Consider the following 229447-nt stretch of genomic DNA (forward strand, 5'->3'; position numbering starts at 1 on the left):
CCCGCGGGATGCTCGACCAAGAGCTATAAATCCAGCGACGGGGCTGTCCTGGTCGTCGTCGAGGGGCGCCTGCGCGCCACAGTCGGAGACGCCCGCTTCGAACTCGGAGCAAAGGACATCGTCGCCATCCCAGGCTGGACGACCCATCAATTCGAAGCGTCCGAAGACGCCGTTTTCTTCGTTTATTCCGATCGACCGGTTCACGAAAAACTCGGCCTCTGGCGCGAATTCAGGGGCTAGAAGACATGAAAATCTGTCGTTTCAATCATGATCGCATCGGTGTCGTTCAGGGCAATGCCGTTCACGACATCACCGATCTGTTCGATCGGACTATGAGCTGGCCTGCTGAGCCTGGCGATGCGATTATCGCCCAGCTCGGCGCCGTGCTCGAATCCGGGATCGATATCGATGTCAGGCCTTCGTTGGATCTTTCGACCGTGGTTCTGGAAAGCCCGGTCGCGCGCCCCCACAAGATTATGGGTGCGCCGGTCAACTATCATGCTCACATCGAGGAAGCCAACGCCGACCCCGAGATCAACGCGGGAAAAACATTCACCACGCTTGAGGCATATGGTCTGTTCCTGAAAGCGAACAGCAGTCTCATCGGGCCGAATGAACCCTTCAGGGTAGCGTTTGCGGATCGCCGCACGGATCACGAAATCGAACTTGTGATCGTGATCGGCAAGACCGCCCGGCATGTACCGCGCGAAAAGGCGCTCGACTATGTTGCGGGATACACAGCCGGACTGGACATGACAGTTCGCGGCAAGGAAACGCCTTGCTATCGCAAATCCCCGGACGGCTATTGCGTACTGGGGCCATGGTTGGTCACGCCCGACGAGATTGGCGATCCCGACGATCTGGCACTGAGCCTCAAGGTCAACGGCGATACGAAGCAGGAGGCGCGAACCAGCCTGCTCATTCTCGGCGTCGCGCGACTGATTGAATATGCCAGTGCGCTGTATACGCTGCACCCGGGCGACGTAATCATGACCGGAACCCCCGCCGGTGTCGGTCCAGTCGAGCCCGGCGACGTGATCGACGCTTCGGTCGAGAACATCGGAAGTCTGCGCATTTCTATCCTGCCTGCTCTGCTCGACGGAAAGGCGGCCTGAGGTGCGAGAGTTCCGTTATTCCCGGCTGCTCCAGTGGAGCGAGTGCGATCCCGCCGGCATCATCTTCTTTCCGCATTACGCAGGATGGATGGTCGAGGGGGTCAATATGATGTTCCTAGCTTTCGGGGTCGATCCCACGGCTACGACGGAGACGGGCCAGCGGGGATTGCCGTCGACGGGTTATTCCATGAACTTCCACAGCCCGGCCATCCTGCATGACACGCTCATCCATGAGATAAAAGTCAGCAAGATTGGCACCAAATCAGTCTCGTTCGAGCATCGCTTTCTCAGGGACGAGGTCTGCCTTGCAGATGCCGCAGAAACGCGGATCTGGATTGAGAAGACGGCGGCAGGAATGCGCTCCCAGCCAATACCAGACGAGGTGCGGGCAGAACTCGAGAGCGAGGCGCCGCTTCGGCATCCGCTCGATAGAATTGAACGACCGGTTTCTTGAGAGGACAACAGATGTCGAACCGTAAAGTGATTGTCACCGTCGCGCCAACCGGCGGTATGGCTAAGAAGGCGCAGAACCCGAACCTGCCGACGCAGCCGGAGGAAATCGCAGAGTCGATCTTCAAGTCGTGGAAGGCTGGCGCATCCATCGCGGCCATTCACGCGCGTCGGCCGGACGATGAGGCAACCTGTAACGCTGGCATTTATCGCCGGATCAACGAGCTTGTGCGCGAGCGCACCAACATCATCACCAACAATTCCACGGGCGGCGGTGTCGACGGAGACATCATGGTCGAGCGCCCCGATGGTCTTTGGGAAGCGAATTTCGAAGAGCGTATCAAAGGGCTCGACGCTGGTGCCGAAATGGCGACGTTCGACGGCTTCACCGTTTGCGCCACGTTCAACGGACGCGACATGCTGGTGCCGACGAGCCCGTCGCAATGTGACCGCATGGCCGAAATCTTCACCGAGCGGCAGATCAAGCCGGAATGGGAAGTGTTCAACCCCGCACACATCATGCAGGATATGACCCGGTTGATTGCCAAGGGCTTCGACAAGCCTCCCTATTACGTCAACATCGTGCTTGGCGTGGATCGCGGCTTCCAGGGCGCGATGCCGTACAGCAATGACATCCTGTCGCAGATGGTCAAGCTTCTGCCGCCGCAGGCAATCTGGTGCGTGTCTGCAGTAGGTAATGCGCAGGTTCCCGCGACGACCCAGGCCTTGCTGCTCGGCGGACACGTCCGCGTCGGTCTCGAGGATAACCTGATGTATAGCAAGGGCGTCCATGCGACCAACGAGATGCAGGTAGAGCGACAGATCCGTATCATGAGCGAGCTCGGGATGGAGCCAGCTTCGCCAGGCGAGGCACGCGAGATGATCGGCCTGCCGGCGCGCAACTGATGACCCAGCAGCCGTTCCTTCCAATCGCATCCATTCGCACCGTCGGCCTCGCAGGAGCAGGTGCCGTGGGCTATGGCTGGGCAGCGTTGCTGCTCGCCAGAGGCTATTCGGTGCTGGCGAGCGACCCGGCAGCGGGTGCGGAGGAACGGCTTCGCTCGGCAGTCAACGAGCGTTGGCCCGCATTGGTAGCGATGGGCCTGGCAAAGGGAAGCCCTCCCGTCGAACGCCTTGCCTTTGCTGGCTCGCTTGCTGAGATGGCGGCGCGATCGGACCTGGTCCAGGAAAACGCGCCTGAGGATCCCGGCATCAAGAGCGGCATCGTCGCTGAGATTGATGCTCATCTTCCTGCCGACCGCCTGATACTTTCGAGCAGTGGCGGACTGCCGCCGACACAGTTACAGTCATATTGCCAAGCGCCGGAGCGACTCCTGGTCGGGCACCCGTTCCATCCAGCGCACATCATCCCTCTCGTTGAGGTCGTGCCAGGAGAGGCGACAGTTCCCCAAGCGGTTGATCTTGCCCTGTCGTTTTACAGGGACTTGGGCAAACGACCGATATTGGTGAAACGGGAGATGGTAGGTCACCTGGTAAACCGCCTCCAGTTCGCGCTGTTGCGAGAGGCGAGCTTTTGCCTTGCGGAGGGGGTCGCCAGCGCGAGCGATATCGATGGGGCTGTCCGATGGGGCTTGGGCGCCCGTTGGGCGCTGATGGGTAGTCTCATGACCTGGAACCTTGCTGGAGGTGAGGGGGGGCTGGAGAGCCTGCTCGATCGCTTTGCAGGTGATGTACAGCGCTGGTGGGATGCCCTGGCGTCCCCGAGCCTGACTCCGGAAGTTCGCCGAGCGCTGATCGAGGGTGCCGACGAATTGAAAATGAACATGTCAAACACAGAGTGGGCGGACTGGCGAGACAAGACGCTGATCGCGTTCGCGCGCTTTGGAGAGGATCACCCGTTCCCGGGAGACCCTAAGTCGGAAACGCCGCCACTGTCGCCCATGGCCGATCAGGCGAAGAGGATGATCCAGGAATGAATGATACCGAATATGGGCAGCAGGCTGCCATATTGTTGCGCCAGATCGAAGCGATCCCCAGCTATGGTGCCCTGAAGGCAGCTGTCGACGACGAGGAGGCAATCGCCTCGGATAGCCTGTCGATGATCCTTGAGGCAGCGGGGCGGTTCGCTGAAGAAGTGCTGTTCCCGGTCAACCGCAATGGTGACGCGGAGGGGTGCCGGATCGTCGATGGCAGGGTCAAGACGGCGACCGGTTACAAAGAGGCATGGACGCAGTTCGTTGAGCAGGGTTGGAACGCCGTCGATCAACCGGTCGAATATGGCGGTCAGGGATTGCCGTCGTTTGTGAACGTCGCGTGCCGGGAAATGTTTGATCGCGCGTGCATGGCTTTCGGCATGATTGCAGGTCCCCAGCGTGCGGCGACCCTCGTGTTGCAGGCATTCGCAGAGCCGGAATTGCGTGACGAATGGATCACCAAGTTCGTCGAAGGCAAGTGGTCTGCATCAATTGGCATCTCCGAGGCCGATGCGGGATCCGATGTGGGGCGAATCCGGACGCGCGCGACGCCGCTGGCCGATGGCAGCTGGCAGATCGATGGCGAAAAGATGTGGACCTCGTTCGGCGATAACGACATGGTCGAGCGGATCGGGTGCATGCTACTCGCACGCACTCCAGACGCGCCGCCGGGTACTGCAGGGCTAAGCCTCTTCCTTGTTCCTAATGTCGTACAGGGCACTGATGGCGGCTGGATTCCGAACGGCGTCTTCGTACGCCGGCTTGAGGAAAAGCTGGGACTGCATGGCTCGCCGACATGCGCGATGGGATTCGAGGGCGCGAAAGGTCAGTTGATCGGCACGATCAACCGCGGCGTGTCGCAGCTTTTTGTGATGATCCAAAACATGCGTGTCCTGGTCGCCATCGAAGGTGTCGGCATGGCTTATGGAGCTGCGAAGGTGGCTCACGGATATGCGCTGGAGCGGCGTCAGGGCGGCGATCCGCGCAAGCCGCCCGTCGCGATCTCGCAGCATGCCGAAATTCAACGCTTGCTTCTCAACATGCACAGCCGCGTGGAGGTTCTACGCGCGCTCGTGCTGGAGCAGGCTCTCCGGCTCGATCTGATGCCGTATCAGGCGGAAACCGAGCGTACGGAGTCGAATAACATCGTTCAGTGGCTGCTTCCGATTTTGAAGGCGTGCTGTTCTGAAGCCGGGTTTGACGTTCCCAACGACGCTATCCAGATTCTCGGTGGCGCAGGGTACACGCGTGAGTGGCCCGTCGAACAATGGCTGCGCGATGCCCGCATGATGTCTATTGCGGAGGGCGCCTCGGGCATCCAGGCTCTTGATCTCCTGCATCGGCGCTTGTGGCGGGACAATGGTGCGGGACTTGCCAGCTTCCTGGCCGCCGCGCGCGAAGAGGTCAGTGCAGGCAATGAAAGTTGGGCCGAGCCCGCCTTGATGGCTCTGGACCTCCTGCACCGCACTGCAGACAAACTCATCGCGATGAAAGAGACGCCGCTGGAAGCAGAGGCAGGCGCTACCGCTTTCCTGCGGCTGGCAATGCTTGCCGCCACCGGCTGGAGTGCAGTTCGGCTGGCGCGACTTTCCGGCGATCCGATCGCGGACCGGCTTTCAGCTGCCGGTCGTTATTGGCTTTCCGATCTTGAAGCGCGTTCGGAGCGTGAGCGGGCGGAAGTTTTACTGGGGGCAGGGCGACTCGCTCTGTTTGAAGCACTATGAATCAGACAATTCAGGAGAAGACCATGAGCGGGGCACAGGAAATCACCTTCCAGATCGAAGGCGACATCGCGTTGATTGGCATCGACCGCCCCTCCAAGCGCAACGCCATGCGCCAGGATATGTTTGAGCAGGTCGGCGAGTTTGTCGACCAGGCGCAGAAGGTCGCGAAGGTCGGGATCATCTTCGGGCATGGCGGGCATTTCTCGGCAGGGCTCGATCTGGGTGAGCACAAGGAGCGATCGCCCATCGACACATTGCACGCCTCGCGCGCGCAGGGTGCGATCATGAACAAGATGGAGCAGGGAAATATTCCCTGGATCGCGGCGCTCAGTGGCGCCACCATTGGAGCAGGTCTTGAGCTTGCTGCTTCCACACATATTCGCATTGCCGATGAAACGACGTTTTTCGCGCTGCCCGAAGGCAGGCGGGGCATCTATGTCGGCGGAGGCGCATCGGTGCGCGTCGCTCGGCTGATCTCGGCAGCGCGGATGATGGACATGATGCTCACCTCGCGTGTCATGAATGCTGCCGAGGCGGTGGCTGCAAATGCCGTGCAGTATATCGTGCCGGAGGGCAACTCACTGGCCAAGGCCCGTGAGATCGCGGGTCTGATTTCTGAGAACTCCTCGGTGTCGAACTATGCCATCATCAATACTTTAGCGCGTATTCAGGATATGAGCCATGATGATGGTCTGTTCGTCGAATCCATCATGGCGGCGCTCGTCCAGTCGAGTCCTGAAGCTCAGTCAGGACTAGCCGACTTCCTCGAAAAGCGCGCCCGTCGCCTCGACACGCCGCCGTCTCGCTGATCTGGAGTTGCAGACTATGGGCTCCACGCAAGCCATCAACTGGGATGAAGCAAAGGACTTTGGCGACGTCATAACGATGGCCGCCGAAGTTTTTGGTGAGAAGATTGCTTTCCGAGATCGCCATCGGGACATCAGCTTCTCTGAATTTCGGGCGGAGGCCAACGCGATAGCCGCTGCGCTGATCGAGCAGGGGCTCGTAGCCGGGGACCGTGTAGCCATCCTTGCATTGGGGCGCATCGAGTCCGCTGTCCTGCTGGCGCTCTGTACAGCGGGCCTTATCCCGGTTCCGTTGAACTCGCGATTGTCGTCAGCGGAGCTCGCCCGCCTGGTTCAGGACTGCAAACCTCGCGCCCTGTTCTACGAAAGCGCCTTTCAGGAGAGCATTGCCGCTATTGAAGAGGAGTTCGTGGATGGACCGCGAATGTTCGTCATCGATCCGCATGACGCGAGCCCGGGCAGTTATGCCGGTCTCGTGAACTTAGGAGCAGGCGTGGCGCCGGCAGGGGACCCTTCCGGTGACGATCCCTGCTGCCTGCTTTATACAAGTGGGACCACGGGTGCGCCAAAAGGAGTGCTCCTTCCTCACGCCGGTGCAGTCGCCAACTGTCGGGATATTGCGCGAGCCGCGTTCGACTTCACGCCTGACGACGTCACGTTGATGGCCATGCCGCTTTTTCATGTGGGTGGCATCTGGTACTATATGTTTCCCAGTTTTGCGTCCGGCTGCACGACTATTATCCGCGAACGCTTCGATCCGGATGATGTGGTTGCGTCTATGGCGGCCGAAGGGGTGACCAATATCCACATCGTGCCGACAATGCTTGGGGATATTCTGACTCGGCCGATGCTGGCAGAGGCAGCCGCGAAGTTGCGGTTGATCGTCTATGCTGGCTCGTCGATGCCGAGCGACCTGCTCCATCGTGCTATGCAGGCGCTACCGGCTTGCGAGTTTGCGCAGGCATATGGATCGACAGAGGGCGGCACGATCACGGCGCTGAGCCCGTCTGATCACCGCAAAGCGGTGATGGATCCGGTGTGGGCGCACCTGCTGCGTTCCTGCGGCCGTCCCATCGGCGATGTAGAAATTCGGATCGAACCGGAAGATGACCGTAGCTCCGAACCATTAGGCGAAATTCTTATCCACAGTTCCAAGCTGATGACGGGATACTGGCAGAGGCCGGAGGCGACCGCCGAGAAGCTAATAGACGGATGGCTCCAGACAGGTGACGTCGGCCATATAGACAAGCACGGCTACCTTTACATTGTCGACCGCAAGAACGACATGATCATCAGCGGTGGCGAAAACGTCTTTCCTTTCGAAGTGGAAGAAGTGCTTTGTTCGCATCCAGCTGTTGCAGAGGCCGCAGTTTTCGGCGTGGCTGACCCCCGCTGGGTTGAGCGGTTGGTTGGCGCGGTTGTCCTTCATTCGGCCCAGGTCGCCGAACCTGCAGAGATAATCGCTTTCGCCAGGCAGAGATTGGCGGGGTACAAAACACCGAAGTCGTTACTGATCCTGCCTTCGCTTCCCCGAAATGCTGTAGGAAAAATACTTCGTAAAGAACTACGATTAGAATACGCTGATCTAATATGAAACGACGCGCTCTAGGGTCAGGACTCGTTGATCAAAGCCAGAAGATGACGGTCGCGGCGAGGGCGATGGCGGAGAAGAAGGCGGTTGGGCACCGGTCGTAACGTGTAGCGACCCGCCGCCAGTCCTTGAGGCGTCCGAACATGATCTCGATGCGGTTGCGGCGTTTGTAGCGGCGCTTGTCGTATTTTACGGCTTTGTTCCGGGATTTCCGGCCCGTGACCTGCATCCCGGATCTTGGACCGTTTGGAGCTGGGAAATTCCAGTTATGAATGGAGGGCCAGGAGACGGAGTGATCGATGAAGAGGTCGAAGTTTTCGGAGGCGCAGATTGCCTTCGTTCTGAAGCAGGCTGAGGATGGGACATCGGTCGGCGAGGTGTGCCGCAAGGCAGGGATCAGCGAAGCGACGTTCTACAATTGGCGTAAGAAGTACGCAGGTCTGATGCCGTCGGAGATGAAGCGGTTGCGTCAGCTCGAGGAGGAAAATGCCAAGCTGAAACGCCTGGTGGCGGATGAGAACGGCGGTGGAATACTCGGCCACGGTAGCGGCGGGATAGGTCCGCTGCGGGCGGCGTAAAAGTCGTCCACCTTGAAGCCTTTCTGCTTGGCAGGGAGGACTGGGGATTTTCAGCGTGGAACTCTATCTGAAGGTACGTCTGGCTTGTGCGGAAGGGCTGAGCCAGCGGAGCGCTGCAAAGCGTTTCAATGTGTCGCGCGACACGGTGCGCAAGATGTTGTCTTACTCGTCGCCCCCGGGTTACCGGCGCCAGACGACGCCTGCCCGTCCAAAGCTGGACGGGTTCATCGCGACCATCGATGACTGGCTTGATGGGGACCGTGGCGTTCCGCGCAAGCAGCACCATACGGCGAAGCGGGTTTTCGACCGCCTGCGCCAAGAGCATGGGTTCACCGGCGGCTATACGATCATCAAGGATTACATCCGGGAGCGAGAGCAGCGCAGCCGGGAGATGTTCGTGCCGCTGGCCCACCCGGCGGGCGATGCGCAGGCCGATTTCGGGGAAGCGTTGGTGGAGATTGGCGGGGTTACGCAGAAGGCGCACTTCTTCGTGCTGGATCTGCCGCACAGTGACGGGTGCTACGTCCGGGCGTATCCGGCTGCCGTGGCCGAAGCCTGGGTCGACGGTCACGTCCATGCTTTCGCCTTTTTCGGCGCGGTACCCCGCTCAATCGTCTACGATAACGACCGCTGCCTGGTGGCGAAGATCCTGCCCGACGGTACGCGCAAGCGCGCATCGCTGTTCAGCGGGTTCCTGTCTCATTACCTGATCCGCGATCGCTACGCGCGCCCAGGCAAGGGGAACGAGAAAGGCAATGTGGAAGGGCTGGTCGGCTATTGCCGGCGCAACTTCATGGTGCCGATCCCGAAGTTTGAGACCTGGGAGGCGTTCAACCTGTGGCTCGAGGAGCAGTGCCGCAAACGCCAGAGCGACAAGCTGCGCGGGGAGAGCGAGACGATCGGCGAACGCCTGGTGCGTGATCTGGCCGCGATGCAGCCCCTTCCAGCTTCGCCCTTCGAGGCTTGCGACCAGACCAGCGGACGTGTCTCGTCACAGTCCCTGGTGCGTTACAAGACCAACGACTACTCGGTGCCGGTGGCTTGGGGGCATCAGGAAGTCTGGGTCCGGGGTTATGTCGATGAGGTGGTGATCGGCTGCCGCAGCGAGGTCATCGCCCGGCATCCTCGTTGCTGGCAGCGCGAGGAGGTCATCTTCCAAGCACTCCATTATCTCCCGCTGATCGAGCAAAAGATCAATGCGCTGGATCAGGCGGCGCCGCTACAGGGATGGCAATTACCCGAGGTGTTCGAGACGCTGCGCCGATTGATGGAAGCGCGCATGCACAAGCACGGCAAGCGCGAGTATGTGCAGGTGCTGCGCCTGCTGGAGAGCTTCGATATCGCCGATCTCCAGGCGGCCGTTGAGCACGCCGTCGATCTGGGCGCCATCAGCTTCGATGCCGTCAAGCACCTGGTCCTGTGCCGGGTGGAGCGTATACCGCCCAGGCTGGACCTGGACATCTATCCCTTCCTCCCCAGGGCAAAGGTCGAGAAGACTATTGCCAGAGCCTATCTGACCCTGCTGTCTGACGGGCAGAAGGCAGCATGAGCGGCCAGCCTCCCGAGATCCTGCTCGCCCACCATCTCAAGGCGCTCAAGCTGCCCACCTGCCTTCGTGAGCATGAGAAGCTGGCCCGGCAATGCGCCGCCGAAGGCGTCGACCATATCCGCTTCCTCGCCCGGCTCATCGAGATGGAGATGATCGACAGGGAGCGTCGCATGGTGGAGCGGCGCATCAAGGCGGCGCGCTTCCCCGCCGTCAAAAGCCTCGACAGCTTCGACTTCACCGCCATCCCCAGGCTCAACAAAATGCAGGTGCTCGAGATGGCGCGATGCGAATGGATCGAGCGCCGTGAGAACGGCATCGCTCTGGGTCCATCGGGCACGGGCAAAACGCATATCGCTATTGGGCTCGGATTGGCAGCATGCCAGAAGGGGCTGTCCGTCGGCTTCACCACTGCGGCCGCCCTGGTCAGCGAGATGATGGAGGCCCGTGACGAGCGACGCCTCCTGCGCTTCCAGAAACAGATGGCGGGATACAAGCTGCTCATCATCGACGAACTCGGCTTCGTGCCACTCTCCAAAACCGGCGCTGAATTGCTGTTCGAGCTGATCTCACAGCGCTACGAACGCGGCTCGACTTTCATCACCAGCAACCTGCCCTTTGACGAATGGACCGAGACCTTCGGATCCGAGCGTCTTACCGGCGCGCTGCTGGACCGGCTAACCCATCACGTCAGCATTCTGGAGATGAATGGCGAGAGCTACCGTCTCGCCCATAGCCGCGCCCGCAAGGCCAAAAGCAACCCCTGAAAATCAGGCCAACGCCCGGGGGAGTGGCCCTCGGGCTACGCCCTCACGCCACTCCCCCGGGCGCGCGCCACAATGGCCTGGTTTTACTCCGCCCCGTGGCCGACTTTTGCGCCGCCGTTGACAGGCTGGTCCGGGGTTGCTTTCTTGCTCCGGGGTTTGCGCGTCGATTTCAGCGGCTGTGCTGCCGGTTCGCTCGCGGGGCTATGTCTCGGCTTGCGTCCAAGTCCGATTTTATGAGCGAGTGTTCGCCGCTGCTGGGCATAGGACGCAGCCACCATCGGATAATCCCTCGGCAGGTCGAAAGCCTCCCGATAGGTTTCGGGCGTATAGCCGTTGAGCGAGAGATGCCGCTTGAGCATCTTATAGGCTTTGCCGTCGATCATGCTGACGAGGTGATCGGGCTTGATCGACGCGCGGATGGAAACGGCGCCCTTGGACTTTTCGTCCTCGGGCGCAGTCGGAGCGCCCAAAGCGCTCAGCGCACCATAGACAGCTTCGATCAGGCCCGGAACGTCGCTGGCCGATACGCGGTTGTGGCTGACATGCGCGGATATGATTTCGGCGGTGAGGGTGATCAGCATTTCGGTTTCAGCGGCCACAAGTGTCTCCATTTGGGAGTCGCTCGTAACGGCAACGCAGGCAAGGCGCCATCTTCATGATGCCTGTCTTTCTGTCTGAACAGGTCAGGTCGACACGCATAAGGGGTTTGGTCTCAGGGGAGGGCTGTCAAGCTGCTCTCTGTTATCATGCTGGACCGCTATTGTTGGCGTGAGGCAGGGCCGTGGCGATACTGTTCTCAAGGGGCGCCTCCGGCCGTTGGCCGCATCGCGCTCTGCTCCGCCGCTAGAGGGCGGCTCCGTCGAGCCGGCTGTGCCGTCTCGATCCTGGCGGACGACGATCGCTGGCGCAGGAATTAGGGGTTGGACGGCGTGTTCGGGCGGGCGGCGACTTGGTCGATGGGACCGGATTGACAGCTACGCTAAGGAATCGCGCTAATGCGCGATGGGTCATCTTGGAGCCGGTGATCGCCTCGCGCCCTGCGCCGTCTCCCAGCGTCCCTGGCGTGCCGCACCGATTTTCAGCGGAAAGAATTGCGTCGGAAGCAAGCTTCGCTAGGCGAAATCGGGCCGGCTTTGTGTCGGTCGCCAGCGGCTGCGCCGGCCCGATTTCACCAAGCTGCGCATAAACCTTCCTCCCGTGCTTCTTGCCGCCAAGAAATCGGCACGGCCCTTGGGACCCTGCGAGGACGGCTCCGGGTGCGATGGGATCAGGGGGGGGCTCCGCTCCCGATTCCAGTCGAAGCGGGATCGCCCGCGTCACGCGGCCGATGCGTCTTCGTTCTTTGCTGGGCCGCTGGTCGCGGCCCCTGGCTGATGCTCGGACTCACCAGGTGCGATGGGTTTCTGTCAAGAAAACAATATATTATCTCGAATACCGGTAATACTGTATAAGTATAACTGTCAGAGGGAATGAGGAAATTCCTATGGCAAGACAGTCAAATTGCAATATTGGAGCCATTGTCATGAATATCGGAGAACTTGTTCGCAGCGATGCAGGCACCGTCACCGGTTACATCGCCGAGGCCAGCTTTGATTTCGATGCCATCTTTCTTGAAAAGGTCGCATCGGACAATCCCCGCGCCCCGCTCTTCAACATGATGACCAAGAGCCCACGTGGGCGCGACGTGCGTCTGGGGTCGATCTGGGAACGCGCCGCCAAGGAGACCGGCGAAGTCTATTTCAGCGGTTATATCGATACCGCCAAGTCCGGCTTCGTACCGATCCGCCTCTTCCGCTCGCGCCAGAATGAGGGCGTGTGGAACGTCGTGCGCCAAACGGCCCGGCGGCGGAGCAGGGAGGCAGAGGATATTCGCTTGCCCGAACAGGGGGAGCCGGGCGGGAGTGGTTATCACTTTGCCGACAATACCGACTGATATGCTTGCGGGGAGCGCCATGCTCCCCCGCCTTTCCTGACATCGCAAGAAGGAGCCTTTGCCATGACGAAGGAAGCTGCGCGTCGCGCGCGCGGTGGCGATCCGCCGCGTGCTCGCGACATCTACGCCGACACGACCGCGAAGATCATCGCCGGGCTTGAGCAAGGTTGTGCGCCTTGGGTGCAGCCATGGGATAGTAGCGTCTGCGCGGGACCGGGCCTTCCGGTCAATGCGCTGACCCGCCGTCGCTACTCCGGCATGAATATTCTCTTGCTGTGGGGCGCGGCGATCGCGGGCGGCTTTGCGTCCCAAAGCTGGCTCACGTTCAAGCAGGCGATCGAGGCGGGCGGTCATGTCCGCAAGGGCGAGAAGGGCACGACCGTTGTCTTTGCCGACCGTTTCATTCCCGAAGTGGAGAAGGCGCGCGCCGCGCAAACCGGTGAGGACGCCCGCGCGATTCCCTTCCTCAAAACCTATACTTTGTTCAATCTTGCGCAGTGCGAGGGCTTGCATCCTGGCCTTGGGGAGGGGCCAGTGCCGCTGCCGCCGCGCGAGATCATCCCCCATGCCGAGGCGCTGATCGTGGCGACGGGCGCGGACTTTCGCATCGGCGGCGACAAGGCCTATTATGCGCCGGGACCGGACTATATTCAGGTGCCGCCGCAGTCTGCCTTCCGCGAACAGATCAACTATTACCGGACCTGTTTCCATGAACTTGGCCATTATGCCGAGCTCCGAGTTATGCCGCATGGCCTTTCAGAATGGTGATTTTCCGTGGGTTAGCCATGCGGCGGTTCGGCATAATCAGAGGGCCTCGAGCCAGGCGAGAAGCTCGTCGTCAGGGCGGAACCTGCCGGGTCGAGTTTCTGGCGCAGCAACACTGGCCAGTGCCTTTTCCTTCAGCCGCATGTCCGCATGGATATAGATTTGCGTCGTCTCGACGGATTCATGACCGAGCCAGAGCGCAATGACCGACTGATCAACGCCATGGTGAAGCAGTTCCATAGCGGTGCTGTGGCGCAGGGTATGCGGGGTCACCCGCTTACTGGCGAGGCTTGGGCAGGAGCGCGCGGCGATCAGACAATGTTTGCGGACCAGATGTTCGAGGGCATCACGCGAGAGTGGTTCGCCACGGATGGAAGGGAACAGCGGCCCATCATCATCGCTGCGCCATTCTTTCAACCAGTTCTGCAGGACCTTGGCGGTATCCCGACGAAGCGGCGTGCAACGTTCCTTGCGACCTTTGCCCAGACAGCGGACGTGCGCACCGGTGCCGAGGACGACATCCCTGCGGCGCAGACCGGTCAGTTCCGATGCCCGCAGGCCTGTTTGCAGGGCGACCAGCAGCAGGATGTGATCACGCCGACCGGTCCAGGTCGAACGGTCGGGCGCGGCCAGCAAAGCCGCGATCTCGGGTCCGTCGAGGAACGTGATGCTTCTCGTCACATAGCGCTTGTCAGGCAGAGCGAGGATTCTCTGGCAGTGCAGCAGCCACTCCGGCTCGTTCATGGCCACGTAGCGGAAGAAGGACCGGATGGCGGCAAGCCGCGTATTGCGGCTTCGCGCGCCATTGCCTCGCGCTGTTTCGATATGGATGAGGAAGTCGCCGATCACGTCGGCATCAAGATCGGCGATGCCGAGGCCCGTCGGCGGCTTTCCCGATCGTGCGGCAGCAAAGCGAACCAGAAGCCGGAACGTATCGCGGTATCCCGCGATCGTGTGGCGGCTTGCCTCCATCTGCGTGCAAAGCCGGTCGGTGAAGAAGCGCTGGAGCAGCGCCGGGAACGTCATGCCGGTCATGAGCATATCTCCCGATCATGAGGATCGGTGATCCTGGCTGACGCCAGGTCCAGCAGTTCTGGAACGGCCTCGATATACCGGTAGGTGTGATCGGGATTGGCGTGACCAAGCCATGTGGTCAGCTTGATCATTTCCCGGGCAGGATCCTTGCCGGAACTGTACCAGTCGATCATCGTTCGCGCAGCGAAGCTGTGCCGCAGGTCGTGAATGCGGGGACCACGACCGTGGCGTCCCTCGGTCTGAGGTTCGCGCAGGCCAATGCGTTGGCACACATGTGCAAAGTTGTAGCGCGCGCCGCAATCGCCGAGCCTGCTTCCATCGTATTTGACGAAGAACGGAACCGATGCGCGCCCCAGCAACCGATCCCTCTGGGCAACATAGGCGCGCAGTCGATCGAGAACAGTGTCGTGGACGGGGAGCAGGCGCTCCTTGCCAAGCTTGCCGCATCGGATGTGAACGATACCGGTATCGAGATCCACATCGCCGGTATCGAGGCTCAGCGCCTCATTGATCCGCATGCCCGTCACCGCGATCAACCCGAACAGGGTCGAACAGGTCAGGCCGCGCATGCCATAGATTGACGGCAGCTGCTCCGCCTCTTCGACGATGGCAACGATCTGCGCCGGGGTGAAGATATAGGGATGTGTTCTGCAATAGCGGTAAGGGACCAGCCCACGGGGAAGCACTTCATGGGCAGCGTCCATGCCATGAAGCCACTGGCTGAACAGGCGTACCATGATGAAGCGAGCGCCCCATGTCGATCGTCTGGCGTTGCCGAACGCTCCCTGCCAGCGCAGGAACAGGTCGGTCGTGACATGATCGACGCCCTGCTCATCGGCATATTGCACGAAGCGGCGCAGCGCCCTTTCGGCTGTGCCCAGATCATATCCGAGGCTGCGCCTAACGCTGAGATAGCGGTCAAGTTCATGAACGAGAGTCATTGTGCCTCTCCCGCTACCGGCCACGGTTTTGCGATCGAGCGCAGGCCGTCGATATCCAGCTTCGCATAGATCATCGTCGAAGCGCGCGATCTGTGGCGCAACATGTCGCCGATTTCGGCAAGTGAGGCGCCGTTGCGCACCATGTTCGTCGCCAGGCTGCCGCGCGACAATCAGGATGAGAGACGCATTGCCTCGCCTGAATTGCTCCTGAGTGTTGTCCAGTTGCCTCATCTAAAATGCTCCCGGCGGTGGCAGGGAGGAAACGATGAGGAAGGTGAGCATGGCAACGCGGAGAGAATTGGTTGAAGCGGTTGGCGAGCGGTATCGGGCGGCCGATCGCACGAGCAAGGGTAAGATTCTCGACGAGTTCGTCGCGGTCACGGGATTGCACCGCAAGCATGCGATGCGGATTTTGCGAGAGAAGGCGCCGTCGCGACAGACGGCGCGTCCCGAGCGCAGGATTTATACCGAGGCGGTGCGAACCGCGCTGATCCTATTGTGGGAGGCGAGCGATCGCCTCTGCGGTAAGCGGTTGCGGCCACTCATACCAATCCTGATCGAGGCCATGGAAGGCCATGGCCATCTTGACCTGGATCCGGAGATCAAGGCCAAGTTGTTGCAGGTGAGCGCAGCAACGATCGACCGGGCGTTGAAGACCGTGAGGGAAAGCAGTCCGAGGCTGCGGCGGCGGGGTGTGGCAGGATCAGAATTGAGGCGCAGCGTTCCGATCCGAACGTTCAGCGACTGGGGGGACCCGGCTCCGGGACATATGGAAGCAGACCTTGTGTCACACAGCGGGCCGATTGCGAAGGGGAGCTGGGCCTGGACGCTTACGCTGACCGATATCGCGACAGGTTGGACCGAGTGCGCACCGCTACTGGTTCGCGAACAAACGCTGTTGGTTGCCGTACTTTCCGAACTACGCAAGTTGATGCCGTTCCCGTTGCTGGGGTTCGATTCTGACAATGACAGTGTGTTCATCAATGAGACCGTACGCGACTACTGTGCCGCGACTGGGGTCACCTTTACCCGTTGCCGGCCCTATCGGAAGAACGATCAGGCCTGGGTTGAGCAAAAAAATGGCTCCGTTGTGCGTCGCCTGGTGGGATATCGTCGGTTCGAGGGACTGGAAGCGGCCAGGTCGCTGGCGGAGTTGTACGCCGCATCCCGTCTTTTTGTGAACTTCTTCCAACCTTCGTTCAAACTGGCCGAGAAGCAGCGGAACGGAGCCAGAGTGTATAAACGCTATCATGCCCCGGCGACGCCGTTCCAGCGCCTGATGGATGAGCCCCGGACCAGCGAGCAGACACGTCAGCAGCTTCGGCACATCGCTGCCGGGCTGGATCCGGTTCGGCTGCTGCGCGACATCCGCATGGCGCAGCAAAAACTGGTGATCCTCGCTGATGCGGTGGCCTCGGCGACACCGGCGGGGACAGCGTCGCCCCCGCCGCTGGATGCGTTCCTGTTGAGCCTGAGAACGTTATGGAAAAACGGCGAGGCGCGGCCTACGGCGACAGCGAGACCGCCGCAGAAACGGGGGCGTCGCCGACCAGATCCGCTGGTCCAGGTTGCCGACCAGTTGGAAACCTGGTTCGAGGAAGAACCCTGGCGCACCGGACGGGAGTTGTTGGAAAGGCTCCAGGCCGAGCAACCGGGAAATTACCCCAATGGTCTCCTTCGGACGGTCCAACGTCGGCTGAAAGGCTGGCGCACTGAAAAGGCACGTGCCCTCGTGTTCAGTCATATGCCTGCGGTAACCAGCGAAGGCACAGCAGGCACGATGGCCATGATAAGCGCTGCGTGACGGGTGGCCGCTCCGCCTCGCCTACGGCTCGGCTGCACGGCCACCCGTCACGCAAGTATCGCCATGACTGGCTATGTCCTGTAGGGAACATTTACGTGAGGCAACGATCACTCCATTCGGGAGCATTCCTCCGTGAGGCAATACGGACCTTCGCGACAATCAAGTCCAACGAGGAAATGTCGCGCAGCGACAATCAAACCTGCGAGTAGCGCTTGCCAGCGTCAATCAAAGCAGGCACCACTTGAAAACCGCGACGATCAGTTCTCATCCTGATTGACGGAAACTTCTCATCCAGATCGCCGCGCCATAGCCAGGCTATGGCGAAGGACGTGCGATCCTACATACGGGCCGGGCGGTGTGACGCCGGTCGCGGCGAAGGCATCCTGCAATATGGTGTTGATGACCTGCCCATCCTTGAAGGGGCCATTTGGCGCCCGCAACGAGACGAACAGCGTCCGTGATGCCGATACGCGCTCCTGACGGATATAGGCTGCGATCGCTTCTCCAACATCCGGCGGCACAGGCATGCGATCATGGCGCTGGCCTTTGCCCCGGACCAGCAACTCACCAGCGCGCCAGTCGATATCGTCAAGCTGGATGGCGATCACCTCCGGTGCCCGCAGCCCGAGCCGCGCCATCATCAGCAGCATCGCATGATCGCGCAGTCTATGCTTCGGATTATCGCGGACCCATGCGAGCAGGGCTTCGATCTGCTCAGGGGACAGGAAGCGCGGCAGCCTCGCACCCCAGCGCTGGGCGACGGTCGGCACGCACAGCGCAAGGTTGGTTTCCGTGACGCCGCGCTGGAACAGATATTGGAAGAAGCTGCGCAGGTGGGTAGCGGCGGTTTTGTCGCGATAGGGACCTTTTCTCCCCAGCAGATACTGAAGGAAGGATATCACATCGCCTGCGCTGATCGCCGCGAGATCGGTTTCGCCGCTGCCGAATCGATGGTCGAGGAAGCGGTCGGCAAAGCGCCAGGAATGGTAGATCGTACGCGGACTGATCCCGCGCTGCCTCACCAGATACTCTTCATAATCGACGCGCAACGCTGCACGGGCGATCTGCCCCGGTGTCGCGACCGGAGTTGGCACCGTGCCGTTGGTGATAAGATGGGCGACGAAGCGCCGCGCGATATTCCGGCATTTGTTGGGCTCGCGCCGGTTGCGTTCGTCATTGCGAACCAACTCGGCTGCCCGTTCCGCTGTCAGATCTTGTGGCGATATTCCGGCGGCTTCGATCAGGGATACCAAGCGCTTCAGCAGGACCAGATAGGCCTTTATCGTTTGAGGCTTGTAGTTTTCGGCGGTCAGCCGCTCCATGAACGTAGCGATATCTCGGTCGAACTGGGATTGCAGGTCGTTCGGCATTTTTCGTGCTCCTTCCTATGGAAGCACGATCCGACCCTTGCGACCGCCCCGACCGCAATACTATCGTCAGCTCGTCATTGCCGATTACGGCATGACAATCATGATCTTTGTTGCGGGCGGGACGATATGAAGAAGGCGACCAAGGGGCCAAACATCAAGACTGCTTAGCTGCTGGGACGAGTTCTGCCATCACCACCCGAGCGAGCGGTGAAAGCGTTACGCCTGCGGGATGAACAACGCACAAGTCCTGCCGTGCGGCGCGCCATTCGATCACGTCGAGTGGTAGCAGGGGCGTGCCCTGCATCAGCGCGTCGGGACTGCTTAGCCAGATGGCATCGCTCGTTCGCGTCACCTTCTCCAGGATAGTAAAATTCTCGCAGGTTATCGTAGTCGCGGGCGCGCGCAAACCTCCGTCAGACTGAAAAAAAATGTCATTCCCTTTGGCACCCGTAGCGATGGGATAAGGGGCAAGGTCCGCGATACTAAGACCCGCTCGACCTGCCAGCGGGTGCCCGGTGCGGACCAGAAAGGCCAGCCGTACGTCAGCGGTCGGTCGCACGACCATGTCGATATCGGGCGGTACAACTAGTCGGGAAACGATGCATAGTTCTATCCGTCCACGCCGAAGCTGGACAAAAAGCGCGCTGGCCGCATCGATGACCGTCTCGATCTGAACGGCGGGTCTCTCGCGCGCAAAGCGGGATAGCAGCCCAGGCAGTATAAGTTCCGCCGCCAGCGGACCTGCGCCAAGCGCGATAGATCCCGATTGTGCATCGATCCGTCGGCGCATGCTGAGGCCAAGCCTCTCAGCGTGCGCGAGCAACCCTTGCGCTTCGGCGATGATCCCCGAGCCCAGCACCGTCTCAGTCAAGCCGCGCCTGTTCCTGTCGAATAGCCGGACGCCACATTCGGCCTCAAATTGCGCGATGCTGCGACTAAGCGCTGGCTGGGTGATATTGAGCATGCCTGCCGCCCGCGAGAAACTGCGTAGCTGCGCGACGGTAACCACATGCCGCAGTTGTCGCAGATCGAATCTCATGCCTAAAAGGTATCACAGAGCCGTAGAGAATGCATTATACTAATACTAAAAAATACTTAGGATCTTTGGTTAGAAGAGGATCCCTGATGCCCTATGCCTCCTATCTTTATGCAGCGACTGCACTCATCCTGGTGATAGAGATCATCGCAGGTCGCCACCGGGGCATTTATGACAGGTCGACCTGGTTCGTCACGCTCGGCTGTCTCGTCGGTGCTGCAATCAGCCGACCGCTGTCCGCCGCGCTCATCGCCACAGTCACTGCCCTGCTGCTTCCCGCTTATCAAGGCGGGCTGTCCGGGATAGCACTGCTTCCCGCATTTTTGGGCGTGTTCACGCTCACCGAATTTGCCTTTTACTGGGCGCATCGGTGGTCGCACGAGTCAAAGGGCAAGCGGCACGAATGGTTTTGGAAGCTTCATCGCACCCACCATTCAGGAAAGTTCATGAATGTTGGCGTGACGATACGAGTTAACAGCTTTTGGGCATTCGTCGTACCAACACCCTGGGTTCTAGGAATCGCGACCTATCTTGGACTTGGGCAGGCGGCTGGCCTGACTATTTTGGTGATCTATGGTTGGAATCTGATCACGCATGCTCACTTTCGCTGGGACGATCCCATTCGCCGTCACCGCATTTTCGGAAAGCCGTTCCGGGCGCTCGAACATCTGCTGGTGTCACCCGGCATGCACCACTCGCATCATGGCTATGGCAAGGACGGTGGAAATTTCCGCAATTATGCAGTTACGCTTTCCGCGCTGGACTGGATGTTCGGCACGCTACACATTCCGGAAGGCAGGCCATGGAAATATGGCGTGCCCGGTCCCAACGCGCATTGGGCGGAAGAAGCCTTCTACCCGATCGTCGGAAGGGGCACGCGGACGGATGCGCCGAAGTTTAGAAAGAATTCGACGTCAGAAAATCGCACTACGATGTAAAGAGTCCCATGGCACGACTCAATAACGACGAGCACCGCTCACGGTGATGATATGAAAATCACAGGGTAGCATCAAAGCGGGACCGGCAGGAATCTGCCCGGTTCTGTGATGCATATCTCCCATGTAGAATGGCCGCAGCGCGCCTCTGCCGGGTGGGCAGCCATTCCCCAGAAGCGGGAACTCGGGACGGCAGGCAGTCACCAAAATCAGACACGACAGCCGATGTCGAAAAGCTCTGATTATGCCGAACCGCTGCAAGGCTGATCCGCGGAAATCCGCCGTTCTGAAACGCTATGCGGCATAATCCGGCGCTCGGCATAATGCGAGTTATGCCGATATCGGCATAACGGGCATTGGAGCGGAGCAAAGAAGAGGCTGGACCGTGATTTGTCGGGCGGCTTTGGCAGCAACGCCTACGCCCGCGAAGAACTCGTTGCCGAAATGTCCAGCGCCTTCATCTGCGCGGCGCTCGGCATCGTCCCGACTGTTCGTCACGAGGATTATATAGCAGCGTGGATCGCGCTTTTAAAGGAGGATCATTGCGCGATCTTCCGGGCCGCAAGCCATGCCAGCAAGGCCGCTGACTATATCCTCGCCTTCGATCCCCGCGAGGCGGATAGCGATGCACTGGATGGGACGCTGACCGCCGAGACGCGGCGAGGGGTGGCGGCATGATGCTTCTTACCCCCGAAATTCGCCCAGCCTTGGTCGCGACCGCCGCGCGGGTGCGGACATCTCGTAACCCCGGCCTACCGAAATTCCGCCCACATCGGACGGATGAGCGCGCCGCTCTTTTCGGCGCATGTATCCGACCCGCTCACCCTCCTACGCCAGACGACAAGCGGGCCGGTTCACCCTCAAGGAGCGAAAGGTCATGAAACTCGCACATTATGATTCGCACAAGCTCAGCCTGTCTAAAACCAACATGCGGCACAGCCGCAAGCGGCCCGATGTCTGCGACATCCTGCCCTCCATCAAGGCGCGCGGCGTCCTCGTCCCGCTCATCGTGCGCCCCATTCTTGGCGGGGCAGAGGACGTGGCGGAGATCGTCGCGGGCTATCGCCGCTGGACCGCCGATGCCCTCGCCCGGAGCGAGGGAATCGACCATGGCCCGCTGCCTTGCGCCATTCTTGAACCGGGCGATGACGCCGCCGCGATCGAGGCGTCATTGCTCGAAAATATCGCGCGGCTGGACCCCGGCGAGGTCGCGCAATGGGGCACGTTCGTGCGTCTCACCAAGGAGGGACGCACCATCGAACAGATCGGCCAGACCTTCGGCCTTACCGATCTTTATGTCCGCCGCATTCTCGCCTTGGGCAATCTCCATCCCCGCATCCGCGAATTGTATCGCGCCGATGAGATCGACGCGCGAACCGCGCGGCATCTGACGCTTGCCAGCAAGACGCAGCAAAAGGACTGGCTGGCGCTGCGCGACGATGCGGACAGCTACGCGCCCACGGGACATCATTTGCGGGCATGGCTGCTGGGCGGCGCGGAGATTGCCACCAAGGCCGCGCTGTTCCCGCTCGACGACTATAAGGGGCGGATCGTCACGGACCTGTTCGGTGAGAATGGCTATTTCGCCGATGTCGACGCGTTCTGGGCGATGCAAAATGAGGCCATCGCCGCTGATCTGCCCCCACCGAGTGGACCGATTGGTTTGTTAGTGCATTAAGCTCATCGCCGCCATATCCGGGTGGAGGTGGAGCGAAGCGGAACCGGAGGCCGGATATGGCGGTGTCGCCGTTTCCGGGGCCGGTGGTCGATAGCCCAGGCTGCTATGCGGGCGGACGGTGTTGTAATGCCGCCGCCAGGCTTCGATCAGCACTTTGGCCTCGGCAAGGCTGTAGAAGATCTCGCCGTTGAGCAGTTCGTCGCGAAGCGACCCGTTGAAGCTTTCGTTATAGCCATTCTCCCATGGTGAACCCGGCGTGATGTAGAGCGTCTTCACGCCGATCTGCCCCAACCATTTCTGGACGGCAGTCGCGATAAATTCGCTGCCATTATCGGACCGTATATGCGCCGGTGGCCCGCGCGAGATGAACAGGTCGGCGAGCGCTGCCAGAACATCCTCATGCTTGAGCTGCCGCGCGACGATGAGCGCCAGGCACTCCCTGCTGGCCTCGTCGATGATCGTCAAAATGCGGAACTTGCGCCCGTCATGCGTGCGCCCTTCGACGAAGTCGTAGGCCCATACATGACCTGGATATTCGGGCCGCAGGCGGATACAGGATCCGTCGTTGAGCCATAGGCGTCCGCGCTTTGGCTGGCGCAGCGGAACCTTCAGCCCCTCACGCCGCCAGATCCGCTCAACGCGTTTATGGTTCACCGTCCATCCCGCATGGCACAGCAATGCCGTCACCCGGCGGTAGCCATAGCGACCATATTGCTTCGCCAAAGCGATGATATCCTCTGTCAGTGCCTGTTCGTCATCCGCCCCGCGCGGCACCTTGCGCTGTGTCGATCGATGCTGACCCAGCACCCGGCATATCCGTCGCTCGGACACCGGAAGCTCTTGTCGCAAATGATCGATGCAGCGCCGCCGCCGCGCAGGGCTCAGAAGTTTCCCTTGGCAGCCTCCTGCAGGATCAACTTGTCCAGCGTCAGGTCCGAAATCGCCCGGCGAAGACGCTGGTTCTCTTTCTCCAAATCCTTCATCCGCCGCGCCTGGTCGGTCTTCAGCCCGCCATATTCCTTCCGCCAGCGATAATAGGTCTGCTCGCTGACCGCGATCCGCCGGCAGGCCTCCGCTGTCGAGGCCCCCTGCGCCAGCACAATCTCAACTTCACGCAGCTTGCCGATAATCTCTTCCGGCTTGTGCTTCTTGCTCGGCATTCATTTTCCCCTTCGTGGTCCAGACTATCATAGTCTCTGGGCCACTCAGCAGGGGGCAGATCATGCTGTCGGGAACACGGCTGTTCTTCGCCTTGGGCAGCGGCATGAACCCCGCTTCGCCATCGTCGGGGGAGGCAAATTCCGTGCCGGAAAAGCCCGTATCGGGCGGTCTTTTTGCACCTCTCGACGGTGCGCCGGGAGGCGAGCGATGAAGGGCGTCGCGCGTGGGGGGAGGGAGAAATCCGCTCAAGCCATCCCAGTATCCGGCATGGATCGAGCCGCCTCAAGGACGACGCCAGACATGATTTTTTTCGGCCTGGCGACGCCGGTTCTTCACGCGCCAGCGCATCGCGCGGCCAAAAAAAATCGCGTCCGGCAGCGCCGCTGGCGCGGCCGCTCTGCGGTCCTTGACCCGGCCCGTTCCATGCCAGGTCCGACCTCCTGTCTTTCAGATTCAGGCATAAATCATGGCTTTGGAACAGCATATCGAAGAACTGCGCGCCGAACTTGCGAGCATCACGGACGCCAAGGAATTGCGGCAGATCGAGGCCGAGTTGAAGGCCGCTCTGGCGATGCTGGAATGGCCCGGCTGACGGGCGGCGGTGGCGGCGCGGACAGAGCGTCGCCACTGGCCTTTTTCATGTTCGCTCAGGGGAGCGGGGGAAGGGATCGGGGGCATTTTCGGGGGGAGGGGAAGTAAGGCAAGATCAAAGAAATGGCGCCATGCCCTCTCGCCTCGTCGCCATAAGTCCTTGTCTGCACATCCTTTTCTGGCTTTCGGCCGATGGCGCTATCCTTCGGGTGATGGCGCCATACTCCTTCGAAAGGCGCGGAAATCCGGGATTTTTCATGGCGCTATCGCGTTGTGGGGACCGACCGGGCGTAACTGAATCCAGGAGCCGCCGCCATGTCGGATGATGATGATTTTGAACCCCGGCTGGGCAAGCCGCGAAGCACGCCGATCCGGCGAGGCAGAAGCTATATGAGCCAGGTCTTGCGTGCCGCCAATCTCGCCGGCGGCATCGCCTTGGCTAGGGGAGGGCGCGGCAGGTTCCACGGCAACCGTTCGGGTGTTGGTGTCGGCGTCGGCCGCGTGCTGGCTTCGCGCGACCGCTTCGCTGCCTACCGCCAGCGTCGCGTCGTGGTGAAATCGCGGATCATCCGGTTGAACAGGGGGAAGGGCATGGACGCGGCCCGCGCGCATCTGCGCTATATCCAGCGGGACGGCGTGACGCGCGACGGCTTGTCCGGCCGACTTTATTCCGCCGAGCAGGACAAGGTCGACGGCAAGGCGTTCCTTGAACGGCAGGCAAGCGACCGCCACCAGTTCCGGTTCATCGTCTCGCCGGAGGACGGCCAGCATTATGACGATCTCACGTCGCTGACCCGCCGCCTGATGACGCAGATGGAACAGGATTTGGGAACCAAGCTGGATTGGGTGGCGGTCGATCATTTCAACACCGGCCACCCGCACACTCATATCGTCGTGCGCGGCGTCGATGATCGTGGACGCGATCTGGTTATAGGTGGCGAGTATCTTACGCAGGGCATCCGAGAGCGTGCGGCCGAACTGGTGGCGCTCGACCTGGGGCCGCGCACGGACGTTGAGATCACGGATCGCCTGACCCACGAAATCGAGCAAGAACGATTGACCAATATCGACCGTCGTTTGCTGCGCGACATCGACGCGGAAGGACAAGTGGAAGCCGCTGACCGCGATCCCTTCTATCAGTCCTTGCGAGCAGGGCGATTGCAGAAGCTGGGTCGGCTTGGACTTGCGGATCAGATCGCGCCGGGGCGCTGGCAACTGGCCGAAGGCATGGACGACACGCTTAAACGCATGGGCGAGCGCGGCGACATCATCCGCACCATGCAACGAACGTTCACGGCCAAGGGGCTTGAACGCGCTCCTGCCGATTATGCGATTGCCGACCCCGCCAACATGATACCGATCGTGGGGCGAGTGGTGGAACGCGGACTGTCCGATGAACTCAATGACCGCCATTATCTGATCGTCGATGCGACCGATGGGCGGTCCCATTATATCGATATCGGCAGGAGCGATGCGACTGGTCCGATCCCGGCGGGCACGCTGGTACGAATTGCGCCCAAGCCGATCGCCGCGCGGGCGGTGGACCATACCGTGGCCAGGATCGCCGCCGCCCATGGCGGGCGCTACAGCCTCGACATCCATCTGCGCCATGATCCGGGCGCCACGCAGACCTTTGCTGAAGCCCATGTCCGGCGACTGGAGGCGATGCGGAAGAGCTTGGGCAGAAGCGGAGAGGGCTTCGAGCGCGAGGCGGATGGCACATGGATCATCGCGCCCGACCATGTCGAGCGGGCTGCCGCGTTCGAGGAGCGCCAGGCGAAAGCTACGCCGGTCATCGTCGATACGCTCTGTGCAATCCCGCTCGACCAGCAGGTGGGCAGCGATGGCCTGACCTGGCTCGACCGGCAGCTTGTCGCGACCAACGCCGAGCCGTTGCGCGATGCCGGGTTTGGCCGGGAAGCCCGCGCGGCGCTGGATCGGCGTCGGCAATGGCTGACCGCACAAGGACTGGCGAAGCAGGAGCAGGATCGTATCGTCATCCGCGCAAATCTGCTGGCGACGCTCCAGCGGCGGGAACTCGCGCGTGTTGCAGGGCAGCTTTCCGACGAACTGGGGCTTGGATATGCCGAGGCGAAAGTTGGCGAGCCCATCAAGGGCGTCTATCGCCGCCCGGTCGATCTTGTGTCAGGCCGCTTTGCGTTGATCGAAAAAGCCCGTGAATTTACCCTCGTGCCGTGGCGACCGGTACTCGATCGCCATATCGACAAACAAGTGTCCGGCATCCTGCGGGGCGACGCCATCAACTGGACCATTGGCCGTCAGCGCAGCGGGCCGTCGATTTCCTGACACCGGCGTGAGGAATTTACATGTGAGATATCGGATGCGGCAGAGGCTGGTTGTCCCATGATTGCCGTTCGGCTCTATGTGGCGCGAAGCATGCGTCTTTGACCTACTTTCCCCATCCTCGCCCCATTATCACCACTCAAGTCTCGAAATCGCTTCCCTGGGAGGAATATTACGCTTGTTTCCGTAGACGGACCCAAATCAGACCTTTACGAAAAAATGTGACTTCGCACGGCGGACATTCTGCAAAGGGTTAATCAGCCTGCATCAGGATAATTGATCCGTTGCCACCTTTCGAAGCCTTGATGTCGAAACTGCTCTCCAGGGCCAAAACGAATTCATCGCTTTCTCCAAGCCCGAATCGTCCCGTAATCAAAGTTCCCGCGATCCGGGGATCACCTATGACCAGCGGGTTGGCCCGGTACCTGTTGAATTCCTCTACGACCTCATCAAGCGGTTTTTCCTCGAATTCCAGAAATCCTTCGGTCCAAGCCACGCGCTCTTGTACTAGCGCCGGATCCTGGATGAGTGTCGTGGCAATGCCTGGCCGAATGACCGCCGATGAACCTGCATGGACGTTGACTGGCTCGGCGCCATTATTCGTTACCAACACCACCCCTTCGGTGACGGCCAGCTCCGTCACGCCTTCCTTGCGCCGAATATTGAATTTGGTTCCCAAAACCCTGATTTCGCTGTCTCCAAGGTCGACGAAGAAGGGACGCTTCTCATCCCTGGCGATGTCGAACATGGCTTCGCCACACAGCAACCGGACCTTGCGGCTGTTCCCGTCCATCAAGACATCGAGGCTGGTGTCTCCGTTCATGGAAATGGATGAGCCATCTGTCAGGCGGGCGATCTCGCGTTGTCCCTTCTTCGTGATGCGATGGTCACCAAAAAGCGCGAAATGTGTGGAAATTCCCACACCGGCAACGGCTGCCGCTGCGGCACTGAGCATGGCAGCCGTGACCGCGCGGCGAGACATGACGGGCGCGCGAACAACGGAAACGCCGTTCGATTGAAGAGGAGCCTCGCCACATTCCGCTGCCAAACCTTCTTCGCTCAAGCCTTGGTCGTCAGCGCGCAGACGAATGCGTTCGCCTTTCTTCCAAATATCCGCAGCGGATGCGTAGGCGACGGCGTGGTATGGATGGCTTGCGATCCAGCGATGGGCAGCATCACGATCGGCGGGATCGGTGCTACTTTCAAGCAGGACGACCAGACGCGCGGCTTGCGCCTCGATCGCCTCGCGCTGCACTTTGTCCGGTTGAAGGTTGTTCGACGTCATGATCTTCGTTGTCCATCGTTCCTCGGGCAATATAGGCGAGCGCCCGGCTCAAATGGTTCTCTACTGTAGAGACGGACAAACCCATCTCCGCTGCCACATCCGCTATCGAATATCCTTGAACCCTTCTAAGAATGAATGCGCGCTTTTGCTGTGCGGGCAGCTCTTTCACAAGCTTTTCCAGTCGCCTCAACTCATCACGCGCGTTGAGCATGCCATCGTAGCTGATCGTTCTGCCCAGATCTTCCAGATCAGCCATATAGTCGAAGGATATGATGGCATCCCTGCGGGCCTGGTCGACCAGCAGGTTGCGTGCGATCCGATGCATGAATGCAAGGCCATTGCGGATCTGTCGCCAGTCATCGACGGCGTAAGCGCGTGTGAGAACTTCAGCGAGAATATCGTCGAGATCGACATGTTGAGGCAAAATCCTGCGCAGCCGGCCGCGCACCAGCCCCTGGCAGGGCAGGATCACTTCTTGAAACCATCGGATTTTTTCTGATGGATCGCCCACGTCTCATCCCCCGTCGGAAAGCCGATCCCCTCCTGCCCACAAGGGAAGCGATTGCGCAGGCACATGTCCAGTCACAAAAATTCAATAATTTTTGGACCGGCTTGTGGGGGGAGCCATGAGACCATCCGTCAGAATGGGGGAGAGCAAAAAAGAACGACAGCAGATGGAGAGGTGAAACAGGGGGATCACATTCCATGCGACGCCGTTTATCCGCTTCTTCGCATTCTCTACTTGCGACCTGCGCGCTCGTTTCAATCGCCTGCTCGACCGTTCAGGCCAATGCCGAAGATCATCGCTTCAATATTCCTTCGCAGTCCGTTTCAGGCGCCCTGCAACTTTTCTCCAAGCAATCGGGTTATCGGCTGCTCTTTCCTTCAAGGAGCGTCGCGGATCTGAGGTCGAAGCCCTTGTCGGGCTCCCTTTCCGCTGAGGATGCCCTCAACCTCCTGCTGAGCGACACGCCGCTGCGGATCGCATCCATTCGAGGAAAGGTCATCGCGCTTACCGCGCGCAAGGGTGAGGCCATGGCGATCTCGCGCTTCAAGCTCGCGAAACCCGTCCAGCTTGCAGCATTGCAGCCGGCTGTGGGAATGCTCGCCGCAGCGGCAGAAGCCCCGCCTCCGCCAGTAGACGAGATTGTGGTGGTGGGAAGCCAGATCCGCGGCGCGAAAACGACCGGGGCCCTGCCGGTTTCCGTCGTTGGCAAGGAAGACATAGCTGCAATGGGTGCCGTGTCCGCGAACGACTTGTTCCGCACGCTCCCCCAGGCAAGCGACATGACATTCAACGAGCAGACGCTTGGCGGTGGCAGCCCCAATGCCGCGCGCGGCGATGTGGCTTCGGTCAGCCTGCGCGGCCTTGAACAGGGCAACACCCTCGTTCTCCTGAACGGCCGGCGGATGGTGCTGCACCCGACCTCGCAGACCAGCAACGGCACGCCGGTGCTGACATATAATGTGAACGCCGTCCCCGTTGGTGGTCTGGAACGGGTGGAAGTGCTGCGCGACGGCGCCGCGGCGCTTTATGGGTCCGATGCCGTCGCTGGCGTGGTCAACAATGTCCTCTCGACCGACTTTACCGGGCTGTCCCTCGACGCGACCTATGGGGGCGCCGAAGGCACGGGCATGCGCGAGTTCCAGTTCAATGGAAAATATGGATCCGACTTTGCTGATGGTCGGGGCAATATCAGTCTCATGGCGAACTTCACGCGCAGAACGGCGCTGGAAGTGGGCGACCAGGACTATACCGGGACCAACGATCTGCGATCCTTTGTCGAAGGCACGGCCTTCGAGGGGAACACGGCCTTCGATACCCGCTCGACCAGTTCGTCCTGGGGTGCATTTCGTACGCAAAACGGTTCCGCCGTGCGCAGCAACGGCGCACTGGTCACCAGCGCCGCCGGCGTCTTCCACATCCAGCCCCAGACTAATGCCGGTTGCCAGATCAACCTGTCGACCGCTCCGGGTATCTGTATCGACGACGGCGTCATAACCGGCGCGGCGGATCGCAACCTCAGGGCAGACAATAGTGCGTCTTTCCCCGACATCACGGTGACGCCATCGACGACACGTTTTAATGTCTTCTCGTTTATCAACTACGCGTTGAGCGACAACGTCAAATTCTTCAGCGAACTGGGCTATTATCGAGCCAAATCGAAGGGCTACACGACACCTGGCACACTGCTTGCCACGACACCGATCACCATATCCTCCAGCGCCTATTGGAACCCGTTCGGCGCGGCCGGTTCCGTCAATCGCCTGTCCGGCATTGACGCACCGGCAGAAGGCCTCAATCTCACCACGGTGAACCTGTCGATCCGCGACGCGGGCATGCGGCAGGTCAACGTGACCAATCAGCAGTTCCGCCTGCTCGGCGGGCTCAAAGGCGAAATAGGCAACTGGGACTGGGAGTCAGCAGCGCTCTATTCGGAGGCGACCGTCAAGGACTCCGGGGACGCCATCAGCAACAGCCTGCTCCAGGCGGCGATCAACCGGACTACCGCCGATGCCTATAATCCGTTCAACGGTGGCGACCCTTCCAATCCAAGCGGTCCCGACACGACGCCATCAGCTCAATCGACGATAGACAGCTTCATCGCTACCTCGACCCGTCGCAACAAGACGACCCTCGCCTTGTGGGACGCCAAGGTATCGAACGCTCAGCTCATCGATATCTGGGGGGCGCCGATCGGCATTGCAGCCGGCATCGAATTTCGCCGCGAGACCTACAAGGATGATCGCGACGCCCTGCAGGATGGGTCAACGCCGTTCGTGGATTCCATTACTGGCGTCAGTTATTCCAGCGATCTCCTGGGGGCCAGCTACCGTCCGGACATCTACGGCAAGCGCACGGTCTTTTCGGCTTATGCGGAACTCGCCGTCCCGGTCTTCACGCCGGAAATGGAAATCCCGATGTTCCACGCACTCGAGTTCCAGCTCGCGGGCCGTTACGAGCGCTATAGCGACGTGGGGGACGTGGCCAAGCCCAAGCTCGCCGGCTTCTGGGATCTGCTTGATGGCATCAGGCTGCGCGGTTCCATCTCTGGTGGCTTCCGCGCCCCAAATCTGGAGGTCATCAACACTCCGGTGTCGGAGGGCGTCAACAGCCGTACCGACTATGTTCAATGCGAGGCTGACCTGCGCGCGGGTCGGATCAGCAGTTTCTCCGGCTGCACCAGAAGCTTCGCCGTGCAGCAGCGTCGCGATGGCAACAGCGAACTCAAGCCGGAGGAGTCGACCAGCTGGTCGCTTGGTGCCGTGCTGACGCCTCCGCTGCCCGGCGGCCTTGGCAAGGTAACGCTGACCGTCGATCGCTGGCGTATCAAACAGAAGGGTTCGGTCGGCATCCTCTCGGACGCCACCGAGATCGCCCTCGACTATCTCGCGCGGGTGAATGGCTCCAGCAACCCCAATGTCGTACGCGCGGCAGCTACGGCCGATGATATCGCACGTTATGCAGGCACCGGCATCACGCCGACCGGCGACATTCTTTATGTGGACTCGCGGTACGAGAATCTTCTGCCGCTCGACGTGCAGGGCATAGACTTCGGTTTCAACTACGCGTCTCCCACGACCCCGGTCGGGCGCTTCACCCTGAACTTCAACGCATCCAAACTGATCAAATATTATCAATCCGCCTCGGCCCAGGTGCAGTCCCTGCTCGATGCTATCGCCGGCGGTGAGATCAATGGCGCGATCGGAGTCACTGGTGCGGCCGACCTCGTGCGGCAGGACGGCCATCCGCGCTGGCGCTACTCGGGTACGCTGACCTGGTATAAGGGGCCGGTGCAGGTGGGCCTGTTCACCCAATATATCGGGTCGGTGGAGCAATCGACGGTATTTGATGCGAACGCCAATCCCTATGTCGTGGATTCCCAGCTGACCGGCAATCTGTACGTCCAATATACGCTGAAGAAGGATGGTCTCGGTGGTACGACCTCGATCCAGCTTGGCGCCCGCAACTTCACCAATGAGCGGCCGCCCCTGGCAACGAGCGGCTATCTTGCATCCCTCTATCAGCCGCAGCGGCGCTACTGGTATGCCACCATTCGCAAATCCTTCTGATCAGACCAAATCCATCACGGGAAGTCTTATGTTCAAAACACACAAGCTCTGGTCGACCTGTCTCGTCGCGGCAACGCTTCCCTGCTCCGCCCTTGCGCTGACGCCCAGGGGAAGTGATGCGACACAGGCTGCGGCCATCCACACGCTGCCCGAATTCGTGGAGTTTCTGAAGCTCCCCAACGTCATGCACAAGTCGACTGCGGACATGCGCAAGAATGCCGACTGGGTCGAAGCGGCCTTCAAGCGGCACGGATTTGAAGCACGGCAACTGCCCGATGGCGAGACGCCGATGGTCTTTGCGCAGGCGCCCGGCGCCTCCCCCAAACGCAAGACCGTGCTCTTCTATGCCCATATGGACGGCCAGGCGGTATTCCCGAAAGACTGGGATCAGGCCGATCCATTCCGGCCCGTGCTGAAACAGAAAGGCACCGACGGAAAACTGGCCCCGATCCCCATCGAAAAGATCACCCAGGGCGGCGCTGTCGATCCGGAATGGCGTCTGTTCGCCCGGTCGGCAGCGGATGACAAGGCGCCAATCATGATGCTCATGGCCGCGATGGATGCCCTGAAGGCGCAAGGCAAGACGGCTGGGATCAACATCAAAATCATCATCGATTCGCATGAAGAAGGCGGACCGCCCACGCTCAAGGACGTCGTCCAGAATAATCTGGAACTGCTCAAGGCCGATGCCGTCGTCATGCTGGATGGCCCCATGCATCCCAGCAACAAGCCCACGCTCGTCTTCGGTCACCGGGGCGGCATGGGGTTCGATCTTACCGTCTTTGCCGGCAATAACGACGCCCATAGCGGGCATTTCGGTAATTTCCTGCCGGATCCCAGCTTTGCCCTTGCCCACCTCCTCTCGAACATGCGCGACATGGATGGCCGGGTTCTCATTCCCGGCTTCTATGATGGCGTGGACATGAGCCCGGCCATGAAGAAGATATTGGCGGCCGTACCGGATGATGAGGCCGCCATTCGCGCCCGTATCGGCATCGCGCGCAACGAGAAGGTCGGCGACAATTATCAGGAAGCGATGAACTATCCGACGTTCAACATCACCTCGATGATTTCGGGGCAGCCGGGCAGCAGGCGGTCCGTCATTCCAGCCTTCGCAACCGCCAGCGTCAGTTCCCGCACCGTCCCTGGCACGCCGCCCGAGCGCCAGATCGCGCTTGTCCGCAAGTGGGTGGAAGCTCAGGGCTATCATCTGGTTGAGAGTGAGCCGACCGATGAAGAACGCGGCAAATTCCCCCTGATTGCCGCAATCAAGGGAGGTGGCGGCATGCCTGCCCTCATGACGCCGCTCGACGCCGCCGTCGGCAAATGGGCCGCAGCCGCCTTCACGGATGCATTCGGTCAGGATCCCGTCCGCATTCCGATCATGGGTGGCGGCGTGCCAACCAGGCCGCTTGCCGACGGGCTCAAGGTACCTATCCTGCTCATACCATTGGTGAACGCCGACAATAACCAGCACGCAGCCAATGAAAATCTGAGACTTGGGAATTATACGTCCGGAGTGAAGAGCCTCTACGCTCTTTTTGTCGCCGATTTTGCCGACTGAGTTTTACTGGAGCAGCTTGCAACGCTGCCTCAAACCGACCCTTTATTGTCGTATAGTAGACAGGTCTTGGTCTCCATGTGCCGACGGACTGCTCTCTCCAGAAACAACGGCGGCATTTGTTTGGAACAGAACTTTAGGCGGACGAAGAGACGGCGATTACCTGGTCAACGCCGGAGCCGGTATCATCTTCCAACTCCAGCCTGCCCTGACCACCGCGCCGATGATGGCGGCGATCAGCATGACGTCCGCGGCCAAAACAACAGGATTTACCAGACCCCGCAATGCTGCGTGTACGAACAAGGTGGCGACTGTCGCAATGGCTAGCGCGATCCGGAAGGAGGCCGTCGCCTTGCCTGCCGTGGGTATGATAAGAGCCGCCGCCCAGCATGAAGCAGTAAGCATCCAGTAGCTTGCAATCGCCGGAACCTGACCAAGTAGCGTGAGCAGGGCGACCATGACGATTACTGTCGGCTGTCCCCAGATCAATGCTACCCACAAGCGTTCCAGCCGCGGCGTAGCGCGCCCCTGTTCGCGACGTCTGGCCAGCCAGACATTGCCGCCAGTCGCGACGATCAGGGTCAATCCCATACCAAGCAGGGCATAGATGATCTTGAGCGGGACACCTCCATAGGTGCCATAATGGAGCGGGGTAATCATGCCATATATACGCATTCCCGCATTGCCGTCCGTTAAGCCGGCCCGCCACTTGAAACGACCGTCGCCATTGAACAGTAAGGCCTCGTTGCGCGCAAGATGACGCGGGGCCGCCACCATGACGCGGACCTGTTGGCCAGCGGTGCCGGCATGTTCGATCGCCAGCTGGGTCACGGTCGCGCCGGGTGCCCGCAACTGGATCTCGCGCAGTATCCGCCTGATGTCGGGCGGCGGCGCGGCACGGGTATCCGCACCAGCCTGCGGACCGAGCAGCGAGGCGATCGCCTTTTCCTGATCGCCCTTATAGGCGACCATGGCAAGAATGATGGTGATGAGGCCGGCAAGGCCCAGCAGCGATCCCGTCAGGGCCACGATCAGATGGAAGGGCAAGGCCCAGACGCCCACGCGATTATGCAGGTCGGCATTGGTCAGCCGCCGTGATCCACCCCAACGCAGGCGAAAGGCGTCTTTGATGATGCGCCGATGGGCCAGCAGGCCGGTGACGATGCTGGCGAGCAGGATCGTGCCGAATATGCCGACGATATAGCGCCCGATCGCACCCGGCAGGGTCAGATTGAAATGCAAAAGCTGCATGAATTCCAGCCAGGGCGTTTCCGCGCGCGGCACCAGTTGCCCCGCCGCATCGACATTCCAGTCGCGATGATCGCCCTTCTCGCCATGGCCGGACACGGTCATTCGCGGCAGCTCGTCCGTGGGCATCTGTACATATATGTCATGCGCCACGCCCGCCACCTGCGCTTCGGCTAGCGCGCGGAAGGAGATGGTTGCGATGTCCGGGTCCGACAGGCTGGCGATGGCCGGCGCGTCCGGGCGCTCCCAGATCGTAAGCTGATCGACCAGTACCAGGATCGATCCAGTCAGGCACAGAACATAGATGATTGCGCCGAACAAAACACCGAGCAGACCATGGCCCCCCATGGCGGCGCGGGTGAGGCTCTTGGGTATCTGCATGTGTCAGGCCGTGATGAAGGTGATGCCCGCGCTGGTCACAGCGAGGCCGAGGAATACGCCGATCTGCAAGGACAGACGGCGGTCGCAGGCCGTCCAGGCGATCGCCCCGCACCAAAGCGAGGGCATGGCGAGGGCCGCGAGGATAAGGCGCGTCTGTTCCGCCAGCGGCGCACGGGTGGCGAACAACATGGCAAGGCCGATGGCGGCCGCGAAGCCCAGCAGCCCTGCCGTGAGTGCGCGAGCAATGCCCCGACCGTAGCTGCGCGGCGGTAGGGGCGGCGCAGTCCGATCGCGTATAGCCTGCGCCGGCCGTACCTCGATGCGAGTGAGGATAAAGGCGAAAGCCAGTAATGCTGCCGTTTCCAGCGCGAGCGCTATGCCGATCTCCGCGCCGAAGGCAGCGATCCATGCCCAGGTCGATAGGCTCCATAGCGTAGCGGCGGCCACGCCGGCGCGCCAGTCCAGCGCATGGCGTACCCAGGCCCGCCAGCACAGCAGGATGCCGGCCAGCGACGCGACAAGCGCGGTGATAATCAAAAAAGCCGCCCCATGACCTTCCTCCTGCTTCGATCATATTGCTATTGACATTGACTCGCAACAACAATGTTTTTAGGGCGCCCGCATCTTATGGGGGATTGATCATGTTCATGCGCATCTTCGGTACGACCTTGTTGCTCGTCGGCACGGCACCTTTAGCCTATGCGCAGGAGGCGGCGGACGCCAATCCCACCGGTTCGGGGGCATACCACAGCGAAATCATCGTCACTGGTCAGAAGACCAAGCGCACGTTGCAGGAAACCCCGGCCAGCGTCGCGGTGGTCACTGGCGAAACCATCAGCAATCAAAATTTGCTCAGCGTCTATGACATATTGGAGCGGACCCCCAATCTGGCGGTCGACGGTAACAAGACGACCTTTTCGATTCGCGGCATCGACGCCTTTAGCGTGTCGGGCGGCGGCGACGGCGCCCTGGCCAGCGTCTATCTGGACGGTGCAGTCATGCCGCGCACGGCGCTGACCGCCGGGCCGCTCGACCTCTACGACATCGCTCAGGTGGAAGTCTTCCGCGGCCCCCAGTCGACGGTACAGGGTCGCAATGCGCTGGCTGGTGCGGTCATCATCCGCACCACCGATCCCAGTTATGAATGGAGCGGCCGCTTCCGCGCATTGATGACCCACAAGGATGGCCAGCGCCGGGTCGGCGCGGCTATTGGCGGGCCGCTGGTGGACGGGCAGGTCGCCTTTCGCGTCGCCGGCGAGATCGCGCGCGCCGACGGCCTGATCCACAATGTCACTACCCATCGGGATGCCGATCGCCGCGAATCGGAAACGGTCCGGGCCAAGCTGCTGCTGACGCCTGACTTCCTGCCGGACCTGCGTATCGTCGCCACCTTCATGCACGACCGGCACCGGCGCGGCATATTCTACAGCGAGTTCGACGCCCCCTATGATGGCAAAGACCGGATCGCCACGGAAGATGTGATGGACGATCAGACGGTGAGGAGCGACATCGGCACGATGGAGATTGGCTATGATCTGGGCGGCGGCCTCAGCCTCACCTCCGTCACCAATTACAGCGACATCCGGTTCCGGTCGGTTGGCGATCCCGATCGCGGTCCGACGCCGGGCCAGACCAGCCGCGTCTATGACCCGGACAAGACCTTCCAGCAGGAATTGCGCCTCAACATCGACAAGAGCTGGGTCCATGGCCTGATCGGCGGCTATTATCTGCGCGACGACAATCGCGGCTATCAGTTCGAGGCGACGCAGGGCTTGAATCTCACCCGCCTGGGCGTCGACCGGCAGTTGCTGGCGATGGGTCTGCCGCAGGCCACGGTCAACGCCGTTCTCAATCTCTACGGCGGGGTCGTGCCGATCCGCAACAGCCTGTCGCAGCCGCGCCTTACCGAAAATTATGCTGGCTTCGCCGACCTGACGTTCCCGGTCACGGATCGCCTCCGCGTCAATGTCGGCCTGCGCTACGACCATGAAACGCAGGAACGCGGTGCGATCCAGACCGTGGTGATCGACCGGACGCTGCCCGATCCCGCCAATCTCCCGGTTCCGGCATTGGCACCGATCATCACGCAACTAAACGTGATTCTGCGGGCAACGGCCGCAGGCGCTAACAGCATCGAACCGGTGCGCCCCGTCACCTATCAAGCTTGGCTGCCCAAGGTGGGCCTGACCTATGATTTCGCGCAGGACGTGTCGCTCAGCTTCACCGCCCAGCGCGGCTATCGTGCCGGGGGTTCGGGTCTCAACCAGCAGCGCGCGGAAACCTATGACTTCAATCCGGAATATACCTGGAATTATGAGTTCGCGCTGCGATCCGAATGGTTCAATCGCCGGCTGACGCTTAACGCCAATGCCTATTGGATCGACTGGAAGGACCAGCAGGTATCGGTCCAGTTGACCCCCGGCGCCGTGTTCGACACGCAGGTAGTGAACGCGGGCAAGTCGCGCCTCTACGGCTTCGAGGTGGAGTTGAGCGGTCGGCCGACGCAGACGCTCAACCTCTATGCCGGCGCCGGCTACAGCAACACCAGGTTCCAGGAATTCAACGTCACCATCGGATCGCTATCTGCTGCTGCGCAAGGCAATGAGTTTGCACGCGCCCCGCATTGGACCGTGTCGGGCGGCGCGACCTTCCACCATCCCAACGGCTTGTTCGCCAACCTCAACGCAAATTATCGCAGCGCCTATTATCAGGACACAGTCGACCAGATGTTTCGCGACATCCCCGGCCGCACGCTGGTCAATGCCAAGATTGGCTGGCAGGGCGAACATTTCGGCGTCTTCCTGACCGCGAGCAACATCTTCGACGTGCAGAAGCCCAGCCAGTTCTTCACCGATTTTGACGGCCGCGTCCGGGGCACGCTCATCGAACCGCGTATCCTGGGCCTGAATTTCGAAGGGCGTTTCTGAGCTGAACGTCAAGGGCCACAATGCGGGTGCGGAGATCTTTGCCTCGCGCAGTGCCTGTTTACGAAAACATGGAACTCCTATCAAAAAGGAACATAGGCCCATCGCAGACGTTCGGCCGCCGTTTTCCACTCCCCAAGTGCAGAGCAGCCGCTTTTCCATCCCGCCGGTGCAAGATGGCCGCTAGCTGACTGGAGCTTCCGGGCGTTCCACCGAAGGAAGCGGTCATCACCTGCGGATCTTTCGGAAGTTCCATCCTGGCCGCTGACCGGCAATCGGCTTTTGACGAGGTAGCCTGTGGATCGAGTAGTATGATATCCCACGGGGCACTATGGGGTTGTCGTCGCGCCGCCGCTAGTTGTACCGGCCACGCAATCGCCGTGCGAGAAAGGAACATCAATCGTGATGCCACGTGCCGCCATCCAGCAGATTGCACGCATGGTTCGGGACGATATCCGCTCGGGCGAACTCTCGCTCGGGGCCCACAGCGTCGGGGATATGCTAGCCGCGCAACCCGATGCTTTACTGCTGATCGTCGACCTCACCGGTGCCGAAGGGCGCAAGAAGCGGCCTGACGCAACGATGCATCACGCCTATTCGTTCATGCTTGGCCAAGCTCTCGAGCAGCTACGTCAGCGAAGCGAAGCCGGCAACGGCCATGCGACCATGGCCATGCAGAATGTCCGGGCGGCGATCGCTCAGCAGATACGTATCGGCAAGCTCGTGCCGACAGCAGCGATGGCGCTTGTCTCGGCGTTTTCACGGGCCGGGATCGAGGTGGGGGAGGATATACGCAGCGCAATGGATCACGCGATGATCCAGACCGGAGCTGGCCAGCTGAATCTCCCGACGCCCGATGTTGACGAGATGTTGAAGGACTTGGTGAAAGCCTGTGAGGGCGATCCGTTCCTGATCCAGAGCCAGTTCGCCGAATTGACGGCAGCCATGCCTGCCGGGCTGCAACTCAGTCTGTTGGAAGGACTCGTCCTCGCCGAGGATTCCAGCCTGCGCGAGGCCGCGATCGGTTGGCTTCTTGCAGAACCTGCGATCGCTACACCGTTAGCCTCCATGATCGAAGAGGCCGCCCGACGAGGGCTTGTGTCAGCAACGTCGGTTACGAACCTCATGCTGATCCGCAACTGGGTGTCGGAAGATCGGCGCCGTGCGATCGACGCGATCATCAGAGCCGCGCGAGCTGTCGGGTCGTTGCCGGAGAAGCGCCCCGCAATTCAGGTGAGGGAACTTCTGATATCCGAGCGCGATGGGGCGGGAGCCCAAAGCATATTCGCGTCGATCAAGCAGGGCAGAAAGAACGCGCTGGTATCGATTCTGATCAAACAGGGGCATGGTGTGCGGGACGCCTGGGTGGCACACTCGCTAAGCAGGCCCGAGATCGAAGACATGCTCGACCATATTGCGTCCGAGATGCCGCTCCACGAAACGACGGCCGAGGACACGGCCTTCATCCTGAGCAGCGCCCTGGCGGACGGCCCGGCTAGCTCGCCACCCCCGTTTGGCCTCGTTCAGGCTATCACGCTTATCGGGCTCTTGGATGTCGCGTCCAAATTTGTATCGGTGGATGATCTCGTTGCCTTGATGTTCGCGGACGCCGACGCCGCGGTAACCGATGCCAAGGCGGTCGAGAGGGCAGTGCGCGCCTCGGGCCGATGGCTGGCGACCAGCCCTCAGCTCCAATCCTGGTTTGAGAATGGGGACGACGTCGCCGCCGCGATCAAAGGCAAGCGGAAGATCGAAGACCGGATCGCCGCGATTATCGAGAAGGTGCTGGAACCCAAGCGGGCCTACTGGGCCAGCGTCATCGCTTGGAGTGCATTCGCACAGCGCGGTGATGGCCACGGTTCGGACTGGATCGAAATGGCGCTCGTCGCTCGTGAGATGGCTTCGGAACGACCTCTGACCGAGATTCCACTAGCGCGCTTCATCGCCGTGCAAACGGCGGAGGCAGCCTGGAGTTGATCAGCAAACCAACTAGGCGCCGGATGCGCAACGCGGAACCTGCCGTCGGCTATCGGAATTCCCCGCAACCGGCTAGGCGCGTGTAGCTTCCGTCCCGCCGTCGACCCTTCTTCGCCGTTCAGCGTCGAAATGAGCGATCCCACGTGCGAAAGGTCTGCTTTTTAAGTGGGGCTGAAGCTCAGCTCCGTGTCGGTCGTCAGACTGACCTTCCTCCCTGTTATGAACTGCGAAAATAGAATTGGCGGCTTGCCCTACCCATTCAAACTTCGTATCGCGACTAACTATCATTAGCGAAACTGATACGGGGGTTGTTTTGTCCATTTTCCGCGCGGCGCTGTTTGCGTCTGTTTCCTTCTGGGCGTCGGTGGCGGCCGCGCAGGATGCCCCTGTGCCGGATGCAGACGCAGCCATGGCCGATAGTGATCAGATCATCGTGACGGGCCGCGCCCAGCGCCTCTACCGCACCGAAACCACGACAGTCGGCAAAAGCGCCGAAGACCCGCTCGACATTCCGCAGGCGTTGCAGGTGATCAACAAGGATCTCTTTGCCGATCAGGGCGCACGCGACGCGACCGACATCTATCGCAATATTTCGGGTGTCAGTTTCTTCAGCTATGCGGGCGTCACCTTCCGCGGCTTTCGCCAGGATCAGTCCTTCTACGACGGGATGCGCGGCAATCCGTTCATCGGCTTTTCCGTGCCCCAGCTTTTCAATATCGAACGGGTGGAGGTGCTGAAGGGGCCGGCGGAGCTTTTCTTTGGTCCCGGATCGCCCGGCGGCATCATCAACTATGTCTCAAAGGTGCCCGGCGATACCAGCGCCATGCGTCTGGTGGCGACGGCGGGCAATTATGATCGTCGCGGTATATCGGCCGAAGCGACCGGTCCGATCGATAAGGAAGGCATCGTCACCTACCGCCTCGGCGGCTTTTACGAGGCGATGAACCCCTATCGTCGCAACACGAAGAATGTGTCACTGATCGGCGACGGCGGCCTTGCCATCAAGACCAACGACGGCGGCAAGCTGACGCTCCAGGCGACGGTCTATGACAATGATCTTCAGGCCAACCGTCTGCGCGGCATTTTGACCGACGATGGCGGTAATTTCCTGACTGACATTCGCTGGAATGCCAACGAACCTACCGATTTTCTGCATCTGAAGTCGCAGGCCTATCAGGCGCGTTATGCGACCGCGATCGGGGATCGGGTCACGTTCGATGCGGGCGTCCGCTATTTCAAGGCGACCGAGACGCAGCAATATCATGAGCCGCGCGGGTTGGTCTCTGGTAGCGACGATCTGGTCGCACGCGAGTTTCGTGACCAGATCCGCGATGTCGATGGCCTGTCCTTTTCCGCCAATCTGACGGCGCGGGTCGATCTGCTTGGCATGGAGCATAAATTCCAGACCGGGGCGGACTGGTATGACGAGACGAGCGTGCTTAATTCGCGCATTTTGCGCGCGGGCGTGACGCCGCTCAGCCTGAGCAATCCCGTCTATACCGACAGCGCACGCGATGTCGCGCGGGCCGCTTTGCTACCCTTCACCGTCACGGATACACGCACCAAGCGCCAGGGCGCCTATCTGCAGGACCAGATCAGCCTGAGCGAGGCTTTCATGCTGGTCGGTGGCGTGCGCTACGACAAGTTCGAGGATCGCGTTGTCAACGCTGCTTCTTATGAGGATGACGATATCACTTTCCGCACCGGCGCGATCTACAAGCCGCGCAAGGATGTGTCCGTCTATCTGAGCTGGTCGCAAAGTTTCGAGCCGCAGACGGCCGCCAGCCAGAATGGTGATGTCGGCGGTCCCTTCGCGCCTGTCACTGGCGACCAGTTCGAAGGCGGCATCAAGACCGACCTGTTCGACGGCAGGCTCCAGGCCAATCTGGCCGCCTATCGCATCGTGCGCAAGAATATCCTCCAGGCCGATACCAGCCTGCCGCCGGTCAACGGGCAGGATCAGTTGCGCCCGATCGGCGAGGTGACGAGCAAGGGGTTCGAGATCGACTTGTCGACCGACATCACCGCCAATTGGGTCGCGCTGGTTAATTATGGCTATAACGACACGAAGATTACCGGCACGATTGCGGGACAGGCGATCGCCAATGCCGTCGGCAATCGCTTCGCCAACGCGCCCAAGCACAAGGTCGGCTTCTGGACCCGCTATCAGGTGCCGGTGATCGACGCCGCCTTTGCGGTCGGCGGCGAACATGTGTCGAAGCGCATCAGCCTGTCGGGGCAGACCGTAAAGCCCTACACGATCTTCGACGCCTCGATCACCAAGGGGCTTGGTTTTGCCGAACTGATGCTGCGCGTCGATAATATCTTCGACAAGGTCTATGCCGCATCGGGCTTTTCCGCGCAGAGCGGGCACTTTCCCGGCGAGCCGCGGACATTCCTGGCCGAACTGCGCTTTCAGTTCTGACCATGGATCAGCTGCGCGTGAAAAAGGGCCGATCGCTGTGGTGGGTGGTGCATAGCTGGATTGGCCTCAAACTGTCGATCTTGCTGACCTTCATCCTGGCGACGGGCACCTTTGCCGTGTTCGCGCATGAAATCGACTGGCTGGCGACGCCCGCCATGCGGGTATCGCCCCGGTCGGAACCCGTCGCGTCCTGGGGGGTGTTGGCGCAGGCGGCGGTCCGCGCTGCGCCCGATGCCCGGCTCCAGACCCTCTATGCGCCGATCGATCCCTGGTTCGCGGTCGAGGCCTGGGTCAGTCGCGGCAAGGGCGCGCCGGAGCGTGTCTATGTCGATCCGTGGACGGCGGAAGTTACCGGCAGGCATGGCTGGGCCAATGTCCACCGCTTCCTACGGCAGGCCCATCGCCACCTGATGCTGCCGACGAAGATCGGCATACCGATCGTCTGTTCGCTGGCCCTGCTGCTGGCGGTATCTTTGGTGTCGGGCATCGTCACCTACAAGAAATGGTGGCGCGGCTTCTTCCGAGCGCCGCGGGGCGGCGATGGTCGGCGGATGACCGGCGACCTGCATCGCCTGATGGGCTTGTGGAGCCTGTGGTTCGTGGCGCTGATCACGCTGACGGGCCTGTGGTATCTGGTGGAGACATTGGGCGGGAACGCCAAGGTGCCCAAATTGCCGGAAGTGGAGGCTGGTGCGATGCCGACCGGGGGCGCGCTGGACCGGCTGGTCGCCGTGGCGCGCCGCGCCGATCCTGCGCTTGATATTCGCGAAATTCGCTTCACGTCCGAAAATGGCGTCATTTTCCTCGGCCAGGCCTCCGCCTGGCTGGTGCGCGATCGCGCCAATGCAGTGGTCGTCGATCCGGCGACGTCACGCGTCGTTGCCCGGCTGGATGGCCGCACGTTAAGCGCGCATCAGCGTATTTCCGAAATGGCCGATCCGCTGCATTTCGGCAATTTCGGCGGCTTGTGGACCAAAGTCATCTGGTTCCTGTTCGGCGCACTGCTGACTGCGATGGCGGTCACCGGCACGATGATCTACGCGATGCGGCTGGCCAGATCGTCGCGATCCGAAACTGGTAGCATGAAGATCGCTTGGGTGGGCATGGGTGTCTGGGGATATGTCGGCGTTGCCCTCGTTCTCCTCACCCTTATCTTGACTCCCGGGGCGATTGGGGGGGCGAGTTGAGGGAAGTTCGACCCTTTGGGGCAGTCAACGCCCAAGTTTAGATGCCCAAGTGCGGACTTTCCGCTTTTTCTTAAGGGGCAGGCGCAGATCGGCAGCCGTTTTAATTGTACTGCCCATTCCTGCGCCTCAAAGTTCACTTGTTACTACACGGAAGGTGTAAATCAGTCAGCGCGAACTCAAGGTACGGCCGAGCATCCTGCGGTGATGCGGACGGGATTGCACCGCGCCATCGCTCCTTCCGGCAGCGTCACCGAAAAGCCTGTGCTCAACGGATCGGGCGCACCGGGATAATAGTCCGTACTGACGGCCTGGGCACCGCTGGCCATGGCCGCCAGTGCCTTGCGGTAATTGCCGGTGCGTGCCTCCACTGTATTGGCATCGGTCCGCGTGCGCACGATCACGCCCTGCTTCACCCATGCGCTGATCTTCGTGCGTTCAACCAGCGGATCCTGCACGATCTGGATCGCGGATTCAGGCTGATCGTCGGCATACCAGCCGAACATCGCCCGCCCCGCAAGAGAGGGATGACCATCGCGAAAGACGTTGGAGACCGCATCGCGCACGTCGAGCATGATGTAGATGCGGCCACGCGCGGCCTCCAGGCTGGGCCATCCATGGGTGCACACCGCATCGCGCAGCGTCCTGGCCTTGCCGCGCACCTCATCGGGCGTGATGAGCCGCTTGCCCGGCAGGACGGATCGGATTTCGGCATCGAGCGCATCCAGCAGCCCCTTGTCGTCCAGCCCGATCGGATTGTTGATCCCCGGCCGGTTCGACGGCGTGTCGGCCGCATTGATGGTGATCATGATCGGCAGGTGATCGGGGTGCGCGCGTGACCAGCGATCGACCTCGGCCAGGCATTGGACCAGCACCGGGCAGGTGCTGAGATAGTCGACATCGGGAATGTGGAACGTCTTGAAGCCCGGCTTCAGCATCGCCTGGCGATCGAACCCGGTCTGTTCGCCGGCCTCCCGCGCCCATTGTTCGCCCTTGGGGTCGGCATAGCGACCGCCCTGCGGGTCGGAAGATGTCGAGTTCAAGCTGGCGAACGCCGGCATCCAGCTGCTGGGTGAGCGGCAGATGATAATAGTCCAGCCCATCGGCAAGCCGCGGCTCGATCGCCCTGATCCTGGCCATGACCGCCGCGGGTATGCGCGCTTTGAAGCTGTTATGCGATCCCACCACCTGGATATCGTTCATGGCCCGGGGGGCCGCCGCGCCGACCAGGGTCAGCGCGGCGGTGGCAAGGGCGATGGCAGGGGCGATGGCTGGCCCGATCCCGCGCATCAGAATTCGGTCCGGATGCCGAACAGGAAGGTGCGGCCATAATATTGGATCTCGTTGAACCGCTCCTTGATGCCATTGTAGGAATAGGCCCTGGCCCCGGCGAGATTGATCGCCTCCAGGTTGACCAGCGTCTTGGGCAGCACCCGGATGGACAGGTTGCCATCGAGCGATCCGAACGGCGCCACATAGGATTCGGTCTGGGTCGTGCTGCCATTGCCCGACAGATATTCGCCGCGCCATACATAGGACAGGCGCGCCGAAATCGGCCCCTTGTCGTAGAAGCCGACGAGATTGTAGCTGTCCTTCGACAGGCCGATCAACTGATCGACGATAGGACGCGCACCGGCGGTATAGTTCGATTCCACTTCGGTATGGGTGTAGGACGCCTGGAACCCCAGGCCATCGAACGGGGCCGGCAGGAAATCGAACACCTGGTTATAGGCCGCCTCGATGCCATAGACCTTGGCCGTGCCGCCATTGACCTGGGTGCTCAGCAGCACCGTACCACGCCCCGGAATCTCGGTGTTGACGTTCTGCGCGGTGATATAATCATCCATCTTCTTGTAGAAGAGCGCGCCGGTCAGCGACGCATTGGGACGGAAATACCATTCCAGCGAACCGTCGAACTGGGTTGCCAGGAACGGCTTGAGGTCCGGGTTGCCGCCGCTCGCGGTCGGGGCATCGGTCGACACGCTGATCTGCGGCGCGGTCTGGGTCATGTTCGGGCGGGTCAGCACCCGGCTGGCCGCCAGACGGCCGATCAGGCTGGGCGTCAGTTCGGCGCGCAGGTTGAAGCTGGGCAGCCAGTTGTTGAACGTCTTGGGGAAGCTCGCCGGGGTCGGCGTGCTGCCCAGCGTCAGCGTGCCGCTCGCCACCTGGTTGGTGTGGACATAGCGCAGGCCGACATTGCCGGTGATGCCCACGCTGCCCAGATCGAAACCATAATCCGCGCGGACATAGCCACCAAGGATCTTTTCCGTGACGACATAGGAAGCGCGCATGTCGCCCGCCGTCAGCGGCGCGTTGGCGATCGCGTCGGTGAACAGCGTGTCATAGAAGGCGCTGGTGATGGGTGTTGCCCAGTTGCGCGGGAAATTGCCCGGAATGTTCGAGAAGGCATCATCGAAGGGCAGCGCTTCATAGCCGCCCGGCACGACTTGCGAGATTGGCGGGTTGCCGGTGATGTTCACGGTGAAGTCGCGGCGCCAATAGTCGCGCTTGCGCCAATGATATTCGCCACCGGCCTGGATTTTGGTGATGAAGCCGTTGAGGTCGCGGCCCACGTCAAGGCGGGCATAAGTGTCCCAGTCCTTGCTGTTCTTGGGGGCGATGTTGAACGGATAATAGATGTAATTGGCCGGATTGCTGACGTCGACCGGCGTGCTGAGCGTCGGCGCGACCTTGTAACCGCCCGACGCGTCATAGGTCAGCGGCGCGATGATCTGCATGCGGCTGCGCACCGTGCCTTCGGCATAGCTGGGGTGGAAGCTATGGGCATAGGACCAGTTGGCATTGGCCGAAACATGCCAGTCGCCCGGATTCCATAGCTGCTTCAGGCCGACATTGATTAGGTCGTGGCGGTTGAGGCTATATTCGCGCGAGGCCATGAAGCGGACATTGTTGATCGTCGCCTTGGTGACCGTATTGCCGTCCAGCGTCACCGACCCCGGCACCAGATAGGTGCCCGGATCGTCGGGATAGATGTCGAGACCGAATTCGTCATATTCGACGTCCAGGCGCGTCAACGACACATCCAGCGTCGTTTCCAGTTCGTCCGAGGGGCGCCACTGGGCCGAAATCAGGCCAGAAAGACGCTTGCGGTCTTCGGTTTCGATCGTGGGACGGGTGCGGGTCGGCGTGTAATAGCCGGTCGGCAGATATTCTGCGCCCGCGACCGGATTGGCAGGCTGCACGAATTTGTTCAGGTTCCAGCCCGTATTGTAGAAACGGTCGTTGCGGACTGACTTGGCCCAATATTGGGCGCCGATCAGGATGCCGAACTGATCGTCCTTGGTCTTGAAGCTGGTCAGCACAGTGGCGTTCGGCCGCACCTTGTCGGTCATGCTGGTATAGGTGCCGCGCAGATTGACCGTGGTCTTGTTGCCGACATCGAGCGGGTGGAAGGTCTTGACGTCGATATTGCCGCCCAGCGCGCCTTCGGTCATGTCGGCGGTCGGCGTCTTCACCACGTCGATCTGCGACACGAATTCGGCCGGCAGCATCTCGAAACGGAACTGGCGCCCCTGTGCACCGCCGTTTTCGATGAGATCGTTGATCGCGACGGTGCGGCCGTTGACCAGCGTGCTCTGGAATTGCGGGCCAAGGCCACGAACGCTGACATAAAGGCCTTCGCCGCGCGGACGGGTGATCGCGACACCGGTGACGAGCTGGAGCGCTTCGGCGACATTCTGGGTCGGGAACTTGCCGATGTCGGTGGACGCGATGGAATCGACGCCATAGGCGGCCTTGCGCTTCATCTCGGTCGCCGCCGCCAGGCTGCGAGCATAGGTGCCGGTGACGACGATCGCGCCATCGTCCTGCCCATCGACAGGCGCAGCCTGATCGGCGGCGGGCGCGACGGTCTGCGCCCGGACCGGCGACGACAGGATCAGCGCGAAAATGGCAAGCGGAAGCGGCGCGCAACGCATGCGCAATGAACGTGACATGTGGTTGTTCTCCCCAAGGCTCTCAGCTCGGCTTTGTACGTTTAGGTGGCGAAGCACAGCGCGTTTGCCATGCGGACCAGGCGAGCGGGAGGAATTATCCGCGGTTCCCGGTGCGGCGGGGAATGCGAATTAATGTCACCGACCCAGAGCTGAAGCCGGACGGCGCCGATGGCGTCGGTGAATGTCAGGCTGGTTTTTCGATACCACGCGGCTGCGTAAGGCGTGCTTGAGGAAGTGAGAAGATCACCAGCCCACAGCGAGATAAGGCTGTAGAATCCGAGAAGTGCCGGCGTGGTTCGAGCGATAGCTTTGTCGGTCCATTGACGCTGTGTCTCGACGCCCAGGTGAGCGCGCGTTTCGGCGAATGTGACTTCGATTTGCCATCGGCGGACGTACAGGGCGATGATATCGGCGGGCTCGATGGCGATGTCTGTGCTGAAGAAGGCTTGCGGATCGCGCTTTTCGTCGGGGTCGCGAACCAGCACCCATCGGACCGGCAACACCGGGGTGCCCGGCCTGTACCACAAGGCGATCCCGGATGTGATATCGAGTGCTTTGCCGCTGACATGGCCATACCAGGCGGACACGAAGATCCTCGTCCAGCGTGTCGCTGGGTTGGACAGCAGGGTCTTGAGTTTCGGCAGCGCCAAGCCTTTCTGCGCGGGTCGTCCCATCGTGCGCGACGTTCGCTCTGCGGGCGGTGCAAACAGGTTCGCATCCAGCCGTAGGCGGCTGATGAGCGTTGCCCGCCGTACGATGGCATGGGCCAGTTCATGGACAGCGAAGCTGCTGTCGCCGATGAAGATGATCTGACGACCTGGCAGCCAGCGCGACAGTTGCAGTGCGCCTTGCCGGGCCCAGTCCGTCAGCACTTTGTGACGACAGCCGCGAGCTCGATTCGATCGCTCCGAAGGGGCGAGCAGCGTCAGGACCGGCAACGCCTTGATCAGGCTGGTCCATGAAACCGGAGTGAGCACCATGAAGCTCAGCCAGCGCAGCCCGCTGGCTTTGACGAAATGGCCGTGGCTAGAGCGCACCGGGTCCCGGTATATTCCCCGCGCGCTGATCCGGCGTCCCCATCGGCGTTCAATGGTGTCGTCCATACCGATGACCACAGGGCCGTCGGGCACAAGGCGATCGACGACAATGCCCAGCAGCCGTCTGGCAACAGCGCGGGAGCTCCAGCGGGCACGGTTGAGGATCTGGTGATAGCTGGCAAAGTTGGAGGCTTGGGCCCTGCCGGTCACACGCAGGCACGAGGTAACGGTTCGCTTGCCTGTTGCCAGCACGGCACCCATCACCAGAACGAGCACGTGCTCCCAACTGGGCGCGGTGAAACAGGGCCGCAACGGCTGCAGCCAACGGCGCAGTATCAGGGGAACGGGGTCGCCGATAACGGCCTTGTCTGGATCCAGCATCCCATGCTTCGAATCCCGACTGGCACGGGTTGCAATGCTATGATTGTTGCCATGCGGCGAGCTGAATCGGATACGCTCTGACCCGAAGGCAGCTATGGTTGCGCCATGAAAGACGACGAAATCGCACGGCAGATCGAAGCGTTCGACGCAGCCAATGGCGGCGGCGTCGGCTGGTACGAGGACAAAGGCGCCTACCACCTTTACCTGCTGACAACCGAGGCGCCGATCGCGCGCCTGAAGCCGGTCGGTATGGGTGACGACGTTAGGCTCGGCTACTGGTCACATCGACGGCGTTGGGAAGATATCGACGACATGGGCGGATGCGTCTTGCCACTCGATCAGGCACTCGACCACATCGCTAACAACAGCATTTTCTGGACCTGGACCTGACGAAAAACGTACAAAGTCGAGCTAAGAGCCTGATTCAAAATTATCGGGCGTGATTTGATGGCCTTGCGATGCGGCGTGCGAAGAGCTGGATCGAGGCGATGAAGAGCCATGCGGTAGCCGATGCGATGGTCTGTTCAAAGTCCTTGGCGAGGCGGCGATTGCGGTTCAGCCAGGCGAGGGTTCGCTCGACGACCCAGCGTCGCGGGAGAATGACAAACCCCTTTGCGGCATCCGACCGTTTGACGATCTCGATGGTCCATTTGCCGATCCGGCGCAGCGCGTCCCTGAGTTTGTCACCGGCATAGCCACCATCGGCGAAGACATGGCGCAGCCACGGGAAGCGCCTGATGATCTCGGCCAGCACCAGCGGAGCGCCGTCACGGTCTTGGATGTCGGCGGTGTGGACTACGGCATGGACGAGATTGCCGTCGGTATCCGTCAGGATATGGCGCTTGCGCCCCTTTGTCTTCTTGCCCGCGTCATAACCCCGTGGCCCGCCGCTTTCCGTGGTTTTGACGCTCTGGCTGTCGATCACGCCGGCGCTGGGCGAGCCCTGGCGGCCTGCAGCTTCGCGCCCGATCAGCAGCAGGGTATGGTTTAACGACAACCACAGCCTGCTGTCCCGCCACAGATAGAACCAACGCCGCACCGTCGAGACCGGCGGAAAACACGGCGGAAGCATCCGCCACGGGAGGCCGCCACGCAACAGATACAGGATCGCCTCGACAATCCGCCTGAGCGGCCACTTGCGCGGACGCCCTACATGCGAGGGCGGCGGAAAGAACGGCTCGAGCAGCGCCCATTCGGCATCGGTCAAATCGCTTGGCAAAGCCAAGTCCGCACGGGCATACTGCGCCCGAGTGGTGTCGGTCCACATCGTTGATTTCCTTTGGTTTGTCGCAAAACCGCTGAATCAACGACAGGGCACGCCGTCAAGCTAACCCGCTGATACCACTCAACTTAATTTCGGATCAGGCTCTAAGGCCGACAGGGGGCGGTTAGGCCGTTGCTATTACAATATTGTGGCGCGTATATTTCATCCTGAATTTTCGGCTACTTGATAGGTCCTGACCCAAAATCCTGTCACTGACGACCCTTCCAAGACATTCAGCCGTCAGACTTAACGCCCTAAGTCCGGACAGGCAGCTATTAAAACTGCACAGCTTGAAATTGGTCTTTTGCCCTCGGGTAGCCTGCAGGTGAATAGTCTCTGGGCGACTGAGCAGGGGGCAGATCACGCTGGCGAGGCATGGTGCAATATGATCGAAGACCGACATCAGTTCGATAATATTGCCGTTTCAGGAACCGGGCGGACGGTAACCTTGGATACGCCTACGCTTCCGTTCCTGGCACTTAGCTGCAACCCCGTCGCTTTTAACGGCGCGGAGATTAGTGCTGACATGGTTGCCGCCCCATTATTCAGAAATAACTCGATCGAACCGGAATCAACAAATACACTTATGGTCCCGATGCCCGTAGAAAAGTCGCAGGCTACATTACGATCCCGCCGCCACGCACCTACATCCGGTGCATCTGGTCCTCTAGCGTCGCGCTTTAAAGTGACCATGTTTTCCCGCATCGAGAGTATGACCTGGGTCGAATGCCTCTCTCCTTTCCGCACTGACAACGACACCTTCTCCGGCCACGTTTCTCCAATGCGAGTCAGCGTGAGATCGATGCGGCAGGCGATGGCACGCGCCCCTGTCGGCCAGTTATACGCCGAGCTGTCTGCGATCGTCTGATCTTGTCCAAAAACTGATTGATCAAAAATGGCATTCTGCGCCGAAAGAGGCATGCTGAATAACCTCGGCATGTCACCAGCGAGTTGAAGTCGCAGTTGGCGCACGATGCTAAGCTGCCCACGATAATTATGGGTTACCGGAATCTTGTTCACATAATCCCAATTGCTCATCCACGCTATCGCGTAGGCTGAAGCCAAAGGATCGGCAGCGGCGGGATCAGGCCACACCACAGCGGCGTAAAAATCGGCACCGCCGTCGAGCCACTGACCTTCTGGGTAATCCGGGGCAAAAGTAATTCCGTCGAAATCACCAACCCAATAATAGGTGCCGACCGTGAAACCTCGCTTAGTTCCATTACCGCCTAACAGCAATATCCACTTGTCTCCAGACGTTCTCCCATCCGTATCGTACAAGTGCAGCTTGAACAGGTGCGAACATTCCATGATGAGGCCGACTAGGTCAGATACAAAGGCGCTGGCAAATGTCCATCGCTTGAGGTTTGGCGATGTATAGATGCCGACCTTACCCGCTTCAGAGAGGGTCATTACCCAACGGCGCGTGGGGGCATGCCAGAAGACGGTGGGATCGCGGAAATCTCGTTGGCCGGGATTGGGCAAAACGATATCATGGAAAGTGAAGCTCGCTCCTTCATCCCTTGAGTACCACAATGCACAGGATTGTCCGGAACCCGGGGCCGGCATGGTGACGAGCGTGACAAGCGATCCCGCGCCGAAGCCAGCTGTGTTGTCCGTGTCGATGACGGTGCTACCGCTCCAGACATCTCCGAAGCGAGTTGTATTGCGTGGGATCGCGATGCCCTGATCCTGCCAGGTAACAAGATCTTTTGAAGTCCAGCGCCGCCAGTTCGTGCCGCCATTGATCTGCCCCCTGCTGAGTGGCCCAGAGACTATGATAGTCTGGACCACGAAGGGGAAAATGAATGCCGAGCAAGAAGCACAAGCCGGAAGAGATTATCGGCAAGCTGCGTGAAGTTGAGATTGTGCTGGCGCAGGGGGCCTCGACAGCGGAGGCCTGCCGGCGGATCGCGGTCAGCGAGCAGACCTATTATCGCTGGCGGAAGGAATATGGCGGGCTGAAGACCGACCAGGCGCGGCGGATGAAGGATTTGGAGAAAGAGAACCAGCGTCTTCGCCGGGCGATTTCGGACCTGACGCTGGACAAGTTGATCCTGCAGGAGGCTGCCAAGGGAAACTTCTGAGCCCTGCGCGGCGGCGGCGCTGCATCGATCATTTGCGACAAGAGCTTCCGGTGTCCGAGCGACGGATATGCCGGGTGCTGGGTCAGCATCGATCGACACAGCGCAAGGTGCCGCGCGGGGCGGATGACGAACAGGCACTGACAGAGGATATCATCGCTTTGGCGAAGCAATATGGTCGCTATGGCTACCGCCGGGTGACGGCATTGCTGTGCCATGCGGGATGGACGGTGAACCATAAACGCGTTGAGCGGATCTGGCGGCGTGAGGGGCTGAAGGTTCCGCTGCGCCAGCCAAAGCGCGGACGCCTATGGCTCAACGACGGATCCTGTATCCGCCTGCGGCCCGAATATCCAGGTCATGTATGGGCCTACGACTTCGTCGAAGGGCGCACGCATGACGGGCGCAAGTTCCGCATTTTGACGATCATCGACGAGGCCAGCAGGGAGTGCCTGGCGCTCATCGTCGCGCGGCAGCTCAAGCATGAGGATGTTCTGGCAGCGCTCGCCGACCTGTTCATCTCGCGCGGGCCACCGGCGCATATACGGTCCGATAATGGCAGCGAATTTATCGCGACTGCCGTCCAGAAATGGTTGGGGCAGATCGGCGTGAAGACGCTCTACATCACGCCGGGTTCACCATGGGAGAATGGCTATAACGAAAGCTTCAACGGGTCGCTTCGCGACGAACTGCTCAACGGCGAGATCTTCTACAGCCTTGCCGAGGCCAAAGTGCTGATCGAAGCCTGGCGGCGGCATTACAACACCGTCCGCCCGCATAGCAGCCTGGGCTATCGACCACCGGCCCCGGAAACGGCGACACCGCCATATCCGGCCTCCGGTTCCGCTTCGCTCCACCTCCACCCGGATATGGCGGCGATGAGCTTAATGCACTAACAAACCAATCGGTCCACTCGGTGGGGGCAGATCACCATCGGGATAGGTGGGGTTATAAAGCGCCCATAAAGTCCATGTATCGCCGATTTTGAGGGGACGTTGCGGATCGTTGATCCAGCCACCCGCGGGCGCTGCGATGTGATAGCGTGGACGCCCATTCCATATCGCAGGCGTGTCTGAACCGGTCGCTGGCGGACTTGGCGTTGTTTCGCCTGATGACTCCCCGAAGGCGGTCACCATAGGAAAGGCGGCGAGCATGCCGAGCGTTGTGCGGCGCGTGTAGAATTTTTCGTTCGCCAATACCTTGGCTCCTATCTGAAGATGCCCACGACGCAATCCATCAACATCTGACGACTACCGGCCCATGCATTAAGGTTGTGGGCACTGCATGGGCCAGATACCTACATCTTAAAACGCAGCCCGAGACTGAAGTAGCGACCCTCGATCCTCAGATCGCGGCCAAAATACTGGGTCTCATTGTAATATCGGTAGTTCTTAAACGGCTGCGCTAGGATGTTGCTGACATTGGCTACGAGCGAAATGTTCTTGAACGGCTCGTAGCTCGCAGAGAAATCCAATCTTGCAACTGGGCGTACGAGTTCGCCAGCATATTGCACTTCATTGATGGTGCGATTGTAGCTGGTCGTATACCCCGAACGCCAGTTATAGGAGAGGCGAGCGGAAATTTTGTCCTTTTCGTAAAAGCCTGTGAGATTGTAGGCCCATTTGGACAGGCCGGTGATCCTGACCTGACGGTCGCCTTCGCCAAGCACCTGCGGTAACTGATTGGTGCCATCAAGATAGGTGCCGTTTGCCTGCACGCCGAAGCCGGACAGTAACCCTGGTAAAAAGTCGAAGAACGTCTGAACTGACGCCTCCAGTCCTTTGATGAGTCCATCACCTGCGTTTTCCGGACGGTTGAGCTGAACACGACCATAAATCGGATCGTTTACGACCTGCGTATAATTGCCAATGAAGCCATTGAGTTTACGGTAAAACGCCGCGACCGAGACTGAACCGTTTTTCGAGAAATACCACTCCAATGTGGCATCATAGTTGTTTGAGGTAAGCGGACGAAGGTTTGGATTGCCACCTGAGCCGGTCGCATCGAACTGCGGCGGGGAACCATCTGGGCCCGGGCTGTTAGTGGTGATGTTAAGCGATGGGTTGAGCTGACCGAAACCTGGTCGCGTCCGTGTCTGCGTATAGCCCAGTCGTACTTGCCACTCGCGCGAGAGACGAATGCGCGCAATCGCCGAGGGCAGGATGTCGATGTAGTTTTGCTTGGTCGTCGTCGGCACGATAGCGACGCTGCCGTTGCTGGCCTGCACGCGACTGAACCCGCGATAATCACCAACGGTGTTCACAACGCGCGCACCTGCGGTCCCGTCAATTTCGACGCTGCCCAGGTCAAATGCGAACTTGCCCTGGCCGTAGAAGGCGTAGCTGGCCTCGCTGGCAGTGAAACCGCCCAGAGGATCCACGGGGATCTCTTCCGTCGCATATTTCGTAACAGCATCACGGATTCCGCCATCATTCGGGAACAGCACGGTCGCCCGCTGGACCGACTGATAGGCAAGCTGACGCAGCGCCTCGCTGTTCGCGATGATGGAATCGCGGTTGGGAGCCAGCCAATTCTGGAAGCGTTGCGGATCCTTACGGAAGCCGTCGGTAATCACCTCAAGCGCCCTGGTCGGGAGGCTGGCGAGCGGGATGTTCAGGCCAGCGGTATAGGCGTAGCGCGTGTTGTTCTGTGACGACGCATTACGGTCACTTGCCCGCACGCCGAATTGCAGGTGGGGCAGGAAGCCCCAGTCGGTTTCAAGATCGAGGTCCAGGCGCCCTTGAATGCCGTCGCCCTTAGCAACGAATTCGCGCTGGTTGAGACCGCGCCAACGGGCAGTGTCCGGATTGGTGATGTCGTACCCGCCCAGATCGAACACCGCTGATCCGCGTGCGTCCCAATCGACGTTGATGGTAGGAGAGGTTGCAAGTTGCGAGTCGACAGCGATTTCCAGCGCCTTGTAGCGGCTGTTGGTATAGGCGAAGTCGCCTGACAGCGTCGCGCGGCCAGTCGTCCATTTGAAGCCCAGTGCGGCCTGATAAGTATCGGTGCGATCGTCCTGCGCCACGCGGGAGAATTCGGGCACAAAGCCCCCCGTCTTGGTGAAGCTTGCCGCTTTGCCAGGCTCACCGGGCACCAGCACCACATTGCTGAGCGTGGGGGCTACGCCGTTCGCATCACGCCGTTCGAAATTGACGTTAAAGGAGTCGCGAAGCACGTTACCGCGATACGCCTGCCACAAGCCTTCGGCATAGATTTCCAGATCGGGCGTTGGACGCCACTGGATAGTGCCATTGATCGCCGGACGGTGCCGGACGCCCTTCTCATAGAAATTGCCTGCGTTTGCCGGGAAGTTGAAGTTGCCGACGCCGGGCGTTGCTACGGTAAGATCATCGGCAGGGTCATCAACGCCAAAGCCGCGAGGGGTGATGACTGCGGAATCGGCGTAGCGATCCGCATTGCGATAGGTGGTCCGCACATAGCTGAAGTTCACCAACGCGCCGATCTCACCGATTGGCGTATCCCAGCGCTTCGTCAGCAGCAGGTTACCCGAAGGGTCGAACGCCTTTGACTGATCGTTGTAAGATCCACGGATTTCGCCCGCGATCTCAGTATCCTTGACGTCGAACGGGCGGCGCGAACGCAGGTTGACGAGCCCCGCCAGCCCTGGTTCGATCAGGTCTGGCGTGCCAGACTTGTAAACCTCGATACCCGCTGCGACGCCAGCCGGAAAATCCTGAAGATGTAGGACGCGATCTTCAGCAGAGAAGAACTCGCGGCCGTTGAAGGTGGTCCCGACATCAGGCAGGCCACGCACCAGGATCACCCCTGCTTCATCGTTATAACGCAGGACCGTCACACCCACGATACGGGAGATAGCTTCGGCGGCGTTATTGTCCGGCAATTTGCCAATATCTTCGGAAACGACTGCATCCACGATGGAGTCCGAATTGCGCTTTAGATCCTGCGCCGAACTGAGTGCGGCACGGTAGCCAGTCACAACGATATCGTTTGTGTTTTCGGGGACCGCATCCGCCGCACCGGCAGGAACAGCGCTAAGCAGCGGATTAGTGGCTGTTTGCGCCAAACCGGCAGTTGCGGTGGTCAACGGTAGCAGTGCAGCGGACGTCAACAGGACGTGCAAAGATCTCGTCATAAAATCCCCTCTTATTACGTTAGTTATTTGCTGTTGTAGGTAATCAGGCCCTCAGGCCCGACGTGCTAACTTGGGGCCAGCATGGCGGCTGTCCGTGGTTTGGGAGAAACCGCACGTGCCAAAGTGCTGGCTTCCGATGGATTCATTGTCCATGCGGTAAGCTTTAGCTGCGCATTGCCACCTCGTGAGGACGCGCTCCAACGAAGTGCACCCCCCCCACGGAAAAAGCGGTCAGTAATCGTGCGTTCGCCGTCATTTACGAAGACTTCGAGGATGGATTCATCGGCGAGTATGCGCAGTTTCACGCGTCGAGACTTAAGGTCGACGGGGGCAACGTGACGGTTTGCGAAGCCATCGTGGAAGTGGGGTCCCGAACGCGTCCGATCAACGAAGACTTCATTTACCGTAGGATTGATGCCGATAACCGTCTGATAGCCTTGGTCATCTGTCAGGGCAATCACCACTTGCTCGGACGATCCGCCGTCGATGGTGAACTCAAGATCTGCCGATCCGCCCACAATGGGAAGCGAAGTCGGATTTTCGCTCAACGCAGTGGCGAAGTCCTTTCGGTCGCCATGGAGCGATGTGACTTCACGCACCGGCATCTGGACGATCCGATACCCTTCGGCGGATTTCCAGAGTGTAACCTGACGAGGCACGGTCATCAGCCCCCGCGATGGCCACGTCGGGATTGCTTCGGCGTAACGCCAGTCGTTCGCCCAACCAATCCAGATGCGGCGCGGGTCTTCCTTGGGCAGATCATTCCAGGAAACAGCCGCGTAGAAGTCTGCGCCATAGTCCATCCACTGCGCATCGCCGGGCCAGCCTTTAACGGGGGTGAACTTTGTACCGTCAAAGTCGCCGACGAAATATTGCCCCCCTGAGCCACCACCGACGGCATTGTCGCCAAGGTTGATGCCCAGCACCCAGCGTTTCTCGCCGGGAGCGCCTCCATTTACAGGCAATTCGAACAGATCCGGGCATTCCCAGTTTTTACCGCGCGCGCCGGCGGGTCCAAAGTTGCTGGCGAACGTCCATTGCCTAAGATCAGGTGAGGTGAAGATGACGGCGCGGTTCTCCAGCGCCATCACCGCGACCATGACCCAGCGCTTCGTGGCTGCATGCCAGAAGACTTTTGGATCGCGGAACTCCGGCGATCCGACACTCAGTACCTCGCCATGCACAGTCCATGTTCGCCCACGATCATTGCTGTAGGCGACATATTGCGATTGCAACTTGGCCTTGGGATTGTGGCCAGTGTAAATCGCGATCATCGGCGGCTTGCCGTTGCGGCCGAAACCGCTTGTGTTGTTCCAATCAATGACGGCACTGCCAGAGAAGGCCATAACGTCTGCGGTTTCTGGAATCGCGATCGGCAGTTCCTGCCAGCGCACCAGGTCGCGGCTGACCGCATGACCCCAGTTCATATGCCCCCAGCGATCACCATGAGGGTTATACTGATAGAACAGATGATACTCGCCATCATAGTAAACGAGCCCATTGGGATCGTTCATCCAGTTCTTCGCTGGTGCGAAGTGATAGCTTGGCCGTGGGTCGACACGCTGGGCCGAAGCCGAGGTTGCAAGAGCGGCCCCAGCCGCCAAGAGCAGAGAGATCTTCTTCATGCCGCAGCTCCACGCAAATTCATGTCTTCCAATGCAACACCGTTAGTCTCCGGCATCACCTTCCACACCCAGACGAATTGAAGCAGCATCATCCCACCGAAGAAGGCGAATACCCATCCACCGACGGCACCAGCGACCACCGGAAATAGCCATGTGATTATGGCTGCCATGACCCAGTGTGTGGTGGAACCCAGCGCCTGCCCTTTGCCGCGCACGGAGCTAGGGAAAACCTCTGAGATAAACACCCAGATCACTGCGCCTTGGCTGACCGCGAAGGCGGCGATAAAGGCGAGAAGCCCCACAAGGATCAAGGTGCCGTCCGGAATTGCACGCTCAAGTTGCCAGCCGACCAAAACCAGGGCAGCCGCACAAACTATGGAACCGACAAACAGCAGCGGCTTGCGACCGAACCTGTCGATCAGGAACAGTGCCAGCGCCGTAAACAGCAAGTTGGTGCCGCCTACCGCGACCGACTGTAGCAGCGCGCTGTCAGCACCCGCGCCTGCCAGCTCAAAAATGCGTGGTGCGTAATAAAGCAGCGCGTTAATGCCGGAGAGCTGGTTGAACATCGCAATCGCAATCGCGCAGGCAACAGGTGTGTAATGCGATATCTGGAACAGACGCGGAGCCCCTTTGGCTGCTTCGCGCATGTCCGCAGTCTCGATGCGCAGCAACTCGGCATGAGGATCGCTAAACCCAAGGCGCGTCATCGCCGCAACAGCGCGTTCGCGGTGCCCCCGCACGGCAAGCCATCTTGGACTTTCGGGAAGGACGAGTGTCACCACCAGAAACACGACGGAGGGCACCGCGACGATACCAAACATCCAGCGCCAAGCAGTCTGGGGCGGCAATATTTGCGCAATGATGTAGTTCGACAGGAACGCAATAAGGATGCCGAGCACGATGTTAAGCTGGTTCATCGCGACCAGCCGCCCACGGAAGCGCGCGGGCGACACCTCCGCGATGTAAATTGGCGTTACGACCGATGCGGCGCCGATTGCCACGCCGCCCAGAAAGCGGAAAGCAATCAAAATGTACCAGTCGTGCGCCAGCCCGGTGCCGAGTGAAGAAAGCACATAGGCGATGGCGACGGACAGCATGACTGCCTTGCGGCCATAGCGATCGGCAGGAACGCCTGCGATGAGTGAACCGAGGACGGTACCGATCAGGGCAGACGCCACGGTAAATCCCAACGATGCCTCAGTCAAAGCGAACTGAGTCTGTAGCGCGCTGGTCGCACCGGAAATCACGGCGGTGTCGAAGCCGAACAGCAGCCCGCCTAGTGCGGCACCTGCAGCGCTCATGATGACCGCAGGCGTCGCCCGCGCGTCGTCAACGACGGATGGGTCGCTAGAAATTACAACATTATGCATTGATGGCTTCCACTCTGATGGAGGGGATCTCTGTGATGGCCCAATGTGTTGGCCACTGACGCGTCGCGGTGCGATACGCGATCGCTAACGCCCCAGTTAGACCAGCGGACGATCCCGCAGTGGGGGCGGCAATATAGTCGGCCATGTCGATCGCGCGCATGCTTGCATCATAACCCGCCAGCTTATTCGTGAGTGCGCGGCGCACGCGGTCGTACATCGCCAGTTGCATTACGCCTCCACCGACGATGATGCGGTCCGGTCGCACGGTATAGGTAAGCGTTGCACACAGGCCTGCTATGTAATCGGCCTCGAAATCCCACGCTTGATGATTGCTGGGCAATATTTCTGCCGGCACGCCCCACCGCGCCTGCATTGCTGGCCCGGACGCAAGGCCCTCCAGGCAGTCACCATGGTAGGGGCAAATTCCGGCAAACTGACCGTCCCCAGGCGCGCGCGGCAATTTGATGTGGCCCACCTCCGGATGATTGGCACCTCCATGCGGCGCACTATTAATCAATAGTCCGACACCGATACCCGTGCCAACCGTTACATAACAGAAGGTGTCGAGCCCCCGCCCGCTGCCAAACAGCCGCTCACCAACTGCTGCACAGTTCACATCTGTATCGAGCGCCATGGGGGCATCGATGGTGCGGCGAAAATGCGCTAACAGGTCGACATTCTGCCAACCGGCTTTTGGCGTCGAAGTGATGCAACCGTAATCGCTCGCCACCGGGTTCAAGGAAAGCGGCCCAAAGCTGCCAATGGAAAAGGCCGAGAGCGGGCCATATTGCGCCGTCGCCTCGGTAAAGAATGCGCTCGCCGCAGCCAGTGTCTTCTCCGGCGTAGCGGTCGCTATACGCGTCTGCTTAAGCATCACGCCGTTACGATCGGAGATTGCGCATAGAAACTTGGTTCCGCCCGCCTCAATGGCACCAAGAAGCAGCGGCTCAACCATTGGTGCTCACCCCGAAACACGCGCACGCAAGCGGTAATTCAAAACAGAAAAGCACCGATCCCCTCTCCTTCACAGCCGCCACGCTTTCGCGGGTCAGGCACTAAATCTATCAATGAGACTTAGTCTGTCAAGCACATAGTGATACGCTGTCGGCACAGCATAATCCCTTTTGGTGGAGCCCGCTCGGCCCGTCAGTCTTTTTTGAAGAGGCTCGCCAGGTCCGGAGTGAAACTTGCGTGCATGGGCAGAAGGCCCGCTCCCACGGCTGCGGCGACGTTGCCAAGCGTCCCTTTTCGAATTTCCGGCGCAAAGAAGTCCGGTGGCGCATTGCTTGAAAAGTGCGCACGTAGCCCTTCGGCTATCTCTTCCAGACTTGAGGGCGGAAGCCCGCCGTCGATGATAACCGCTTCAAGGTCGAGCAGACTGTTTGCGCTCGTCATGGCGAAGGCAAGTGCCTCCACACACCGCTGCACCCAGGCGGAACGCTCCTCGGTAACAGCGTCCTGATCGAGTGCGTAGAGCGAGGCATGATGAATGAGATAGTCGGTCTTGCCCGCCGCGCAGACCGGCATTGATGCCAGCGCCCCGGCATTACCATGTCGGCCCTGATGAACCCGGCCGCCCAATACCAGCCCCCCCCCAACAAACGTACCGATGTTGACGGCTAGGAAATCCTGAAGGTCGACACCAACGCCGCACAACAGTTGCGCGAGGGCAGCGGCGTTTCCGTCGTTCTCGAAAAATGCAGGCCATGTAAGCCCAGCCTTCAGTCGATCGGCCACGTCAGCGCGGCGCCATTCGCCCGCTTGATCCACCGAGATACCAAGCTCATCGCGCCATTCGCCGAGGAACCATGGCATCGCCACACCAATACCCATGAAAGCTTCCGCATTCAGCAGGTTCTTCGACGCAAGATGCTCGTCAATGAAAGCGTCGATGTGCCGCAGCACCATTTCTATGGATGGAAAACTATCAGCATGGCGGCAGACGGCTTTGCGCGCTCCGTCAAAGTCCAGGAGTACGATAGTCGTGTCACCACGACCTACCTCGACCCCAACGGTGTATCCCCGCTTGCCGTTGATCCGGTAGATGGTAGCGGGCTGTCCCATGCCGCCGGTACGCTTACTCGCCTGGAATAGCAGGCCTTCCTCGTTTAGTTCATCGACGATGCGTACCACCGCCTGGGGCGATAGGGCTGTCACGCGAGCGAGTTCGGCTTTCGATGCGCCGTTCATACGGCGCACTGCTGACAGGATAAGTCGCTCGTTGTACCGTCGCATACCCCCAGCGTTCGTACCTCTACGCATCGTATGCACGCCGTATCCTTTTTGGAAGTCCACAACACTACCGAAGGCGCACGTTTGTCCGCCAGCTTGCCCGATAAGCCACAGCGAGGCCCTTATAAAGGGTCAGGGGCGTCTTTTTCGTAACAAGAGTTGGCGGTACATCTCTCGGTATGCAGCTACGTCGCCACTCGGGCTGCGATTTGAACGGGATGCCTGCGAAACTCACCAACGTCGGCACGGCCAAATGGCCGTCCAACCCAAAACCTTACGACTGAACATCGAATGGATGACCGGGCAATGCCGTTCGATAATCAGTCTGCGTATCCCGGCGTAAAAAGCATACAGCAGCAAAAAGGTGGATTGACAGACTAAATCACAATGATAGATTTAATGGCAGTAGGTGCCAGAGCAAGGGTTGAGATTGGGGTATGTCGATAGCCTAGTTATTTGCCATTCGAGTTGGTTGGCTCTCGACGACGCAAGTGACAGCCTCTCGTTATCTTGCTGCTCCTGCAGTTCACAGAATTCGTCCGGTGAAAGACGAGAATATTCCACTCCCAGGCTGCACACTGGGAATGGGAGGGGAGGATGTCGAGCTTTTAGCTCAGATCCTCCCCTTTTTTAGCAGTTAGGGATTCCCCTAAGCTCGACTTTGTACGATTAGGTAGTGAAGCATAGCGCTTGGGCCATACGTACGATGCGGGTTGTTGGAATATATTGCGGTTTCCGGCGGGGCGGGGAGTGTGAGTTAATGTCGCCGACCCAAAGTTGGAGTCGGATTGCGCCGATGGCGTCGCTAAATGTCAGGCTGGTTTTCCGATACCACGCGGCCGCATAGGGTGTACTGGTACTGTTGAGAAGATCACAGGCCCAGAGCGAGATGAGGCTGTATAATCCGAGCAGAGCCGGCGTGGTTCGCGCTATGGCTTTGTCGGTCCATTGGCGCTGTGTCTCGACACCCAGGTGCGCGCGGGTTTCGGCAAAGGTGACCTCGATCTGCCATCGGCGGACGTAGAGGGCGATTATCTCGGCGGGCTCGAGGCTGATGTCGGTACTGAAGAAGGCCTGCGGGCCGCGCTTTCCGTCAGGATCGCGAACCAGGACCCAGCGGACCGGCAAGACCGGAGTGCCGGGCCTGTACCATAAGGCGATGTCAGATGTGATCTCGAGCGTCTTGCCGTTGAGATGGCCATACCAGGCAGAGACGAGAATACTGGTCCAGCGTGTCGCCGGGTTGGCGAGCAGGGTCTTGAGTTTTGATAATGCTCGCCCTTTCTGCGCCGGTCGCCCCATCGTGCGTGCCGTTCGCCCCGCAGGCTGAGCAAACAAGTTGGCGTCGAGCCGCAGTCGGCTGATGAGTGTGGCCCGGCGGACGATCGCATGCGCCAGTTCGTGGACAGCAAAGCTGCTGTCGCCAATGAAAATGATCCGCCGACCCGGCAGCCAGCGAGACAGCTGCAGCGCGCCCTGCCGGGCCCAGTCCGTCAGCAATTTGTGACGACAGCCGCGTTGACGGTTCGATCGTTCCGAAGGAGCGAGCAACGTCAAGACTGGCAGTGCCTTGATCAGGCGGGTCCATGACACCGGGGTGAGCACCATGAAGCTGAGCCAGCGCAGTCCGCTGGCTTTGACGAAATGGCCGTGACTGGAGCGGACCGGGTCGCGGTAGATACCCCGTGCGGTGATCCGGCGCCCCCATCGCCGCTCAATGGTGTCGTCCATACCAATGACCACAGGACCATCGGGCACGAGCCGTTCGACCACAATGCCCAATAAACGCCTGGCAACGGCACGCGAACTCCAGCGGGCGCGATTGAGGATCTGGTGATAGGTTGCAAAGTTGGCAGCATCGGCTCGGCCGGTCACACGCAGGCAAGTCGTAACGGTCCGTTTGCCCGTGGCCAGCAGGCCGCCCATCACAAGAACAAGGACATGCTCCCAGCTGGGAGCCGTAAAGCAGGGACGCCATGCCTGCAGCCATTGGCGCAGGATCTGGGGGACGGGATCGCCGATAACGGCCTTGTTCTGGTCCAGCATTCCATGCTTCGAATCCTGACTGAAGCACGTTGCAACGCTTAGGCTGTTGCCATGCGGCGAGGTGACTCGAATATGCTGTGACCCGACGGCAGCTATGGATGCACCATGAAAGACGAGGAAATCATTCTGCGCATCGAGACGTTCGACGCGGCCAACGGCGGCGGCGTCGGATGGTATGAGGACAAGGGCGCTTACCATCTCTATCTGCTGGAAACCGAGGCACCGGTCGCCCGCCTCAAGCCTGTCGGCTCGCGCGACGAAGTCAGGCTCGGCTACTGGTCACACCGGCGGAAATGGGAAGATATCGACGATATGGGCGGATGCGTCTTGCCACTCGATCAAGCCCTCGACCACATCGCTGAAAACAGCATCTTCTGGACCTGGACCTGACCAAAAACGTACAAAGTCGAGCTTAGAGCCTGATTCAAAATTATCGGGCGTGATTTGATGGCCTTGCGATGCGGCGTGCGAAGAGCTGGATCGAGGCGATGAAGAGCCATGCGGTAGCCGATGCGATGGTCTGTTCAAAGTCCTTGGCGAGGCGGCGATTGCGGTTCAGCCAGGCGAGGGTTCGCTCGACGACCCAGCGTCGCGGGAGAATGACAAACCCCTTTGCGGCATCCGACCGTTTGACGATCTCGATGGTCCATTTGCCGATCCGGCGCAGCGCGTCCCTGAGTTTGTCACCGGCATAGCCACCATCGGCGAAGACATGGCGCAGCCACGGGAAGCGCCTGATGATCTCGGCCAGCACCAGCGGAGCGCCGTCACGGTCTTGGATGTCGGCGGTGTGGACTACGGCATGGACGAGATTGCCGTCGGTATCCGTCAGGATATGGCGCTTGCGCCCCTTTGTCTTCTTGCCCGCGTCATAACCCCGTGGCCCGCCGCTTTCCGTGGTTTTGACGCTCTGGCTGTCGATCACGCCGGCGCTGGGCGAGCCCTGGCGGCCTGCAGCTTCGCGCCCGATCAGCAGCAGGGTATGGTTTAACGACAACCACAGCCTGCTGTCCCGCCACAGATAGAACCAACGCCGCACCGTCGAGACCGGCGGAAAACACGGCGGAAGCATCCGCCACGGGAGGCCGCCACGCAACAGATACAGGATCGCCTCGACAATCCGCCTGAGCGGCCACTTGCGCGGACGCCCTACATGCGAGGGCGGCGGAAAGAACGGCTCGAGCAGCGCCCATTCGGCATCGGTCAAATCGCTTGGCAAAGCCAAGTCCGCACGGGCATACTGCGCCCGAGTGGTGTCGGTCCACATCGTTGATTTCCTTTGGTTTGTCGCAAAACCGCTGAATCAACGAAAGGGCACGCCGTCAAGCTAACCCGCTGATACCACTCAACTTAATTTCGGATCAGGCTCTAAAAACAGTAAGGTGCCTCAATGTCGGCCTCCATAATGCACTGGTATGTCTGCTTTCCTCTGTTCTCTTCTCGAATCCCGCCGGTCCGCTAGGTCCCAGATTCGGCCGAAAAACAACCGAACCGAATCACACCAATCCCAAAATTTGAAGCGCAGGGGATAAGGTGGTTCAGCCGTTCATTGAAGCGCTCAGCAAGTGATCGAAGCATGGAGAGGTGAGGGGGGTCCGTGTAGGCTGGGGATAGGGAATGCCGATCGTAGGAATAAATCTGGCGAAGATGGAGATTTTTTGATATACATTGCAACTCGGATATCAGCGAGAGGTGAAAGATGCAGGTAGCCAAATGGGGTAATAGCCTGGCCGTCCGACTGCCCGCCGCCATCGTGGAGGCGCTGGGATTACAGGAAGGAGACGACATCGTGTTCCATGTCTCCGACCCCCATAATATGGGTGTCGTCCGATCGCCTCGTCGGGATGAGATGCTGCAACGCTTACATTCTTTTCGTGGACGCCTGCCCGCCGACTTCAAATTCGACCGGGACGAGGTGAATGCCAGGTAGTTTCCTCGATACCAATGTACTGATCTATCTGGCTTCCGGCGATGAGGGCAAATCCGGGCGGGTCGAAGCGTTGCTCGCCACGCAATGCACGCTCAGCGTGCAGGTGCTCAACGAGTTCGCCAACGTAGCCCGGCGCAAGATGGGTTTCGACTGGGTCGAGGTTCGGGATTTTCTCGCAATCGTCCGCGCCCTTACGGTCATCGTGCCGATGGGAATCGAAACGCATGATGAAGGCCTACGCCTGAGCGAGCGTTATCGCCTCTCTATTTATGACGCCATGATCGTCAGCGCGGCGCTGCTGGCGCAATGTGACACGCTCTGGTCGGAAGACATGCAGGACGGATTGGTGGTCGAGGATCGGCTGACCATCCGCAATCCCTTTGCGACCGGCGCGGGGCCGCAATGACGCGCGCACAGGCACCGATGAACAGAGAAGGAGCAAGTTGGCTTGCGGCGGCCATGAAGTGTGCGCTGACAAGAGGCGTCGCGAGCAGCGCCGTTGGCCATGCTTTCGATCAACGCGCCGGAGCGTACTGATGCGTACCAGCCTCGATCACCTGCCCGCCTGGAAACAGCGTGAATTGCGCGATGACGTAAGGATGATTCTTGAGCGGTTCGAGGACGCGCACACGCGACAGGCGACGCAATGGAAGAAGAAGGGGCGCATCCATCAGATTATCCTCTATGGTAGCCATGCTCGGGAAGACTGGGTGTATGAGCCGCATACCGCCAAAGGCTATTGCTCCGACTTCGATCTGCTAATCGTCGTCAATCACAAGCAGGTCGCCGAACATGGCGATTTCTGGAATGGTCTTCGCACAGAGTTCGACCGCATGCGCCGCGCACGGCGGCTCAAGACACCTGTCGGCATCATTGTTCATACGCGACAAGAAGTTCACCGATCGCTGGCGGAAGCGCGCTACTTTTTTGTCGACGTGGAACGTGAAGGCATATTCCTTTATCAGGATGATGACAGGCCGCTTCCCAAGCCGCGGCCGCAAACACCTGAATCCAGGCTGAGGTTTGCGCGGGAATATTTTTTTGATTGGCTTAAGGGTGCGGGAGAGTTTTACGACGATTACGTCTCAAATTATCAAAAAGTTAGACTGAACAAAGCAGCTTACGAGCTTCATCAAAGTGTGGAGCATCTTTATCATACAATTTTGTTGGTGAAGACGTTGTATACGCCTCACGTGCATAATATTCGCTACCTGCGCGATGAAGCGGCGAAACTCGATCGGCGACTTGTTCATGTGTGGCCTGAAGATAGCCAATGGCAGCGGGCCGCTTTCAACCTTTTAAAAGAAGCTTATGTGAAGGCGCGTTATTCCAAGCGCTACGCTATCAGTGTCGATCAGTTGCATTGGCTAGGGGAGCAAGCGCAGGAACTGGCGCGCGTGGTCCAGACCGTCTGTCAGGAGTACATCGCGGAGTTGGAGCAGATCGTTGCGGAAACGGGCAAGGGCGGTAACCAGACCTTGGGCGCACGCAATGCAACCCGTGCGGTTGGATAACGGCATCATGAAGAGCGGCATCGATCATCTCCCGGGCTGGAAACAGAATGAGCTGGAGCGGGCTTTGCGGATGATCTTCGAAGAATTCGAGGATGCCCTCGCCAATGCCGAGAATGACTGGAAGAAACGGGCAGAAATCGTCAAGATCATCCTGTTCGGTAGCCACGCGCGGGGCGATTGGGTCTACGAGCCTCATACCAAAGTCGGCAAACATTCCGACTATGATATCCTGATCATCGTCAACGACGAGCGGCTGGCCGATTGGGAAACCTATTGGGCTAATCTCAGCAAGCGCTTCCGTCTCGAATATCTCATTACCCGTAAGTTCATGTCGCCGGTGCAGTTCTTCGTTCATTCGCTGGATCAGGTAAACGACATGCTGAGTCATGGGCGTTATTTCTTCATGGATATAGCGCGCGAAGGCATTGTTATTTATGAATCGGATGGGACAAAGCTAACGGAACCGCAGCCAAAGACGCCTACTCAAGCCTTGCATATGGCACGCGAATATTACGAGCGATGGATTCCGAGTGCGCGCGAGTATTATGATGATTTTATTTCAAACTATGAGCGCGGAAGGTGGAACAAATCGGCATTAGAACTACACCAATGCGTCGAACGGCTATATCATGGCCTGCTACTAGTACAGACTTTCTATACCCCATACACTCATGATCTTGTGAAACTCCGGGGGCAAGCGGAACAGATTGATGCCCGGGTGAGTGAAGCATGGCCCCGTCACCGCAGGGAAGACGTCGATGCCTATGAGAAACTTCAGGAAGCCTATGTGAAGGCCCGCTACATCAAGGACTTCCACATCAAACGTGAGCAACTGGAATGGCTGGGCGCCCGCACCGAAATCCTGACGCGCCTGGTCGAGGCGTCATGCACGGAACGCCTCACTGAGCTTGAACGGGCGATCAATCCCCTCTGACTTCGCCACGCCTGAAGGCGGCGCCAGTTCTGGCGGCAGGCCAAAAGATAAGGCGAAGATTTTCACGCCGAATAAAGAACATTGCATCCCGATGTTTAATCGGCACAATAGAAATGCGGTCTGGAATAGCTGGCAACCACGCCGTAGGGTTTTCCTTGCCAAGCATGACGCGCGCCGTTCACAGGATCAGGCGACTATCCTTGCGAAGCTGACCGCCCGGTAACACCGGGCCGTTCGGTGTTGCTGCCTGGGCCGCGCGCATGTCTCTGCTGGATTTCCGATTATCTGTTTCGTCGCGTCTGTGGCGGGGCGTTGCGTCGTGAGTCCACCATCACGCATCAATGGTGGAAGACCGGTGGCCTTTTCGTCTTCCTGCGAGCAGGATGAGCTTAGTCGGCTGTTCCAGTCGGAGGCGCCGCGCCTTCATCGCTATTTTCATCGAAAGACGGGAGATAATGACGCAGCAGCCGATCTGGTGCAGGACACGTTCGTCAACATGGCCGCGCGGTCCCCGGCGGGCATTATCAATCCGGCAGCGTATCTCCAAAGGATCGCGCGAAACCTGCTTGTGGATTGCTTTCGGAAACGACGCCGTTTCGGAAATGACGCCATCCCTTTGGAAGAATGCGACGTCACTGTCCCGCCGCTTCAGGAGGAGATTTCGCGCTACCGGCAGGCTATCGACGGCTTGAGCGAAAAGACGCGGGTCATATTCCTGTTTCAGCGAATGCATGGTCTGACGTATAAGGAGATCAGTCACAGGCTGGGCATCAGCGTCTCGACAGTGGAGTACCATATGATGCGTGCTCTCGTTCATATCGATCAGGCTTTGGAGGAACTGTGACCCACAAGGAGAGGCAGCGACTCCGCGAGGAAGCTGCGATGTGGTTCGCGCGGATGTTGCGCCCGGATGCCATGCAGCACCGGGATGTGTTCGAGGCATGGCTAGACGCTGATGCGATGCATGGCGAAGCCTACCGCCGTATTGAACGAAGATATGAGGCCTCGGGCATCGTGGCGCAATCGGGCAGAAAGGGCGTCGGCATCTCTTCATCCTGGCGCCGTTGGATTGCGCCGACAGGCTGGGGGCTGGCGGGCGTTGGGGGAGGGCTGGCCGCCGCCGCCGTCATGCTACTCGCGTTGTCGAGCGCAATAATCGTGCTTCTCGGGCCGGATGCCGCCCACAGAGTTGGTCCACGGCCTGCTGCCTTGCCGGCTAGCGTTGATGAGGCCAGTTCCTACCGCGTTGATAGCCATGTCGGGGAGATACGCACAATAAAGCTGGCGGATGGTTCAAAGGTCACGCTGGATAGCGCAGCCCGCCTTTTTGTCGCCTTTGATGGGCATGAGCGGCGGATATCGCTGGCACGAGGGCGCGCGCGTTTCGAAGTCGCGCACGACGTGCGCCCATTTGTTGTCACCGCCGGTAACGGCGCGATCACCGCCCGGGGCACGGTATTTGACGTCGATCTCAATGCGCCGGGCAGGGTGGAAGTTGTTCTTTTGCGCGGCGCGATCGACGTGAATGTGCGTGATGGCGCACGGGCGTTGCCGGTGCGTCGATTGCGGCCGAATGAGAAGACCGCATTCGGGCCGACTGGCTTCGTTGGAGAGCCTTGGCCGATATCGCGGGTCGTCGCAGATTGGCCTGATGGTCTTCTGGACGTTGACGCACTTCCGCTGCCCATCCTGCTGCGCGAAGCCAACAGATACGCCACGGTGCCGATAGTGATCGGTGCGCCTGAACTCGAATCGCTTAAGGTTTCCGGGCGATTTCGTGTCGATCGCCCCGACCTGTTGACGCAAAATCTGGCCGATCTGTTTGACTTGGCGGTGGATCGCAGCCGCGCCGATCGGATCAGCCTGAGAAAAAAAATTTAACGGTGCCGAAAATGCCGACTAAGGAGAAAAGGTCTTTTGGCCGTCGATCTCTTTGACACGTGGGTGCATCAAAGGGGATCGGAATGGGAAGTCGTCTGCCGTTCAACAGTCTTGAAGCCATAGTCTATGCGAGCGTAGCGGTCCTTTCTCCCGCCACCCTGCTTGCACAATCGGATATCGTTCTGCGTTTCGATATGCCGTCACAGCCCCTTGATCGGGCGTTGCGGCAAGTTGCTCGCCAGACGGGTGCTGAGATTATGTTCACACCCAATCAGGTTGCAGGCGTGCTGGCTCCTCGACTGACTGGCGAAATGACCGCCATACAGGCTGTCGAGCAGCTGATTGCGACCACCGGGCTTGTCGCGGAGAAATCAGCCAGCGCGATCGTGATTCGGGGGGGAGGCCGCCCGGCAGCCGAAAATTCCGGCCAGGATGTGCCGGGAACGGGCGGAATCATTGTCACCGGTTCACGCATCCGGGGGGCGGCTGTGGCGTCCCCTACCACCGTCATGACCCGGGACGATATCCGCAGGGCGGGTCAGTCCAATCTTGGCGAAGCGATGCGCTCGCTGCCGCAGAACTTCAACGGAGGGCAGAATCCGGGGGTTGGCATGGGCGCCGGAGGATCACCCGACAACATCAATGTGAGTTCGGGCGCGACCTTCAATCTGCGCGGGATCGGCCAGGACGCGACCCTGACTTTGCTCAATGGGCATCGGGTCGCCTATAATGCGGCCAATCAAGGCGTCGATGTTTCCGCCATTCCCCTTGCCGCCATTGAGCGCATGGAGGTGGTAAGCGACGGTTCGTCGGCCCTGTACGGCTCGGATGCGGTCGGCGGGGTCGTCAATATCATCCTGCGGCGGGACTTCGAAGGTGTCTGGACCAGCGCGAGGCTCGGCACTTCGACCGATGGCGGCGGCTTTCAGCAGCAATATAGCGTGGTTGGCGGCAAGACATGGAATGGCGGCGGCCTGATCGCGACTTATGATTTTGGGCGCGATACCGCAATCAGGGCAGGTCGCCGATCCTATGGGTCAGACTTGAACCCGGATCAGACCCTCGTGCCGTTCATGCGCCGCCATAGCGCCATCATCAGCGCACATCAGGAGGTTTTTTCGGACCTCGACTTCAATGTCGATGCGACATTCAATGCCCGGCGGTCGCACTATGAGACGCCGCTCAATCCCGTCGGTCCACTATCCGACTTCGGATTGTCAGGATTTGGAAACTCGACATCCTATTCCATTGCTCCTTCACTCAATTATCGATTTGCCCCGGACTGGCGCCTGACATTGCTCGGCGTTTATGGTGAAGACAAAAGCCGGTACGGATCGGACCTGTTTGTCGCCGGGACGAATATCAGTCCGACGCGGGGCTGCTATTGCAACACCCTCACCAATGCCGACCTCTCCGTCGAGGGGCCGATCGCACAACTGCCAGGGGGTGCAGCGCGGTTGGCTGTGGGCGGCGGTTATCGAGAAATCGGCTTCCATGCCTTCCGTACGCAGGGCAGTGCGCAGAGCGTCAACGAACAGCAAAATGTATACTACGCCTTTGGCGAACTCTATCTGCCAATCGTTTCCAAGGATCAAAATCTGGAAGGCATATCGAGTCTTTCGTTGAGCGGGGCACTGCGGTACGAAAATTACGCAGGGATTGATCGGATCGTTACGCCCAAAGTCGGTCTGGTCTATGCGCCCGTGGCCGATATTCGCTTCAAGGCGACATGGGGGAAGTCGTTCCGCGCGCCAACCCTCTATCAGCAATATGCTGTGCAATATGCTTCTCTTTATCCGGCAGCTTCGCTCGGCGGTTCGTCGTTTCCATCCAACAGCAGCGCCCTCCTGCTCGATGGCGCGAACACCGATCTCAAGTCGGAACGGGCGACGAGTTGGACGGTGACGGCTGAAATCACCCCGGCATCATGGTCAGGCTTCCATGCCGAACTGAGCTATTACCATATCGACTACAGGGATCGCGTCGCAGCGCCCATCAGCGGCATTCAATCCGCGCTCGTGAATCAGGCCTATCGTCAACTCGTGACATATGCGCCGACGCTCGATGCGGTTACAGGAATTGTTGCGAATCCCGCCTATATCTTTAGCGACTATACGGGATCGGCCTTCGATCCATCGGCCGTCGTTGCCATCGTGGACAACCGTAGCCGGAACATTGCACGCCAGATTATACAGGGCGTAGACCTGTCGCTACGCTACAAGATGGAAACGGCAAGGTCAGGGGCGTTCACCGTTCAGGGGAACATAACCTATTTGGACAGTAAACAGCGCCTCGTCCCTGGAGAGGAGGCCCAAGACATAGCCGGCGTTATTTTCTACCCGCCCCATGTCCGCGGTCGGGCCAGCCTGCTTTGGGACAAGGGTCCGATGTCGCTTGCTGCCTATGTCAACTATGTCGGCGGCCTCAGCGACGAACGCGCTGCCGCCGCGACGCGCGTTTCCGGCATGACTACGCTGGATCTCAGTGCAGCCTATAAGGTCGAGGCGGGGGCGGGGGTGCTGCGGGACATGGAGATACTCGTCTCCCTCCAAAACATCGGCAACAAAAAACCGGACCTGATCCGGACATCTGCAAGCTATTTCCCGCCGTATGACTCGACCAACTATTCTCCGGTTGGTCGCTTTGTCAGTCTCACCATCAGCAAAAGCTGGTGATCCCATGTTTTCCAGACATAATGCGGCCACGATCGGCGTGCTTTGGCTTGCGCTTGGCCTCCTCGTCGGCGGTCCCGTCCGCGCCTCGACCTCCTGCTCGACTCTGACACCGCCAATCGCGCTCGTCCCGGAGCGTCCATCGCGGGATATTTCGGCGGACGATCTGGCACGACTACGGGACATTGGCATGCCTGGCTACTCCGTGCCGGATCAGTCGCCGTTCACGATATCACCCGACCATAAGATGGTGGCTTTCACCATCCGACAGGCCGATCCGCTCGCCAATTCCTATTGTCAGGGACTGTATGTCGCAGACTTGACGAAGCCGGGCAGTGCGCGGCAGGTCGATGGGGGCGGCGAGGTCATCTATTACACCATCAATGATTTGCGCGGCCTGGTAAATCCGTCCGGCACCCCGGCTATCATAACCCCGGCATGGTCACCCGATGGGCGATGGATCGCCTATCTCAAGCGCACGAATCATGTGTCGCAGATTTGGCGTGTCCGGGCTGACGGTTCGTCCGCCAAAGCCGTCACCACACTCGACGTCGATGCGGAGGCGGTTGCCTGGTCGAGCGATGGAAGCCACCTTATCTTTTCCATTCGCCCGGCATTGGCTGATTTGCGCCGCAAGATCGACGAGGAGGGGCGTGGTGGCTATCGACAGGACAAGCGGGTTGATCTGCCCCCACCGAGTGGACCGATTGGTTTGTTAGTGCATTAAGCTCATCGCCGCCATATCCGGGTGGAGGTGGAGCGAAGCGGAACCGGAGGCCGGATATGGCGGTGTCGCCGTTTCCGGGGCCGGTGGTCGATAGCCCAGGCTGCTATGCGGGCGGACGGTGTTGTAATGCCGCCGCCAGGCTTCGATCAGCACTTTGGCCTCGGCAAGGCTGTAGAAGATCTCGCCGTTGAGCAGTTCGTCGCGAAGCGACCCGTTGAAGCTTTCGTTATAGCCATTCTCCCATGGTGAACCCGGCGTGATGTAGAGCGTCTTCACGCCGATCTGCCCCAACCATTTCTGGACGGCAGTCGCGATAAATTCGCTGCCATTATCGGACCGTATATGCGCCGGTGGCCCGCGCGAGATGAACAGGTCGGCGAGCGCTGCCAGAACATCCTCATGCTTGAGCTGCCGCGCGACGATGAGCGCCAGGCACTCCCTGCTGGCCTCGTCGATGATCGTCAAAATGCGGAACTTGCGCCCGTCATGCGTGCGCCCTTCGACGAAGTCGTAGGCCCATACATGACCTGGATATTCGGGCCGCAGGCGGATACAGGATCCGTCGTTGAGCCATAGGCGTCCGCGCTTTGGCTGGCGCAGCGGAACCTTCAGCCCCTCACGCCGCCAGATCCGCTCAACGCGTTTATGGTTCACCGTCCATCCCGCATGGCACAGCAATGCCGTCACCCGGCGGTAGCCATAGCGACCATATTGCTTCGCCAAAGCGATGATATCCTCTGTCAGTGCCTGTTCGTCATCCGCCCCGCGCGGCACCTTGCGCTGTGTCGATCGATGCTGACCCAGCACCCGGCATATCCGTCGCTCGGACACCGGAAGCTCTTGTCGCAAATGATCGATGCAGCGCCGCCGCCGCGCAGGGCTCAGAAGTTTCCCTTGGCAGCCTCCTGCAGGATCAACTTGTCCAGCGTCAGGTCCGAAATCGCCCGGCGAAGACGCTGGTTCTCTTTCTCCAAATCCTTCATCCGCCGCGCCTGGTCGGTCTTCAGCCCGCCATATTCCTTCCGCCAGCGATAATAGGTCTGCTCGCTGACCGCGATCCGCCGGCAGGCCTCCGCTGTCGAGGCCCCCTGCGCCAGCACAATCTCAACTTCACGCAGCTTGCCGATAATCTCTTCCGGCTTGTGCTTCTTGCTCGGCATTCATTTTCCCCTTCGTGGTCCAGACTATCATAGTCTCTGGGCCACTCAGCAGGGGGCAGATCATGAGTCTGGGAAAAACGGAGGCCGAAGTGCGGTTGTGGCTGTTGGCCGGATTGTGGATTCCGTGCTTGTCCCTAAGGAGGCCACCACGAGAGAGGCGGCGCGCCGGGTCGTGGTCGATGACCTCTCAGAATTTTCTACGACGGATGATGTGTTAATGACGACCTTTGACAATTTGATGGTTTTTCCGAAGCTAGTCCGTTTCGCCACATTAAAGGAATTTGGGGCTGTCGGTCCCAGCAATCTCATTTCGGCAACCCCACTATCGTCTCAGAATCTGGTCCGAATCGTTGAGGCAGCGTGGAACCAATGACCACGGAAAACGATGCGATAATCTCAATCCATCCCCGCCATGCCAATGCCATTCTTGAAGGGGCAAAAACAATTGAATTGCGTCGCCGAATCCCCACTCTCGCCGTGGGTACGCAGCTTTGGATTTATGCCACCCGCCCGGTAGGGGCTGTGATTGGAATGGCTACAGTCGAGCGTATTGTTCGAGGTGAGCCTGAGCAGATATGGCTCGAATTCGGCAATCAATCTGGAATTGATCGCCTTGATTTTGATACCTATTTTGACGGAGCGGAAGAGGCAGTAGGCTTGCTCTTGGTCAATGTGCGGCGAAGCGTGGCGCATGTCGCGATTGAACGATTGCGTTCTCTGCGGGAAGGTTTTCACCCCCCTCAGGTTATGATGTCCATAAGCAACAGGGAGGCCCAGCTACTACGGCGCATGGCAAATTTAGACAGTGAGCAGACCGTTAGATAGCGCCGTCATAGGCTATGAGGCGGGTGCCTCCAGCGTCAGGCAGCCATCAACAGTTCAATCCGCTCCAGCTCTCTGAAAAATTCAAAGCAAAGCTGATTGCGTTCATCGTCTGGCAACCAGCGGCTCATCTGCGGGAACACGACTTTGTTGTATTGGTAGGTCCGGCGATCCCAGAGGGAAACAGCCGTGACGGCGCGGGCGGAATCCAGAATGCTCCGAAGATCGTCCCGCACTTCCTCACGGTCAGGCTCAAAACTCCTTACCGCAGGTGTATGCTCGAGATCGAAGCCTAGCTGTGTTTGTCCAAACTGCTGTTCTTCAGCCATTTTCATCACGCTTTGCCAATGTCGCTTGCACGCCGGTTGTCCTTCGCTACCAACACCATAACGAGGGGGCCGAATGAATCAAACTGTCCGTATCAACAAATATGTGGGGGATTTCGGCAAGGCTGCCAAGGCCAAGCTGAACGAAGGCGGACAGCCTGAGGACCAACTACGCAACCCGATTGAGCAACTGTTTGCGGCACTTGGCGAGGAAATCGGCCTGCCCAATGGTGCCCTTATCCTTGTCGGCGAGAAATCCCTTGCTGAAATGCGCACCCGCCCCGATTTCGCCGTCAACGTGCAAAAAGCATTGGTAGGATTTATCGAGGTCAAGGCTCCCGGCAAGGGGGCAGACCCGCGCAAGTGGAAAGCCGGGCACGACAAAGACCAGTGGGATAAGCTGAAAGCCCTGCCCAATCTGCTTTACAGCGACGGCAATGCCTTTTCCCTGTGGCGCGATGGCGAATTGACCGGCCCAATCGTCAAGCTAGACGGCGACATTGAAACATCGGGCGCAAAGCTGACTGCCCCCGAAACGCTCCTCCCGCTGATCCATGATTTTCTGACATGGCAGCCGATTGCCCCAAAGAACCCCAAGGAACTAGCCCGCATTGCCGCCCGCCTCTGTCGTTTCCTGCGCGATGAGGTGGTGGAACAGCTTGAACAGAACAATGCCCCGCTGACGGCGCTAAAGGCTGACTGGCGAACCCTGCTGTTTCCCGACGCTGACGATGACAAGTTTGCCGATGGCTATGCCCAAGCGGTGACGTTCGGGCTGTTAATGGCAAAATCAAAGTCGCTGACGCTGGCGGACGGGCTGGACCGTGTGGCGAAGGACTTGGGCAAAACAAACACGCTCATCGGAACGGCGTTGCGGTTGCTGACCGAACAGGAATTTTCGCTTGGTCCGTCACTCGACACGCTGACCCGTGTGCTTGATGTTGTGGATTGGTCCAAGATCGCCAAGGGCCACCCCGAGGCATGGCTCTATTTTTACGAGGATTTCCTTGAGGTCTATGACAACAAACTGCGCAAGCTGACCGGCAGCTACTACACCCCGGCGGAAGTGGTGCAGACAATGGTTCGGCTGTGCGATGAGGCGTTGCGATCATCCAAGCGGTTTGCCGTCCCCCGTGGCCTTGCCGCCCCCAATATCAGGATTGCCGACCCTGCAACCGGCTCCGGCACGTTCTTGTTGGCGGTGTTACGGGCGATTGCTGCCTATGTGGAAGCCGATGAAGGGCCGGGGGCGGTGCGGGGTGCCATCGAACAGGCAGCCAAGCGGATATATGGTTTCGAGCTGCAATTCGGGGCTTTTGCCGTGGCGCAGTTGCGCTTGCTGGCGGAAATGATCGACCTTCACGCCGATGGCAGCCCCGGCCTGTTTGTCACCGATACGCTGGGCGACCCCCATGCCAATTTTGAGGCTGGACAGGGCATCTATCGGGAAATCTCCAAGTCGCGGGAAGCGGCAAACGAGGTTAAGCGGGCCACGCCCATAACCGTGGTGATCGGTAATCCACCCTACAAGGAAAAGGCCAAGGGCAAGGGCGCGTGGATCGAAAACGGCAGCGCCAACCGGGCCGCTCCGTTCAAGGATTGGCTGCCGCCAACGGCTTGGAAGGTGGGCAACCACACCAAGCATCTGCGCAACCTCTATGTCTATTTCTGGCGTTGGGCCGCGTGGAAGGTGTTCGAACAGGGCGCTGGTGGCCGGGATTTACAGCCCCCGGTGGAAGAACAGCTTTCCGGCATTGTTTGCTACATCACCGTGGCCGGATTTCTCAATGGCCCCGGTTTTCAGAAAATGCGGGCCGACCTGCGCAAAGATTGCGATGAAATATGGGTGATTGATTGCACGCCCGAAGGCCACCAGCCCGAGGTTGCCAGCCGCATCTTTCAGGGGGTGCAGCATCCTGTCTGTATCGTTTTGGCTTCCCGCTCACCCGCAAATGATCCTGCGAAGCCTGCCAAGGTGCGGTTTCATGCCTTGGCAAAGGGACGGCGTGAGGAAAAGTTCAAGGAACTTCAATCTGTAACCCTTGACGGTGCGGGTTGGAGCGATTGCCCAATGGATTGGCGAGCGCCGTTCCTCCCGGAGTTTTCGGGCGGCTGGGGCGACTTTGTGGCGCTGGACGGCGTTATCGGCGATGTTGGTTCCGGCGTTATGTCTGGTCGCACTTGGGTCATTGCGGCAGACGTGGAAACGCTGGAACGGCGTTGGAATGGTTTGCTCAATGAGAGCGATCCAGCAAAAAAGGAAATTCTGTTCCACCCGCAGTTGCGGAAAGGAAAAGTGGCCAGTCGGCACATCAGAAAACTTGTCAGTCAAAGTCTGGGGCAGCACGCTACGAGGCAAGTGCAGATCATTAATGAAACCGCTAGTCAAACTCAGTTTACGAGATACGGGTTTCGCTCGTTTGATCGTCAATGGTTGCCGGTAGATGCTCGCATTTTGAATGATCCCCGGCCAAACATTTGGAATTCGTGGGGAAGCAATCAGGCGTATCTCACGGCTCCGATGGACTTGGCCCCGTCGAGCGGTCCGGCGTTGACGGCAACCGCACTAATTCCTGACCTCCACCATTACGCTGGTCGAGGTGGTCGCGTGTTCGCCCTGTGGAAGGATGCCGCAGCAACGGATGCCAACATAGCGCCAAGCGTGATCGCTGCGCTGTCTAAGGCATTCGGTGCCATCGTCGATCCGGTGGACGTTTTCGCCTATGTCGCCGCCTTGCTGGCCTGCCCTGCTTATACCGCCCGTTTCAGCGATGACCTTGTGCGGCCCGGTTTACGGGTTCCCATGACTGCCGACGCCAAGCTGTTTGCCGAAGCCGCCAAGCTGGGGCGTGAGGTCATTTGGCTGCACAGCTTTGGCGAACGCTTCACCGAAGGCCAGCCCGCTGGCAATCCGCGCCTGCCCGACGACCGCAAGCCCATCAACCCCCAGGGCGGCACCATCCCGAACACGCCGGACGGCTTTCCCGACACCATCGACTATGATCCCGCCTTGCAGCGGCTGAAAATCGGCACAGGCTTTATCGACAATGTGCCCCCTGCCGTCTGGGCCTATGAGGTTTCCGGCAAGCAGGTGCTGCGTCAGTGGTTCAGCTATCGCAAAAAGAATCGCGAACGTCCCCAGATTGGCGACAAGCGCCCGCCTTCACCCCTGAGCGATATTCAACCGGACCATTGGCTGCCAGAATACACAAGCGAGCTGATTAACGTCCTAAACGTGTTAGGAATGCTGGTTGAACTGGAACCGAAGCAGGCCGACTTGCTGGAGCGTATATGCGAGGGGCCGCTGATTCCAGCCTTTAAGATTGTCTAACAGCAGACTTCATCCGGTTTCCGTCAGGGTAGCTACGCGACCGCCTGCAATCCCTTGCGTTGGATAATGGACAGAAGGCGCAGGGCAGGGCCGCCGGGGCGTTTCACGCCCCGTTCCCAGTCCGACACAAGATTGCGCGACACGTTGAGATAGGCGGCGAACACCGGCTGCGAGACATGCTCGCGTTCGCGGATCGCCCGAATTTCATCGCCTGCCAGCGCCGGCGCGGGGGCAAGACACGCTTCGTCAAAGGTGCGCAACGTCGCGCGCGACACCACGCCCGCGTCATGGGCGTCGCTCATCATTTCATGGATTGCACCCGCAATCTCGCTGCGATAGCCCTTATCCTTCATCACTGTTCCCATCATCTATCTCCACCAGTGTTCCCGACGCCACCAGTCGGTCCAGTTCCCCCGCGCTCCATTTCAGCGCCTCGCTCGCCGCGTTGCGGAGCAAGGCTAGGTCCGCCTTTGATATGTTCGCCTGCGCACTCTTGGCGAACCCGAAAGCGAATATCGCCCTGTCACCCTGCCGAAACAGGATCAACGTGCGATAGCCGCCCGACTTGCCTTGCCCGGTGCGAGCAACCCGCTGCTTGATGACCCCGCCGCCAAGATCGGCATCCATCAGACCGCTTTCTGCGCGCTCTACGGCTTCACGAAGCGACGCATCGGCAATCCGCTCCTTTCGCGCGAAGCGCTCGAACCAACCATTTTTGAAGATGCGCGCGATGGCGGTTCTCCTGCTTTCTATGGCTTCATATAACACTTAGCGTTATATTTCAACATGGATGGGAAGGAACGACACAGCATCGGCCTTCTTGACAGTGCATAGACTGCGGGTGAGCATGAGTTTGCTTCATGACGCTACCGACGGTGGTCCTTTCAAAGGAGCCTCCAATGAACGACTCGACCTAACGCCTGCTGGCTGTCCCCTGAAAAGGGGCGGATGCGAAGGCACGGCATGAAAATTTGGTACAGGCTGGGAAAAAATCTTCGCTGATCGCTATCAGTGACAAGCCTACGCCAAATTCCGCCGTCTTCCGCCGCTGACCGCCAATTGCCGCCAGCGTTCACCGACCCATGAAAGCGTAGCTGCCTGCGCGCCCGGAACACTCTTGTCCGGGACGGCAAGGCATCCAATGCTCGTGGCCGGGGGCGCGTGCAACATCCTGATTTAAAGAGACTGCCCCATGAACAACAGTGATCGTATCATTCGCCTGAAAACCGTCCTCGCCCGCACAGGGCTTTCCCGCACGACGCTTTATCGCAAGATGGGCGAAGGCACTTTCCCACGCCAGGTGAAGATCAGCGTCCACGGCGCTGGCTGGCGGGAGTCCGCCATCAACCGCTGGATTGCCGATCCGGTAAGCTACCGGGAGGAGTTGGGCGTTTGATCCTGTTGCCGTGCTCCACCTTTTGCAGGCATGGGCACGGCAACATCGGCGGCTTCCGATCAGGCAGCTTGGCTCTTCGCCTTACCGAACTTGCCGGTAACGACCTTCTGCCCGTCGCGCAGCAAGTCGAGATGGTCGGACCAGTGCTGCATCATGCGGACCCGTTCGTCCCAATATTCGCCCCGCGTGTAAGCGCGACGCACCGCGTTGTTGTCGCAATGGGCAAGCTGCCGCTCGATCGCGTCGGGATGCCATAGTCCCATTTCATTGAGCAGGGTCGCCGCCATTGCCCGGAAGCCATGGCCGGTCATTTCATCCTGTGCGAAGCCCATGCGCCGCAAGGCGGCGTTGATGGTGTTCTCCGACATGGGCCGGTCCACCGAGCGGAGCGACGGGAACAGGTAGCGGCTATAGTCGGCATCATGTTCGATGGTGCCAAGGATCGCCAATGCCTGCCGGGAGAGGGGGATGGTATGGGCGCGGCGCATTTTGGTCTTGTGCGCGGGGATGGTCCACAGCGCCTTGTCGAAATCGAAGTCGGCCCATTCGGCGTGGCGGAGCTCGCCTGGGCGCACGAACACGTGCGGGAGCAGTTGCAGTGCTGCTTTGGTGTTTGCAAAGCCTTCGAATGCCTCAATGGCGCGCAACAGTCCTCCCGCATTGTCCTCGCTGGTAATCGCGGCGCGGTGGACCGGTTTGGGCGCGATCAGCGCCCCGCGCAGGTCCGCTGCCACGTCACGCTCCGCGCGCGCCGTGGCGATGGCGTAGCGGAATATCTGGCTGCATGTGCTGCGCAGGCGCTTGGCCGTCTCGTAGCGGCCCTTGCCCTCCATCTTGCGCAGCATGGTCAAGACCTCCTGCGCGGTGATGACGGTGACAGGGCGCTTTCCCAGCGACGCATTGATGAAGGCCAGCAGCCAGCGCAGCTTCTTCATCGTGACGGCAGAGCGGCCTTCGCGTTCGACCTTCACCAGCCATTCGTCGGCAACCGCCTTGAAGCTGTTGGACGCGGCTACGGTTGCGGCAATCCGATCCAGTCTGATCTTTTCTGCGGGATCGTCCCCCTTCGCCAGCACTTTGCGGGCGGCGTCGCGCTGCTCGCGGGCGTCGGCGAGGCCGATGTCGGGATAGACCCCGAAGGCCAACGTCTTCTGTTTGCCAAGGTGACGATAGTTCATCCGCCAGTAGCGCCCACCATTGGGCGTCACATAGAGAAACAGGCCATCGCTATCGGTGAGTTTATAGGGCTTGGCTTTGCCCTTGGCGTTTTTGATCGCAGCGGCTGTAAGCGCCATGATGGTATCTCCTTTTCGAGGAGGGCCGCGCTACCATCAGACATACCATCAAGTTGCTGGTATCCGGTGGTCCGAGACCGCTCCGTATGGGATACCTATACCATGAAAAACCGCAGAAATCCGCCATTCCTGGCACATTCTGATACTCTCTGGGAGAGTATTTTGGTGACCCCTACGGGAATCGAACCCGTGTTTCAGCCGTGAGAGGGCCGCGTCCTAACCGCTAGACGAAGGGGCCATGCGCCGCGTCGGGCGGTTGGCAGGGGCCGGGCTTTAGGAAGGCGTGCCGGGCGCGTCAAGGAAAACCGCGCCGGGACCAGACCAGTTGAAAAGCCGCATGCCAAAAAAAACCGCCCCATGCAGAGCATGGAGCGGCCTAGGTTCAGGGAGGAGACGCCTCCAAAGGGGGAGGCGCCCATACGATACACCCGAAAGGGGGGCAGGTGCATCGCATGTTCAGTAGATAGGGCAGGTCACATTCCGTTTCAAGAGGAGATGCAATCGCTTTTCTATCAATTATTTCCGCCGTTTCGGGTTAACTTCCCGTTCAGGCCTGAACGACCTGGGGGATCGGCCCCTTGCCCAGATTGACCTGCGCTTCGAAAATGTCGCGCATCAGCTGAAGCGAAAAGAGATGGGCGTGGATCAGCGGCAGCATCCCGCTCTGGTTGATCTTGCGCAGCTGGTCGCCGCGCAGGTCGCGCAGCTTTTCCTCGTTGATCATGCGGAAACCGCGATAGACGAAGGGCTGCTCGTTGCCCGGCGTCTGGATCGCGACCTCGCCGTCCATCAGCAGGTCCATTTCCTGCAATTCACGCACGAACTGGCCGGTGCGGGCAGCGGCCTGCTCGAAATCCTCGCAGAATTTCAGCACGCCCTGGGTCAGTTCGGTCGGCTTGCCATCCTCGAACAGGGGCTGGCCATCCTCGAACGGGCCGATCGCCGGGCTGGTCGGATCGAAGCACAGCGACAGTTCGTCGCTGTCGGGACGCAGCTTCGCCAACATCCAGGGATAGCGACGGACATAGGCCGGAATGTAAGACGGACCGCCACGCAGCTTGCCTTCGTCATCGACGAAGATGTTGACCCCTTCATTAAGGCCCATCAGCGCCAGCGGCACCGAATCCGTGCCTGCCGAAAAGATGATCGGCACGAAACGCTGGGCGGCGACAAATTCGTCGATCGTCAGCGGAATGGCGTGCTGGCTGGTCAGGAACGGCGCCGAATCGACCGCTACGCTACGAAAATCGGCATGATCCAGGCTGCTCAGCGGAAGGAGGTCATTGTAGAAGATCGGCAGGTTATTCGCGGGCGCGCTGGCCATGATCCGGTATCCATTCTGTCAATATAGCGGCGCTGTGCAGTGGCGCCGCCGGGCGTAAAACTGGGAGAGGGCGATAAAGCCCTGCGCAGCGGGTGGCAATTGCTTTCACACATTGGTTCCGGGCCTGATCTTCAGGCTTCATCGGGCAGGGGAATGAGTTTCCCCGGATTGAACAGCCCTTGCGGATCGAATGCGGCCTTGATCGCCCGCAGCGCGCCGATCCGCGCCGGGCCTGCCAGCCGCGCCAGCTCCGTCCGCTTCATCTGGCCGATACCATGTTCGGCGGAAATGGACCCGCCCGCCGCGACCACGGCATCATGGACGAAGGCGTTGATCGCCTGGCCCTGCGCCGCGATCCAGCCTGGCCCGTCGCTCGTCCCCTTTGGCGCGCGGACATGGAAATGGACATTGCCATCGCCCAGATGGCCAAAGGATGACGCCGTCGTGCCGGGAAAGCGCGCCATGGCCGCGTCGGCCGCATCGATCATGAAAGCGGGCATCCGCGCCACCGGCACGCTGATGTCATATTGCAGCGCCGGCCCCTGCGCCTTTTCCGATTCCGACAGCGACTCGCGAATTCGCCAGAAGGCTTCGGACTGCGCTTCATTGGCGGCGACGACCGCGTCGATCGCGATTTCCCGTTCGAACGCCTGCGCCAGCGCGCCCTCCAGTCGTTCGACCGGCCCCGGATCGCGCAGATCGCCATGATCGACCTCGATCAGCACATGCCATGCCGTCCGTGTCTCGATCGGCGATCGGGTGCCGGGGATATGCCCCAGCACAAAGCCCAGCGTCTCGTCGGCGATCACCTCGAATCCCTCGACGGCATCGCCCAATTCCGCTTCCACCAGACGAAGCAGCGCCAGCGCATCGGCCGGGGAGGCGACGCCGACCCAGCCGACCGCCCGTGCCGCTATGGCCGGGACCAGCCGCAGCGCCGCCGCCGTGATCACGCCCAGCGTCCCTTCCGCGCCGATCAGCAGCTGCTTGATGTCGTAACCGCGATTATCCTTTTTCAGCGCATCCAGCCCATGGAAGATGCTGCCATCGGGCAGCACTGCCTCCACCCCTTCGACGAGCGCCCGCATCGTTCCGTGGCGCAACACCTGCGTACCGCCCGCATTGGTCGACACCAGCCCACCGATGGTAGCCGACCCCTTGGCCCCCAGGCTCAAAGGAAAACGGCGACCGGCGGCTTCCGCGGCATCGTGCAGGTTGCTCAGGATCACGCCTGCCTCGCAGATCGCCAGATTATCGTCCGCGCTCAGGCTACGAATCCGGTTCATCCGCCGCAGCGAGAGGATCAGCGCCGATCCGTCGGCAGGCGGCGTCGCCCCGCCAACCATCGACGTATTGCCCCCCTGCGGCACCAGCGCGACGCTCAACTCGCCTGCCAGCGCCACGATGGCCGCAACCTCCTCCACCGACACAGGTGACAGGATCGCCGCGGCCGTGCCATGATAGCGCCCGCGCCAGTCGCTGACCCATGGCGCAATATCATCCGGGTCGGTGACGACGCCCTTGGGGCCAAGCAGCGCGGAGAAACGATCGATAATAGCCCGTCCAATCATGGGACGCACCTATCCCCTGAATTCATCGACTGTTCAACCATGGGTCGATAGCTTCTGATTCCCAAAAGGGGTTCGATTTGGTTCATTCCATATTGCTGCTGATGGCCGCCACTACGGCTAGCCCGGTTCAATGGGCGCAAATGACGATTGAACAGCGCGTCATCATTCGCGTGCCGATGGCGCGCAAGGGCAGGGCGCCCGCGCGCATAACGGAAAAAGCCGCCGACGCATGGGACGAAAAGAAGGGGCCGCGCTGCGTCGCGCTCCGCTCGATTCGCGCTGCCGCCATCGCCGTGCGCAACGGGGTGGACCTGATCCTGGCCGACGATCATCGCTATCGCGCGCGGTTGGAAAAAGGGTGCGACGCGGCGGCTTTCTATTCCGGTTTCTACGTCGAACCGGACGAGGACGGGTCGCTGTGTTCGGGCAGGGACGAATTGCAAGCGCGCGGCGGGACCAGTTGCGCCATCGAAAGCTTCAAGCGGCTGATCGCCGTCGAACCCGACGATTAAGTGTCGCGATCGGGCGGCAGGACAGGACAAATCGCGCGATTTCCTTGACAAGCGGCCGATATTTCCGCAATGCGCGGCCGATTTCCGTCTCGCTATCGTGCAGGACGGACAAGCCTCCTGTTCCCGGACCATTGAATGACTTTTGCCGATCTCGGCCTTTCCGACGAATTGCTCAGGGCCGTAACCGAGGCCGGTTACGATACGCCCACGCCTATTCAGGCGCAGGCGATCCCGTCCGTCCTGATGATGCGCGACATTATCGGCATTGCCCAGACGGGGACGGGCAAGACCGCCAGCTTCGTGCTGCCGATGATCGACATCCTTGCCCATGGCCGCAGCCGCGCGCGGATGCCGCGATCGCTGATTTTGGAGCCGACCCGCGAACTCGCCGCCCAGGTCGCGGAAAATTTCGAGAAATACGGCAAATATCACAAACTTTCGATGGCGCTGCTGATCGGTGGCGTGTCGATGGGCGACCAGCTTGCCGCGCTCGAAAAGGGCGTGGACGTGTTGATCGCGACACCGGGCCGCCTCATGGACCTGTTCGGTCGCGGCAAGATCATGCTCAATGGCTGTTCGCTGCTGGTCATCGACGAAGCCGACCGGATGCTCGACATGGGCTTCATCCCCGATATCGAGGAAATCTGCACCAAGCTGCCCGCGCAGCGCCAGACGCTTCTGTTTTCGGCAACCATGCCCCCGGTCATCAAGAAGCTGGCCGACAAATTCCTGTCCAACCCCAAATCGATCGAAGTCGCGCGCCCCGCCAGCGCATCGACCAACATTACCCAGCGTCTGGTGAAGGTCGACGCACGCAAGAAGCGCGACACATTGTCCAAAATGCTGCGCGAAGCCGACGTCACCAGCGCGGTCATCTTCTGCAACCGCAAGACGACTGTGCGGGACTTGAACAAGAGCCTGCAACGCGACGGCTTCAAGTCGGGCGAAATCCATGGCGATATCGACCAGGGTTCGCGCATCGCCGAACTGGAACGCTTCCGCGCCGGCACCGTCAACATCCTCGTCGCGTCGGACGTCGCGGCACGCGGTCTGGACATCAAGGGCGTCAGCCATGTGTTCAACTATGACGCGCCGTGGCACCCGGACGATTATGTCCACCGCATCGGCCGCACCGGCCGGGCGGGCGCATCAGGCGTCGCCTACACCTTCGTCACCGAAGCGGACGCCGAAGCGATCGACAATATCCAGAAGCTGATCGGCACCAAGATCGAGATCGTCGGCGCGGCGGAGGCCATCGCCAGCGCCGAACCGACCGCAGATGCCGCACCCAAGACGCCAAGGGGCCGCAAGCCCCGCGCGGCAAAGCCTGCTGCCCCAGCGCCCGTCGCGGACGAACCCGTCGCTGAAAAGCCCAGCCCGGTTCGCCGGTCACGCGCGCAAAAGCCGCGCGAGGAAGCTGCCGCCAGCCCAGCCGCCGCCCCCCGCGCCGCCGAAGCGCCCGCCCGCCAACGCCGCAACGACCATCAGCACGACGGCCCCGACGAAGGCTGGAACGGCCCGGTCCCCGAATTCCTGAACTTCGGCTTCGACGCCTGACCAGAGGCGGACGGGCTTTGCCCTGTCCGCCAATGAGCGACCAGAAGCGCCCGCAAATTCCTCCCCTGTAAGGGGAGGGGGACCACGAAGTGGTGGAGGGGTGTCGCGCTATCGTGGAGGGACACCCCTCCGTCTGGCCTACGGCCATCCACATCCCCTTACAGGGGAGGATGATCGGGAACGACCATTTGCGGCCGTCGACGTCTTGGCTAATGACGGCAGAACCGGGCGTTGGTTAGGTGTCGTCCTCTATGTCTTGGCTGTCGTGGTATAGCTCTAAGATGGCCGCTCTACGTTCGCTGAGCGAGACATGCACGACCACCGTGTCTGCAAGGTCCACATCGGGATGAGAAGCGCAGTTCCCAGCAAACCATAGCGCCTCTGACATTGGTTCTTTGTCATGCCACGTCGTCATAACAAACTTGTGGTCCGGTATCTCTCCAAAGTCGAAAGCCTCTAAGACGGCCCAATCCACGGCATCGTGCCATTCCTCACAAGCTGTGCCCCAAGCGACAAAGTATAGGCAACCGCTGCCTACGAGCCATTTGACTACTTCATCACGCCAAACCTGGCTCACGGCCTGTTCAGCAACCAGGACTGCTCGGTAGGGCTTAGGAGCCATCTGCGGTATGGGCTGGTCAGGGGAGAGGTGCAGATAGTCCAGAGGCATCACGCGAACCTATGTCCGCATTGTCGCATCCTCAACTCAAAACCGGACTGTCCGCTACCCACTCATTCCCCCCCTCACAACAACCCCATCGCCCGCATACTGCTATGCCCGTTCGCGCCCACGATAATATGGTCATGCACCGCGATGTTGAGCCGCTTGCCTGCGTCGATGATCTGGCGCGTCACCTCTATGTCCTGACGGCTGGGTTCGGGCGATCCGCTGGGGTGGTTATGCACCAAAATGATCGCCGCTGACCCCAGGTCTATCGCCCGCCGGATCACCTCGCGCACATAGATGGCGGCCTGGTCGATCGACCCGTCGCCCATATTTTCGTCGCGGATCAGCATGTTGCGGGCATTGAGATGCAGCACCCGCACCCGTTCCACCCCCAGAAACGCCATGTCCGCGCGCAGATAGTCGAGCAGCGCCTGCCAACTGGCCAGCACTGGCCGCGCCGCCACTTCGTTGCGCAGCGTCCGTAGCATCGTCGCCTGCACGATCTTGATCGCTGCGATGCTGGTGTCGCCCATGCCCGGCACCCGCGCGATCGCTTGCCAGTCCGCGCTCATCAGCCCGCCGATGCCGCCAAATTCACGCAGCAACGCCTTGGCCAGCGGCTTGGTATCGCGCCGGGGAATCGCCAGCGCCAGGAGATATTCGATCAGTTCATGATCATGCAGCGCATCGCCGCCGCTTTCGGCCAGCTTCTGCCGCAACCGCGCGCGATGCCCTGCGCCATCATGCGTGACTTTTGCGTCCTGCTCCGCCAAACCTGCGTTCCTCGCTACTGGCCATCGACGCTATAAGTTGCGGAATCGCGGGGCAAGGATATTTAATCGCGTACGGACGTTATGGTCCCGTTACGGACCATCAGCGTTACTTGAAAGCCGGGGTTGGCCATAAGCATGGAAGAACAGGACGGCGAAGAGCAGGTTCGCCGGGGTTGGCTACGCTGGCTGGGTGTCGGCACCGGGTCGCTTGCACTGGTGCTGGCTGGCCTGTGGACGCAGCGCGCGCCAATCGCGGAAAATTTCGTCAGCCGCGAACTGAACCGGCGCGGGGTGCAGGCCAATTATGATCTGACCGATGTGGGCCTGCGCACCCAGCGGATCGAGCATATCCTGCTGGGCGACCCGGCCAATCCGGATCTGACCGCCGATTGGGTAGAGGTCGACATTGCTTTCGCCGGGCTGACGCCACAGGTTGCCGCGGTGCGCGCGGGCGGCGTGCGGATGCGCGGTTCCTATCGCGACGGCGTGCTGCGCCTGGGCGAACTGGACAAGTTCAGCGATCCTGATTCCACCGAACCCTTCAGCCTGCCCGACATCCTCCTTGCACTCAACGACGCGCGTTTGCGGCTCGATACCGATGCCGGTCAGGTGGCCATGCGTATCGACGGGACCGGCAATCTGCGCTCCGGCTTTCGGGGCAAACTGGCCGCCGTCATGCCCCGCGCGGCCTTTGCCGGTTGCGGCCTGACGGACGGGCGCGCGTCGCTGGCCATCGCCATGGACCGGGGCCGTCCGCATGTCACCGGCCCGGTGCGCGCCTCGGCGCTTGCCTGCCACGACAGCGCCGCTATGGCCCGCCCGGTGGCGACGCTTGACCTCACACTGGGCCAGGCGTTCGACCGCTGGAGCGGCCATGTCGACCTGTCGGGTGAGGCGCTCAAGGCCAGCGGCATCGTTCTGGCCGCACCCAGCGGCCGTGTCGATTTCGACGGCACGGCATCCGCCATCAGCGGCCGCGCCCGCATCGGCGCAAGGGCGCTGGCGGGGCAGGGGGCCATGATCGAACAGGCGAGCCTCGCGGGAACATGGTCGGTCAAGAGCGGCGAAGCGAAGGCGCAAGGCGAACTGTCGGGGCGTCAGCTCCATATGGCGGGCCGCGATCCGCTGGCGTCGCTACGCAGTTCCACCCTTGGCACGCCCGTCGGCCCGCTCGCCACCCGCTTGGCCGATGCCGTGCGCCGCGCGGGGGACAATAATCGGATCAGCACGCGCTTCGCCTTCGTCCAGCGGGGTGCCGCGGGCAGCCTTGCCCTCACCGATAGCCGTCTTGTCGCCCGCAGCGGCGCGCAGGTCGGCCTGTCCCCGGATGGCCGCATCACGCTGGCCTGGCCTGGCCGCGCCGGTTCCAGCCTCGACTGGGCGCTTGAAGGCGCGTTGCGGACGGGCGGCGGCGGCCTGCCCGATGCCGCGCTGCGCCTGGCCCGTCGCGCGGGTGGCGGCTTTGGCGGCGAACTATTCGTCGATCCCTACGCCGCTGGCGACGCGCGCCTGAGCATCGATCGCGTCCGCTTCATCGCGCAGCCCGATGGCGCAACCCGTTTCTCGACTGCGCTGCGCCTCGATGGGCCGTTGCCCGATGGTCGCCTGCGCGGCCTTCGCTTGCCGATCGAGGGGCAGCTTGCCGCCAATGGCGCGCTGGCGATCAACCGCCGCTGCGTGCCCCTGTCGCTGATCGAAGCCCGCTATGGTGCCTTTGCCATTGGCCAGACGCGCCAGACACTCTGTCCGCTGGATGGCGGCGCGCTGTTCGCCATGGGGCCAAAGGGCATCAGCGGCGGCGCGGACATCCCCGATCTCGCTCTTGTCGGCACCAGCGGCGACAGCCCGCTGCGCCTGACCGCCGATCATGCCCGCATCGCGCTTGGCCAGAGCGGCTTCGCCCTTGCCAACCCCGCGCTGACGCTTGGCCCGAACGACGCTCCCGTCCGCCTGACCGCCGCCAGCCTGGACGGCGCGATGACTGCGCGCGGTCTTGGCGGCACTGTGAGCGGGGCAGGGGGGCAGATCGGCACCGTTCCGCTGATCGTCGAACAGGGCAACGGTACCTGGCGCTTCGCCGACAGCGCGCTTGATTTCCGTGCCGCCATGACCGTGCGCGATTCGCAGTCGCCCGTCCGCTTCAACCCGCTTGCTGTTCCCGATTTTGCCCTGACCCTGAAAAATGGCCGCATCGCCGCGACCGGGACGCTGGCCTCGCCGCGCAATGGCGCGACCGTCGCCCTTACCAGCATCGCGCATGAGCTTGGCAGCGGCAAAGGGCATGCGGACCTCAACGTGCCCGGCCTGGTTTTCGGTCCTGCTCTCCAGCCTGACGAAGTCACCCCGCTGGCGCTGGGCGTCGTCGCTAATGTCGCGGCGACGGTGACGGGGAACGGGCGGGTCGACTGGAACGGTTCCAACGTCACCTCCACCGGCACGTTCCGCACCGATAATGCCAATCTCGCCGCCGCCTTCGGCCCGGTGCAGGGCCTGTCGGGCGAAATCCGCTTTACCGACCTTATCAACATGGTCACCGCGCCGGGCCAGACCGTCAAGATCACGTCCGTCAATCCCGGCGTGGAAGTCCGCGACGGCACTGTCCGCTATCGGCTGGAAGCGGGGCAGAAGGTCCGAATCGAGGGCGGCGGCTGGCCATTTTCGGGCGGGCAGCTGGTCCTGCTTCCCACCACCATGGATTTCAGCGCCGACGTCGATCGCTACCTGACCTTCCGCGTCATCGGCCTCGACGCCGGGGCGTTCATCCAGGCGATGGAGCTGGACAATATCTCGGCTACCGGCACATTTGATGGCCTCATGCCCCTCATATTCAACTCGCAGGGCGGGCGGGTTGCGGGCGGGGTGCTCGTCGCCCGGCAACAGGGCATGCCGCCGCTGTTGATGCCCGAAGGCGTCTTGCCGACCATCCCCTGTGATCCTGCGCGGCAATCGGGCGTGCTCTCCTATGTCGGCCCCGTATCGAACGAGCAGCTTGGGACGATGGGGCGGCTGGCGTTCGATGCGCTCAAGAACTTGCAATATAAATGCCTGACGATCCTGATGGACGGCGCGCTGGACGGCGAAATGGTCACCAATGTCGTATTCAACGGCGTCAATCGCGGCCAGTTGGGCGGCACCCCGGCAGGGTTGGCACGCAACTTCACGGGCCTGCCCTTCCTGTTCAACGTGCGGATCGCCGCGCCCTTCCGCGGGCTGCTCGGCACCGCCCAGTCCTTCATCGATCCCTCGCAACTCATACAGAACAGCATCGGCGACCAGATGCAGGCGACCATGAAGAGCAAAATGAACGAAAGCCTTGCGGTTCAGCCTGCGGAAAGCGACAACATGCCAAACAGGGAGCGCAAATGAAGAAGCAAGCAATCATGATGGCGGGTTTCGCCGGTCTGGCCCTGGGGGGCTGTATTCAGGTCAAGGCGCCTGACAAGCCGATCGAAATCAACCTGAATGTTAAGGTGCAGCAGGAGGTCGTCGTGCGCCTGCAACGTGACGCACAGGATCTCATCCAGAATAACCCGGAGTTGTTCCCGCAATGACACGCAAGATGCTCATGATCGCCGCTAGTGCCGCCGTCGCGCTGGCTGCTGGTTTTGCAATGACCGCGCCCGCCCGTGCCCAGACCGGGGCCGTGGCCAGCGCCATGGCGGCCGGCACGGTGGGTGAACAGGCCGATGGCTATCTCGGCATCGCCGGGACGGTGGCGGGCGATGTCCGCGCCGAAGTCGAATCGATCAATATCAAGCGTCGCGCCGCCTATACGCAGCTGGCCAGCCAGCGGGGCGTGACCGTGCAGGATGTCGCCGCCGCCACTGGTTGTCAGACGCTCAGCAGCAGGGTCAAGACCGGCCAGGTGTATCGCATCGGCGCTGGCGCGTGGCAGACCAAGGGGGCCGGCCCGATCGCGCTGCCGCCCTATTGCGCGTCTGCGGGCTGAAAAGACGCACTGGCGGACTTTTCTCATTCCTTCGTCCGGGGGTGCCAATCTCTGCCCAACCATGGTTGACTATCCGCAATCGCCTTTCTAAACGGGCCGCGCCTTGACGGGTGCAGCCGCAAGCGCCATGCCGCCTGCCATATGGGGTAAAACCCCGATGGAGGACGAACATGGTTGCGGATGGACCCGGACAGGACCCGGCGGGGGAAGATGCGCGCATCACGTCTCTGGAAGAGCGGATTGCGCGCGCTGAATCCGTCGAAAAGGTCAGGCAGGGGGCTGTGGAGCAACAGGCGGACGATGGGTCTCGCCTGGGCAACCGGGTTCTTGCGGAACTGATCGGCGGTCTTGTCGGCGGTGCGTTGATCGGCTGGGTTTTGGACCGGCTGTTTGACACATCCCCATGGCTCCTGCTCGTTTTCCTCGGTCTTGGCATCGTGGCGGCGTTCAGGAACATCATCAGATTGACGACGACGAAGCGTCCCCCGGAATAAGGGACGCTTTTGTCATAGTCCGACGTTTAGACGGTTTAGACGTAACAGGGGTCCAGCGTGGCAGAATCCGGCAAAATCGATCCGATGCATCAATTTGCGATCGAACCGCTGTTCGGTACGGATCATCTGTCGATCGGCGGCTTCAACATCGCCTTCACCAACAGCGCGCTCTATATGGTGCTCGCGGCTGTGGTGCTGTGGATCTTCGTGATCGGCGGCATGAAGCGCGAACTGGTCCCCGGTCGCTGGCAGATGGCGGTCGAATATATGACCGGCTTCATCAAGAATCTGCTGATTGCGAATATCGGCGACAAGGGGCGCAAATATATCCCCTACGTCTTTTCGCTCTTCATGTTCATTCTGCTGGCCAACCTTCTGGGCCTGTTGCCGCTGGGTCTGGTGGGGCTTCACCCCTTCACCTTCACCAGCCATTTCACCGCCACTGGCGTATTGGCGATCATGAGCTTCTCGATCGTCCTGATCGTCGGCTTCGCCAAGCATGGCTTCCACTTCTTCTCGCTCTTCGTGCCCCATGGCACGCCCGCGCTGATGGTGGTGCCGCTCTTCTTCATTGAACTCGTCTCCTTCATGGTGCGTCCGTTCAGCCTGGGCCTGCGACTGTTCGTCGCGATGACCGCTGGCCACGTACTGCTGAAGGTGCTGGCGGGTTTCGTCATCAACAGCGCCAATGCCTCGCCGGCTTTGGGTCTCACCGTCGGCACCGCCAGCTTCGTCCTGATGATCGGCATCAGCGCGCTGGAAATGCTGGTCGCGGTGATCCAGGCCTATGTGTTCGCGCTGCTGACCTCGGTCTATCTCAACGATGCCGAAAACCTGCACTAAGATTTCCGTAATTTCGTCAACATTATCAATATTCTAACGAAGGAGTTTACGACATGGACGCAGAAGCCGCAAAGCTGCTCGGTGCTGGCCTGGCCGCGATCGGTGCGGGCATCGCTGCCCTCGGTGTGGGCAACGTGTTCAGCGCGTTCCTCGAAGGCGCGCTGCGCAATCCGGGCGCTGCTGATGGCCAGCAGGGCCGTCTGTTCATCGGTTTCGCCGCGGCGGAACTTCTGGGTCTGCTGGCGTTCGTTATCGCCATGATCCTGGTGTTCGTGGCCTGACACATATTGGGTGCGGGCTGGGCGGCTTCGTGCTGGCCCGCCCGCATCCCCCCAAATTGACCGCGCCCTGATCGGACGGATAGATATGCCTCAAATCGCGCAAATCGCCGAAACCTACTCCAGCCAGATTTTCTGGTTGCTGTTGACCTTCGGCTTCGTGTTCTTCGTCATCGGCCTCGGCATGGTGCCCAAGGTTCAGGGTACGGCGGACGCGCGCGACGCGAAGATCAGTGGTGATCTGGACGCGGCCAAGGCCGCCTTCGCCCGCGCCGACGAAGCGGAAGCCGACTATCGCGTCCGTGACGCGCAAAGCCGTGCCGCCGCCCAGGCAATGCTGGTTCAGGCCAAGGCGCAAGCCGCCAAGGCATCCGAAACCAGGCTCGCTGCCGCCGACGCTGAAGTCGCCGCCAAGATCGCGGCCGCCGAAGCCCGGATCAAGGCCGCCAGCGATGCCGCTCTGGCAGAAATTGAAACCGTCGCTGCCGATGCGGCACGCGACATGGTGGCCCGTATCGCTGGCGTGCAAGCGTCGGACGATGCAGCCCGCAACGCAGTAAAGGCGGCACTGGCCCATGGCTGAGGCAGCAGCACAGCATTCGGCGGAAACGCCCCCGAACCTTGAACAGGCAATCCATGCCGAAGGGCTGGAGCCGGTTGGCACCGTCGCGCACGAAGGCGTCGCCCCCCATAGCGATCCCAAGGCTGTCGGCATGGACGCCACCGCCTGGGTCAGCCTGGCGATGGCGGCCTTCATCGCCATCCTTCTGTTCAAGAAGGTTCCCGCGCTGATCGGCAGCGTGCTTGACGGGCGGATCGCACAGATCAAGGCGCAACTCGCCGAAGCCTCCAAGCTGCGTGCCGAGGCCGATGCGCTCAAGGCTGAATATGAGGCGAAACTCGCCGCCGCTGCGGGTGAGGCCGAAGCGATGCGCAAGTCCGCCGAGCATGAGGCCGAAACCCTGCTGGAGGACGCCCGCACCGCTGCCGCCGATCTGGTCGTCCGTCGCCAGAAAATGGCTGAGGACAAGATTGGCGCCGCCGAACGCGCTGCCATCACCGCCATCCGCGCCCGCGCCGTCAACGCCGCAACCACGGCAGCGGCCAGCCTGATCGCACAGGGCCATGATGCCAGCGCCGACAAGGCTCTGGTCGATAGCGCCATCAAGGGTCTCGGCCCGGTCGTCTGATCGCGCCACGCCAGACAAATGGAAAAGGGCCGGGTGCAATCCCGGCCCTTTTGCGTTGGCAGGTCCATCCCCGATGAAAGATTGACGGGCCGCTGTCCTACATCGTCCATTCCATGTCATGATCGCTTTCACAGCGCGATCCCCCGGACTTTCCGATAGGATCAGGCCAGCGCCATAAAATGTCACGATTGCTGGGAAATATGCGAAGTTAAGCCCGCACTATCCTATTTTGCGCCCCCATTGCGATCCCCGCCCGGCACGCTATCTCATCCCCATGTCGCAACCCCAATCCCCCGACCGTTTCAACGAAGACAAGGCCAGCTACACGGTGCGCGGGTCCGGCGCGCCGGACATCGATGCGGGGGTGGAGGCGATCCGCACGACGCTGCGAACCCTGCCGATCCGGCCCGGCGTCTATCGGATGCACGACGCCCGCGGCGACGTCCTCTATGTCGGCAAGGCCCGCGCGCTCAAGAATCGCGTCGCCAACTATACCCAGGTCGACCGGCTTCCCCGCCGCCTGCAACGCATGGTCGCCCAGACCCGCTCCATGACCATCGTGACCACCAACAGCGAGGCCGAAGCCCTGCTGCTGGAGGCGCAACTCATCAAGCGCTACCGCCCGCCCTACAATGTCCTGTTGCGCGACGATAAAAGCTTCCCCTTCATCCTGCTGCGGGATGATCATGCCTTTCCCCGCGTCCAGAAGCATCGCGGCGCGCGCAAGGCGAAGGGCCGCTATTATGGCCCTTTCGCCAGCGCCGGGTCGGTCACCCGCACCATCAACGCGCTACAGAAGCTCTTTCTGCTGCGCTCCTGCACTGACAGCTTCTTCGCCAATCGCTCGCGCCCCTGCCTTCTCTATCAAATCAAGCGCTGCTCTGCCCCCTGCGTCGACCGCATCGACCCGGACGGCTATGCCGAACTGGTCCGTGACGCGCAGGATTTCCTGGGTGGCAAGTCGACCAAGGTGCAGCAGAAACTCGGCACCGCGATGCAGGCCGCGTCCGATGCGATGGATTTCGAGCAGGCCGCCGTCATCCGCGATCGCCTCAAAGCGCTGACCTTCATTCAGGGCAGTCAGGCGATCAATGCCGAAGGCCTTGGCGACGCCGACATTTTCGCGCTGGCGCAAAAGGGTGGTGCAATGTGCATCCAGGCCTTCTTCATTCGTGGCGGCCAGAATTGGGGCCATCGCAGCTTCTTCCCCGTCCACACCAACGAAGTGGCGGAGGACGAGGTGCTGGCCAGCTTCATGGCCCAGTTTTACGAGGAAGTGCCGCCGCCCAAGCTGGTCCTGGCCGATCGCGCGCCCGCCGAATGCGAATTGATGGCGCAGGCGCTCAGCGAACGGATCGGCAGCAAGGTCCGCATCGAAGTCCCCCAGCGCGGCGATCGCACCCGCCTGATCAAACAGGCGCAACGCAACGCGGTGGAGGCGCTGGACCGCCGCCTCGCCGAAACCACCAGCCAGGGCAAGATCCTCGACGAGATGGTCGAGATGTTCGGGCTGGACGCTGTGCCTGATCGCATCGAAATCTACGATAACAGCCATATTCAGGGCGCTCATGCCCTTGGCGCGATGGTCGTCGCGGGGCCGGAGGGGTTCCGCAAAAACGCCTATCGCAAGTTCAACATGAAGAACCCCGAAATCTCCAACGACGATTTCGCAATGATGCGCGAAATGTTCGAACGCCGCTTTGGCCGCGCCCAGCGCGAAGACCCTGATCGCGACAGCGGCGAATGGCCCGATCTGGTGCTGATTGACGGCGGCAAGGGCCAGCTATCGGCCGCCCGCGCCATGCTGGAGGAAATGGGCATCGAGGATGTCACGATGGTCGGCGTCGCCAAGGGACCGCACCATGGCCGCGACGGGCGGGAGGTGTTTCACCTGATGGATGGCCGCGAACTGACGCTCCCGGTCAATCACCCGGTCCTCTTCTACCTCCAGCGCTTGCGCGACGAAGCCCATCGTTTCGCCATCGGCGCCCACCGCGCCAAGCGCAGCAAGGCGATCACCGTGTCGTCGCTGGACGAAGTCCCAGGCATCGGCCCCGCTCGCAAGAAAGCCCTGCTCATGCATTTCGGCACCGCCCGCGCCGTCCGCGACGCGGCGCTGGAGGATCTGGCCCGCGCGCCGGGTGTTTCAAAAGCGGTGGCGCAGCAGGTCTATGATTATTTTCATGGCTGATCCCGACGGGGGCGCATAGCGCATGTCGATCCTCGCGACATCAGCCATCGTCTGCTCGCTGCGCCAGCATGGCGAACATGGCGCGATCGCGCGGTTGCTGACACCCGACCATGGCCTGATCGCGGGCTATGTGCGGGGCGGCCGATCCCGCGCGATGCGTCCAGTACTGCTCCCCGGCAATAGCGTCGCGGCGACCTTCCGCGCCCGGACGGAGGAACAGCTCGCCAGCCTGACCGTCGAACTGGCGCACAGCCGCGCGCCGCTTCATGCCGAACCCTTGCCTGCCGCTGCGATCGACTGGGCCTGCGCGCTGACCGCCATCGCCCTGCCGGAAGGCACGCCCTATCCCGCGCTTCATTCCGCGCTCGATGGCGTGCTGGGCGCGGTGGAGGCTGCCCCTGCGGCCCGTGGCTGGGCGGTGGCGCTGGTTCGCTACGAACTGCTGCTGCTCGCCGAACTGGGCTTCGGCCTTGATCTGACGCGCTGCGCGGCGACGGGCGACGCCACCGATCTCGCCTTCGTCAGCCCGCGCAGCGCGGCGGCGGTCAGCCGGGCAGGGGCCGTCGGCTATGAAAGCCTGCTCCTGCCGCTTCCCCCCTTCCTGCTGGAGGGTGGCACGGGCGAATGGAGCCAGATACTCGACGGCTTGCGCCTGACCGGCTTCTTCCTCGAACGCTCGATCCTCACCGACTGGCGTGCCGATGTGCTGGCAGCAAGAGAAAGGTTGGTCGAAAGGCTCAAAAGGGCGGTTGCGTGAAACCTCCTGTCTCCATAAGGGATCGCCACGCAATATAAGGAGTGCCCGCCCATGTTGATCGCCCTGTTCCCCGGAGACGGCATCGGTCCCGAAATCGTCGATCAGGCCAAGCGGGTGCTGGATGCGCTGGCGATCGACGGGCTGACCTACGAACAGGGGCTGGTCGGCGGCGCGGCCTATAAGGCGGTTGGCCATCCGCTCCCGCCCGAAACGCTGGAACTGGCCAGGCGCGCCGACGCCATCCTGTTCGGCGCGGTGGGTGATCCCGATTGCGACGCCCTTGAACGCCATCTGCGGCCCGAACAGGCGATCCTGGGCCTGCGCAAGGAACTCGGCCTTTTCTCCAACCTGCGCCCTGCCAGGGTATTTCCCGAACTGGCCGGCGAATCCGCCCTCAAGCCCGAAGTTGCCGGTGCGATCGACCTGCTGATCGTCCGGGAAACCAATGGCGACGTCTATTTCGGTGAAAAGGGCTTCCGCACCACGGCCGACGGCCTGCGCGAAGGCTATGACATCATGTCGTACAACGAAGCCGAAGTGCGCCGCATCGCCCATAGCGGTTTTCAGGCAGCACAGGCGCGGCGCGGCAAGCTGTGTTCGGTGGACAAGGCCAATGTGCTCGAAACCAGCCAGCTTTGGCGCGACGTGGTGATAGAGGTGTCGGCGGGCTATCCCGACGTGGCGCTCAGCCATATGTATGTGGACAATGCCGCGATGCAACTGGTCCGCAACCCCGGCCAGTTCGATGTCATCGTCACCGGCAATCTGTTCGGCGACATTTTGTCCGATCAGGCCAGCATGTGCGTCGGCTCCATCGGCATGCTGGCGTCCGCCACGCTCAACGGCAGCGGGCAGGGGCTGTACGAGCCGATCCACGGGTCCGCCCCAGACATTGCAGGCACTGGAAAGGCCAATCCGCTGGCGACCATCCTGTCCGCCGCGATGATGCTGCGCTATTCGCTCGACCTCGGCGCGCAGGCCGATCGTATCGAGGCGGCCGTGGCCAAGGCTCTGGCCGACGGCGCGCGCAGCGCCGACCTGGGCGGCGCCATGACCACGGTTGAAATGGGCGATGCGGTGCTGGCGGTTCTTTGACCGGCCACCGCCGCCCTTAAGATTTCGTCGCCCCGTCGTTCTTAAAAGAAAACGGGGACGCAACGAATGACGATTATATTGAAACAGGATCATGACGCCTTGCGCGCCATGATGCACGATTTCGCGCACGTCTTGCGCACGCGCGGTTCCGAAGCTCTGCCGGACATAGCGCGCAGGCGTATCTCTTTTTCCCAGCTGTTCCGTCAACATATGGGGCGAGAGGACGCCCGCGCCCTGGATTTGCGGAACGGCCGTCAGGCGGCGCAGGCCGATCCGGTCCTGCGCGAACATGGCCGGGCAATCCGCATCCTGTTCCTGCGCTACAGCGACCATATCAAATATTGGACGCCAACAGTGATCAAGGGGAGTTGGGACGACTATCTTGCGGCGGTGCTGGTGCTGCAAGGCGAATTGGCCGATCGGATGGCATGGGAAGAACGGTGCCTCTATCCGCTGATAGATGCGCAGCCACGCGGGGCAGCCTGACGCGCGACTGAATGCTGACATTTCCTCAGGGTCAGAACCGGACTGCCGGCGGCAGTTCAGGGCCAATTTCATCGCAAAGGTTCTGTCCTGTTCCCGGCGCCCGGCTTATTGCGGCTGTCATGACAGATTTCTCCCTTGCTTCGCTCCGTTCCGCCGCCGCGATGGTCCATGCCCAGGTGCCGCCAACCCCGCAATATGCCTGGCCGCTGCTGTCCGCGCGCGCGGGATGCGAACTCTGGGTAAAGCATGAAAATCACACGCCTACCGGGGCGTTCAAGGTGCGCGGGGCGATCACCTATATCGACTGGCTCCGTCGTACGCACCCGCATGTCACCGGCATCATCACCGCAACCCGTGGCAATCATGGGCAAGCGCAGGTCCGCGCCGCCACTGCCGCGGGGCTCAAGGCCACCATTGTGGTCCCCCATGGCAACGCGCTGGAAAAAAATGCGGCCATGCGGGCGTTCGGCGGAACCCTGATCGAACATGGCCATGATTTCGACAGCGCCAAGGCCGAAGCGCTCCGCCTGTCTGCCGAGCAGGGGCTTTTCATGGTCCCGGCCTATCATGACGAACTGGTCCGGGGAGTCGCCAGCTATGGGCTGGAACTGTTCGATGCGGTGCCGGACCTCGACACGGTTTACGTCCCCGTCGGCTGCGGTTCCGGCCTCTGCGGCACCATCGCGGCGCGCGATGCGCTGGGCCTCGCGACCAAGGTCGTCGGCGTCGTCTCCGCCCATGTCGATGCCGCCAAGCGCTCGTTCGAGGCGGGCAGGCTGCTCGCCAGCCCCACCGCCTACACTTTTGCCGATGGCGTGGCGGTATGCACGCCGGTACAGGCCGCGCTTGATTATTTCGGCCCCCGCGCCGACCGCTTCGTCGCCGTAACCGACGGTGAAGTCGCTGCCGCAATCCGCCATTATTGGCAGGACACGCATAATCTGGCCGAAGGGGCCGGAGCCGTCGCGCTTGCCGCCGCGCTTCAGGAAAAGGAGGCGATGCGGGGCAAGAAGGTTGCAGTTATCCTGTCTGGCGGTAATGGCGACATGAGCCAGATGGCCGAAATATTGGGCGGCGCCACCCCCGTGGTGCGGCAGGACATGCGGAAAGCGATATGAAGCGGAAAAGCGGCCAAAACCCGGATATCACCAAGAACTGGAAGCCAGCCACGCTGGCGATCCGGGGCGGCACCGCGCGCAGCGAATGGGGCGAAACCTCCGAAGCGCTCTTCCTGACCAGCGGCTACAGCTATGACCGGGCGGAGGACGCCGCCGCACGCTTTGCCGGTGAACAGCAGGGCATGACCTATTCGCGCCTCCAGAACCCCACCGTGGAGATGCTGGAACAGCGTATCGCCCTGCTCGAAGGGGCGGAAGCCTGTCGCGCCACCGCAACCGGCATGGCGGCGATGACGGCGGCGCTGCTCTGCCAGTTGTCGGCGGGCGACCATGTCGTCGCGGCGAAAGCGGCCTTTGGCTCGTGCCGCTGGCTGACCGATACGCTGCTGCCCAAATTCGGGATCGAAACGACCACGATCGACGCGCGCGATACCGCCGCATGGGAAACGGCGATCCGGCCCAACACCAAGGTGTTTTTCTTCGAAACCCCCGCAAATCCGACCATGGATGTGGTGGACTTGCGCGCCGTCTGCGCCATTGCCAAAGCGCATGGCATCACCAGCGTTGTGGACAATGCCTTCGCCTCACCAGCGCTCCAGCGGCCTATGGAATTTGGCGCGGACGTGGTAGCCTATAGCGCGACCAAGATGATGGACGGTCAGGGCCGGGTACTCGCGGGCGCGGTCTGCGGCACGCGTGAATGGATCGACAATGTCCTGCTGCCGTTCCACCGCAACACCGGCCCGACGCTCAGCGCCTTCAACGCCTGGGTGGTGCTGAAGGGGCTGGAAACGCTGGACCTTCGCATCCGCCGCCAGAGCGAAAATGCGCTGAAGGTCGCCGCCTTCCTTGAAGGCCGCGTGGCGAAAGTCCTGTATCCCGGCCTTCCAAGCCATCCCCAGCACGCATTGGCCATGTCGCAAATGGCGATGGCCGGTCCCATCTTCTCGCTCTATGTCGGCGGTGGCCGGGCCGAAGCGCACGGCCTGCTCAACGGGCTCGAACTGGTCGACATCAGCAACAATATCGGCGACTCGCGGTCGCTCATGACCCATCCGGCCTCCACCACCCATTTCGGCATGGCCGAAGCGGCGCGGCTGGAAGTCGGCATTACCGAAGATATGCTCCGCCTGAACGTGGGTCTGGAGGATGCCGACGACGTCATTGCCGATCTTGATCGCGCTCTCACGTCGATAGGGCGTTGACGGGAGGCATCGGCCAAGCGCATCTCAGCATCATGAACGCGCTTTTCCCCTTCCACGCGACGACGCGCGATGTGACTGTTCATGTCGCCGTCTCCTTCCTGCCCGAACAGTCGGAGCCGGACCGGGGCCGCTGGTTCTGGGCCTATCATATCCGCATCGAAAATCACGGCGACCTGCCGGTGCAACTGCTCAGCCGCCACTGGATCATTACCGATGGGCGGGGCGTCCAGCACCGTGTCGACGGCGACGGCGTGGTCGGTGAACAGCCGGTGGTACAGCCGGGCAAAAGCTATGATTATGTGTCGGGTTGCCCGCTCAATACGCCCACCGGATCGATGCAGGGCAATTATCAGATGATCGGCATGGGCGGCGAAACCTTTGAGGTCGCGATTCCGCATTTCGCCCTCATCGCCCCGGCGGTCGCCGAATGAAGCGCACCCATTTGCCGCTGAACGGCCTGCGCGTGCTGGACGCAGCCGCCCGCCATCTGTCCTTCACCCGCGCGGCTGATGAACTGGCGGTCACGCCCGCCGCCGTTGGCCAGCAGATTCGCGCGCTGGAGGATCTGCTGGGAGTCGTCCTGTTCCGCCGCACGCCCAAGGGGCTGGAACTGACCCCGGAAACCGAAGGCGGCCTGGACGCGCTGCGCGCCGGCTTTCTGGAATTTGAGGAAGCCGTCCGCGCCATGCAGGCGGGCCAGTCCAGCAGCGCCCTCACCATTGCGGCGCCGCGCGACATCACCGCCAAATGGCTTCAGCCGCGTCTGGCCGCCTACGCCGCCAGCCAGCCCGGCCTGACCTTCTCTCTGGTCGCGGCTGACGAGATGCTCGATTTCACCGAAGCCAATCTCGACGTCGCGCTGCGTCTGTCGGACCGGGTCGGGGAGCATGAGGGCGTCCAATTGGGCGAGCCGCTGTTCGTTACCGTAGAGGCGGCCAATGGCGGCCCGGACCAGCGCATCGGATGGCCCGGCTGCCCGTCGAGCGATCAGCCGGCCAGCATCCGTGTGGCCGACGCCGGGCTGGCGATCGAGGCCGCCGCCACTGGCTTTGGCCGTGCCAGCGTGCCCCTGTTGTTGGCGGAGGCGGATTTGACCGCCGGACGCATCCGTCAGGTCGGCGAGGCAGTTGCTTCGCCGCTGTCCTACTGGCTGATCGCCCCGCTACCGCAATGGCGGCAGAAGAAGGTGAAGGCTTTGGTCGAAGCGCTGACGCGCTGATATTGCGATGAGGATAGGTGATATGCGTGGCATGGCCGGATGGACGAGCAGCGTTCTCGCGTTCGCGCTGGTCGCCTGTTCCGGCGGCGAAGATTCGCCCGCAAATGATGCAAGGACGCAAAACGTCGCGCAAAATGCCGCGGGCAATGCTGCTGGTGCGCCTGTCCCCGATGCCAACGCGGCAGGCAATGTCGCAGAGCCGGAAGCCGACAGTTCAGTGTCGACCATCTATGGCGATTGCTATCTCAGGATCGACGGCAAGGTCTATCTCGACATCAAGAAGGATTGCCCGATGGTGTCGTTGCATGACGGCAATGGCAGCCTGATCCTGAATTCCGATGGCGAGCATCAGGTCAAAACCTATTTCGCCTATCTGACACCCAATGGAGACGGCACCGCTGGCGCGTCATGGAATGAAGAGCCCGGCGTCACCCATGCCCAGGCGCTGTTGTCCGAAAATCTCAAGCGGGACGGCGCCTGCTGGTTCGACAGTCGTGTCAGGATTTGCGCCACCCAGCGCTGAAGCGGGGAGCGTCAGCTCACCTCGTCGGGTCGCAACCGCCGCAATTTCGGGACGGTGGCCATCTGTGCTGCATCTTTAATATCCAACCGCAAATCCTCTCGCATCTGATGGATAGATGCGATCACTGGCCCCATCGCCACGCCCAGATCGACCAGCGCAGTCTCGGCCAGTTGCAGCGAGCTTTCCAGCGTCTCCGGCACTGCATCGCTCGCACCCGCCTTGTAAAGCTGCGCGGCATGACTGGTATCGCGCGCGCGGGCGATGATCGGCAGATCCGGCACCCATCCACGCACCCGCCGGGTCAGCCGGACGGACAGGACCGGGTCGTCCATCGTCAGGATCAGCGCGCGGGCATGGCCCAGCCGCAGCTTGTCCAGCATTTCCACCCGCGCCACGTCGCCAAATAATATGGGATAACCCGCCCGCCGCGCTTCTGCGACGACATCGGGGTCCGATTCGACGACAATGAAACGCTGCTTGTGGGTCTTGAGCAGGTCGCACACCATCCGTCCGACCCGGCCAAAGCCGATGACGACCGCTGCTGCCTCGGCATGCTCCTCGCTCGCTTCGGGCAGTTCTTCGCCCAGCGCCATTTCCAGTCGGCGGGCGACATCATGGCCAATCCGCGCCAGCAACGGCGTGATGGTCAGGCCAATGGCGGTGACGATCTGCCAGAAGGCGGCGGTCGACGGCAGGATCAGTTGTGCCGCCGCTGCGGTCGACAGCACGATCAGGGTGGTCTCCGACGGGCTGGACATCAGCACGCCAACCTCCAGCGCCACACCCTTGCGCGCCCCGGAAAAATAGAGCAGCGCGGCGGTCACCAGCGTCTTGGCCAGTACCACGCCCGCCACCGCCAGCACCAGGCTGGGCCAGTTGGCCAGGATCACGCGAATGTCCAGGCTCATGCCGACCGTGATCAGGAATACGCCCAGCGCCAGCCCCTTGAACGGGGCGGTGATGACCTCGACCTCGCCATGATAATCGGTTTCGGCGATCATCAGTCCCGCCAGCAGCGCTCCCACGATCGGCGACAGGCCCGCGATGGACGTCGCCAGGCTGGATACGATGACGACCAGCAGGCTCGCGGCCAGAAACACCTCCGGGCTTTTCGTCCGCGCCGCCTGGCTGAAAATATGCGGCAGGAACAGGCGGCCCAGCACCAGCATGATCGCGATGGTGATGCCGCCGCGCATCAGCGTGCTCATCATCTCGCCCCACGCCCCGTCGGGACTGGCCGCGACGGACGGTGCCAGCGCGCCGAGCATGAAGATGATCGGCACCAGCGCCAGATCCTCGAACAGCAGCATCGAAAATGCGGCTTTCCCGACGGCGCTCTGGGTGCCGACCATCGGCAGCACCACGGCGGTCGAGGACAGCGCCAGCGCCAACCCCAGACCGACTGCGCCTGCGGTCGGTTGGCCCAAGGCATAGAGGCCGAGCGCAATCAGCGCCCCGCTGCACAGCAATTCCGCCGCGCCCACGCCGAACACCTGCGCCCGCATCGTCCATAGCCGCTTGAAGCTCAGTTCCAGCCCGATGGAAAACAGCAATAATATGACGCCCAGTTCGGCAAATGGCTCGATCGCCGCGCGGTTGGAAATGGTGACATGATAGAGCCAGGGATATTGCCCGACCAGCGCGCCCAGGCCAGCCGGGCCGACCGCCAGCCCGACCAGGATGAACCCGATCACCGGACTGATGCGAAAGCGCGCAAATCCGGGAATAACCAGCCCGGCCGCGCCAAGGATAACGAGGGAGTCGCTGAAACTATGGGGATCAATCGCACCGGCCATGTCGCCATCATTGCGGCAAGTCGGTGGAATATCCAGCCTTTTGGTAGAAAAATGCCGTTACGGCAGTTCGCCACGCGCCGCGCGGATGCCGGTTCGAAATAGGGGATTTGAGAAAAAATGGTGCGGACGGCGGGACTTGAACCCGCATTTCCAGGGGAAGGCGGATTTTAAGTCCGCTGCGTCTACCGATTTCGCCACGTCCGCGTGCCGCATTCCCTGACGGCTGGCGCGGATCAGGTCAAGCCGCTGTGATCAGCTTTCGCCCTTGACGTTCAGCCGCTCGCGCATTTCCTTGCCCGGCTTGAAATAGGGGACGCGCTTGGCCGATACCGGCACTTGCTCCCCGGTGCGCGGGTTGCGCCCGGTGCGGGCTTCGCGCGCGCGCGTCGTGAAAGCGCCAAAGCCGCGCAGTTCCACACGACCGCCCGACGCCAGCCGGTCGACAATCTCGCGGAAGAAAAGATCGACGATCTTCTCCACCTCCGCAAGGTTCAACCCCGGATTTTCATCAGCCAGTTTCTGGATCAATTCCGAACGGATCATTGGTTGTCCAGCGCCCCTCTGCCGTGTCCCATCCATTGCATAGAGATTTGGCAAGGCGTTGACAATGAGGGAACAAGAAGTTCGTTTCGTTTCCAGAAATATTTGCAAAAGCCCGCCGGAACCAGTGTTCCGGCGGGCTTTCTGTTCGCTGCAAGGCACGAAGGGGTTTAGCCTTCGGTTTTCGCCTTCAGCGCTTCGCCCAGAATGTCGCCCAGCGACGCGCCGCTGTCGGACGAACCATATTGCGCCACAGCCTGCTTCTCTTCGGCGATCTGCATCGCCTTGATCGAGAAGGTCGGCTTTTTCGCACGGTCGAAACCAGTGATCATCGCGTCGAACTTCTGGCCGATCTGGAAGCGTTCCGAACGCTGTTCGTCACGGTCACGGCCCAGGTCGCTGCGCTTGATGAAGCCGGTGGCGCCATCTTCGCCGGCCTGGACTTCCAGGCCGCCGTCGCGGACTTCAAGGACGGTCACGGTGACGATCGCGTTCTTGTTCAGGCCAGCGGCAGCGGCAGTGGTGCCGCCCGCAGCCGGACCGCCACGCTCAAGCTGCTTCATGCCAAGGCTGATGCGCTCCTTCTCGACGTCGATGTCCAGAACGACCGCCTGCACGGCTTCGCCCTTGCGATGCAGCGCCAGCGCGTCCTCGCCGGAGATGCCCCAGGCGATGTCGGACATGTGGACCATGCCGTCGACGTCGCCGTCCAGGCCGATGAACAGGCCGAACTCGGTCGCATTCTTGACTTCGCCCTCGACGGTCGAACCGATCGGGTGACGCTCGGCAAAGCTATCCCACGGGTTCGACTGAGCCTGCTTGAGGCCCAGCGAGATGCGGCGCTTTTCAGGATCGACTTCCAGAACCAGAACTTCGACTTCCTGGCTGGTCGAAACGATCTTGCCGGGGTGGACGTTCTTCTTGGTCCAGGACATTTCCGAAACGTGGACCAGACCTTCGATGCCCGGCTCCAGCTCGACGAACGCACCATATTCGGTGATGTTCGTGACGCGGCCCGACAGCTTGGCGCCGATCGGATATTTGGCCGATGCGCCTTCCCAAGGATCGCTTTCCAGCTGCTTCATGCCAAGCGAGATGCGCTGCGTGTCGCGGTTGATGCGGATGATCTGGACGCGAACGGTGTCGCCGATGTTGATCATCTCATTGGGGTGGTTGATGCGCTTGTACGACAGGTCGGTGACGTGCAGCAGGCCATCGATGCCGCCCAGGTCAACGAACGCACCATAGTCGGTGATGTTCTTGACGACGCCTTCGATGATCTGGCCTTCGGCCAGCGTCTGGATGAGGCCGCTGCGCTGTTCGGCGCGGGTTTCTTCCAGAATGGCGCGACGCGACACGACGATGTTGCCGCGGCGGCGATCCATCTTCAGGATCTGGAAGGGCTGCGGAATGTCCATCAGCGGGGTGACGTCGCGAACCGGGCGGATGTCGACCTGGCTGCCGGGCAGGAAGGCCACGGCGCCGTCCAGATCGACGGTGAAGCCGCCCTTGACGCGACCGAAGATGACGCCTTCGACGCGCGCGCTCTCGGTGAACTCGGCTTCCAGCTTGTCCCAGGCGGCTTCGCGGCGGGCGCGGTCACGCGACAGCATCGCTTCGCCATGGGCGTTTTCGACGCGATCGACATAGACTTCGACTTCGTCGCCAACCTTAATGTCGGCCTTCTGGCCCGGCATCGCGAATTCGCGCAGCGGCACGCGGCCTTCGGACTTCAGACCTACGTCGATGACGGCCAGGTCGTTTTCGATGGCGGTAACGGTGCCCTTGACGACGCGGCCTTCAAAGCCGCCGTCCTCGCCACCGAGGGAATCATTGAGAAGCGCGGCAAAATCGTCGCGCGTGGGGAATGCCGTAGAGGCCATGGTCAGTCCTTCATACATCATTGCTGGCCAACCGGTTGTATCCGATGGTCTTTGGCCAAAACACGCGCAGGACCGAATATCCGGCGCGTATCCCGCCGGTCAGGGGCTTGGGAACGCGCGGCTGTGAAAAGCGAAAAGGGCGCGTGGTAAAACCGCGCGCCTTGACGGGTCAGCCCGCAGGGCGACCTTCAAGCTGGGCGTCCACAAGCGCAATGGCCCGCTGGACGGCCGCGTCTATAGTCAAATCGCTTGTATCTAGCAAGTCCGCACCGTCCGCGATTTTCAGCGGTGCGTGATCGCGGCTCATGTCGCGCGTATCGCGTGCCTGAATGTCGGCGATCAGGCTGTCCATATCGGGCTGTCCGCCCTGCGCCAGGCTGTCCTTGTATCGGCGTTCGGCCCGCACATGGACGCTGGCGGTGACGAAGATCTTGGCGTCGGCGTCCGGCGCGATCACCGTGCCGATGTCGCGGCCGTCCAATATCGCGCCGCCTGGCTGGGTCGCAAAATCCCGCTGCCGGGCGATCAGCGCGTCCCGTACCGCCTGATGCACCGACACGCGGGAGGCAAGGCTACCTACCGCTTCGCTCCGCAGCGCCGGATCGGCCAGTATTTCGTCGCCAAAGTCGCAGGCGGCCAGTGCATCGGCCTTAATGTCCGGATCGCCACCGCGCTTCAGCACCGACAGGCCGACCGCGCGATACAGCAGCCCGGTGTCGAGGCAAGGCAGGCCATAATGACGCGCCAATGCCTTCGCGATCGTTCCCTTGCCCGACGCGGCGGGGCCATCGACAGCTATGATCATCGGGCGTTGCCTTTGCGGATCGTGTTGGCAAGGCCGATCACCGCGATCGCCGCCCAGACAATCTCCAGCGCCATCGACGCCAGGTTGAAATGGATGGTGAGCGACGCGATCAGCAGCAGCGATCCCACAAGGTTCAGCAGGTTGAACCACAGGAAGTTCAGTTCCCTTGCTATGTTACTATAGGCATAGGCGACCACCATCAGGCCGCTGCCCAGCAATCCGACGATATTGGCCCAGTCCATCGTCATGCCAGAGCGCCCAGCGTTCGCAGTAGCGGGACAAAGGTAGGGAAGCTGGTCGCCACCGGCGCCATATCGTCGATCATCACCCCGTCGCGCGACACCAGCCCGGCCACCGCAAAGCTCATGGCGATTCGATGATCCAGCTTGGTTGCGATAGGCCCGCCGCCCGCCAATGGTGCGCCGCCGCTGCCCTCGATGATGATGCCGTCCTCCAGTTCCTCGACCGTTACGCCGATCGCGCGCAGCCCGGCCGCCATCGTCGCAATCCGGTCCGATTCCTTGACTCGCAATTCTTCCAGACCGCGAAAAACGCTGCGCCCCTGCGCCAGCGCGGCGGCGATGAAGGCGACGGGATATTCGTCGATCATGCTGGGCGCCAGCGCCGGGTCCGGCTCCACGCCCTTGAGCGCGGAGGCCGTGACCGCCAGATCGCCCACCGGCTCCCCGCCGACCTCGCGCGGATTGATGACCTCGATCGAGCCGCCCATTTCCCGAAGCAGGTCGATCAGGCCCGCGCGCGTCGTGTTCAGCCCGACATTGGCGATCGTCACCTGCGATCCGGACACCAGCAGTGCTGCGACCATCGGGAAAGCGGCCGACGATGGATCGCCCGGCACGACGATCTGCTGCGGTTTCAGTTCCGCTTCGCCTACCAGCGTAATGATCCGCGTTCCATCTGCTTCGACCTCGACATCCAGTTCCGCGCCAAATCCACGGAGCATCCGCTCGCTATGGTCGCGCGTCGGAATCGGCTCGACCACGCGGGTGATGCCGGGCGTGTTGAGGCCTGCCAGCAATATCGCCGATTTGACCTGCGCCGACGCCACCGGCAACCGATAATCGAGCGGCACGGCGGGGCAGGCGCCACGCATCGTCAGCGGCAGACGGTCGCCCGGACTGGTGGTGAAGCTTGCCCCCATCCGCGCCAAAGGCTCGGTCACGCGCGCCATCGGGCGCTTGCTCAGGGAAGCGTCCCCTGTGAAAGTGGCGGTCAGGTCATGGCTCGCCAGCAACCCCATCAGCAACCGCGTCGACGTGCCGCTATTGCCCATGTCGAGCGCGGTCTCCGGCTGGAGCAGCCCGCCCACACCCACGCCATGGATATGCCAGATGCCATCCGCATCGCGCTCTATGTCCGCGCCCATCGCCCGCATCGCCGCGGCCGTCGCCAGCACATCCTCGCCTTCCAGCAGGCCTTCGACCCGGCTTTCGCCCACCGCCAGCGCCGACAGCATCAGCGACCGGTGGGAAATGCTCTTGTCCCCCGGCACGGCGACGCTGCCCGACAGGGCAGGGGCGGCGGTGAAAGTCATGGGGGTCGGCGATGAAGAAGTGGCAGTCACTGAAGCGTTCCGATCATGTCGGGGTCGAAAAAATGCGCCCGGCTTTTGACAGCGCCGTCCCGCTATGGCAAGGCGCGCGACGTTTCGCGGGCAACTTCACCGTTGCGCCGCGTAGTTGGTATTTGAGCATCAAATAAAGGATTAGGCCGGACATGGTGAAGGCTGAATGGGGCACGAAGCGGACCTGCCCGAAATGCGCCACGCGTTTCTATGACCTGGGCAATGACAGCCCGGTCGTCTGCATCAACTGCAACGCGGCCTGGGAACCGGAGCCGGTGCTGAAGTCGAAGCAGCCGCTCCCCTATGAGGAAGCGCCCAAGAAGGTTATCGAAACCGCAGACGGTGAGCTGGAAACGGCCGATGACGATCTGGACCTCGACATCGACGTCGATGATGACGGCGATTCGCCGGATAATGACGTCGATCTGGGTGGTGACGACGACCTGGGCGTCGATGCGGCCAGCGACGACGACGCGGACGATAATTAAGTCATTTTGTTCTTGCCAAGGATGGCGCTGCGACCTAATGGCAGCGCCTCCGAAGCGCCGGACCCAAACGGCGCTTTAGCGATGGAAATGGGGCCTTAGCTCAGCTGGGAGAGCGCCTGCATGGCATGCAGGAGGTCAGCGGTTCGATCCCGCTAGGCTCCACCAGTTTCGCCGATACAAAAGCCGTCCGGGGGACGGCTTCCGGCGAAACTCCCGAAGCGCAAGCGGAGGGGCGCGATCATATACCAACGGGTTCCGCAGCCTTGCTGCCGCACCGGATGGGGCCTTAGCTCAGCTGGGAGAGCGCCTGCATGGCATGCAGGAGGTCAGCGGTTCGATCCCGCTAGGCTCCACCAAAATCTTGCGTGCAATCGCGCACAATCCTAAATGGCTGCCAGATGCTGCGGTGCGATGAGCATCGCGCCAGAAGAGGTGCATCTATGCGGGACGATTTCGCTGCCTCGGTCGCGGCGCACGGTGATGACGATCGGATTCGGGCGATACTGGAAGAGGTCTGCCAGACGACAGGCATGGGTTTCGCTGCGGTCGCCAGGGTGACGGAAGATCGCTGGGTCGCGTGCCAGATCGTCGACCGGATCGAGTTCGGCCTTGATCCCGGCGGAGAACTGGAAATCAAAAAGACCCTGTGCGACGACATTCGCCGTTGCGGCGAAGGCATCTATATCGATCATGTCGCCATGGACCAGGACTGGTGCACGCATCATGTCCCTCTTTTTTACGGCTTTCAAAGCTATGTGTCGCTGCCTGTCATTCTGCTTGATGGCAGCTTCTACGGCACGCTGTGCGCCATTGATCCCAACCCCCGTTCGGTCAGCGCGCCGGCCATCGTCGCCGCCATGCAGGACTATGCCCGATCGATCGGTGCGATATTGTCGGCGAAATGATGCGGATGGCCAGCCGATGGCACCGGGACTTTGCCTGACTCGTTTGCGCCGAGCGTGGCCAAGATAGATTTCAGACCTTGAGCGGCGCGGCCGCGACATGCCTCTCCTTGCATATGGCCTCATACCAAAGGTCGATTTGATCTGCGTCTAAATGCGCGTGCGCAGACCGGGTTAATTACGCCCTGTCATCGGCAATCGGATGGAGACCGAAGGTCCGCCTGCATCCGGCTTCAGCGTTTGTCGTCGATGATCAGAGGAGATTTGGCTCATGTTCCCATTTTCGCGCACCCTCACGGCTATGGTCTGCGCCCTCGCGCTTTCCGCCGCCCCCGCCCTGGCCGCCCCGCACGCCGATGCAGCACAGGCGCAGGCCATGCTCGAAAAAGCCGTGGCGACCATCAAGACGGCCGGCGCCGGGCCTGCCTTTGCTGCGTTCAATCAAAAGGACGGGGTATTCAACACCGGGGAACTCTATGTGTTCGTTTTCGACCTGAACGGGGTCTACGAAGCCTATGGCGCGCATCCCGGCCTGGTCGGCCGCGATGTCAGCGATCTGACCGATGCGGAAGGCAAACCGATCGTGCGCGACATGATAGAGATTGCCCGCACCAGCGGCCATGGAAAGATCAATTATGTCTGGCTCAACCGCGCTGACAATCGGGTTGAACGCAAGATGTCGCTGATCGAACTGGTCGACAATCATGTCGTGGGTGTCGGCTATTATCCCGAATAGGACGGGATCGGACTAGGGGCCATCGACGGCATGTGCCGCGTCGATGGCCCGTCACGCCGGGTCAGGGGATGGACACGAAACTGTCCATCACGCGCTTGCGCCCGGCCGTTTCGAACTCGATTTCCAGCTTGTTGCCTTCAATCTCCGCCACCGTGCCATAGCCGAATTTCTGGTGAAACACGCGCAGGCCCAACGCCATGTCGCTGCGCCCCTTGTTGCCGATCGACACGGCCGATGTGCGCGCCTCCACGATCCGCACCGGCTCGCGGCTGAACTGGCCGGATGATTGCGCCCGCTGCCACCCCGGCCCGCGCCCTTCGCCGCGCCCGACATGGGCGAACGGATCGTCCCGTTCCGACCAGTTGGCGCGCCACAGGGATGCGCCACCGCTCATGCTGCTTTCCGCATCGACATGCTCCGGCGGCAATTCGCCGACGAAACGCGACGGGATGCTGCTGGTCCATTGGCCATAGATGCGCCGATTCGCGGCGTGCAGGATCGTGCAGCGCTTGCGCGCCCGCGTGATCGCAACATAGGCCAGCCGCCGTTCCTCCTCCAGGCTGTTGAGGCCGCCTTCGTCCAGCGCCCGCTGCGACGGGAAAATCCCTTCCTCCCAACCCACCAGGAAGGTCGAATCAAACTCCAGTCCCTTGGCGGCATGAATCGTCATGATCGTGACCTTGCGCTCTTCCTGCTGCGCTTCATTGTCCATGACGAGGCTGACATGCTCCAGAAACGCGCCCAGCGTCTCATATTCCTCCATCGCCCGCGCCAGTTCGCCCAGATTCTCCAGCCGCCCGGCGCTCTCGGTCGATCGCTCGGCCTGCAACATCGCGGTATAGCCGCTCTCGTCCAACATCTGCCGCGCCAGTTCGGCATGGGGCAGGGTGGCCGCCCGGTCGCGCCAGCGCGCCACATCGCCCACGAAAGCGCCCAGCGACCGGCGCGCCTGCGGCGTCAGTTCGTCCGTGTCGAGGATGCGCGCCGCCGCGTGGAGCAGCGGTATCCCCTCCGCCCTAGCCAGCCGGTGCAATTTCTCCACCGCCTTGTCGCCAAGACCCCGCTTGGGAACATTGACGATCCGTTCGAACGCCAGATCGTCGGCGGGCTGGTTCACCAGTCGCAAATAGGCCAGCGCATCGCGGATTTCGGCCCGTTCATAAAAGCGGAAGCCGCCGACGATACGGTACGGCATCCCGATCTGGATGAAGCGATCCTCAAACTCGCGCGTCTGGTGCTGCGCCCGAACCAGGATCGCGACTTCGTCGAGCGACCCGCCATCGCGCTGGATCGCCTCGATCTCCTCGCCGACCCGCCGCGCTTCTTCCGGCCCGTCCCATATGCCGACGACGCGCACCTTCTCGCCCACGTCGATGTCGGTCCACAATGTCTTGCCCAGCCGATTGCCATTTTCGGCGATCACGCCCGATGCCGCGCCCAATATATGCGGGGTGGAGCGATAATTTTGTTCCAGCCTAATGATCTTCGCGCCGGGAAAATCCTTCTCGAACCGCAGGATATTGGCGACTTCCGCCCCGCGCCAGGAATAGATGGACTGGTCGTCATCGCCCACGCAGCACAGATTCTTGCGCGTCTGCGCCAGCAGCCGCAGCCACAGATATTGGCTGGAGTTGGTGTCCTGATATTCGTCCACCATGATATATTTGAACCGCTGCTGATAGCTTTCCAGCACGTCGCGATGGCTTTTCAATATCGTCAGAACATGCAGCAGCAAGTCCCCGAAATCACAGGCATTAACTGCGCGCAACCGGGCCTGATAGGCGGCGTACAGCTTTTGCCCCTTGCCATTGGCATAACCCTCGCTCTCGCCCGCGCTGATGTCGTCCGGGGTCCAGCCCTTATTCTTCCACTGGTCGATCAAGCCGCCCAATTGCCGCGCGGGCCAGCGCTTCTCGTCAATCCCTTCGGCCTGAATCAACTGCTTCATCAGCCGCAACTGGTCGTCCGTATCCAGGATCGTGAAATTGGATTGCAGCCCGACCAGTTCGGCATGACGCCGCAGCATCTTGGCCGCGATCGCGTGAAATGTGCCCAGCCATGGCATCCCCTCGACTGCCGGACCGATCATACGCCCCACCCGTTCGCGCATTTCCCGCGCCGCCTTGTTGGTGAAGGTGACGGACAGGATTTCGGATGGCCAGGCGCGCCGGGTCGCGACCAGATGGGCCAGACGCGCGGTCAGCGCAGCCGTCTTGCCCGTTCCGGCACCCGCCAGCACCAGCACTGGCCCTTCGGTCGTCAGCACCGCTTCGCGCTGCGGCGGGTTCAGGCCCTTGATATAGTCGGGGTCGGTGGAGGAGGGAGCGGGAACGTTCATGGACAACAACTAGGGCTGGGCAGGGGCGGGGGCAAGGCGTCAGCCTTGCAGTGACGCGCCTTCTATGAGAACAAAAGGGGAATTGTGCAAGGGAGGACGAATCATGGCGACGGGGAAATGTCAGTGCGGCGCGATCCGCTACGAAGTCAGCGGGGAGCCCGCACATAGCGCCATCTGTCACTGTGCCGATTGCCGCGCCAGTTCCGGCGCGCCGATGGTCGGTTGGGCCTTGTTTCAGCGGGATGCGGTGAGCATTGAAGGCACGCCGGTCGCCTATCAATCCTCCCAGAACGCCACCCGTCATTTTTGCGGAACGTGCGGTACCGGGCTGTTCTATACCAATCCCGCCATCTTCCCCGGCGGTATCGATATTCAGACCGCGACGCTTGACGATCAGTCGGCCTTTCCGCCCCAGGCGCATATCCAGATGGCCGAAGCGCCGCCATGGATGGCAACGGCTAACGACCTGCCAAAATTCGATCGCTTTCCCGGCGAATAAGGCGGTTCGATACGGGAGGGAAGGGCAGATGCCCCTCTCTTGCGCCCATTGGCCAGACGATCACTCCTGCTTCATCTCATGGCGCATCCGGCACGGCTCACCGCCACAGCCGGAACGGGCGCGTCACGACTCCGGTTCTTCGCTCACTCTTCCCCGCGTAATGGGGCCATAAGAAAAGAAGGAAAGGATATTTTCCGATGAAGTCGATCATGCTGGCCAGCGCCGCAATGCTCAGTTTTGCCGCCGTTACAGGCGTTGCCACTGCGCAGGAAACCCCGGCTCCGGTGAGCCAGCCGCCCGCTGGCGACATGGCGCCGCCTGCCGATCCTGCTGCCCCCGCCATGCCAGCAGACCCGGCCATGACGGCGCCTGCCGCACCCGGAACTGCTCCGGCAACGCCTGCTGATCCCAATGCAGGGATGCCGACCGGCGCTGTTCCGGCAGACCCCGGCATGGACCCGGCGCCTGCTGGCGTTCCCAATGATCCGGCCGCGCCCGTCGGATCGGCTGCAAACCCTGTGACCGTAGGCGGCAACATGACCCCGCCCCCGGCGGAGGCGAAGGACTATCCTGTCTGTTCGAAAACCGTGCAGGACAGTTGCATCAATCCTAGCGAGGCGCGCAAGGCGCGTCGCCGCTGACCAATGCATCCGGGCCGGGCAGGATAGCGATGATCGCTGCCAGTCCGGCCCGGTCGCGGGTCGCATCGCTCAGGCTGTGCCGGTCCAGCACGGCCAGAAACGCAGCGGCGGCCTGCGCCAATATGCCGGTCAGCCCGCAGGATGGGCTGATCGGGCAGCTCGCACAGTCGGCCATTCTCATGTCCGGCTCGCTATGCCGGACCACCGCGCCGATGCTGATTTCTTCCGGCGCGCGTGCGAGCGAAAAGCCACCGCCGCGCCCGCGCTGGGTCGCGATAAAGCCACCCTGCGCCAGACCATGCACCACCTTCATCAGATGATTGCGCGACAGTCCATAGGCGTCGGCAATCTGCGCAATCGTCGCCCGCCCGTCTGGCGATGCTGCCAGATGAATCAGCACGCGCAGCGCATAATCGGTGTGTCGGGTCAGTTGCATGGGTTCGTTCGTTAATCCTGCGACAGGCAGGTTAAAACATATATCCTGTTTACATCTTAAAAGATGCAAATTAAATACCGCTTATCGAGTCTGTCGAAAGGCGTTTATATGTCCAGCTCACTGTCGGCTTCCACCATCGCAATCGTCAAATCCACTGGTCCCGCCCTGCGCCAGCATGGCGTCGCCATCACGACGGCCATGTACGCCAGGCTCTTTCAGGACGAAGAGGTGAAGGCGATGTTCGATCAGGCTGCACAGGCAAGCGGCGAACAGCCCAGGCGTCTGGCTGCGGCGATCCTTGGCCATGCGGAGAATATCGACAAGCTGGGTGCGCTCGACAGCGCGGTCGCCCGCATGGTCGCGCGCCATGTCGAAACTGGGGTCCGGCCGGAACATTATCCCAAGGTTGCCGCAGCCCTGCTGCCTGCCATCCGGGAGACATTGGGCGAAGAGGTCGCGACGGACGCAGTGCTGGACGCCTGGGCGGAAGCCTACGGCTTTCTTGCAAACATATTGATCGCCAAGGAGGCGGCGGCTTACGAAGCCGCCTGATCCACTGCCCGCAATATGGTGATCCGCGCCTTGCCCGCGTCACGCACGGCGTCGATGGCAAAGCCCTTCACCTCGACATCCTCGCGCCGGTCGGTCTCGATGCTGATCCAGGTTGCAGGCCCGGTCCAGCCAAGCCGCCCCAGCTTGTCGAGCGCAACCTGTCCCGCCCCCGTGCCATAGGGCGGGTCCATGAAGATGAGGTCCAATGGCTTGGGCGCGGACCCCAGAGACAGGACGCTAGACGCCCTGATGTCGGGCCTGATGCCCAGCCTTTCGCCATTGGCGCGGATCGAATCGATCGCCAGCTTGTCCTGCTCGACGAACAGGCATGTCGCCGCGCCGCGCGAGAGCGCCTCGAACCCCAGCGCTCCCGACCCGGCGAAAAAGTCGCCGACCGCCAGCCCCTCGAACGATCCGATCCGGCTGACGAGCATCGAAAACAACGTCTCGCGGGTCCGGTCGGCGGTGGGTCGGGTCGCGTCGCCCTTCGGCGCGGTCAGCGGGCGACCGCGCCATTGGCCGGATATTATCCTCATTTGCTGTCCTTCAGGCTGGCCTTGAACTGGACCAGGTCATGCTGGCGTATTTCCTCGACCGCGCCGGGCGGCAGGTCGCCCAGCAGGAAGGGGCCATAGCTGGTGCGGATCAGTCGGTTGACCTGCAACCCCAGATGTTCCAGCACCCGGCGGACTTCACGGTTCTTGCCCTCCGTCAGGGTCATCTCGATCCACTGGTTGCGTCCGGTGCGCCGTTCCAGATTGGCCTCGATCGGGCCGTAGCGAACGCCCTCAATCTCGATCCCGTCGAACAGATCCTCCAGTTGCTGCTGGCTCACCTCGCCAAAGGCGCGGGCCCGGTAAGTGCGTGGCACCCCGGTTGAGGGCAGTTCCATCTGCCGCTTGAACCCGCCATCTGTGGTCAGCAGCAACAGCCCTTCAGTGGTCATGTCCAGCCGGCCGATGGGCATCACCCGCGGCAGATCGGCAGGCAGCTTGTCATAGATGGTCGGCCGTCCGGCGGGATCGCGCTCGGTCGTCAGGAAGCCGGTCGGCTTGTGGAACAGGAACAGCCGGGCAGGGGGCGGCGCGGCAATCGCCACGCCATCGACCGCCACGCCATGGAGCGACGCCAGCAAGGTTGCCGGCGTCTCGACCGCCACGCCATTCAGCGTCACGCGCCCTTCCTCGATCATCCGCTCGACCTCGCGCCGCGAAGCGACCCCCGCGCGCGCCAGAAGCTTGGCGATGCGCTGCGGTTCGCCCTTGCCATCGCTGGCCGCGGCGGCATGGGCGGGATGCGGATTGGCGGGCGTCTTGGCCCCGGCGCCCGGCTTCTTGAAACCGGGCTTGCGACCCCAAGGCTTGGCGCTGGCGGCGGGTCCGGTGGTGCCGTCCCCCGGCTTGCCAGAGCGCGGCTTTCCATCGGCCTTGCGGCCCGGCGCGCCAGCGCCGGACGGGCGTTTGGGGCCGCCAGGGCCTGCCCTGCGGGGCGGTCCGGATTTTTTCGGCGGTTCCAAGGGCGGGTTCCTTTTCGTGGGCACTGGCCCTTCCCATATGGCGGGAAAGCCAGCAACGGGCTGAACGGTGCCGCCCCGGCGCTTGGGCGAGGGCGTTATTGCACTCGTCCGGCAACCCGGCGCGGTACGCGGCGTTTGATCGGTGGGCATGGCGCAAACAGGGCGGATCGGCAAATGTTTTTCGGGTTTGTGAAGGGCGAAGGCGCACGCACCGGACGGCGCAAGGCGATCCGCACCGTGCTGGTGGTGGAGGATGAACCCCTCGTCGCCTTCGACAATGAACATGCGCTCGAACAGGCGGGCTACCGCATCGCGGCGACGGTGGATGATTACGACCACGCGATCAGCGTCATCGACGGCGGCGGGCTCGATCTCGTGATCGCCGACGTTAGCCTGAAGGGCGACCGCAGCGGGATCGACGTCGCCCGCCACGCCGCGACGAAGGGGCTGCCGGTTCTCTTCGTCACCGGCGCCTGCCCGCTGGACGCCCGCGCGCTCGCGCTTGGATGCTTGGCCAAACCCTATGCCCCGCGCGATCTGGTGGCGGCGATCGGCGTGGTCGATGCCGTGCTGCGCGGCGCACGCCGTCCACGCTCGCCGATCGGCCTTACCCTGTTCGATACGTCCGATTGATCCTATAGCAGGCTTGCCAGCACCGCATCAGGCCATATGGTGGCGCGCAACAAAGGCTTGCGGGGGACGCGCACCATCATGACGGATGCCATTACCGGCACGAACAGCTGGCTTACTGCGGTAAAGCCCTATGCCCAGAAAGCGCCGTTGGCGGCCTTTTTTCTGGGCGTATCGTCCGGCTTTCCCTTTGCGATGATTGGCGCGACGCTGACTACGCGCCTCGCCCAGGACGGTATCGACAAGAAGGCGGTGACCGCCTTCACCCTCGCATTTCTGGTCTATAACCTCAAATGGCTTTGGGCCTGGGTTGTCGATGGCGTCCGTCTGCCGGTCATCGGTCGGCTGGGGCAGCGAGTTTCCTGGCTCCTCCTGGCAGGTCTGCTGGTGATGGCGGCTGTTGCCAATCTGGCTTTGGTCGATCCGACCACCAGCCTGATCCAGACAGCCTATGCCGCCATATTGGTGGGCGTCGCCGGGGCGACTTTCGACATTGTGATCGACGCCTATCGCATCGAACTGTTGAAGCCTGAACAATTGGGCGTCGGGTCGGGCATGTCGCAATATGGCTGGCGCATCGGATCGGTCGCGGCCGGTGCGCTGGCGCTGGTACTGGCGGCGCGGATCGGCTGGGAAGGCGCATATCTTGCCTGCGCCATCTTCGCCTTGCCTGCCATGCTCACCGGCCTGCTACTGGGCGAGCCGGAACGCCATCGCGATCCGCTGGAACGGCGTGGACTGGGTGAAATCTGGCCGTCGATCGCAGGGCCATTGATGGAGTTTTTCCAGCGCAAGGGCGCGCTGCTCGTGCTGCTGTTCATCCTGCTGCACAAGATTGGCGACACACTGGCGAACCTGACCTTCCGCCTGCTGTTTGACGACATGGGCTATACCAATGACGAAATTGCGATTTACGACATCGGCATCGGCTTCTGGGCTTATCTGATCGGCATATTCGTAGGCGGCGTTCTCTACGCCCGGCTAGGTATGAAAAGATCGGTGTTGCTCAGCCTCATCCTGATGGGCGTTTCCAATTTCAGTTTCGCGGCGCTGGCCGCACTGGGCAAGAGCAATTGGGGCATGGCAGGCGCAATCGGGTTCGAGAATTTCGCCAGCGGCATCGGCGGCGTCACCGTAGTGGCCTATTTTTCGGCTTTGTGCGACCTGCGCTTTACTGCCGCCCAATATGCGCTGATCTCCGCCGCCGCCAGCATCGTTGGCCGCTTCCTCACCGGGACGACAGCAGGTGGTCTGATCGAGCAATTTGGCTATGTCGATTTCTACCTGCTCACCACGGCGGCGGCAGTGCCGGGCATCATCCTGTTCTGGCTGATGATGCGCGCCGGTCTGATCGATGCCAGCGTCGGCAGCGCCGCGACCGATCCGGGCGATCACCCCTCGCCATAAAGCTCCAGCGGCCGACCCAGGTCGGCGTGCGCCTGTGCGACCGCCTGCAAGCAGGTCAGCGCGCCCAGCGCATGGTCATTACCCAATAGTCGGCTCACATGCGCATAGGCCGCGTTGGGATCGCGCAGGGCGTCCCCCGTCGCCTGCATCATCAGCGCCTCGTCCACTGTCATCCGTGCGCAACAGCAGGGCGCGACCAATATCTTGCGGCTCGACGCGCGCGCCAGTTCCAGGATCATTGCCCGCATCAGCACGAGCGGACGCCGGTAGCTGCGCCCGAATGCGCCCAGCATTGCATTGGCGGCATGCGCGTCGTTGACGCCCGCGCTCGCCATGCGACGCATGACGAACAGGAATAGCCGATTGCCATAGCCTGACGGCATCGGCCGGGGCAGGTCGTCGAGGGAGGATGTCTCTCCATGTGCCATGATAGTGCGCCTTCTGCGGTGGTCTGATATCCGCAGGTTACGCTATTGCGAGTCAATCGCAAGTATAATCAGTCAGGTAGTTGATCGTTCAGCCGCAAAATCTCGCCCGCCAGATAAAGCGACCCGCCGATCAGCAGCTTGGGCGCTGAATGGCCTGCCGCTGCAATCGCCCTGATCGCGGCGGTCGGCTCGTCATGCGCGGTGCAGCCAATGCCCCAGCGCGCCGCGATCGCGGCGAATCGCTCTGCGCCATGATGCTCATGCCCTGGCACCGGCAATGCGTGGATATGCGCGATCCGTCCTGCGAAGGGGGAGAGGAAAGCATCGACATCCTTGTTGGCGAGCATTCCGATCACCAATTGCAGCTTCTGTCCCTCCAGCCGCTCGCCGGTAAAAAAGGCACTGATCGCTTCGCCCGCGCCCGCATTATGCCCCCCGTCAAGCCAAGCCGTTGCCGCATCGGGCAAGGGGGCGAGCAGGGGGCCATGGTCGAGCCGCTGGAGTCGTGCTGGCCAGTGCGCCCACAGTGGAGCGGCCTTGAGTGCGGCTTCCGACAAAGGTAAAGCGTTTTGGTGCCGCAACATGGCAAAGGCCAGCGCGGCATTCTGCACCTGATGGGCGCCCGCCAGCCGGGGTAGCGGCGTGTCGAGCCGCCCCTGTTCATCGCGATAATGCAGCCGGTCGCGATAGGCGGCGGCGTCCCAGCCATCACCCTGGCCGATCCAGCTGGTTCGCGCACGCGCGACCGCGTCCATCATCACCGGGAATAGCGTTTCGGCATAACCTTGCGTGACCAGTGCGGCCCCTTGCTTGGCAATCCCCGCTTTTTCCGCCGCAATGGCGGCCAGCGTGTCACCCAGAAAGGCCTGATGGTCGATGCCCAGTTGCGCGATGCCGCACACCACGGGATTGGCGATGACGTTGGTGGCGTCCAGCCGCCCGCCAAGGCCAACCTCGACAATGCAGGCGTCGGCCGGATGCTCGGCAAAGGCCAAAAAGGCTGCGGCTGTCGTCACCTCGAAAAAGCTGGCATTCACCCCTTCGGCAATGTCCAGAACACGCTCCAGATAACGCGCCAGCGCATCGTCGCTTATCAATTGTCCCGCCACCCGGATACGTTCGTTGAAGCGGACCAGATGGGGCGAGGTAAAGACATGGACGGTCTTGCCATCGGCTTCCATCGCCGCGCGCAGGAAGGCGCAGGTCGATCCCTTGCCGTTGGTGCCCGCAACGTGAAAGACAGGCGGCAGAGCGCGGTGGGGATTGCCCAGCCGCTCCAGCAGCGTGGTTATCCGCTCCAGCCCCAATATATCGGCACCGGGGGATAACGACCAAAGCCGGTCGAGTTGCGATTGCACCGCAGGATGATCCGATACCGCGTGATCGGCCATGCGCGCCGTCCCCCCTATAGGCTTGATGTCAGGCGGCAGCCCTTGGCGTCAGATAGTCGATGACCCGCGCCAGCGTGTCGCGCAACTCGGCGCGATGGACCACCATGTCGATCATGCCATGGTCCAGCAGATATTCGGCGCGCTGGAACCCTTCGGGCAGCTTTTCGCGGATCGTGCTTTCGATGACCCGCTGTCCGGCAAAGCCGATCAGGGCATTGGGTTCGGAAATCTGGATGTCGCCCAGCATCGCATAGCTCGCCGTGACGCCGCCCGTGGTAGGATCGGTCAGTACGACGATATAGGGCAGGCCCGCGGCATGCAGCTTCTGGATCGCGACCGTCGCGCGCGGCATCTGCATCAGCGAGAGGATGCCTTCCTGCATGCGCGCACCACCAGCGGCGGTGAAGATCACATAGGGGCATTTATGGGCGATCGCATCATTCACGCCCTGGATGAAGGCCGCGCCCACGCCCATGCCCATGGACCCGCCCATGAAGGCGAAATTCTGCACGCCCATGACCAATGGTACATCGTCGATCGCGCCCCGCGCGTTGATCAGCGCGTCATGATCGCCCGTCGCCAGCCGCGCCGCCTTGATGCGGTCGGGATAACGCTTGCTGTCGCGGAATTTCAGAGGATCTTCCTGCACATGCGGGGTCGGCAGCAGGATGAAGCCGGCGTCCAATATATGTTCGAACCGCTCCGACGGGCCGATACGGCCATGATGGTCGCAACGCGGACACACGGACAGATTTTCTTCCCATTCCTTGATGAAGATCATCTCCGAACAGGATGGGCATTTGTGCCACAGCGTTTCGGCGGTCTGTTCCTTCTTGGCGATGAAGGGGATGGCCTTGCGGACGCGGTTGATCCAGCTCATGCGGCGGTTTCCCGTGAATTGGCGGTGAGCGCACCGCTCAGGGCGGCGACGAATTGCTGAACGAAGGGCGCGGCGGCATCGCCATGCGACCCGACCAGATCGACGATCGCGGACCCTACGACGACGCCGTCGGCAATGCGACCGATCGCGGCGGCCTGCTCCGGCGTACGAACGCCGAAACCCACGGCGATGGGCAGGTCGGTCGCGGCCTTCAACTTCTGGACGGCCATATCGATATTGGCCTGCGCCGCCTGCTGCTTGCCGGTGATCCCTGCCACCGACACATGGTAGAGGAAGCCGCTGGCGCCCTCCAGCACCGCGGGCAGCCGTTTGGCGTCGGTGGTGGGCGTCGCCAGCCGAACCAGATGAATACCCGCGCTGCGCAGCGCAGGACCAAGTTCTGCATCTTCCTCCGGCGGCACATCGACGCAGATGACGCCGTCCACGCCAGCCGCCTTGCACTGGTCGGCAAACCAGTCGGACCCGCGCACCAGCATCGGATTGGCATAGCCCATCAGCACCAGCGGCGTGTCGGGATGGCGTGCGCGGAAATCGGCGGCAATCGAAAAGATATCCGCCGTTTTCGTGCCGGACCCCAGGCTGCGCAGATTGGCCAGTTCGATCGCCGGGCCATCGGCCATAGGATCGGTAAAGGGCATGCCGAGTTCGATAATGTCCGCGCCCCCGGCGACCAGCGCGTCGAGGATAGCGGGGGTGGCCGCGACGGTCGGATCACCGGCAGTCACGAAGGTGATGAGCGCAGCGCGGCCCTGAGCCTTGCAGGCGGCGAAGCGGGTAGCCATCCGGTCCATCATCACATCTCCACGCCGAGCGCGTCGGCGACCGTGAAAATATCCTTGTCACCCCGGCCCGACAGGTTGACGACGATGATCTTGTCCGCATCCATGGTCGGCGCAACCCGCTCCGCCGCAGCGATGGCGTGGGCGGATTCGAGGGCAGGGATGATGCCTTCCAGCGCAGACAGTCTCTGGAAACTCGCCAGTGCTTCATCGTCGGTAACCGGCATATATTGGACCCGGCCAATTTCGTGCAGCCAGCTATGTTCCGGCCCGATGCCCGGATAATCCAGCCCAGCCGAAATGCTGTGGGCTTCCCTAATCTGGCCGTCCTCATCCTGCAGCAGATAGGTGCGGTTGCCGTGCAATATGCCCGAAGCGCCGCCCGCCAGGGATGCGGCATGCTTGCCGGTCAGTCCTTCGCCCGCCGCTTCCACACCAATCATCGCAACGTCCGTGTCGTCCAGGAAGGGATGGAACATGCCGATGGCATTGGAACCGCCGCCGACCGGGGCGATCAGCATATCTGGCAGGCGTCCTTCGGCCTCCATCATCTGCGTCTTGATTTCCTTGCCGATGATCGACTGAAAATCACGCACCAGTTCGGGGTAGGGATGCGGACCCGCGGCCGTGCCGATGATGTAGAATGTATCATGCACATTCGACACCCAATGGCGCAGCGCGTCGTTCATCGAATCTTTTAGCGTTGCTGATCCCGACGTCACCGGAATGACCTCTGCGCCCAGCAATTTCATGCGGAACACATTGGGCTTCTGGCGCTCGACATCCTTGGCGCCCATGAAAATCTTGCATTCCATACCGAACAGCGCAGCGACGGTCGCCGTCGCGACACCATGCTGGCCAGCGCCGGTTTCGGCGATCACCTTCTTCTTGCCCATGCGACGGGCGAGCAGCGCCTGGCCGATGCAATTGTTGATCTTGTGCGCGCCAGTGTGGTTGAGTTCCTCGCGCTTCAGATAGATTTTCGCGCCTTTTCCGGCAGGCGCATCCTTGCGCAGCGCTTCGGTCAGTCGGGCTGCGTGATACAGCGGGTTGGGGCGTCCGACATATTGCTTGAGGAGATAATCATATTCCTCCTCAAACGCCGGATCGGCCTTCGCCGCGCGATAGACTTTTTCAAGGTCCAGGATCAGCGGCATCAAGGTTTCGGCGACGTAGCGTCCGCCAAACTGGCCGAAATGGCCACTGGCATCGGGCTGGTTGCGCAGGCTGTTGGGCAAGCTGATAGTGTCGGTCATGATCGTTTCAGTCTCTTGGGTCAAAATGGGCGTTCGCTTCGGTCGGGGAAGCGATCAGCGCCATCGTGTCCCGATGCGCTCGACAGGGGCGAACAGCGTCAACATTGGGAAACCGCTTTGCAGAAGGTGATGATCTTGTCCATATCCTTGATGCCCGGCGCGCTTTCCACGCCCGACGAAACGTCGATCAGGGGCGCGCCGGTTATGCGGACGGCTTCGGCGACATTGTCCACCGACAGGCCACCCGACAGGCCCCATGGTTCCGGCACCGCCACACCGCGCAACAAGGTCCAGTCGAACCGCAGCCCCATGCCGCCGGGCAGTGCCGCGCCATGGGGCGTCTTGGCGTCAAACAGCAGCCGGTCGACCGCGCCGGTATAGGCGCTGGCCGCGTCGATGTCGGCGCGTGTCTTGACCGAAATCGCTTTCCATACCGACAGGCCGGAGCGATGGCGGATCGCCGCTGCGCGTTGCGCGCTTTCCTTGCCATGGAGTTGCAGGGCTGTGAGCGCGCCGGTAGCGACCAGTTCGTCCAGCAACTCATCGGTCGGATCGACCACCACGCCAACCCGCTCGACATGGGCAGGGGCGATCGCGGCCAGCGCCCTGATCTGGCCGGTATCGACGTGGCGCGGGCTTTTGGGGAAATGGACAAAGCCGATATGGCTGGCACCGGCGCGCACGGCTGCGCCCACCGTATCGGCAGTCGAAAGGCCGCAAATCTTGATCGCGAGTCGGGACATGGCAGGGGCTTTAGCCGCGATGCAGCGCGAAGTCACATGACCGGAGGGGCATTGGCGGGCAGAATCGGGGGCATGTGACCCGGCTGGGTCAGGTCCATATCATGCAGCGCCAGCCATTGGTCGGCATGGTCGATACAGGCCCGCCCCAGAAACTGGTCGAGCGTCGCGACTATGTCTGCGTCACTGTCGATGCGTGGATCGAGCGGCGGATGCCAGTGCAGATCGAAATATGGTCCATCGGTACGGGCGAGATAGAATGGCAGAAACTTTGCGCCCACCTTGCGCGCCAGCCGCAGGGCGACCGACAGATTGCCCGACGGCATCAGGTCGCGGCCGAATGTCGGGAACCAGACCTGCAACTCCCGCCGCTCGTCGACCAATATATAGAGCGTCGCCCGGTCTTTCTGGGTCAGATGCTTGAACACGCCGCGCGCCGCGCCTTCGCCGCTGATCGCTTCGCCCATATAGCTTTGCCGCGCTCTCTTGAGCAGTGCGGCCTGCGCTGGATTGTCGGGTGGGTCATATATGCCCAGCCCCGGCCGGTCGGTCGACGCCTTGATATGGGCGGCCAGCAAATCCCAGTTGCCGGTATGGACGGTCAGGCTGATCATTGGTCCCGGCCCGTCCAACACCGCCTGATAGCCGGCCCGGTCGATGACGTTGACATGCCGTTCATTGACGAGCCGATCGATATTGGCCAGTTCGCCCAGCGTCCGCCCGATATTGAACCAGCGCCGGGTCAGCATCGCCTCGCGCTCCGCCTCCCCAAGGTCCGGTCGCAGGATCGCCAGATTGGCGCGCGCACGGGTGTCGCGCAGCTTCATGCGTGGACGGGCGAAGGTGACCGATAGCCAGCCGCCGAGCCAGGACGCGATGCGCGCAGGCAACAGCCGCAGCAGGGCAAAGAGAAAGGGGTTGGAGAGCATGGCGATAGCGTCATACAGAAGCGGCCGAGACGGTAAAGGGGCGCTGGCGTAACATGCTGTGGCTATGGATATTTCTTCAGGGACTTAGCCTGCTGGGCGTCGTCAACTACTGGCGCCACCTGCCGGTGGACCGCAAGATCGAGACACCCGACGGCGTGGTCATGCTATTATCGGTGCGTGACGATTGGGATGGCGGACCAGACCTGATCGCCCGGCTGAAAGCCCAGACGGCGCGCTTCCGCTTGCTGATCGCAACGTCAGGCCAATGCGCTGCCGCCGATGCTTTGGCCGCGCGGGAGAATGGCTGGGTGGAGGTCGTCGATGCCGGGGTCGCCAGCGATGAAGGGCAGAAAGTCCACAAGCTGCGCGCGGCGTTGCGGGCATTGCGGCCTGACGATCGCTATGTCCTGTTCATTGACGCCGACATCGAACCGCCTGCCCGCCTCGTTGGTCGCTTGCTGTTTCCGCTGGTCCGGGGAAAGGCGGATATCGTCACCGGCTACCGCATGCTTTTGCCCGAACGCGGGCCGATGCTGGCGCTGGTCGGCGCGGTGGAGATGCAATTGGCGACCCTGCCGCGCTTCGCCAGCGCGACCATGCCATGGGGCGGGGCGATGGCGTTGACGCGCGACGTGGCCGATCGGCTGGACCTTGACCGGGTGATGGCGGGGCGACTGTCCGACGACATGGCGATTGGCCTGGCTGGCTGGCGCGCCAAGCTGCGGTTGCGGCCCGTGCGCGATCTGCTCGTGGCCAGCCCGCTGGCGGGCGATGCAGCGCAGGTGCTGGGCTTTGGTGTGCGGCAATATCGGCATATCGTCACCAACAGTCCGGGCATGTGGGCGCTGGCAACGCTGGTGGTCGCGGTACAGGCAGCAGTCTGGGTCTGGGCACTGGCCTGGGGTGGCGGCGCGATGATCGCTGTCGGCTATGGCGCGGCATGGGGACGGGCGCTGACGCGAAGGGCGATCCTGGACAGCGTTCTGGAACCGGATCAGGCGAGCCGCGCCCGGCGGTCGCTGTGGTGGGACGTTGTCGCACCTTTCGCGGTGACCTGGGCACATCTCATCGTCCAAATCGCCGCTGCATCATCATCGCGCATCCGCTGGGGAGGGTGGGATTATTGGGTCAGGCGGGGAATGGTCGTGCAGATGTGCCGGATGGATCAGAATCCGGCCGGAAATTGATGCAGCCCATCTTCCCCGATACGCAGCACCACCTTGCCTGCGACCGCACTCAACGGCAGGTCGCCATATAGGTGCGGAAAGAGTGCGCCGCCGCGCGACTCTTCCCACTTGATCGCATCGCCGAACGGAGCCAAGTCGACCATCACCATCACCAGCCGATCCTGCCCGGCAAAATGCTTCGCCGCTGTCTCCGCCGCCTGATCGCGGGTCGACATGTGGATATAGCCATCGGCCAGATCGACAGGCGCGCCCGCAAACACACCGTCGGCCTTCAACTGCGCATACTGGTCCGCCGTCAATATCTTGTAGGCGAACAGATCACTCATGCCTCGGCTTCGTCCTCATCATTTTCTTCGATGCGCGCGGCGCTGACGACATGCTCATCCTTGGCCACGTCGAACAGGCGGACGCCCGCGGAATTGCGGCCGATGACGCGCAGGCTGTCGAGGCCCATGCGGATCAGCTTGGCCTGATCGGTCACCAGCATCAGATGATCTCCATGCGTGACCGGGAAGCTGCCGACGACCGGTCCATTGCGACCGATATTGTCGATATTGGTGATGCCCTGTCCACCACGCCCCGTGCGTCGATAATCATAGGCGGACGACAGCTTGCCATATCCATTGGCGCAGACGGTCAGGATGAACTGCTCACGCTCCTTCATCAGCGCGAACATCGCCTGATCGGCCATTTCGCCATCCTTTTCAGGCTTCCACGGGGCGTAGCGGAGATATTCCTCGCGCTGTTCCTGATTGGCGCCTGACCGATGCAGGATGGACAAGGAGATGACTTCGTCGTCGCTCTTGAGCGTCATGCCGCGCACGCCGGTCGACGTGCGGCTCTGGAACTCGCGCACATCAGTTGCGGCAAAGCGGATCGCCTTGCCCTGGCGCGTGGCGAGCAGCACGTCATCATTCTCGGTCAGCAGCGCGACGCCGATCAGCCGGTCTTCGCTCCCTTCGTCGAAACGCATCGCCAGCTTGCCGTTGCTCGGCACATTGGCAAAAGCGTCCATGCTGTTACGTCGGACCGTGCCGTTCGCGGTGGCGAACATGACGTGCAGATCTTTCCAGCTATCCTCATCTTCGGGCAGCGGCAGCACGGTGCGGATGGTTTCGCCGGGACCAAGCGGCAGCAGGTTGACCATCGGCCGCCCGCGCGTCGCCGGGCCGCCTTCGGGCAGGCGCCATACTTTCATGCGATAGACTTTGCCGGCGGTAGAGAAGAACAGCACCGGCGTATGGGTCGACGTCACGAACAATTCGGTGATGGCGTCCTCATCCTTGGTCGCCATGCCCGACCGGCCCTTGCCACCACGCGCCTGCGCGCGGAAGCTCTCCAGCGGCGTGCGCTTGATATAGCCCTGCACCGTGACGGTGACGACCATATCCTCTCGCTCGATCAGATCTTCATCCTCGATCCCGTCGGCAGCGGCGGTGATTTCGGACAAACGCGGTGTTGCGAATTCCCGTTCAATTTCTTCAAACTCTTCCCTCATGACGGCATAGAGTTTGACCCGGTCGCCCAGGATCGCCAGATATTCGGCGATCGCGTCGGCCAGTTCGGCCAGTTCCTTGCCGATTTCGTCGCGGCCCAGCGCCGTCAGCCGATGCAGGCGCAGGTCGAGGATGGCGCGGACCTGAAGGTCGGACAGCTTGTAAAAATCCCCGGCCACTTCGACGTCGATCGCCTCGACCAGCCGGATATAGGGCGCGATCTCGCCGATCGGCCATTCGCGCGCCAGCAGCTTCTCGCGCGCTTCGGCGGGACTGGACGATCCACGGATGATCTTCACCATCTCGTCCAGATTGCTGACCGCAACGACCAGACCCAGCAAGATATGCGCCCGGTCGCGGGCCTTGTTCAGCTCGAACTTGGTGCGGCGGGTGATCACCTCTTCGCGGAACTTGACGAAGGCTTCGATGATGTCGCGCAGGTTCAGCAGTTCGGGGCGGCCGCCGCGAATGGCCAGCATATTGGCCGGGAAGCTCGATTGGGCGGGGGTGTTGCGCCACAATTGGTTCAGAACGACTTCGGGGGTCGCATCGCGCTTCAGGTCCATGACGATCCGCACGCCTTCGCGGCTGGATTCGTCGCGAATATCGCTGATCCCCTCGATCCGCTTTTCCTTGGCGGCTTCGGCAATCTTTTCGACCAGACCGTTTTTGCCGACCTGATAGGGAATGGCGGTCAGAACGATCGACTGGCGATCGCCACGCCCTTCCTCGACCACATGACGCGACCGCATCATGATGGAGCCGCGGCCGGTGTGATAGGCGCTGCGTGCGCCGGACTGGCCCAGGATCAGCGGCGCGGTCGGGAAATCGGGACCGGGGACGATCGCGATCAGTTCATCGATCGTGATGCCGGGATTGTCGATATAGGCAAGGCACGCGCGCAACACTTCGCCCAGATTATGGGGCGGGATATTGGTCGCCATGCCCACCGCGATGCCGCCCGCGCCGTTGACCAGCAGGTTGGGGAAGCGGGCGGGCAGAACCTGCGGTTCGCTTTCCGATGCGTCATAATTGGGGGTGAAATCGACCGTATCCTTGTCGAGATCCTCCAGCAGGGCGTTGGCGACCTTGGCCAGGCGCGCTTCGGTATAGCGCATAGCGGCTGGCGGATCGGGGTCCATCGAACCGAAATTGCCCTGACCATCGATCAGCGGCACGCGCATCGACCAGTCCTGCGTCATGCGGGCCAATGCGTCATAGATCGAACTGTCGCCATGGGGGTGATATTTACCCATGACTTCGCCGACGAGACGCGCCGATTTGCGGTAGGGGCGATTATAGACGAAGCCCGATTCCTGGGCGGAGAAGAGAATGCGGCGATGCACCGGCTTCAACCCGTCGCGCACGTCCGGCAGGGCGCGGGACACGATGACCGACATGGCATAGTCGAGATAGCTCGCCTTCATCTCGTCTACGATGCTGACGGGGCTGATGTCCGAAGGGTCGGCGAGGCTGGTCTCGTCGTTCAAGGCGATTCTCTTTTTGGATGGAATGTGTTTCTGCGTTCGCACTAGCGGAGCGAAACAAATCTGTCACCCCTCGCGCGCTCACGCGCGCGCCCGCACGGACAGACAACAGGGCCGGGGTGATGACAGCTGCTTTCGGAACGAAGCGCGCGCATGACAGTTGCAAAATCCGCCGATATAGGCTTGTTCAATGGCCATTCACGCGCCGCCCCCTAATCGGCGCACAACAGACTTAAAGTCGCCCATGGCTTCCCCCGCCCGGTGCATTGAGGAGATGATGATCATGCGTTTTGTTACCCCGGTGGCGCTCGTACTGGCTTTGGCAGTAGGTGGTGGCGCGATTAGCGCGCCTGCTTTTGCTGCCAAGAAGGAAGAGAAGAAGGCCGGGCCGAAGCTCAATGTTTCGCCCGAAGTCATCAAGGCTCTGCAGGCGGCGCAAAAGGCCGCTGAAGCGCAGGATTTCGCAGGCGCCAAGGCTGCCCTGGCTGACGCCGACAGCAAGGCGAAGTCGAACGATGACAAATATCAGATCGGCGCCATCAAGCTGAACACCTCCATCGCGAGCAAGGATAACGCGCTGCAGGGTGAAGCATTGGCCCAGATGCTCGACAGCGGCCTCACGCCGCCCGAACAGGCTGGCCAGTTCAATGCGGTTGCTGCCGATCAGGCGCTGGCTGCCAAAAATTACGATCTGGCGATCCAGCGGGCGCAGGCCGCGCTTGCGGCGGGCTATAAGCCCGAAGCGATCAAGCCGACCCTGGCCCAGGCCTATTTCGGCAAGGCGGGAACCGGCAATGCATCGGCTGAACCCGCGCGCGGTTTCAACGTTCAGGGTCTTGCCGCGCTCAAGGCTGCTGCTGACGCCATGAAGGCTGCCGGGCAGCAGGTGCCGGCCCAATGGTATCAGATCGGCGTTGGCCGGGCCGAAGCGGCCAAGCTGCCCGAAGTGACCGAATGGGCCAAGATGGCCTATCAGGCTGACCCGAGCGGCGCGAATTTGCGGACGCTGGTGCGGCTGTTCCAGCGCGCCAATCCGAACATCACGAATCGCGAAAATCTCGACGTGCTGCGCCTTCTGTCGGCGTCCGGCGGTCTGGTGGTCGCCGGTGACTTCCTCGAATATGCCGAAATGGCGTCCAAGACCGGCATCTATGGTGAGGTCAAATCGTCGATCGACCTGGGCCGTTCCAAGGGTGTGCTGAACGCGACGCAGGGCAGCGAACTCTACCAGACCGCCATGGGGCGGATCTCTGGTGACAAGGGATCGCTGGGTGCGGCCGAAGCCGACTCCAGAAAGGCTGCCAATGGCAAGATCGCCGCGGCGACCGCCGACGCCTACCTAGGCTATGGCGACTATGCCAAGGCGGCCGCCATGTTCGAACTGGCCAAGGAAAAGGGCGGCGTGGATGCGGACGAAGTCAACACGCGCCTCGGCATCGCCAAGACCATGAGCGGCGACAATGCCGGCGCCAAGGCTGCGTTCGAAGCGGTACAGGGCGGCGCGCGCAAGCAGATCGCCGGTCTGTGGCTCGCCTATCTGGGCACCAAGGGCGCCTGACGGAATACGCGCCGTCGCCCTGATGGCGGCGGCGCGTTTTTGATTTTTTGCTGATATTGATGCGTCCGGGGAGGCTTTTGGGGCTATGCGATTTCTAACCTGTGTTTTTGCGGGCCTGCCGATTGGGTCGGCTGCGGCGTTGCTGGTGGCAACACCCGCGCTCGCGAAAAAGAAGGTTGCTGCCGGTCCCGTCATCGCCATGTCCGATGCGTTTCGTGCCAATGTGGCCGCTGCGCAGGCCGCGCTGCAATCGCGTGACGTGGCCACCGCCAGCGCGCGGATCATGGCTCTGGCGCCCATGTCCGACATTGAAAATTATGTCGCGGCGGGGCTGCGGTTCGAACTGGCGGCCCAGCGCGGCGACGTGCAGGCGCAGCGTATCGCCCTGACCGACCTGTTCAAGACCAACGAGCTGCCCAAGAAGGATGCGCCGCGTCTGCGCTATGTCGCGGGCTATCTTTCCTATGCCGTGGGCAATTATGACGATGCGGTCGCCCAGCTCGATTATGCCAAGACCCTTGGCTATGATGGGATAGATGCGCTGCTGCTGCGGGCCGATATTGCCCTTCGCCGCAACAAGCCCAAGGAGGCAAGGCCGTTTGTACAGCAGGCGCTGGCGCGTCAGCGGGCGTCGGGCCAACCCGTGCCACTCGCCTGGTCCGACCGGGCAATTTCGATGGCCTATCAGGCGGGCGACTGGACCGAGGTCGGTCAACTCTATCGCGAACGGCTGACCCAGGCGGGCGCGCGGGAAGACTGGCGCTCGGCGATCACCAATTATCTGTCGGCCGCGGGCATCGATTCGCAGCTCCAGCTCGACCTGTATCGCCTGCAGGCGGCCAATGGCGCGATGGCGAGCGAGCGGGACTATCAGGCCTACGCCCAACTGGCGGAGAAGGCCGGCTATTTCGCCGAGGCCAAATCCATCATCGAGGCAGGGCGCAAGGTCGGCAAGCTGACCGCGACCCAACCCGCCACCGCATCGCTGCTGAAAGCCGTAACGCCCAAGGCGACCAAGGAAATCGCCGCCCTGCCTGCGCAGGCGAAGAAGGCGGCTGCGGCGTCATCCGGCAAGGACGCGCAGGAGGTGGGTGACAGCTATTTTTCGCTGGGCCAGTTCCCCCAGGCGGTGGAGCAGTATCGCCTGGCGCTTGCCAAGGGTGGTGTCGATGCAGGCCGTGTCAATGCCCGGCTGGGCGTGGCGCTGGCGCGATCAGGCGATTTGCCCGGAGCGCAGGCGGCATTGAGCCAGGCCAGTGGCAACTGGGCCAGCGTGGCAGGCTTCTGGTCCGTCTGGGTTGATCAACAAAGCCGCAAGGTCGCGTGAGGATGTGCCGGATCAGCCTGTGATCCGGCCACAGCCTGACACTTACACCGGCAAGGGTACGCCCGGCAGGTTTTTCGACGTGCGGATGGTAAGCGAGGTTTTGACGCTCACCACATTGGGTGCTGGCGTCAGCTTGGACGTCAGAAATTGCTGAAAACTCTGAAGGTCTTTCGCTACAACCTTCAAAATAAAGTCGATTTCGCCGTTCAGCATGTGACATTCGCGCACTTCGGGCAGCTCAGCAACATGGTCCTGAAACGCTTTGAGATCGGCTTCCGCCTGGCTTTTCAGGCTCACCATCGCGAACACCGTGATCGTATAACCCAGCATCCCCGGATCGACCACGGCATGATAGGAGGTGATGGCGCCTGCTTCCTCCAGTGAACGGACGCGGCGCAGGCACGGCGGCGCGGTCAGGCCCACCTTGCGGGCCAGTTCCACGTTGGTCATCCTGCCATCCTGTTGCAATTCGCCCAGAATTTGCAGGTCAATGTCGTCGATATTCGGGCCGGCCATTATTGTGCTTATTTCCTGTCCTGATTTCCTGTCCCATCATAATAATGTTTCAGGGCAATGCAATTGTCCCACTATGCGACGATCGCTTTCGTTCGCGTAACCAACCCCTTTTCCTTTGCAGGGCTAGGGCTTATCGGTAGTGCGTAACAGCCGCTGCGCGCACCGGGCACCGGTTTGCGCCACGGCCATATGGGGATTATTGGTGCGTTTCAACGATCTGATGCAGACAGTGCTGGCCGCTGACGACCGAGCCGGGCTGGGCGCGGTGACGTTGTGGCGTCAATGTGTCGATCTGCTGGCGCAGCATGACCGCGCCGACCGTATGCCGATGGCGGCGGACCAGCGGACTGCCTTGCTCGATCGTCTGTCGGGGCTACGGTCCAAAATGTCGGAAACGCAGCGCATTGCGACTGTCGTCGAACTCGGCGGTCGGCTGCGGTCGGCCAGCCTGGTCGAATTTTTTGCACATGACCGACCCTCTATTGCCGCCGCAGCGATGGCGCGGGCGCAATTGCCTGACATGGTTTGGGATGATCTGCTGCCGCGATTGACGCCTACCGCGCGTGGTGTTCTGCGTGGACGACGGGACATCGGCCCGGCGACGCGACTGGCGCTCGAAGCCTTTGGCCCGTCCGATCTGGTGCTGACGACCGTGCGTGACGACATGGTGGGGGACAGCGACATGCTGCTGACCGCCGATATGATCCCCGCGAACGATGTGCAGGAGCCGGAGATCGAGGCCGGCACGGTCACGCCGCTCCGCGCGCCAGTGGGCGACAAGGACCAGATTCGCAATCTGGTCGATCGGATTGCCCAATTCACCAGCACGCGCTCACCGCCCCAGCCTCTGGAACCGCTGGTGGACGAACCGGCTGACCGCAGTGCCCCGCCGCGCGATTTCGCGTTCGAGACGGATGCCTCCGGCGTCATTCTGTGGATCGATCGCGGGCCACGCGCGGCGCTGATCGGCCTGTCGCTGGGGGATGCGGCGCTGGAGGGTGGCAGCGGGCCGGATGGCCATGTCGCGGGTGCCTTTGCCCGGCGCAGCGGGTTCCAGAATGGCCGTTTCGCGATTGTCGGTGGGACTATGGCAGGCGAATGGCGACTGTCCGCCGCGCCCTTTTTCGATCCACGATCCGGCCGGTTTCAGGGGTATCGCGGTCAGGCGCGTCGCCCCTTCCTGCATGAAGTGGCGGTACAGCCAGCGCCGCCGCGGGACGGTCTGAGCGGTCTGTCGGCGGATTCGCTGCGCCAGCTTGTGCATGAACTGCGCACGCCCCTGAACGCGATTCTGGGCTTTGCCGAGATTATCGAACAGGAATTGTTCGGTCCCGCGGGCGCTGAATATCGTGACATGGCTGGCAATATTGCGGTCGATGCACGCCATCTGCTTGCGGCATTCGATGATCTGGATCTCGCTGCCCGCGTGTCGCGCGGCGACGATGTCAGCACGCCGCAACTGCTCGATCCCGAACTGCTGATGCGCCAGATCGCCAGTCGCTTCCGTGATCAGGGTGGGGCGTTGGTCGATATCGCCATGGCAGCCAGCCTGCCGCCGGTGCAGATCGACCCGGTGCAGGGGGAGCGCATGGTGCAACATTTGCTGCGCACGCTGATTTCGGTCGCGCCAAAAGGGGAAGCGGTGACGGGTGCCTGCTGGTTCCAGCCCGACGGGGGCAATGGGCGCGTGGTGCTGGCCATTGACCGGCCATCCAGTCTGGCAGGTATGGAAGAAGCGCAATTGCTCGATCCCGGCTATACGTCCGATGGCGACTGGGCCGATGGGCCGCTGTTGGGGCTGGGCTTTTCGCTGCGTCTGATCCGCAGCCTGGCCGGAACATGCGGCGGCAGTCTGGATGTGGAGCCGGGGCGCTTGCTGCTTGCCATCCCCGCCGCCAGCATTGCGGAAGATACGCAGCACGCCTGACGGGCACGGCAACCCTATGGCAACCATTGCGCGCTAAGGGGAGGGGCATGACTGTTTCCTCCCATGACGGCAACCTGCTGGCCCCGCCTTTGCCGCAGGACAGGATCGCCCTCGATCCCGCATTCGGCACCCGGTTCATGCTTTTCGTCGATACCGAAGAGGAATTCGACTGGAACGCGCCGTTCAGCCGTACCGGCCATGGCGTCACGGCTCTGTCCGGCATGGCGCGTGGGCAGGACTATTTCGCGGCGGCAGGTATCAAGCCGGTCTATGTCACCGATTATCCCGTGGTAGACTGCGACGCGGCGTCAGCGATGATGGCGCAGTGGGTTAGCAATGGCACTGCTGATGTCGGCGCGCATCTTCACCCCTGGGTCAACCCGCCCCATGTCGAGAAGGTAAACGCCGCCAATTCCTATGTCGGTTTCCTGCCGGAAGCGGTAGAGCGCGCCAAGCTGGAGGCGCTATGCCGCCGGATCGAGGAACGCTTTGGCCAGCGACCCATTGCCTATCGCGCTGGCCGCTACGGCGTTGGCCCCAACAGTGCGCGACTGCTAAGCGACGTCGGGTTCCGCCTCGACAGTTCGGTGCGCAGCCGCTTCGATTATAGCCAACAGCAAGGCCCGGACTTTTGCGGATTGCCCCAAACCCCCTATTGGGCAGGGCCGGACCGGAACTTGGTGGAACTGCCGTTGTCGACAGCCTTTGTCGGCCTGCTGCGCGGTGCAGGTGAGCGCCTTTATCGCGCAGCCCAGACGATGGGACCGCTCGCCGGCGCCCTGTCGCGCGCCCGCATGTTGAGCCGGGTGCCGCTGACGCCAGAAGGCATCTCCGCATCCGAAGCCATTGCGGCAATCGACGCCCTGATCGAAGAAGGCGTGCCGGTTCTCAATTTCAGCTTCCATTCGCCCACGCTGGAGCCTGGCCATACCCCCTATGTCCGTAACGAAGCCGACCGCGCCGCCTTTTACAATTGGTGGGACAGGGTACTGACCCATCTGGCGAAACGGGGCGTAAGGGCGGCCAGCCTCGATCAGTTTCTTAACGCGGTGCCCATGCGTATCGAGACTTGCCAAGCGGCGTGATGCTCCTTAATCGGGCGTTCGTTGACAAGGTGGGGCCTGTAGCTCAACTGGTTAGAGCTGTCCGCTCATAACGGATAGGTTGCGGGTTCAAGTCCTGCCGGGCCCACCAATTCTTCACATCATAGCAGCGTTTCGCGAATTCGCGGTGATTAGCCGTCAAATGGAATGTCGCTCTGGTCATCTTTCATGGCTGCAAGGATCGTCATCGCTTGGAGCGCGCTACAGGCTCGCCCAGCTTGTCCACTATCATGCCTGCGTGGGGTGGGCCCTCATCCCTGCGCCATCGCTACCTCAAAGGCCCCGACAGTTCAGCGACCTGCTCGGAACGCAAGTCGATCGCACATTTGCGTGCTCAGGCGTCTTTCATCTTCTTGCGATGTTCCCGCATCATCATATGGCAGGCGAGGCGGTCATGGTCGTCGGACTGGCGCTTCTCCCAGGGCGGTGACCAGTCGGCAGGCGGCTCGCCACAAAAATAGCCGCCGCGCCGAGAGCGGGTCGTCGCATCGGCTGTGGTCGAAAGCGCGGTGGCGATCAGCCCAAGCGCGAGTATCAATTTGCTAAACGGCATGGCTGAACCGCGTTTCCTGCGGGCGGAGATAGGCGTCGAAACAAGCCGCGACCGACCGGGCGTAGGGTTGCGCTTCCGGGCGGATCTCGATCATTCCGTCGTGCAGGCGGGCAATCCCCATGTTGATGAATTTGGCCAGGTCGCGCGATTGAACGACCCCGTCGCTTGGCGCTGCGCCGTCGCACAGCAGGCGCTCGATCAATCGCCCGCGCTTCTGATCGTCGGCGCTGCGCCTTACGCCGCGGGTCGCCGTTAGCCGCTGTTGGCCGATCATGTCCCGATAGGGCCCGGCATTTTTCTCATTCTGCACGATCAGGTCGGGAAACTGGCTGATCGCACTGGCCCCCAGGCCGATCAGCACGTCGCTGTCATCCTCGGTAAAACCCTGGAAATTGCGCCGCAATCTGCCGCTGGTCGCGGCCTTTGCCAAAGGGTCGCCGGGCAGTGCGAAATGATCGAAACCTATGGCGCGATAGCCTGCTGCAGTCAGCATCGCATGCCCCTGTGTCGCCATGGCGAAACGCGTGGCCATGTCGGGAAGATCGGCCTGCGATATGCGGCGCTGGCGGTGCAGCAGATGGGGCATGTGGGCATAGCCGAACAGGGCGATGCGCGATGGCGCCAGACGGATGCTCGTCTCCAGCGTTTCAATCAGGTCCGCTTCGCTCTGACCCGGCAGGCCGTACATAAGGTCGAAACCCACGTCGATATGTGCCCGGCGCAGCCCCTCAACCGCCGCTTCCACCATCTCGACAGGCTGCACGCGCCCGATGGCCTGCTGGACATGCGGCGCAAGGGTCTGGACGCCCAGATTGACCCGCGAAACGCCGATCTGGCCCATCGCGTCGATCCACGCCCGGTCGAGGCGGCGGGGATCGATTTCGACCGATAGCGCAGCATCGCTGGTGTCAAAGCACAGCAGCAACTGGTGATTGAGGCGCACCCAATCGACCAGCGGCAACGAATTCGGGCTGCCCCCGCCAAATGCGATATGGGTGACGCGCCGCCGCCCGCCCACGCGGGACGCAACGAGGGCGATCTCCTGCTCCAGCGCATCGACATAGGTGGCAAGGCGGCGGGGCCGTGTCGCAGCACCAGTGTTGCACCCGCAATACCAGCAGATGTCGTGGCAATAGGGGATGTGCAGATAGAGCGAGATCCCTGCATCCTGCGGAAGCCTGTCGAGCCGTTCCTCCAGCGCTTCGGCGCCGACGGCGTCGGTGAATTGCGCGGCGGTCGGATAGCTGGTGTAGCGCGGCACCGGGGCCGCCAGCAGATCGGGATGGTATCGGAACATGGAAAGCGGCCTGCCATCTGCCGCGCGTCCCCGCATTGCGAAAGATCAAATCTCCGATTGCGCGGCGTCAAGGAACGACCGGCCAGCCCGGCCTACAAGGCGTCATTGACCGCAACATCGGGGACGGAGACAATAATGCGTATAAAGACTTTCTTGCTGGCTGGCGCGATGGCGGGCGCACTGGTGGCCGGTCCGGCTCAGGCCAAGCAAGGCGACATCCTGCTGCGCGTACGTGCGATCATGGTCGCGCCGAACGAAAAGAGCGGCAGTGTCCTGCCTGCCTTTCCAGGCGAAAAAGTGTCGGTCGACAACAGCGTCATGCCCGAAATCGACGTCACCTACATGGCGACCGACCATATCGGTTTCGAACTGATCGCCGCGACCACGAAGCATAGCGCCACGGGCCGCACGGGTACGACCGGCAGCATTGGCAAGCTCGCCTCGACCTGGGTATTGCCGCCGACGCTGACGATGCAATATCATCCGGTCGTCGACGGCCCCATCCGGCCTTATGTGGGGGCGGGCATCAACTATACGCTATTCTATGCAGAAGATGCCTCCACGGGTCTGGAGACAGCCGTGGGCAAGACCAAGGTGCATATGAAGGACAGCGTCGGCTGGGCAGGGCAGGTCGGGGTCGATGTCGACCTGAACGAGAAGATCTTCCTCAATTTCGATGTCAAATATATCGACATCAACACCAAGGCGCGATTGGCGACCACGGCCGCCGGTGTCCAGCGCGTCAAGCTGGCGCTCGACCCGTTGGTATTTGGCGTAGGCGTCGGCATGCGTTTCTGATCGAACAGTCCCTACCACGAAAAATGGCTCGGCCGGTCCTTCGGCTGAGCCATTTTTCGTCGGCGCGTCGGGCAGTCCCGCACCTGTTGAAGCACCGGCGCAGAACAGGATGTTCCCGATGCGAGGCAGGTTCAGGCCGCTGGCTGCCAGCGCGTGATGCGGACCAGCAGATCGAGCAGCTTTCGCTATTCCGCGGCAGTCATGAGCGTATCGAGGTTGGCGTCATGGCTTCTTGCATGTCGGGCAAGAATGACGACCTTTTCCTGACCCGCAGGCGTAAGATAAAGATGCTGTACGCGACGGTCCTTGCTGCTCTTCTCCCGCGCTATGAGGCCTTGCCGTTCGAGGTTGCCCAGATGAGGGGTGAGGGTGGACTTGTCGCGACCATTGGCCGAACTGATTTGCGATGGCGTGATGCCGGGATTTTCCTCGATCATGCGCAAAACGGCATAGTCACCGGGCTTCAGTCCATTTTCTTCGGTGATGCGGCGGAATTCCGAAAATGAGGCGGACTGTGCAAGGCGCAGATTGAACGCGATGCTTTGCGCGAACTCGCTTGGGTTGAACTGCCACCCGTCGCCGGGCTTGCCGGTCGGATCGGACGGCTTGTTCTTGTTTGCCATATGTTTTCAATCTCTTCGCGTTCGTCGTTCGTGCGTCGGCCCAGCCGCCCTAGCTCCTGCCGGACTGGAGCGAGGGCGGCTGGCCGGGCAGGTCAGATCGGGAAATGCCCTGCCTGGGTCTCCATGGTTATCCAGCGCTGTTCCGTAAAGCTGTCGATACCAGCCTTGCCACCGAAACGGCCATAGCCCGATGCGCCGACTCCGCCGAAAGGCATTTGCGCCTCATCATGCACGGTCGGGCCGTTGACGTGACAGATGCCGGACTGAATGCGCCGGGCGATACGCAGTCCGCGCGCTGTGTCGCGCGTGAATACCGCGGCTGACAGGCCATATTGGCTGTCGTTGGCCAGTTCGATCGCACGCTCTTCGTCGCGCGCGCGCATCACGGCGACGACCGGGCCGAAGCTTTCATCGCGGTAGAGGTCCATTTGCGAGGTGACGCCGGTGATGACCGTCGCTGGCATCAGCACGCTGTCACCCTTTCCGCCTGCGGCCACGCTGGCGCCCTTGGCCACGGCGTCGTCGATCAGGCTGTTTACATGATCCACGGTCTTGCGGTCGATCACGGCGCCCAGCGGCGTCTTGCCTTCGCGGGGGTCGCCGACGGTCAGAGTCCGGGCTTTCGCGGCGAATTTCTCTATGAACGCATCGGCCACGCTTTCCACCACGATGATCCGTTCGGTCGACATGCAGATTTGGCCCTGGTTCATGAAGGCGCCGAATGCCGCCGCCTTGACCGCTTCGTCAAGGTCGGCATCTTCGAGCACCAGCAACGGCGCCTTGCCACCAAGTTCGAGCAGGCACGGCTTCAAATGCTCGACCGCGCGTTTGGCGATGATTTTGCCGACGCCGGTCGAACCCGTGAAATTGATGCGCTTTACCTCCGGCGCATCAATCAGCGCGCCCACCACTTCGGCGGCATCCTCCGGGGCGTTCGTGACGATATTGACGACGCCTTCAGGGAAACCCGCCTCTGCAAACGCCTCGACGATCAGCATGTGCGTACGCGGGCAGGCCTCGCTGGCTTTCAGGATCACGCTGTTGCCGCAGGCCAGCGGGGTCGCAATGGCACGCACGCCCAGAATGATCGGCGCATTCCAGGGTGCGATGCCCAAGATCACGCCAACCGGCTCCTTGAGCGCCATGGCGATGCAGCCCGGCTTGTCGGAGGGGATCACTTCGCCAGTGATATGCGTCGTCAGCGCCGCCGCCTCGCGCACGATGCCTGCGGCGAGGCCAAGATTGAACATGGCCCACCCCGCGGTGGACCCGGTCTCGTTCATCATGGCGGCGACAAAATCGTCCTGGCGCGCTTCCAGCGCCGCTGCGGCTTTCATGAGCACGGCACGGCGGGCATTGGGGCCCATCGCCGCCCAGGCGGGAAAGGCGGTCGCGGCGCGCGTAGCCACTGCGTGCGCGTCAGGAGCCTTCATGGCGGGCGCCGACGAAGCAATTTCCCCGGTGAGCGGGTTCAGGCGTGTAAAGGTCAATCTATCCTCCTTGCAGGCCGGTTTCCGGCCTTTCATACCATGTAGAAATCGGCGACCGTTTCGATCCGGTCATTCATAAGAGTGATCGTTTTGGCAGCAATCCTTAACTCGCCAGCTTGGCTGACGAACTGGTAGTCGTAACGCCCGAACAGGCTGCGCTGTCGCTGACGCTTGGGTTCGTAGATGTGCGAGCAGAACGCTGCTGTCGCGCTGTCTGGCCCTTCGACGATGATATTGGTGACCTGATGGCAGACGCGCGCCAGAATGTCCGATGCGACCGACATGCCTGAGGTCGCACGCCACACGCGGTCCTCCAGATTGTGCCGCCCCTTATAGTAGATGTGCGACAGCTCAGCGTCCGGATCGCTTGTCGTCGTGTCTTCGTCAAGCCAGGCGGGCATCCAGAAAACGCAGTCCTCGCTATAGAGATCGAGCCATTCGCGCCAGCGCCGCCGGTCGAGCAGCATCGCCTCGCGCGTGATAAGCGCTGTCGCTTCCGCCAGATCAAGCATCCAGTGTCTCCCGGGCAGCACCCGCCTCCATCCGCGCCAGCCAGGCGCGATAATAGCTGTGATAGAGCGTTTCATCGCAGAGCATGGCGTCGCCGAGAACGCTGCGCGCCGGGTTCATTTCCAGAAGATCGGAAAAGGCGCTTCCGCCGGTCACGCTGGCCGTCGCGCCGCGACAATATCCATAGGCCCAGCTTTGCAGGCGGTTGGCATTACCCGCCTGGCAGTCTTCATAGCTTACGGTGTCGTCTGGCGTCGCCATGCCGGTCGGGTTGAAAAAATCCTCGTAATTACGGATTCGCTGGCTGCGGGCTTCTGCGCTCTCTCCGCGCGGGGCGATGCAAAACGTCCGCATCTCGGTCTTGTTGGCCGCTAAGGGTCGGATGATACGCAATTGGCTCGATGCGTTTTCGGCAAGTTGCAGGTTAGGAAAAATGGTCAGGTTCCGCATGTTGAACATCCAGTCCCGGCGGGCGGCGCCATAGCGTTCAGCCAATATTTCGGCACGCTCGAACAGGGGAACGGCATCGCTGACGCCGATCAGCCCCCAATTGAGCACATGCCCTTCGTCAAAGCTGTAAGAGCCGCCGGTGATGCCTTCGGCTTCCTCGCTCCAGTTCTTGTCCTTTTCCCAGATCGACCGCACCGATTCCGCCCGCCTTTCCTTGGCGCGCTTGTCCAGAAGGCGGATGTAGGATGGATGGGCCGAGGTGAAATGATAGGCGTCGGAGCAGTTTTCGAGCTGGTATTTCCAGTTCCCGTCGAATGTGAAGACGATCTCGCCGGGGACAAGTTCAAGGCCGCCCTCTCCTTGGTCCGCCGAAAGGTCCAGCAGGCGCCGGGCTTCGCCCAGATGCTCTTCGATCGGGCAGGTCGGGACGAGGCTGCCGAACAGAAAGCCGCGATAGTTGGCAAAGGCTGGCAGACGCGGCAGGTTGCGATCGCGGCCGATAAATTCTTCCGAATAGGCGCCTGCGTTCGTGCCCTTGACCGCAACGTTGCGGCCGGCGCTGTCAAAACTCCAACTGTGATAACGGCACACATGAAGCCGCCCCTTGCCGGTGCGGCGGTGACAGATCAACGCGCCCTTGTGCGGGCAGGCGTTGACGAACGCGCCCAATGTTCCTTCACCATCGCGCATGACGACGATCGGGGTGTGGCCGATGGTGACGGTGAAATAGCTATGTCTTTCGGCTGCCTGGCTATCCATTCCCAGGAATACCCAGCCGCCTTCGAAGATGTGGCGGATTTCCCGCTCGAACAGGGCCTCGTCGGTAAATGCCGCGCGGTCGACGCTGAACCAGCCATCTGAAGGGCGGTCATCGACCAGCGCCCTGACATTTTCAATCGTCACTCTCTGCTCTCCTCAATCCCATTTCTTCTTCTCGTTGTGGCTGTGCGCGCCGACCGGAGGCCAGTTAGCGTCGGCGCGCACAGGGCAGGTCAGCTCTTCACGCGCAGGGTGAGATACCACTGACGCGGCGGCGAATAGCCGACACCGACAAAGCCGATCGCACCCGGACCGGATTGATCATAGCCGCCGACCACGAACCGTTTATCAGTTATGTTCTTGACCCCGAAGGTGAGACCCCAGCGGTCGCCGGCGTCGTCGAAGGCAATCGAACTGTTCAGCAGGCCGACATTGCCCGATTGCAGATAGGGTGAATTTTCTGCGTCCGGCGACGTGTTGCTCTTGTAGTTATAGTCGCCGTTCCATGTGATCCGGGCGCCGCTGGCCAGATCGTAGCGGTAATTGGCGCCAAGGGTGACCGACCATTCCGGCGCATTGACAAGATTGTTGGTCACAGGGATCGTCGCGCCGGGCGACATTCTGGAATAATGGGCATCGAGATAGCCCAAACCAACGTTCAGTCCGAACCCGCCGAATCTGGCATCCGCCTCTGCTTCGAAACCGCGGATCGTCGCTTCGCCAGCGTTCTTGAACACGGGCGAAATGGCGATGATCTCGGTAACCTGTATGTCTTTGTAGGCAGTGGTGAACGCAGCCATGTTCAGCCGCAGGTGCCCATCCAGCAAGGTGGATTTCAAGCCGATCTCATGCGTGTCGGCCCTTTCCGGCCGGAAGGTCAGATCGTTCGCCGTCGTTGTGGAGGGCGACAGCAGGCGGGTCGTCCACCCGCCGGACTTGAAGCCCTGGGCGAACGAATAATAGAACATGACGTCCCGGTTGAATTTATACTCCGCACCGGCCTTGAACGAGACGTTGCTGAAACTCAGCTTGTTCATGCCAAAGGGGTATAGCCGCGTCAGGTCGTTCTGGTCGGGAAGGAATGGGAGCGGGAGCGAAGTCACGACATTCGGATCAACGCCAGCGCCAGCCCGCGCCCAGAAGGCGTTCAGATCCTGCTGATCACCCCGAAACCGCTTGTTTTCCTTCGTATAGCGCACCCCGAATGTGAGACCGAACCGATCCGTGACATCGAAATGCTCATGCATGAAAGCCGCATAGGCCTTGTTGTTGAAATGGTTCGGCCCATAAATCTGGATCAGCCCTTCGGCGAATACCGGCGTATCCAGCAGACTGCCCGTTTCGGAGAAATAATAGAGGCCGACCGTCCCCTTCAAACGACCGTCGAAATTGTCGTGGTTTAGCTGAAGCTCCTGCGAAAACTGCGTCTGGTCCATGGCGAACGAGGCATCGTTCAGGATGATCGGCGTCGCCGCGATTTCGCTGCCGAACCGGGATTTCAGCGAGCGATAGGCGGTGATCGACTTGAGCGAGGCGTTGTCCGCGACTTCCAGATTGCCCGTCAGGGAGAGGCCCCAGGATGTCAAATTGTCGAAGTTACTGCCGCGTGCATAGCTTTTGTCGATGTCGCCAGTGACGAAAGCATCGGAGATCGGCAGACGATCATTGTTGGGATCGGCATCGACATTCACGCCATAAAAGCTGGTGCCCACGACGCCACGCGCGCTACAGACGGCAATTGGCGCCTGACCGAAAATGCAGCCATTATAGGCGGATGCGACGGTACCGTCATTGGCCCCCGCCTTGGTAAACAGCAAGGTGCTCGGTCGGGCTTCCTGCTGGGCGCGCGTGTAATCGGCGGAGAGCAGGAAATCCAGCTTGTCGCTAGCCAGCCATTTCAGTTTGAAACGGGCATTGAAGGCGTTTTCGCCGCCCTGCGTATCGGAACCGCCAGGCGTCCCGACCTTGCGGAACATGCCCTGGTCAGTGATCGTGCCGGGCAGTCCGGGGAAGGGGATGCGCTTCTGATAGCCGTCGCGGTGCTTGTAGGAAAAGGATGCCTGCGACAGCAACCTGCCATCAATCAACGGTATGTCGATCGATCCGCGCACATCGGTGCGGCTGAAGCTGCCCGTCGTGCCTTCAAGCTGATAGCGAAAATCCTTTGCAGGGTCGCGGGTCACGATGTTGAGCGCGCCGCCGATGGTATTGCGTCCGAACAGGTCTCCCTGGGGCCCTTTCAGCACCTCGATACGCTCAAGGTCCAGCAGGTCGACCACCGCGCCCAGCGACCGGGCATAATATACGCCATCGATATAGACGCCGACGCCCGGTTCAAGATTGAAGGCGAAATCGTTCTGGCCGATACCGCGTACGGTAGCGACCAGGATCTGCGAGGAACCAGCGAAGGAGACGGTGTTCTTGATCTCTATGTTGGGAACATAGCCGCCGATCTGACCGACACTGGTGATGCCCTTCTGTTCGAGGGCCTGGTTCCCCAGTGCGGAAATGGCGATCGGCACTTTTTGCATATTCTCCGATCGCTTCGTGGCGGTGACGACGATTTCGCCGACACTGTCGTTCGATGCCGTATCGGCTTCCTGTGCAAAGCCCGCGGGCATCGCTGCGAATATGCTGCCCAGCAGCAGGGCTGCGCGCAATGTGCGGCCGTTGGCCATCTTGTTTTGATGTTTCATTTTCCCCGAACTCCCTGGTTCATGCCGCACTCCCCATTTCGGGCAGAACGTGCAGCTATCCTCTATGAATAGAGGGGGCCGGAAAGACTTGTTCGAGCTGGTTCCCAAGCTTGTTCCGAGCGGAATCACGCGGTGTCAGGTTTCGCATACCAGCGATCAGGATAGCCGAAGATTGTTGGTTGCGCAGAAAACATGGATTGATCCCGATTGTAGGGTAAAACACCTTTGATATTATTTTATTCTGTCCCAACGAGACTTGAATATGGCGCGAAATGCGTCCTCGTAACTTTCGTAATGCTCAGGATCTTCAGTAAGTCCACCTGGCTCTCCCGTCGCAATTCGCCCAATCGCGTAAGGGCCGTCAGGTGTCAGGGGCACGACCACTTCCTTGTCAGCAAGAGGAAGCCTGCCAAAGGCACGCGCCACCCGAGCCGTTCGATCATCATGCGGCCCAAGTGGGGACCTCAAATAAGCTTCGGCTACTTCCGGCATTATCTCGCGGCTGAGTCGCGATATGAAGCGCTTTTCAATCACAGCAGAGATCTCTCTCTGTCTATCCTGCACCGAACGCGCCTTTACCTGACCAATCCCGGGAGTACGCGGACAATATTGATCGGAAGACATATTTATGACCCTTCATCACCTGATGAATCTGAAAATCCTCAAATAATAATTGGTATTTTCATTTAAATTTAACTGAAAATCATCATCAATAAACAGAGTTGTCGCTTTTTTAATCTGCAGTTATAGGATGTAGTACAGTTCACGTATGTGTTCAAAACTCACGGATACTTTTACACGGCGATTGTCGCGATAAGATATCATGAGAGCGCACCTTCACATCAATTCCAGCGCATACGTCGAATGGCAGCCTGGCGTTGTCCAATTATCACGCCTCAACCAATGCCGAACACACCGCGCCGCGGGTCTGTCCACTACTATCCGGCTGCGCGAAATCACCGATCCTAAGTTCGCCGGTGATTTCGACACGGAGGCGAAGGGCGAGGCTGAGTTGCAGGGGAGAGGCATGCGTGCGCAAGCCGGTGGAGCTTCGCCGGCCAGCGGCCGTCTCAGAGCGTCGCATCAGCGTGATGCCCAGACGCGCCGAAGTGTTGGCGCTGACCACCGATGACGATACGGCCATTGCAGGTTTTCTTGATCAAAGCCTTGTGGTCGCGTCGGAATTACCGCGCCCGCCTCTACGGCCACACCTCCAAGCCACCCCTTCCGCTCAGCCCGCCCGTTCCTGGCGACGCTGAGGTGGTGCCGGTTTTCTGGACAGGGTGTTAAGCTAATCCCGACCTGACGGATTGGTACGGGAATGAAGGCGACAAGGAAGCGCTACAGCGCGGATTTCAAGGCGAAGGTTGCGTTGGAGGCGATCCGGGGTGATCTGACGCTGGCGGAGCTCGCCGCCAAGCACGGCGTCCACCACACGATGATTGCGGCCTGGAAGCGCCAGGCGATCGAGGGGATGGCGAACACGTTCTCCGGGGCCGGTGATGCGGCCAAGGCCGCCAGCGAGAGCGAGGTGGAAAAACTGCATGCCAAGATTGGGCAACTGGTCGTGGAGCGTGGCTGCGCGTCGCATGTCATGCCCCCGGCATGACGCTCCGCTCGCTTTAGCGAAAGCCTTCGGTCGATGAGCGTGGACCGGAGGCGGGCGATGGTCGAACCTGCTCACCACCGCCTGTCGATCTCGGCGCAGTGCCGCCTGCTGCGGATCCGCCGCTCGTCGTATTACTGCGCACCGGTGCCGGAAACGGACGAGACGCTGGCACTGATGATGGTGATCGACGAGACGTTCATGGAGTGCCCATGGTACGGCAGCCGCCAGATGGCGCGGCACCTGCGGCGCGCAGGCTACGAAATCGGTCGGTGCCGGGCACGGCGCATGATGGCGAAGATGGGGCTGATGTCGATCTACCAGCGGCCGCGCACCAGCGATCCGCACACGCAGCACCGGATCTATCCCTATCTGCTGCGCAAGCTGGCGATCGAGCGGCCCAATCACGTCTGGTGCGCCGATGTGACCTACATCCCGATGCGCCGGGGCTTCCTCTATCTGGTGGCGATCATGGACTGGGCTACCCGCAAGGTGCTGGCCTGGCGGCTGTCGAACACCATGGATGCCGGGTTTTGCGTCGCGGCGCTGGAGGAAGCGCTGTCCCGGTTCGAGAGGCCCGAAATCTTCAATACGGATCAGGGCAGCCAGTTCACCAGTTTCGCGTTCACCAGCGTGCTGCGCGACGCCGAGGTGCGTATCAGCATGGACGGTCGGGGCCGGTGGATGGACAACGTCTTCATCGAGCGGCAATGGCGATCCCTGAAGTACGAGTGCGTCTACCTCCATGCCTTCGAGACCGGATCGGAGCTGAAGGCTGGCCTTGGCCGCTGGATCACCTATTACAACACCCAGCGTCCGCACTCGGGCCTGGCAGGGAGAACCCCGGTCGAGGCCTATCGGCGGATCGGGCAATCAGATCATGGGGGGCATGCCCCCCATGATCTGATGATCAAACAGGCGACGTGAATGACAACCGGGATTAGCTTAACTCAGCCGCCAAACTGTCCAAGAAGGCGGGACCACCTCACTCGGCTACCCGGGCCTCACCAATCCGCGATTGTTGATCAAGACGGCCCTGAATCCGGCAACGATCATGAGCAGTGCACTACGCCCACCCGCGCACAGGCCTCATTACCTGTCCATCGGGGTATGAACCTCCATAGGTTGTTGCGGGCGTTCACCGGAGTGGCTCTGGAGAGACTGGGAATCGCCAACTTGCTCTTGCGTCGTGGTATCCTCGGATAAGCTGGCACCTTGCTATTCCGACCAGACGAAGCGCGCGCCGTCGCTGTCGTCTGGCATGGGGCCGGGACTGTCGGCCCGGATATCCCCGGTCTGCGGATCGATGCGCAGGAAGCGGTTGGTGGCCAATGACATCAGTACCAGTTCGCCCGTCGGCGTTTCAATCCATTGGAAATTTTGCGCCGTGCCGGACCGCCCGGTCCCCAGCGTCACCCCTCCATCCTCAGCGACCGTGACATAGCGCCCGCCCCAACGCAGAGCGACGCGGCCCAATTTGCGGTCGACGACCTCGAACCGCGTCGGGACACCCGACGCCAGCCGGTGCCCATTGTCGGCCGCCAGCCCGGTCGTCGCGCGAAACGACGTCAGCCGGATCGATCGGCCATAGGGAATGGGGCGCATCAGGCCGTGGGTATGCGGTTGATGGACGTCGATACTGTCGAAATCGGCATAGCCGCCCTCGGCGCCGGTCTTGTTGTAGTTGAACAATCCATAGCGAACGCCCTGGAAGGTGAAGGTCTGGTAGATCAGCGCAACCTCGTCACCGATAGGGGTAAAGGTGACGCCGTCGAACGAGAAGCTGAACCGAGCCTTTTCGGTGAGATAATCGCAATCGGCCCGCAGCCAGATGCGCGTCCCGGCCATCTTCACCCGCGCCGACTGGTCGCGGCGCTGATCATAAAAGACGACGTCGAGGCCGTCGGCCTGTTTTTCGACGCCCAGGGTCGCATAGGGCAGATTGAGCAGGCCCAGCCCGGCTGTGTCGCCTGGCTTCAGGCCCGACGCATCGAGCAGGACGGTGGGCGTCGACATCGGTCCGATCGCCCGCTGCGTCAATGTATTGCGCGCGTCATAGAAACTGGTCGCCGGCAGGGCGTGGAGCCGCAGGAAGCCAGGCCGCTCCGACAACGACCATTTGCCGTCGACCGGGACATGGTTCCACTGCCATAGGGGCTGGAGCTGCCGTGCCGAAAAATCATCGCTACGCTGAAAAGGCACGCGCACTGGCTGTCGCTTGGCGGTCTTCGGCTTCACCCAGGTTCTCGGCGTACGCGTTAGATTACCCGGCAGGCCGAAATAGGGCCAGCCGTCCTTCCAGGTGATCGGAGACAGGCTGAGCAGGCGCCCGATGGAATTGAAATCCATCATTGAAAAGCCCCACCATTCGCCCGCAGGCGTATGGACGATGCCCCCTTGGTGCAGCGCCAGACTATGTTTGGCGACGGGGTCAGGCCCCCAGGTCTTGAACGGCGGCTTGGGCGTAGCCAGGCGAATGCTTGACGCCATGCCGAAATCCTCGTGCTGGCTGATCGATCGATGGACCTCATAAGGCCCCAGCACATGATCCGCCCGCGCCGCCGGCATGCGAAAACCGCCGGAATAATTAGCGCTGATGATGTAATATTTGCCATCGATCTTATAGAAATGCGCGCCCTCACCCATTCCGGCATCGGTGGAGAACAGGGTGCGCTCGGTGCCGGGAACGATGTCGGTCAGGTCATCGGTAAGCTGCGCCAGCCGCATATCCTTGTGCCCCCAGACGACATAGGCCTTGCCATCGTCGTCGAACAGGACGGACAGGTCGTGAAAGCCGCGCTTCATCGGCGTACGCGTCCAAGGCCCCTTCGGATCGGTGGCCGTGAACATCTGGGTCATCTGCCCGTTGATGTTCGAGAAGATGTAGAATTTGCCTTCATGGTAACGGAAGCACGGCGCCCAGATACCCTGGCCGTAGACGCTTTTGCCGTCCTCCAGCCGGAAAGCCGGGCCGAGGTCGATCTTGTCCATGGCATAGGCGACAAATTCCCAGTTAACCAGGTCCTTCGAGCGCAGGATTGGCAGGCCCGGCATGGTGTGCATGGTGGTGCCGGTCAGATAGAACCAGTCGCCGACGCGGATCATATCCGGATCAGAAAATTCGTCATAAAACAAGGGATTGGTGAAGGTGCCGTTGCCGTTATCCGGCGTCCAGGTCGCAGTCGACATGCCGTGGGAGGCGCTCGCCATTGGAGCGCCCCGATTCTGCGCAAATGCCGGCGCCGCGCAGGAAACCAGTGTCAAGGCCAAGCATGACACCAGCCCGGATTGAATAATTCTGGATGGTTTCGACCCAGGCCGCATGGTGCTTGCCTTTTTTGCGCCTTGGTTCCGCATCTGCGCCTGGGGAGCCGCAGCGAAGGGGTGATAACGGTCAGCGTCAGCGCGATGCCCGCCTTCTAGGACAATATGGTGGTTCATCAGTGCAATCCCGTCTGTGGTTTATTCGAGTGATTGAGGCGGTGGTGCCTAGGCAGAAGGCCGGCCATGGCCATCAGGCAAAGTCGACCTTGAACACGCTGGAGTGCCGGGTGGGCAGCTTCTCGGGTAGCTCGATCACGAGCGCCTGATCGGCCTGGCGAAAGCGCATTGGGCCGGGATGTCCGAGCAACCGAACCTGACGCACCCGTCGGCGTTCGTGCAGATTTCCCAGGGCCAGCGAGCGTATCTCGACTGTGCCGGAAGGCTCGCCGAGCGTGAGGGCGTAGAGCGCGTCCCTGACGGTCGTGAACCGGATGTCCTTCGCGGTATAGGCGGCGTCTTCCTTGAACGCCCCAGCGGCGGTCTCGGTGGGTCCCTCGCCATGGATTTTCCAGGGCCGGGTGCCATGGATCGCCTGCGAATTCACCTTCATCCCGGCCGCGAGTTCAGTTACCAGCTGTTCGGATTGCGGGGGCAGGCTGCCATCGGCACACTGGACTATGTTGAGGAGCAGGTTGCCGTTCTTGCTGACGATGTCGGCCAGCATGGAGACGACCGTATCGGTCGTCTTGAAGCCGTAGTTCTCATTGTAGAACCAGTCGCCGTTTGAGGTGTCGGTCTGCCAGGGCAGGGGGCTGATTCCGTTGAGGACGCTTCGCTCGACGTCCTGCACGGCGGCTCCCAGATGGAACTCGCCGGAGCCCAGATCCTTGCAGTTGTAAACAGCATCGACTTTGCCGCCGCGTATGCTGTTGTTGTAGAAGCGCGCAACCAGCGTCCGCCCCACTTCGCCGAATGGGAGCCCGCCATCGGAGTAAAGCAGGTCGGGCTGATAGGTCTCGACGAGATCGGAAATGCGGTCGAACCAATGGCGCTGGAATTTCGGGATGGTCGTGTACCAGGTGCCCGACTTGTTCAGGAACGGTTCGTCGCGATTGTCATGGTAGAGGTCGGCATAGCGGGGGTTCGCGCCGTCATAGTCGATGCCCAATTTCCGCCAGAACTGATCGTAGAGATGGTTACTTGCGTCCAGTTGTCGCGAGCCATTGGAGGCTGGCCCTTGCGCTCGCGCTGTGGAATGCACACCGAGTGCGGCGGCGACCGGCGCGACCATTATCTCGCGCTTGCTGAACGTGACCACCTACCTTCTCCCTTGAAACTTTGATCTTGCGCGCATCGCTTTGTAAACATCGACCCGAGACATCAGCTGTCAGAAAAAGACCGATTCGCATCCATTAACTCAGACAAATTCCATAAATTTGCCGGCAAGTCCACAATTCGTCGAGTTTAGATTGTCGCTAAACTCGTTGTTTTAAAGGGATTATAGCGCTAATGCTCCAACCCATCTTGCTGGAATCCCGACTACGACGGAACAATCCAAGTCGTAACATTTCTGAAAAAATGCGCGCGAGGCGCCTTGGCCGCCGGGAGCAAATGGCGGAGCTTGGTCAGGCCGCGTAAGCGCGCGCAGCAGATCAGTTCATTCGCCGCCGCGCCGACATGGCCTGGCGGCGGATTGGTCAATGATAGATCGAGAATCGCGGGAGTGGATTGGTGGAGCAGGGACGGCATGTGAAGCGCGGCTCGCACGCATCGACATTGAATCGGTTGGTGGACCGGCGGGCATGCTCTATCATGCCGCTGCCGACCGAGAGGGCCCTTAGCCGCATATGAAACAGGCCATGCACGATCGCGTCGCAGCCGCGACCAAACTGCCTTCTATGGCGATGCCAGACGCCGAGTTCGCGCCGCCCTGGAGAGGAACCCGGCGCACGATGATTCTATCGATGATCGTGACGATATTGATCTGGACGGTGGTGGGTCTTTTTCAGGCCGTGCCGGAGGTGTTCAATGGTTTTGAATGGCGCCTCTTTGTCTCACATATGATTGATGCCTGGACCTGGGCGTTGCTCACGCCGGCGGTCCTGCTGACCGATCGTAAATTGAAATCGTCGCAGCAAAATGCGGCGAAGCTGTTCCTGATCTATCTGTCGCTGAGCATTCCATTCACCCTGATCCATACGTACCTTACCGGCCTGTTTCTCTATCCAATCCCCGACATACACTGGAACCCGCTGCGGGAGGCGCAGTTCGGGATCTATTTCTTTCTGGGCGGCTGGATGACCTATTGCGCCTTTGTCGGCATTTTGCAGGCGTTCAACTACTACAAGCGGTTCCTGACCAGCCAACTCAAACTGGAAAGAGCCGAAAAGCGGTTTGTCGAAGCTCGCCTGAACATGCTCCGCCTGCAGCTCGAACCGCATTTCCTGTTCAACGCGCTCAACGCGATATCGTCGCAGGTCGTCGTCAATCTGGAGTTGGGCCAGGAGATGATCGAGGATCTGGGCGCGCTACTCAGGGGGTCGATCGATTGCCAAAGCAGTGCGGAGATTACGCTCGCACAGGAATTGGCGATGCTCGATCATTATCTCGCGATTCAAAAGCTCCGCTTCGGCGACCGGATCGACATCCGGATCGATGCCGATCCGGCAACGCTTTCGGCCATGGTCCCCTCTCTGCTGCTCCAGCCGCTCGTCGAAAATGCGATCCGGCACGGAATCGAGCGCCGGGTGTCGGGCGGGACGATCGCGATTTCGGCACGTCTCGCGGATGACAGGTTGCAGATCGATGTGCAGGACGACGGTGTCGGGCTTCCCCCCGATTGGCGGATCGAGACGTCATCGGGGCTGGGCCTACGGGTGACACGCGAACGGCTGGAAATGCTTTATTCCGAAGCCGGCGAACATCACTTCAACGTCTCGCCGCGCCAGGGCGCCGGCACGCACGTGGCCATCCAAATTCCCCTGCACACGATCGGAGGCGAGATCGATGAAAGCGCAACTTAAGCCGATCTGCGCACTGGTCGTGGATGATGAAGCGCCAGCGCGGCGGCGGCTTACCGACCGGCTCGCGAAGGATTGCGACATCGGTCAGATATTGGAGGCCGAAAATGGCCTAGAGGCGATTACGCTGATCCAGCAGGCCAAACCCGACATGGTATTCCTCGACGTGCAGATGCCCGAGATTGACGGCTTGGGCGTCATCGATGCGGTGGGGCTGGATGAGATGCCGTTGACCGTGTTCGTCACGGCCTATGACCAGTTTGCGCTCAAGGCGTTCGAAGCCGACGCGGCCGACTATCTGCTCAAGCCATTCGGCAATAAGCGCTATGAACGGACGATGAAGCGGGTCAAGAAACGTTTGCATGATCAGCGATCGAGCAGTTCCGACGGCTCCGGCTCGTTCGGTCCGGAATTGCTCAAACTTGTCGCGATGCGCTCGAGGCCGGGCGAGATCTGGGACTGGATTGTCATCAAATCCGGCGAAAATTCCCGCCTTATCATGACACAGGATATCGACTGGGTCGAAGCGGCTGGGGTATATGTGAAGGTGCATGTCGGGGGCGAAGAATTCCTCTACCGTTCAAGCTTGACCGCGGTCGCGAGCCGGCTTGATCCGTTTCGATTCGTCCGCATTCACCGCTCGAGCATCGTCAATCTCAGATCGATCGAACTCCTCGAACGCCGTTCGCACGGAGATGTCGCAGTTTTGCTCAAGAACGGTACTCATCTCATGATGAGTAGGAGCTATCGTACCGACGTTGAAGCGATGCTGGGGCAGAACCTCTGATAATAATGTGGTGATTCGGCCGACTGAGCGGGCGGAGCAGCCCGTTTCCGCTCACCGGCTCCATTTCGTGGCCATAATTCTCCAGTCCGAAACAATTTTCGGCAGGGTGTTTTTGTTCAGGTATAGCCCCGGGAAGAACTCGCACATCAGTGCGCAACGGTAGCGACCGACATGCTTGGGGGTGGATGAATGAAATTTTGTAGTCGAATGCACAGGCGTGTGCTGTTGTCCGGTCTGGTCGTGCTCGGCCTGACTGCTTGCGGAGGCGGAGGCGGAGGTGGAGCCCCGACGCCCACGGTGATTTCCGCACCCGCGCCGACACCAAGTCCCACACCAACGCCGACGCCGACGCTTGCGGCGGTCACCACGGCGGATCTCGGCAAGGGCTGGAACATCGGCAATACGCTTGAGTCGCTCAACAATTATGCCAAGTACTACACGACTTCTCAGGAGACTGTGTTCGGCAACCCCGCGGTAAATCAGCAATTGCTGAACTCCGTCGCCGCGGCTGGATTCAAGAGCGTGCGCATTCCCGTCGAATGGGCCCAGTATATGGACGCATCCGGGGAGGTCGCCCCGACCTGGCTCGCCCGGGTCAAGGAAGTCGTCGACATGGCCCGCAACGCCGGGCTTTACGTCATCATCAACCAGCACCACAGCAACTGGTACACGCCGACGGCCGCGAACCAGGCCGCCGGCAACGCAGCCTACACCAATCTGTGGACGCAAATCGCGAACCATTTCAAGGATTACGACAACCACCTGCTGTTCGCCGGCACCAACGAAATTCATGTCGACTATGGCGTGCCGTCGCAGGAAAACTGCACGGTCCAGGCGGGCTTCAACCAGGCCTTCGTCAATGCGGTCCGCGCAACCGGAGGCAACAATGCCTCGCGAACGCTGGTGTTTCAGGGGTATAACACCAACATCGACCACACCATCAGCGTGTGCGGAGCGCCCATCCCAACCGATACCGTGAGCGGCCGGCTGATGATGGAGTTCCATTACTATGATGGTTATAACTTCACTCTCAATGCCGACAGCGCCATCTGGCAGTGGGGTTCGATCGCGACCGATCCCGCAGTACGGGAAGCGTGGGACAATGAAGCACGTGTCGACAGCCAATTCGCCAAGGCGAAGGCCGCCTATACCGACAAGGGCATCCCCGTCATCATCGGCGAATATTGTGCCATCTCGAGGACCGAATATGATCCTTCGCTGAAGTACAGGGACTATTGGACCCAGTACGTCACCGCATCCGCGATCCGGCATGGCTTCGCACCCTATTATTGGGACACCGGCTCCTACCCCAATCACACATGCGGGCTGTTCAACCGCACCACGGGCGCCGACTTTAATCCGTCGACGATCGCCGCGATTTTCCCGGCGCCATAGCGGTGGTGGTAGCGGTTCGGGCAGGTGATGCGCGCCGCGGGTCCCCGGTCGAAGTTCCTTGGCCTGCCCTCTGCTTCCATCGACACCCATACCGAATAAGGGAATTCGAATGAGATCGCACGTGCCGCCAAGCATGACTTGTATCTCGGCTTCAGGGGGTCCTTCGGAACGGCGCGCTTCGTTCTTGACCTGGGTTGTCCGCAGCGTCGTGCTGCTATGCACCGCGATGCCTGCCGCCCTGCTGGCTGCTGACCCTGAACCCGGCGCCAATCCGGTGCTGCGCGATGTGTTTACTGCCGACCCCGCGCCGCTGGTCGTCGACGGCACAGCCTATCTCTACGTTGGCCATGACGAGGCCAAGGGCGACGACTTCTTCCTTATGAAGGAGTGGCTGTGCTATTCGTCCAATGACCTGCGCCACTGGACCGCCCACGGTCCCATCATGAAGCCCACCGACTTCAAATGGGCCGTGAGTTCCGCTTGGGCCGCACAGGTGGTGCGGAATAAGGGCCGCTATTACCTTTACGCCACCGTGAAACACGACGACAAGCAGCCCGGCATGTCCATTGGGGTCGCGGTGGCCGACAACCCGTCGGGCCCATTCAAGGATGCGCGCGGATCAGCACTGATCACCGATGCCATGACGCCCAGCCCTTATGGCTGGAACGACATCGACCCAACGGTCTTCATCGATGACGACGGCACTGCCTGGATGGCCTGGGGCAACCCTGTGCTTTACTTGGCCCGGCTCAAGCCGAACATGACCGAGCTGGACGGCCCCATCCAGAAGATCGCGATGCCCAACTACACCGAGGGGCCGTGGCTGTCGAAGCGCAAGGGCATCTACTATATGACCTACGCGTCGATGGCGCACCAGAACGTCTGGGAACGCCTGTCCTATGCTACCGCGCCCAACCCTCTAGGGCCGTGGACCTATCAGGGCGAGTTGACCGGCCAGACCCCAAATAGCTACACCATCCACCCCGGCATCATTGACGGCTTCAAGGGCCAGTCCTACCTATTCTATCACAATGGCGGGCTGACCATGCCCGACGGCCAGACCGGCGCCGGCAACCGCCGCTCCGTCACAATCGACTATCTTTACTATGACGCCGATGGCCGTATGTGGCCCGTCACCCAGTCCGCGGCGGGCATCAGCACACCACCCCGACCGCCCGCTGGCAAGGTGCCCGCACCCGCAGATCCTGGCCGGTCCGACCCCCGCGTGGTCGTCCAGCAATTCGCTCAGGGCTATCCCGACACCTGGCCGGGCCGTCCGGCTCTGGCTTCGGTCACCCGGCCTTTCGATCAGGCGCCCGAGCCTATCGGCTTTAACGAAGGGGATGGCGGCAGCCGTCTGGCCCAGACCTTCGTGCCGCGCGCCGACATCACACTGGGCCGGCTCAGCCTCTACGCTGGCGACGGCCTCGGCACGGACGCCGCACACCCCTTGCTTCTGTCGCTACGCGACGTGGAGACCGGCACCGAACTGCTTGGCACAGGTCAGGGCCTCGCCATTGCCTACCGGCCGCAAGGGGCCGGCCTGCTGAGCTTCGATTTCAGCGCTCATCCGCCTATCGTCCTGCGGACAGGTCGCCGCTACGCGCTGGCGCTTCAGGGCCAAAAGGGGGCGATGACGCTCTATCTGCGCACCAGCCGCGACGACGTCTATGCCGATGGCGAGGCCAGCATCGACGACCGGCCGCTGAAGGACCCGCAGGGCCGCACCGCTGACATCGCATTCGCACTGTACGCACACGATGCGCGCTGACCCTGCACATGTGGTGCATTCAATTCCGCAGGCGACCCGCCTCACTCGTTTCATACGGCATGCCGTCGTTCATGGGAGATTATCAATGCGCCTTCTAAGCTCCGCGGCCGCGATCGCCGCTGCCCTGATCCTGCCTGTCGCGACACATGCCGCCGATGCCCCGGTTCAGGTGACGCTTGATGCGTCCAAGCCCGGCACTGTAATTGACCGCAATATCTTCGGCCAGTTTGCCGAGCACCTGGGCAGCGGCATCTATGGCGGCATCTGGGTCGGTAAGGATTCCACAATCCCGAACACGCGCGGCATCCGCAAGGACGTCGTAGTGGCCTTGAAGGCGCTCAAGGTCCCCAACGTCCGCTGGCCGGGCGGCTGTTTCGCCGACCAATATAACTGGCGCCGTGGAGTGGGTCCTGAGCGCAAGCCGGCCGTCGGCGAGCCCAACACCTTTGGCACCGACGAATTCATGGACTTCGCCCATCAGATCGGTGCTGAGGCCTTTGTCTCGGTCAATCTTGGCTCGGGCACTGCAATGGAGGCCGCCGAATGGTTCGAATATATGACGTCTCCGACCGAAGGCTTGGGTGCCGAGCGCGCCAAAAACGGTCATCCGGAGCCGTATAAGGTCGCCGTCCTTGGCCTCGGCAACGAATCCTGGGATTGCGGCGGATCGATGTCGGCGGATTTTTACGTCAACGAAATGAAGCGTTTTTCGCACTTCGTCCACAACTTCAACCCCACCCCCAACCAGCCGATGAAGCGCGTGGCCGTCGGCCCGAACGGCGACGACACCAGCTATACCGAGGCCGTTATGAAGGCGTGGAGCGCACGTTCCTTCTCCTGGGATATCGAAGGTCTGTCACTGCATTTCTATGCGACGGGCGGCTGGCCGCCGCATTTGTCGGACACGGGCTTTGGCGAAAAGGACTATGCCGTCCTGCTGAAAGACTCGATCCGCCTGGACGGCATGATCAAGACGCATTCGGCGATCATGGACAAATATGATCCCGAAAAGAAGGTTGCCCTGGTTGTTGATGAATGGGGTTCGTGGCTGGCGCCGACGCCGGGCTCGAACCCGGGCGCCCTGGCGCAGCAGAACAGCCAGCGCGACGCCATGGTGGCCGCGCTCGGCCTCAACATCTTCGCGCGCCACGCCGACCGCGTCCGCATGGCCAATATCGCACAGATGGTCAACGTCCTGCAGGCCATGATCCTGACCGACAAGGACAAGATGCTGCTGACGCCGACCTATCATGTCTTCCACATGTACGTGCCGTTCCAAAACGCGACCTTCGTACCGCTGACCTTCGACGCCGGCGCCTATACGACCAATGGGGTCACCATTCCGCGCGTCGACGCTATCGCGGCCAAGGACAAGGTCGGCAAGATATGGATCGCCGTCACCAATATCGACCCGAGGTCGCCCGCCACATTCAACGTGTCACTCGCCGGTGTGAAAGCCAAAAAGGCTTCGGGCCAAACCCTTTCGGCGCCGAAGGTCGACAGCGTCAACACCTTCGCCGCCCCCAATACGGTCGCCCCCAAGGCAATATCCGCCAAGGTCGCGGACGGTAAGATGACCATCACCGTCGCACCCGCATCGGTGACGGTGCTCGGCCTAGAATAGTCGAAGCGCCCAAGAGTGATCCGATACCGTTTCATAACCAACCAAGACCGCGATCTCGTTAAACACTGGGAAGAAAAATGAAGATTTCAGGAGCATTATTTGCCGCCCGCTGCCTATGTTCGGTGAGCCTGGCGAGCGTTGCCATGTTGGCCGGATGCGCCGGCGGCGGCGGGGCGCCTGCCGGATTATCCCCGTCATCCTTTGCGCCTTCAGATGGAACCTTTTACTGGAAATCAAGCGTACCGCTGATCGCTCCGCAAACTGACCCGACCCAGACCGTTTACGGTGTAAAGGATCCATCCGTCGTATTTGCGAACGGAAAATACCATCTCTTTATGACCACGGCCGGATCAAAGGGATGGGGCATCGCCTACACGAGCTTCGCCGATTGGTCGTCCGCATCGACGGCGCCGATAATTCCCCTCGACAAATCCCCGATAGGCCCTGGGTACCGCGCGGCGCCTGAAGTATTCTACTTTGCTCCGCAAAAGCTCTGGTATCTGATATTCCAGGGCAGCGATCCCTATTATTCCACGACCACCAACATCGATGATCCGATGTCATGGAGCCCCGCTCGCCCGTTCTTTGCCGCCAGGCCGGACATAATCAAGCCGCCGGCGGGGACGGGTTGGCTGGATTTCTACATTATTTGCAACGACACCAAGTGCTACCTCTTCAAGACCGACGATAACGGCCACGTCATGCGGTCGGAGACGTCGATCGATCAATTCCCCGATGGCTTCCACAATACCGTGATTGTCATCGACGAGCCCCGCGATGACGCATTCGAGGGAAGCAGCCATTATCGGGTCAAAGGAACCAATACATACCTTACGGTCGTAGAGGCGATCGGTCCGAAGGGGCGCTATTTCCGGATATGGAAAAGCGACGGTCTGGAAGGCGCCTGGGTGCCGCTGGGCACGGCCGACAAGAATACCATGGCGAATGCCGACAACGTGGAGAACATCTGGTCCGAGGGCGTTTCGCATGGCGAACTGATCCGGGACACGGCCGATCAGACCCAAGTCATTGATCCCTGCAAGCCGCTTCAGTTCCTGTTCCAGGGCAACGACCCGTCGGTACACACGTCCGAATATATCCGGATTCCGTACCGACTCGGCCTTCTGACAGCCAAGGGATCAAATCCGGTTACGGATATGTGCCGCAAATAGGGCTCTGTTGCAAACATTGGGGAGCGCCGAGCGGCACCACGCCTTTTGGGGGATCAGGCAGCATTGGCGAAATGCTGATTGAGCATAGTCATGGTTTCGGTCAGGGCTGACGGCCCAATTCCGAATGCTCTTTCAACTAGGCGCACCTCCCCCACGATCCCTGGCTGTAGGCACCATGGCCGAGCCTGCCCTTTGCGTAAGGCGCGCATGACCTCGAAACCTTTGATCGTTGCGTATGCCGTGGGCATCGACTTGAAGCCACGCACAGGCTTGATCAGTATCTTGAGTTTGCCATGGTCGGCCTCGAGCACGTTGTTCAGATATTTCACCTGCCGGTGCTCGGTTTCAGCCGCCAGTTTGCCTTCGCGTTTCAGCTCGGCGATCGCGGCCCCGTAACTTGGCGCCCTATCTGTGTTGAGTTTCGTCGGCTTCTCCCAGTCCTTCAGGCCGCGAAGGGCTTTGCCCAGAAAGCGCTTCGCGGCTTTGGCGCTCCGGGTCAACGACAGGTAGAAGTCGATCGTGTCGCCCCGCTTGTCTACCGCCCGGTACAGGTAGGTCCACTCGCCCCGCACCTTGATGTAGGTTTCGTCCAGGCGCCAGCTCGTATCAAAGCCGCGCCGCCAGAACCAGCGGAGACGCTTCTCCATCTCGGGCGCGTAGCGCTGCACCCAGCGATAAATGGTCGTATGATCGACATCGATCCCACGCTCGGCCAGCATTTCCTCGAGATCACGGTAGCTGATGCCGTATCGACAATACCAGCGCACCGCCCACAGGATGACCTGTCCGGTAAAATGCCGTCCTTTGAAATCGTTCATCGCAACTGACCCAGCCAATCCAAGTGTCCAATCTTGGTCGCCGCATCAATGTTTGCAACAGAGCCCTTGAACTCACGGCACATATAACGGCCCCGATCCCGGACGTCCTTGAAAAAGTGGTGGCAAAATGCTACCTCTTGATCTGGAGGTGACTCATGGCCCAGTCCATCAAACTTGCTGACGATATCATGAAGATCGTCCGCCGCGAGTCCGAGTTACAGAGCCGCTCGATTGCTGGCCAGATCGCGCATTGGGTGCGCATAGGCCGCGCCATCGAAAAATCGGGCAATTTCGATCATGCCCGCATCACCGCCGCGCTCGCTGGCAACATTGAGACAACCGACCTCACTGATGAGGAAAAGGATGTCTGGCTCGACAGCTTTGTCGAGAAGATGGGGCAGCCTGGGACCGATGAAGACGCTTTCTTTGCCCGGCGGCGGCAGCTTGGACTAGGTGTCGGTCTCGATGAGGGCGGCAATCTCGTGCGTGAGAAGGCCGCGCATAAGGCATGACGCCGACGATGATCGTGCTTGCCGGGCCGAACGGCGCCGGCAAGTCGACTCTCTACCAGACCCGTGTAGCACCAAGCTTCGCAGGACCATTCATCAACGCCGACATCATCCAGCGCGACGAACTGCGCGATCCCTCTCCAGCCGCATCTTATGAAGCAGCCAGGATCGCGTCTTCGCGCCGGGATGACTATCTTTCTCGAGGTCGGGATTTCGTGACCGAAACCGTCTTCTCGCATCCATCAAAGCTTGAACTGATCGACGAAGCACGAACCAAAGGTTTCACCGTCATCGTGATGCATGTCGGCGTCGAAACGCCAGATCTCTCTGTCGCGCGTGTCAGTACGCGCGTCGAGGAAGGCGGACATATCGTACCCGAGGACAAGATCCGCGCCCGTTACGAGCGTGGCGCGCCATTCATTCGCGCCGCAGTCCTTAAAGCAGATCGCGGCATGGTCTTCGACAATTCGCGCCTCAATCAGCCGCCCAGCCATTGCCTGACATTCGCGAACGGGCGGCTGGTCTTCGCATTGCCGCGCCTACCCGACTGGATCAGATCGGTATATGAAGCAGACTTGGAGATCTGAAGCCATGCGCGAAGGATGGTCGGCAGGCTGCCCGGTGCCAGCTAGGTAATCCGAGCCTACTCTTCATTGAGTGTCGTTTGCACAGCCGATCGCCCACCCTGCGTCCAGATGTCGAACGTCGACTGACCTTCCTCAGCCATCATCTGGATCACGGAGATTTCACGTTCTGCAAGGGGCCGCTGAAGTTCCGCATAAAGCGTCCGATCATCGAACCCCGCGCGCGCCGCAGCGTGCCGGTCCGTCGCGAACCGGACAGCTGAGATCCGCGACCAGTAAATAGCTGACATGCACATTGGGCATGGTTCAGAGCTTGAGTATAGAATGCAGCCATCGAGGAACGGCGCTTCGAGCGTCTTGCAGGCGCTTCGAATTGCAACGATTTCGGCGTGGGCGGTCGGATCGTTGTGAGCATGAACGTGATTGAAGCCTTCCCCGACGATGGCTCCTTCCTTCACTATCACCGCACCAAAGGGCGGTCCCGAGCCCTGCGAAATTGCCTCTTGAGACAGGGCGATAGCTCTTGCCATCGCATCCTCAGGCAGAACCGGATTGACCATATTCTTCTCCGACCGAGGAATGGCTGCTGTCATTGTGCGCCCGGCCAATAATGTGAGTTCGGCAAGGGGCGGGGGCCAAAGATTGCCTGTCCCACTCGCACGACCGTGGCGCCTTCCTCGATGGCGATTTCATAATCGCCTGACATGCCCATCGAAAGACCATGCCAGTCTTGGGCGGCGTCACCTTCCTGCAGTAGGCGCTGCTGAATAGCCCGCAGATCGCGAAAGCACTGGCGGATGCGGATGTCGTCATCGGAGAAGATAGCCAGCGTCATCAGGCCGCGCACACGAAGAGCGGTCAAGACAGGCAATGCTTTCGCAAAGGCCATCACCTCTTCCGGCGGCAACCCGAACTTGCTGTCCTCGCGCGAGGTGTTGACCTGGACGAACACGTCAAGGCCTTGCCCTGCCGCCTGAAGCCGCCGGTCGAGCGCTTCGGCGACGCGCAGGCTGTCGAGCGCCTGAAACTCGCTGGCGAAGCGGGTGAGATATTTGACCTTGTTGGTCTGCAAATGGCCGATCACGCTCCACCGCACAGGCAGGTCGGCCAAGGCTTCCGCCTTGCCGCGCGCCTCCTGCACCTTGTTCTCGCCAAAGCAGTCGAGCCCGGCGGCATAGGCTTCGCGCACGCGTTCCGGCGGCAGCGTCTTGGTAACCGGTAAGAGCCGCACGGAAGCGGGATCGCGACCTGCGCGGAGGCAGGCCGCCTCGATCCGGGCATGAACGCGCGCGAGATTTGAGGCGATGTCGCCGCTCATGCGTGTGCCTCTATGGTTCCAGCGGGAAAGCGGCGGTGAGATCGCGCACCTGTCGCTGCGCTCTGTCGATCACCGCGCCATCCGGTGTGCGACCCTTGCGGGCGGCATCGAGCAGGGTGAGGATCATCTGTCCGATCAGCTTATATTCCGCCTCCCCGAACCCGCGCGTGGTGCCTGCTGGCGAGCCCAGTCGGATGCCCGAGGGGGCGGACGGGGGCTGCGTGTCGAACGGGATCGCATTCTTGTTGATGGTCAGCCCGGCGCTTTCGAGCAGGTCGGCGGCGCTTTGCCCGTCGATGCCGAACGGGCGCAGGTCGACGAGCTGCAAATGGCAGTCCGTGCCGCCGGTGACGAGGCGTAGCCCACCATCGGCCAGCACATCGCCCAACATGCGGGCGTTATCGCGGACCCGCCGCGCATAATCTTCGAACGCAGAGGTTCCGGCCTCACCAAAGGCGACGGCCTTGGCAGCGATGACCTGCATCAGTGGCCCGCCCTGCATACCGGGAAACACCGCCTTATCGATCTTCCTGCCCAGTTCCGGGTCGTTGCTGAGGATCACGCCGCCGCGAGGGCCGCGCAGTGTCTTGTGCGTGGTCGAGGTGACGACATGGGCATGCGGCACAGGATTGGGATAGAGCCCGGCAACGATGAGGCCGGCATAATGGGCGACGTCGGCCAGCAGCCAGGCCCCCACGTCATCGGCAATGGCGCGGATCGCGGCAAAGTCGATTCGGCGCGGATAGGCTGATCCGCCCGCGATGATGAGACGAGGGCGGGTTTCGCGCGCGACGCGGGCGAGATCGTCAAGGTCGATTCGCTCATCGTCTTGCCGGACCTTGTAGCTGGCCGCGTTGAACCAGCGGCCCGAGATCGTCACCTTGGCGCCGTGTGTCAGGTGCCCGCCGCAGGCAAGATCGAGACCGAGGATCGTATCGCCCGGCTTCAGGAGCGCGAACGACACGGCGAGGTTGGCGCTCGCCCCGCTATGCGGTTGCACATTGGCCCAGTCGGCCCCGAACAGCTGCCGCAGCCGGTCGATCGCGAGTTGCTCCACCGCGTCGGACGGTCCGCAGCCGCCATAATAGCGCCGCCCCGGATAGCCCTCGGCATATTTGTTGGTGAAGATCGAACCTTGCGCCGTCCTCACCGCGCGGCTGGCGAAGTTCTCGCTGGCGATCAGTTCGATGCAGTCTTGCTGGCGCTGGCGCTCTTGTTCGACAATGGCAAACAGGTCCGGGTCCGCGCTGACGATGGCGCAAGGAGAAGGGCAGGGGATTCGGGGGTCATGGCCGCAACTCCTTTAGCCATTGGGAGAACATCAGGCGGCCCCCATCGCGCAGCGGCGCTCCGTAGCGCGCCGCATCTGTACGTAGGACGCTGGGATCGAGGCCTGCTGTCGCAAGTTCGCAGGCATGGCCGATCAGCCAGCGTTCGATCCGCTTGGCATCCGCTTCCGGGTGAAATTGCAGGCCGAGGATGTTGGGACCGAGAGCAAAAGCCTGATTGGCACAGGCCGGAGTTTCGGCCAGCTTCTCGGCTCCGTTCGGAATGGCGAAGCTGTCGCCATGCCAGTGCAGCACCGGCACATTGGCGAGACGGGCGAGGGGGCCTTGCGCTCCGGCCTCTGTCAGAGTGAGCGGTGCGAAGCCGATTTCTTTCTCATCGCCGGGGGCGACACGTGCGCCGAGCGCCGCCGCCATGAGCTGCGCGCCCAGACAGATGCCAAGCGTGGGCCGGTTCGCTGCCAGCCGGTCCTTCAGCAACGCGATTTCGTCGATGAGGAAGGGATAGCTGCTCGTGTCGTACACCCCGACCGGCCCGCCCAGCACGATGACCAGATCGGTTTTCACCGGCTCCAGTGTCCAGAGTTCGTCGACGCCAATATCGTAGTAGTGCAGCCTAAATCCGGCCTCGACGAGTGGTTGTTCGAAGGTGCCAAGATCCTCGAACGGTACATGCCGGATGGCGACTGCGGTTTTCAGCATTGGTGCCCTCTTTAAAAGTCAGGCTGGTCATAGGCGTAAACCGGCCTATTAGGATGATCCAGTTTTAAAATATTGCTTGGGCCGGATCGTGCGCAACCTGACTATCGAACTTGATCCTCGTTCTGCACGGCCTCCTTATCTCAAGGTTGCCGACGCCGTGATCGCTGCGATTGAGGCAGGGCGATTGAAACCTGGCTCGCGCCTGCCGGGCACGCGGGCACTGGCGAAGGTGCTTGGCCTAAACCGCAACACGGTGGATGCAGGCTATCAAGAGGCAGTGGCGCAAGGGTGGCTGGTGGCGGAGCCTTCGCGAGGCACCTTCGTTGCGCGCAATCTGCCCGACATTGGTGTGGGCTGGCCTACGGTTGTCGAAGCGAACCCGCAGCTAAAGGGGAGCCGGACTGAAGAGAGCGCAAAATCACTCTTGTCCTTCAGCGATGGGGCTGCCGATCCCCGACTGCTTCCGACTGCGGCGATGGCGCGGGCTTTCCGGCGCGGGCTTATCCGTAAGAAGGCACTGTCCTCGCTCGGCTATGATGATCCGCGCGGGACCACTGCGCTTCGCAAAGCGTTGACGACGCATCTCGCCGCCGAGCGTGGCCTGTCTTTCGCATCGCATGACCTGATGGTGACGCGAGGCAGCCAGATGGCTCTGTTTCTTGCCGCGCAAGCCATTGCCGTTCCTGACATGGCGATTGCCGTTGAGAATCCTGGTTACCCGCTCGCTGTCACCGCGTTCAGGGCTGCCGGCGTACGGGTCGTTCCGATCGAGGTGGATGAGGGGGGCATGTCCATCGACGGGCTCGAAGGGGCACTGGCGCGTGATCCGTCGATACGGGCCGTTTATGTTACGCCGCACCATCAGTATCCCACCACCGTCACCATGGGCGCCGCACGGCGCCTCCGCCTGATAGACCTCGCTCGCACCGCACGGCTGACCATCCTCGAAGACGATTATGACCATGATTATCGGTTTGAAGGAGCCCCCATCCTGCCAATCGCGGCTCGGGCCGCAGGCGAAGCCGTCTACATCGGATCGCTGTCCAAGCTGCTCGCTCCTGGAATCCGGCTGGGCTATGTCGTCGCTCCGCCCGATCTGGTGGCGCGCATGGCTGTGATCCGGGAAGCAATCGATCGGCAGGGCGACGGTCCGCTGGAGGAAGCCGTTGCGTTGATGATCGAGGACGGCGAACTCGCGCGTCACGCCCGCAAGGCGCGACGCATCTATCACGCACGCAGGGATCATCTGGCGGCACGGCTGCGCAGTGCTCTGCCGGACGCGCTGGCCTTCGACGTTCCGCGCGGCGGCCTGGCGCTATGGGCACGGATCGTTGACAGCACCGATCCCGAGCGCTGGAGCAAAGTGGCAAGCGAACTGGGGTTATCTCTGACGCCAGCAGCACAGCATAGCATCAATGGACTCGGACCTGCGGCCTTCCGCCTCGGTTATGCCAGCTTGGATGAGCCGGAAATTGACCAGGCTGTCGAAATTCTCAAGATAGCCCATCTGCGGACCTGACAAATGACCGGTAGCTGTTCGGCCACCCCGCTACCTATCCCCTTCGCTCAATCCGAAAACGTTGGGGGGTCGCACCTGCGGCCTCGCGAAATTTCGTCGCGAAATGACTTTGGCTCGAATAGCCAACGGCAAATGCGATCTGGGTGATCGTCATGTCGGTGCTGAGAAGAAGAATTTTGGCACGCTCGATCCTTCTGGTCAGGACGAACCGATGCGGCGGGACACCCATGGATTGGCGGAAGGTCTCCCCAAAGTGATGCAGGCTAAGTCCGGCTATGCTGGCCAGCATTGCCAAGCTGAGATCGTCCGCAAGATGAGCCTCGATATAGTCGATCACCTGCCGTAATCGCGCCGCCCCCAATCCGCCTTTGATTGGTCGGGGCTGCCATTTTGCGTCGCTGTAATGGCGATAGAGATGGACGGCGACCAAAATGCCCAGATGCTCTGTCACAAGCTTGCTTCCATCGGCAGCCTCGCCAACTTCATCGCGTGAGGCCCGGGCTGCTGCGAGGAGGCGTTCGTCTCGAACTGCGACTAGCGTCTCCAAGCTGGAGCTGTTCCTCCCGAATGTCTCCTCACCGATCCTGTCGATCAATGCGGGCTCCAGCGCCATTCCAAGAATGAACGGTCGTTCGTGCCATCTTTGAAAGAACGGCGTGTTCCCAGGATTGATATGAACATCGCCAAATTCCACGCGGCGTGTTTGTAGACGGTCGCTTCCCGGCGGACACCATTCCATGTTGAAAGGCTCCCCCTTGTGAACGACGACGGATGGCTGCGTGGCGCCCAGCAGAACGCCTTCTGAGGGAGCCAGAAAGCCTCGCACAATATGAAGATCGCTTTGGGATAGACGCCTTTCGACCGACAGGCGTTCGGTACTTAGCGGATAGGAAAAATCGACCAGTTCAAGAGCGCTTTCGGACTCCCGCTGATGAATTGAAGGATTATCGACGGATTGTCCCACTCCCATGGCACACACCGTTAGCGGGTCAGAAAAAATTCAACCGGGACGATCAATTCAAATCTGTCACCGGGCTTGTTCGCCGGAGGCGCAGGGAAGGGTTGGGAACGTTTCGGGAGTGACACAGCCTCCCGATCGAGGTCCGGAAATCCAGAGCTCTGCTCGAGCTGAGAGAAAATCACCTTTCCCTGGCGGTTTAACACGAACCGGATCCACGGCACCCCTTGTTGACGCCGGAATTCAGCCATGCGTGGATAGCGGCGGTGCTTGATCAGCTGGGCAAGAACCTCGCTTTCCCATGTGTCGGGCTTTTGGCCGGGGTGTGAGAGTGGCGGCGGAGTGGAGACAGGTTTCGGGGAAGGGGCAATATCCGCAGGCGCCGGGGTTGCCGACGAAGGCTGATTGTCTTTACGCGCGACGGGCTCGAGAGAAGAGATCGGCAAGTGTGCCTGTTCTTGATCGGCGGGAGACTGCGGCTCGGCTGCTTTCTTTCCGGTTTCAGTGGGCGGTTCCCTGGGAGGCTCCGGAATAACCTCGTCTGGTATGGATACGGCCTTGAGCTCGACGACCGTAAGAGCCGGTGCCCGTGCCTCGACATGCACGGCCGTGCGGATCGTTATGAAAAATCCGCAAGCGATGATGATATAGACTAGTCCGGTCAGCGCGGCCCCTTTAACGCGATCTCTCGCGTTGGCCCGATACCCCGTATAGCGGTTATCGCCGCCATTTTGTCGGAACATGGCTTTCATGCTGCGCGCGCTCGTCTCGAACGTCGCTTGCGCTGCCAGATCAACAGGCCCGTGATCGACAAGATGACTGTACCGATGCCGGTAAGGGCGACGATGATCCTGCCGGGCAATCCTGCGATCTTGCCTCCATGCAAAGGACGGGGCAAATCGAGGAGCCTATCGGCAAGGGTGCCCGAAAATGCTTCGCTTCGCCCAAGAAATTCGCCAGTATTTCCGTCAATATAGAGGGTCGGCGCTGCTATCCCATTGTCTCGGGATGCACGGAAGCTGATGGCGTAAATCCCTGTATCAGGATCGAGCGAGCCGGACGTGGCCGTTACCTGTCCGCCAAGCTCCGATCGCATCCGCATCTCGGCAATCGGTACGACATCACGGAAGGCGAGCCGGATTGCCGCTGGTCTTGTAAGCCCAGCGTGCTCGCGTTCCTCCATCGGCGAAAGCGTGATGGAAGAAAGGCTGGCAAGTAGCGGACGCACGGTGAAATCACCGACCCTGAGGTAGAAGCCCGTAGCCGCCATCATCAATAACAAGGCCCAGAGCCAGAGACCGCCGGCCCTGTGCGCATCAACAGTGCGACGGTGACCGCCGGCACGTGATTTCATTCGCCACGATTTTGTCCAGCCACGCCAGAACGGTCGACGCGCCGGAAAGGTGAGTGCGAGGCCTACGAAGCAGTCGCCCGCCCAGATCGCCGCTAACAGGCCAAGAAACCATCCAGAAAGCCCAGAGGGAAGAAAGAGGCTATAATGGATTTCGTAGACCCACGGCACGAAATGGCGTCGATCCAGCGTGAACGCCCCCCAATGCCGCTTGCCCAGGATCGCGCCCGAACCCGGATCAACATAGACTTGATTATAGCCGAGGGCGCCGTCGTTCGGTGTTCTCGGTTTGACGAAATAAAGCGAGGCTCGTCCCGGTATCGCCGCGAGTTGCGCGAAGGTAACGCGGCCGCGCGGGTCGTCCGCCTGGATTCTGTCTATGACGTCATAGGCCGACACAACAGCGCTTCCCGGACGCGCGAGGCGCAGGTCTGGATTAAGTGCGGTGTCGATTTCATCGGTGAAGGCGATCACAGCCCCGCTGGCTCCCGCCACAATCAGAAAGAAGGCGAGAGCCAGACCGGCATATCGATGCAATCTGACCAGGAACGGCCGCAACATGGGGACGATCACCAGCGGTAACGCAGCGTCGCGAATACCGTGCGGCGGGAGCCGTAATAGCAGGTGTTGATATTCTGGCAGCCTGTTACATAGGTTTTATCCAGAAGGTTGCGTGCGTTGACCGAGATATCAAAACCGTAGAGCTGGCTCGTCAGAGCGCCCAGGTCGACAGCGGCCAACGCATCGACCACTGCGAAATCGGGAACGCGGAAGCTGTTATCCGCAGCACCCCATGTCTTCCCGAAATATCGCACGCCGGCCCCGAGCCGCAGCCCGTTTCTCATAGCGTAATCCGCCCAGAGCGAGGCATTATGAGCTGGCTGATAAACCGGTGTCTTGCCCACGAGCCCGTCATTGGAGCGGGTAGTCTCGGAATCAACATAGGCATAGGCCGCGGTCAGACTGAGACCGTTCACCAACGTCGCCTTGGCCTCGACTTCAAAGCCCTTGGATGTGACTTCTCCGGTCTGAACCTGGGCATTGGGATTGACTGCGATATGATCCTCATCTGGATCGGCAGTAAGGACATTGCGCTGACGCAAGTGATAGGCGCTCGCCGTCAGCGAAAAATGGTCGTCCGGTGTATATTTAAAGCCAGCTTCGAACTGGCGGCCGGTGGTCGGCTGGAAAGGATCGCCGAAGAAATCAGTGCCCGCGACGGGTTGGAAGGATTCGGTGTAACTGGCGTAGGGTGAAAGACCATTATCGAACGCGTAGAGCAGACCGGCCCGCCACGTGAAGGCGTTGTTTTTCTGTATGTCGGTTGTCGAATAGAGGCGATCATAGGTTCGCGTCCGCGCCCAATCTTGTCGTCCGCCGATGACGAGACGCAGACCGCCCAGAGAAATCTGGTCCTGCAGATAGAGACCATATTGATGCTGAGTCTGCCGCTGGTCGAGAAAAAGGTCGGGTGTGCCGATCTGCTGACCGTAGACCGGGTTCGTGAGGTCGAGTGTCGGCGCGGTACCGAAACTGTCCTGCCGATCTATCGTCTGGCCCTGATAGTCGAAGCCGGTCAGAATATGATGGGCTATCGCGCCGGTCGAAAAGGTCGTCTCAAACCGATTGTCGCTGGTCCAGGCGTCGAGCGTTTCCGCTGCGCGATAGGACATGCGGTTCATTGTTTTCAGATCTGCCTGCAGACGCTGAAATACGATCACGTCATAGTCGCCGTTCACGCGCATGTACCGGCCGGATGAACTGAACTTCAATGCGTCGCTGAACCTGTGGGACAGATTGTATGAGAGACTCATTTGCTCCCGCTCATGGCGGCTGAAGTCAGGGTCGCCGACATCGAAGCTGGTCGAGATCTTGCCGTATGGGCTGGGTAACACCGTGCCGTAGGCGGGGAGCTTGTAATAGGCGCCCGATTCCGGGTCGTGGAGATATTCGCCGCGAAGGAGAATTTCCGTGCGATCATCATTTCGCCAGGCCAGCGCTGGAGCGATGAGCAGACGCCGTTCGCGGAAATGATCGACCTGCACATCGGCGGTCCGGGCGAGAGCGGTCAGGCGGTAGCTGAACCCGCTGTCTTCACCGAGCGGACCGGTGACATCGATGGCTCCCTGAAACCGATCGCGATTGCCTGCCTGAAGCTGGATCTCGCCCGAGGCGACGGGCTGGGGTCTCCGGGTGATGTAATTTGCGATTCCGCCCGGAGCCGCTTGTCCGTAGAGAACCGAAGCCGGGCCCTTCAGGATTTCAACGCGTTCAAGCGCGAAGGAGTCAATTTGCGGGACCGCCCAGACCCCCTGAAGCAGGCGTGTACCATCCACATATTGATCGACTGCAAAGCCGCGCGAGAAGATATAGTCGGCGCGCTGGTCGGCGCCGTTGCGATCAACCTGTACCCCAGCGGTGTAGAGCAGCGCCTGAGGTATTGTTTGTGCGCCCTGGGCATCGATCTGGTCGCGCGTCACAATGGTGATCGACTGCGGGGTTTCATTTACCGGCGTGTCAGTCTTGGTCGCGGTAGCCGTACGAGGGGCGACAAAGCCGGGGACAGGGTCCCACGCCGATGCCCGTCCCGGGGCTGCCATGCCGCTCTCACCGCTAACCCGCACAGGTCCCAATTCTATGGCGCTGCCCTGTGCACGGGGCGCTTCGATCAGTGTGAAGCTGGAGCTATCGAGCATCCGGAACGTCAGGCCTGTACCTGTAAGCAGGCGCGACAGCGCTTCGGGTGCAGACATTTTGCCTTCTGCGCCATTTGAGCGGGTATTTGGGAGGGTGCCGTCATAGACGAGGCTCATGCCCGATATTCGAGTGAACGCGTCGAGGGCAGAGGGCAATGATTGCGGCGCTATGTCATATTGCGCGACGCCTGATTGAGCATGGGCTGCCATCGGAACGAGCATTGTGGCAACCGCAGCGGGCAGGCCCAACGCAGCGCGTAAGGCAATTGTAGAAACGGCATTGAAACAGGTCTTGGATCGCATGATTCCCCCGGTCTTTGGTGGCGAGCACAGCGGCTCTTGCAGGGGAAGACGACGCGGTCAGGCGTTTGTCAGGCAGCTAATGCGAATTATTTTCAGATTTCACGGATGGAGCGGATGATGGTGAGTAACGGAGTGATTTCTGTCACTTCGACCGGGAGGACGTGAGCCAGGCGTGCGAGTTCGCTCGTCACATCATCTGTATCGACCATCAACGTTACGGAGCGGTGAGCCAGGTCCTTACCGATAAGGATCGTCTTGCCGGCTCTCCATCTGTCGAGTTCCGCAATCACTTCTCCGAGTGGACGGGATAGAAAGACCAATCGGCCCGAACGCCAGGCCAGAGCGGTAGATTGAAGAGTCGCGGGCACGCCGATGCCGCGATCATCATAATGAAGACTCATTCCTTCTTCGAGCGTGCGCGTCTCTCCGGCTGCCGCAACTTTGACCGCGTGCTGCACGGCCGAAACTGTTGCTCCTCGATCCCTGCAGGCCACGCTGAAGACCGTCCCTAATGCAGTGGTGCGACCGCCGGCGGCCTCCACGGTGAAGGGGCGTTTCTGTGGGTCGGTTGCGACCGAGAAGCAGGCTTCGCCGTCGAGCAATCGAACTAGCCTGCGGGATTTATCGAATTCAAACGACACGGCGGTGGCCGTTGACATTTCAATCGTCGATCCGTCCGCCAGGGTGATGTTGCGCCGCTCGCCGTGTCCCGTCCTCGCATCTGCGAACGGATGGGGACCGAAAGCCAGTCTGGAACCTGCGAACAGCACACCGCCAGTCACCACCGCTGCGCTTACCCCGCGCAACAGGCCGCGGCGATCCAGCCTTCTTTCCCTCAGACGATCTTCTCGGAGCCCGGGCATTGCGCCGGTTGCGGTCCAGATCGCCTGAAGGCGGGCGAAGGCTGAGGCGTTACGCTCGTCGGCACGACACCACTGGTCGAACGCGTCCAGGGTGTTCTCATCTACCTCTTCGTCATTCAGACGCAGAAACCAGCGCGTCGCTTCTGCATTCTCTGGCGGGAGAGCCTTCAAAGGATCGGTGTTTTCAACCATGATATCCTCTCTCAGGGGGCCTTGTGAGGATAGACGGCAGCAAAGGGCAAATGTCAGGCATCGGGATCATATCGATCTTCAGCAGCGAGTTGCAGGGCTAGGAGCGCGCGCATCATGTAATCGTGGACGGTTTGACGCTTTAGCCCCAACCGCCGCCCGATTTCGGCAAAGCCGAGACCTTCGAGCCGATGCATTCTGAAGACCTGTCGGGGGCGCTCCGGCATTGCGGCCAATAGAGCGTCGATCCGCCGGAGCTCTTCCCTGTTAAGCGCAGCAGCTTCCGGATTTTCCCTTTCGTCCGCGATGTGATCCATCGCGTCGGGGTCGGCGACGAACTCTGCTGCCCTTGCAGCTTTTCGGCGATGATCAATGATCAGGTTGCGGGCAATGCGAAACAGCCACGCTCTGACATTTCGAACCGGACCATCGGTGTAGGCGGAGGCCCTTACCCAGACATCTTGCGCAAGGTCTTCGGCGTCGCCCTTGTGCGCCACTCTTGAAGCGACATGCCGAAGTAACGGCCGCTGAAATTCGCGAGCCCAGCTGTCTATGTCCTTGGGAGGGGTATGACGCATAGGCCGGTCTTAGCGAACAACATAAAATGATAATAGTTCGTAATAGCAAAAATCATGAGCCAAGGTGCCTTTCGGCGGTCACTAGTAGCCCAGGGATCTTCTCTTCTGCGTTTTCCTCATGCGTGACGGGAAGGCACGACAACAGCCGGAGCCCAGCTCTTTCGGCTGCGATCTTCACATATTCCGAGCCGTGGGCAAAACAGCCGGCATCCGCCAATGATGGATGGTGCGCGAGACCAAATCCGCCTTGGGCGATCGGATCGTAGGAATAGAGGCTGCAAACGAACAGCGCATCCTCGGCAAGCGCGTTTCGGACTGCCTTGAGTACGGGCAGCAGGTCGCCGAAATGGATGAGCGTCCCGGCGCTCGCGATGGCTTGATAGCGTGCGCCGCTGTGCAGCAGGAACTCCAGCAGATCGCCTTCAAATAACGTGTCGTAGCATCTCTTTGCCGCCGCGCGGGCCAGCATGGCCGGGGACATGTCGATGCCGTCGAGTTGATCCGTCTGGTCTCGCAGCCGCATCCCGAGCAGGCCAGTGCCGCACCCCAGATCCAAGATGCTTGCCGAGGGTTTCGCCATGATCTGTTGCAGCCGATCGCCGACCTGGTCGCACGCGAGATAGCCTGGCATGTCGTCCCAGGTGGCAGCCTTCTTGGCGTAGAGACGCTCGATTTGACCCACCGATGCTCGAGGGGGTAGCGGTGCCAGGCCGATACGAGCCAATCTCATCGCTGCGCCAAACCGATCGGTAGGATCGAGCGAGAGGTAGATGCCTAGGTGACGGGCCGCGGAAGCTTGATCGCCCGTGTCGATGAGTATTTCTCCGAGCGCGAAACGCGCGTCGACATGTTCGGGAGTCAGGCGGACGATAGCTGCAAATTGATCCAGCGCCTGTTTCAATCGCCCGAGTTCGCCCAGAGTAGTGCCCAGATTGTAGCGCGCGGAAAGATAGTCGGGCCTGCGTTCGATCGCCGCCTCAAAGGCTCGAACCGCCGCCTCTCGCTTGCCGAGGTTTCTGAGGGCAATGCCGAGATTATTATACGTTGCTGTATCTTCCGGTGCGAGCGCAACGACCAAACGAAATTGTGCCGCAGCCCTATCCCAATCGCCTTTCTGCAATAGGGACAGCCCGAGAAGCCGGACCGTTTCCACCGACAATCCGTGCTCGGTATTCTGGCCGAGAGGTTCGCGCTTGGGATGAGCTGTCATCACGTCTGCAGCGTCGCAATCCAGTGCTGCGTGAAAGTTGCGCGCTCATCGGGCGATGCAAGGGGGAGGGGGACGAGAGTGTATCCCAGTTGCTGATAGACACGCGCCATCACGTCATGGGTCGCCACCGCCTCGTCCCAGTCCTGCTTGCGCTCGGTATCCTGGGCGTAGATCTCGGCCCAGGGCGGCGCGATGAAGACATGCCGATTGTACCGGTTGCTCTCCGCCGCGCGTGTGAGGTCGCCGGGTATGCTCAGCCCGCACAATATGCGGTAGCCGATGATGTCGGGAATGCCTCGGTCGAAGAACAAGACGCCCTCTTTCGTCCGTGCCTCCTCATAGGAGCTGAGGTCATGCGTAAGCATCCGCTCGGCAAAGGCGTCGCGGTCATCCCATGGTAGAGGGGTTCCGCCGGCGGCCACCTCGTCGCGGATCACCGCTCGTCCGGCCTCGGGCATATGCGGCAAGCCTTGTTCGGCCAGCGCCGCGAGGAGCGTGCTTTTGCCAGATCCCGGTCCGCCGGTTACGACGAAGAAGCGATCCATCCCGTCCCTCAACTTTCACGTGCATGCGCGAAAGTGAGAACCAGCGTGTCCCGCCATGCCGGGGCGCCCGGTATCGCGGACTCGATCGGCGTCGTGCCGTGGCGGACGGTACGATCATCCAGCAGCAGTCCTTCGCCGGGACGGGTTAGCTGGTGTTCGAGGATGCAAGCGCCAAATGCATCCTCTACGCGACTTTCACCGCCGGCGTAATCGCTGCCGCCGACAAGCAGGATCAACACCCAGTCGCGCCCGTCATGATGCATCCCCTCCGGCGTGGGGAGGCCGGGCTGTCCCGACAGCGCTTCGATGCGAAATTGATGCGCTTCGACCGCCCAGGAGTTCGGACCTTGTGGGCTTGTATTCGCGATCAGGGTGGCGGTGCCCAGCACCAGCGCCTGAAACAGCGGCGATCCGGTTTGCTCTTCGGCCATCGGCGCGAACCAGCGCTCGATGCCGCCATTCAAGGGATTGTGATCGCGCTCCTGGTAATGCGCGCGATGCGGCAGGCGCGTGCATTTGACGCCTGCCACCTCAAAGGCGGCATAGCGTCTGCGGCGATAGGTGCCGCCGTCGGCCATCCATGTGTCGCGCGGCAGATTATCCCAACTCCGCGCAAATGCTGTCCATTCGGAGCTGTCAGGATCAACCAGCTTGCCGGGCGGCAAGGGCAGGGTGGGCGGCGTGGCGATGCAGTCCCCGGAGGCGGTGGCAAGCTGCCCGGTCATGTCTCGCCGTCCCAGTAGCCGACCGCATCGGCATAGCGTCCGACATGGTCCACCGACCGGCTCGCCTTGTCACCGCCGGGCGCGGCGCCTGCCATAACCGCGAACTTGCCGCTGTCGGGATAGTCGATCACGTCGGGCTCGTTCATCGTGCTGATGGCGAGATAGCGCAGGTCTGTATCGCCGGTGTTGATGATCTGGTGCGCACTTGCCGCGCCGCTGGCCGGACACAGAGCGACATCGCCTGCCCGCAGTGCATGCTCGCCATCGGAATAGCGCAGGCGGCCGCTGCCGGAGAGGACCACGAACAGTTCCTCATTCGCGTGGTGGCCGTGGAACGGCCACGCCCGTTTGCCCGGCGGCACCACGACCAGCCTTCCGCCCAGCATGTGCGCACCCAGCGGCGAAGCGAAGGACGCCATACGCGCTTCGTAGAGTTCGCCGTGCGCCTGTGTTTGCAGGTCAAGGGTATCGAGATGAAGAACGGGCGGTGTGATAACGGTCATGATTGAACCAATACAATGTTTGATTTGATCGACTCATGATTTGATACAATGATGAGGCCCAAGGAGCAACCAGATGAACACAAAGACCCCGGCCGACTTCTATTTCGATCCCGTCTCGCCCTTCGCCTTCCTGATGTGGAAGCGTCTTCGTGAAGACGATTTCGGGCTGGAGATACGTCCGGTCCCGGTGCTGCTGGGGGCGCTGCTTAATCACTGGGGCCTGATCGGCCCGGCGGAAGTGCCGCCCAAGCGGGCACAGACCTATCGTATGTGCCAATGGCTAGCCGACAGGAACGGTATCGCGCTGCGCTTTCCCGATACGCATCCGTTTCGTTCGGTCGAGGCCCTGCGACTGCTGATTGCGCTCGATGCCCGCGCAAATGCCGTCGATGCCGTGTTCGAGGCGGTTTTTACGCAAGGCCGGGATCTGACCGATGCCGCCGAACTGGAGAGGCTTGGCGGCGAACTCGGCCTCTCCAACGTGCAGGACAGGATCGCAAGCGCGGATGTAAAGGACGGGCTCCGAGTCAACACCGAGACGGCGATCGCGCGCGGCGTGTTTGGCGTGCCCAGTCTCGCGATCGGGGAGGAACTATTCTGGGGCTTCGATACGCTGGACATGGTGCGCGATTATCTGGCCGATCCCAAAATGTTCCAGACGGCTGAGATGCAACGACTCGGCACTCTCGACTATGGCGTGCCCCGGAAAGCAGGATCATGAGCGAGGCCAATGACCCGCTTCTGCTCGAGCGCGTTCGCGAGAGCTTCTCGCGTCAGAGCTTCATGGGGTTGATCGGGGCTGAGGTGATCCACGCCAGCCATGGCAAGGTGGTTCTCGATCTGCCGTTCCGGGCTGATCTTTGCCAGCAGAACGGCTTCCTTCATGGCGGCGTGGTTGGTGCGATTGCCGACGTGGCGGGCGGCTATGCGGCCTATTCGGTCTTCGGGGATGGCGAGGATGTCCTGACGGTCGAATACAAGCTCAATCTTATCCGCCCGGCGGCGGGAGAACGCCTGCGCGCCACGGGCGAGGTGCTGCGCGCCGGCCGCGCGCTGACAGTCTGCGATCTCAAGGTCCATGCGATACGCGAGGGAGAGGAGGTCCTGTGTGCGTCCGGCCAGCAGACACTCATGCGCATGGAAGCGGCACGGCCATGACACTTCCAATCCTTTTGCTTCCCGGCATAGGCGGTTCGGGACCGGACCATTGGCAAAGCCATTGGGGGCGGACCGATCCCGATATGACCCGCTTCGCACCGTCCCATTGGGACCGGCCGGAACTTGCCGACTGGTGCGAGGCGCTGGATCGGGTGGTGGAGGCCCTGGACCGCCCGCCTATCCTGGTCGCGCATAGCCTGGCCTGCCTGCTGGTGGCGCATTGGGCGGCCGCGCGCGGAACTCCGGTAGCCGGCGCGATGCTGGTCGCCGTGCCCGACCCCGCTGGACCGGCGTTTCCGGATGAAGCGCGGTCCTTCGCGCAAGTGCCGGCGCAGCCCCTGCCATTTCCCAGCCTGATTGTCGCCAGCGCGAACGATCCTTACGGGACGGTCGATTACAGCAAACGGCGCGCCGGACAGTGGGGCTCGCGGCTGATCGCGCTGGGTCCGCTCGGCCATATCAACGCGGGCAGCAATCTGGGCGATTGGCCGGAGGGCCGGGATATCCTCGCGTCCTTCCGCGCCGAAATCGAAAGGAAAAGGGCATGACCATCTGGACTGCGCTTGCCGGGTTCACGCTGGCCGCCGGGCTTCTCGTCATCACTCCCGGCCTCGACATGGCACTGGTCCTGCGCACACTCGCCGTCGAGGGCGTGCGTCAGGCTCTCGCGGCGGCGGCAGGCGTGGTCGCAGGCGTTCTTGCCTGGGGGCTGATTGTGGCGCTGGGGCTTGGCGCGCTGCTCGCGCTGTCAGGCACGCTCTACACCATCCTGCAATATGCAGGCGCCGCCTATTTGCTATGGCTGGGGCTGGGCATGGTTCGTGCGGCTCTCAAGTCGGGTGCGCCCTCCGATGCAGCAAGTCCGGCATTGCCATGTGTTCCATCACGATCGGGCAACTGGTTCATGAAGGGCCTGCTCACCAATCTGCTCAATCCCAAGATGGGCGTCTTCTATGTGAGCTTCCTGCCGCAGTTCATCCCGGCGGGAGCATCGGTAATGGGCTTCAGCCTGTTGCTGGCGGCGCTCCATGCCACGCTCGGCATGGCCTGGTTCGCGCTCTTGATCCTTGGCAGCCGTCCGCTGCGGCACTGGTTCGCGCAAGGGGCCGTAGCGCGCTGGCTCGATGGCCTGACCGGCGGCGTGCTCATCGCGCTGGGCCTGCGCATCGCCTTCCATCCGGCGCAGCGATAGCGCCATTTCCATATCGAGAGAGACATGCAAATAGCCGTTCTGACTTTCGACGGGTTCAACGAACTGGATTCGTTTATCGCGTCGACGATCCTCAATCGCCTCAGGCCGCTGGGCTGGAATGCCTGGATCACGTCGCCTGCGGACGAAGTGACGTCGATGAACGGTGTCACGATCCGCCATCAGCGTCCCCTCGAATTTGCGGAAGAAGCAGACGCCGTCCTGATCGGCAGCGGTATCCGCACGCGCGACGTGGCTCGCGATGACGCGCTGTTGGCGCGACTTCGGCTCGACCCAGAGCGCCAGTTGATCGGTGCGCAGTGCTCAGGCACCCTGCTGCTGGCGAAGCTCGGTTTGATTGGCGATCTGCCTGCCTGCACCGATCTGACGACAAAGCCATGGGTCATTGAGGCGGGCGTGAACGTGATCGACGCGCCATTCGTCGCGCATGGCAATGTCGCGACAGCGGGCGGCTGCCTGGCCTCGCATTATCTCGCGGCCTGGATGATCGCGCGCGGTGGTTCAGTGGAGCAGGCGCGCGAAGCGATCCACTATGTCGCGCCGGTCGGCGAAAAGGACATGTACGTCGAACGGGCGATGGCTGTCATTGCGCCGTCTTTGGCCGAGGCGGCTGCACCCGCCTGATCCGTCGCCTCAATCGCTTCCCGACCGTTCGATCACCATAATGCGCGCTTCGCCAAGGGGGTGGGCGACATGTTCATCGCCCGGTTCGGCGTGAAAGATGTCCCCTGTTTCAAGATGCAGAACCTGTTCGCCGCCAGCGGTCCGGACATGCATGTCGACACGCCCGTCAAGGACAGCGAAGACTTCCGGGCCATCGTTGATGTGCCAGCGGTAGGGCTGGTCGGTCCAGTGCAGCCGCACCGTCGCGTTGTCGATCCTCTCGATCGACAGCGCGTCCCAGGCTGATCTGCCGGTGAAGTCGCGGGCGCGGATAACCTGCATTTCTATCCTCTTGCTCACCGCTGTTGTGACGGAGATTTGGGATCAGTTACCAGGCGACGTTTCCTGCGCGCTGTAGAAGCTCTCGCCTTCGACCTGCCGGTCGTCCACGAAGCGCATCGTTTCGAGCGCCCGCCTGGCCTTGCCGTTGCGCCGGGCGACATAGTGGACGCCGAGCACCTGGCGTTCGATATCGCAGACGGCAGCGATCAGGGCAAAATGCAGTTCAGACGAAGCCTCCAGCGCCTTTGACCAATAGGCGCGCAAACTGGCCTTGCCTTCGATGATCGGAGATCCCGTCAGTTCCGCGGCCAATGGGCTGATGAAGCGCGCGTCTTCGGCAAAGTGCGCCAGAATGGCGTCGAGATCGCGCGCGTTCCAGTTGGCGATCCAGTTCGCCGCAAACATCTCCATGTCTTCCCGGTTCATTGCATTGTCCTTCAGATCAGAAACAGCAGGGCAGTGAGCGCGGTCATAACCGCCATCACGCGCACGAAGACGATCATGCCCTTGCGGCTTTCGAGCAGTTCGCGGGCCCCCGCGCCCATCGCCGCCCAGGTTGCGATGGAAGGCAGGCCGACCAGCACGAAGGCTGCGACGATAACGCCGAGCTGCAGGGCGAGCGGTCGGCCGGGCACAGTGAAGCTGGCGATGGCGGGCATGGTGATCGCCCAGGCCTTGGGATTGACGAATTGGAAGGCCGCCGCCTGAAAGAAAGTCAGCGGATGCGCGCCCTCGCGGCGTTCGACGCCTTCCGATTGCCACAGCTTGACCGCCAGCCAGGCGAGATAGACAGCACCGAAGATCCGCATTGCCCAGCGCAGCACCGGCCACGCTTCGAACAGCGCCCCCAGACCCAGCCCACTGAGGACCAGCATGAGGGCGCAACCGAAATTGATCCCGAAGATGTGCGGGATGGTCCGGCGGAATCCGAACACCAGCCCCGACGAGGCGAGCATGATGTTGTTGGGGCCGGGCGTGGCGGTGCAGACGAAACTGTACAGCGCAAGCGGGGCAAGCAGACTCGTATCCATGATGTTCTCCTGCGACGCTGGATGATCATCATTGAACTATGAGTCAAATGTGATATTGAACCGGTTCAATATAGCGCAAGGATCGTAATGAAGGACTGGCAGCCGGATATCTCGAAGGGCAGTGCGCCGGTGTACGAGCGTCTCGTGTCCGCACTGGAGAGCGATGTGCGAGATGGTCGTCTTGCACCCGGCGACCGTTTGCCACCGCAGCGCGATCTGGCGCACCGCCTGTCCCTGAGTGTGGGCACGGTCAGCCGGGCCTATGTCGAGGCGGAGCGGCGGGGGTTCATTTCCAGCCATGTAGGCCGGGGATCGTTCGTCGCCGACCGGGCAAGACCGCATGCCGCACCACATGACACCGGCCCGCTCGACATGGCGCATAATGTGCCGCCGCTCGATCCTGCCGAGCGCTGGATCGGGGAGGGGCTGTCCCGCGTGCGCCAGCGCGCGGATCTTGGCACAGCGGTGAATTATGCGCCGCCCGAAGGCCTGGCTTCGATCCGCGAGGCCGGGGCATCCTGGCTCAAGCGCCGTCATGGCGTGATGCGCGCGACGGCGGATCAGGTTATTCAGTGCAACGGCGGGCAGCATGGCCTTGCACTTGCCTTCGCGGCGCTGGCGCGGCCCGGCGATACGATTCTGTGCGAAGCCGCGACCTATCCCGGCATCCGGACACTGGCCGACCACGCGGGTTACCGTCTGCGGGGCGTTGCCATGGATGCGCGCGGCATCGATCCCGAAGCGCTTGCCCGCTGTGCCCGCGAAACTGGCGCCAGTGTGCTGGTCATAATCCCGACCCTGCAGAACCCGACCACGATCAGCCTCGATGCCGCGCGCCGCGCTGACATCATTGAGGTCGCCCGTGCGCATGATCTGATGATCGTCGAGGACGATGCCTATCGCGTCTTCGCCGATGCCGGGGCGGCGGACTGCTTTGCGGATCTCGCGCCGGAACGAACGTTGATGGTCGCGGGCGTTTCCAAGGCGGTCGCGCCCGGCCTGCGGCTCGGTTTCCTGTTGCCGCCTGATAATGAAGATATTCGCGATCGGCTGCTCCTGGGCATCCGGGCCTTTGGCTACAGCCCACCCTCGCTGGGTGGTCTTGTCTTCAGCCAGTGGGAACAGGACGGAACGGCTGACAGGATCGCCGACGATGTGATCGTGGAAAGCGAGGCGAGGACGCAGCTGGCGTCGTCGATCCTCGGCAAGGCGATGGCAGTGCCGGGGGCGGGGCGCAGCCTCCACGTCTGGATGCCGATGCCGATGCTCGATGCCGAACGGCTGAGCGCCCGCGCCTTGCGCGCCTCCATCGCGCTGACGCCGCCTGACGGGCCGATTGTCGATGCCCTGGCACCCTCTGGGATTCGCCTGTGCCTTGGCGGCCTGCGCTCGCGCGACGCTCTTGAACAGGCGCTTCGCGATATCGCTGCTATGCTGACGACTGCCGGGGGCAGCGCCGCACGCGGCCTGGTCTGACATGCGAGGCCAGCCATGCACATGAAGCGATCCCCGGCGAGTGGTACGGATCTCTGGTCTTACGCCACGCTCTGCATCGTGATCCTGTTCTGGTCGGGCAACTTCATTGTCGGGCGAGCGGTGAACGGTGTCATTCCGCCATTCACGCTGGCGCTGGTCAGGTGGAGTGGCGCGCTTGCGATCCTTTTGCCTTTTGCCTGGCGGCATTTGCGCGCCGATCGGCAACGACTCCTGTCGCACTGGAAGGCGGTCCTGCTGCTTGGCCTGACGGGCGTTGCGGCCTTCAATGCCTTCATCTATTCGGGCCTGCAATTCACCACGGCCAGTAACGGGCTTTTGCTGCAGGCGGCGATCCCGGCGCTCGTCCTCCTGTTCAATCGCCTCTTTTTCGGTGACCGGGCGTCGGCTTTGCAGATCGTCGGCGTGACCCTCTCCATGCTGGGCGTGGCGGTCATCGTGCTGCGCGGCGACCTTGCGGCGCTAGCGCGGCTGACTCTCAATTTCGGGGATTTTCTCGTACTGTGCGGGGTCGTCTGCTGGGCGCTTTACACCGCGTTCCTGCGCCTTCGTCCTGATTGTCATCCAGCTAGTTTCCTGACGGCGACATTCGTTATCGGCGCGGCAGCGATGGCTCCGTTCGCCGCGATGGAAGTGGCTGGCGGGGCCAGCATCCCGCTGCGTGCCGATGTGCTGGGCGCCTTTGCCTACGTTGCTCTCTTCCCGTCCCTGGTCGCCTATGTGCTTTATAATGCGGCTGTGAAAAATCTCGGAGCGGCACCCGCAGGCCAGATGATTACACTGATGCCCTTGTTCGGAGCCGGTCTCGCCGCCCTGCTGTTGGGCGAGGCTCTTTTCCGGTTTCACATCATCGGAATGGTGCTGATCCTCGGCGGCATCGTGCTGGGCGCGGTCGGCGTGCAGCGCCAACTGCGGCGGATTGATGATTTTGGCTCGACTGTGTCACGCGGCCGAACCAGCTGAGTACGCATGTAATGTGGAATTACCGGCGGGTTGGAGCGATTGAGCTGGCGTCATGCACAGGAAATGCTCTGCCGGATTTGCGCCTCCATTTTCACGAGACTGCCCAGTTCTGTCTGGTACAGAGCGGGAAGCGCCGGGCGGAAACCCGCTACGGGATCGTCGAAGTGACCGCAGGCGAATGGCTCTACCTTCCCGCCGGTCTGCCGCATCGCTTTACCGATAGCGCAAGCACCGAAGGGCGTTGCCTGAATGTCTATGCGCACCTTGACCTGGGCACCTATCCCCGTTGCCTTCCCATCGAGAGGCTTCGGCCATTGATGCAATCACTGGCCTTGTCAGGATTCTCGCTGGCCGGATCAGAGCGGTATGGCACGCAAAGCACCGGGCCCGAAAATGGTCCACTCCCAATACAGGCGCTGGCACGCGCGGCGGGGGTCTCGCGCGAGCATTTCAGCCGGACCTTTGTGCAGCATCATGTTCTCCCCCCGCATCGCCATCGCATCATGTGCCGCCTCAACGGTGCGCGCCAGGCGATCGCTCGGGGACATTCGCTGGCAGATGTCGCCGCCCGGTTCGACTTTGCCGATCAGAGCCACCTTGGTCGCCTGTTCCGCCAGACCTTCGGGACGACGCCGGGAGCCTACCGCAAAGGCTGCTGCTGATCACAAACATTCCAGACTTGCCCGCACCTCTGGTTCAGGCTCGCGGGCATGATCGACTGGACAACAGCAATACTGTTCCTTGCAGGCATGGTCGGCGGGATCGTCAACGCCGTGGCCGGCGGCGCGACCCTGATCACCTTTCCGGCTCTGCTGGCTACAGGACTACCTCCCGTAGCGGCCAATATCGCCAATGCCATCGCCGTGTCGCCGGGGCATCTGCTGGCGGTGCTTGCGGATCGACGGAGCCTGCCGGTCCTTGACCGTCACCTTTACCTGCTACTCCTGCTTTCTGCCGCCGGAGGCCTGGCTGGCGCGGGTCTTTTGCTCATTATTCCTGACCGCCTTTTCACCATGCCGATTCCTGCACTGATCGCAGGCGCAACGCTGCTGTTCGCGCTGGCGCCGCGCATTGCGAGGACGGCGGACAGCAGGGAAAGCAGGCACCATGGCGCAAAGCGGCGGGAAGCAGGGCTGCTGGCGTTGACGGCAATCTATGGCGGGTTCTTTGGCGCAGGCCTTGGCATCATCCTGACGGCGATCCTCAGCCTGTCCGAACCGCATGACATACGCCGCATCAAGGCTGTCAAGAATCTCCTCGCGAGTACCGTCGCAATTGCAGCGAATCTGTTCTTTCTGCTGCGCGGGGCCGTGCACTGGCCATCGGCGTTCCCCATGCTTCTCGGCGCCATCGCCGGGGGATACGCAGGTGGCCATCTGGTCCGCGTCTTGCCTGCTAATGTCGTGAGGGGCGTCGTCCTGACGGCGGGGTCGGCGATGTCCATCGCCTACGCATTTAAATATTGGATCTGAAGCGAGGTGTTCGAGACGTTCAATTCGGACGTATTTATCGCCAAAGAAGGTGTTTTTACCGGTCTTTTACGGCATTTGTCCCGTTTATCGGTGAGACAATAGGTTGCCGTTTCTGTGATGACTCCCAAGCATCCAGGGATGACTTTGCAAAAGAGCGACTTGGGGCAAGTGCCCGCGATCGGGGCACTCGCCGGACCGACCATCCTGAACCAAGGTCGGTAGGGAGAGGATCCATGAACGGAAACATTCCGTCGGGCGCGAATGCGTCCGAATGGCGCGACCGTGCGCGCTACGATCGCCTGACAGGCTTCGATCAGGCCACATGGGCATGGGAATGTCTGCGCCGTGCCATCGGCAAGGATTGCCAGCTGTTTCGCGAGGCCGGTGGGCTGCTGCTGCGCGCCGAGCCACCCATTTGTCTGCTGACTGGAGACCTGTGCGACTGGACCGGTACGGAACCCTTACCTCTAGCCATCTTCAAGGATTGTGCGGATTTCGCCGGTCACGTCTTCTGGCGTGCCGCGCATCACCCGCCAGTCCTGGTCGTGCGCGCCCATCCTTCAGATGCGGACAAGGCGGGAAGCGAGCCGTTCGACCTTGTTCGCCTGCCTTACCCGGCGGTGGTCCTTCAGGTGCCGGGCCGGGGCGAATATGTGCTGATCGCCGAAGGCACGCGCTGTATCCGTATGAAGATCTGCAGCGGAACGGTCCTTTCCGGGCCGGTGTCGCTGGAGTTTCTCGTTGCCGGCGACCACGCCTTCGAGATCCGCATATTGTCGCTGCGCCGTCTCGCGGCGTTCCATCGCCTTGGCCGCTTCCCGCGCAGCCTGTTCCCGCCCGAGCGGCGCGCGCGGCGCTGGGCGCGTGCGCTCCAGGCTTGGGATGGACGCAAGGCCGGGGCCAGCCACCGGGAGATCGCATCGGTTCTTTATGGCCACAAAGCCGTTCGGCACGACTGGTACGGTCCTTCCGACTACCAGCGAACCCATGTCAGGCGCTTATTGCAGACCGCAGATGGTATGATCCGGGGTGGATGGCGCAAGCTGTTGTGGTGATCGGTTGGAGTATTGCTCCCTATTCATGGCGTCTCGCCCGCTGGGCGGGCGACCGCGCTCTATGGCGCCTTGCTGACGCTGGGGCGCCACCGGGCCGGCGATGCCGTCACGGCCAGAGGTGACGATCGCTGACGCATGCCGGGGCCGCATGCGGCCCCGGTCTGTAGGCGGCGCGCGCAGGCTGCGCGCCGGCGCTGCTTTTGGGCAGTCCCTCTGGGCGTGCCGGGTGGTCGGCGCTTCCTCCTAGGCCCGCCGCGGCCGGCGGCAAGCCTGGCGCTTGCGCTTGGCTGCTCCACTTCGTTTTGCCCCTGCGCCCACCCCGTCGCGTGCCCGCGCCGGGGGCCCGGGCTTGGGTTCCGCCCGCCGCTTCGCGCGGGCCTTTCCGGTCGCTTCTGCCGCCCACCCGCCACGCCCGGCGGGAACTGCGGCGGGTTTTGGCCAGTGAAGGAGGCAGATCATGGGAGTTTCCCGCAAGCGCCGTGCAGGCGGCGAGGTCCGCAACAAGGATCGTCAGAAAGCAGCGCAGACGCGCGTCAGCCTTTACGACGAGGTGACCGCGAAGATCATCGCACAGCTGGAAGCCGGACGCTTCCCATGGGTTCAGCCTTGGGATTCCAGCCGGTGCGGTGGGCCGGGCCTTCCCGTTAATGCGCTCACCGCAAGGGCCTATTCGGGCATCAATGTGCTGCTGCTCTGGGGCGCGGCGATCAGCGCGGGCTATCCCTCGCAAAACTGGCTTACCTTCCGGCAGGCGCTGCAGGCAGGCGGGGCCGTGCGCAAGGGCGAGAAGGGTGTGACCGTGGTCTATGCCGACCGCTTCATTCCCGAAGCGGAGAAGGCGCGCGCCCATGAGAGTGGAGACGACGCCCGCGCGGTGCCGTTCCTGAAACGCTTTACCGTCTTCAATGTCGCGCAGTGCGAAGGCCTGCGCGAGGGGCTGGTCACGCAGAACGCACCTTTCCCCGAGCGTGAAATCATCCCTCATGCCGAGGCCCTGATCGCGGCAACGGGTGCTGATTTCCGCATCGGCGGCGCGCAGGCCTATTATTCGCCCGGCGGCGATTATGTCGCGGTGCCGCCGCAACCCGCCTTTCGCGATCAGGTGAATTTCTACCGCACCGCCTTTCATGAACTCTCGCACTGGAGCGGGGCAGGGCACCGGCTCGGTCGCGACCTGTCCGGCCGGTTCGGCTCCAAAGCCTATGCGCGCGAGGAATTGTGCGCCGAGATTTCCGCCGCGTTCATCTGCGCGACCTTGGGGATCGCACCGACCGTGCGGCACGCCGATTATGTCGGATCTTGGCTCGACGTACTGCGCGAAGACAATCGCGCGATCTTCCGCGCGGCAGGGCAGGCGAGCAAGGCAGCGGACTATATTCTTGGCCACGGCGAGGCCATGACCGGCGGCGAGCAGGGGAGGCAGGCGGCATGATTCTGCTCCCCGACGATCTTCGCCGCCGCTTGCTGGCACAGGGCGAGGCGCGCGGTGCCCGACAGGTGCCGCTGCTCAAACTCTTCAATCCAGTGGGCGCGGCCACGTGGCTGGCCTCGGAACTCGATGCCGATGGCGACATGCTGTTCGGGCTTGCCGACCTTGGTTTCGGATGCCCGGAACTCGGTTCGTTCAGTCTCGCCGAGATCGAAGCCTTGCGGCTTCCCTATGGGTGCCGGATCGAGCGTGACCTCACTTTTTCCGCCCGCTTCCCGCTCGTTGTCTATGCCGAAGCCGCAAGGCGGCAGGGCCGTATCGTCGAGCGCGAATGCTGGCTGTGCGAGGCCGCCATTTCGCTTGGCTTCGACCCCACGCAATTCCGGGCAAACCCGCACGGATGAGCCGCGCCGCTCTTGAAGGCGCTTATCCCGGCTGCACCCGCGAGCCCTTGCAAGACGCAGCGGATGCAGCCGGTCCACCCCCAAGAAAAGGAGTGAATTCTCATGCAACTGGCAAATATCGATCTTGGCAAGCTCTTCGTCAGCAAGACCAATATGCGGCACGGGACAAAGCCCCCTGACGTGTCCGACATTCTCGCCACGGTGAAGGCGCGCGGCGTTATCGTGCCGCTCATCGTGCGGGCGGGCGAAGACGAAGGCAGGCCCGGCATGTTCGCCATCGTCGCCGGAGCGCGGCGTTTCCATGCCGCGACACTTGCGGTCAAGGAAAGCGGGGAGGCCGACGCGCTCCCATGCGCGGTCATGGAAGCAGGCGACGATGCCGCCGCGCTCGAAGCCTCGCTGATCGAGAATATTGCCCGTCTTGATCCCGACGAGGTGGCGCAATGGGAAAGCTTTACCCGCTTGATCCAGAAAGAAGGGCGCAGCGTCGAACAGATCGCCCAGACCTTCGGGCTGACCGATCTTCATGTCCGCCGCGTTCTGGCACTCGGCAATCTGTTGCCCCGCATCCGCACTCTCTATCGCGAAGGTGAGATCAACGCCGCCAGCATCCGCCACCTGACGCTCGCCACCAAGGCGCAGCAAAAGGCATGGCTGGCGCTGTTCGACAGTGAGGACGATTATTGCCCGACCGGGCACCAGCTCAAGTCATGGTTGTTCGGCGGCGTGTCGATTTCCACAAAACACGCCCTGTTCCCGCTTGAAACCTACAAGGGGCGGATCATTGCCGACCTGTTCGGGGAGGATGGCGTATTCGCCGATAGCGACCAGTTCTGGCGCGCGCAGAGTGCCGCCATTGCAGCGAAGCGCGACGCCTTTCTGGCCGAGGGCTGGGGCGAGGTTGAGGTGATGGAGCCGGGGCAATATCCCCATTCATGGGAATATGAGCGCACGCCCAGAGACAAGGGCGGCAAGGTCTTCATCAGCATCAGCCATCAGGGTGAAGTGGAGTGCCATGAAGGCTGGCTGTCGGGCCGGGAAGCGAAGAAAGCCCGCGCGCTCGAAGCGCAAGACGGCAGGACCGAAGCCGACCGGCAGGCGGCGCGCGACCAGCGCAGCGAGACGACCGGTCCCATGCAGACCTATATCGATCTGCACCGCCACGCCGTCGCGCGGGCCATACTGACCGATCATCCCGCCATCGCGCTGCGGCTCATGGTAGCCCATGTCATCGCCGGTTCGCCGCTCTGGAATGTGCGGGTGGAGGACCAGCATGTCCGCAATGAAGCCATTGCCGAAAGCGTCGAAACCAGCGCGGCGGAAACGCTGTTCGACGAGAAACGCCGCATGGTTCTGGCTCTGCTGGATTTCCCGCCCGACGCGCCCAATGTAACCGGAAGCGGCGACGATCTCGCAGCAATCTTCGCGCGGCTCATCAGTCTTGGCGATCATGACGTGATGGCGATCCTCGCCGTGGTTATGGGCGAGACGATGCAGGCGGGCAGCGCCATCGTCGAAGCGGTCGGCAGCTATCTGAAGGTGGATATGGCGCGCTTCTGGACGCCGGACGACGCACTGTTCGATCTCATCCGCGACCGGCAGGTGGCCAATGCGCTGCTGCGCGAAGTGGCGGGCAAGGGAATCGCGGACGGCAATGTCGCGGAAAAGGTGAAGACGCAAAAGGCGATCATCCGCGATTGCCTGCACGGTGCCAATGGCCGTCAACCGGTTGAGGGCTGGGTGCCCAAATGGCTGCGTTTCCCGGCCAGCAGCTATACGGTCAGGCCATTTGCGACACTGGCGAAATGGAAGCAGGTCGAGCCGCTCATCAAAGACCTGCCGCTGCCGATAACGCAGATCGATCCTTACGCCATAGCAGCGGAATGACCGGCAAGGGGGCAGCGCATCGCTGCCCCCGATTTCGTTGCTGCGACCGCTGGAAAAATTGCCGCCCGCGCATCCTTCGGATTGCGCGCGGGCGGCATGTCTTTTGTCCGGCAGGGCTTTGCCCTATCGCCAGGGCACGGGGAGGGCCTATGCCGAAAAGTGAAGAATTCCGCATCGAACTGGAGCGTCAGATCGCGCGGGCCGAGGCACGCGGCCTTGCTTTTCTCGAAGTGATTTCCGGCGAACTGCATCGCAATGTCGGTGGCTATCCCGGCCCCGATCACCGCATGCCCGCCTGCTGTTCGGTGATGCGCGCGGCCATGCGCGGCGGCGATCAGATCGTCCATGCGCCGCCATCTGGGCAGGGCGCGACCTTGCGTATTCGCTACCAGCTTCCGCGCTAGGCGGTGAGTCCGCACGTGCCGTTCGCGCTGCCACTTGACGACCATCCCGGCGCTGCAGGTGCTTTCCGGCGTGGCATTGTCCGGGCGCCGGCCAGGACGGAATCCGAGTATTCGCGATCCATACGCACAGGTTTCAGGCTCATGTTCGGGAACAACCCGCGCAGGAAGGGTGGTGCCCTTCATGCTGTTTGGGCCGGACGCGACCCCGGCTGCCTCATCGACCTATGGGCGCGGGCCAAGGCCGCGCAACCGGGCTGGCCTGCCTATTTTCCCCGCCGCGTAAACGCGGCTCCTCGCGCCCGCTTCGCTCCAAAATAGCCCGGCCAGTCTGGTCCTTCGCTGCGCTGCGGCCCTTTGGGTGCGGCCCTTCTCCCGCGCCCATCACGGTCCCGGCATCGCCGGGGATCGGCTCCGGCGAACAGATGAAGGAGCATTCCATGTCCACTCTCGGTATCGTTTCCCGCAACCCCGAAACCAACGAAATGCGTGGGTCAATCGCGCTGCTCGGACGCCGCAATCCGGTCGGCATCGAGATCGTCCCCAACCCCGCCAAGGCGCATGAACGCCAGCCCGACTTCCGCATCTTCAGCGGCGCCAACGAGCTGGGCGCGGGCTGGGTCAAGACCTCGCGCGAGACCGGCAAGCCCTATATCTCGCTGCGCATCTTCCATCCGCAGATCGCGCAATGGCCGATCTACGCCAATCTCGGCCGCGCTGCCGGCCAGGACGATGACGATGTGCTGGCGGTGATCGTCAACGAAGCCGCCTGATCGCCCCGCGAGGCTCCGTGTCCCCACCGGCGCGGAGCCTTCGCTGTCCGGCGAGGGGGTCGAAAAGCGATGCACGCGGAATCGACCCTGCCGGGCGCTGCGCCGCGCCCGCATTTTCCTGCCTCATCGCGGGCGGTCCCGATCCGTCCGCCTGGGTTAGGAAAGGATCGCTTATATGGATGACGACGTTTTCGACCGGGCCGGAAAGGCCCGCAAGGGCAGCCCGTTTCTGAACGCCAAGCAGGCCGCACATTATCTCGGCATGCAGGCCAAGACGCTGGCCAATATGCGCTGGCGGGGCGAGGGGCCGCGCTACCGGCGGCATGGCGGCCGCGTCAATTATCATATCGACGACCTCGACGACTGGTCCCGCCGCACCCTCGCTGGTCTGCACTCCGGGGCTTCCGGAAAGGAGGCGGGCGATGCGTAAGCCGCGTGTATCCCGCCTGCCACGCCCCGCGCCTGCGCCCTTGCTCGAATGGGACCCGCCTCTCGCGCGCCAGCTGCGCGCCCGGCGCCGTCCGGTGCTGGCAGCGAGCATGATCGGCCTTGCCCTCCTGGGACTGGCGACTGTGCTCGATTTTGCCATCCGCCCCGCGCCGCGTCTGGTCTGGAACGCTTCGGCGAGCGCTCCGGTCGGGCTCTGGCGCATCGATCCCCATGCGCGGCTTCAGACCGGCGACATGGTGCTGGCAAGGACACCGCGCAGCGTCCGGACGATGGCCGCGAAGCGTCGCTACCTGCCTGCCAACGTGCCCCTGCTCAAGCGCATCGCGGCCGAAAGCGGCGATGACGTCTGTGCGTTGGGGCGCAATATTTTCATCAACGGCTCATGGGTTGCCGCTCGCCGCAGCGCAGACACACGGGGCCGTCCGCTCCCATGGTGGAACGGTTGCGAGCGGCTCCGTGGCGGCCGGGTTCTGCTGCTCATGGATGCGCCGGATTCCTTCGACGGGCGCTATTTTGGGCCGGTCGATGAGGATGCGCTGATCGGAAAGGCGAGGCCGCTATGGCTGCGCTGATCCACCTAGCCGCGCCGCTTATGGCGGTCCTCGTCATGCCGTGCGGCAGCCTGGCACAAACGCCGGAACCGGTCCTGGAAATCACTCCGGCAGTGGAGCGCTGGCGGCCGATCATTGCCGAAGCCTCGCAGCGTTTTGCCATACCGCAAGCCTGGATTGCCGCCGTCATGCAGGCGGAAAGTGCCGGACTGACGCATTGGAAGGGCCGCCCGATCACCAGTCCTGCAGGCGCGATGGGGCTGATGCAGCTTATGCCCGGCACCTGGGACGCGATGCGCCGCCGCCATGGTCTTGGCCCCGACCCACACGATCCGCGCGACAATATCATGGCCGGAACCGCCTATCTTCGCGCGATGTATGAGCGCTTCGGCTATCCCGGCCTGTTTGCGGCCTATAATGCAGGCCCCGGCCGTTATGCCGAGCATTTGCGTTCGCGAAGGTCGCTTCCGGGCGAGACGCGGGCCTATATCGCGCAGCTTGCAAGGAGTCCTGCAACGCCGGAAATGCCGCCTGCCATGCTGTCGGGAACGCGGTTGTTTTTTGCTATGGAAGGGGCGGGAAAGACAATTGAATCTTCGCCTACGCCGCCCGCTTCGGAACCGGCCAACCCGATTTTCGTGCCTCTGAACATGTCCTGGGAGCACCGAAAGTGAGCGCGTGGCCATGCGGGGAGGGAGTGATATCCGCTCGAACCTGCCCAGTATCCGGCAGGGAGCAGACCGCCTCAAGGACGACGGTTCCCCCAATTTTGCTGACGCAAAATCGGCTCCCCCATCGCCGCTCGCGCGGCCGCTCCGCGGTCCCTGACCCGGCCTGCTCCCTGCCGGAAACCGCCCCTGTCTTTACGAGATCAGGAGGCGATCATGGAACTTCAGCAGCATATCGAAGAGCTTCGGGCCGAACTTGCGTGGAACGACGATCCTGCGGAGATCGCGCAGATCAAGGCCGAACTGGAGGCCGCCCTGAGGGAGCTGGAGCAGCATCCGAATGGCCTCTGATCGGAGCTCGGGAACAGCGCGGTTCAGCGTCGTTCCCATCTCGGTCGATGGTTGGCTGTGGTGACGGGGAAGGGTGGAGGAGCGCGAGGTCAGGGGAAGGGGGCGTAAGGCAAGATGAAAGAAATGGCGCCATGCCTTGCGGCCTTCTCGCCATAACCCCTTGTCTGCACGTCCTTTTTTTGGTGCTCGGCGATGGCGCTATCGAGCAAGCCATGGCGCCATGTGTCGCTGAAACCCACGGATTACTGCGCTTTTATATGGCGCCATCCGGGCTGATCGCGGATTTCTGCCATGTCGCATGACGATGAGATCGAACCGCGTCTTGGCAAGCCGCGCAGCACGCCGATCCGGCGCGGCCGCAGCTATATGAGCCAGGTGCTCAAGGCCGCCAGTCTCGCAGGCGGGATCAAGGCCGCCGGTGGACGGCGAGCGGCCTTCCACGGCAATCGCTCCGGGGTGGGTGTCGGCGTGGGCCGGGTGCTCGCATCGCGCGATCGGTTCGCGGCCTTCCGTCAGCGCCGCGTGATGGTCAAATCGCGCATCGTCCGGCTCGACCGGGCGAGGGGGATGGACGCTGCCCGTGCGCATCTGCGCTATATCCAGCGCGACGGCGTTACCCGCGAGGGCGCACCCGGGCAGCTCTATTCCGCCGAGCAGGACAAGGCCGACGGCAGGAGCTTCCTCGACCGGCAGGCCGGTGACCGCCATCAGTTCCGCTTCATCGTGTCTCCTGAGGACGGCCAGAATTATGACGATCTGCGTGCGCTTACACGCCGCCTGATGGCGCAAATGGAACAGGACCTCGGGACCAGCCTCGATTGGGTCGCGGTCGATCATTTCAACACCGGTCATCCCCACACCCATGTCATCATGCGCGGCAAGGACGAGCGAGGCCATGACCTCGTCATTGCGCGCGAATATCTGACGGTCGGTATGCGTGAGCGCGCGGCTGAACTTGTCTCGCTCGATCTCGGCCCGCGAAGCGATCTCGAAATCGCCGACCGGCTGCAGAAAGAAGTCGGTCAGGAACGGCTGACAGGCATCGATCGCCAGTTGCTGCGCGGCATGGACCCGGACCGGGTAGTGGAGGCAAGCGACCGCGATCCCTTCCAGCCAAGCGACCGCGATCCCTTCCAGCAAGGTTTGCGGGCGGGAAGGCTGCAGGCGCTTGGGCGGCTTGGATTGGCCGAGGAAATTGCACCGGGCAGCTGGCGGCTCGCCGACGGGATGGACGAGACATTGCGCCGCATGGGCGAGCGTGGCGACATCATCCGCACGATGCAGCGCGCTTTTACCGAGCATGGACTGGAACGCGCGGCGGTCGACTATGCCATTGCCGATCCGATTTCCATGACGCCGATTGTCGGACGGGTGGTCGAGCGGGGGCTGTCCGACGAGATGAACGACCGTCACTATCTGATCGTCGATGCGAGCGATGGACGCAGCCATTATGTCGATATCGGGAAGGGTAATGCCACAGAAGCAATCCCTACTGGCGCAGTGGTGCGGATCGAGACCAAATCGACGCCCGCTCGCATGGTGGATCGCACCGTAGCGGAGATCGCCGCGGCCCATGGCGGGCGCTACTCGGTCGACATCCATTTGCGGCACGATCCCAATGCCTCGCAAACTTTCGCCGAAACCCATGTCCGGCGCCTGGAAGCCATGCGCAATGCGATGGGGAATCTGGAGCGTGAGGGCGACGGTACCTGGATCATCGCTGCCGACCATATCGAGCGGGCGGCCGCGTTCGAGGCGCAGCGGGCGAGGGCCGCACCCGTAGTCGTCAATACCCTGTCATCATTGCCGCTCGATCGACAGGTGGGCAGCGACGGCGCGACCTGGCTCGACCGGCAACTGGTCGGTGCCGAAACCTGCCCGTTGCGCGATGCCGGATTTGGACGAGATGTGCGAGAGGCGCTGGATCGCCGGCGGCAATGGCTGATTGCCGAGGGGCTGGCGCAGGAAGAGCAGGGCCGTCTAATCTTCCGGGCGAATTTGCTGGAGATGCTTCGCCGGCGGGAATTGAACCATGTGGCAGGCCAACTCTCCGATGAGCTTGGATTGCGCTATACCGAGGCCAGATCGGGAGAACGGATTGAGGGCGTCTATCGTCGGCCCATCGAACTCGCCTCGGGGCGCTTTGCGCTGATCGAAAAGACACGCGAGTTTACCCTTGTGCCATGGCGTCCCGTTCTTGATCGCCATGTCGAAAAACAGGTCGCCGGCATCATCCGGGGGGACAGTATCAACTGGACGATCGGACGCCAGCGAGCGGGGCCGTCGGTTTCGTGAAAGGGATGGCGGACATGTCGGACAATCCGGTTAGTCCGCTTCACGGCTACAAAACAAGATAGCAGACATTCGCGTGTGCCGGCGTCGGCTCTGGCACCTACTCTTGTCTGACTCTCAGCAGCTAACATTCACTGACCAAGTGCAGATCGTCCACCACTTTAGCTCCACAACACACACCATAAGGCAGAGGGGCCATGGATGACTGTTCTAGGGTCAGGACCCATTGATGTGAGAGGCGCGATCTGATTCATGCTCCGGGAGGAGACTGGGCATGAGCGACCTGTACTGGCTGACGGATGAGCAGATGGCGCGGCTGCGGCCGTATTTCCCCAAGAGCCACGGCAAGCCGCGGGTTGATGATCGACGGGTGCTAAGCGGCATCGTCTTCGTCAATCGCAACGGGCTGCGATGGCGCGATGCGCCGAAGGACTATGGTCCGCACAAGACGCTCTATAATCGCTGGAAGCGCTGGGGCGAGATGGGCGTTTTCGTTCGCATGATGGAGGGGCTGGCTGCCGCTGGTGCCGAGCCGAAGACCGTCATGATCGACGCGACCTACCTGAAGTCGCACCGCACGGCATCGAGCCTGCGGGTAAAAAAGGGGATCTCGGGCGCCTGATCGGCCGCACCAAAGGCGGCATGAACACGAAGCTTCATGCTGTCGCCGATGCAAACGGTCGCCCGCTCAGCTTCTTCATGACCGCTGGGCAGGTCAGCGATTACACCGGCGCAGCGGCGCTGCTGGACGATCTGCCGAAGGCGCAGTGGCTGCTCGGCGATCGCGGCTACGACGCCGACTGGTTCAGAGATGCCCTGCAAGCCAAGGGCATCGAACCTTGCATTCCAGGTCGTAAATCTCGGCTCGAGCCCATCAGGTACGACAAGCGCCGGTAGAGGCGCCGCAGCCGCATCGAGATCATGTTCGGGCGCCTGAAGGACTGGCGCCGCGTCGCCACCCGCTACGACCGGTGTCCAACGGTTTTCTTCTCCGCCGTCGCCCTCGCAGCTACCGTCATCTTCTGGCTATGACCAATGAGATGGGGTGGTTGCCGCCCTCCCTGACGGCATCAAGATGTGCCAGCGTAGTTTTGGTTCAAGCTACGAACGGAAAGGACGGCAACCATGAGTATCAATACGATGATTGGTGTGGATCTGGCAAAGTCTGTTTTCCAGGTTCACGGGGCGTCGATGAATGGCGAGATGCGGTTTCAACGCAAGCTGTCGCGGCAAGCTTTTTCCACGTTCATGGTCCAACAGCCAGCCGCCGCGGTCGTATTGGAGGCTTGCGGTAGCGCTCATTACTGGGCGCGTGTGCTGAGCGCATTTGGTCACGAAGTCAGGCTGATCGCGCCTCGCTACGTGCGCCCATTTGTGAAGCGCCAGAAGAACGACGCAGCCGATGCCGAGGCGATTGTGGTGGCGGCCCAGCGGCCCGAGATGCGCTTTGTTGAACCCAAGAGCGAGGCTCAGCAGAGCGCTGCGATCCTGTATCGATCACGCCAGCGCCTTGTGCGTCAGCGGACCGAGACGGTGAACGCCTTGCGGGCAGCTTTGTATGAGTTCGGGCACGTTATCCCTCAAGGCATCCGGCACGTCGGTCGCATCCGCGCGATCCTGGAGGCGCCCAACAGCGACCTACCGGCATTGATGTGCGAGGAGTGCCTCGCGATGCTCGAGCAGCTTGCTGTACTCAACGGCTGGATTGATGCGAAGACCGCAAGGATCAAGGAACTCGCAGCCGCCACGCCAGTATCGAAGCGATTGCAGACCATGCCCGGCATCGGCCCGCTGGTGGCGATGGCAGTGGAGACCTTTGCGCCTGACATGACGAGCTTTAACAATGGACGCGACTTTGCCGCCTGGCTTGGATTGGTACCGCGACAGTTTTCATCAGGTGGCAAGGAACGGCTCGGGCGGGTCACCAAGGCCGGCCAGGCCGACATCCGGCAGATGCTGATCATTGGTGCCATGTCGCGATTGAACTGGATGGGACGCAAGGCGATCCCGGAAAGCTCATGGTTGGCGCGCATGATGGCCCGTAAGCCGCGCATGCTGGTAGCCATCGCACTGGCCAACAAGATGGCGCGTCAGATCTGGGCCATGCTGACAAAGAACGAGGACTACAAGAATCCGATGCCGGTCATGGCTGCCTGATATCAGGCTTCCCAGACAGGCTGGACGAAAGGGGTGTGAGAAGGCGACGACCCGAATGGGCAGAATGATCGAACAGATCTGGATCAGGAAAACCAGTTCAGGACTCTGAGTGATAAAGCTCGCCAATGAGATTTGGACCTGATCCGCGGATCACCATACCGGCCAGCGGCCATTTGAAAGCGCCGCAATCTAGGCCTGACAGAAGACCGCACTCGATCACCAGCTCAAAAGGTCAGAAACCCTCTTGCACCACGGGCGGCAACCACAGAAGTCCTGAGCCTAGTGAAACTTGTCGTCACCTTTCAATAACCGAACACACCCACAAATCTGCTCCAAATCTTGTGGGCTTTTGTGCGCTCCTTCAGACTCTTACAGGATCCTCAAGCTCCTGGTGGCGGGCAAGCTAGCTTCTGCACCCAACCTTGGATGAAGCGCTTGAAGTTCCACCCCGATAGTTGTCGGCTTTCACAAGGGATAGGTCAACCTCACCATATGTGGTGGCGCAATTCGACCATGGTCGGCTAGACCTTACTGATGGCGACAGCAAACCCGGTCAGGGCAAGCCGCGACGGCGATCAGTTTCACTACTATTGGGCAGCACGGCGGTGTCTCGGTCTCCTTGCGCCTGACGCTCAACTCGTTGCTATATCGATCGAAGGCCCGGCCGTTCAGGATGGCGATCAGTTCGAGGAGGGCATCTCCTCGATCGACGTTGCCGAGTATCGCGGCGACGTTGATCCGTCGAAGGCGACCGAGGTCCGATACATTCAGCTCAAGCATTCGACACTTCGCATGGAGATGGAGTGGGTCGCCAGCGACTTGACCGACACGCTGCAAAACTTCGGCAGGCGATACTTGCAGCTCGTCGGGAGGTATGGAGCGGAAGACGTCGCCGCGCGGTTCGCCTTTGAGTTCGTCACGAACAGGCCCTTCGCCGATTCGCTTGTCTCGGGGCTCGAACAGCTTCGGTCGGGTGAGGCCACGCCTCTGGCGCGGGCGGCTGCGCACGCGACGCGCCTGCCGGAGGAAGTCGCGCCCACATTCGCTAGGCTGCTGACCCTTACGGGCCGGGTGGAGCATCTGGCGGCGCAAGAAAGTCTGCTTCACGACGACGTGTCGGGCTATCTCCCGGAGGCAGATCGCGACGCTCCGCTCCAAATGAAGGACCTCGTGGCGCAGCGAGCGACAACGAAGTTCGAGCATCGTCCCGAGATCACGCGCCTCGACGTCCTAAAGTCTCTCGGCGTCGACATGCGGGATCTCTACCCGGCACCACCGCGCATAGAGGCGCCGGACCGCATCGTCCGGCGACGGCAGCTGGAAGATCTCGCCGCCCGCATCGTCACCGGGGGATGTGTAAGCATAGTCAGCGCGGATGCCGGCGTCGGAAAGACGGTGCTGTCGACCCAGCTCGGTGATCTGCTTCCCGAGGGTAGCCAGACTTTGGTCTACGACTGCTTCGGGAACGGCTCCTACCGCGGTGCGAGCGAATACCGCCACCGCTGCCGTGACGGCCTTGTCCAGCTCGCCAACGAACTGGCGGGGCTCTCCCTCTGCAATCCGCTGATCCCGACCAGTAAGGCCGATCCGCCCGCATATGTGCGGGCATTCATGGCGAGGGTGGAGTCGGCCGCGGCCACGCTCCGCCAGAGCGCCCCGGACGCGGTGCTGTGCCTGGTAATCGATGCCGCCGACAACGCAGAGATGGCGGCCAGGGAGATACACGATCCGCCGAGCTTCCCTCGATTGCTGCTGCGCGAGACGAACTGGCCGTCCAATGTCCGGGTGGTCCTAACCGCAAGACCGCACCGGGTTTCCAAGCTCGACCCGCCCAGATCGATCGAGCCCATGCCGCTCGAACCATTCAACGAGGCGGAATCAGCAAAGCACCTGCGCGGCTTCTTTTCGGACGCTACCGATCAGGACGCGATAGAGTTCCATCGCCAGACGTCCAGGAACCCCCGCGTCCAAGCCACCGCCCTGGCACAAGGGGGCTCGCTTCACGACGTGCTCCTTAGCCTCGCAGGTGAGCCGCGCACTGTGGAGACCTTGATCGGCGACCTGCTGCAATCCGCGATCAATCGGGTGCTCGCCGACACGCCGACGGCCGACCATGATCAGGTGAGAGCCGTCTGCTCCGCATTGGCGACCCTCAGACCCTTCGTGCCGCTGAGGGTCGTGGCGAACGTGGCGGCGGTGCAGATCGAGTTGGTGCGCAGCCTCGCCCACGATCTCCAACGTCCCCTCGTCGTGCGCGAGGACGCGATACAGTTCCGGGACGAGCCGACCGAGACCTGGTTCCGCGATGTCTTCAAGCCAACCGGCGCGGAGTTGAATGTGTTCATCGAGCGCCTCATGCCTCTGGCAGGCGAGAGCGCTTATGTCGCAGCCGGGATACCGCAATTGCTCCTTGAGGCTGGCCGCTTCGAGGAGCTGGTGAAGCTGGCGCTCTCGGACGATGCGTTGCCGCTGGAACCGGCCATGGCGCGAAGGGACGTTGCCCTTCAGCGCCTACAGTTCGCGCTCAAGGCGGCGATCAGGGACAAGCGTTATCTCGAGGCGACCATGCTCGGGCTCAAGGCTGGCGGTGAGACCGCCGCCGACGTCCGGCAGCAGAAGCTGATCTCGGCGAACACCGATCTCGGCGCGCGCTTCCTTGAGCCGGATCAGATGATCGAGCAGGTCTCGCGCCGGCTAATCACAGGAGGCGATTGGGTCGGATCCGAGCACGCATACGAGGCCGCTTTCCTTTCTGGTTCCCCCGATCTCGCCGGTGAGGCGCGCAGCAGGCTGCGCGTTGCTGACGAGTGGTTGATGCACTGGGCTACGCGCCCGCCCACCGCTGGTTCGAAACGCGGCAATGTCACCAAGGCTGATGCTGCGGAAATGGCGTTGGCCGTGATCCGGCTCGACGGCGCTGAGAGCTGCGCGAAGTATCTGAGGCGCTGGAAGAGGCGTGAGCGGTCCTACGAAGCGGGAAGCATCCTCGTGGCCCGGCTTATAGATTCCGGGGACTTTGACCTGATCGGCGGCCTCGCGATCGCAGCCGGCAACGATCTCGGCCTGCTGCTTGCCATCACGTCGAAGCTCGCATCGGTCGGACGCCTTCCGCCGAAGCCCGCGGTCGAGCGGATGACGCGTCTCGTGACCAGCCGCCACGTGCGGATCAGGGAGCCGTCGGGCATCGATGGCGAGATGGTCGTGCTCGCCGCGGTGACCGACGTCGTGGTCGCCGCCGCCCGGATGCGGGTGGCGCCGAAGCGTCTGCTTGTGCGCACCCTCACACGCTACATCCCGACGATGAGGACCTCCATGCTCGGAGGACGATCAGCATCGTATCTGAATCGGCGCGGCATCTACATGGCGGCGCAGTGCATCCGGGCCGCGCTGCGCAACGAGACGATGACGTTGGATCGGCTCAGACCCCGCGAGCCGAAACCGGTGCAGGAGAAGCTAGGCAACTCCGCTCGGCGGCGACGCTCCCGTTACACGCATTCCGGCGAGACGGCGGAATTCACCGAGCAGGTTGGCGGCCTGCTTCCGTGGCACCAGCTCGCGGCGGAGGCACGGTTGGGCGGGATCGCGCCCCGTGACATCAATGCCCGGATCGAAGCGGCGAAGGCTGCGTCCACGACCGCCGGCCCGAGGACCTACAACGAGGATCGCCCGATCCAGGACGAGATCGCGATGCTCTGGTCCGGGGTGGCCCTCGGCGCCCCGGACCCGAGACCGCAATTGGAGCGGTTCGAGGAATGGCGGCAAGGTCTCACGAAGCCGCTGTTCATACCGACGCTCATCGCCATCGCGCGTCGGGCCGGGCGCACCGCAGACTGCGCCAAGACCTGTCTCGATCTCGCCAGGGCAGCCTACGCCATCATGGCGGCAGAGCGCGAGGACGCGAGCGGCATAGCCGACGTCTACGTGGATGCGTGCCGGGTCGTCCTCCTCGTTAGCCCGACGGAGGCTGCCGAATTCTTTGAGCAGGCGATCGAGGTCTCCGGCAAGATCGGAGAGGAAAACCTCTCGCGCTGGCAGGCGCTCGCCAATCTGGCAGAGGCGACGGGTGCCGACACGGTCGACCGGCCCGAGCTCGCCTACCGCTTCTCGCGGGTGGCGGAACTCGTCGTCGCCTACAGCACGAGTTTCTCGTGGGACTATGCGCTCGAGAGCATGGCGGCGTTGTCGCCCTCTTCGGCTCCGACGATCGCAAGTCGCTGGATCGACCGCAAGTTCGCCGACCGGGAGGAGACGCTCGGTTGGCTGGCCGCCGCATTAGTCGCCAGGAAGGCGATCGACCCGCGCGACGCCATCGCGTTGCTGCCCTTTGAGGGGCGTTGGACCGGCATCGTCATGCTAAAGCGTGCGCTCGAGGCGTCCTCGGATGCTGGCGAGCGCGACGCCATCGCCACGCACTTCATCCGATACGCACGTCACCGCCACCACGATGCCGAGGACTGGCTGCGGGTGGGTCGGCTCCTCGATCAGTTCGGCGTGGATTCCAGCGACGCCGCAGAGCTCGCTAGGTGCGTCGCTCGCGTTGCGCGTGAGCAGACGAGCAGGCGACCGTCGCGTCGGAAACGCGACTGGAAGCTGAAAAGGCAGAGAGCGGACTGGGACGCGATCTTCCGCGACGTTCATTTGAATGTCCCCGGCGGCGTTGCGGATGCGCTGGCGCGATACCGCTCTAGCGAGCCGCCATGGGCCCATGACGAGTTCTACGCCGAGGCCATTTCGAGAGTTCAGATCGGACAGGAGGCCGACTTCCTCAAGGCCATCGACGCGACCGACACCCTCGGAATCCTTGATGGCGAGTATCTCCTCAAGAGCATGCCCGACGACTGGCTCGGCAGTCTGGCCGTGAAGCGCGCCACGAGGAACCTGCTGCTAAACCTGGCTCGTCGCGAATGCACGAGGATCACCACGAGCCGGAGCTACCAGCCGTTTCCATTCGACCTGATCGGCAAGTTCGACCTTTCCCGGGAAGAGGTGGTCAAGACGGCGGTCACCGCGATGGGGGACACGGCGCTTCCCGTTCGGCACGAGGATCTGTTCGATCTCGCAGGGCTGCTATCGACGATGATCACCCCCGCTGAGGCCGCCGAGGCTCTTGGCTACGGCCTCGGACTGCTCGAGCCGTTGCTGCTCGACGGCGACGACGGACCATGGAGGGCAGAGCTCAAGCCTCCGCCGACCGTCCCCGAGGCGATCGCGGGGTTGGTCTGGGCGGCGCTCGCATCGCCGTGGGCCGAGCGCAGGTGGGAGGCCGCCCACGCGGTTCGGGCACTTTGCGCTCTCGGTCGTGGGGCCGTGCTCGAAGCGTTGGCCGATCTTGCGGACGCAGGAGGCGGCGGAGCCTTCGCAGCTCCGCAGCTACACTTCTATACGTTGAATGCCCGACTGTGGCTCGTGATAGCCCTCTCACGTGCGGCGCACGACCATGCGGGATCGGTGGCGCGGTTCCTTCCACTTCTAGAGGTGGTAGGTCGACGCTCCGAATCACATGTCCTCATCCGCGAGTTCGCGGCACGGACGCTCCTGTCACTGCACGCGCGAGGCCTCGCGGATCTCGACGCCGTCCGGCAGGATGAGCTCACCACCATCAATCAGTCGAAGCTACCTGGGATCGAGCGCGTGGTGGGCCGGTCGAGAGCTAGGATACGCTCCAGCGCAGATAACCAAGGTTTCCGCCTCGCCCACGACTTCGACCAATATTGGGCCGCGTCGCTCGCGGATGTCTTCGGCCTTTCCAATGACGTCGTCGAGAAGGCTGTGGCCGGGGTCATCGGCCAGCTGTTCGGACCGGAGGAGACAGGACATCACGAGCGGGACGTCCGGATGATGCGGCGGCAGTTCGATAACGACCACTACCTCCGTCTCTCCAGCTACTGGCCGAAAGTCGACGACCTCAAATTCTACCAGTCCGCGCACGCACTGATGATTGTCGCAGGGCAGCTCCTCGACGTTCAACCGCTAGAGATGCGGGAGGGAGTATCCGACCGGTTCGACGAATGGCTCAACCGGCATCGCCTCAGCCTGCGCGGCGACCGATGGCTTTCGGACCGGCGGGACGACAAGCCGGCGGGTCTCTGGCTGGAGCTGCCAATGCAAGGGCCTTCGGACCGGCTAGGCGCTGCCGATCTGGAGCGCCTCATCATGCCGCCAGGGGGCAGGATCGTCGCCTCCGCCGACTGGGAGACCCACCGGGGATTTATCCAGCAACGCGTCGATGTCATCAGTGTCCTGGTGTCGGCGGATCGTTCCGGAGATCTTGCCCGGGCGCTCCAGAGCGCTACGAATCATGACGACTACAGGCTGCCGACCTCGGAGGGCGACGAGGGCGAGATCAACCGCGACGACTGGACGCTGCGCGGCGTGATGCGGGACGATGAGAGTGAAAGGCACCTCGATCGCTACGATCCCTGGGCTGCGGGGCTTAGGGCGAGGATACCCGCACCGGGCTCGTCGGTGCTCACCGCTATCGGCGCGACCGGTGATCCCATGGATCGCTTCTGGCACGATTCCCGTGGTTCGATGAAGCTGCGCGCTGAGGTCTGGAGCGACGGCGAGGAAGGCGATCGCGACCTCGTCCACGACCGAGGTCAGCGGCTTCTGGCCACCAGAGGTGCGCTGGACCGGCTGATGAAGGTTACCGGCACGCACCTGTTGCTGGAGATCAGGCTCCGCATGGACCGGGTCGAGACCCGGCATAGTCGATACTCGGAGAAGGAGAAGATGGATGCCATCAACGCCACGAGATATGTCGTCCTCCGCCCGGGACGCCAACCCGAGTTCCCACCAGTCGGTGCTCGAACTCGGCGAGGCGCTCGTTCGAGAGCTCGATCTTGAGCAATCAAACGACATCCTGGGGCGCTGGATGGCGCATCACCTAGCCAGCCTGATCACGGCGGCGCGCAAGGCACCGGCGGAGCGGAAGGTCGAATGCGAGGAACGCTGCCGCGCGGCCGTCCTTGATGTTTGGAGGCATCGCAATTGCCTGCCCGAGGGACGTCGACCCTTTGAACCCTTCGAAGGCGTCATCGACACGCTCGCGGCATTGGATCCAGACGTGGAGCGACCATTCTACCATCGCGCCATCCTGCAATTCGAGGATTTCGACGACTTCGACGTGCCGGGCGTCCTTGCGGCGCGAAAGCCGGACTATCTTGAGAAGGCGCGTCGCTTCGATACAACCGCGCGCGCAGTCATCGGTCACCTGATCGCGCTCGCCGTTGACGCCGCACCCGACAAGGCTCAGGAATGGGTGCGGCTCGCCACGGAAGCGAAGCTCGACGCACCGGACGTGGCACTGATAGTCCGGTTGGTGCGTGCGAGGGAGAGGATTGACCCGAAGTGCCAGAACGCCTCCGACCTTGTAACGCGGCCGCTACGGTCTCGTCTTGATGAGCTGGATCAGTTTCTTGACTGTGCCAGGGAGATTCGTGCCGACTTGGCTGATCGGTTGGCTCGCGCGGAGGCCGAGATCAGTTCTCCGGGATCGACATTATGATTGAGTCCACACTGCCCAGCGTTGGCGTACACCCTTTAGAGTTAGCTCACGCAAACAAAGTTGTCTTGGAGGGCGTCGAAGTCGGACACGATATCGAAATATACTGCAGCTTCGCGCTGAAACTGCATGGGCACTAGTGCCGAAGTCACCAGGCACGATCTCAGTTTAATCGCCCCTTGCGAAATGCCGGTAGCGATCGCCAACTGTGGCAGCTTGCCGCGCAAGATCTCGACGCGATCCAAATGCCGGCGCGTCGGCCCACGCTTCCCATTCCGTTCGATGTGATCGGGACCAAATTCCACCAGGCGCTCCGCAATCTCACCGACCGTCTTGTCCGCAAGAAGCCGCTTACATTCGATAATAAACACATCCCCAGTCGTTGAATTCCAAGCCAACGTATCAACATCGCCGTCCTTCGCCACGCCGCCAAGGCGCGTCATGAGGAACTCTGCTTCAGCCTGGAGACCGAGTTCCTTCAGTTGGTCAGCAACCTTGTGATTGAAGGCATGCCCAAGACGGTCGATTGCACCGCCTACCCATGAGCGCATCTCCTTCGACCGGAAATATGAATCAGAGAGCCGAGCATTGTAGGCTCTGAGCGCATAATCCACTCCATGCTGAGCGATTATAGGGGATACCATGCATAGAGGATCATCCTCGGTCGTCAGCTGAACTATTGGTCGGGAAAGTAGGCTGAGACGGCGCGCGAAGCGCCAAGGAAACCAATCCTTAGCACTGGCTCCATCAGGCTTGGGATCATCCCATCTAGTTCGGGGCACAAGGCACCAAGCATCAAGCAAAGCCTCTGCTGCTAACGCATCGACGCCGTCCAGAGCTACAAGATCCGATTTGAGTTCGGAGCGCCGGACAGTCACCTTGCCATTTCCGCTGGCCACGGCTCGCTCGCCAAGGCTGGACACGAAATCGACCATTCGTATGGGCGTCACTCCATACTCAGCGACGAACGCAGCATCAAATTCAGGATTGCTTTGACGCTCATATTCAGCGTCGTCGATCAGCTCCGGGACGTCATAGAAGGTGTCGTATCCCTCAGCCGCCGCGTCGAATTGGTCGGTCGAAAGCGCAACCATGAAGGGTTCATGGACGCGATTGGCAAACTCGTCCTCGAAGCGCAAAACCCCACTGGGCTTCACTTCGACCCGTTCGGAGAAGCCATGGTGAATCTCGTCGCTGCGAGACGCCACTCCGCATAGAAGCGCAATCATTGCCACGACGTAATCAAAGTCGTCCAGCGAGCATTCTCGTCCACCAGTCTCAGGCGAAGCGCATACCGCCATTTCAACGGCGACCCGACAGCACAGAGCGACCTGCGCTCGATCGCTCTCAAGTTTCACCGCAACGCGCATTGCTTCGTCGCGCTGATGAAGGCGAAGGACCGCCGCCGCGGTGTGACGCCACGTGGCTCGGTCTCGATCGATTGCGTTGTGATTGTCGATGCATTTCTCGACGATTGAGGCTCGATCCAGCAGCTCTAACCGCTCCCGGATCTCGCCCCAAAGCGTCTCGACAGCTTTGCCTAGAAGTTCACGAGCTGCCTTCTTGTCAGCGATGATCCCGGCTGTTCCTGCTGGTACCCCACTGCGTTGAGCAAGACCGATGTCGACCCATGCTCGAACCTCGGGCTGCAGCATTCGCCCGCGGGGGAGGTCCGCAGTTGCCAGAATGAAATCTGCAGCTGTTCTGGGCGTGAAAACATGGAGGTGCCTGGATATCGTATCTACCAAAATCGAGGAGGCGATCTCCTCGGCTAAGGTGCCGCCCGAACAACCAGCCAGCAGCAAGGCGCCCTCTGATATGGCCTCAATCATCCATCTATCACCAATGTTATCCGGACGTCCAAAAGCGCGGAGGTAGTCGAGCGGGCAATCGATTCGGATGGTAGCGCCATCCACGCTCACCGACGGACGCACCAATTCCTGTCCCTCCTCAATGAGAGCGGGCGTAAGATCGATGCCTTCCGGAAAAACCAACTCTATGCCGATAAAGATCGGAAGGTCCTCGGCAACCGCAGCAACACGTGGTGCGATCATGACCGTCCAATTCTTGGCCATGTCCCAGACGCGAAAAGACAACGAGCTAACTGAGTCTGGTTGGGGATCAGCGACCGTAATCCACCACGTTCGATGATCGATTTCGATTGCCGCTGCTGGCCGACTCTCCGCGGCGTCAGCAACGCTCACATACAAAGGCTCCGCTGCCAAATCAGCGAAGTACATCTCTGTCGATGCTCTTCGGACCTCGACATAACTGTTTCGCGTTGAAACACGAGCACCATGATGATCGAGAGATTGTCGGACCCCAGTCCTGACCGATGTCAGATAGTCGGTGCCGAGATTTATCGTGGTGCGGCCTGGCGTCGCGTCCTCAGGCAGGAGCTCGAAATCATTGCTCTTCGCGAAGCCATAAAGATTCAAGAAACCGTTGGGGTTGAAGATACCCGTTCGGCTGGCCAGCATCTGCTGCTCCTGATCGAGCAGGCGATACATCTGAAGCGCTGAGGTGTTCGAATCCTCGCCAAACAGCTCAAAATCCTCACAACCGAAAGCTACGAACTTCCATTTTGGAGGCAATCGACCCGGATCAGCTAAGAAGCCGCGGCCGAGGCCGCCAAACACGACTATCGTCATGCCCATCCGAAAGTCCGGCCGCCCTTCTATCGCCGCCACTCCAGCCGCAGCCAGACGGCGCACTTCAGTCGACACATCATTGATCGATCGGAAACCATCAGCAACAATCGCGTCGACCTGGTCCTGGACGAAGATCAGATGGGCGTACGCGCCAATGTCAAAGCGGCACGTCATCTCGATGCAGTCTGAGTCCTCATCGGCATTCGGACCATCTATATGCTCCAGATCCAATCCGATCCTCGCGCTCATGACGTTATTGCCGAACTGGTAATCCGTCATATGCTCTTGAAAAGCAGCGCCAGCGCCATTCCTAAGCGCCATTTCCATTGCCCGACGGCGTACCGCCGCACCGATCGCCGTCGGAAGCACAACGACATAATCGTCGCCATCCTTTACGACCGGGCGAGCTTCAAGCGAGTTCCAGCTTATCGCTTCATCTCGTAACCTTGAACTATGCGCTGGGTCGAAAATGAATGGATTCAGATCAAAGGGCTGCACTCCGATATCTGCGAGATCGGCTGTGCTGAAGCGTACTCGACCAGCAAGCGCCTCGATATGACGTGCAGGGAACTGGATTCGATTGAAGCGCTCTCCGCCTCCGTTCGTGTACCTGCTCAACCCACTCCGTTTCGCGATCGCGGTGCTCAACCGCAGAAGTGCATATGATTGCCTAAGGCAATGATCGGCCCACTTATGGCCATTCCTGACACATCCCGTGACCGCATAGAGCACGGCTTGCACATAGCCAGCGTTGGCTTCCCAGATGCCCTCAAACAGCAATGAATTGCCATCGCCTGACACGATATTGGCGATGAATACATCTTCCGGCGGGTCTTCCTGACGTCCGACGGAATCTCCTCGAAGAATTTCGTTCAACCATTCGCGCATTTGCGCGGCGGTCGGCTTCAATCTTCCGTTCGATCGCAGCGCAACGAGGTGGAGCAAAACTTCCAATCTGACCGTGTTAGCATGCAGATTGGGATCCGTGAGAAGCCCGCTCAATAAGCCTAGGGTGTTGGCTTTGTTGAATTTTTCCAAGCGCGACGCCAGCTTGGCAAGCCGCGTCTCAATCGGTCCTATCGCCATGGCATCATTTGCCGCCATCATTGCTTCGAGCATCATCAGTTGCACCGCTATCCACGCGAACCGGGCGTGGCGTGCCAAACGGTGACAACGACGGCCTGATCTGATGTCCGATATTTGGCGCCTGATGGCATTTTAGGCAAACCCAGATTAGATATCTTTGCGTGTCAGTCATTCATAGGATGTTTGTGATTGGCTAAATCAAAGAATACAGTCCATCTGTAACTCCGGGACTAGGACGGGTGACGGGCATGGCTAATCCAGTAGGTATCCTTGCTTACGGCTCGCTCCTTTCTGACCCGGGCGAAGAGATTGCCGCGCGCCAGGTCGGAACTATCGATGACGTTGAAACTCCTTTCCCGATTGAGTTCGCAAGGTCCAGCGACAGTCGTGGCGGCGCTCCGACGTTGATTCCCGTTGAGAACGGCGGTGCGAAGGTTCGCGGACGTATTATCCTGGTGGATGCCTCGACTGAAGAGGCGATGGACATTCTCTATCGGCGGGAAATCCATCAAGTAGGCTCAGGAAAGGCATACAAAGAGCCAAAGCCAGATCAAACGAACAGGGTGCGCGTAAAAATCCTACCACACTTTTATGGCGTTGAGACTCTCTACGCTGATCTTCGTTCGAACATTACCACGGTCACCGCTGAGGTGCTTGCTCGACTGGCAATTGAAAGCGTTGCGCGCGCTGAGACTGGCAAGGATGGAATAACCTACTTGATCGCCGCAAAAGCGCATGGAATTCGGACGGCGCTGTTCGATGCCTATGAGAAGGAAGTCCTGCGTATAACGGAAGCCGCATCTCTAGATGGCGCATTGCAGAGACTCCGATCGTAGTGAGCAACCGGAAAGGGAGTTTAGCGGCGCACGGATAGAAGGAAAGCATGGCAGCAGCGGCAACAGCAACCGAATCTAATGGAGTATGTGCATTTTGTGATACGCAAGCACGCCTGCACGAAAGCCATGTTCTGCCGGCATTCGTCTACCGCTGGCTGCGCGGCCGCTCGGGCAAAGGGCATATCCGGCAGACTGACAATCCCAACCGTCGAGTCCAGGACGGCTTGAAACTGCCTTGGCTTTGCGGGGACTGTGAGGCGCAGTTCAGCCGCTACGAGACGGCATTCGCGACGAAGGTGTTCCATCCCTGGCATGCGGGAACATATCGGATTCCCTACGGCGATTGGTTGCTGAAGTTCTGCGTGTCGGTATCGTGGCGGGTGCTGCGCTTCGCGCGTGGGCGTAACAAGAATGCGAGCTATACCGATGAGCAACACGCGCTCATGGATCAAGCGGAGGCGCGCTGGCTGGCTTTTTTACGCGACGAGGCACCACACCCCGGCGCGTTTGAGCAGCATCTTCTCATCTTCGACGTGATCGAGGACACAACGGTTCCGGATCTGCCGACCAACGTGAACCGCTTCATGACGGGTGCCGTCACGCTGGATATCGTCGGCTCCGACCGCTCGCTCATGACCTTCGCGAAGCTCGGACGATTCACGATCTTCGGCATCATTCAGAAGGGACCGGGGCAATGGGAGGGCACCAAGGTCCACGTCAAACATGGGCTACTGAAGCCGGGCAAGTTCGTTGTGCCTGCGGCACTCATACATCTCTTTCGGGAGAAGGCCGCTCTCGCCAGCGGGGCAATGGCCACGCTGTCCCCAGCGCAGCGGGCAAAGGTGGACAAGCACGTCCTCGACAATCTCGATGCGTTCGCGGCCTCCGATCAGTTCGCATCGATCGCAGCAGATGCAAGGATGTTCGGGGAGGAAGCCGTCTTGTGGAAGGATGAGCCTAACTGAGAAAGCCGAGCTCGCGCGCCTTCTCCTGTGCCGTCCGGGTTCCCTCTGTCGGCAACCACCAAGTCTTCTTCACACTGTCCCACCGTGCACCGAGTGCTTTGGCTTGGTTCTTTCGAGCGTACGGCACGTCAAGATCTATCCGGCTTTCTGAAGATCCAGCGCGCTTGTTCACGAGGAGGCTCAGCGCGTTCTCAATTGCCGGATCATCGAGCTCGCGCAGTATCGCATGCGCAATCCAGGAGGGCGCTTCGACTTGACGCCATGTCTTGTATGTCCCCGGCGTGCTGAGGTGCGCGAGCTCATCATGCGGGACACCGTCAAGGCTGTAGACATCCATAACCACCTTGGGACTGCCGTAGTAGGGAGGAGGTCCGCTTGGCTCACTCATGCCCACTATTCGCGCAATGCTCGCATCCCAGGTAGTGCGCCGCACCCAAATGCCTACGCCGCCCGCGTCGTCGATCATCTGGAAGATGTTTCGTCCATCGCTCTTGCGCCATTCACCGACCATTGTCCTGCCTTTCGAGATCACAATTTGCGTCATGCCTTGCCATATGCAGAAAGGCGCAAGACATCTTTCGGCCCTCGTTGAGGGTAACGCAGTCTTGCCTGATTGCTACGGTTCGTCCGGACAGATCTTCGAACCACGCCATTCGCAGGCAATGAATGTACGGCGGCTTTCAACGAGCTTTATCGGGCGCACGAAGATCGGCTTTGTTGGCGGCTGCAGACACCGCGTCTATTTCTTCCGGACCGGCAGCTGCCGACCATTGCACGAACCCGCTCCGCGGGAGGGTCGCTTGGGGTGACGTAGCGTAGTATTGTTCAGGCTTTGCGAGCGGCGATGTCGCCTTGCGACCGTGGAGTTCCTTCAACGGAAAGGAACTCACCATGGATGCCATCACTTCCCCGAACCCGAAGAATTCTCTGCGCGAGCGTATGTTGCAGGACATGACGATGCGTGGCTTTGGGGAGCACACGCAGAAGGACTATATCCGGCACGTCCGATCATTTGCCGCGTTTCTCGGTCGGCCTCCCGATACGGCTACGATCGAAGACCTCCGGCGCTTTCAGATCGATCAGCATGAGCGGGCTGTTGGTCCAGCAACCATCAATGGGGCCGTATCGGCACTGCGTTTCCTGTTCAGTATAACTCTCAAGCGACCGGAGATGGCGCTGGGGCTTGTCGTCATGCACTACGCGCCCAAGTTGCGGGTGGTTTTGAGCGTCGAGGAGACAGCGCGACTGCTCGAGGCTGCGCCAGGTATCAAATACAAAGCAGCGCTCAGCGTCGCCTATGGCGCGGGCCTGCGCGTTTCGGAAGTTGCCCACCTCAAGGTCGATGACATCGACAGCACCCGGATGGTGATCCGCGTCGAGCAGGGCAAGGGACGCAAGGATCGCAACGCCATACTTTCACCGCACCTGCTGGATTTGCTTCGTCAATGGTGGCGCGAAGGCAAGCGGCGGGGAGTGATGTTGCCACATGGCTGGCTGTTCCCCGGCCGCAACGGCACGGATCCGGTCTCAGCGCGCCAGTTGCATCGCGTCGTGCAGGAAGCGGCCGAGCGCGCCGAGATCCATAAGCGGGTAAGCCCGCACACATTGCGGCATTCGTTTGCCACTCACCTGCTCGAGCAGGGTGTCGATATCCGCGTCATTCAGGTCCTGCTGGGACACGTGAACATCAACACGACCGGCATCTATACTCAGGTTTCGAGCAAGACTATGCGGGCGGTGGCCAGTCCGCTCGACCAGATCGTGGCCGTGATGGAAGGCAGGGGCCCTCCCGGTTGAACCGGTGCGCACCTCACTCGAGGTCGCCGACATCTTCCGTAGCGCCGGGCCCGCCTATCGCGCAGCCCATGCCGGGCATCTGAGCCTTGGCCAGCTCAAGGTTATGACAGCGATCGAGAACTGCCGCACAGCCGCACTGGGCGGTCACGTCGAGGCCTGCGATGACTGCGGGCATTGGCGGATCGCCTACAACTCCTGCCGCAACCGGCACTGCCCCAAGTGTCAGGGCGCGGCCGCGCGCACTTGGCTGGCCGCGCGCGAGGCCGATCTGTTGCCGGTCGGTTACTTCCACGTCGTGTTCACCCTGCCTGCCGAGATCGCGGACATCGCCTTCCAGAACAAGGCGGTGGTCTATGATCTGCTGTTCCGCGCGGCTGCGGACACCATGCTGACCATCGCGGCCGATCCGAAACACCTCGGCGCTCGCATCGGCATCACTGCCGTGCTGCACACATGGGGATCAGCGCTCACGCACCACCCGCATGTGCACATGATCGTGCCCGGCGGCGGCATCACGCCGGACGGCACGCGGTGGATCTCCTCGCGCCCCGCCTTCCTGCTACCGGTACGCGTGCTGGGTGCGTTGTTCCGCCGGCTGTTCCTCACACGCCTGCTGGCGTTGTTCGACGCTGGGAAGCTGGCCTTCTTCAACGCCTTGGCGGGCCTGGCCTCACGTAAGCCCTTCCTGCGGCATCTGTCGCCGATCCGGAAGAAGCGCTGGGTGGTCTATGCCAAACCGCCCTTTGCGGGGCCGCAGGCGGTGCTGGCCTATCTCTCGCGCTACACGCACCGCGTTGCCATCTCGAACCGGCGGCTCATTGGCTTCGACGAGGCCGGAGTGACATTCCGGTACAAGGATTATCGCCGCGATAGTGCTGAACGCCAGCAGGTCATGACGTTGGCGACAGACGAGTTCATCCGCCGCTTCCTGATCCATGTCCTGCCGCGCGGCTTCCATCGCATCCGGCATTATGGCCTGCTCGCCAGTTCGACGCACAAGGAAGCTATGGCGCTCGCCCGCAGGCTGCTGGGCGTTGCTGCGCCGATCGAGGAATCCGAACCCGACGAGCCGCCCGATCATCGCCCGCCATGCCCATGTTGCGGCGGGCATATGACTATCGTCGAAACCTTCGCCCGCTGGTGCCAACCGCGCGCACCACCAACGCCAGCCTCACACGCCCGGAGACACGCGCCATGATCCGGCATGGCTCGCTCTACATGATGGTCACGCTCATAGCGTCCTGGCCGACGACCGGGCGCATGCCCATCTCGGAATTAGAGCGGGCGCAGGACACGCTGATCCGTAAAACCACCGCTGCTAGCGGCCTAACGCGGCCCGAAATCATGCCGTTCCGCCCGATAGTCGCACTTCCGGCCCGGCAACGTCTACCCGCCAGAACCATCCCAAAGCCTATTTACCCATAGAGCAGCGCGTGGGGCCCGCGGGTTCCTGCACTGGAGGCTTTCGTACGCAGGGCGCCCGAAACCCTTCACAACTCGCGTCGTTCCGACGCTGGCTCCTGAACGACAGGTTGCGTCGGAAGCTGACGTACCGGATTTCACCTGAATTGCGTGCACCGCGTCGTTACCCCGCATAGCTGCCAGAAGAGTTGATAATCGTTCGCAACTACGGCATTCATTCGTGATGCGCCTACGGACTTACTTTCTCATATGCGCCTTGCTTGCTCTGGCGCCCTCGACAGCGTCGGCTCGCTGGATCGAGGCGCGGTCCCCGAATTTCGTGGTATATAGCGACGGCGGCGAGGATAGCCTGCGTCGCTCCGTCCAGCTCCTTGAGGATTATGACCGGCTGCTCCGCACGCTGACTGGCACGACGGCTCCGCCATCCGCAAGTCCGCTGAAGGTATATCTGGTGAGCTCTGCCGCCAGGCTGAACCAGATAGAGCCGATCTCAAGTGGGGTGCTTGGCTTCTACCGCGCGCGCGTCGGCGGCACCGCCGCCTTCGCGGTGCGTGGTGACAGGCCGGGCGTGGGTGGCGAGGAAGTGCTGATGCACGAATATGCCCACCACTTCGCGACGCGCTATTATCCTGCTTACTATCCGGCCTGGTATAGCGAGGGCTTCGCCGAATATGTGATGACGGCGCGGTTCGCGGGCGATCGGATCGAAGTCGGTCGCTACAATCCCGGTCGCGCGCTCACGCTGCTGCGCGGCACCTGGCTACCGGTGGATCGGATATTCTCCGGCCAGCTCGGCGGCCTCAGCCGCGAGCAGACTGGGCAGTTCTATGCCGAAAGCTGGCTGATCGTGCATTACCTCTTCGCGGACGAGGCGCGTCGGGAGGCATTGACGCGCTACTTCGCCGACCTTCATCGGGGCGTCGCTGAGACGCAAGCCTTTCGTACCGCGTTCGGCACCGATCACAAAGGCTTCGAAGCCGAACTGAAGCGCTATATGGCGGGCCACATCGCCTTTAGCGTGATGGCGCGGCCAGCGGGCGCCAACGTTGCGATAACGGTCCGGCCGCTCTCGCCGGCTGCCGACGATCTGTTGCTGCCCCTGGCCGCGCTGATGATCGGCATTCCGCAGCCGGAGCGTGAGGCGGCAACCTTCGCGACGATCAAGACAGCGGCCGCACGCTATCCTGACGATCCCTATGCCCAGCGCGTGCTGGCGCGCGCCGAGATCGGCTCGGGCGATCGGGCGGCCGGAACGGCGACCATCGATCGGCTTCTGCAGAGCGCGCCGAACGATGCCGAGCTGCTCTATTTCCGGGGCCTGGGTGACTTCTACACCGGGCGGAAAGACGCAGCGGTCCGCGTCGAGAGCTTTGCTGCGGCCCGGCCCTGGTTCGCCCGTGCAGCGGCGGCCGATCCGGGCTACTACACCGCGATCTACCGCCTCGCCCAAACTGCGTCGGCCAACGGTTCCCTGGTTTCAGAAGAGACGCTTGCCCAACTCACAACGGCGCATGCCCTGGCGCCGCTGGTCGGCGACATCGCCGTGGATGCGGCGACGGCGCTCATGGCGAGTCACCAATATGCCGCCGCTGAGCAAGCCTTGATCCCGATCGCGTCCAATCCGCACGGCGGCAATGTCGAACGCGCGCGGGCGATGCTGGCGAGCATCCGTCAATCCAACCGACAGGATTGACCTGTTTGCCGTCAGCCCTGCGGCTTTCCCACAAACGATGGTAAAACGAGAAAGTGTGCGCCCACCCGATCACCTCTAAGCCGGCAGGGTTAGAGCACCACCAATCAGATGTTGCGAAAGCGGTAGATACGGCCGTCAGGTGCGTAAGCGAAGCTTACATGACGTGCCCGGCCATTGCGGGTTATTCTGTAGCGCCGGACGTGGCCGCCAGGTTCGGCATGATGCCCGACAAGCCTAAAATCGATACCCGTCGTGTCCGCTCCAAGCTTGAACGGCACTACGACGCCAGCAGCTGGACCTTTCATCAGCGCGGAGATTTCGGAGGTGAACAGGCCCGGGTCCAGTGGCCGGTCGCCACGTGTCAGTAGGGCCAGCGCCTGCGCCGTAACCTTCGGCGCGTCGTCCTGGGTCGGAACCAGCCCCAGCGGGGTGGATCCCGGAGCAACGAACTCCGCCAGCATCAGGCAGGCCTCTTCAATGAACCGCCCAGCTGGTCCGCTTTCGATGTTGACCATGACGGTGACCGCAGTCCGGGTAGACGGCGCGCGCCAGGCGAAGGTAAGAAAGCCCGTCACACTGCCGGAATGGTACTGAACCGCCCGGCCATTGATCTCATCGGTGAACCAGCCCGCGCCATAGGCTGCGCTGCGGCCCGAGGACATAAGGGCCGGACGCACCAGTCTTGCAACCGTCGCTGGCGATGGGACAGGACCAGCCTGAAGTGCATGTTCCCATCGCGCCGCGTCGCGCGCCGACATCAATACCCCGCCGTCAGCTGATTGCGAATAGTCGGAACTCATGCCAACGGCGTGCCGCGTGAGATTATCTTCCAGTACGTAAGGCTCCGCGCGTCCTGCAATCACGGCGCTTGCGTCGTCCACCCGGGCATCGGACAGGCCGGCACGCCTGAGCAGCCGCTCGGTCACGAGGTCGCGATAGGATTTCCCGGTAACATCGGCCAGCAGATAGCCGAGCAGCACGTAACCGGTATTGGAATAGGCCCAGGCATGGCCCGGTTGAAAGTCGAGCGGGACGGCAGATACGCCAGTGAGAAAAGCCTCGCGCGTGATCGGGCGGTCGGCGTCGAACCCGGGCAACCCTTCATAGTCCGGCACCCCCCCGGTGTGGCTCAACAAGGCGCTGATGGGAATCGCAGCAAAGGCGTCCGGAAGGCCTCGCGCATAGCGCCCGACCAGACCATTCAGATCGATCGTCCCGGCTTCGGCCAACTCGAAGACCAGAGCAGCCGTAATTTGTTTGCCCACTGATCCAAGATGGAAAAGCGTCTTCTCGTTTGCGGAAACCTCGAACGGCAGGGAGGCCGTGCCCAGACCTGCGGCCATCATCGTGACGCCATTATGCACGACCGCTATTCCCGCAGCGGGAATCCGCCTATCTCGCATCATCTCCCGAACGCGATCAAGCACCTTGGGCGGTAATCCGCTTCCTTGCGATGCCATCCCGAAGCCTGGTGTGGCTATTACGCCGGCACCTACGGCCATCACGGATCGACGGCTCCAGCCACTCATATTCTTGGTCAATCTCGATCCTTATCACGACGAGGCGGTCAAACCTATTTAACGCGCCATCATAGCCATTCCCACAGGAACGCGTAGCTGGCGAGTCGCTCTGCCGACCACGCCGACGGTCTTCTATAGGCTTCGCATTCCCAAAACCTGTTCCCAACTGCAAAATCCCGAAATGCCCACACGGACATTGGGAAATGGGAAAGCCATGGTGTCGCAAAACACATGACGGGCGGTGGCTTTCGCCTGATTTACGACACTGCAGACAGGAGCAGTCGATCCGGCACTAAGGATATCACGATGATCGAGACGGCGGATTTTTGTTGCCGCAGCAGTCGCTCGCGCTGCTGACAAAATGGTCGTCCATCTGCGCGCTATCGCAGGTGCCGATGTTCTGGTCTTCGACAGAGCCTAGCCCCCGGGAGGGGCGGCTTTGGCCGCTCCTTCCCCAAACGAACGACTGGCGAAACCGTTAAAGCCGCCTCGCAGGAGAGGGTGTTCCGGCAAAATATGCGGGTAGTCGTTCGATCCATCATCGCTGAGTGGCGGTGACTCGCAGGGACTTGAAATAACCCTCGGACCCCGGCCCGACCCAAACGCCGATGCCGCCTTTTGAGACTGGGAGCTTGAGGTCGTTGACGATCAGGGCCGGCTGCTTCGCACCGTTCACATACAGGCGTGCGGACGAACCTCTGACTTTCAGTCTGAGCCGGGTCCATGCACCGGCTTCTAGATCGACGTAAGATTCATATTGCCCCGGATAATCATTTCGCAGCTTTTCCCATGGATAGCCGGGATGCGAAATATATTGCGTGCTGTGATTACGCCGGAGCTGGTCGTCGGCCCGTCCGTTCGTCGGGCGGATGTAAATCGCCTCGAACCGCTCCAGATCGTCCGACACGCGAAATGCGATGCCGACGAAACCTCGCGCGCTTGACGTGGTATCGATGGGCTTTCCGGCGACCGAAACATCCAGCGTGAAATCCGTAAAAGCAATGCCGTCCACCTTGGCGAACGTGTCATCATCGGCAGGGTTGAATGGGTCCACAGTCACAAGCGCAGCAGCGGATCCGCGATAGCGGGATGGTTTAACCGCGACATTCTTGACCGTTAGATTGTTTGCTTCCAAAGATACAAAGCCGGATGCTTCGGCACGCGTGGTTTCAGCGTACAGCGCATTCGCCGGGCACATTGCGAGAATGATCGGCGGCGTAAACAAGATTAGCCGAAAGCGTTTCATACTGTGCGATTCCGATCTCACAGCCCAACCGTGCCAGTTCTTTCAAGCAATCGATTCGATCGCCGTTAGGGCGTGCCGTCCACGACAGCCTCATAAATCTGCGATCGATCCGGGCCTTCAGCGATGTGCAGCACTGCCCATATGTTTGCACGTCGAGCGATCACTACTCGTATCCGGTCGTTGAAGAGACCATCCGCCAGTCCCACCGGGGCTACCTTGCCCGAGTTGAGGATGAGTGCTCCCATATCACGTCCGCAGACGGGCCCTACGCACGAGAACGCGATGGAAAACCCGCCCTTTCTAAACACGTCTTCATAGTAGCGTTCGATCTGCAGAGGCGCGGTGGCCGGCTTCACGCGATAATCGATGTGCGTCACGCGCCCCTCGACCTGCTCCCTGTTGGATTGGCCCTCGGCATCGGTGATCGGGCCAGTGGGCATGACGATCTCATCGATCGAAGGAGCGCGATAACCGTCGATAACAGCGCCGGGATAGCGCGGCAGTAGCGGGTGATCCGCACCGTTAATGTCCTGGGCGAGCAGCGGGGTGGCGAGGGCGAACATGGCGATCACCCCGAAGTATATTGTGGATTTCATGGGGCAATCTCTCGGATAAAGCTTTGCAAGGCCTGCCTCTACGCCGTGCAGACTGACGGTATCATCATATTGCGACAAGTCCACGCATGAAAGCATTCGCTACCCGCTCCCTGATTGACTGCCTGCCTCCATAGACCGAATCTATGGCGCGTTGACGCGCACCGCCGCGCTCGGCGGTTATGTCGCTGGCAGCTTTTTCGTGCATAATGATGCACCGAGCGCCTATGTGGTAGATGGCCTTCTTGGCGTCGGCGCGGGAATAATAGGCTGGCGGATATTCAATGGCCGATGGTCCGCCTCACCGGTCAGCCGACGAACTTGACCCGTTTGTGGTCAGCCTAGATGCCGCCGAACTGGTCTAGTAGCCACATGCGAAACATACGCATTGCGTGGCTGGGCGGGCGCGACTTTAACCGCGTAAGCCAATAGCGGTCGGCATTCACTTCAATGGCGAAAGGTTGCACAAGCTGGCCCGCTTCAATCTCGCGCTGGAACAGGACATAGGGTACGAGTGCTACCCCCGCGCCCCGCATGGCCGCCTGCGTCATGATGAGCGAAGAATCGAACAGCGGCCCACGAATTGTGCTGACCCCCACTCCGGCGGCCCTGAACCATGCAGGCCAGTCCTGGGGCCGATATGATCGTAACAGTGGCACCCGAAGCAGATCTGCCGGTTCCCGTAGGCTCGCGGCCATAAGCGGACCGCACAGCGGCGATAGAGGCGCGGTGAGGATCGGATCGGCCTCCATACCCTGCCATGCGCCGTCACCGAAACGGACGGCATAGTCCAGCCCCTCGGCGACCAGATCGACCTTGTTATTGTTCGTCAACAGGCGAAGGTCGATACCAGGGTGCATCGCTCGAAACATCGGCAGTTTTTCGAGGAGCGCGCCGACTACAAACGTTCCAACCGCGCTGACGGTCAACACCTCTTGCGCGTCCCCGCCCTCGAACCGCTGGAACAAACGATCAATAGCGCCGAAGGCTTCGAACAGCGTCGGCGCCAGCGTGAGACCCTCGTCAGTCAGTTTCAGGCCGCGATTGGAGCGGCGAAAGAGCGTGACACCCAAGCGAAGCTCCAGGGCCTTGATCTGGTGGCTGATCGCCGCCTGCGTGACGCACAAGTCGTCCGCCGCCCGGGTAAATGACAAGTGCCGAGCCGATGCCTCAAACGCGCGTAAGGCATTGAGCGGTATTGGAGCACGCACAATCCATCCCTCAAAATACTAATGGCTAAGCCGAGATATCATCCTTTGCTTGCAGTTTGCGCCTGCGTCAAACTCCGCAAAAGTCCACTGATGAGGCGCAACTGATGAACCCTGCACGACGGGCTTTTGCCTTTGGTATCCCCGCCCTGATGTGCTGGCCCGCTTGGGCTCGATCCGCCGTCGCAGATCCCATCGCTGATTATGAACGGGCAACCGGCGGGCGGATCGGCGTCTATGCCGTCAATGTGAAAACGGGAAAGTCGATTTCGTGGCGTTCCGACGAACGCTTTATCATGTGTAGTTCCTACAAGGCGTCGCTCGCTGCGTTCGTGCTGGCGCGGGTAGATCGGGGCGAGGAGCGGTTGGACGCGCTTGTGCACTACACGGCCAAGGACACGCTGGAACTGTGGGGACCGATCGCAAAGGCCAATCTGGCGAAGGGCGCGATGACCGTCGAAGCTATGTGCAAGGCCGCCGTAGAGATCAGCGACGGGGCCTGCGCCAATTTGCTAATGGCGCGATCGGGTGGCCCGGCTGCTCTAACGACCTTTCTGCGTTCGATCGGTGACGGGACGACGCGCGTCGATCACTTCGAACCCGCCCTTGACCGGGTTCCTTCGGGCGGGCCGGATGACTCAACGACTCCGGCCGCGATGGCGGCAACACTGCAGAAGTTTGTCCTCGGATCCGTGCTGTCCGACCGGTCGAAGGCGCTCCTGACGCGCTGGCTTATCGGGAACCAGACCAACCATCGTCTCCGGGCCGGCCTTCCCACAAGCTGGCGCATTGGTAACAAGACCGGCCATAGTGGCCGCGACATGGCTGGCGACATTGCGGTGGCCTGGCCCAGGCCCGATACGCCGATCGTCGTTGCAGTCTACACGCGCGACGGCAAACCCACTGAAAGGCAATTCGACAAGGCATTTGCCGGTATCGGGAGCCTCGTAGCCACCACCTTGGCATAGATCGCAGAACACGTGTCGGAAAACACATGATTCTCAGGCAATCGCCACGCGGTTCCGCCGACAATTCGGCGCGCACGAATTGTGCGGTCCTGTGATCCCGTGGAATGTCCGAAAATCACCGTCGGATTGAGAAAGTGTCCGACAACCCCGGTGGCAGGGTTTTCCGTCAGGGGGCGTCGGCACTGATCTGGCACCTGGCCGCATCCGCCAGCAAGGACCGGCGCGTTTCATGTGTTTTACGCCACCCAAGACTTTCCCGGTTTCCCGTCGAGATGCGGCGATTTCGGGAAAAGTGAATTGGGAACAGATTGTGGGAAGGGCTCGCCTCGTGATCGAAAATATCGGTCGCAGGTCGGGCCTTCTCGTTCGTCCTTCGTTTGCGGGAAGGCCGTTTGCGAGCATGGATCGCTGTTTCCCACTGTCAGACAGTTCGGCATAGATAACGCATGAGCGAAACGATCCGAGTTGCGACCTTAGCAGACGCCGATGCCGTCACCACGGTTACGCGAGCAGCGTATGCCAAATGGGTGCCGGTAATCGGTCGCGAACCCTTGCCCATGAAAGCCGACCACGCCGCCCACATAAGGGATCATCGTGCCGACCTCCTGCTGATAGATGATGATGTGGCCGCTTTGGTGGAGATCGTTCAGCGTCAATATGATCTGCTGATTGAAAATGTTGCTGTCGCTCCGCTTTTTCAGAAGAGGGGCTACGGCAGGAGAATGGTCGCTCATGCGGAGCGCTTGGCAGCAGAGGCAGGGTTTGAAGCGGTCAGGCTTTACACAAATGCGAAATTCGAGGGAAACATACGCCTCTACAACTCGCTAGGATATGACATAGAGCGAGAAGAAGCCATAAATGACGGCATACTCGTCCACATGGTCAAAACTATCACTTGATGTCGGGTCGAAATAGAGCCTCTTGTTGAGGCATCTGGTCCATCAGTCGCGCGCCGCTATGACCGCTGCGGCTCCTCCAAGCGTCAAAGCACTTATCCTGTTCGCAAGCTGCACGGCAGGCGGAGTGCGGAGAAAGGCGCGCGCCTTATGAGCGAGAAATGTCCACGTCAGATCGATCGCGGCCAGCATAAGGAGCCTTACTCCTGCCAAGACGGCCCATTGCGTTACCCCGACCTTGGAAACGTCTATCAAGGCCGGAAGTAGGGCCACGTAGAATACCATGATTTTTGGATTGCCGAGCGTGACCGCCATGCCAGCACCAAACATAGAGAGAGGTGACGTCCGGCGTGGCAGTGCTTCATCAGCGATTTCGGCCGGTTGACGCCACATCTTCACCGCAAGCCAAGCCAAGTAGGCGACACCAAGCCACTTCAGTACCATGAATCCGAATTGGAATGTTTGAGCGAGCGCTGTCAGACCTGCCAGCGCCATTGTGAGCCAGACGACCTCACCCAACCACATCGCCAAGATGAACGGGAAAACGTCGCGCCAACCATTCGTCAGTACGCGGGAGACCAAGGCAGCAACGCTCGGTCCCGGCGTGCCCGCGTTAAGAAGCAATGCTCCTGCGAAGATGGCGATCGACATTGCTTCCATGCAGCACCTCCTTGGGATCGGCGAAATCTCCCCAGCTTAGCATCAGCGGTCAAGCCCCTACGCGCGCATGGGACGACGGCGGGGTTCCCAAATTACCATCGTTTGCGAGAAAGTGCCGAAGTGACGACAATCAGGCTTTTGTCGCCATGCCGCGCGTCGTGTGATTTTCGGTAGCTGTCGTTGTGTGAGGGAGCATCGACCTCTAGCTGCGATGGACAGGTATCGGCACTTTGCTAGCCAGTCTTAGGACACAGGAAACCGCCCTTCTGCACCATCCCAAGCCGGTCCATAAAACGCTCCACTTTTCGTACGCCATCGACCTGGTTGCGCGCCATCGGCGCGGGCGCCGGTGCCGGGATCGCCGTCATACCGTCGAAGGGTGTGTATTTATCCGAGCGTTTTTGCGACATCGGATGATTAGACACGCTGCCATCGCCTGCACGAGAGCAGGCGATGGGTGTTGTCGTTACTGCTTCGAAAGCTGTGCTTCCACCTCTTCCCATTCCTCCGGGAGAAGCTCTGGCCGGCCTTTGGCGATGGCCCGGGCAGCGGCCGCACGCGGCGTTGCCGAAATCTGCGTGGGAGATTGATAGCCACGGATTCGGGTGACAAGCCCGGTAGGGCTGACATAGCTCATATCGTTGAGATTGGTATATTGGTCGCCAGGCTCCATCAGCCGGCCAGCGCCGGTCGTGGTAATCGTAAGGGCCTGGACCAGCGCGAGCGTTGAAGCGTTGATGACCCGGATTTCGTTGCCGCGTGCATACCAGAGCCGATCATTGTCGGTGGTGTATTGGGCCGCCCAATAATAGCCCAGCGAGCCGCTGAAGCTGTCGATCGTCGTAAAGGTTGTGAAGTTGGTCGTGCTTCGCAGGTCGCCCATGAGGTTCCAGCTCGCATCATAGCGGCCAGCCAGAATGAAGGCGGTCGAGCCCTTGAAGCTGATGCCGCGGAATTCATAGGGATAGGATGCGCTTGCCGACAAGACCGTCGTTACCGGCGCACCACTCAAGGGCGACGCGCCATAGGTGACCTTCTGAATCTTGGAGTTGGTGTTGTAGCCGGTATTGCTCTGGACGCCCCCGATAGCCGCGACGAACAGCTCCGATCCGCTGACGGCCATCTGGAAGGAGTTCTTCTCGAATCCGTTATTATAGTCGTTCGGTGCGACCGTAATCGAGCTGCCGCCGGTGATCGAGAAACGGACAAGGACGCTGTTAGCGTAGGTCGTGAAACTCGTGTCCGCGATGATGAACAGGCCGTAGAGTGCGCCGCCGATGTTCAAGACGGCCTGCCCGTGTGCCTTCATGCCAGAGGGGACGAGCGGCGCGGTGACGGGATTGGTATTGAAATCGAAGATTACGCCTGTGGCGGCATATGGCGAACTGCCATTGATCTCGACGAGCTTGCCACCGTCGAAATCGAGTGCGTAGAGGCGGCTGCCCAGCGGCTCAAGCCCATAAGGGTTGATGACGTTGGCCCAGGTTGGTGTTGCGATGGCTGCGCCGCCGCTGGCCGCATTGTAGATCGCCGTCGGCTGCGCCGATCCCGCCACCCGCTGTGTAACAGCTATACGCTGCCCACCCAGGTTAAAGCCCTCGACGAGGGGGTCGCCGTTCAACGCACTTGTCAGCTTGGGGAAAGTGGCAGCAACAGTCGTGCCATTGTCGGTGATGCGCCCTGCCATTCCACTCCCACCGGAGAGATAGTGATAGAGGCTATAAGCTGTTCTTGTCGTCGCCATTTCAATTCTCCTACGAAGTTACACGGGGATTCCCCCTTACTGTCGCGCCGCCGCCGTGATTTTGCGGTCGGCGGCACGTTCAGTTCGTCGAGCGGCTAGAAGCGGTAGCCCAGCGTCAGCCACAATGAGTCGATCCGGTAGCGCGGTTCTGAGCGCCGGATGTCGGTGGGCGAGTGCGTCCCCTGCCCAACCAGGCCTTGTTGGAATCCGGTGAAGATCGGCGTCGTTCCAGCAACGCCGGCAGCCACCGTGTAATCGCCGTCCTTGATATTCGTGCGCAGATATTCGAGCCCGATCGTCAACGGCCCTGCGATGTGCTGCTCGATGCCACCACCATATTGGTGGCCCCAGCGATGCTTGCCGGCGTTGCTCTCCTCGAACGCATTGATGGTGTTGGTAGTCGAGAAAGCATGACCGACATCGGCTCGGATGATGCCGGCGGTGACGTAGCCGAGCGTGCCACGCCAGGAATAGCCGGTGCGCGCACGGAGCGAGAGGCCGGATTTCAGGTGGCGGGTGAAGCTGTAGCTTGTGGGCGGTAGGGCTTGCTGCGTCGCGATATTGGTGAGCAGAGCATAGCCAGAAACGCTATCGACAAGATTGAAGTCTGCCCATTCTCCCACGACGCCGAACAGCCAGCTCCCCACCTGGTGATCGTAGCCGAGCCGAAATCCATAATCGGCTCCTTTATGCTTGTCGGAGCGAACGCCATCCTCCGGCACACTGCCCAGGGCAGCGCCTGAGCCAGTGAATCCCGGCGCGAAGGCATTGCGATCGATGAAATTTCCGTCGCTATCGAACCGAGCCACTCCGTCGATCTGGCCGCCGAAAACGCCATTTTGTCGCTTGTCGAAGACGAGGATCTCATTGGCGTTGCGCCGCCCCCAACCACGCCCGATATGGCCGCCCGCATAGAAGCCGGTCCAGTTCCGCTCATCACCCGCTCGTATGCCAGGTGAGGCGACGGCGCGCCAATCCTTCGCGCCGAAACTTTTGGCGATCGTGACATAGAAGGTGCGCCCCTGGCGCGGGAAATAGGTATTTCCGGCAAGCGCATAATTCTCGGTAACCGCATTGGCGGGATCATCGAAGCAGGAATAGTCGCCCGTTTCATCGGCTTCCAGCACGTCACACTTAGTGTAGCCGTGATACGCAAACTGAGAGCCGCGCATTTTCTGCCTTGGCCCCGCGTTGAACAGGTCGGATACGCCCCCCGAGACTGTGATGCCGTGAGGCAAGCGCATGTGCGCGCCCACGTCGATGGTGGTCAGCGGCTCCTCGTAGATGAAGGCATCCTCCAGATTCCCAGTGCCACGAAACTGGCCCAGATAGTTCCGGCCCGTATGCTTGACCTCACCGAATGTCGTCAGCGCCCCGCTGAGGAAATGGAGGTTAAGGCGTGCATTTGCGGTGAAACCCGGATGCTGTAGCGTTCGCAACTTGCCCGCAACGCGGTCGCCGACGGGGATGCCCGGATAGAGGAAGTAGGTGCCCTTGTCGTAATACCCGTCTTGCACTGTGGCGGCGAGTTGAAGATCGGCGCGGTTGCCCCATTTCAGGCTTGCCTCGAACTCCCCACCCTTCGTGATCGTCGTGCCCGAGTTGACGTATTTGCCGCCGACAGGCGTCAGGAACAGGGTGATCTCATCTTCTGTCTTGCGGTTGAAGTAGGTGGCACGGAAGCTACCCGTAAGGTCGCCGGCGATCGTGCCATTCCAGCCAAGGCCCGCATCCCAGTTGCGACCATGCTCGCGCAGCAGCGGCGCGACATTGCCGACGCTATCGGCGCCGGCCTGGATGTAGACGCCATCGCCATAGATTTCGTAGAAATTGGGATAGCGGTTGTAGGTGCCGTAGCTGGCGAACAGCAACCAGTCCGAACCCACCTTTTTCTTGGCGCTGACGCTCCATGTCGGCTTCCAGCCATAGTTGCCGGATGAAGGGCCAAAGATGTTATCCTGACTTCCCAGTACCGGCCCGGTCAGCTTCTCGATCCGGAAGATCGGGGCCACCTGAAGGTCGCCCAGCGTGCGGAAGGTTAGCGTGTCCTGGACCTGGATGTTGGTGAGCTGACGCTTGTAGTTTTGATAAAAGTCGCCGCGCCGCAGGCCGGTCACCAAATTGATGAGGTTATTCGCGTCGTAGCGCATTTCCTCCCAATTATGCTGGACGTGCAGTTCGAGGAGCTGCGCCACATCCCAATCGGAGCCGAGCGTGTAGCTGGCGTCGGCCGTGATGCCATAGCGGGTGGTACGATAGAGCGCCGTGCGACTGCCCACGCCAAAGGGTGTCGCGAGGTCGTAATTATTGAAGCGCTTGCGCTGATCCATCAAGTTCAGGTTCAGCGCGAGTTCGAGGTTGCCGAAGCGCTCCTGCCAATTCAGCGCGCCCTCATGCTGATACTGCTTCTGTTGTCGGCGCTTGTTGTAGGGCACGCCGAGGCCGGCGAGAGACCCTTCGGTAAGGTTCACGGCCGGGAAGGTGTATGCGGGCAGATCGACGAGACTGTAACCGACCGGCTCATACACCAGCGTCGGCATGTAGCGGTTGAGATAGGTGAACGAATATTTGGCGGTGATGTTTTCGTTCCGCCATTTTACCAACACGTTGTCCCGCTGGAAGCTGTTGTTCTGCCGTCGCCGCGAGGTCGGAAACTGGCAGAGCGGGTTGATTTCACGGATGCCCTGATAAACCAGATAGGTGCTGCACGGCGTATTGGGCTGACCGTCGCCGCTCCACTCCGCATCGCCAAACTCGATGCCGTCCAGCTCGCGGGCCGCGATCAGGGGATATTTGAAATCGCCCTTGCTGCGCTCCATGTCGAGGCCGAGCAGCAGGCCGCCGCCCAGCAGTGGGAAGTTCAGATTGCCGGAAAACTGGCGACCGCCGAAGGAACGGGCGCCGGCTGACACCGTGCCGCTGAGGTCGGTCGGCATCTTGGTGACGATGTTGATTGCGCCGCCGAGCGGAGCGCCGGAGAACCGCGCCGGCGTCACGCCGCGATAAACCTCGACGCGCTCGACGTTGGAGATCGGGATGGTCGAGATGTCCGCTGCCGTCTCACTGGAGAGATTGAACGGCACGCCGTCGATGTAAATGTTGACCTGGCTCGGGGCGCTGCCCCGGATGCTGGTGGTCGTATATCCGCCCGTGCCGCCGACACGGCGTACATAGACGCCGGGAATCTGGTCAAGCAGATCTGGCAGGGCCTTGTGCTCGCCGCGCGTATCGTCGGGATAAACAACCGACACGACACCCGGCGAAAGAATATCCTGCAACTCCTGGCGGCTGTTTGCCGTGACGACGATTTCCTGCTGGGTTTTGGGCGCGCTGGCGCTGCTTTCACCCGGAGGGGCTGAATCATTTTCGGCTGCCCATGCCGGGCTGCTCCCGGCACACAGCGCAACGATGAGCGCAAGCTGCGAAATTGGCGATAGTCTCAATGTCTTCCCCCCGGCGTCACGACGTCGGGCAGGGGCGTGCCGTTACGAACGGTCGGCGCGCACGAGCGGGCGGACGCGAAAAGCGCCCGTCACACGAACCGATGCGGCCCCTGCCGCTACGTTCGTCGCTCAGACGGAAGAACCGTGCCCTGACCATCCCCTGGACCAAAGCAAGAGCGACCAAACGCCGGCAGGTCTCCTGGCTTGCGGGTCATCGCTTGATGCACGGCCTTCCCAAGCTCTCGCTCAGTGGCTTGAGGCCGAAGCCCCATATGCATCGCACTCGCCGCTCACAGTTGCAGGGACAGCCTCGGATTCGGGTGGAGACCCACCTTCACCGTGTTCCCATTTTAATCCCCTCTCGGGGAACCGACGCGATCATGCGACACCTCTAACGAGGCGCCACAGGTGGACCATATTCCAGGTGGTGGACTTTATCAACTTAGGAGCAGCCGTCTCAAAAATGCTGCTTTCCGAGACGATGCGGCTCACTTGCCCGGAAAACCGCACCTCACGCATTCGTTGTTTGAAAACCCATCTCGAAATCTATGTCCGAAAAACGGGCCATAGCCGTCATCCCGCTCCCCGTGTGATTTCGGACATTTTGTTTGGGCGTCTAAGTGTTCGTAACCGCGCGGTGCGTTTTTTCATCCAGATCATGGTTCCCGTGACCGATAGACTCGTGATCAGCAGACCGGCGCAGGCGACCGCAAATTTGTAGGGAAGCCCGCCGATGGCCGCCAGGTGGAGGGCTTCCAGCCAGGCGTGAAGGGCGCCACCCTTAGCTTCTTGACGTGGGAGAGCCGACTTGAGCAGTCCGCCGGTCTTCGCGCTAAAGATCACCAGTGAATCGCCATAGTTAGCGCGGGCGACGCTAGCGCTGCTTGTGAAACGGAACAGATAGACGCCGATCTGCGGGTAATAGTTGATTGACGCAGGCCCACCCTCGTCAATCGCAATGCCCGACCTTCGCGCTACAGTGCGGGCAAGAGACTGGCCTTGTCGCGCTGCCGCTCTGAGGTCGACGCCTGGCCCGCCCGTGCCATCTACGGGCGGCACGATCCCTTCAGCGATCGGCAGATAGCCGATTTGCCGCATGATAGGATCATAGACCTGCGGCAGGTGAACGAAACGCCCGACCAGGCAAAGACGAGCAGCATTGGCCATAGCCAAAGCCCGCCCGCGCGGTGCAGGTCGAAAGTTCGTTTGTAGGAACTTTGCCGCCAGCGCAGTTTCCACGACGATCGCCAGCGATGCAGCCAGCGTCTCCCATTATGGCGCGGTGTCGACCGGAC

At 61.4% G+C, this 229447-nt stretch carries 206 protein-coding genes, 5 tRNA genes, 7 pseudogenes and 1 riboswitch (2 of these 219 cut by a window edge); of the genes and pseudogenes, 120 read left to right on the top strand and 98 right to left on the bottom strand.

Features of this window, described 5'->3' with window-relative positions; genetic code table 11:
* From gtdA to IWY39_RS00975, 8 genes are all read left to right on the top strand, one after another.
* Positions 1-240, top strand: partial view of a gentisate 1,2-dioxygenase gene (gene gtdA / locus IWY39_RS00940; RefSeq protein WP_107126524.1) — the final stretch only. The gene continues 804 nt to the left of window position 1, outside the view; the window shows 240 of its 1044 coding nt (coding positions 805-1044); its start codon lies off the left edge, out of view; it ends in the stop codon at positions 238-240.
* A 92-nt stretch (positions 241-332) separates the two neighbouring features.
* The gene (locus IWY39_RS00945) at positions 333-1115 is read left to right on the top strand and encodes a fumarylacetoacetate hydrolase family protein (protein ID WP_229380827.1); all 783 of its coding nucleotides are present in this window, start codon (positions 333-335) and stop codon (positions 1113-1115) included.
* Position 1116: 1 nt separating this feature from the next.
* Complete coding sequence (locus IWY39_RS00950) at positions 1117-1569, top strand: acyl-CoA thioesterase (RefSeq protein WP_107126526.1); 453 nt, start codon at positions 1117-1119, stop codon at positions 1567-1569.
* Between the two features lie 11 nt (positions 1570-1580).
* Positions 1581-2471, top strand: coding sequence for a 3-keto-5-aminohexanoate cleavage protein (locus IWY39_RS00955; RefSeq protein ID WP_107126527.1), 891 nt, complete (start codon positions 1581-1583; stop codon positions 2469-2471).
* Positions 2471-3502 (top strand): 3-hydroxyacyl-CoA dehydrogenase NAD-binding domain-containing protein, encoded by a 1032-nt coding sequence (locus IWY39_RS00960; RefSeq protein ID WP_107126528.1) that lies wholly within the window; start codon positions 2471-2473, stop codon positions 3500-3502. The genes IWY39_RS00955 and IWY39_RS00960 overlap by 1 nt, the downstream gene beginning before the upstream one ends.
* The gene (locus IWY39_RS00965; protein WP_107126529.1) at positions 3499-5223 is read left to right on the top strand and encodes an acyl-CoA dehydrogenase family protein; all 1725 of its coding nucleotides are present in this window, start codon (positions 3499-3501) and stop codon (positions 5221-5223) included. The genes IWY39_RS00960 and IWY39_RS00965 overlap by 4 nt, the downstream gene beginning before the upstream one ends.
* Entirely contained in the window at positions 5220-6032 is an 813-nt protein-coding gene (locus IWY39_RS00970; protein ID WP_196871305.1) for a crotonase/enoyl-CoA hydratase family protein, read from the top strand. Before IWY39_RS00965 ends, IWY39_RS00970 begins: the two co-directional genes overlap by 4 nt.
* A 16-nt stretch (positions 6033-6048) precedes the next feature.
* Positions 6049-7623 (top strand): class I adenylate-forming enzyme family protein, encoded by a 1575-nt coding sequence (locus IWY39_RS00975; RefSeq protein ID WP_107126530.1) that lies wholly within the window; start codon positions 6049-6051, stop codon positions 7621-7623.
* A 31-nt stretch (positions 7624-7654) separates the two neighbouring features.
* Here the strand turns inward: IWY39_RS00975 and IWY39_RS00980 are convergent.
* Positions 7655-7843 (bottom strand): annotated as a pseudogene (locus IWY39_RS00980) (transposase); the annotation flags it as partial.
* A gap of 76 nt (positions 7844-7919) precedes the next feature.
* On the opposite strand from IWY39_RS00980, the pseudogene IWY39_RS00985 reads away from it, so the two are divergent.
* The 3 genes and pseudogenes from IWY39_RS00985 to istB all read left to right on the top strand — a co-directional run.
* A pseudogene (locus IWY39_RS00985) lies at positions 7920-8135 on the top strand (transposase); the annotation flags it as partial.
* A gap of 118 nt (positions 8136-8253) precedes the next feature.
* Complete coding sequence (gene istA, locus IWY39_RS00990) at positions 8254-9747, top strand: IS21 family transposase (RefSeq protein ID WP_196871306.1); 1494 nt, start codon at positions 8254-8256, stop codon at positions 9745-9747.
* A complete protein-coding gene (gene istB, locus IWY39_RS00995; RefSeq protein ID WP_145170006.1) occupies positions 9744-10511 on the top strand; it encodes an IS21-like element ISSsp5 family helper ATPase IstB in 768 nt (255 codons plus the stop codon). Before istA ends, istB begins: the two co-directional genes overlap by 4 nt.
* 83 nt (positions 10512-10594) lie before the next feature.
* Here istB and IWY39_RS01000 read toward each other — a convergent pair whose 3' ends face one another.
* Entirely contained in the window at positions 10595-11110 is a 516-nt protein-coding gene (locus tag IWY39_RS01000; RefSeq protein ID WP_315898405.1) for a MucR family transcriptional regulator, read from the bottom strand.
* A gap of 923 nt (positions 11111-12033) precedes the next feature.
* Here IWY39_RS01000 and IWY39_RS01005 point away from each other — a divergent pair.
* Together IWY39_RS01005 and IWY39_RS01010 are read left to right on the top strand one after the other, a co-directional pair.
* Positions 12034-12444: a DUF736 family protein gene (locus tag IWY39_RS01005; RefSeq protein ID WP_181316590.1), complete on the top strand. Its 411-nt coding sequence runs from the start codon at positions 12034-12036 to the stop codon at positions 12442-12444.
* A 63-nt stretch (positions 12445-12507) separates the two neighbouring features.
* Entirely contained in the window at positions 12508-13212 is a 705-nt protein-coding gene (locus tag IWY39_RS01010) for an ArdC family protein (protein WP_107123780.1), read from the top strand.
* A 36-nt stretch (positions 13213-13248) separates the two neighbouring features.
* On the opposite strand, the gene IWY39_RS01015 is transcribed toward IWY39_RS01010, so the two are convergent.
* Genes IWY39_RS01015 through IWY39_RS01025 form a run of 3 tightly spaced genes read right to left on the bottom strand, consistent with a single transcriptional unit; the run spans position 13249 to position 15328 of the window.
* The gene (locus IWY39_RS01015; RefSeq protein ID WP_107123781.1) at positions 13249-14244 is read right to left on the bottom strand and encodes a site-specific integrase; all 996 of its coding nucleotides are present in this window, start codon (positions 14242-14244) and stop codon (positions 13249-13251) included.
* Positions 14241-15185: a tyrosine-type recombinase/integrase gene (locus IWY39_RS01020; protein ID WP_107123782.1), complete on the bottom strand. Its 945-nt coding sequence runs from the start codon at positions 15183-15185 to the stop codon at positions 14241-14243. Before IWY39_RS01020 ends, IWY39_RS01015 begins: the two co-directional genes overlap by 4 nt.
* The gene (locus IWY39_RS01025) at positions 15182-15328 is read right to left on the bottom strand and encodes a hypothetical protein (RefSeq protein WP_229380579.1); all 147 of its coding nucleotides are present in this window, start codon (positions 15326-15328) and stop codon (positions 15182-15184) included. The genes IWY39_RS01020 and IWY39_RS01025 overlap by 4 nt, the downstream gene beginning before the upstream one ends.
* A gap of 122 nt (positions 15329-15450) precedes the next feature.
* Between IWY39_RS01025 and IWY39_RS01030 the strand changes: the two genes are divergently transcribed.
* Positions 15451-16989 (top strand): integrase catalytic domain-containing protein, encoded by a 1539-nt coding sequence (locus IWY39_RS01030; RefSeq protein WP_107124880.1) that lies wholly within the window; start codon positions 15451-15453, stop codon positions 16987-16989.
* 287 nt (positions 16990-17276) lie between these two features.
* Here IWY39_RS01030 and IWY39_RS01035 read toward each other — a convergent pair whose 3' ends face one another.
* Together IWY39_RS01035 and IWY39_RS01040 are read right to left on the bottom strand one after the other, a co-directional pair.
* On the bottom strand, positions 17277-18359 hold the full coding sequence (locus IWY39_RS01035) for a tyrosine-type recombinase/integrase (RefSeq protein ID WP_196871307.1): 1083 nt from the start codon (positions 18357-18359) through the stop codon (positions 17277-17279).
* A 154-nt stretch (positions 18360-18513) separates the two neighbouring features.
* The gene (locus IWY39_RS01040) at positions 18514-19398 is read right to left on the bottom strand and encodes a LysR family transcriptional regulator (protein ID WP_107126607.1); all 885 of its coding nucleotides are present in this window, start codon (positions 19396-19398) and stop codon (positions 18514-18516) included.
* Positions 19399-19484: 86 nt separating this feature from the next.
* Here IWY39_RS01040 and IWY39_RS01045 point away from each other — a divergent pair, with 86 nt between their 5' ends.
* The 3 genes and pseudogenes from IWY39_RS01045 to IWY39_RS01055 all read left to right on the top strand — a co-directional run bounded on the left by IWY39_RS01045 (position 19485) and on the right by IWY39_RS01055 (position 22008).
* Positions 19485-20333 carry a sterol desaturase family protein gene (locus tag IWY39_RS01045; protein WP_181316908.1) on the top strand — a complete coding sequence of 283 codons (849 nt, stop codon included), beginning with the start codon at positions 19485-19487 and terminating at the stop codon, positions 20331-20333.
* Between the two features lie 348 nt (positions 20334-20681).
* Positions 20682-21008, top strand: a pseudogene (locus tag IWY39_RS01050) (zincin-like metallopeptidase domain-containing protein); the annotation flags it as partial.
* 199 nt (positions 21009-21207) lie between these two features.
* A complete protein-coding gene (locus IWY39_RS01055) occupies positions 21208-22008 on the top strand; it encodes a ParB/RepB/Spo0J family partition protein (protein ID WP_107126605.1) in 801 nt (266 codons plus the stop codon).
* Here IWY39_RS01055 and IWY39_RS01060 read toward each other — a convergent pair.
* Positions 21997-23168 (bottom strand): IS3 family transposase gene (locus tag IWY39_RS01060; protein WP_107124077.1). Its coding sequence is split into 2 segments (ribosomal slippage): positions 21997-22904 and positions 22904-23168, totalling 1173 coding nucleotides; the frame shifts between segments, so codons are not numbered across the junction. The two genes, IWY39_RS01055 and IWY39_RS01060, sit on opposite strands and share 12 nt — an antisense overlap.
* Positions 23169-23230: 62 nt before the next feature.
* Between IWY39_RS01060 and IWY39_RS01065 the strand changes: the two genes are divergently transcribed.
* From IWY39_RS01065 to rlxS (IWY39_RS01070), 3 genes are all read left to right on the top strand, one after another.
* Positions 23231-23380, top strand: coding sequence for a hypothetical protein (locus tag IWY39_RS01065; RefSeq protein ID WP_196871308.1), 150 nt, complete (start codon positions 23231-23233; stop codon positions 23378-23380).
* Between the two features lie 255 nt (positions 23381-23635).
* Positions 23636-23761 (top strand): hypothetical protein, encoded by a 126-nt coding sequence (locus IWY39_RS24265; protein ID WP_261376110.1) that lies wholly within the window; start codon positions 23636-23638, stop codon positions 23759-23761.
* A 314-nt stretch (positions 23762-24075) separates the two neighbouring features.
* A complete protein-coding gene (rlxS, locus tag IWY39_RS01070; RefSeq protein WP_107126416.1) occupies positions 24076-26067 on the top strand; it encodes a relaxase/mobilization nuclease RlxS in 1992 nt (663 codons plus the stop codon).
* A 250-nt stretch (positions 26068-26317) separates the two neighbouring features.
* On the opposite strand, the gene IWY39_RS01075 is transcribed toward rlxS (IWY39_RS01070), so the two are convergent.
* Positions 26318-27349: a FecR family protein gene (locus IWY39_RS01075; RefSeq protein WP_107126415.1), complete on the bottom strand. Its 1032-nt coding sequence runs from the start codon at positions 27347-27349 to the stop codon at positions 26318-26320.
* Complete coding sequence (locus IWY39_RS01080) at positions 27267-27860, bottom strand: RNA polymerase sigma factor (RefSeq protein WP_107126414.1); 594 nt, start codon at positions 27858-27860, stop codon at positions 27267-27269. The genes IWY39_RS01075 and IWY39_RS01080 overlap by 83 nt, the downstream gene beginning before the upstream one ends.
* Positions 27861-28267: 407 nt before the next feature.
* Here IWY39_RS01080 and IWY39_RS01085 point away from each other — a divergent pair, with 407 nt between their 5' ends.
* Together IWY39_RS01085 and IWY39_RS01090 are read left to right on the top strand one after the other, a co-directional pair.
* Complete coding sequence (locus IWY39_RS01085) at positions 28268-31423, top strand: TonB-dependent receptor domain-containing protein (protein ID WP_229380815.1); 3156 nt, start codon at positions 28268-28270, stop codon at positions 31421-31423.
* Positions 31424-31451: 28 nt separating this feature from the next.
* Positions 31452-32987 (top strand): M20/M25/M40 family metallo-hydrolase, encoded by a 1536-nt coding sequence (locus IWY39_RS01090; RefSeq protein ID WP_181316877.1) that lies wholly within the window; start codon positions 31452-31454, stop codon positions 32985-32987.
* A 156-nt stretch (positions 32988-33143) separates the two neighbouring features.
* Here IWY39_RS01090 and IWY39_RS01095 read toward each other — a convergent pair whose 3' ends face one another.
* The gene (locus IWY39_RS01095; protein ID WP_107126411.1) at positions 33144-34613 is read right to left on the bottom strand and encodes a PepSY-associated TM helix domain-containing protein; all 1470 of its coding nucleotides are present in this window, start codon (positions 34611-34613) and stop codon (positions 33144-33146) included.
* A 3-nt stretch (positions 34614-34616) separates the two neighbouring features.
* Positions 34617-35150, bottom strand: coding sequence for a hypothetical protein (locus IWY39_RS01100; RefSeq protein ID WP_107126410.1), 534 nt, complete (start codon positions 35148-35150; stop codon positions 34617-34619).
* Between the two features lie 104 nt (positions 35151-35254).
* Here IWY39_RS01100 and IWY39_RS01105 point away from each other — a divergent pair, with 104 nt between their 5' ends.
* From IWY39_RS01105 to IWY39_RS01120, 4 genes are all read left to right on the top strand, one after another.
* Positions 35255-37540, top strand: a complete 2286-nt coding sequence (locus IWY39_RS01105; RefSeq protein ID WP_107126409.1) for a TonB-dependent receptor — start codon at positions 35255-35257, stop codon at positions 37538-37540.
* 402 nt (positions 37541-37942) lie between these two features.
* Positions 37943-39514, top strand: a complete 1572-nt coding sequence (locus IWY39_RS01110; RefSeq protein WP_229380817.1) for a hypothetical protein — start codon at positions 37943-37945, stop codon at positions 39512-39514.
* Positions 39515-39827: 313 nt separating this feature from the next.
* Positions 39828-41939 (top strand): TonB-dependent siderophore receptor, encoded by a 2112-nt coding sequence (locus IWY39_RS01115; RefSeq protein ID WP_107126407.1) that lies wholly within the window; start codon positions 39828-39830, stop codon positions 41937-41939.
* Between the two features lie 17 nt (positions 41940-41956).
* Positions 41957-43126, top strand: a complete 1170-nt coding sequence (locus tag IWY39_RS01120; protein WP_261376971.1) for a PepSY-associated TM helix domain-containing protein — start codon at positions 41957-41959, stop codon at positions 43124-43126.
* Between the two features lie 176 nt (positions 43127-43302).
* On the opposite strand, the gene IWY39_RS01125 is transcribed toward IWY39_RS01120, so the two are convergent.
* The 4 genes and pseudogenes from IWY39_RS01125 to IWY39_RS01135 all read right to left on the bottom strand — a co-directional run bounded on the left by IWY39_RS01125 (position 43303) and on the right by IWY39_RS01135 (position 48497).
* On the bottom strand, positions 43303-44226 hold the full coding sequence (locus IWY39_RS01125; protein ID WP_315899105.1) for a Ca2+-dependent phosphoinositide-specific phospholipase C: 924 nt from the start codon (positions 44224-44226) through the stop codon (positions 43303-43305).
* A pseudogene (locus tag IWY39_RS23935) lies at positions 44177-44413 on the bottom strand (Ca2+-dependent phosphoinositide-specific phospholipase C); the annotation flags it as partial. The gene IWY39_RS01125 and the pseudogene IWY39_RS23935, both read right to left, overlap by 50 nt.
* Positions 44413-47079 (bottom strand): TonB-dependent receptor, encoded by a 2667-nt coding sequence (locus IWY39_RS01130; RefSeq protein ID WP_229380814.1) that lies wholly within the window; start codon positions 47077-47079, stop codon positions 44413-44415. The gene IWY39_RS01130 and the pseudogene IWY39_RS23935, both read right to left, overlap by 1 nt.
* A gap of 41 nt (positions 47080-47120) precedes the next feature.
* Complete coding sequence (locus IWY39_RS01135; protein WP_145170003.1) at positions 47121-48497, bottom strand: IS701 family transposase; 1377 nt, start codon at positions 48495-48497, stop codon at positions 47121-47123.
* Between the two features lie 105 nt (positions 48498-48602).
* Here IWY39_RS01135 and IWY39_RS01140 point away from each other — a divergent pair, with 105 nt between their 5' ends.
* Positions 48603-48887 carry a hypothetical protein gene (locus tag IWY39_RS01140; RefSeq protein ID WP_107124883.1) on the top strand — a complete coding sequence of 95 codons (285 nt, stop codon included), beginning with the start codon at positions 48603-48605 and terminating at the stop codon, positions 48885-48887.
* Between the two features lie 40 nt (positions 48888-48927).
* Here the strand turns inward: IWY39_RS01140 and IWY39_RS01145 are convergent, their stop codons facing one another.
* Together IWY39_RS01145 and IWY39_RS24420 are read right to left on the bottom strand one after the other, a co-directional pair.
* Positions 48928-49764 carry an IS5 family transposase gene (locus IWY39_RS01145; protein WP_107125139.1) on the bottom strand — a complete coding sequence of 279 codons (837 nt, stop codon included), beginning with the start codon at positions 49762-49764 and terminating at the stop codon, positions 48928-48930.
* 399 nt (positions 49765-50163) lie between these two features.
* Positions 50164-51555, bottom strand: coding sequence for a glycoside hydrolase family 32 protein (locus IWY39_RS24420; protein ID WP_181316913.1), 1392 nt, complete (start codon positions 51553-51555; stop codon positions 50164-50166).
* Between the two features lie 14 nt (positions 51556-51569).
* Here IWY39_RS24420 and IWY39_RS01155 point away from each other — a divergent pair.
* Positions 51570-52741 (top strand): IS3 family transposase gene (locus tag IWY39_RS01155; protein WP_107124077.1). Its coding sequence is split into 2 segments (ribosomal slippage): positions 51570-51834 and positions 51834-52741, totalling 1173 coding nucleotides; the frame shifts between segments, so codons are not numbered across the junction.
* On the opposite strand, the gene IWY39_RS01160 is transcribed toward IWY39_RS01155, so the two are convergent.
* The 7 genes from IWY39_RS01160 to IWY39_RS01190 form a co-directional block, all read right to left on the bottom strand.
* Positions 52730-53041: a hypothetical protein gene (locus IWY39_RS01160; RefSeq protein WP_145169949.1), complete on the bottom strand. Its 312-nt coding sequence runs from the start codon at positions 53039-53041 to the stop codon at positions 52730-52732. The genes IWY39_RS01155 and IWY39_RS01160 overlap by 12 nt on opposite strands.
* Before the next feature lie 101 nt (positions 53042-53142).
* A complete protein-coding gene (locus IWY39_RS01165) occupies positions 53143-55914 on the bottom strand; it encodes a TonB-dependent receptor (RefSeq protein WP_231377476.1) in 2772 nt (923 codons plus the stop codon).
* A gap of 113 nt (positions 55915-56027) precedes the next feature.
* Positions 56028-57587 (bottom strand): glycoside hydrolase family 32 protein, encoded by a 1560-nt coding sequence (locus IWY39_RS01170; RefSeq protein ID WP_107126418.1) that lies wholly within the window; start codon positions 57585-57587, stop codon positions 56028-56030.
* Positions 57584-58960: a sugar porter family MFS transporter gene (locus IWY39_RS01175; protein WP_107126419.1), complete on the bottom strand. Its 1377-nt coding sequence runs from the start codon at positions 58958-58960 to the stop codon at positions 57584-57586. The genes IWY39_RS01170 and IWY39_RS01175 overlap by 4 nt, the downstream gene beginning before the upstream one ends.
* A complete protein-coding gene (locus IWY39_RS01180) occupies positions 58953-59915 on the bottom strand; it encodes an ROK family protein (protein ID WP_107126420.1) in 963 nt (320 codons plus the stop codon). The genes IWY39_RS01175 and IWY39_RS01180 overlap by 8 nt, the downstream gene beginning before the upstream one ends.
* A 191-nt stretch (positions 59916-60106) precedes the next feature.
* The gene (locus IWY39_RS01185) at positions 60107-61222 is read right to left on the bottom strand and encodes an ROK family transcriptional regulator (RefSeq protein WP_107126421.1); all 1116 of its coding nucleotides are present in this window, start codon (positions 61220-61222) and stop codon (positions 60107-60109) included.
* A 639-nt stretch (positions 61223-61861) separates the two neighbouring features.
* Positions 61862-63238, bottom strand: a complete 1377-nt coding sequence (locus tag IWY39_RS01190) for an IS701 family transposase (RefSeq protein WP_196871309.1) — start codon at positions 63236-63238, stop codon at positions 61862-61864.
* Positions 63239-63343: 105 nt separating this feature from the next.
* Here IWY39_RS01190 and IWY39_RS01195 point away from each other — a divergent pair, with 105 nt between their 5' ends.
* Positions 63344-63628: a hypothetical protein gene (locus tag IWY39_RS01195; RefSeq protein WP_196871310.1), complete on the top strand. Its 285-nt coding sequence runs from the start codon at positions 63344-63346 to the stop codon at positions 63626-63628.
* A gap of 40 nt (positions 63629-63668) precedes the next feature.
* Here the strand turns inward: IWY39_RS01195 and IWY39_RS01200 are convergent, their stop codons facing one another.
* On the bottom strand, positions 63669-64505 hold the full coding sequence (locus IWY39_RS01200) for an IS5 family transposase (protein WP_107125139.1): 837 nt from the start codon (positions 64503-64505) through the stop codon (positions 63669-63671).
* 432 nt (positions 64506-64937) lie between these two features.
* Here IWY39_RS01200 and IWY39_RS01205 point away from each other — a divergent pair, with 432 nt between their 5' ends.
* From IWY39_RS01205 to IWY39_RS01220, 4 genes are all read left to right on the top strand, one after another.
* Positions 64938-65168 carry an AbrB/MazE/SpoVT family DNA-binding domain-containing protein gene (locus tag IWY39_RS01205; protein ID WP_107126584.1) on the top strand — a complete coding sequence of 77 codons (231 nt, stop codon included), beginning with the start codon at positions 64938-64940 and terminating at the stop codon, positions 65166-65168.
* Positions 65158-65574, top strand: coding sequence for a PIN domain-containing protein (locus IWY39_RS01210; RefSeq protein ID WP_107126583.1), 417 nt, complete (start codon positions 65158-65160; stop codon positions 65572-65574). Before IWY39_RS01205 ends, IWY39_RS01210 begins: the two co-directional genes overlap by 11 nt.
* Before the next feature lie 130 nt (positions 65575-65704).
* Positions 65705-66682: a nucleotidyltransferase and HEPN domain-containing protein gene (locus IWY39_RS01215; RefSeq protein ID WP_196871311.1), complete on the top strand. Its 978-nt coding sequence runs from the start codon at positions 65705-65707 to the stop codon at positions 66680-66682.
* Positions 66683-66689: 7 nt separating this feature from the next.
* On the top strand, positions 66690-67616 hold the full coding sequence (locus IWY39_RS01220; protein WP_107126581.1) for a HEPN domain-containing protein: 927 nt from the start codon (positions 66690-66692) through the stop codon (positions 67614-67616).
* On the opposite strand, the gene IWY39_RS01225 is transcribed toward IWY39_RS01220, so the two are convergent.
* The gene (locus tag IWY39_RS01225) at positions 67603-67782 is read right to left on the bottom strand and encodes a hypothetical protein (RefSeq protein WP_196871312.1); all 180 of its coding nucleotides are present in this window, start codon (positions 67780-67782) and stop codon (positions 67603-67605) included. The two genes, IWY39_RS01220 and IWY39_RS01225, sit on opposite strands and share 14 nt — an antisense overlap.
* A gap of 189 nt (positions 67783-67971) precedes the next feature.
* Here IWY39_RS01225 and IWY39_RS01230 point away from each other — a divergent pair, with 189 nt between their 5' ends.
* From IWY39_RS01230 to IWY39_RS01245, 5 genes and pseudogenes are all read left to right on the top strand, one after another.
* The gene (locus IWY39_RS01230) at positions 67972-68460 is read left to right on the top strand and encodes an RNA polymerase sigma factor (RefSeq protein WP_181316906.1); all 489 of its coding nucleotides are present in this window, start codon (positions 67972-67974) and stop codon (positions 68458-68460) included.
* Positions 68457-69497 (top strand): FecR family protein, encoded by a 1041-nt coding sequence (locus IWY39_RS01235; RefSeq protein WP_107126579.1) that lies wholly within the window; start codon positions 68457-68459, stop codon positions 69495-69497. The genes IWY39_RS01230 and IWY39_RS01235 overlap by 4 nt, the downstream gene beginning before the upstream one ends.
* A 509-nt stretch (positions 69498-70006) precedes the next feature.
* Positions 70007-70282, top strand: a pseudogene (locus IWY39_RS24515) (TonB-dependent receptor plug domain-containing protein); the annotation flags it as partial.
* 156 nt (positions 70283-70438) lie between these two features.
* Positions 70439-72172, top strand: coding sequence for a TonB-dependent receptor plug domain-containing protein (locus IWY39_RS23955; protein WP_261377718.1), 1734 nt, complete (start codon positions 70439-70441; stop codon positions 72170-72172).
* A 4-nt stretch (positions 72173-72176) separates the two neighbouring features.
* Entirely contained in the window at positions 72177-72896 is a 720-nt protein-coding gene (locus IWY39_RS01245) for a PD40 domain-containing protein (protein WP_181316905.1), read from the top strand.
* Here IWY39_RS01245 and IWY39_RS01250 read toward each other — a convergent pair.
* A protein-coding gene (locus IWY39_RS01250) for an IS3 family transposase (RefSeq protein ID WP_107124077.1) occupies positions 72885-74056 on the bottom strand; the annotation gives its coding sequence in 2 pieces (ribosomal slippage) (positions 72885-73792 and positions 73792-74056; 1173 coding nt in all). The genes IWY39_RS01245 and IWY39_RS01250 overlap by 12 nt on opposite strands.
* Before the next feature lie 369 nt (positions 74057-74425).
* On the opposite strand from IWY39_RS01250, the gene IWY39_RS01255 reads away from it, so the two are divergent.
* On the top strand, positions 74426-74881 hold the full coding sequence (locus tag IWY39_RS01255; RefSeq protein WP_107124456.1) for an ASCH domain-containing protein: 456 nt from the start codon (positions 74426-74428) through the stop codon (positions 74879-74881).
* A 35-nt stretch (positions 74882-74916) separates the two neighbouring features.
* On the opposite strand, the gene IWY39_RS01260 is transcribed toward IWY39_RS01255, so the two are convergent.
* Positions 74917-75213, bottom strand: coding sequence for a hypothetical protein (locus IWY39_RS01260; protein WP_107124455.1), 297 nt, complete (start codon positions 75211-75213; stop codon positions 74917-74919).
* A gap of 67 nt (positions 75214-75280) precedes the next feature.
* On the opposite strand from IWY39_RS01260, the gene IWY39_RS01265 reads away from it, so the two are divergent.
* Positions 75281-78535 carry a type ISP restriction/modification enzyme gene (locus IWY39_RS01265; protein ID WP_196871313.1) on the top strand — a complete coding sequence of 1085 codons (3255 nt, stop codon included), beginning with the start codon at positions 75281-75283 and terminating at the stop codon, positions 78533-78535.
* A gap of 32 nt (positions 78536-78567) precedes the next feature.
* Here the strand turns inward: IWY39_RS01265 and IWY39_RS01270 are convergent, their stop codons facing one another.
* Both IWY39_RS01270 and IWY39_RS01275 read right to left on the bottom strand, forming a co-directional pair.
* Positions 78568-78888 carry a helix-turn-helix domain-containing protein gene (locus tag IWY39_RS01270; RefSeq protein WP_009820704.1) on the bottom strand — a complete coding sequence of 107 codons (321 nt, stop codon included), beginning with the start codon at positions 78886-78888 and terminating at the stop codon, positions 78568-78570.
* A complete protein-coding gene (locus IWY39_RS01275; RefSeq protein ID WP_229380608.1) occupies positions 78878-79303 on the bottom strand; it encodes a type II toxin-antitoxin system RelE/ParE family toxin in 426 nt (141 codons plus the stop codon). Before IWY39_RS01275 ends, IWY39_RS01270 begins: the two co-directional genes overlap by 11 nt.
* A 424-nt stretch (positions 79304-79727) precedes the next feature.
* Here IWY39_RS01275 and IWY39_RS01280 point away from each other — a divergent pair, with 424 nt between their 5' ends.
* Complete coding sequence (locus tag IWY39_RS01280) at positions 79728-79931, top strand: helix-turn-helix transcriptional regulator (RefSeq protein WP_107124454.1); 204 nt, start codon at positions 79728-79730, stop codon at positions 79929-79931.
* A gap of 59 nt (positions 79932-79990) precedes the next feature.
* On the opposite strand, the gene IWY39_RS01285 is transcribed toward IWY39_RS01280, so the two are convergent.
* The 4 genes from IWY39_RS01285 to IWY39_RS01300 form a co-directional block, all read right to left on the bottom strand.
* Complete coding sequence (locus IWY39_RS01285) at positions 79991-81226, bottom strand: tyrosine-type recombinase/integrase (RefSeq protein WP_196871314.1); 1236 nt, start codon at positions 81224-81226, stop codon at positions 79991-79993.
* Between the two features lie 163 nt (positions 81227-81389).
* Positions 81390-81464, bottom strand: a tRNA-Glu gene (locus tag IWY39_RS01290).
* A gap of 309 nt (positions 81465-81773) precedes the next feature.
* Entirely contained in the window at positions 81774-82550 is a 777-nt protein-coding gene (locus tag IWY39_RS01295) for a SapC family protein (protein ID WP_017182483.1), read from the bottom strand.
* Between the two features lie 131 nt (positions 82551-82681).
* Positions 82682-84121: an FAD-binding oxidoreductase gene (locus tag IWY39_RS01300; RefSeq protein WP_107125490.1), complete on the bottom strand. Its 1440-nt coding sequence runs from the start codon at positions 84119-84121 to the stop codon at positions 82682-82684.
* Positions 84122-84198: 77 nt separating this feature from the next.
* Here IWY39_RS01300 and IWY39_RS01305 point away from each other — a divergent pair, with 77 nt between their 5' ends.
* Together IWY39_RS01305 and IWY39_RS01310 are read left to right on the top strand one after the other, a co-directional pair.
* Complete coding sequence (locus IWY39_RS01305) at positions 84199-84633, top strand: hypothetical protein (RefSeq protein WP_026002276.1); 435 nt, start codon at positions 84199-84201, stop codon at positions 84631-84633.
* A gap of 135 nt (positions 84634-84768) precedes the next feature.
* The gene (locus IWY39_RS01310; protein ID WP_107125491.1) at positions 84769-86190 is read left to right on the top strand and encodes a DEAD/DEAH box helicase; all 1422 of its coding nucleotides are present in this window, start codon (positions 84769-84771) and stop codon (positions 86188-86190) included.
* 235 nt (positions 86191-86425) lie between these two features.
* Here the strand turns inward: IWY39_RS01310 and IWY39_RS24520 are convergent, their stop codons facing one another.
* Positions 86426-86860 carry a DUF7684 family protein gene (locus IWY39_RS24520; protein ID WP_107125492.1) on the bottom strand — a complete coding sequence of 145 codons (435 nt, stop codon included), beginning with the start codon at positions 86858-86860 and terminating at the stop codon, positions 86426-86428.
* A 74-nt stretch (positions 86861-86934) separates the two neighbouring features.
* Positions 86935-87630 (bottom strand): RadC family protein, encoded by a 696-nt coding sequence (radC, locus tag IWY39_RS01315; RefSeq protein WP_107125493.1) that lies wholly within the window; start codon positions 87628-87630, stop codon positions 86935-86937.
* 135 nt (positions 87631-87765) lie between these two features.
* Here radC and IWY39_RS01320 point away from each other — a divergent pair, with 135 nt between their 5' ends.
* The 17 genes from IWY39_RS01320 (at position 87766) to IWY39_RS01400 (ending at position 102978) form a co-directional block, all read left to right on the top strand.
* Positions 87766-90996, top strand: a complete 3231-nt coding sequence (locus tag IWY39_RS01320; RefSeq protein ID WP_107125494.1) for an intermembrane phospholipid transport protein YdbH family protein — start codon at positions 87766-87768, stop codon at positions 90994-90996.
* Positions 90993-91181, top strand: coding sequence for a YnbE family lipoprotein (locus tag IWY39_RS01325; RefSeq protein ID WP_017182713.1), 189 nt, complete (start codon positions 90993-90995; stop codon positions 91179-91181). The genes IWY39_RS01320 and IWY39_RS01325 overlap by 4 nt, the downstream gene beginning before the upstream one ends.
* Positions 91178-91579 (top strand): YdbL family protein, encoded by a 402-nt coding sequence (locus IWY39_RS01330; protein WP_107125495.1) that lies wholly within the window; start codon positions 91178-91180, stop codon positions 91577-91579. The genes IWY39_RS01325 and IWY39_RS01330 overlap by 4 nt, the downstream gene beginning before the upstream one ends.
* 170 nt (positions 91580-91749) lie before the next feature.
* A complete protein-coding gene (locus IWY39_RS01335) occupies positions 91750-92073 on the top strand; it encodes an AtpZ/AtpI family protein (protein ID WP_107125496.1) in 324 nt (107 codons plus the stop codon).
* A 57-nt stretch (positions 92074-92130) separates the two neighbouring features.
* Positions 92131-92916, top strand: a complete 786-nt coding sequence (locus IWY39_RS01340; protein WP_017182710.1) for a F0F1 ATP synthase subunit A — start codon at positions 92131-92133, stop codon at positions 92914-92916.
* Between the two features lie 53 nt (positions 92917-92969).
* On the top strand, positions 92970-93197 hold the full coding sequence (locus IWY39_RS01345; protein ID WP_006961951.1) for a F0F1 ATP synthase subunit C: 228 nt from the start codon (positions 92970-92972) through the stop codon (positions 93195-93197).
* A gap of 85 nt (positions 93198-93282) precedes the next feature.
* Complete coding sequence (locus tag IWY39_RS01350) at positions 93283-93777, top strand: F0F1 ATP synthase subunit B family protein (RefSeq protein WP_107125497.1); 495 nt, start codon at positions 93283-93285, stop codon at positions 93775-93777.
* Positions 93770-94384: a F0F1 ATP synthase subunit B family protein gene (locus tag IWY39_RS01355; RefSeq protein WP_019051995.1), complete on the top strand. Its 615-nt coding sequence runs from the start codon at positions 93770-93772 to the stop codon at positions 94382-94384. Before IWY39_RS01350 ends, IWY39_RS01355 begins: the two co-directional genes overlap by 8 nt.
* Before the next feature lie 274 nt (positions 94385-94658).
* Positions 94659-96575 carry an excinuclease ABC subunit UvrC gene (gene uvrC / locus IWY39_RS01360; protein WP_107125498.1) on the top strand — a complete coding sequence of 639 codons (1917 nt, stop codon included), beginning with the start codon at positions 94659-94661 and terminating at the stop codon, positions 96573-96575.
* 22 nt (positions 96576-96597) lie between these two features.
* Entirely contained in the window at positions 96598-97332 is a 735-nt protein-coding gene (gene recO / locus IWY39_RS01365; protein WP_107125499.1) for a DNA repair protein RecO, read from the top strand.
* 51 nt (positions 97333-97383) lie between these two features.
* On the top strand, positions 97384-98427 hold the full coding sequence (leuB, locus tag IWY39_RS01370) for a 3-isopropylmalate dehydrogenase (RefSeq protein WP_196871315.1): 1044 nt from the start codon (positions 97384-97386) through the stop codon (positions 98425-98427).
* Positions 98428-98493: 66 nt separating this feature from the next.
* Positions 98494-98913 carry a hemerythrin domain-containing protein gene (locus tag IWY39_RS01375; RefSeq protein WP_107125501.1) on the top strand — a complete coding sequence of 140 codons (420 nt, stop codon included), beginning with the start codon at positions 98494-98496 and terminating at the stop codon, positions 98911-98913.
* Positions 98914-99032: 119 nt separating this feature from the next.
* Positions 99033-100031 carry a threonine dehydratase gene (locus tag IWY39_RS01380; protein WP_107125502.1) on the top strand — a complete coding sequence of 333 codons (999 nt, stop codon included), beginning with the start codon at positions 99033-99035 and terminating at the stop codon, positions 100029-100031.
* Positions 100028-101236 carry an O-succinylhomoserine sulfhydrylase gene (gene metZ, locus IWY39_RS01385; protein WP_019052001.1) on the top strand — a complete coding sequence of 403 codons (1209 nt, stop codon included), beginning with the start codon at positions 100028-100030 and terminating at the stop codon, positions 101234-101236. Before IWY39_RS01380 ends, metZ begins: the two co-directional genes overlap by 4 nt.
* 32 nt (positions 101237-101268) lie before the next feature.
* Complete coding sequence (gene apaG / locus IWY39_RS01390; RefSeq protein WP_107125583.1) at positions 101269-101667, top strand: Co2+/Mg2+ efflux protein ApaG; 399 nt, start codon at positions 101269-101271, stop codon at positions 101665-101667.
* Entirely contained in the window at positions 101664-102455 is a 792-nt protein-coding gene (locus tag IWY39_RS01395) for a LysR family transcriptional regulator (RefSeq protein WP_107125503.1), read from the top strand. Before apaG ends, IWY39_RS01395 begins: the two co-directional genes overlap by 4 nt.
* Positions 102456-102486: 31 nt before the next feature.
* Positions 102487-102978 (top strand): hypothetical protein, encoded by a 492-nt coding sequence (locus tag IWY39_RS01400; protein ID WP_231377478.1) that lies wholly within the window; start codon positions 102487-102489, stop codon positions 102976-102978.
* Positions 102979-102989: 11 nt separating this feature from the next.
* Here IWY39_RS01400 and IWY39_RS01405 read toward each other — a convergent pair whose 3' ends face one another.
* From IWY39_RS01405 to aroA, 7 genes are all read right to left on the bottom strand, one after another.
* A complete protein-coding gene (locus tag IWY39_RS01405) occupies positions 102990-104774 on the bottom strand; it encodes a cation:proton antiporter domain-containing protein (RefSeq protein WP_107125505.1) in 1785 nt (594 codons plus the stop codon).
* A 118-nt stretch (positions 104775-104892) separates the two neighbouring features.
* Positions 104893-104978 (bottom strand) — tRNA-Leu (locus IWY39_RS01410).
* 48 nt (positions 104979-105026) lie between these two features.
* Positions 105027-105317 carry an integration host factor subunit beta gene (locus IWY39_RS01415; protein ID WP_017182696.1) on the bottom strand — a complete coding sequence of 97 codons (291 nt, stop codon included), beginning with the start codon at positions 105315-105317 and terminating at the stop codon, positions 105027-105029.
* 167 nt (positions 105318-105484) lie between these two features.
* Positions 105485-107197, bottom strand: coding sequence for a 30S ribosomal protein S1 (rpsA, locus tag IWY39_RS01420; RefSeq protein WP_026002310.1), 1713 nt, complete (start codon positions 107195-107197; stop codon positions 105485-105487).
* A gap of 169 nt (positions 107198-107366) precedes the next feature.
* Positions 107367-108002, bottom strand: a complete 636-nt coding sequence (gene cmk, locus IWY39_RS01425) for a (d)CMP kinase (protein WP_017182694.1) — start codon at positions 108000-108002, stop codon at positions 107367-107369.
* The gene (locus tag IWY39_RS01430) at positions 107999-108250 is read right to left on the bottom strand and encodes a CBU_0592 family membrane protein (RefSeq protein WP_019052007.1); all 252 of its coding nucleotides are present in this window, start codon (positions 108248-108250) and stop codon (positions 107999-108001) included. Before IWY39_RS01430 ends, cmk begins: the two co-directional genes overlap by 4 nt.
* A complete protein-coding gene (gene aroA / locus IWY39_RS01435; protein ID WP_181316793.1) occupies positions 108247-109557 on the bottom strand; it encodes a 3-phosphoshikimate 1-carboxyvinyltransferase in 1311 nt (436 codons plus the stop codon). The genes IWY39_RS01430 and aroA overlap by 4 nt, the downstream gene beginning before the upstream one ends.
* An 11-nt stretch (positions 109558-109568) precedes the next feature.
* Here aroA and IWY39_RS01440 point away from each other — a divergent pair, with 11 nt between their 5' ends.
* From IWY39_RS01440 to IWY39_RS01465, 6 genes are all read left to right on the top strand, one after another.
* Complete coding sequence (locus IWY39_RS01440; RefSeq protein WP_181316794.1) at positions 109569-109724, top strand: hypothetical protein; 156 nt, start codon at positions 109569-109571, stop codon at positions 109722-109724.
* 15 nt (positions 109725-109739) lie between these two features.
* On the top strand, positions 109740-110075 hold the full coding sequence (locus IWY39_RS01445) for a TIGR02300 family protein (RefSeq protein ID WP_017182690.1): 336 nt from the start codon (positions 109740-109742) through the stop codon (positions 110073-110075).
* Between the two features lie 89 nt (positions 110076-110164).
* A tRNA-Ala gene (locus IWY39_RS01450) sits at positions 110165-110240 on the top strand.
* 115 nt (positions 110241-110355) lie between these two features.
* Positions 110356-110431: transfer RNA gene (locus IWY39_RS01455), tRNA-Ala, on the top strand.
* A gap of 84 nt (positions 110432-110515) precedes the next feature.
* Positions 110516-110980, top strand: a complete 465-nt coding sequence (locus tag IWY39_RS01460; protein WP_107125507.1) for a GAF domain-containing protein — start codon at positions 110516-110518, stop codon at positions 110978-110980.
* Positions 110981-111248: 268 nt separating this feature from the next.
* Positions 111249-111713, top strand: a complete 465-nt coding sequence (locus IWY39_RS01465; protein WP_107125508.1) for a cache domain-containing protein — start codon at positions 111249-111251, stop codon at positions 111711-111713.
* Positions 111714-111774: 61 nt separating this feature from the next.
* On the opposite strand, the gene IWY39_RS01470 is transcribed toward IWY39_RS01465, so the two are convergent.
* Entirely contained in the window at positions 111775-114051 is a 2277-nt protein-coding gene (locus IWY39_RS01470; protein ID WP_107125509.1) for an ATP-dependent helicase, read from the bottom strand.
* A gap of 103 nt (positions 114052-114154) precedes the next feature.
* Between IWY39_RS01470 and IWY39_RS01475 the strand changes: the two genes are divergently transcribed.
* Together IWY39_RS01475 and IWY39_RS01480 are read left to right on the top strand one after the other, a co-directional pair.
* The gene (locus IWY39_RS01475; protein ID WP_107125510.1) at positions 114155-114550 is read left to right on the top strand and encodes a GFA family protein; all 396 of its coding nucleotides are present in this window, start codon (positions 114155-114157) and stop codon (positions 114548-114550) included.
* Positions 114551-114747: 197 nt separating this feature from the next.
* Positions 114748-115191 (top strand): Fe-S oxidoreductase, encoded by a 444-nt coding sequence (locus IWY39_RS01480; protein WP_107125511.1) that lies wholly within the window; start codon positions 114748-114750, stop codon positions 115189-115191.
* On the opposite strand, the gene IWY39_RS01485 is transcribed toward IWY39_RS01480, so the two are convergent.
* Entirely contained in the window at positions 115160-115627 is a 468-nt protein-coding gene (locus IWY39_RS01485; RefSeq protein ID WP_107125512.1) for an RrF2 family transcriptional regulator, read from the bottom strand. The genes IWY39_RS01480 and IWY39_RS01485 overlap by 32 nt on opposite strands.
* A gap of 108 nt (positions 115628-115735) precedes the next feature.
* Between IWY39_RS01485 and IWY39_RS01490 the strand changes: the two genes are divergently transcribed.
* A complete protein-coding gene (locus IWY39_RS01490; protein ID WP_107125513.1) occupies positions 115736-116179 on the top strand; it encodes a globin domain-containing protein in 444 nt (147 codons plus the stop codon).
* Here the strand turns inward: IWY39_RS01490 and rsmD are convergent.
* Both rsmD and IWY39_RS01500 read right to left on the bottom strand, forming a co-directional pair.
* Positions 116164-116715 carry a 16S rRNA (guanine(966)-N(2))-methyltransferase RsmD gene (gene rsmD, locus IWY39_RS01495; RefSeq protein ID WP_019052016.1) on the bottom strand — a complete coding sequence of 184 codons (552 nt, stop codon included), beginning with the start codon at positions 116713-116715 and terminating at the stop codon, positions 116164-116166. The genes IWY39_RS01490 and rsmD overlap by 16 nt on opposite strands.
* The gene (locus tag IWY39_RS01500) at positions 116712-117695 is read right to left on the bottom strand and encodes a pseudouridine synthase (protein WP_196871316.1); all 984 of its coding nucleotides are present in this window, start codon (positions 117693-117695) and stop codon (positions 116712-116714) included. The genes rsmD and IWY39_RS01500 overlap by 4 nt, the downstream gene beginning before the upstream one ends.
* A gap of 174 nt (positions 117696-117869) precedes the next feature.
* Between IWY39_RS01500 and IWY39_RS01505 the strand changes: the two genes are divergently transcribed.
* Positions 117870-118328 carry a response regulator gene (locus IWY39_RS01505; RefSeq protein ID WP_017182680.1) on the top strand — a complete coding sequence of 153 codons (459 nt, stop codon included), beginning with the start codon at positions 117870-117872 and terminating at the stop codon, positions 118326-118328.
* Between the two features lie 78 nt (positions 118329-118406).
* Positions 118407-119732 (top strand): AmpG family muropeptide MFS transporter, encoded by a 1326-nt coding sequence (locus tag IWY39_RS01510; protein ID WP_107125584.1) that lies wholly within the window; start codon positions 118407-118409, stop codon positions 119730-119732.
* Here IWY39_RS01510 and IWY39_RS01515 read toward each other — a convergent pair.
* The 7 genes from IWY39_RS01515 to IWY39_RS01545 all read right to left on the bottom strand — a co-directional run bounded on the left by IWY39_RS01515 (position 119717) and on the right by IWY39_RS01545 (position 126156).
* A complete protein-coding gene (locus IWY39_RS01515) occupies positions 119717-120160 on the bottom strand; it encodes a DUF6628 family protein (protein WP_107125515.1) in 444 nt (147 codons plus the stop codon). The genes IWY39_RS01510 and IWY39_RS01515 overlap by 16 nt on opposite strands.
* 68 nt (positions 120161-120228) lie before the next feature.
* Entirely contained in the window at positions 120229-121551 is a 1323-nt protein-coding gene (locus IWY39_RS01520; RefSeq protein WP_107125516.1) for a bifunctional folylpolyglutamate synthase/dihydrofolate synthase, read from the bottom strand.
* Positions 121552-121579: 28 nt separating this feature from the next.
* Positions 121580-122431, bottom strand: coding sequence for an acetyl-CoA carboxylase, carboxyltransferase subunit beta (accD, locus tag IWY39_RS01525; protein WP_017182676.1), 852 nt, complete (start codon positions 122429-122431; stop codon positions 121580-121582).
* Positions 122428-123243, bottom strand: coding sequence for a tryptophan synthase subunit alpha (gene trpA, locus IWY39_RS01530; RefSeq protein WP_181316800.1), 816 nt, complete (start codon positions 123241-123243; stop codon positions 122428-122430). Before trpA ends, accD begins: the two co-directional genes overlap by 4 nt.
* Before the next feature lie 2 nt (positions 123244-123245).
* Positions 123246-124487: a tryptophan synthase subunit beta gene (trpB, locus tag IWY39_RS01535; RefSeq protein ID WP_107125518.1), complete on the bottom strand. Its 1242-nt coding sequence runs from the start codon at positions 124485-124487 to the stop codon at positions 123246-123248.
* Between the two features lie 98 nt (positions 124488-124585).
* A complete protein-coding gene (locus IWY39_RS01540; protein ID WP_107125519.1) occupies positions 124586-125230 on the bottom strand; it encodes a phosphoribosylanthranilate isomerase in 645 nt (214 codons plus the stop codon).
* A gap of 32 nt (positions 125231-125262) precedes the next feature.
* Positions 125263-126156, bottom strand: a complete 894-nt coding sequence (locus tag IWY39_RS01545; protein WP_107125520.1) for a lysophospholipid acyltransferase family protein — start codon at positions 126154-126156, stop codon at positions 125263-125265.
* 53 nt (positions 126157-126209) lie between these two features.
* On the opposite strand from IWY39_RS01545, the gene IWY39_RS01550 reads away from it, so the two are divergent.
* Positions 126210-127343, top strand: a complete 1134-nt coding sequence (locus tag IWY39_RS01550; protein ID WP_107125521.1) for a glycosyltransferase — start codon at positions 126210-126212, stop codon at positions 127341-127343.
* On the opposite strand, the gene IWY39_RS01555 is transcribed toward IWY39_RS01550, so the two are convergent.
* Together IWY39_RS01555 and gyrA are read right to left on the bottom strand one after the other, a co-directional pair.
* On the bottom strand, positions 127322-127669 hold the full coding sequence (locus IWY39_RS01555) for a DUF952 domain-containing protein (protein ID WP_107125522.1): 348 nt from the start codon (positions 127667-127669) through the stop codon (positions 127322-127324). The genes IWY39_RS01550 and IWY39_RS01555 overlap by 22 nt on opposite strands.
* A complete protein-coding gene (gene gyrA / locus IWY39_RS01560) occupies positions 127666-130329 on the bottom strand; it encodes a DNA gyrase subunit A (RefSeq protein WP_017182669.1) in 2664 nt (887 codons plus the stop codon). Before gyrA ends, IWY39_RS01555 begins: the two co-directional genes overlap by 4 nt.
* A gap of 280 nt (positions 130330-130609) precedes the next feature.
* On the opposite strand from gyrA, the gene IWY39_RS01565 reads away from it, so the two are divergent.
* Both IWY39_RS01565 and IWY39_RS01570 read left to right on the top strand, forming a co-directional pair.
* Positions 130610-131884 carry a hypothetical protein gene (locus IWY39_RS01565; protein WP_181316795.1) on the top strand — a complete coding sequence of 425 codons (1275 nt, stop codon included), beginning with the start codon at positions 130610-130612 and terminating at the stop codon, positions 131882-131884.
* A gap of 85 nt (positions 131885-131969) precedes the next feature.
* Positions 131970-133211, top strand: a complete 1242-nt coding sequence (locus IWY39_RS01570; protein WP_107125523.1) for a hypothetical protein — start codon at positions 131970-131972, stop codon at positions 133209-133211.
* Between the two features lie 42 nt (positions 133212-133253).
* Here IWY39_RS01570 and IWY39_RS01575 read toward each other — a convergent pair whose 3' ends face one another.
* A complete protein-coding gene (locus tag IWY39_RS01575) occupies positions 133254-133727 on the bottom strand; it encodes an Lrp/AsnC family transcriptional regulator (RefSeq protein ID WP_006950751.1) in 474 nt (157 codons plus the stop codon).
* Between the two features lie 199 nt (positions 133728-133926).
* Between IWY39_RS01575 and IWY39_RS01580 the strand changes: the two genes are divergently transcribed.
* From IWY39_RS01580 to IWY39_RS01590, 3 genes are all read left to right on the top strand, one after another.
* A complete protein-coding gene (locus tag IWY39_RS01580) occupies positions 133927-135654 on the top strand; it encodes a sensor histidine kinase (RefSeq protein ID WP_107125524.1) in 1728 nt (575 codons plus the stop codon).
* A gap of 47 nt (positions 135655-135701) precedes the next feature.
* A complete protein-coding gene (locus IWY39_RS01585) occupies positions 135702-136739 on the top strand; it encodes a polysaccharide deacetylase family protein (RefSeq protein ID WP_107125525.1) in 1038 nt (345 codons plus the stop codon).
* A 32-nt stretch (positions 136740-136771) separates the two neighbouring features.
* A tRNA-Ile gene (locus IWY39_RS01590) sits at positions 136772-136848 on the top strand.
* 243 nt (positions 136849-137091) lie between these two features.
* On the opposite strand, the gene IWY39_RS01595 is transcribed toward IWY39_RS01590, so the two are convergent.
* Together IWY39_RS01595 and hemN are read right to left on the bottom strand one after the other, a co-directional pair.
* Positions 137092-137310 (bottom strand): hypothetical protein, encoded by a 219-nt coding sequence (locus tag IWY39_RS01595; protein WP_107125526.1) that lies wholly within the window; start codon positions 137308-137310, stop codon positions 137092-137094.
* Positions 137300-138607: an oxygen-independent coproporphyrinogen III oxidase gene (gene hemN / locus IWY39_RS01600; protein WP_107125527.1), complete on the bottom strand. Its 1308-nt coding sequence runs from the start codon at positions 138605-138607 to the stop codon at positions 137300-137302. Before hemN ends, IWY39_RS01595 begins: the two co-directional genes overlap by 11 nt.
* A gap of 135 nt (positions 138608-138742) precedes the next feature.
* Between hemN and IWY39_RS01605 the strand changes: the two genes are divergently transcribed.
* On the top strand, positions 138743-139405 hold the full coding sequence (locus IWY39_RS01605; protein WP_107125528.1) for an OmpW/AlkL family protein: 663 nt from the start codon (positions 138743-138745) through the stop codon (positions 139403-139405).
* Positions 139406-139590: 185 nt separating this feature from the next.
* On the opposite strand, the gene IWY39_RS01610 is transcribed toward IWY39_RS01605, so the two are convergent.
* The 6 genes from IWY39_RS01610 to IWY39_RS01635 form a co-directional block, all read right to left on the bottom strand.
* The gene (locus IWY39_RS01610) at positions 139591-140028 is read right to left on the bottom strand and encodes a MarR family winged helix-turn-helix transcriptional regulator (RefSeq protein ID WP_107125529.1); all 438 of its coding nucleotides are present in this window, start codon (positions 140026-140028) and stop codon (positions 139591-139593) included.
* Positions 140029-140120: 92 nt separating this feature from the next.
* Positions 140121-141518, bottom strand: a complete 1398-nt coding sequence (locus IWY39_RS01615) for an aldehyde dehydrogenase (protein WP_196871317.1) — start codon at positions 141516-141518, stop codon at positions 140121-140123.
* 32 nt (positions 141519-141550) lie between these two features.
* Positions 141551-142030 (bottom strand): aromatic-ring-hydroxylating dioxygenase subunit beta, encoded by a 480-nt coding sequence (locus IWY39_RS01620; protein ID WP_107125531.1) that lies wholly within the window; start codon positions 142028-142030, stop codon positions 141551-141553.
* On the bottom strand, positions 142023-143381 hold the full coding sequence (locus IWY39_RS01625; protein WP_107125532.1) for an aromatic ring-hydroxylating oxygenase subunit alpha: 1359 nt from the start codon (positions 143379-143381) through the stop codon (positions 142023-142025). Before IWY39_RS01625 ends, IWY39_RS01620 begins: the two co-directional genes overlap by 8 nt.
* A gap of 89 nt (positions 143382-143470) precedes the next feature.
* The gene (locus tag IWY39_RS01630) at positions 143471-145933 is read right to left on the bottom strand and encodes a TonB-dependent receptor (protein ID WP_107125533.1); all 2463 of its coding nucleotides are present in this window, start codon (positions 145931-145933) and stop codon (positions 143471-143473) included.
* 231 nt (positions 145934-146164) lie between these two features.
* Positions 146165-146557, bottom strand: a complete 393-nt coding sequence (locus IWY39_RS01635; protein WP_145169796.1) for a hypothetical protein — start codon at positions 146555-146557, stop codon at positions 146165-146167.
* 697 nt (positions 146558-147254) lie between these two features.
* On the opposite strand from IWY39_RS01635, the pseudogene IWY39_RS01640 reads away from it, so the two are divergent.
* Positions 147255-148466 (top strand): annotated as a pseudogene (locus IWY39_RS01640) (IS3 family transposase).
* A gap of 291 nt (positions 148467-148757) precedes the next feature.
* On the opposite strand, the gene IWY39_RS01645 reads toward IWY39_RS01640, so the two are convergent.
* Complete coding sequence (locus tag IWY39_RS01645) at positions 148758-150728, bottom strand: glycoside hydrolase family 43 protein (protein WP_196871318.1); 1971 nt, start codon at positions 150726-150728, stop codon at positions 148758-148760.
* A 325-nt stretch (positions 150729-151053) separates the two neighbouring features.
* A complete protein-coding gene (locus IWY39_RS01650) occupies positions 151054-152121 on the bottom strand; it encodes an alpha-L-fucosidase (RefSeq protein ID WP_229380699.1) in 1068 nt (355 codons plus the stop codon).
* A 541-nt stretch (positions 152122-152662) separates the two neighbouring features.
* Between IWY39_RS01650 and IWY39_RS01655 the strand changes: the two genes are divergently transcribed.
* The 6 genes from IWY39_RS01655 (at position 152663) to IWY39_RS01680 (ending at position 160572) form a co-directional block, all read left to right on the top strand.
* Positions 152663-153826 (top strand): sensor histidine kinase, encoded by a 1164-nt coding sequence (locus IWY39_RS01655; RefSeq protein WP_181316796.1) that lies wholly within the window; start codon positions 152663-152665, stop codon positions 153824-153826.
* Positions 153810-154610, top strand: a complete 801-nt coding sequence (locus IWY39_RS01660; RefSeq protein WP_107125536.1) for a LytR/AlgR family response regulator transcription factor — start codon at positions 153810-153812, stop codon at positions 154608-154610. The genes IWY39_RS01655 and IWY39_RS01660 overlap by 17 nt, the downstream gene beginning before the upstream one ends.
* Positions 154611-154835: 225 nt before the next feature.
* Entirely contained in the window at positions 154836-156005 is a 1170-nt protein-coding gene (locus IWY39_RS01665; protein WP_229380700.1) for a glycoside hydrolase family 5 protein, read from the top strand.
* 184 nt (positions 156006-156189) lie between these two features.
* Positions 156190-157776, top strand: a complete 1587-nt coding sequence (locus IWY39_RS01670; protein ID WP_231377479.1) for a glycoside hydrolase family 43 protein — start codon at positions 156190-156192, stop codon at positions 157774-157776.
* 85 nt (positions 157777-157861) lie between these two features.
* Complete coding sequence (locus tag IWY39_RS01675) at positions 157862-159400, top strand: alpha-N-arabinofuranosidase (protein ID WP_107125539.1); 1539 nt, start codon at positions 157862-157864, stop codon at positions 159398-159400.
* 77 nt (positions 159401-159477) lie between these two features.
* Positions 159478-160572 (top strand): non-reducing end alpha-L-arabinofuranosidase family hydrolase, encoded by a 1095-nt coding sequence (locus IWY39_RS01680; RefSeq protein ID WP_229380702.1) that lies wholly within the window; start codon positions 159478-159480, stop codon positions 160570-160572.
* A gap of 53 nt (positions 160573-160625) precedes the next feature.
* Here the strand turns inward: IWY39_RS01680 and IWY39_RS01685 are convergent, their stop codons facing one another.
* The gene (locus IWY39_RS01685) at positions 160626-161390 is read right to left on the bottom strand and encodes an IS6 family transposase (RefSeq protein WP_107125541.1); all 765 of its coding nucleotides are present in this window, start codon (positions 161388-161390) and stop codon (positions 160626-160628) included.
* 155 nt (positions 161391-161545) lie between these two features.
* On the opposite strand from IWY39_RS01685, the gene IWY39_RS01690 reads away from it, so the two are divergent.
* Together IWY39_RS01690 and IWY39_RS01695 are read left to right on the top strand one after the other, a co-directional pair.
* Positions 161546-161902: a ParD-like family protein gene (locus tag IWY39_RS01690; protein WP_107125542.1), complete on the top strand. Its 357-nt coding sequence runs from the start codon at positions 161546-161548 to the stop codon at positions 161900-161902.
* Positions 161899-162486, top strand: a complete 588-nt coding sequence (locus IWY39_RS01695) for a zeta toxin family protein (protein ID WP_107125543.1) — start codon at positions 161899-161901, stop codon at positions 162484-162486. The genes IWY39_RS01690 and IWY39_RS01695 overlap by 4 nt, the downstream gene beginning before the upstream one ends.
* 56 nt (positions 162487-162542) lie before the next feature.
* Here IWY39_RS01695 and IWY39_RS01700 read toward each other — a convergent pair whose 3' ends face one another.
* From IWY39_RS01700 to IWY39_RS01715, 4 genes are read right to left on the bottom strand one after another with little or no spacing between them, the layout of a single operon-like run.
* A complete protein-coding gene (locus IWY39_RS01700) occupies positions 162543-163076 on the bottom strand; it encodes a nucleoside deaminase (protein WP_231377480.1) in 534 nt (177 codons plus the stop codon).
* Complete coding sequence (locus tag IWY39_RS01705) at positions 163073-163801, bottom strand: YggS family pyridoxal phosphate-dependent enzyme (protein WP_107125544.1); 729 nt, start codon at positions 163799-163801, stop codon at positions 163073-163075. Before IWY39_RS01705 ends, IWY39_RS01700 begins: the two co-directional genes overlap by 4 nt.
* A 10-nt stretch (positions 163802-163811) precedes the next feature.
* Positions 163812-165080: a serine hydroxymethyltransferase gene (glyA, locus tag IWY39_RS01710; protein ID WP_107125545.1), complete on the bottom strand. Its 1269-nt coding sequence runs from the start codon at positions 165078-165080 to the stop codon at positions 163812-163814.
* A 7-nt stretch (positions 165081-165087) separates the two neighbouring features.
* Positions 165088-165789: a glutamine amidotransferase gene (locus IWY39_RS01715; protein ID WP_107125546.1), complete on the bottom strand. Its 702-nt coding sequence runs from the start codon at positions 165787-165789 to the stop codon at positions 165088-165090.
* An 88-nt stretch (positions 165790-165877) separates the two neighbouring features.
* On the opposite strand from IWY39_RS01715, the gene pdxR reads away from it, so the two are divergent.
* On the top strand, positions 165878-167308 hold the full coding sequence (pdxR, locus tag IWY39_RS01720; protein ID WP_331274468.1) for a MocR-like pyridoxine biosynthesis transcription factor PdxR: 1431 nt from the start codon (positions 165878-165880) through the stop codon (positions 167306-167308).
* A 34-nt stretch (positions 167309-167342) separates the two neighbouring features.
* On the opposite strand, the gene IWY39_RS01725 is transcribed toward pdxR, so the two are convergent.
* The 10 genes from IWY39_RS01725 to IWY39_RS01770 all read right to left on the bottom strand — a co-directional run bounded on the left by IWY39_RS01725 (position 167343) and on the right by IWY39_RS01770 (position 177229).
* A complete protein-coding gene (locus tag IWY39_RS01725; protein WP_107125547.1) occupies positions 167343-168278 on the bottom strand; it encodes a helix-turn-helix domain-containing protein in 936 nt (311 codons plus the stop codon).
* A gap of 11 nt (positions 168279-168289) precedes the next feature.
* Positions 168290-169018, bottom strand: a complete 729-nt coding sequence (locus tag IWY39_RS01730; protein WP_107125548.1) for a TonB family protein — start codon at positions 169016-169018, stop codon at positions 168290-168292.
* On the bottom strand, positions 169015-170178 hold the full coding sequence (locus tag IWY39_RS01735; RefSeq protein WP_107125549.1) for a PepSY-associated TM helix domain-containing protein: 1164 nt from the start codon (positions 170176-170178) through the stop codon (positions 169015-169017). The genes IWY39_RS01730 and IWY39_RS01735 overlap by 4 nt, the downstream gene beginning before the upstream one ends.
* 8 nt (positions 170179-170186) lie before the next feature.
* Positions 170187-172616, bottom strand: a complete 2430-nt coding sequence (locus IWY39_RS01740) for a TonB-dependent siderophore receptor (RefSeq protein ID WP_107125550.1) — start codon at positions 172614-172616, stop codon at positions 170187-170189.
* A 92-nt stretch (positions 172617-172708) separates the two neighbouring features.
* Positions 172709-173671, bottom strand: a complete 963-nt coding sequence (locus IWY39_RS01745) for a FecR family protein (protein WP_107125551.1) — start codon at positions 173669-173671, stop codon at positions 172709-172711.
* Positions 173672-173724: 53 nt separating this feature from the next.
* Positions 173725-174246 carry an RNA polymerase sigma factor gene (locus tag IWY39_RS01750; RefSeq protein ID WP_107125552.1) on the bottom strand — a complete coding sequence of 174 codons (522 nt, stop codon included), beginning with the start codon at positions 174244-174246 and terminating at the stop codon, positions 173725-173727.
* Positions 174247-174298: 52 nt separating this feature from the next.
* Positions 174299-175456: a tetratricopeptide repeat protein gene (locus IWY39_RS01755; RefSeq protein WP_107125553.1), complete on the bottom strand. Its 1158-nt coding sequence runs from the start codon at positions 175454-175456 to the stop codon at positions 174299-174301.
* A complete protein-coding gene (locus IWY39_RS01760) occupies positions 175456-176001 on the bottom strand; it encodes an AAA family ATPase (RefSeq protein WP_107125554.1) in 546 nt (181 codons plus the stop codon). The genes IWY39_RS01755 and IWY39_RS01760 overlap by 1 nt, the downstream gene beginning before the upstream one ends.
* A gap of 8 nt (positions 176002-176009) precedes the next feature.
* Complete coding sequence (locus IWY39_RS01765) at positions 176010-176726, bottom strand: 2OG-Fe dioxygenase family protein (RefSeq protein WP_107125555.1); 717 nt, start codon at positions 176724-176726, stop codon at positions 176010-176012.
* Positions 176723-177229, bottom strand: a complete 507-nt coding sequence (locus tag IWY39_RS01770; protein WP_107125556.1) for a cupin domain-containing protein — start codon at positions 177227-177229, stop codon at positions 176723-176725. Before IWY39_RS01770 ends, IWY39_RS01765 begins: the two co-directional genes overlap by 4 nt.
* Positions 177230-177302: 73 nt before the next feature.
* Between IWY39_RS01770 and IWY39_RS01775 the strand changes: the two genes are divergently transcribed.
* The 5 genes from IWY39_RS01775 to IWY39_RS01795 are packed head-to-tail and all read left to right on the top strand — an operon-like array spanning position 177303 to position 180221.
* Positions 177303-177950, top strand: coding sequence for a 2-hydroxychromene-2-carboxylate isomerase (locus IWY39_RS01775; protein ID WP_107125557.1), 648 nt, complete (start codon positions 177303-177305; stop codon positions 177948-177950).
* Complete coding sequence (locus IWY39_RS01780; protein WP_107125558.1) at positions 177947-178387, top strand: PaaI family thioesterase; 441 nt, start codon at positions 177947-177949, stop codon at positions 178385-178387. Before IWY39_RS01775 ends, IWY39_RS01780 begins: the two co-directional genes overlap by 4 nt.
* Positions 178384-178935 carry an RBBP9/YdeN family alpha/beta hydrolase gene (locus IWY39_RS01785; RefSeq protein WP_107125559.1) on the top strand — a complete coding sequence of 184 codons (552 nt, stop codon included), beginning with the start codon at positions 178384-178386 and terminating at the stop codon, positions 178933-178935. Before IWY39_RS01780 ends, IWY39_RS01785 begins: the two co-directional genes overlap by 4 nt.
* The gene (locus IWY39_RS01790) at positions 178932-179579 is read left to right on the top strand and encodes a LysE family translocator (RefSeq protein WP_196871321.1); all 648 of its coding nucleotides are present in this window, start codon (positions 178932-178934) and stop codon (positions 179577-179579) included. The genes IWY39_RS01785 and IWY39_RS01790 overlap by 4 nt, the downstream gene beginning before the upstream one ends.
* 24 nt (positions 179580-179603) lie before the next feature.
* The gene (locus IWY39_RS01795; RefSeq protein ID WP_107125561.1) at positions 179604-180221 is read left to right on the top strand and encodes a DJ-1/PfpI family protein; all 618 of its coding nucleotides are present in this window, start codon (positions 179604-179606) and stop codon (positions 180219-180221) included.
* 9 nt (positions 180222-180230) lie between these two features.
* Here IWY39_RS01795 and IWY39_RS01800 read toward each other — a convergent pair whose 3' ends face one another.
* From IWY39_RS01800 to IWY39_RS01810, 3 genes are read right to left on the bottom strand one after another with little or no spacing between them, the layout of a single operon-like run.
* Positions 180231-180542 (bottom strand): cupin domain-containing protein, encoded by a 312-nt coding sequence (locus tag IWY39_RS01800; RefSeq protein ID WP_107125562.1) that lies wholly within the window; start codon positions 180540-180542, stop codon positions 180231-180233.
* A gap of 42 nt (positions 180543-180584) precedes the next feature.
* Entirely contained in the window at positions 180585-180968 is a 384-nt protein-coding gene (locus IWY39_RS01805; RefSeq protein WP_196871322.1) for a nuclear transport factor 2 family protein, read from the bottom strand.
* 11 nt (positions 180969-180979) lie between these two features.
* Positions 180980-181573 (bottom strand): LysE family translocator, encoded by a 594-nt coding sequence (locus tag IWY39_RS01810; protein ID WP_107125563.1) that lies wholly within the window; start codon positions 181571-181573, stop codon positions 180980-180982.
* Between the two features lie 87 nt (positions 181574-181660).
* Between IWY39_RS01810 and IWY39_RS01815 the strand changes: the two genes are divergently transcribed.
* The 19 genes and pseudogenes from IWY39_RS01815 to IWY39_RS01900 all read left to right on the top strand — a co-directional run bounded on the left by IWY39_RS01815 (position 181661) and on the right by IWY39_RS01900 (position 205427).
* Positions 181661-183049 (top strand): aminotransferase-like domain-containing protein, encoded by a 1389-nt coding sequence (locus IWY39_RS01815; RefSeq protein WP_107125564.1) that lies wholly within the window; start codon positions 181661-181663, stop codon positions 183047-183049.
* A gap of 21 nt (positions 183050-183070) precedes the next feature.
* Complete coding sequence (locus IWY39_RS01820) at positions 183071-184030, top strand: DMT family transporter (RefSeq protein WP_107125565.1); 960 nt, start codon at positions 183071-183073, stop codon at positions 184028-184030.
* A 77-nt stretch (positions 184031-184107) separates the two neighbouring features.
* The gene (locus IWY39_RS01825; protein ID WP_181316797.1) at positions 184108-184692 is read left to right on the top strand and encodes an AraC family transcriptional regulator; all 585 of its coding nucleotides are present in this window, start codon (positions 184108-184110) and stop codon (positions 184690-184692) included.
* A 48-nt stretch (positions 184693-184740) separates the two neighbouring features.
* The gene (locus IWY39_RS01830; protein ID WP_107125567.1) at positions 184741-185502 is read left to right on the top strand and encodes a sulfite exporter TauE/SafE family protein; all 762 of its coding nucleotides are present in this window, start codon (positions 184741-184743) and stop codon (positions 185500-185502) included.
* Between the two features lie 233 nt (positions 185503-185735).
* Positions 185736-186557 carry a DUF2285 domain-containing protein gene (locus tag IWY39_RS01835; RefSeq protein ID WP_107125568.1) on the top strand — a complete coding sequence of 274 codons (822 nt, stop codon included), beginning with the start codon at positions 185736-185738 and terminating at the stop codon, positions 186555-186557.
* A gap of 457 nt (positions 186558-187014) precedes the next feature.
* Complete coding sequence (locus IWY39_RS01840) at positions 187015-187989, top strand: ArdC family protein (RefSeq protein WP_107125569.1); 975 nt, start codon at positions 187015-187017, stop codon at positions 187987-187989.
* The gene (locus IWY39_RS01845; protein ID WP_107125570.1) at positions 187986-188390 is read left to right on the top strand and encodes a DUF2958 domain-containing protein; all 405 of its coding nucleotides are present in this window, start codon (positions 187986-187988) and stop codon (positions 188388-188390) included. The genes IWY39_RS01840 and IWY39_RS01845 overlap by 4 nt, the downstream gene beginning before the upstream one ends.
* 102 nt (positions 188391-188492) lie before the next feature.
* Positions 188493-190277, top strand: coding sequence for a ParB/RepB/Spo0J family partition protein (locus tag IWY39_RS01850; RefSeq protein WP_107125571.1), 1785 nt, complete (start codon positions 188493-188495; stop codon positions 190275-190277).
* 149 nt (positions 190278-190426) lie between these two features.
* A complete protein-coding gene (locus IWY39_RS01855; protein ID WP_107125572.1) occupies positions 190427-190681 on the top strand; it encodes an HNH endonuclease in 255 nt (84 codons plus the stop codon).
* 437 nt (positions 190682-191118) lie between these two features.
* Positions 191119-191451, top strand: coding sequence for a DUF736 domain-containing protein (locus tag IWY39_RS01860; RefSeq protein ID WP_030540676.1), 333 nt, complete (start codon positions 191119-191121; stop codon positions 191449-191451).
* A 175-nt stretch (positions 191452-191626) separates the two neighbouring features.
* Entirely contained in the window at positions 191627-191881 is a 255-nt protein-coding gene (locus IWY39_RS01865; protein ID WP_107125573.1) for a helix-turn-helix transcriptional regulator, read from the top strand.
* Positions 191874-192473 carry a S26 family signal peptidase gene (locus IWY39_RS01870; RefSeq protein ID WP_107125574.1) on the top strand — a complete coding sequence of 200 codons (600 nt, stop codon included), beginning with the start codon at positions 191874-191876 and terminating at the stop codon, positions 192471-192473. Before IWY39_RS01865 ends, IWY39_RS01870 begins: the two co-directional genes overlap by 8 nt.
* The gene (locus IWY39_RS01875; RefSeq protein WP_107125575.1) at positions 192461-193126 is read left to right on the top strand and encodes a lytic transglycosylase domain-containing protein; all 666 of its coding nucleotides are present in this window, start codon (positions 192461-192463) and stop codon (positions 193124-193126) included. Before IWY39_RS01870 ends, IWY39_RS01875 begins: the two co-directional genes overlap by 13 nt.
* Before the next feature lie 210 nt (positions 193127-193336).
* On the top strand, positions 193337-193471 hold the full coding sequence (locus tag IWY39_RS24270) for a hypothetical protein (RefSeq protein WP_261376027.1): 135 nt from the start codon (positions 193337-193339) through the stop codon (positions 193469-193471).
* 291 nt (positions 193472-193762) lie between these two features.
* Positions 193763-195766, top strand: a complete 2004-nt coding sequence (gene rlxS, locus IWY39_RS01880) for a relaxase/mobilization nuclease RlxS (protein WP_107125576.1) — start codon at positions 193763-193765, stop codon at positions 195764-195766.
* Between the two features lie 271 nt (positions 195767-196037).
* Positions 196038-196795: pseudogene (locus IWY39_RS01885) on the top strand (IS5 family transposase).
* 93 nt (positions 196796-196888) lie between these two features.
* Positions 196889-197920 (top strand): IS110 family transposase, encoded by a 1032-nt coding sequence (locus IWY39_RS01890; RefSeq protein ID WP_107125577.1) that lies wholly within the window; start codon positions 196889-196891, stop codon positions 197918-197920.
* Positions 197921-198454: 534 nt separating this feature from the next.
* Positions 198455-204766: a hypothetical protein gene (locus tag IWY39_RS01895; protein WP_107125578.1), complete on the top strand. Its 6312-nt coding sequence runs from the start codon at positions 198455-198457 to the stop codon at positions 204764-204766.
* The gene (locus IWY39_RS01900; RefSeq protein WP_107125579.1) at positions 204723-205427 is read left to right on the top strand and encodes a hypothetical protein; all 705 of its coding nucleotides are present in this window, start codon (positions 204723-204725) and stop codon (positions 205425-205427) included. Before IWY39_RS01895 ends, IWY39_RS01900 begins: the two co-directional genes overlap by 44 nt.
* A gap of 41 nt (positions 205428-205468) precedes the next feature.
* Here the strand turns inward: IWY39_RS01900 and IWY39_RS01905 are convergent, their stop codons facing one another.
* Positions 205469-209197 (bottom strand): hypothetical protein, encoded by a 3729-nt coding sequence (locus tag IWY39_RS01905; RefSeq protein ID WP_181316798.1) that lies wholly within the window; start codon positions 209195-209197, stop codon positions 205469-205471.
* Positions 209198-209409: 212 nt separating this feature from the next.
* Between IWY39_RS01905 and IWY39_RS01910 the strand changes: the two genes are divergently transcribed.
* A complete protein-coding gene (locus IWY39_RS01910; protein WP_107125580.1) occupies positions 209410-209997 on the top strand; it encodes a hypothetical protein in 588 nt (195 codons plus the stop codon).
* A 47-nt stretch (positions 209998-210044) separates the two neighbouring features.
* The gene (locus IWY39_RS01915; protein WP_107125581.1) at positions 210045-210962 is read left to right on the top strand and encodes a hypothetical protein; all 918 of its coding nucleotides are present in this window, start codon (positions 210045-210047) and stop codon (positions 210960-210962) included.
* Here the strand turns inward: IWY39_RS01915 and IWY39_RS01920 are convergent.
* The gene (locus IWY39_RS01920) at positions 210955-211473 is read right to left on the bottom strand and encodes a DUF5710 domain-containing protein (protein WP_196871324.1); all 519 of its coding nucleotides are present in this window, start codon (positions 211471-211473) and stop codon (positions 210955-210957) included. The genes IWY39_RS01915 and IWY39_RS01920 overlap by 8 nt on opposite strands.
* 380 nt (positions 211474-211853) lie before the next feature.
* Between IWY39_RS01920 and IWY39_RS01925 the strand changes: the two genes are divergently transcribed.
* The 3 genes from IWY39_RS01925 to IWY39_RS01935 all read left to right on the top strand — a co-directional run bounded on the left by IWY39_RS01925 (position 211854) and on the right by IWY39_RS01935 (position 215874).
* Positions 211854-212759: a tyrosine-type recombinase/integrase gene (locus IWY39_RS01925; protein ID WP_196871325.1), complete on the top strand. Its 906-nt coding sequence runs from the start codon at positions 211854-211856 to the stop codon at positions 212757-212759.
* A 4-nt stretch (positions 212760-212763) separates the two neighbouring features.
* Positions 212764-213957 (top strand): IS91 family transposase, encoded by a 1194-nt coding sequence (locus IWY39_RS01930; protein WP_145169995.1) that lies wholly within the window; start codon positions 212764-212766, stop codon positions 213955-213957.
* A 675-nt stretch (positions 213958-214632) separates the two neighbouring features.
* Complete coding sequence (locus IWY39_RS01935; RefSeq protein ID WP_186441901.1) at positions 214633-215874, top strand: tetratricopeptide repeat protein; 1242 nt, start codon at positions 214633-214635, stop codon at positions 215872-215874.
* Positions 215875-215978: 104 nt separating this feature from the next.
* Here the strand turns inward: IWY39_RS01935 and IWY39_RS01940 are convergent, their stop codons facing one another.
* The 3 genes from IWY39_RS01940 to IWY39_RS01950 form a co-directional block, all read right to left on the bottom strand.
* A complete protein-coding gene (locus IWY39_RS01940; protein WP_145169771.1) occupies positions 215979-217415 on the bottom strand; it encodes a serine hydrolase domain-containing protein in 1437 nt (478 codons plus the stop codon).
* A gap of 517 nt (positions 217416-217932) precedes the next feature.
* Positions 217933-218640, bottom strand: coding sequence for a hypothetical protein (locus IWY39_RS01945; RefSeq protein WP_145169769.1), 708 nt, complete (start codon positions 218638-218640; stop codon positions 217933-217935).
* Positions 218641-218705: 65 nt separating this feature from the next.
* Complete coding sequence (locus tag IWY39_RS01950; protein ID WP_145169767.1) at positions 218706-219236, bottom strand: hypothetical protein; 531 nt, start codon at positions 219234-219236, stop codon at positions 218706-218708.
* A gap of 151 nt (positions 219237-219387) precedes the next feature.
* Here IWY39_RS01950 and IWY39_RS01955 point away from each other — a divergent pair, with 151 nt between their 5' ends.
* A complete protein-coding gene (locus IWY39_RS01955; RefSeq protein ID WP_231377481.1) occupies positions 219388-219558 on the top strand; it encodes a hypothetical protein in 171 nt (56 codons plus the stop codon).
* 16 nt (positions 219559-219574) lie between these two features.
* On the opposite strand, the gene IWY39_RS01960 is transcribed toward IWY39_RS01955, so the two are convergent.
* Positions 219575-220444 carry a LysR family transcriptional regulator gene (locus tag IWY39_RS01960; RefSeq protein WP_315897827.1) on the bottom strand — a complete coding sequence of 290 codons (870 nt, stop codon included), beginning with the start codon at positions 220442-220444 and terminating at the stop codon, positions 219575-219577.
* A gap of 104 nt (positions 220445-220548) precedes the next feature.
* Between IWY39_RS01960 and bla the strand changes: the two genes are divergently transcribed.
* Positions 220549-221409, top strand: a complete 861-nt coding sequence (gene bla / locus IWY39_RS01965) for a class A beta-lactamase (RefSeq protein ID WP_107124027.1) — start codon at positions 220549-220551, stop codon at positions 221407-221409.
* Between the two features lie 446 nt (positions 221410-221855).
* A complete protein-coding gene (locus tag IWY39_RS01970; protein ID WP_107124026.1) occupies positions 221856-222308 on the top strand; it encodes a GNAT family N-acetyltransferase in 453 nt (150 codons plus the stop codon).
* Between the two features lie 42 nt (positions 222309-222350).
* Here the strand turns inward: IWY39_RS01970 and IWY39_RS01975 are convergent, their stop codons facing one another.
* From IWY39_RS01975 to IWY39_RS24280, 6 genes are all read right to left on the bottom strand, one after another.
* A complete protein-coding gene (locus IWY39_RS01975; protein WP_107124025.1) occupies positions 222351-222965 on the bottom strand; it encodes a LysE family translocator in 615 nt (204 codons plus the stop codon).
* A 233-nt stretch (positions 222966-223198) separates the two neighbouring features.
* Positions 223199-223390, bottom strand: a complete 192-nt coding sequence (locus IWY39_RS01980) for a hypothetical protein (protein WP_145169763.1) — start codon at positions 223388-223390, stop codon at positions 223199-223201.
* Between the two features lie 41 nt (positions 223391-223431).
* Positions 223432-224709, bottom strand: a complete 1278-nt coding sequence (locus tag IWY39_RS01985; RefSeq protein WP_145169760.1) for a hypothetical protein — start codon at positions 224707-224709, stop codon at positions 223432-223434.
* 95 nt (positions 224710-224804) lie between these two features.
* Entirely contained in the window at positions 224805-228152 is a 3348-nt protein-coding gene (locus tag IWY39_RS01990; protein WP_107124023.1) for a TonB-dependent receptor domain-containing protein, read from the bottom strand.
* Between the two features lie 172 nt (positions 228153-228324).
* A riboswitch (cobalamin riboswitch) is annotated at positions 228325-228541 on the bottom strand.
* Between the two features lie 184 nt (positions 228542-228725).
* Positions 228726-229250 (bottom strand): PepSY-associated TM helix domain-containing protein, encoded by a 525-nt coding sequence (locus IWY39_RS24275; RefSeq protein WP_181316648.1) that lies wholly within the window; start codon positions 229248-229250, stop codon positions 228726-228728.
* A protein-coding gene (locus IWY39_RS24280) for a PepSY-associated TM helix domain-containing protein (RefSeq protein ID WP_107124022.1) crosses the window boundary here: on the bottom strand, positions 229199-229447 show its final stretch. The gene runs 591 nt beyond the window's last position; 249 of the gene's 840 nt are visible here — the last part of the coding sequence; its start codon lies off the right edge, out of view; the stop codon is at positions 229199-229201. The genes IWY39_RS24275 and IWY39_RS24280 overlap by 52 nt, the downstream gene beginning before the upstream one ends.

The organism is Sphingobium sp. JAI105 (assembly GCF_015752145.1).
In the GTDB taxonomy this organism is placed as follows: Bacteria; Pseudomonadota; Alphaproteobacteria; order Sphingomonadales; family Sphingomonadaceae; genus Sphingobium; species Sphingobium xenophagum.

Excerpts from the sequence above, each read along its gene's own strand:
- IWY39_RS00945 (WP_229380827.1), top strand. The coding sequence starts at position 333 with ATGAGCTGGCCTGCTGAGCCTGGCGATGCGATTATCGCCCAGCTCGGC.
- IWY39_RS00955 (WP_107126527.1), top strand. The coding sequence starts at position 1,581 with ATGTCGAACCGTAAAGTGATTGTCACCGTCGCGCCAACCGGCGGTATG.
- IWY39_RS00960 (WP_107126528.1), top strand. The coding sequence starts at position 2,471 with ATGACCCAGCAGCCGTTCCTTCCAATCGCATCCATTCGCACCGTCGGC.
- IWY39_RS00965 (WP_107126529.1), top strand. The coding sequence starts at position 3,499 with ATGAATGATACCGAATATGGGCAGCAGGCTGCCATATTGTTGCGCCAG.
- IWY39_RS00970 (WP_196871305.1), top strand. The coding sequence starts at position 5,220 with ATGAATCAGACAATTCAGGAGAAGACCATGAGCGGGGCACAGGAAATC.
- IWY39_RS00975 (WP_107126530.1), top strand. The coding sequence starts at position 6,049 with ATGGGCTCCACGCAAGCCATCAACTGGGATGAAGCAAAGGACTTTGGC.
- istB (WP_145170006.1), top strand. The coding sequence starts at position 9,744 with ATGAGCGGCCAGCCTCCCGAGATCCTGCTCGCCCACCATCTCAAGGCG.
- IWY39_RS01005 (WP_181316590.1), top strand. The coding sequence starts at position 12,034 with ATGAATATCGGAGAACTTGTTCGCAGCGATGCAGGCACCGTCACCGGT.
- IWY39_RS01010 (WP_107123780.1), top strand. The coding sequence starts at position 12,508 with ATGACGAAGGAAGCTGCGCGTCGCGCGCGCGGTGGCGATCCGCCGCGT.
- IWY39_RS01015 (WP_107123781.1), bottom strand. The coding sequence starts at position 14,244 with ATGACCGGCATGACGTTCCCGGCGCTGCTCCAGCGCTTCTTCACCGAC.
- IWY39_RS01020 (WP_107123782.1), bottom strand. The coding sequence starts at position 15,185 with ATGACTCTCGTTCATGAACTTGACCGCTATCTCAGCGTTAGGCGCAGC.
- IWY39_RS01025 (WP_229380579.1), bottom strand. The coding sequence starts at position 15,328 with ATGGTGCGCAACGGCGCCTCACTTGCCGAAATCGGCGACATGTTGCGC.
- IWY39_RS01030 (WP_107124880.1), top strand. The coding sequence starts at position 15,451 with ATGAGGAAGGTGAGCATGGCAACGCGGAGAGAATTGGTTGAAGCGGTT.
- IWY39_RS01035 (WP_196871307.1), bottom strand. The coding sequence starts at position 18,359 with ATGCCGAACGACCTGCAATCCCAGTTCGACCGAGATATCGCTACGTTC.
- IWY39_RS01040 (WP_107126607.1), bottom strand. The coding sequence starts at position 19,398 with ATGAGATTCGATCTGCGACAACTGCGGCATGTGGTTACCGTCGCGCAG.
- IWY39_RS01045 (WP_181316908.1), top strand. The coding sequence starts at position 19,485 with ATGCCCTATGCCTCCTATCTTTATGCAGCGACTGCACTCATCCTGGTG.
- IWY39_RS01055 (WP_107126605.1), top strand. The coding sequence starts at position 21,208 with ATGAAACTCGCACATTATGATTCGCACAAGCTCAGCCTGTCTAAAACC.
- IWY39_RS01065 (WP_196871308.1), top strand. The coding sequence starts at position 23,231 with ATGCTGTCGGGAACACGGCTGTTCTTCGCCTTGGGCAGCGGCATGAAC.
- IWY39_RS24265 (WP_261376110.1), top strand. The coding sequence starts at position 23,636 with ATGGCTTTGGAACAGCATATCGAAGAACTGCGCGCCGAACTTGCGAGC.
- rlxS (WP_107126416.1), top strand. The coding sequence starts at position 24,076 with ATGTCGGATGATGATGATTTTGAACCCCGGCTGGGCAAGCCGCGAAGC.
- IWY39_RS01075 (WP_107126415.1), bottom strand. The coding sequence starts at position 27,349 with ATGACGTCGAACAACCTTCAACCGGACAAAGTGCAGCGCGAGGCGATC.
- IWY39_RS01090 (WP_181316877.1), top strand. The coding sequence starts at position 31,452 with ATGTTCAAAACACACAAGCTCTGGTCGACCTGTCTCGTCGCGGCAACG.
- IWY39_RS01095 (WP_107126411.1), bottom strand. The coding sequence starts at position 34,613 with ATGCAGATACCCAAGAGCCTCACCCGCGCCGCCATGGGGGGCCATGGT.
- IWY39_RS01105 (WP_107126409.1), top strand. The coding sequence starts at position 35,255 with ATGTTCATGCGCATCTTCGGTACGACCTTGTTGCTCGTCGGCACGGCA.
- IWY39_RS01110 (WP_229380817.1), top strand. The coding sequence starts at position 37,943 with ATGCCACGTGCCGCCATCCAGCAGATTGCACGCATGGTTCGGGACGAT.
- IWY39_RS01125 (WP_315899105.1), bottom strand. The coding sequence starts at position 44,226 with ATGGGCTGGACTATTATCATCTGCCGCTCACCCAGCAGCTGGATGCCG.
- IWY39_RS01130 (WP_229380814.1), bottom strand. The coding sequence starts at position 47,079 with ATGTCACGTTCATTGCGCATGCGTTGCGCGCCGCTTCCGCTTGCCATT.
- IWY39_RS01135 (WP_145170003.1), bottom strand. The coding sequence starts at position 48,497 with ATGCTGGATCCAGACAAGGCCGTTATCGGCGACCCCGTTCCCCTGATA.
- IWY39_RS01140 (WP_107124883.1), top strand. The coding sequence starts at position 48,603 with ATGAAAGACGACGAAATCGCACGGCAGATCGAAGCGTTCGACGCAGCC.
- IWY39_RS01145 (WP_107125139.1), bottom strand. The coding sequence starts at position 49,764 with ATGTGGACCGACACCACTCGGGCGCAGTATGCCCGTGCGGACTTGGCT.
- IWY39_RS01170 (WP_107126418.1), bottom strand. The coding sequence starts at position 57,587 with ATGAAGAAGATCTCTCTGCTCTTGGCGGCTGGGGCCGCTCTTGCAACC.
- IWY39_RS01175 (WP_107126419.1), bottom strand. The coding sequence starts at position 58,960 with ATGCATAATGTTGTAATTTCTAGCGACCCATCCGTCGTTGACGACGCG.
- IWY39_RS01180 (WP_107126420.1), bottom strand. The coding sequence starts at position 59,915 with ATGGTTGAGCCGCTGCTTCTTGGTGCCATTGAGGCGGGCGGAACCAAG.
- IWY39_RS01185 (WP_107126421.1), bottom strand. The coding sequence starts at position 61,222 with ATGCGTAGAGGTACGAACGCTGGGGGTATGCGACGGTACAACGAGCGA.
- IWY39_RS01190 (WP_196871309.1), bottom strand. The coding sequence starts at position 63,238 with ATGCTGGACCAGAACAAGGCCGTTATCGGCGATCCCGTCCCCCAGATC.
- IWY39_RS01195 (WP_196871310.1), top strand. The coding sequence starts at position 63,344 with ATGAAAGACGAGGAAATCATTCTGCGCATCGAGACGTTCGACGCGGCC.
- IWY39_RS01200 (WP_107125139.1), bottom strand. The coding sequence starts at position 64,505 with ATGTGGACCGACACCACTCGGGCGCAGTATGCCCGTGCGGACTTGGCT.
- IWY39_RS01205 (WP_107126584.1), top strand. The coding sequence starts at position 64,938 with ATGCAGGTAGCCAAATGGGGTAATAGCCTGGCCGTCCGACTGCCCGCC.
- IWY39_RS01210 (WP_107126583.1), top strand. The coding sequence starts at position 65,158 with ATGCCAGGTAGTTTCCTCGATACCAATGTACTGATCTATCTGGCTTCC.
- IWY39_RS01215 (WP_196871311.1), top strand. The coding sequence starts at position 65,705 with ATGCGTACCAGCCTCGATCACCTGCCCGCCTGGAAACAGCGTGAATTG.
- IWY39_RS01220 (WP_107126581.1), top strand. The coding sequence starts at position 66,690 with ATGAAGAGCGGCATCGATCATCTCCCGGGCTGGAAACAGAATGAGCTG.
- IWY39_RS01225 (WP_196871312.1), bottom strand. The coding sequence starts at position 67,782 with ATGCTTGGCAAGGAAAACCCTACGGCGTGGTTGCCAGCTATTCCAGAC.
- IWY39_RS01245 (WP_181316905.1), top strand. The coding sequence starts at position 72,177 with ATGTTTTCCAGACATAATGCGGCCACGATCGGCGTGCTTTGGCTTGCG.
- IWY39_RS01255 (WP_107124456.1), top strand. The coding sequence starts at position 74,426 with ATGACCACGGAAAACGATGCGATAATCTCAATCCATCCCCGCCATGCC.
- IWY39_RS01260 (WP_107124455.1), bottom strand. The coding sequence starts at position 75,213 with ATGAAAATGGCTGAAGAACAGCAGTTTGGACAAACACAGCTAGGCTTC.
- IWY39_RS01265 (WP_196871313.1), top strand. The coding sequence starts at position 75,281 with ATGAATCAAACTGTCCGTATCAACAAATATGTGGGGGATTTCGGCAAG.
- IWY39_RS01270 (WP_009820704.1), bottom strand. The coding sequence starts at position 78,888 with ATGAAGGATAAGGGCTATCGCAGCGAGATTGCGGGTGCAATCCATGAA.
- IWY39_RS01280 (WP_107124454.1), top strand. The coding sequence starts at position 79,728 with ATGAACAACAGTGATCGTATCATTCGCCTGAAAACCGTCCTCGCCCGC.
- IWY39_RS01285 (WP_196871314.1), bottom strand. The coding sequence starts at position 81,226 with ATGGCGCTTACAGCCGCTGCGATCAAAAACGCCAAGGGCAAAGCCAAG.
- IWY39_RS01295 (WP_017182483.1), bottom strand. The coding sequence starts at position 82,550 with ATGGCCAGCGCGCCCGCGAATAACCTGCCGATCTTCTACAATGACCTC.
- IWY39_RS01300 (WP_107125490.1), bottom strand. The coding sequence starts at position 84,121 with ATGATTGGACGGGCTATTATCGATCGTTTCTCCGCGCTGCTTGGCCCC.
- IWY39_RS01310 (WP_107125491.1), top strand. The coding sequence starts at position 84,769 with ATGACTTTTGCCGATCTCGGCCTTTCCGACGAATTGCTCAGGGCCGTA.
- IWY39_RS24520 (WP_107125492.1), bottom strand. The coding sequence starts at position 86,860 with ATGCCTCTGGACTATCTGCACCTCTCCCCTGACCAGCCCATACCGCAG.
- IWY39_RS01320 (WP_107125494.1), top strand. The coding sequence starts at position 87,766 with ATGGAAGAACAGGACGGCGAAGAGCAGGTTCGCCGGGGTTGGCTACGC.
- IWY39_RS01325 (WP_017182713.1), top strand. The coding sequence starts at position 90,993 with ATGAAGAAGCAAGCAATCATGATGGCGGGTTTCGCCGGTCTGGCCCTG.
- IWY39_RS01330 (WP_107125495.1), top strand. The coding sequence starts at position 91,178 with ATGACACGCAAGATGCTCATGATCGCCGCTAGTGCCGCCGTCGCGCTG.
- IWY39_RS01335 (WP_107125496.1), top strand. The coding sequence starts at position 91,750 with ATGGTTGCGGATGGACCCGGACAGGACCCGGCGGGGGAAGATGCGCGC.
- IWY39_RS01345 (WP_006961951.1), top strand. The coding sequence starts at position 92,970 with ATGGACGCAGAAGCCGCAAAGCTGCTCGGTGCTGGCCTGGCCGCGATC.
- IWY39_RS01350 (WP_107125497.1), top strand. The coding sequence starts at position 93,283 with ATGCCTCAAATCGCGCAAATCGCCGAAACCTACTCCAGCCAGATTTTC.
- IWY39_RS01355 (WP_019051995.1), top strand. The coding sequence starts at position 93,770 with ATGGCTGAGGCAGCAGCACAGCATTCGGCGGAAACGCCCCCGAACCTT.
- uvrC (WP_107125498.1), top strand. The coding sequence starts at position 94,659 with ATGTCGCAACCCCAATCCCCCGACCGTTTCAACGAAGACAAGGCCAGC.
- recO (WP_107125499.1), top strand. The coding sequence starts at position 96,598 with ATGTCGATCCTCGCGACATCAGCCATCGTCTGCTCGCTGCGCCAGCAT.
- leuB (WP_196871315.1), top strand. The coding sequence starts at position 97,384 with ATGTTGATCGCCCTGTTCCCCGGAGACGGCATCGGTCCCGAAATCGTC.
- IWY39_RS01375 (WP_107125501.1), top strand. The coding sequence starts at position 98,494 with ATGACGATTATATTGAAACAGGATCATGACGCCTTGCGCGCCATGATG.
- IWY39_RS01380 (WP_107125502.1), top strand. The coding sequence starts at position 99,033 with ATGACAGATTTCTCCCTTGCTTCGCTCCGTTCCGCCGCCGCGATGGTC.
- metZ (WP_019052001.1), top strand. The coding sequence starts at position 100,028 with ATGAAGCGGAAAAGCGGCCAAAACCCGGATATCACCAAGAACTGGAAG.
- apaG (WP_107125583.1), top strand. The coding sequence starts at position 101,269 with ATGAACGCGCTTTTCCCCTTCCACGCGACGACGCGCGATGTGACTGTT.
- IWY39_RS01395 (WP_107125503.1), top strand. The coding sequence starts at position 101,664 with ATGAAGCGCACCCATTTGCCGCTGAACGGCCTGCGCGTGCTGGACGCA.
- IWY39_RS01400 (WP_231377478.1), top strand. The coding sequence starts at position 102,487 with ATGGCCGGATGGACGAGCAGCGTTCTCGCGTTCGCGCTGGTCGCCTGT.
- IWY39_RS01405 (WP_107125505.1), bottom strand. The coding sequence starts at position 104,774 with ATGGCCGGTGCGATTGATCCCCATAGTTTCAGCGACTCCCTCGTTATC.
- IWY39_RS01415 (WP_017182696.1), bottom strand. The coding sequence starts at position 105,317 with ATGATCCGTTCGGAATTGATCCAGAAACTGGCTGATGAAAATCCGGGG.
- rpsA (WP_026002310.1), bottom strand. The coding sequence starts at position 107,197 with ATGGCCTCTACGGCATTCCCCACGCGCGACGATTTTGCCGCGCTTCTC.
- cmk (WP_017182694.1), bottom strand. The coding sequence starts at position 108,002 with ATGATCATAGCTGTCGATGGCCCCGCCGCGTCGGGCAAGGGAACGATC.
- IWY39_RS01430 (WP_019052007.1), bottom strand. The coding sequence starts at position 108,250 with ATGACGATGGACTGGGCCAATATCGTCGGATTGCTGGGCAGCGGCCTG.
- aroA (WP_181316793.1), bottom strand. The coding sequence starts at position 109,557 with ATGACTTTCACCGCCGCCCCTGCCCTGTCGGGCAGCGTCGCCGTGCCG.
- IWY39_RS01440 (WP_181316794.1), top strand. The coding sequence starts at position 109,569 with ATGAAGAAGTGGCAGTCACTGAAGCGTTCCGATCATGTCGGGGTCGAA.
- IWY39_RS01445 (WP_017182690.1), top strand. The coding sequence starts at position 109,740 with ATGGTGAAGGCTGAATGGGGCACGAAGCGGACCTGCCCGAAATGCGCC.
- IWY39_RS01460 (WP_107125507.1), top strand. The coding sequence starts at position 110,516 with ATGCGGGACGATTTCGCTGCCTCGGTCGCGGCGCACGGTGATGACGAT.
- IWY39_RS01465 (WP_107125508.1), top strand. The coding sequence starts at position 111,249 with ATGTTCCCATTTTCGCGCACCCTCACGGCTATGGTCTGCGCCCTCGCG.
- IWY39_RS01470 (WP_107125509.1), bottom strand. The coding sequence starts at position 114,051 with ATGAACGTTCCCGCTCCCTCCTCCACCGACCCCGACTATATCAAGGGC.
- IWY39_RS01475 (WP_107125510.1), top strand. The coding sequence starts at position 114,155 with ATGGCGACGGGGAAATGTCAGTGCGGCGCGATCCGCTACGAAGTCAGC.
- IWY39_RS01480 (WP_107125511.1), top strand. The coding sequence starts at position 114,748 with ATGAAGTCGATCATGCTGGCCAGCGCCGCAATGCTCAGTTTTGCCGCC.
- IWY39_RS01485 (WP_107125512.1), bottom strand. The coding sequence starts at position 115,627 with ATGCAACTGACCCGACACACCGATTATGCGCTGCGCGTGCTGATTCAT.
- IWY39_RS01490 (WP_107125513.1), top strand. The coding sequence starts at position 115,736 with ATGTCCAGCTCACTGTCGGCTTCCACCATCGCAATCGTCAAATCCACT.
- rsmD (WP_019052016.1), bottom strand. The coding sequence starts at position 116,715 with ATGAGGATAATATCCGGCCAATGGCGCGGTCGCCCGCTGACCGCGCCG.
- IWY39_RS01505 (WP_017182680.1), top strand. The coding sequence starts at position 117,870 with ATGTTTTTCGGGTTTGTGAAGGGCGAAGGCGCACGCACCGGACGGCGC.
- IWY39_RS01510 (WP_107125584.1), top strand. The coding sequence starts at position 118,407 with ATGACGGATGCCATTACCGGCACGAACAGCTGGCTTACTGCGGTAAAG.
- IWY39_RS01515 (WP_107125515.1), bottom strand. The coding sequence starts at position 120,160 with ATGGCACATGGAGAGACATCCTCCCTCGACGACCTGCCCCGGCCGATG.
- IWY39_RS01520 (WP_107125516.1), bottom strand. The coding sequence starts at position 121,551 with ATGGCCGATCACGCGGTATCGGATCATCCTGCGGTGCAATCGCAACTC.
- accD (WP_017182676.1), bottom strand. The coding sequence starts at position 122,431 with ATGAGCTGGATCAACCGCGTCCGCAAGGCCATCCCCTTCATCGCCAAG.
- trpA (WP_181316800.1), bottom strand. The coding sequence starts at position 123,243 with ATGGACCGGATGGCTACCCGCTTCGCCGCCTGCAAGGCTCAGGGCCGC.
- trpB (WP_107125518.1), bottom strand. The coding sequence starts at position 124,487 with ATGACCGACACTATCAGCTTGCCCAACAGCCTGCGCAACCAGCCCGAT.
- IWY39_RS01540 (WP_107125519.1), bottom strand. The coding sequence starts at position 125,230 with ATGTCCCGACTCGCGATCAAGATTTGCGGCCTTTCGACTGCCGATACG.
- IWY39_RS01545 (WP_107125520.1), bottom strand. The coding sequence starts at position 126,156 with ATGCTCTCCAACCCCTTTCTCTTTGCCCTGCTGCGGCTGTTGCCTGCG.
- IWY39_RS01550 (WP_107125521.1), top strand. The coding sequence starts at position 126,210 with ATGCTGTGGCTATGGATATTTCTTCAGGGACTTAGCCTGCTGGGCGTC.
- IWY39_RS01555 (WP_107125522.1), bottom strand. The coding sequence starts at position 127,669 with ATGAGTGATCTGTTCGCCTACAAGATATTGACGGCGGACCAGTATGCG.
- IWY39_RS01565 (WP_181316795.1), top strand. The coding sequence starts at position 130,610 with ATGCGTTTTGTTACCCCGGTGGCGCTCGTACTGGCTTTGGCAGTAGGT.
- IWY39_RS01570 (WP_107125523.1), top strand. The coding sequence starts at position 131,970 with ATGCGATTTCTAACCTGTGTTTTTGCGGGCCTGCCGATTGGGTCGGCT.
- IWY39_RS01575 (WP_006950751.1), bottom strand. The coding sequence starts at position 133,727 with ATGGCCGGCCCGAATATCGACGACATTGACCTGCAAATTCTGGGCGAA.
- IWY39_RS01585 (WP_107125525.1), top strand. The coding sequence starts at position 135,702 with ATGACTGTTTCCTCCCATGACGGCAACCTGCTGGCCCCGCCTTTGCCG.
- IWY39_RS01595 (WP_107125526.1), bottom strand. The coding sequence starts at position 137,310 with ATGCCGTTTAGCAAATTGATACTCGCGCTTGGGCTGATCGCCACCGCG.
- hemN (WP_107125527.1), bottom strand. The coding sequence starts at position 138,607 with ATGTTCCGATACCATCCCGATCTGCTGGCGGCCCCGGTGCCGCGCTAC.
- IWY39_RS01605 (WP_107125528.1), top strand. The coding sequence starts at position 138,743 with ATGCGTATAAAGACTTTCTTGCTGGCTGGCGCGATGGCGGGCGCACTG.
- IWY39_RS01610 (WP_107125529.1), bottom strand. The coding sequence starts at position 140,028 with ATGGCAAACAAGAACAAGCCGTCCGATCCGACCGGCAAGCCCGGCGAC.
- IWY39_RS01620 (WP_107125531.1), bottom strand. The coding sequence starts at position 142,030 with ATGCTTGATCTGGCGGAAGCGACAGCGCTTATCACGCGCGAGGCGATG.
- IWY39_RS01630 (WP_107125533.1), bottom strand. The coding sequence starts at position 145,933 with ATGAAACATCAAAACAAGATGGCCAACGGCCGCACATTGCGCGCAGCC.
- IWY39_RS01635 (WP_145169796.1), bottom strand. The coding sequence starts at position 146,557 with ATGTCTTCCGATCAATATTGTCCGCGTACTCCCGGGATTGGTCAGGTA.
- IWY39_RS01645 (WP_196871318.1), bottom strand. The coding sequence starts at position 150,728 with ATGTCGACTGCGACCTGGACGCCGGATAACGGCAACGGCACCTTCACC.
- IWY39_RS01655 (WP_181316796.1), top strand. The coding sequence starts at position 152,663 with ATGCACGATCGCGTCGCAGCCGCGACCAAACTGCCTTCTATGGCGATG.
- IWY39_RS01660 (WP_107125536.1), top strand. The coding sequence starts at position 153,810 with ATGAAAGCGCAACTTAAGCCGATCTGCGCACTGGTCGTGGATGATGAA.
- IWY39_RS01675 (WP_107125539.1), top strand. The coding sequence starts at position 157,862 with ATGCGCCTTCTAAGCTCCGCGGCCGCGATCGCCGCTGCCCTGATCCTG.
- IWY39_RS01680 (WP_229380702.1), top strand. The coding sequence starts at position 159,478 with ATGAAGATTTCAGGAGCATTATTTGCCGCCCGCTGCCTATGTTCGGTG.
- IWY39_RS01685 (WP_107125541.1), bottom strand. The coding sequence starts at position 161,390 with ATGAACGATTTCAAAGGACGGCATTTTACCGGACAGGTCATCCTGTGG.
- IWY39_RS01690 (WP_107125542.1), top strand. The coding sequence starts at position 161,546 with ATGGCCCAGTCCATCAAACTTGCTGACGATATCATGAAGATCGTCCGC.
- IWY39_RS01695 (WP_107125543.1), top strand. The coding sequence starts at position 161,899 with ATGACGCCGACGATGATCGTGCTTGCCGGGCCGAACGGCGCCGGCAAG.
- IWY39_RS01700 (WP_231377480.1), bottom strand. The coding sequence starts at position 163,076 with ATGACAGCAGCCATTCCTCGGTCGGAGAAGAATATGGTCAATCCGGTT.
- IWY39_RS01705 (WP_107125544.1), bottom strand. The coding sequence starts at position 163,801 with ATGAGCGGCGACATCGCCTCAAATCTCGCGCGCGTTCATGCCCGGATC.
- IWY39_RS01715 (WP_107125546.1), bottom strand. The coding sequence starts at position 165,789 with ATGCTGAAAACCGCAGTCGCCATCCGGCATGTACCGTTCGAGGATCTT.
- IWY39_RS01725 (WP_107125547.1), bottom strand. The coding sequence starts at position 168,278 with ATGGGAGTGGGACAATCCGTCGATAATCCTTCAATTCATCAGCGGGAG.
- IWY39_RS01730 (WP_107125548.1), bottom strand. The coding sequence starts at position 169,018 with ATGAAAGCCATGTTCCGACAAAATGGCGGCGATAACCGCTATACGGGG.
- IWY39_RS01735 (WP_107125549.1), bottom strand. The coding sequence starts at position 170,178 with ATGTTGCGGCCGTTCCTGGTCAGATTGCATCGATATGCCGGTCTGGCT.
- IWY39_RS01740 (WP_107125550.1), bottom strand. The coding sequence starts at position 172,616 with ATGCGATCCAAGACCTGTTTCAATGCCGTTTCTACAATTGCCTTACGC.
- IWY39_RS01745 (WP_107125551.1), bottom strand. The coding sequence starts at position 173,671 with ATGGTTGAAAACACCGATCCTTTGAAGGCTCTCCCGCCAGAGAATGCA.
- IWY39_RS01750 (WP_107125552.1), bottom strand. The coding sequence starts at position 174,246 with ATGCGTCATACCCCTCCCAAGGACATAGACAGCTGGGCTCGCGAATTT.
- IWY39_RS01755 (WP_107125553.1), bottom strand. The coding sequence starts at position 175,456 with ATGACAGCTCATCCCAAGCGCGAACCTCTCGGCCAGAATACCGAGCAC.
- IWY39_RS01760 (WP_107125554.1), bottom strand. The coding sequence starts at position 176,001 with ATGGATCGCTTCTTCGTCGTAACCGGCGGACCGGGATCTGGCAAAAGC.
- IWY39_RS01765 (WP_107125555.1), bottom strand. The coding sequence starts at position 176,726 with ATGACCGGGCAGCTTGCCACCGCCTCCGGGGACTGCATCGCCACGCCG.
- IWY39_RS01770 (WP_107125556.1), bottom strand. The coding sequence starts at position 177,229 with ATGACCGTTATCACACCGCCCGTTCTTCATCTCGATACCCTTGACCTG.
- IWY39_RS01775 (WP_107125557.1), top strand. The coding sequence starts at position 177,303 with ATGAACACAAAGACCCCGGCCGACTTCTATTTCGATCCCGTCTCGCCC.
- IWY39_RS01780 (WP_107125558.1), top strand. The coding sequence starts at position 177,947 with ATGAGCGAGGCCAATGACCCGCTTCTGCTCGAGCGCGTTCGCGAGAGC.
- IWY39_RS01785 (WP_107125559.1), top strand. The coding sequence starts at position 178,384 with ATGACACTTCCAATCCTTTTGCTTCCCGGCATAGGCGGTTCGGGACCG.
- IWY39_RS01790 (WP_196871321.1), top strand. The coding sequence starts at position 178,932 with ATGACCATCTGGACTGCGCTTGCCGGGTTCACGCTGGCCGCCGGGCTT.
- IWY39_RS01795 (WP_107125561.1), top strand. The coding sequence starts at position 179,604 with ATGCAAATAGCCGTTCTGACTTTCGACGGGTTCAACGAACTGGATTCG.
- IWY39_RS01800 (WP_107125562.1), bottom strand. The coding sequence starts at position 180,542 with ATGCAGGTTATCCGCGCCCGCGACTTCACCGGCAGATCAGCCTGGGAC.
- IWY39_RS01805 (WP_196871322.1), bottom strand. The coding sequence starts at position 180,968 with ATGAACCGGGAAGACATGGAGATGTTTGCGGCGAACTGGATCGCCAAC.
- IWY39_RS01810 (WP_107125563.1), bottom strand. The coding sequence starts at position 181,573 with ATGGATACGAGTCTGCTTGCCCCGCTTGCGCTGTACAGTTTCGTCTGC.
- IWY39_RS01815 (WP_107125564.1), top strand. The coding sequence starts at position 181,661 with ATGAAGGACTGGCAGCCGGATATCTCGAAGGGCAGTGCGCCGGTGTAC.
- IWY39_RS01820 (WP_107125565.1), top strand. The coding sequence starts at position 183,071 with ATGAAGCGATCCCCGGCGAGTGGTACGGATCTCTGGTCTTACGCCACG.
- IWY39_RS01830 (WP_107125567.1), top strand. The coding sequence starts at position 184,741 with ATGATCGACTGGACAACAGCAATACTGTTCCTTGCAGGCATGGTCGGC.
- IWY39_RS01835 (WP_107125568.1), top strand. The coding sequence starts at position 185,736 with ATGAACGGAAACATTCCGTCGGGCGCGAATGCGTCCGAATGGCGCGAC.
- IWY39_RS01840 (WP_107125569.1), top strand. The coding sequence starts at position 187,015 with ATGGGAGTTTCCCGCAAGCGCCGTGCAGGCGGCGAGGTCCGCAACAAG.
- IWY39_RS01845 (WP_107125570.1), top strand. The coding sequence starts at position 187,986 with ATGATTCTGCTCCCCGACGATCTTCGCCGCCGCTTGCTGGCACAGGGC.
- IWY39_RS01850 (WP_107125571.1), top strand. The coding sequence starts at position 188,493 with ATGCAACTGGCAAATATCGATCTTGGCAAGCTCTTCGTCAGCAAGACC.
- IWY39_RS01855 (WP_107125572.1), top strand. The coding sequence starts at position 190,427 with ATGCCGAAAAGTGAAGAATTCCGCATCGAACTGGAGCGTCAGATCGCG.
- IWY39_RS01860 (WP_030540676.1), top strand. The coding sequence starts at position 191,119 with ATGTCCACTCTCGGTATCGTTTCCCGCAACCCCGAAACCAACGAAATG.
- IWY39_RS01865 (WP_107125573.1), top strand. The coding sequence starts at position 191,627 with ATGGATGACGACGTTTTCGACCGGGCCGGAAAGGCCCGCAAGGGCAGC.
- IWY39_RS01870 (WP_107125574.1), top strand. The coding sequence starts at position 191,874 with ATGCGTAAGCCGCGTGTATCCCGCCTGCCACGCCCCGCGCCTGCGCCC.
- IWY39_RS01875 (WP_107125575.1), top strand. The coding sequence starts at position 192,461 with ATGGCTGCGCTGATCCACCTAGCCGCGCCGCTTATGGCGGTCCTCGTC.
- IWY39_RS24270 (WP_261376027.1), top strand. The coding sequence starts at position 193,337 with ATGGAACTTCAGCAGCATATCGAAGAGCTTCGGGCCGAACTTGCGTGG.
- rlxS (WP_107125576.1), top strand. The coding sequence starts at position 193,763 with ATGTCGCATGACGATGAGATCGAACCGCGTCTTGGCAAGCCGCGCAGC.
- IWY39_RS01890 (WP_107125577.1), top strand. The coding sequence starts at position 196,889 with ATGAGTATCAATACGATGATTGGTGTGGATCTGGCAAAGTCTGTTTTC.
- IWY39_RS01895 (WP_107125578.1), top strand. The coding sequence starts at position 198,455 with ATGGCGACAGCAAACCCGGTCAGGGCAAGCCGCGACGGCGATCAGTTT.
- IWY39_RS01905 (WP_181316798.1), bottom strand. The coding sequence starts at position 209,197 with ATGATGCTCGAAGCAATGATGGCGGCAAATGATGCCATGGCGATAGGA.
- IWY39_RS01910 (WP_107125580.1), top strand. The coding sequence starts at position 209,410 with ATGGCTAATCCAGTAGGTATCCTTGCTTACGGCTCGCTCCTTTCTGAC.
- IWY39_RS01915 (WP_107125581.1), top strand. The coding sequence starts at position 210,045 with ATGGCAGCAGCGGCAACAGCAACCGAATCTAATGGAGTATGTGCATTT.
- IWY39_RS01920 (WP_196871324.1), bottom strand. The coding sequence starts at position 211,473 with ATGGTCGGTGAATGGCGCAAGAGCGATGGACGAAACATCTTCCAGATG.
- IWY39_RS01925 (WP_196871325.1), top strand. The coding sequence starts at position 211,854 with ATGGATGCCATCACTTCCCCGAACCCGAAGAATTCTCTGCGCGAGCGT.
- IWY39_RS01945 (WP_145169769.1), bottom strand. The coding sequence starts at position 218,640 with ATGAAACGCTTTCGGCTAATCTTGTTTACGCCGCCGATCATTCTCGCA.
- IWY39_RS01950 (WP_145169767.1), bottom strand. The coding sequence starts at position 219,236 with ATGAAATCCACAATATACTTCGGGGTGATCGCCATGTTCGCCCTCGCC.
- bla (WP_107124027.1), top strand. The coding sequence starts at position 220,549 with ATGAACCCTGCACGACGGGCTTTTGCCTTTGGTATCCCCGCCCTGATG.
- IWY39_RS01970 (WP_107124026.1), top strand. The coding sequence starts at position 221,856 with ATGAGCGAAACGATCCGAGTTGCGACCTTAGCAGACGCCGATGCCGTC.
- IWY39_RS01975 (WP_107124025.1), bottom strand. The coding sequence starts at position 222,965 with ATGGAAGCAATGTCGATCGCCATCTTCGCAGGAGCATTGCTTCTTAAC.
- IWY39_RS01985 (WP_145169760.1), bottom strand. The coding sequence starts at position 224,709 with ATGGCGACGACAAGAACAGCTTATAGCCTCTATCACTATCTCTCCGGT.
- IWY39_RS24275 (WP_181316648.1), bottom strand. The coding sequence starts at position 229,250 with ATGCGGCAAATCGGCTATCTGCCGATCGCTGAAGGGATCGTGCCGCCC.